This is a genomic window from Hymenobacter sp. UYP22, assembly GCF_040547285.1.
Classification (GTDB): domain Bacteria; phylum Bacteroidota; class Bacteroidia; order Cytophagales; family Hymenobacteraceae; genus Hymenobacter.
The window spans coordinates 1-178,128 of record NZ_JBEPPK010000010.1; the positions used below are offsets into that span (position 1 = coordinate 1).

Here is a 178,128-nt window from a genome sequence, read left to right on the forward strand (position 1 = left end):
CTGTAATCATCGACTTCTTTTCCGAGAAACTCAGAAGCGAAGTCGCTTACCGTTTTTGTCTTTTCCAATCATTCAAAGAACGTGTGCAGTGCCCCGGTGGGCTCTACCGTGTGCCGCTCGTAAGCAGCAAGGTATTTGGGTTTCAACTCCCTTCCGATCGAAGCGGGTTGCAAAGGTAACTCTCTTTTCGCATTCTGCAAGAACTTTCGAAAACTTTTTTTTCGAAGCGAACTTCGGTGCGTTTTCGTCCTTCTTGCGTTTCCTCGCTTCCGTTGAAGCGGGGTGCAAAGGTACCACTCTTTTTGCTTTTTCCAAGAACCCGAGAGAAAAAAGTTTTTATACTTTTCGTCGTTTCCGAGTCGCTGGGCCCGTTTCTTCGAGTAGAACCGGGCTGCAAAGGTAAGCAGCGTTTCTTGCTTTTTCCAAGAGCTAAACCGAAAAAAGTTTTTCGGTTTCGACTCGGCCTTGGCGCCTCTCGTTCGAAGCGGGTGCAAAGGTAGCTCTTTTGAATTGACTTTCGCAACTACCGTCGCTACTTTTTTTTCAGGGGCAGCTTTCCAGCAGAAAGCGGCGCTGCAAATAGGCCGGAGCACTGGAAAAAGCGACGCGCTGGTGGCCCGAGGGTTGGCAGCGGCCCGCTCCGCGTTTCGGATTGGGAGTGCAAAAGTGCGGCCTTTTCCCGTAGCGTCCAAACCCAGACGCGAAAATATCCGTTCAAGGCCGCGCAGATAATTACTATCTGCCTCGCATTCATGCATGTAGAGAAGCTTATTTTTTTGGTTTTTGGTTCCCTTGTCTTTCACAAACGACTATAAGGTGGATTATACATAACCATAAAAGCCCCCTTGGGTGTACCGAGGGAGCTTTTATGGTTATGCCAGAGCGCAGAATTACTCCGCTACTTTCGTCACTTTGAATTCTGTGCGGCGGTTTCGCTGGTATTCCTCCTCTGTTTTGGCGGTTTTGATTACTGGACGTGATTCACCGTAGCCTTTGGCTGTGATGCGGGAGTTATCTATACCCTTAGACACTATATAGGCTACTGCTGACTCTGCTCGTTTCTGGGACAAGGTCATATTATAGGCATCCTTACCCCGCGAATCGGTGTGTGAGCTGAGTTCGATGGTGATTTTGGGGTTATCGTTCAGAGTTTGCACCAGCTTATCAAGCTCTGTGGCGGCATCGGGGCGAATTTCAGCTTTGTCGTAATCGTAAAAGATGTTGTCTACTACAATGGCCTTATTTTTCACGATTTTGGTGAGAGTGAGCGTGACGGGCACTTTCACATCGTTCATTAGGTCGGGCAGCGCATCTTGAGCAGGCTTGCGACCAACGGTGGTGAGCGAATTACGGGCCGTGAAGTACCCGTTACGATCTGCTATGAGGGAATAATTGGCCGCTGAGCTATCTAGCTTCATGCTGAATTTGCCATCAGGGCCAGTAGTGGCTTCCTGTAGCCTCTGGCCGCTACTATTATATAGAGTAACTGCCTCGCTGGCAACGGGGGCAGTTTCCCCGGTTCTGTCGTTACGCTCTACCAGCGAACCGTCGATGTAGAAAGTGACTAGCTTGAGCGGCTTCTCCCGAAACATATAGAGGTCATCGGAGCCTTTACCACCGGAACGATTGGAGGAGAAAACGCCCGCCTTTTGATCCGTAAAGAAGGGGGCAAAGTCGTCACCGTTGCTATTGATGGGTGCTCCCAGGTTTACAACCTTTCCTTTTTCGACCTTGAAGATGTCCAGCTTGCCTAAGCCCGGATGACCGTCGGAGGAGAAATAGAGGGTGCCATTGGGCGCCACGGCCGGAAAATTCTCGTTACCGGGCGTGTTGATTTGGTCGCCAAGGTTTTCGGGAGTGGAGAAACGGCCGGGGCTCTCCATGGATGACCGGTACAGATCATTGCCGCCTAGCCCACCCTTACGGGTAGAGGTGAAATACAGGGTTTGCCCATCGGGGGAAAAGACCGGGGAAAATTCATCGGCAGTGCTGCTGTTGACTCCGCGCAGGATTTCGGGCTCAGTCCATGCGCCGCTTCTATAATAGGAGGCCCACAGGTCGACGCTTAAATACCCCTTCTTGGACCCGTTGTTGGAGCGGGCAAACACCATCATCTTGCCATCAGGCGAGTAGGTGGCGCTGGCTTCGTGCTTATCAGCGGAGTTGAAAATTGGGTCGAGTTTGCGGATGGTACCGCCCGTCATTTTTTGGTCGTCGTCGAATTTGACGGCATACAGGTCGTTGTACCCCTCACCGTTGCCAGCGAATACCTTGCCCTCGCGGCCGGATGCGAATACCAACTCCTTGGTATCGGGCATACGAGTAGTGCTAAATTCGGCGGCGGGTGTGTTAATCTGGTCGAGGGGCGTTACTTCGTTGTTGGTGCGCATAGCTACCACGCTGGTGGCCAAGCGGGCATTTTTGGCATCGGTTTCGGCCCGGGCAGCCAGGGTACGGTTGGCCCCGTTCTGGGCATAGCTTTCAAAACGAGTAGCCGCCTCTTCGAAATTACCGTTGGCTCGGAGTGCTTGCGCATAATAATAGCCCGCGTCCGCATTCTTCACGCCGCCATCCAAGGCCGCTTTATAATAAGACTCAGATTGGTCGATGCGGTTGGACAGGCGGTAGGACTCGGCTAGCCGGTAATTCGACTGGGCAATATTCTTCCCTTTGGCAACATCGGCTTTGTAGAGGGTAATAGCCGCTTCATACTCCCCGCGAGTGAAGCGCTTATCTGCTTTAGACAGGCTATTGGTACTGGCACAGCCAGCTACTATAAGAGAGCCGCTGGCCAGTGCGCAGAAGAGAAGATAGTGTTTCATAGAGAGAGAAGTTACCGTGTGCCTTGGCCGAGAACTGCTTGCGCTGCAACCTGGTGTTAATAATACCACTGATTCTGCGAATTTTCCTTTCGGCAGCTACAGATTGCCGGGGGAGAAGTAACGAGCCAGCCAAGTGGTAACGGCTGGAGCAGGCCATTTGGTTTGCAATTCTGCCTGGGTGGCCACGGTATTATCAAAATAGGGCGTATCGACTGCCACAGTTCCGTTGCTGATGGCCTGCTTGAGCTGTTGGCGACTCAAAAGCTGTACTTCGCCGTTCACCAGAAATGCCATTTGAGACTTTTCCAGCAGTTGGATTTCAAGCTGCTGCTCTAAGCCCTGCACAAACCGCACGGAGGCATCAATGGAACATCCACTGGCATCGGCCACGGCTTCATCAAGGCCAATTACTAAAAACTGATGGTGCAGAATAACGGCGGAAGCCGCCAAGGCACGGCCGTGACTAGTCCAGTCGGTGGCGAACTGCTGCAGAACTGGCTGCAACGCCTGTTGCTCGGTGGGGGTAAAGGGCCGGTTTGCTTGGTAAATCCAGAGGCGGGCCGAAGCGGGCAGCTGGTGGAAGGGAACGTACATAACAAGGAGGAAAGGCTACTTATACTACAAAGAAAGAGCCCCACCCGGAAGTTCCGGCGCGGGGCTCCTGTTTCGTTGGGCATTGCCGGCTTTAATTGCCAGCATCCCATATGAAGGCTGACAACTCGCTACGCGTTGAGACCTTCAGCAGAGGCAATCAACTCCGCCAGATCAAACACCTGCACGTCTGATTCACGCTCCTTGTTCTTTACCCCATCGGCCATCATAGTCATGCAGAAAGGGCAGGCCACGGCAATAACGCTACCGCCACGGTTGGAGCCGGCGGGCAGCACAGGGGCGGTACTCTCCACGCCCTGCAGGCTCAGTAGCACATCGGCGTCACCATCTAAAGTAGCCAGGGCTTCCTCGGCACGCTCCACGTTCACGTCTTTCTTGCCGGGCTCAGGCTCTTTCCACATTTGGGCACCGCCGGCACCGCAGCAGAGGCCGTTAGTTTTGCAGCGCTTCATTTCCAGCAGGTCGGCGTCCAATACCTCCAGCACCTCACGCGGGGCCTCGTAGATGTTGTTGGCCCGGCCCAGATAGCAGGAGTCATGGAAGGTGATGCGGCGGCCCTTGAACGACTCCCCACCCTTAGCCGTCACTTTGCCCTCGTTGATGAGCTGCTGCAGGAAGGTACTGTGATGAATCACCTCAAACTCACCGCCCAAAGCGGGGTACTCGTTCTTGATAGTGTTGAAGCAGTGCGGGCAGGCCGTTACTACTTTTTTGATGCCGTAGCCGTTGAGGGTGGCAATGTTGGTCATAGCCTGCATCTGGAACAGGAACTCATTGCCGGCGCGCTTGGCCGGGTCGCCGGTGCAGGATTCCTCCATTCCCAGCACGGCGTAGCTCACGCCTACGTGCTCCAGAATGCGCACGAAAGCACGGGTCACGCGCTTATACCGGTCGTCGAAAGCCCCGGCGCAGCCCACCCAAAACAGAATTTCCGGGGATTCGCCCCGGGCGGCCATATCAGCCATCAACGGAACAGATACGGGGCGTTTGGCAGTTTGCTCAGCCATTATAATTGGGGTGTTAAGGTCGTCATGCAGAGGCGGAGCCGAAGCATCCCGCGTGCTGATGTCTGATTATTAGTACAACGTCAGCGCGCGAGATACTTCGCTCTGCTCTGCATGACGTTTTGCTTATATTTAGGCCGTTACCGGTGCTTTTTCAGTCACGAACAAGTCGTCGGCCCAGTTGAACCGGTCGGAGGGTGAGAAGGCCCAGGGCGCACCGTTGTTTTCGATGTTGCTGAACATCACGTTCAGGGAATTTGGAGCAGCCGACTCCTCTAGCACCAGGAAGCGGCGCATCTCCACAATGCTTTCTAGCGGGTTAATGTTCACCGGGCAAGCTTCCACGCAGGCGTTGCAGGTGGTGCAGGCCCACAGCTCCTCAGGCGTTACGTAGCCGCGCAGCAGGGTATGGTTTTCTTTATCGAGCTGCTCCTGGGGATTGTGCTTGGCCTCCGCCCCGTACAGGCTGGGGTGGAAAATCAGCGGCGAGTTGTACTTCTCCTCCACCCTATCCCGGGTGTCCATAATGATTTTGCGGGGCGAGAGAAGCTTGCCGGTGAGGTTGGCCGGGCACACCGAGGTGCAGCGGCCGCACTCGGTGCAGGAATAGGCGTTGAGCAGATTGGTCCAGGCCAAATCGTCCACGTCTTTGGCGCCGAAGGGCGTGGGCGCGGCGGCCGAGCCATCGGGGTTGGTGGCTGGGGCGGGTACCTGGTAGCTAGGGTCCATCATGGCTTTCACCTCGTGGGTGATGCTCTCCACGTTCGAGAACTGCCCCTGCGGCACCAGCCGGGAGTAGAACACGTTGGGGAAGGCCATGATGATGTGAAAGTGCTTACTGCTAGGCAAGTAATTCAGGAACAGCAGAATGCCTACAATGTGCGCCCACCAGCCCACGCGCTCCAGTACGGCAAGAGCGGTGAGGTTGTCCGGGAATAAGCCCGTCAACAGGCTGCTAACGGGGAATGCGCCGGGCAAATCTTTGCCTTCCAGCTGGTGCAGCTTCAGGTCGGCGGCGTTCATGGTGAACAGTGCCACCATCAGAATCACCTCCACATACAGAATCACGTTGGCGTCGAGTTTGGGCCAGGCCCGTAGCTCGGGGCCAGTGAAACGGCGCACCACGCCCACGTTGCGGCGCCACCAAAAGGCTACCACAGCCAGCACTACTAGTGCGCCCAGTACCTCGTTGGTACCAGTGAGGGCCGAGTACAGCGGGCCGAGAAACTGCAGAAACCGGTGCGTGCCGAACAGGCCATCCACCATGATTTCAATGACCTCAATGTTGATGACAATGAAGCCGATGTAGACAATGAGGTGCAGGATGGCTGGCGTGAGGCGCTTAAACATCTTTTGTTGCCCGAAGGCTACTAGCAGCGTCTTCCAGAGGCGCTCAGTAACGTGGCCGCTCATATCCCGGTCGCGCCCGACGAGGATATTGGCCCGAATCTTCCGTGCTTGCCAGGCAAACAGGCCGAAGCCCGCTACCGCCACCAGCAGGAAGAGGATGTTTTGGATGGAGAAGTGCACGGGAATTTGGGTAGGTTTGGGGTTTAGGCCGAAATATACTCGTTATGCATAACAAATTACAGCTTTTCCAGTTGTTAGTTTACCTGCACGAAAAAAATTTGCGGTTACTCTTGCAGGTTGCAAATCCTTTACTACTTTTGTGCTCCCTAATGGCTACAACGCCTCGGGGAACAACGAGCTGGTAATGTAGCTCAGTTGGTAGAGCACAGCACTGAAAATGCTGGTGTCGTTGGTTCGATTCCAATCATTACCACAAAAAACCTCTTAGCAGCTTGCTAAGAGGTTTTTTTGTTTTCTACTAATTACGGTCGGCGCGGGGTTGGCGACTACGAAGCCACGGGATGGGAACGATGCAGAGCGGATATGATGTGGGGCCCACGGCCACCATGCTGCTGAAAGAACGTATCAACCAAGTACTCAAGCAACGACAAATCATTGGTTTCCAGCTCGGCAACAACCTGCTGCAAGGCCGAAACATGCCGCTCGGTGGTAAGTAGCAGGCCTGGTTCCTTTACCCAGGAGTAGGCATACAGTCGGGTGCCATCGGTAGCTACAGTCTGGTGCAGATACCGAACATCGGAGGCCGGAATAATGGTTTCTTCCGCAGTGCCAATGGGGTAGTCCCAGGAGCGGTACAGGGAAATTCGGGTAAATCCCAGCTTCAGCAAGGCGGCATCTTTGTTGGTGGCAGAAAGCATAGGCTAGGGTGGAGCAAGAGTGAAGAGGTCAGGGGCGCTACTCTGCAAGGTGCACGACGAAACGGGGAGTGAAAAGGAAGGGTACGGCCCACTTGTGACATGCCAGAATGAACCCTGGTATTGGTTGTAGGAATACAAATAGCTGTAAATGCCGGTTGCAGGTCAGCCTGCTTAACCCCCGCGACAGTATTATTCGCTGGAGTATTGGCCTACTGTGACATGCCGCTTCCTTTAAAAAAGGGGCTTAGTAAGTGCCAAGGCATACGCCAGCTGGTTGACCAAAAATATTTGGTTATCACTGGAGTTTCTCGCGCGGAAACGTGTACTTCCCTCGTCGTTCGTACCCGTTGCACCTACCCTGCCTCCTATGCAAACCACGCCCGAGTTGCGCGCTGAGCGCCTGCCCACCACCGTATATCCCGATTCAGAGTTGGCTTCCGTGGCGGTGGCCCAGCAAATTGCCGACCTGATCCGGCAACGCGCCGCCGAGCAGCGCCCCTGCGTGCTGGGGCTAGCCACGGGCTCTACTCCTACCCGGCTGTATGAGGAGCTGGTGCGCCTGCACCGCGAGGAAGGCCTGAGTTTTCAGAATGTAGTGACGTTTAACCTGGACGAGTACTTCCCCATGGCGCCCGGGTCTTTGCAGAGTTACGTGCGCTTTATGCAGGAATACCTGTTCGAGCACATTGATATCCGGCCCGAGAATATACATATTCCTGATGGCACCCTGGCGCAGGAGCAAGTGGCCGAGTTTTGCCGGCGCTATGAGGAGAAGATCAAAGAAGCCGGTGGGATTGATTTGCAGGTACTGGGTATTGGCCGCACGGGCCACATTGGCTTTAATGAACCGGGCTCCGGGGCCGCCTCCCGCACCCGCCTGATTACCCTCGACCATATTACCCGCACCGACGCCGCATCTGACTTTTACGGGGAGGAAAACGTGCCGCGCCGCGCCATCACCATGGGCGTAGGCTCCATTCTGGAGGCCCAACACATTGTGCTGCTAGCCTGGGGTGAGGGCAAAGCGGCTGTGGTGAAGCGCATGGTGGAGGGCGAAATGACGGACTCGGTACCGGCCACTTACCTGCAGCAGCACCCCAGCGTGCAGGTGGTGCTAGATGAAGCGGCTGGGGCAGAACTCACTCGCCTGAAAACCCCTTGGCTGGTAGGCCGCAACCTCAACTGGCAACACGCCCCCACTGTACGCAAGGCCGTAACCTGGTTAGCTCGCACCCTGCAAAAGCCTATCCTCAAGCTCACCGATGAAGACTACAACGAAAATGGCCTCTCGGAGCTGCTAGCTGAGTCCGGGCTGGCCTATGACATCAATATCCGGGTATTCCGGCAGTTGCAGCGCACTATTACCGGCTGGCCCGGGGGCAAGCCCCACGCCGATGATACTGACCGGCCCGAGCGTGCTGCTCCCTTCCCCAAGCGAGTGCTCATCTTCTCGCCCCACCCCGACGACGACGTGATTAGCATGGGCGGCACCCTGCTGCGGCTGGTTGACCAAGGCCATGAGGTGCACGTAGCCTACCAGACATCGGGCAATATTGCCGTATTCGATGATGAGGCCATCCGGTTTGCGGAGTTTGTGGCGGAGTACGACAGCATGTTCCGCTTGGACGACCAGCCGGCCGAAACCCTTTACCACCGCGTGTCTGATTTTCTGCGCCACAAGCAGCCCGGGCAGGTCGACTCCGAGGAAGTACAGCAGATCAAGGGCCTGATTCGGCGGGGTGAAGCCAAGAGTGCCTGCCGCTACGCCGGAATTCCGGATGAGCATATTCACTTTCAGGATCTGCCTTTTTACGAAACCGGCCGGGTGCGCAAAAAGCCGATTGGGGAAGAGGACATCCGGCTGACGATGGAGCTGCTCAGCCAGATACAACCGCAGCAGGTGTACGCCGCCGGCGACCTATCGGACCCGCACGGCACGCACCGCGTGTGTCTGGCCGCTATTTTTGAAGCCATGCGCCGCCTGAAAGCAGCGGAGGCCGCGTGGCTACCGGAGTGCCGGGTATGGCTGTACCGGGGGGCCTGGCAGGAGTGGGACGTGGATCAGATTGAAATGGCGGTACCACTCTCCCCCCAGGAACTCACGCGCAAGCGCCGGGCCATCTTCAAACATCAGAGCCAGAAAGACCGGCCGCTGTTCCCGGGGGCCGACCAGCGCGAGTTCTGGCAACGAGCCGAAGAACGAAACCGCACCACCGCCCGCCTCTATGACCAACTGGGCCTACCTGAGTACGAGGCCATTGAGGCCTTTGTACGCTGGCACTTCTAGCACCTAGCGCTTTGCCTCCATTACCTGCCCCACGGGCCGACCCGTGCGGGCGCAGGTAGTGTCGCGGGCGGCGCGGGCGAAGCCGTAGCCCTGCAAGATGGCTTTCTGAAAATAGTCGCAGGCCTGCTCTGGGCGGCGCTGTTGCTGAGCCACCCGGCCCAGCAGGAAATACACCTGCCCACTGCGCGGCGTAATCGTCAGCACGTCCCAGTAGTCGCTCTGGGCACCATCAAACTGCCGGAGCTTGAACTGGGCCAGACCCCGGAACGTGAGTAAACGAGCCTGCAGCCGCGACTGGGCCGGAGCGTGGCGCAGGGCCTGGCTGAACAGTTTGGCCGCAGGGGCAAATTGCTGCCGCTCAAACAACAAAAACTCCCCCCGCAGCAAACCGGCCCGGGCCACGGTGCTATCCAGCTGTAGGGCCTGCTGGTAGGCAAGCTGGGCCGAATCCGGTTGCTGCAAGCTGGCCCAGCACTGCCCCATCCGGAGCCAGAGTTTAGCGTGGTGCGGTGCTGTAGCGTCGGGCAAGGCCGCTCGGTAGTCGCGCAGGGCCGCTGCGTAGTTGCGCAGGGCCAGCTGCTCTACCTCACCCCGGCGGCGCAGGGCAGGTTCGTACCCCGGCTTGAAGTGCAGGGCATCGGTGAAGTAGCTGTGGGCACCTTCAAAGTTAGCTTGGGCGTAGGCGGCCACGCCCCGCTCATAGTTACGCACCCCCGATACGTGGTCCATCGTGACCTTCACCGAGAGAATGAACAGCAGAAAACCCAGGGCCGCCAATGCCGCTACCCAATAGTCGCGACGCGTAAACTGCACTTTCTGCCGCGGAATTGGCCGGTAGTGTCGTTCCTGCGCACCCGCCGGGGGACGGGTGCGCAACGGGGCTGGAGGCGGCATGGGCACACCGTACACCCGCTGGCTATGCTGCTGATACTGTTGCTGCCGCCGCGCATCCTCGGCCCGGCGCGCGGCCACTTGCAGCTGATAATCATACTGGGCCCGCCGTCCAGGGTCACCAAGCACATGGTAAGCAGTGGCCACTGCCTTAAATAACTCCTCGTATAGCGTGCTGCCGCCGTGCTTGTCGGGGTGGTACTGCACCGCCAGCCGCTTGTAGGCCCGCTTGATGTCGGGCGCTGATGCGGAGGGTGATACGCCTAATACCTGGTAATGATTCTGACTCAACGGCAACTGGGTAGACAGCTAAAAGTACGGCAATTTTCAGACACGATGTGGCCTTTTCCGTAAGAGGTTGCTACTGTGAAACTGGTACGCATCCGGCTTTCCAGCCGGCTACCCTGTAACATCGTTTTCTGCAAAATTTCTCCCCATGGCCTTATTCTCCACCGAAGACGACACTTCCAAAACGCCCCGCACCGATAACCTGATGGGCAACCTGATGGGCTACCTCGATACGCGCATTGATTTGGTACGCCTTGAAGCGCAGGAAAAAGTTAAAACTGCTTTTGTTGGCACCGTACACGGCGTTACGCTAGGGCTCATCGGCTTGCTGTTTTTTGTATTCCTGAACCTGTTTGTGGCCTTGCTTCTTAATGATGTGCTGGACAGTCCGTACTGGGGCTTCGGCATTGTAGCGGGCTTCTACCTGCTGCTGCTCATCATTTTTGTAGTAGGCATCGACAAAAAGCTGTTCCAAGGCTTGGCCGATAAGCTGCTGAACAACACTATTTACAAATCCGACAAACGCCAAGCCTAACTCACCAATGGCCGATCTGCACAACCCACTGTTCGAGGACGAAAAGGAGTTTCTGGAGCACCAGAAACTGGAATATGAGCGTGCCCTCCTGGGCGACGTAGAGGAAATCAAAGCCAAAACCCAAGAGGTTAGCAAGTACGTGGCCATTGGTGCGGGCATTTTGGGCGGCGCCTGGCTACTTAGCAAAGCCCTTGGGGGCCGTAAGTCGCCCAAGAAGCTGAAAGGCCCCCACCAGGACGAGTACAATCGCCACCTGAAACCAAGTGTGCCTCGTCCGCGCCGGGTACCAACTGCCACTGCTGCCGATACTGCTGTTACCGACGACCTAGGGTTTGGCTCGGGGCATCATCAGCCCGCCAAAATCCGTACGCAGCCGGCCCCGGCCTCCAAACGAGCCGACATTGCGCCTGATGTGTACCACACCGATGCCGACCCTTTCCAGCCGGTAAACACCTCCGTGCGCTATCCAATTACTGCGTACCAGGCCGCTACTCCCCCGCCCCATCAGCAAGAGGCTTCTTCCATTTTTGCGTCGGCCATCAAATCATTTCTGCAGTCAGATACTGGTAAAGTGCTGGTGGCCCAAGCCTCAGCAGTACTGATGGCCTACGTGGCAAAGAAAGCCGGGGAATATTTGCCAATGCTTAAAAATCCCGACCTTGCAGCTTCCGGCCCGGTTCATGCTGAGCCCGAAACCAAGGATATCGACTTTACTTATCACCACGACGACGCGGATGCGCCTCACCAGCCTGTATGATGCCCTGAGCAAACGCCGGATGCAGGGCCAAAAGTCATTGGCCGTTTTGCTCGACCCGGATAACTTGGACGAGGAAAGCTGCCTGCGCATCTTGGAGCTTAGTGAGCAGCACACAGTTGATTACTTTTTTATGGGCGGCAGTCTGGTGACCAGTGTACACCAGGCTGCCCTCATTCGTTTTATCAAGAGCCGCTCAGCGGTGCCGGTTTTGCTGTTCCCCAGCAACAGTTTGCATCTTGATGCCCAAGCCGACGGCATTCTGCTGCTGTCCTTGATTTCGGGCCGCAACCCCGATTTTTTAATTGGCCAACACGTTATAGCAGCTCCTCTGCTACGCGCCAGCAACCTCCAAATTCTGCCCACCGGCTACATGCTGGTTGACACTGGCCGCCAGACTACTGCCAGCTACATCAGCGGCACCACGCCCCTACCCTACGATAAGCCCAGTATTGCGGCCTGCACGGCCATGGCTGGGGAGCAGCTCGGCTTGCGGCTGATGTACCTAGATGGTGGCAGCGGCGCCATGTACCCCGTGTCGCCGGCCATGATCCGGGCAGTACGGCAGGCCGTTGATACCCCGCTTATTGTGGGAGGCGGCATCAATACCCAGGAAAAAGCTCAAGCTGCTTTAGAAGCCGGTGCCGACGTCATCGTGGTTGGGAATCATATTGAGAAGGACCCCAGCTTTCTGGCCGAAATGTCGCACACCATCCGCCACTTCAACCAGACCACTGATTCCACGGATTATTCGCGGATTACGCGGATTTTGTAGCCGATTATCTGGCGGCACACGCGCCGGCGGGTGCCGGCAATTGTCGGTACACACAACAAAAAAGGCCTGCTGTGTAGCAGGCCTTTTTTGTTGGAACTCAGAGCTAATGCAATTGGCTGGTCTACAAAATCCGTGAAATCCGTCGAAAAATCTGTGAAATCAGTGGTCTTAGATGTTCATAGCTGACTCGCGGCGGCGCATCTTGCCGGCCGGAATACCGAACATCATCTTGAAGCGGCGGCAGAAATAGGCAGTGTCCTTGTAGCCCACTTCCTTACCAATATCCCGGATGCTCTTTTTGGTAGTGCGCAGCAGGAACACGGCCCGCTCCATACGCTGGTACTCGATATAATCCTGGGGGTTGATGCCAGTGAGCATTTTGAAATACTGCCCCACATAGTCCTCCGACACGTTAGCCACACCCGACAATACCTTGTTCGACAGGTCACCACCAATATTCTCCTTGATGTAGTTGAACAGATCAATGAGACGGGGGTCTTTGAAGTACGTGCTGTTGGTAGCCAGCTGCTCCACAAACATCTTGTTTTTCAAGATGTAGCGCACAATTTCCACCACAATGTTCTCCGTGTAGATTGTGATGAGTCGCTCCCGGCCTGGCAGCTCCTGCAGGCTTTCCTCCACTACTTTAATGACCAAGTTGGCCAGCTTGGAGTTGCCGCTAATCAGGAAAGCCGGCACGTCCAGGGAAGCAAAGAAGTTCACCGAATCAAACACCTTCGCCTCGAAGCTCACGAAAGAGTGGCTTTCCTCAGCGTCCCCGATCAGGTCGAGGTCGGAGTTGGAGTGGAAGAACTTGTCTTTGTTCGTGATGAGGTCGTCGTTGGTGATGCTCTTACTTGAGGTTTCGCCGTAGGTAACCTTGGTAGCGCGGCCACCCGGAATAAACAGCATTTCCCCTTCTTCCACTACCTGCTCCTCATCTCCGAAGGAAAGACGGCCCTTGTGCAGCAGGATCAGGTTATTGCCTACATCGTAGGAGTTTTTAACAGTAAAGGGCTGTTGCAACACGAGGTTTTTCGCCTTGATGTAACGAACCCCCAGCGACTCTATCACTTTATTATAATCTTCCATCTTTATCGGGCGGTTGGGTGAGACCGGAATGAGCAGGAAATAGCACCCCGGACTTATCTAATGCAAAATAACATATAAAAATTCACAAAAACACAAAACCCAGCTAATATTTAGCTGGGTTTTGTGCAATAAGCCTGACTTTAAGGCAATTCAGGAGTTACTTGAGAATTTCCCGCGAGATTACAATTTTCTGAATCTCAGAGGTTCCTTCATAGATCTGCGTGATTTTGGCGTCGCGCATCAGGCGTTCTACGTGGAACTCTTTCACGAAACCGTAGCCGCCGTGAATTTGCACTGCTTCTACGGCCGTATCCATGGCCGTTTTGGAGGCAAACAGCTTGGCCATGGCCCCCGATTTGGCGTAATCCTGGTGAGCATCCTTATCGTGAGCAGCCTGTAGGCACAACAGACGGGCGGCATCAATGTTGGTGGCCATATCGGCCAGCTTGAATTGAATGGCTTGGTGCTGGGAAATCGGCACGCCGAAGGCCTTGCGCTCTTTGGAGTATTTCAACGACAGCTCGTAGGCACCCGAAGCAATACCCAAAGCCTGGGCGGCAATGCCAATACGGCCGCCGGCCAGTACCTGCATGGCGAACTTGAAGCCAAAGCCATCCTCACCAATACGGTTTTCCTTGGGCACTTTCACATCCGTAAACATGAGGGAGTGCGTGTCGGAGCCACGAATACCCAGCTTGTTTTCCTTGGGCCCTACTACGAAACCGGGCATATCCTTCTCCACAATGAGGGCATTGATGCCGCGGTGCTTTTTCTCGGGGTCAGTTTGGGCAATAACCAAGTACACGGAGGCCGAAGAACCGTTGGTAATCCAGTTCTTGGTGCCGTTGAGCAGGTAATGGTCACCCTTATCCTCGGCGGTGGTACTCTGGCTGGTGGCATCCGAACCGGCTTCGGGCTCCGACAGGGCAAAAGCGCCAATGATTTCGCCGGTAGTCAGCTTGGTCAGGTACTTCTGCTTCTGCTCCTCAGTGCCGTATTTTTCCAAGCCCCAGCACACCAGTGAGTTATTCACTGACATGATAACGGAGCACGAGGCATCTACCTTGCTGATTTCTTCCATGGCCAGCACGTAGCTTACCGTGTCCATACCGCCGCCGCCGTATTCGGGGCTTACCATCATGCCCAGAAAACCCAGCTCACCCATTTTCTTGATTTGCTCGGCGGGAAACTTCTGGTGTTCGTCACGCTCAATTACGCCGGCCCATAATTCACTCTGGGCAAAGTCGCGTGCGGCGGCCTGTACGGCTAGTTGTTCTTCGGTGAGCTGAAAATCCATCGGTAAAGAAAAGGGTGGGGTGGGGAAATGGGCTAATCAAGGGCAAGCGTAAATTCGCTGGCAGGTCAAAATTAACCCGTTGTTTTTGCAGATTAAGCAGAAGCCACAGTTTTTTTATCGGCGCGCCTGCCAAACAAGACCGGAAGCCGGATTTTGTTTTATAGCCGCTGCAACATCCTGCAAGCCTCAATAGTGCCACGTTGCCTCCATACTGAGTAGGAGGATTGCGTTTGTAGGATTCCGATACTGAGGGCAACTGCCCAACATAAAGCGGCTACCCCAGTTGCCCGGAGTAGCCGCTTTAGTGCGGTAAGCAGAGAGAATATTAGCGGCGGCGGCCCATGAGCAGCGTAGCGTAGTAGAACAGCGTAGCCAAGGAGCCCAGCGCCGCTACCACGTAAGTCATGGCGGCCCACCACAGGGCATCTTTGGCCATCACGTGCTCTTCGGGGGTTACGATGTTACGCTTATCCATCCAGGCCAGGGCTCGTTTGGAAGCATCAAACTCCACGGGCAGGGTGACGAAGCTAAACAGCGTAGTAAGCGCGAAAAACGCTACCCCAGCGGTAAGTGGCCATGGAGTAGTGCGCAGCATAACCACGCCCAGAAACAGCAGGATAGGCATGAATTTAGAAACTGCCCCCAGCGCCGGCACCATAGCCGAGCGGAATTGCAGAGCACTGTAAGCGGTGGCATGCTGCACAGCGTGGCCGCACTCGTGAGCAGCCACGGCGGCCGCGGCGGCACTCCGGTCATTGTACACCGACTCGCTGAGGTTTACCGTTTTGTCGGTGGGATTGTAGTGGTCGGTGAGCTTGCCTTCCGTGCTGATGATGCGTACATCGGTGATGCCGTGGTCGGCAAGCATGAGCTCGGCAATCTGGCGGCCGGAGAGGCCATTGCGCAGGCCCACCTGCGAGTATTTCTCAAACTTGCTGCGCAGGCGCATCTGGATAAGCCAGGAGGCCAGCATCGTAAGCAGCACAATGACGTAGGCCGGACTGATGTGGTACATAAAAAAGAGGTTTTACGTGAAAGAAGCGCCCGGCGACCGTTCTGAACTTTCCCTTTGGAAGCCCTCGGACTAGGCGCCGCGCAAAATTCGCTCAACAATGCGCGTAGTGCTGTAGCCGGCTACCAGCGGTACGGTAAGTACCTGGCCACCGTTCTCTAACACTACTTCGTGGCCCACAATTCCGCTGATCTGGTAATCGTTGCCCTTCACCAAAACGTTGGGGCGCAGGGCTTCAACCAGGGAAAGAGGGGTTTGCTCATCGAAAAGCACTACCGCATCCACGAACAAAAGGGAGGCCAATACCCGGGCCCGTGACACTTCGTCTTGCAGGGGCCGGCCCGGCTTGAGGCAACTCACGGATGCATCCGTGTTCAGGCCCACTACCAGCCGCTGGCCCAGGTGGCGAGCCTGCTCCAGGTAATCGACGTGGCCCAGGTGCAGCAAATCGAAGCATCCATTGGTAAACACCACTTTTTCGCCAGCAGCCTGCCACGCGGCTACTACTGGGAGCAACGCCTCACGGCTCATAATTTTCTCTTTGGTCCACTGCATGCTATGCCGGCTGAAGAAGGAAAGTTGTTGCTAAAAAAGACAGCCCGGCTGTGCGACAACCGGGCTGCTACCTTACGTAAGCTACCGAGTTTAGGCTGCTACCTCTGCGGAAACGGCCTTTCTGCCCGATTTTACCATACTGATCAGGAAGCTCACACCACCCATCAGCACCACTAATAAGGTTTGGGAGCCGTGCACCACCAGCGCGTAGGCAATACCGGCCTCTTTGCTAACGCCGTACACCAGCAGAATGCCTTGCACCATGATGTGAAATGGCCCCACTCCGCCTGCTACCGGCGCCGCCATACCAAAAGCCCCAAACGTGAGAACAGCCAGGCCGGCGCGCATACCCAGGTCGTAGGTGGCCGGGAAAGCGAAGAAGGCTAGGTAATCCATGAGGTAGTACACCAGCCAAGTGAAAAAGGTGTGGAGCAGAAAAGTGCCTTTGCGCTCCATTTTCAGCACGCTGAATACTCCGGCCAGCAGTCCTTTCACAAACACCACAGCCTTATTGAACAACGCATTCTGGCGCAGGCGCTCCAGGTTGCGGAATACGGCGTAGGCCAGCGTCAGCAATAGCAGGACAGCAATGCCCAGGGCCAGTAGCAGCGGGGTACGGTTGCGGGCCAGGGCATCGTAACGACCAGCCAGCAGGTTATCAGTTACAAACTTCCAGAAGGTGGTGAAATCCAGCAGCAAGGTAGCGCCCAGCAAGCCCAGCAGCACCAGCACGTCAATTACCCGTTCGGTTACTACGGTTCCCAGCGCCACCTGCACCGGCACGCCGCTGGTACGCCGCAGCACGGAACACCGGATAACCTCCCCCATGCGGGGTAGCACCATATTGGCCAGGTACCCTACCATCATGGCGTGGTACACGTCCCAATAGCGCGGTTTGTGGCCAGTGGGGTCAATCTGCATCTTCCAGCGGTAGGCCCGGCTAAAGTAGCCCAGCGCCGATAGGACCGTGGTAATCAGCAGCCAGGAGTAGTTGGCCTCGCGCACGTACTGCCCTACGCGGCTCAGGTCCTGGCCCTGCAAAGCGTAGCGCATCAGCAGCACCGATACGGCCAGCAGCAGAACATACTTGATGATATTGAGCAGTTGTTTCATACAAGAATATGATGGTACAAGTCTGTGTAGCTCCTGCAGCAAAAAGGCTGGCTATTCTGGAGGTAGAATAGCCAGCCTTTCTTCCGTAGGGTCCTCCACTATGGGTTAGGCTACGCGGTTGTGCTGATCCGGGAAAATTACTGTGGGCTTGTGGGCCTTGGCCTCGGCAAAGTCGATGAGGGCGTAAGAAATGATAATAACGATGTCGCCAACGGCTACACGGCGTGCGGCCGGCCCGTTCAGGCAAATCATGCCGGAGCCCCGCTCACCCTTGATGGTATAGGTTTCAAACCGCTCCCCATTGTTAATATTCACGATGGTTACCTTCTCGTTTTCCACCATGTTGGCCGCGTCCAGCAGGTCCTCATCAATGGTAATACTGCCCACGTAGTGCAGTTCCGCCTGCGTAACCTTTACGCGGTGGATTTTCGACTTAAGAACCTCAATATGCATGGCCGGGAAAAGCGGGTGGTTTTTGGCCCGCAAAGATACGAAAGGTGATGTAGCGAGTGGTCGGTTCGCTATGGGCTATTTGCACCAACCAAATGCCCAGCCCAACCACCAATCCGCTACGTTACTGTACTACTATGTTATCAATCAACCGTACCCCACCGAGGTGGGCAGCAAGGCACAGAGCCACGGGCTGACCGGGCTGCCATTCCGTCAGTGGCTGCAGGGTGTGGGCGTTTGCTACTGCAAAGTACTCTAGCGTAATAGCCGCCTCAGCCCGCAGATAGTCTTCAACCGCCTCCTGAACCTCAAGTGGGCTCCGCTGACGGGCCTGCACTAGCTGCTCAGCTAGTTGCAACGCCTGATACAGCTGCGGGGCTACAGCGCGGGCCTCGGCCGAGAGGCGACGGTTCCTGGACGACATAGCTAGCCCATCCGCTTCGCGCACGGTAGGAAAGGCTATCAGGCTCAAATCAAACGACAAATCGGCTACCAGTTGGCGCACGATGGCTACCTGCTGCAGGTCCTTCTGCCCGAAATACGCCCGGTGGGGCCGGCTCAGATGAAACAGCTTGCTTACTACCGTAGCTACTCCGTTGAAATGCCCAGGTCGGTGCTCCCCCTCCATTACCCTTTCCAGGGCCCCGAAATCAAAGCGCAGCACCGTTGGCTGGGGGTACATTTCCTCCACTGAGGGCAGAAACAGGGCCGTGCAGCCAGCCGGAGCCAGCAGGGCCGCATCGGCCTCGGGCAGGCGAGGGTACAGACGGAAGTCGTCGGGGTTGTTGAACTGGGTGGGATTTACAAAAATGCTGACAATCACCACCTCACATTCCTGGGCGGCGGCCCGCACCAGCTGCAGGTGCCCCTCGTGCAGCGCGCCCATAGTGGGCACCAGCCCAACGCGCTGACCGTTGCGCCGCGCCTTTTCCGTGTAGGCTTGCAACGCAGCGGCGGTATTCAGTATCTCCATAGAGTAAAACAGGCCTTCCGACGAGCCGCCGGCTGGCTATGATTGAAATTTCCCTCAAAAATGTTTAATTTTGTGCATCCCAAAGTGTTGCCCTTCCTCAATCACCCCAACTGACTCTCTATGTCTAAGTTGAGAATACTCTATGCTGCCACGGAAATTAACCCGTTTTTGCAGACCACCAAGGTAGCAGAGTTTTTGCGGCGTCTGCCGCAGGGAATGCAGGAAATGGGGATGGAAATCCGCATTTTTGTACCCCGATTTGGCATTATTAACGAGCGTAAAAACCGCCTGCATGAAGTAGTGCGTTTATCGGGAATTAATATTGCCGTGGGCGAAGATGAAAAGCCGCTCATTATTAAAGTGGCGTCCATCCCGAATGCGAAGTTGCAAGTTTATTTCATCGACAACGAAGATTACTTTCATCGTAAGTCGGTACTCGTAGATAAGAACGACAAGTTCCACTCCGATAATGACGAGCGGGCCATCTTCTTCTGCAAAGGTGTACTGGAAACAGTGAAAAAACTGGGCTGGTCTCCGGACATTGTACACTGCAATGATTGGATGACTGGCTTGATTCCGATGTACCTGAAAACGACCTATAAAAAGGACCCAATTTTCAAGGACGCCAAATCGGTGTTTACCATCTACAATAACGAGTTCGACTTCAAGTTTGAGGGTGATATTGTAGAGAAGGCCAAGATGCTCGACATCGAGGATGAAATGCTGGCTTCCTTGAAAACAGCTGACTTCGGCGGTTTCATTAAAGTAGGCATGGAGTATGCCGATGCCGTAGTGAAGTCGGATGAAGACTTCAGCGAGAACCTGAATACCCTGTTCACGGAGTACTCGGGCAACAAACAAATTGAGCAGGTAGCCGCCGACGACAACCTGTTGACTTCTTACTACGCACTATATAATGAATTGGCCAACTAGCGCCAGCCGACTTGCTTCGGTTTCCCTTGTTGCAGTTGCCTTACTGGGCCTGACCACTGGCTGTGAAGAAGCCAATGACCTCGGCCTGGAATTGCCCGGCACTTCTCCTATCACGGCAAATTACCTCGACCTTCCGGTGACGGCCTATACCGTACGCCAGCAGCCGGTTGAAACTATACAGGCGGATCAGCTGCTGGTGGGACGGCTCCGTGACTCCTTCGTGGGTACTACCACGGCCAAGGGCTACCTGAATTTGCAGGTAGTGACCAGCGACACTATCCCGTCGGCTTTCACGGCTCACCGACTTGATTCGGTGGTGGTTACGTTCCCATTCAGTCAAGTCTATGGCTCGGCCGCACAGCCTTTGCAGTTTGATTTGCAGGCGCTGGCTCAGCCGCTGGATGAACGGGCGGTGTATAACTCCACGTCTTCGGTGGCGACCAGCAACACGCTACTAGCCGGCTTTTCGGCGCCGCTGAACCGCACGCGAGCTGTAAAGCGACGGGTAGGTTCCGGTGTATCCTCCGACACGACCACCACGGTAATTACCACCACGGAGCCCGACCAGGTAGTACGGGTACGGCTGCTGCGCTACGCCAATACCGCTACGCTGGCTAACTCGGTATTTACCGCGCTGAAAGATGGTACCCCTACGCAGGCTAAGCTGGATGCCGTGTGGAAAGGCATTGCCCTGGAGGCATCAGCCAATCACTCGGGTAACATTGTCGGATTCTCCTCGAATACCGGTGCTAGCGTTTCTTTCTACTATACCGCTACCGCTACGGTGGGCACGGTTACCAAAGTACGGTCAAGGCTCTATCGTCTCCTGCTAGCCAATGGTCTGTCAAGCCTGCCGGGCAAATATTTCACGCAGATTGCCACTGACTTGAGTGGTACTCCGCTGGCAGGACTCACCACAGCACAAAGCCAGGTTCCGGCGGCCGCCTCCAATGGCTTCACGTATGCGCAGGGCGGTATTGGCTTGGGAACTCGCATTGAGTTTCAGGGCCTAGACAACCTACGTAACAATACAGATATTGCCATTAACCGGGCCGAGTTGATAGTGCCCATCAAGCAAAACAGCAACGCCCTGTTCCCTTATCCGAATGGCTTGTATCTGTACGAGGTGAATAGCGCTAACGCCGTCCTGACCCGGACGGTTGGCGCCACCACCTACGAGCGACTGGTACCGGCGGAAGGCACCAACTCACTTAGCGGGGCTCGTCTTACCCCAGCCTCGGCGGGGCCAGGAGTTGCACCAGCAGTAGCTACAGTTCCTGCTGGCCAAGACCCGGTGCAGCAGTATTCGGTACCTTTAACTGAGTATCTGCAGGCTTACTTGCAGAATCGTCTGGAAGGTGAATTACCCAGTGGCCTCGTTCTGTCGCCTACGTTGCGCTCTAGTTCCGTACTAAACCTAAACCGGGCTCAACTAGACGCGAACAATATTAAGCTGCGCGTATACTACTCCAAGTTACGGTAGGTTCAGCTCTGTCAGAGAAGCCTACCGATAAGGGCGGCACGGCTTTTGCCGTTGCCGCCCGATTTTTTCTCTTTCTCAGAACCATCTGCTCTGTCATAAATCAACTGCTATGTGCGGAATTGTAGCTTACATTGGGCACCGTGAGGCCTGCCCCATCATCATCAAAGGTCTGCGTCGCCTGGAATACCGGGGCTACGATTCAGCCGGCGTTGCCCTGCTGAACGGGCAGCTTACCGTTTACAAGAAGAAAGGCAAAGTAGCTGACCTCGAAGCCTACATTGGCGAGCAGGACACCCACGCCCACATCGGCATGGGCCACACCCGCTGGGCTACTCACGGCGAGCCCAACGACGTGAATGCACACCCGCATTATTCCACTTCGGAGCGCATTGCCATCATCCACAACGGCATTATTGAAAACTACGCCGCCCTGAAGCAGCATTTGCAGCAGCAGGGCCATGTATTCCATTCTGATACGGACACGGAAGTTTTCGTAAACCTGATTGAGGAGATTCAGAAGCAGAACAGCTGCACGCTGGAGGAAGCCGTACGCCTGGCCCTGCACGAGGTAGTAGGTGCTTATGCCATTGTGGTGCTTAGCAAAGACAACCCTGGCCAACTGATTGCCGCCCGCAAAGGCTCGCCGCTGGTTATTGGCGTGGGTGAAGGTGAGTTCTTTCTGGCCTCTGATGCTACGCCCATCATTGAGTACACCAACGAAGTGGTGTACGTGAATGACTATGAGTTAGCCGTTATCAAAGATGGTACGCTCGAAATCCGTTCCCGCGAAGACGTGGTGCAGACGCCCTACATTCAGACGCTGGAGCTGGAGCTGGACCGCATCGAGAAAGGCGGCTACGAGCATTTCATGCTGAAGGAGATTTTTGAGCAGCCCCGCTCGATTCTCGACTCCATGCGCGGCCGTCTGGAATTGGAAGCTGGCCACTTGAACATGGGTGGCGTGCGCGCGTACGAGCGGAAGTTCGTGAATGCCGACCGCATCCTGATTGTAGCCTGCGGCACCAGCTGGCACGCCGGCCTCGTAGCCGAGTATCTGCTGGAAGACCTGGCTCGTATTCCGGTGGAGGTAGAATACGCCTCGGAGTTCCGGTACCGCAACCCCGTTATTACGGAGCGTGACATTGTAATTGCCATTTCGCAATCGGGCGAAACGGCCGATACGCTGGCCGCCCTTGAACTGGCCAAGAGCCGCGGGGCTACCATTTTCGGTATCTGCAACGTGGTAGGCAGCAGCATTGCCCGCGCTACCGATGCCGGCGCGTACACGCACGCAGGCCCTGAAATTGGGGTAGCCTCTACCAAAGCCTTCACGGCCCAGGTAACAGTACTCACGCTGCTGGCTATGATTGTAGGTCACAAGCGCGGTACCCTCACAGATACCCGTCTGCGCGAGTTGATGGTGGAGCTGAACAACATCCCCGCGAAAGTAGAGAAGGCGCTGCTGCTCAATGACCAGATTGAAAAGATTGCCGAGACGTTCAAGGACGTTCCGAATTTCCTATATCTGGGCAGAGGTTATAACTTCCCCGTGGCTTTGGAAGGCGCGCTTAAGCTGAAAGAAATCAGCTACATCCACGCAGAGGGTTACCCTGCTGCCGAAATGAAGCACGGCCCCATTGCCCTCATTGATGAGAACATGCCCGTGGTGGTAATTGCCACTAAGGACAGCTCATATGAGAAAGTGGTTAGCAACATTCAGGAGGTGAAGGCCCGCAAAGGCCGCATCATTGCCGTGGTGACGGAAGGCGACGATGTAATTCCGCAGATGGCCGAATTCACCATTGAAGTGCCCGCTACCAGCGAAGTACTGATGCCGCTGGTATCGGTGGTGCCGCTGCAGCTGCTGAGCTACCACATTGCCGTATTGCGCGGCTGCAACGTAGATCAGCCCCGTAACCTGGCCAAATCGGTGACGGTAGAGTAAACCCGTTATTACTAGTTATAGCAAGCTGCCGCCGCCCCGGAATCATCTGGGGCGGCGGTAAGCATTTACACCTGCTGAAGCCCAATTTTTCTGGTACTTTGGCACCTGCCTATTTTTCCTTCCCCACCTTCTCACTTTCGATGCTCATGGCTCACACCATCATTTTTTCGCCCCAGGCTCCTGCTCCCATCGGGCCGTATAGCCAAGCTATTCAGGCAGGCAATACCGTGTATGTTTCCGGGCAAATTGCTCTTGATGCCACTGGCCAGTTGGTAGGTGAAGGCGACGTAGCCCAGCAAACTCATCAGGTGATGCGCAACCTGCAGGCCGTACTGGCAGCGGCTAATCTTACGCTGCGCGACGTAGTGAAATGCAGCATTTTCGTAAAGGATCTGGGCAACTTCGGCCTCATTAACGAAATCTACGGCAACTATTTTGAGGCGGATTATGCTCCTGCCCGCGAAACAGTGGAAGTAAGCCGTCTGCCAAAGGATGTGCTGGTTGAAATATCCTGCGTAGCGGTGCAGTAACGATGAACCAGTAAGGAAATGTAACGGGAGGGGCTTATTTCCTGATTTGCGCTGCTTGCGTGAATTGTGCAGATTGTAGTCCTTCTCATTCTTTCCTTGCCTCACTATTCCACTACTATGCGCGAGCTTGGTATCTTTTTATTTTTCGCCGGCCTCATTGCCATGCTGGCCCCATTCCTGCTACCCGCCAACTTTCGGTTTCCTCTCTTGGATTGGATGAATAATTGGGGTGCAACAGCAGCTTGGGCCATTAAAGGCGGCATCACCTTGTTGGGTTTGGTGCTGTGGCTCAGCGCCAGAAACCGTACGTAATGCGCCGACCGGCTTCCCGCAAACCAGCAAAGGCCCTGGCCAAGCCGGCCTATTTTCCGCCCGAAAACGTGCTCACGCGCGTCCTGCCCCCGGAACTGGTGGGGCAGCAGGAGTTCGAGCAGTATCATTTCAGTGGTTTCGACTTAAGCCAGGCGAATTTGGCGGGCCGGCGTTTCAGCGAGTGTCTGTTTGAGAACTGCAATCTGACCGGAGCTACCTTGGGCAACACCGGGCTGCAAAATGTGGCCTTCGAAGGCTGCAAGCTGCTGGGGCTGCAGTTCACTTCCTGTCGCGACATGCTGTTTGATGTGCATTTCGACCGGTGCCAGCTGGATTATGCGTCCTTCTGGGGCAAGGTGATGCCCAACACCCGATTTGCAAGCTGCTCTTTGCTGGAAACCGACTTTACCCGCGCCGACCTCACCAACGCTGTGTTCGAGGAGTGCCAGTTGCGCGGGGCCATCTTCGCCCAAACCCGCCTACTTGCAGCCGACTTCCGCACGGCCCAGAACGTGGTGCTTGACCCGGAGCAGAACGAGGTAAAACAGGCCCGTTTTTCCATTCAGGGCTTGCCGGGCCTGCTAAGCAAATACGGGTTGGTAGTGGAGTAAACCGTGAATTTGGGAAGTGATGAAATTGTGAGTTTGATGTTCTGCCAGACCTGATTGCACAGATAGAACATCAAACTCACAATTTCACCGCTTCACCACCTCACCTTTCGTACCTTTGCGGCGCGTTTTCCCACCCGAAAACGCCGTGAACTGACTGACTTATGGAAAGAGAAGTACGGGTGCGCTTTGCGCCCAGCCCCACGGGGCCGCTGCACATCGGCGGCGTGCGCACGGCGCTGTATAACTACCTGCTGGCCCGCAAACTGGGCGGCAAAATGCTGCTGCGCATTGAAGACACCGACCAGAACCGCTTTGTGCCCGGCGCGGAGCAGTACATTATGGACTCCCTGCGCTGGTGCGGCATCGAAATTGACGAGGGAATTGAGCAAGGTGGCCCCCACGCGCCGTATCGTCAGAGCGAGCGGAAGCCCATGTACCGCCAGTACGCCGACCAGCTGCTTAAGGACGGCCACGCCTACTACGCCTTCGATACGCCCGAGGAACTGGACGCCATGCGCGCCCGCCTCACGGCCGCCAAGGTGCCCAACCCCCAGTACAACAGCATCACCCGCGCTCAGATGCGCAACTCGCTCACTTTGCCAGCTGAGGAAGTGGAGCAGCTGCTGGCCAACAACACACCCTACGTAATTCGCCTGAAGGTGCCACGCAAGGAAGAAATCCGCTTCAACGACCTTATCCGGGGTTGGGTAGTGGTACACTCCAGCAGCATCGACGATAAAGTGCTGATGAAGTCAGACGGCATGCCGACCTACCATCTGGCCAATATTGTGGATGACCATCTGATGGAAATTACTCACGTTATCCGGGGCGAAGAGTGGCTGCCCTCGGCTCCGCTGCACGTGCTGCTGTACCGCTATTTAGGCTGGGAAAGCACTATGCCCCAATTTGCTCACCTACCCCTGCTACTCAAGCCCGATGGCACTGGTAAACTCTCGAAGCGCGACGGTGATAAGCTGGGCTTCCCGGTGTTCCCGCTGGAATTCCACGGCAAGGACGCCGAAACCGGCGAACCAACCGTGAGCAGTGGCTACCGGGAATCAGGCTATTTGCCCGAGGCATTCATCAACTTCCTGGCCTTCCTGGGCTGGAACCCCGGCACCCAGCAGGAGCTGTTTACTATGAACGAGCTGATTGAGAACTTCTCAATTGAGCGCGTGAGCAAGTCGCCGGCCCGCTTCGACCAGAACAAAGTGCGCTGGTATAATGAGCAATACCTGCGCGCCAAACCCGATGCTGAGCTAGCCCAGTACCTCACCGAGGAGTTAAGCAAACAAGGAGTCGAAGTACCCGCCGACCAGGCTGAGCAAATTGCCTCTCTGGTAAAAGAGCGGGCAACTTTCCCGGCTGATCTGGCCAAGGAAGCGCAGCTGTTCTTCCAGCGCCCCGCCAGCTACGACGAGCAGGTGATCAGCAAGAAGTGGAACCCACAGGTATCTGCTGCCCTGGCCAAGTTTGCGGCCCAACTGCCCGCCACCGCCGACGCCTCGGCCGAGGGCATCAAGGCGTTGCTCACGCAGGTGCTGGAAGCTCAAAGCCTGAAAATTGGGCAGGTGTTGCAGGCCTTGCGCGTAGCCGTAACTGGCAACGCCGCCGGCCCCGACCTGATGCACATTATGAGCATCCTGGGGCCGCAGGAAACTGCTGCCCGCATTCAGGCAGCCGTAGCCGCGCTGCCCGCTTAGGTTATAGTTGCTTTTTATTGACTTGCAACCGGCCTGCCCAACACTCGTTGGGTGGGCCGGTTGGTTTTTGGGCCACTTGCTGGGCCGGTGCTGGGCGGCACATCTTTCGGCGGGAGGCTTGCGTACGTACTGGTAAGGGGCCTGCTGGTCCGCTTTCCTACTGACTCTTTAGCCGTTTGTATCATGGCCAAAAAACCCGTTAACCCAAAGAAAAAAGCCGCCGACCCCGAGAAAAAAGCCCGGGTGCATAAGGAGTTGGAAGGCTTCGAAATAAAGGTAAACCCGCTGGGTGAAATCACCTCCAATTACTCCATTGAGGATATCAACCTGTTCTTGAACCGCCACGTACGCGACAAAAAGCTGGTGAACCGCGACGGACAATTTGGCGAGAAGGACGAGGAAGAAGAATTCCCGCTGGAGGACGGCGTGCAGGAACCCGAAGAGTCGGACGAAGATTTTATGCGCCGCACCAGCCGGGAGGCTAAGAAAAAAGGCCCCAAGGCCAGCGCCGAAGACGACCCTGAGCCCTCCGCAGCCGACGACGAATAACGTTATCAGTGCCAGAGCCACGGCTTACAAACGCCGCCGACGCCCTTGATTTGGCGTTGGCGACGTTTGTAAGCCGTTTTCCATGGATACCAAGTGGTTTGAATGGCCGCATAAATTACCGTTTCGCTATACTTGGGGCAGTATTCATCCATTCCTTAGCGCTTATGCAGTCCCACGACGTTGATTACAAAATTCTGGGCAATGACATCCAGGTACTTGAAGTAGAGTTGGACCCCAATGAAACCGTTGTTGCCGAGGCCGGCGCCATGGTGTACATGAGCGAGGCCATTGCCTTTGAAACGAAGATGGGCGACGGCTCGGAGCCGAACCAGAGTATTATGGGCAAGCTGTTCTCGGCCGGCACCCGCCTAATTACCGGCGAGTCGCTGTTTATGACGCACTTTACCCACCGCGGGGGCTATGGCAAAGCGCACGTGGCGTTTTCGGCTCCGTATCCTGGCACCATCATCCCGCTCGACTTACGGGAATTGCCCCAGGGCTTGATTGTGCAAAAGGACGGATTTTTGGCCGCTGCCAAAGGCACCAAAATCAGCCTGCACCTCAACCAAAAGCTGGGCGCAGGCTTTTTTGGAGGGGAGGGTTTTATTCTGCAGAAAATTACCGGCGACGGCAGAGCCTTTGTACACGCTGGCGGGACCATCATTGAGAAGCACCTGAACAACGAGTTGCTGCGGGTAGATACGGGGTGCGTAGTGGCTTTTGAACCAGGCATTGATTTCAGCATTACGCGCGCCGGCGGGCTGAAGTCGATGATTTTTGGGGGTGAAGGGCTGCTGCTAGCTACGCTGCGCGGCACCGGCCGGGTATGGCTCCAATCTATGCCCGTGAAAAAGCTGATTCAGGCCCTGGCCCCAAATGGCGGCAATGCCCAAAAGGAAAGCGGTAGTATTCTGGGCAAAATGGTAGGCGGTATTCTCGACGAATAACAACGGTACCAAGTACCCACCCAAAGGCCCGACCTTCCTGTAGAGGAAAGTCGGGCCTTTGGGTGGGTATTATAGCTGGTAAGGGCGGCGGTTAACTGTTAGCCTAAGTTGGCCGCTATTACGCCCAAACTGGCAAGTAAAGCAACCAGCAGCAAGCCCAATACCCCGACCACGAATTTGCGGTTGCGGACAGTAGAGGTTTCCTCTGATTTAAGACGGCGGTGACGGCGACGACGAGAGCCAGAAGTAGAAACAGAAGTAGAAACGGCCATAGATGGTGTATAGGCAGTTGAACAATACCAAAAATGTAGGCGGCATCCCAAATAAAACCTATTTTCCACTAGTCACCTTCGACCAACGCACGCCTCTGCTCGACGGAACTAACTACCCGCCAATCAGCGCCTAGCACCTGTTTGGCAGCTTCTATCCAGAGAAACAATCAACTCAGAGCTATACCCACTCAGTACAATACACGCCTAGCGGGTGAGCCAGGTAATAGAATCCCCTGCTGCGTTGGTAACCAGGGTGGCCGTTTTTCGGCCGTTCCGGTAAAACTCGGACGGTAGTGGCTGACCTGCAGTATCGTAGCACTTCCACTCCCCAAACCAGAAAAAGCGCACGTTGGTATCGGATATGTTGTAGCGGGCTTGTCCTTGCTTGGCGACGGTGCCGCTGGGGTGATAGTAGCGGATGGCTACCAGCCCTGGCTGGCGCTGGGAAAATCGTTCCTCTCGCTCCAGTTCGCCGGAGGGGGCAAAATACTGCCACCGCCCCGCTGGCAGACCATGCCGGTAACGCCCAGCATTGGCCCGGTGCTGCCCGGCGGCGTCAAAATACTCCTGCCAGGGGCCGTGCCGCTTGTCATCAGTGGGGTGAAACCGGTTGCGCGACCAAAACCCAATGGGGCCGTGCTGCCGGATGCTGGTGCAGGAGGCCAGCAGCCCAAGTGAAACGGCCAGCAAGGTGTTATGGTAAGAATAGCGCATCGAAAACCGGAGATATAACTGTTTTCGATAGTTACAACTAATTATTTAGTTGTTCAAGCAATTCCTCTAGTATTTCCCGGGAGTTGCTCAGGCGCGGTACTTTATGCTGCCCACCCAGCTTGCCCCGACGGGCCAACCACTGCTCGAAGGTACCGGTGGGTACAGCAGCCACCACCGGCGGGGCCAGGGCAATGTCGCGGTGGCGCTTGGCGTCGTAGTCGGAGTTGAGCTGGCGGAGCGTGGCGTCCAGCACGGTGGTAAAGTGAGGCAGGTCTACCCCGGGTTGGGTGAATTCTATCAGCCACTGGTGGCCGCCCCGGGAGGCTCCGTCGTGGGTAGCGAAGTAGATGGGGGCGGCAGTGTAGTCGCGCACTGTAGTGCCGGTGGCCTGGCAGGCGGCGGCCAGGGCAGCATCGGCGTTTTCAACTACCACCTCTTCCCCAAACGCATTGAGAAAGTGCTTGGTGCGGCCCGAAATGCGGATGCGGTAGGGCGCCAGGGAAGTAAAGCGTACCGTATCCCCGATTTTGTAGCGCCATAAGCCGGCGTTGGTGCTGATGATAAGGGCGTACTGCTTGCCCAGTTCCACTTGCTCTAACCCAATAGCCTGGGGCGCGGGCGCATCCCACTGGTCGGGGGGCAGAAACTCGTAGTAGATGCCGTGGTTGAGCAGCAGCAATAGGTCCTCAGAGTCCGGCTCGTCCTGCACAGCCAGGTAGCCCTCGGAGGCATTATACACTTCCAGGTAGTGCATTTGGGAGCTGGGAATGAGCTGACGGAACAGCTCCCGATACGGCCCGAACGCCACGGCTCCGTGCAGAAACAGCCCCAGATTGGGCCACACGTCCAGAATGCTGCCGGCTCCGGCCATTTCCACCACCCGGCGCAGCAGCACAATCATCCAGGTGGGCACGCCGGCCAGCACGCGCACGTCAGCAGTCAGCACGTGGCGGGCGATACGCTCAATCTTTTCTTCCCACTCATCCAGCAAAGCCAATTCCAGGGGCGGGGTGCGCACAAACTCGGCCCAGGCGGGCAGGTTCTGCATAATCACGGCCGATACGTCGCCGACGCGGGAAGCGGCATCCTCGGGGCGGAAAGGGTTGGGGCCGTGGGTGCCACCCAACGACAGAGTTTTCCCGCCCAGAATATCTACCTCCGGGTAGTGTAGCGTGGCCAGGGCCGTCATGTCGCGGCCGGCGCGGTAGTGGCCCTCGTGCAGGGAGGCCCGGGTGACGGGGATATACTTGCTGCGGGCGTTGGTGGTGCCGCTGCTCTTGGCAAACCAGTCCGGCCGGCCGGGCCAGAGCACGTCCGCCTCGCCCCGCAGCACCCGCTCAATTTCCGGGTACAACTCCTCGTAGCTGCTGATGGGCACGCGCTGGGCAAACTCCCGGGCCGAGGGCGCATCGGGGTAGCCGTGGCGGCGGCCCCAGTCCGTGCGCCGGGCCGTGTGCAGCAGGTTGGTGAGTACCTGGGCCTGGGCGTCCAGCGGGTGGCGGCGGATGTGCTCAATACTGGCTAAGCGGCGCTGCAGGGCCCAGGTTAAAACGGTACTAATCACGGAGAGCGGGAACGAATAGAGGAATAGCAAACGGGCGGCAAACGGTACCTGTACCGCCCGCCGCCCGGGAAAGTTACCAATAATACGGTTGGTGCTTTCGGCTATGTCCAGCCGGCAAGCGCCCCCGCTCCTACTGCAAGTTGCCCATTATTCGGTGCTTTCAGAAGTCAGGTTTGCGTCTGGAGCCGTAGAATAGTCCTTTCGTTTTAGCTCAAAATTCTTGCCCAGGTACACGCGGCGCACCATCTCATCGGCGGCCAACTCCTCGGCGGTGCCGGCTTTCAGCAGCTTGCCCTCGAACAGCAGGTAGGCCCGGTCCACAATGGCGAGGGTGGAATTCACGTCGTGGTCGGTGATGAGAATGCCGATGTTCTTATGCTTGAGCCGGGCCACAATGCTCTGAATTTCCTCGGTAGCAATGGGGTCGACGCCGGCGAAGGGCTCATCCAGGAGCACAAATTTGGGGTCGACGGCCAGGGCCCGAGCTATTTCGGTGCGCCGCCGCTCCCCCCCGCTTAGCACCCGGCCCAGGTTTTTGCGCACGTGGGTCAGGCTGAACTCGTTGAGCAGCTCCTCCACTTTGTCGCGCTGGGCCTGCTTGGGCAGGTCGGTCATTTCCAGCACCGCCAGAATGTTCTCCTCCACGCTCAGGTCGCGGAACACGCTGGCCTCCTGGGCCAGGTAGCCCACACCCAGGCGGGCGCGCTGGTAAATGGGCATCTTGGTAATTTCCCGCTCATCCAGAAACACGCGGCCAGCATCGGGTTTCACCATACCCACCGTCATGTAGAACGAAGTGGTTTTGCCGGCCCCGTTGGGGCCCAGCAAGCCCACAATTTCGCCCTGCTCCACTTGCAGGCTCATGTCGTTCACCACCGTGCGCGACTTGTATTTCTTGACCAGATGTTCGGCTCGTAGTATCATCTTGCTGCAAAGGTAGGGGTTGGCCGGAAGGTTGGCGGGCCGAGGCCAAGCGGCGGATGCAGTTGCCGGAACCCCGGCTCCACCACCTAACGCCTAGCCCCGGGCCGTAAGTACCTGGCGGCGCAGGGTTGTTTGGGCAGGCGAGGCGCCGGGGCTGGGCTTAAGCAGGTTGCTGGCTTCCACCTCGTACTCCTGCGCGGTGCCCTTCACGGTGCTGGTAGTGGAGCCCCGCCGAACGGTAAGCTCTACAGGCGCGGACGTGGCCGTTTCAGTATCTACCAGCGGGCGGAGCAGCTTCTCGGCGTTGGCCATGGTGAGGGGTTGCCCGTTCACGGCCAGAATTACGTCGTCGTTGCGCAGGCCGAACACGTTGGTCTGGGCCTGCACGTCGGCGGTGCGGAACTCCTGCTTGCTCTCATCGTAGCGGAAACCCAGCTGCCCGAACGCCCGGATTTTCACGCGGGCCTTGTCAGTGTAGTCCCAGCCGATTTTACCTAGGTACTCGGCCAGCGGCAGCGGCTCCTTGCCAATCACATACTGGTCGAAGAACTGCTGGAGCTGAGGATGCGTGAGGGCTACTACTTCCGGAATCAGGTCTTTATCCTCGAAGGAGCGGGTGGGGCCGTACTTGGCGCGCAGGGCCAGCAGCACGTCGCGCAGGGTCTGGCGGCCCTGGGTCAGCTCCTGAATGCGGATATCGAGCAGCAGGCCGATAAGGGCACCCTTCTTATACACGTTTTCATACATGTCGTCGTAGGGCTTCTCCAGAATGCGGCGGCTCATTTCGGTGAAGGATACGCCGGCCGGAAACTTCTCAGCATCCCGGATTTTCTCGCGCATGGTCTGGCGGAATTGTTCCTCGGTAATCAGCCCGCCCTGCAGCTGCACCAGCTGAGCCACGTACTCCGTCACGCCCTCGTACAGCCACAGGTGCTGCGACATTTGCGGGTTGCGGAAGTCGAACTCCCCGATTTCGCGGGAGTGAATGTTGAGCGGGGCCAGCATGTGCAGAAACTCGTGGGAACTGACCTCTACCACCATGCTTTTCAGCCGCTCCGGGTCACTGATTTCGGGTAGAAAATACACCGAGGAATAGCTATGCTCCATAGCGCCGTAGCGCCCATCCTTGCTGCTGAGGGGGGAGCCGCTGGCCGGGAAGTAGAACAGAAACTGGTAGCGCGGCACCGGCATCTGCCCGAAATACTTGGTCAGGGCCTCCGACATGGGCCGCAGCATCTGGCTGACCTCGGCGGCCTTCACCACCCCGCTCTCCGACAGTACCGCCACCGAAATGCGCGCCCCGCCGGTACTGAAACTGGTGGTATCGGGGCGGGCGTAGAGGATGGGGCCGTCGGCCAGGATTACGTAGCTGGGGGCCGTGAATATATCCTGCGTGGGCGAGGTGCGGCGTACATCCAGGGCGGTAGCGCCGTAGAGGTCGGCGGGCTTGGTTACCTGCACCTCGTAGGGCAGCATTTTGTAGCCTTCAATGTAGCCGTAGAGGCCGTAGTGGTTGAGGGTGAAGTTGCGGCCCGCGTCGAAATTGGTGCCGCCGGGCTGGAAGATGAACGAGTCGTCCTGCTTCACGTCCCAGGTATCATCCACCAGGTATTCCAGGCGAGCCAGCTTCTGCGCTCCGTCGATGAGGAACAGGTTGGGGCCGTCGTTCTTTACTTTCAGGCGTTTGCCCTGCTGGTCGAAGGCTTTGAAATCCGACACGAACCGCCCATAATTCTTCTTGGAGTAAGAGCCCGGAATAACGGAGGGCATCACGTAGGTTACCTGATTCTCGCGGGGCGTAGGTGTGTTAACTACTATCTTCAGCCGGTCGGCGGCCACTTGCTGCAGGTCGAGGTTGATACGGTAGCCGGCAGATTGTTGAGCCAGGCTGGCGGAGGCCGTGGCGAGGCTCAGGGCAAGAGCCAACGGAAAAAACTTCATGCGAAAACTACTGGAATAAAAAGCAGATAAAGGCGCTAATGCCTCGACCAAGGTACGCAGCTTCAACAGGTTTCTAGCAGTTCAGCGCCTATCTATTAGTCTGGGTTTTCGGCCCCGGCTTGCCTCCCCCAACGTATAGTAAGCCGATTATCTTACTAAGTTGTATGTCAATCAAACGTATTAGCCGGCTTACCCTGGCACTGTTGTTTCTGGTAGCCGGCGCGGCGCATTTCCTGCGGCCGCAGCCGTTCGTGCGTATTGTGCCGTCCTACCTGCCGGAGCCGCTGCTGCTGGTATACCTGAGCGGAGCCGCTGAGCTGGCGGGCGGGTTGGGCCTGTTGCTGCCGGCCACCCGGCGCTGGGCCGCCTGGGGACTGATTCTGTTGCTGATAGCCGTATTTCCGGCCAACATCTACATGCTGCAAGCCCACGGTGCTGGGGTGCAGGTACCACTGTGGGCGCTCTGGCTGCGGCTGCCTTTGCAGGTGGTGCTTATTGCCTGGGCCTAGCAGCATACCCGCCCTACCGCGAAGATATAATACCCACAGAAGCTGAAACGGCGTTGTTTTTGCTACTCGCCCTACACCCATCAGGCCGATGGTTACTCTTATATCCTTTCCAGTTTTATGCAGCGTACTCTACTTCTTCTACCCTTCTTGGCTCTGGCTACCCTCGGCGCTCAAGCCCAGACTGTTACTGATGCCACCCGTGCTGGTGCTGCCCTCGACTCTTTGATGCAAGCCGCCAATGGAGTCCGCCAGCAAGCACTAACAACTTCTCACCGAGTTGAAACTCAGGCTCCCTGGACTGGTAAGCGCAAACAACTAGCGTACGGTTACGCCGCAGGTGCATCTGGGAATAGTATATGGCAGAAAAAGGCCGTCCTGCGCCGTAATGGGGTGTTGATGGAAAAATTTACGGCGCTGCAGAATGGCAAGGCTGTTCTGCGGGAGCGGCGCGTTAATGGTACTATTCAGTATTTGTGGGTGCGTACAGCCCCGGGCAAATCTTCCGGCTCGGCGGCCAGCACCTCCGAAGCCTTATACCTGCGTAACGGCTACCTGCACTGGAATGGCCGCCAGTATCTGCTACCAACCCTCTCCCTTGCTGCCTTCACCCGGTAGCTAACTTTCTATAATAGTCAAGGGCCCTGCTACACGCCGTAGCAGGGCCCTTTTACCTATGCCGGCGTTCTACTCCCAGCGGATGTCCTTGAGGCGAAGCTGCAGGTTTTTCACGCCCCGGTACTCGTTGATTTCTACGGTATAGCACACGCTGAAGGGCTGGCCCTGACGGATTTGCTCGTAGTACTCGCCCAGGCCGAAGCCAATAGCATCGACACTGTGGTGGCCGTCCTGGGTGAGGGCAATTTTGAGGTGGGAGTTGCCCACAATGCGCGCCGAATCGGGGGCGGCGTACACCCGCTCGGAGGCAAATACCGGGTTAGGGTTGCCGGGGCCGAAGGGCTCCATCTGACTCAGCAAGCGGTAGAAAGAAGGTGTAATGTCGCTGAGCTGCAATGTGCAGTCAATTTCCACGGGCGGAATCAACTGCTCGGGCAGAATGCGGCCGGCTACAATCCGCTCGAATTTTTCCTGGAACGCGGGCACGTTTTCGACGGGCAGCGTGAGGCCGGCGGCGTACATGTGGCCGCCGTACTGGTCCAGCAGCTCAGCGCACTCCTCTATGGCTTGGTGTACATCAAAGCCCACTACCGAGCGGGCCGAGCCGGTAGCCTTGCCGTTGCTCTCAGTAAGGATGATGGTGGGCCGGTAATATTTATCGAGGCAGCGCGAGGCCACAATGCCTACTACGCCCTTGTGCCAGTCCTCCTTGAACAGCACAGTAGTGCGGGCAGCGCGCAGCAGGTCACTCTGCTCAATCATTTCCAGCGCCTCCTTGGTAATGCTGGTGTCGAAGCCGCGGCGCTCTTGGTTAGTTTTATCCACCACCCCGGCGGTGGCCACGGCTTCGGCAGTGCTGCCAGCCAGTAGCATGGCCACCGAGCGTTTGGCGTCGCCCATGCGGCCGGCGGCGTTGATACGGGGTGCAAACCCAAACACCAGGCTGCTGATGTTCAGCTCGGCGGTTTGCAGGCCGGCCAACTCACGCAGGGCCTCCAAGCCGGGGCGCTGGGCCCTCCCCCGGTCGTTGATGAGGCGCAGGCCGTGGTAAGCCAGGGTGCGGTTTTCGCCATAAATCGGCACGATATCGGCGGCAATGCTCACGGCCACTAAGTCCAGCAGCTCGTACAAATCCTCCTCCGGCAAGCCTTGTTGCTGGGTGAAAGCCTGCATCAGCTTGAAGCCCACACCGCAGCCCGACAGCTCCTTGAATGGGTACGGGCAGTCCTTGCGCTTGGGGTCGAGCACGGCCACGGCGGCGGGCAGCTCCACACCGGGCAAGTGGTGGTCACAGATGATGAAGTCCACGCCCCGCTCATTGGCGTAGGCAATTTTCTCCACGGCCTTTACCCCGCAGTCGAGGGCAATGATGAGCTGGTAGCCGAAGTCGTGGGCGAAGTCAATACCCGCCTCCGAGATGCCGTAGCCTTCCTTATAGCGGTCCGGAATGTAGTACTCAATGCGCTCCGCCCCGAAAAACTGCCGCAGGTAGCTGTACACCAGCGCCACAGAAGTAGTGCCGTCCACGTCATAGTCGCCGAATACCAGCACCCGCTCACCGAGGTGCAGGGCCCGGAGCAGGCGGTCAACGGCCAAGTCCATGTCGCGCATGAGCAGGGGGTCGGGCAACTGGCTGAGGTCGGGGCGGAAATAGCCACGGGCCTCCTCAAAAGTGCACACGTTGCGTTGGCAGAGCAGGCTGACAATGGCCTCGTTGACGCGCAGCGCGTCGGCCAGGTGCCGGACTTGTTCAGCGTCGGGCGCGGGCTTGCGAATCCATCGTTTTTCCATCATTCTGCCAGATAGTACCGGGGCGGTATCTTCAAAAGTACGAAAAGAAAATCACGGATTCAGCCGGATTAAACGGATTTCACGGATACAGTAGGCCCAAAGAAACTTATACTCAGGCGCTATACTTCGGCCGGCATCCGAGAGCCATTTTCCGCTTACTCAGGGCTGAAGAGGGACTTTCGCGTACTAATTTCAACGGACCGGCGCACAGGGCCGGAGTACTCGTTCGGGCAACTAGTTCACCACGTCGCCGCGCAGCTTGCGGAACCGTTTGCGGGCTTCGGCCACGTAAATACTACCGGGGTATTTGGTAATGACCTGGTTGTAGAGTTGTTGGGCTTTCTCCCGGTCCTGCACGTTTTCCTCCAGAATGCTGGCCGCCAGAAACAGGGCATCATCGCTGAGCACGTCGTACTTGGGGTTGGCCGTAATACGCTCCAGGGTGGTGAGGGCCCCGGGGTAGTCGCCGGTGCGGCGCAGCAGCTGGGCCTTCAGAAACCAAGCTTCATCCTGCAGGGCGTGGCCGGGGTACTTGGTCAGCAAGGCATCCAGCCCACGCATGGCTTCCGGCAGCTTATTCTGAAACACCTGCTGCTCCACGGCGGCGTAGTCACGCAGGGCCACGCCGGCGGTGTCCATGGCTGTGTTATCAGTAATGAGCAGGCTGAGCTGCATGGCGTCGTTGGCAATTTCGCGGCTGGTGGCTTGCTTAAGAATATCCAAGTGGGACTGAGCCAGCTTGAAGTCGCCGGCGAAGTAGCTGAGGCGGGCGTTGCGCAGCTTGGCATCATAGCCCAGGGGCGTATCCTTGTGCGACTTCTCCACCTGCGAGTACAGCAGCGTAGCTTCCCAAGGCTCGGCCCGGAGTACGTAAATATCGGCTAGGTCAATCTTGGCCTGATCCACCACTTCCAAGCCAGCCCGGGGCATGCTGATTACCTCATTCAGGAGCTTGATGGCGGGCTCTTTCTCATCGAGCTGGAAAGCCAGCAGGGCCGCCATACTGCGCAGTACCGGGGCAGTTTCGGGGGTGCGCCCCAGGTCTTTCAGCACCTGCTCGTACTCCTGCAAGAGGCTGCGGAGCTGGGCCACATTTACGGGGTAGGTGTTGCGTACCTGCTCCTCCCGGGTTTGCACCAGCCGCTGCCGCACCAGGGCATAGTAGGGGCTGGTGCGATACTCCCGCATCAGGTAGTCGTAGCCTTGAATGGCGCTTTCGTAGTCTTTGTTGCGACGGGCAATTTCGGCCACTTCCAGCACCCGCTGGCCCTCGGTACGGCCGCGCCGGTCGAGGGCTTTGGCCTGCACCAAAGCCCCGGTAAAGTCGCGGCGCTGCACCTGCAGCCACAGCAGCAACTCACTGTACACGGGCCGCTCGGGGTTCTTCTGCACCAGGCTCAGCAACTCCTTTTCCAGGGCGGCAAAGTCCTTGTCTTCCTGCAGGCTGTTCTGGAGCATGTTGCGCACGAAGGGCAGCTGCCGCTCATCATCCTGCACCAAACGTAAGGTTTCCACCATCAGCTTATCGGTCTGGCCTTGCTGGGTGTAGAGCTGGATGAGCTGGGGGCCGAACTCAGTTTCGGAGCGGGCCAGTTCCCGGCCGCGCAAGTAGGTACGAGTGGCCCAATCAGGCAGGTTCAGGCGCTGAAACTCCGCGGCCACGGCTGGTACCTGCTCCAGAGTGAGTTGGCTGAGCACTTTATCCCACTGCTTCCGCGCGGCCAGCTCATCAACAGATTGAACGTACACCTGGCCCAGCGTGACCCCCAGCGCCTCCTCCCGGGGGCGCTGCTTGATGGCCCGCTTCAGTAGTTTCTCGGCTTCCTTGTATTGCTTCAGGCCCTGCAAAGCCGCCAGGTAATCGGGCAGGATGTTGGGGGCCGTCTGCTCATCGTTGCGCAGGCGGCTGAACAGGAAGGCGGCCTTGTCATGCTCTCCCTTGCGCTCATACTCGCGGGCCAGCTGCACTTGGCTGTCCTCACTGCCCTGAGCCAGGGTCGGCTGGGCGCTCCACAGCATCCCGGCCAACCCGCTCGCCAACCAAACCACTCGTAACGACTTTCTCATACGCGCATAACGAAAAGGACGGGTCCGGAGTGCCGGGAGGTGAAGTGGTAATTTAGTGAGTGACTCGTTCAATCTGGTAGGCGGATCTGCACAGGAAGCACAGTTCAAGGAATTCACTGAATCACCATTTCACTAAATCACAAAAGGGCCGCACCCTAAGGTACGGCCCTTTTGCAGTTCGGTGCTTGAAGTAGCTTAGAAGAACTTCGTGCGGTTGTCCTTTACATTGGCCTGCTGCTTGATGGCGTTGTAAATGAGCTCATCGGCGCGGGCGGTGCGCTGGGCAGTGAGCTGCTGCTTGGCGGCTTTCACGTCGGCAGTAGCGGGAGCCGGCGTGGCGCTTACGGCTTCCACTACCAATACGCCCTGCTCCCCGGCAAAGGCTTTCGACTTTTGGCCGGGCTTCAGGCCGAAGGCTTTACCCACGGCTACCGGCTCGGCACCCAGGCCCGGAATCTGACCCTGGCCCAGCACTACGTTATCGGCGGTTTTTACCTGGGCGCTGCTGCCGTAGGCTTGGGCAAGCTGCTCCAGCGTGCTGCCTTTAGCAGCGTTCAGCTTGCTGATGATTTGCTCGGCTTTCAGCTCATTGCGCACCAAAGCGGTTACTTCGGGCTTCACGCTGGCTACGTCGGCGGTGCCTTTTTCCCGCTCCCCGGTCAGCACGGCAATTACGTACTGGTCACCCACTTCAATCACCGGCGACACATCCCCGATTTTGGCGTTGGGAGCTTCGTTATCGGCGCCGTAGGCCCAGCGTACCAGGCGGCGGGCACCCTGCAGGTTGTTCACGGCCTGGTCGCCGCGGCCAAGGCCTTTGGCTTCTACTTTCTGCAGGCTCTTGTCCTTGGCTACTGCGGCCCGGAATGAGGCCAGGTCGGTAGCTTCACCCTTCAGCTGCTGGGCTTTGTTGTAGGCGGCGTCGCGGGTAGCATCGGTGGGCTGAATGCTCTTCTGCACGGTAGCTACCTGGTAGGTCTGGCTGGTTTTGGGGGCGGTAATTTTAACGATGTGGTAGCCGAAGGACGTTTTTACCAGATTCGGCAGCAAACCAGCGGCGGTAGCTCCAAATACGGCCTTCTCAAACTCGGGCACCATACGGCCCTGCTGGAACCAGCCCAGGTCGCCGCCGGTGGCGGTGGTACCGTCGGTGCCGTACTGGCGGGCCAGGTCGGCGAAGTTGGCGCCGGCTTTGGCTTTGTTCAGTACTTCGGTGGCCTTGGCTTTAGCGGCGGCATCGGCCTCCGGCGTGGTGCCGTCGGCCTTGATGAGGATGTGGCTGGCGCGGGCGGCGGGCTGAGCGCCGGCTTTTTCGCTGGTTACTTTGTAGAGCGAGTAAGTGCCGTTTTCGGCGTAGGGGCCGTACACTTTGCCTACCTGCAGGGGCAACTGGGCGCGCAGCTTCTCGGGCATATCGGCCGGCGAGAGGAAGGCGGGACGAGTTGGGGCATCAGAGTTCAGCTGCACGAAGGACGAATCGACGGGGGCCGAGGCAAAACGGGTGGCCAGCTCGTCCACGTTTTTGCGGATGGTGGTGCTGTCTTCTACGGAGGCGGTTACTGGAATGCTCACGTACTCCACGCTACGGCCGTCCTCTACCTTATAGCGGGCTTTGTTTTTGTCGATGTAAGCCTGCAGCTGCTCGTTGCTCACTTTCACGCTCGAGTCCGACACCGTGAAGTAGGGCACGAACAGGTAACGCATGTTTACCTGGGCGGCCTGGGCCTCGTTGTAGCGCTTGGCTTCGGCCGAGGTCACGTAGGTACTCATTTTGAGCAGGTTGCTGTACTTGCTGCCCAAACGCTCGGGGCGCAGGTTGGCCTCAAAGTTGGCAAACGCGGCCTGGGCCTGGGGGTCCATCTTATCGAGGTTGCGCAGGTACTCTTTTACCTTCAGCACATCAAACTGGCCCGTCTTGGGGTCAGTGAAGGCCTGACGGATGCTGGGGTGCACGTTCACGCCCTGCACCATATCGGTCAGCTCCTCATCGGACACTTTCAGGCCCAGCTTGTCGAACTCCTTCTGGAAAGCAATGCGGTAGAGCGTCTGGTTCCAGGCTTGCTCCCGGATGTAAGCCAGGGCTTGGTCGTCGGGCTGGCGCTGCTGCTGCTGAATGAACGCCTGCTTGGCTTGCTCCAGCGTGTTTTCAAAATCTGCGTACTCCACCTTTTCGCCGGCTACTTCGCCTACCGACGTATCGTTCTTGCCGAAGATGCTGCTCCGACCGTACAGGAAGTCACCGCCGAGCATGAAGAGGAGCAGACCGATGATGATGGCCCCGACCGCCCAGCCCGATTTTTCTCGAATCGTGTTGATTAATGCCATTTACTTGAAAAAAAGCGCAGTAAGAAAAGGTGAATGAGGCGCAAAATAACCAAAAAAGATGGTCATTAGGTAATACCTAGCCCAGTAGCTGCCCGGGAACGACGAAGCCGCAGTAATTGGCTCTGCCCAAGGCAGAACCCCCTGAATACGATGAGCCCCTGCCGCCCATAGTGGCGGCAGGGGCTCAGGACCAGAAAAGCGCATACTCGGGCCAAATATGAAACCGGTAACCGGTTCCCGAACAGGCCCTGCCTCCTACTTTTTCTTCTTCGGTTTTTTGGCGGCAGCCGGCAGCGCCGCCTTACGGGCAGCTTCAGCTTCGGCAGCTTTTATCTTATCCTGCTGGCGCAGGTAGCGCAGCCCTATCACCAATCCGAAGGACAGCATGAACAACCAGTAGTTGTTGTAGAGGCCATCCATTTTGCCGATGGCCAGCGTGCGGTAACAGGCTACTACAAAGGTGAAAACCCCCAGCACAAACAGGATGGTACGGCTAATGCCCGGGTCCCAGAAACGCTTCATTGACAGAAATACTTAACGGTTGGGTGGGGCCGGAGCCGCGGTGGGCGCGTTCTGGAGCGTAAACACGCCGGTGGGGTTCAGAAACCGATACCAGGAAAAATCTTGGTTGGCGATGAGGCCCCGGCCGGTGAGTACCTCCGTGGGCGTGGTCACCCGGGTCTCGGTCTGCTCCTGGGTGTAGATTTTAGCTTTGGTTTTATCGTAAAAGGCCTCCTCCGTGTTCATGCGCTGTTGCTTGGGCACGTTGGTCACGCGTACGTCGCCGCGCATGGTATACAGGTTTTTGGCCTTGTCGAATTTGCCGTAGCGGCCGGTAATGGTGTTTACCACCGTAACGCCCTCGTCATCCAGAAACGTCAGCTTTACGCCTTTGGGGTAAATCATGTCACCTGATTCGAACTGCTGCTCCAGCGGGGCCGTCAGGCGGACGCGCAATCGGGCCGAGTCACTGACGAGCATCAGCACATTTTCGGTTTCCACGGTGGGGCCCTTGTAGAGCACCTGCTTCACCTGCACCTCGTCGGCCGCTTTCTGGCAGCCTACCAGCAAGGTAGCCATCAGCAACGCCCCCAGGGGCACCGTATCTACCAGCCAGGCTTTCATGCTACTCAATACGGCGCTTAATAAACCACCGGTTGTTCAGGGTCACGCCCAGCTGCATGCGCACGTAATCTTCCTTCACGTTGCGCTCAATCCGCTCGGTGGTGCCTTCTGTCAGGCGCAGCACATCAGTGTTGCCGCGCTGCCCGTAGGTGAAGCCCAAGCTGATTGTGGTAGCATCCAGGGCCGTAGCCGTGGGCAGCGGAAAGCCAAAGCCCCAGCTCACCGACCGGTCGTAGAGGGCGTTGCCGCCGGGGCGGTAGGGCAGCTGCGCCACGTTGAGGCCCGCCCGGTAGGTTACCCGCTTAAAGTAATTCTCTACCGAGGTAGCATCGGGGGTGATTTCCCCGCCAGCCCCAAACCGGTAGGTGTCACTGAGTAGAATACCGGAGGAACCGCCCTGCTCGCCAAAGGCCCGGAACTGCGACCATTCCTGGCGGGCTCCTTCCAGACTCAAGCTCCAGCTGCGGTTATTATCCAGGCTAAAGCCAATTTGGGTAAGTGAGGGTACCTGGGCTCGGCCGGGGGCCTCCACTTCCTGCGTCGTCGAGCCGATCTGAATTTCATTGGGATCCTGACGAACCAAGGCCACGTTCCGCTCCCCGTTGAGGTTGGAGCGGAAGCTGTGCGTGCCGCCGATGTTGTAGTTCAGCTTATCGGTAATTTCTCCCCGGTAGTGCAGCCCCATGCGGAAGGCAAAATCGGAGTAGTGCACCTGCTCCTGGTAGATGTCCCGGTTCGAGAGGGCCAGCGGCAGAGTGCTGGTGCTGATGCGGGTGCTAGCCTCCTGCTGGATGTTGCCGAACACGTACCCAACGGATGCCCCGACGGTCAGGCCCTTGGCCAGGCGTACGGCGTGGCTCATGTACGCCTCAGCCAGCCCGCCCGAGCCCACGTAGCGCTTTTCTATCTGGGAGGTTGGGTCACCCTGAATGGTGTTGTCCAGCGTCCTCGTCTCGTAGTCTACCGTGCTGTAGGGCTTCAGGCCGATGGCCCCGGCCCAGCGGCGGTTGATGGGTACCGCCAAGGCCAGGTAGCCCAGGTTACCGGAGCCCGTACGCTGGCTGCTTACCGAGTTACGCAGGGTTTTGAACTGCCCCGTAAAGCCGGCCTCGAAAGTGGTGCGGTTGGTGTAGTACAGCAGCGCCGGGTTCAGCTCGTTTACGTTCACGCTGTTGGGAGCCGCCACCCCAATGCCTCCCATGCCCATCTGCCGGACGCCCCCCGAGTTCAGGCTGGCATCACCCAGGCCCAGGCGCGAATACGGCGAGTTGCCCAGGCCTTGACCCAGTACGGCTGGCGAAACTGCCAGCAACCCCAGCAGCGAAAGACCACCGGCTACACCGGCGAAGTTAGGTTGAGACATGGTGTACTAAAATTCGGTGGAGCCCAAGTAGCACGAGCTCCGGAACAACAAAGATAGGTCGTTTCAGCCGGGTGCGGAAGAATGGCGCGTCGCCACCCGCCAGCACCACGGCCAGGCCCGGAAACCGGGCCTCATATTCAGCCAGCATACCGCGCACTTCGGCCACGGCTCCGTTCAGCACTCCACTCCGGATGGCGGCCTGCGTATCGGTACCGGTGAGAGGTATTTTGGCTGATTCGTCGGCCGGTTTCTTCACCAGCGGCAGCCGGCCGGTAAACGCGTGCAGCGCCCGAAACCGCATAGCCAAACCCGGCGAAATACTACCGCCCTGAAATGCCCCCTCCGCCACCAAGTCGCACTTGATGGCCGTGCCTACATCCACAATCACCACCGGGCGTTGGGGCAACAACCAGGCGGCACCCACGGCGGCCGCTAGCCGGTCGGCCCCCAGGGTGTGGGGCGTGGCGTAGGCATTACCGAGGGGCAACGGCGTGGTAGCTGGCACGAACTCCAGCACCTCTCCCTCAATCATCTCCTTCAGCTCTCTAGCCCAAGCAGTGGTTGGCTCCGCCACGGAAGCCAGCACGGCGTGGTCTGGTCGGAGCCGCTGCACCGCCGCCCGCACCTGCTCCGCCGTCTGACCCGCCGCCGACTCTACCAGCGCATCAGCTTCAAAGTAGCCGTATTTGACGGCTGTATTGCCAATATCGAGAGCCAGCGTACGCAAGTGGAGAATTTAGGAAAGAAAAGGTGAGTAAATCAGGTGTTGGAGTACTGGCTTACAAGGGCGCAAAAATGGTGAAGCCGTGGAACCGGAGCGGTTGGGCAGGCAGGATCTGATCCAGACCAGCCAATCCCAACATCCGCGTTTCACAACTTCACCATCAGGAGCCGCCCAGCGGGTGAGCGGTTGCGTGCTTACATGAAATACTTCAGGCGGATAACCTCTTTCTCGGAGAGGAAACGCCATTTGCCCCGGGGAAGGTCTTTTTTGGTGAGGCCGGCGTACTGCACCCGGTCCAGGGTCACCACGTCGTAACCCAGGTGTTCAAAGATGCGGCGTACGATGCGGTTACGGCCAATGTGAATTTCCACGCCCACAAAGTGCGGGTTGCCCGCTACCACGGCCACGTCATCCACCTCGGCCTTACCATCTTCCAGGGTCAGACCGTCGGCAATCTGGGCCAGGTGTTGAGGCTCCAGTGGCTTATCCAGCTCCACCTGGTAGATTTTCTTGTTGCGGTGCGAGGGGTGCGAAAGTTTCTGGGCTACTTCCCCATCATTGGTAAACAGCAGCAAGCCGGTAGTATTCCGGTCGAGGCGGCCTACCGGGAACACCCGCTCCTTGGAGGCACCCTTAATCAGCTCCATTACGGTACGGCGGCCTTCGGGGTCTTCGGTGGTGGTGAGGTAGTCCTTGGGCTTGTTGAGCAGCACGTACACCAGCTTCTCGCGGTTGAGGTTGGTTTTGCCGTACTGCACCGTATCGGAGGGCTGCACTTTATAGCCCATTTCGGTTACCACCTCCCCGTTCACTTTGATTTCGCCGGAGGCAATCAGCGTGTCGGCCTCGCGGCGGGAGCAGATACCGGCGTTGGCAATGTAGCGGTTCAAGCGTACCTCCTCGGCACCTAGTTCCTCATCCTCGCGGCGACGCTTGTTGCCCCGGGACTTATCCTCGTCGTAGAACTTCAGGTTTTTGTAATCAGGAGCTTCCCCAACTACTTCCCCGTACTTACGCTTACCTGCCTGGTTAGAGCTAGGCGTTTGGGCACCTTTGCCGGTAAACTCATCGTGGGCCCGACGGGGGCGCTCCTCGGCGGGGCGGCCCGCGCGGCGGTCCGTTCCGAAGCTGCGCTTTTCCCCAAAGGGCTTGCGGTCTTCCCGGTCAAAAGAACGGCCCTCGCGCTTGTCACCAAACGAGCCGGGGCGGCTGGTACGCTTCTCCCCCGAGGCACCTGCGCCAAAACCCTGGGGCTTGCGGCTGCTGAAGTCGCGGCGCTCAGTACCGGCATCTTCTGAGCGGCGCACGGGCCGCTCCGAGCGTTCCGGGCGCTCAAAACGTTCGGGGCGCTCCGGGCGCGGCGTACGCTCCGTATCCAGGTCAGTGGGGCGGCCGCGGAAGTCAAAGGGGCGGGCCGACCGTATTTCCCGGTCAGCACCAAATTCGCCGCGGCTGGGGCGCTCCTCTGTGGGGCGCGGCCGGTAGCCCTCCGGGCGTTCCGCCCGGGTCTCATCGGCTGGGTTAGGATTCTGCTTGACGAACTTCCGGTTCCGCTCGCCAGGGGTGCCCCGCGGTACGGTAGGCCGGCCCTCCTGGCGGTACGGCTGACCATCCCAGGTTTGGCGGGGCGTAAAGTTGCGGGTGGGGCGCTCCTCCCGGTCAAAATCAGGACGGCGGGTATTCTCCCCATCACCACCAGTACTACGGGTACCGCGGTTAAAGGAGGTGCCCGTCGAGTTACCGAACTTTCTGGGGCCACCGAAGCCACCCGAGTTGCCGAATTTCTTGGGGCCGCCAAAACTGTTGCCGCCCGACCGGCCAAAGGCGGACCGGTCAGAACGGTCGTTGTCGCGGCGGGAGTCCCGCTCGGCGCGCTCCTGGCCCGGCTGCACAAACTTGCGGAATCCGTCGGGGCTGCCCGAAGGGCGGCCGGAGTTGTTGGAGGGACGTCCGCCGTTGCCGGAAGGACGGCCTGCGCCGCTGGGGCGGCCTTTGCGGCCGGAAGCGTCACCGGAAAAATGTTTCTTACCCATGGTGGTAGAAGCGTGAGTACCGTATCGCTACGGGAAGTGAATAATCAGATGTGAGGAAACCGGCTAACGCCCAGCCTCCGAAAACAGTGCCCGGACTAACCAGCGGGCTCCACAATGGGCAGAGCCTGCCGGTCAGCCCGGGCAGTACATGGTGGTCAGCCGTAGGTTAGTCGCGGCGGGCCATTTTGGCTTCAATGGAATGCTGCGTGTGCGGTACAGCGCGCAGGCGTTCCTTCTGAATCAGCTTACCGGTGCCAATGCAAACACCATACGTCCCATTTTTGATGCGGACCAGGGCGTTTTCCAGCTGCTGAATGAACTTCATTTGGCGGGAGGCCAACTGGTTCATGCTTTCTTTCTCAGCCGTATCGGCACCGTCTTCCAGCACCTTAGAGGAGGAGGCTGTATTGTCGGTACCCGAGTCGTTTTTGCGGCTCAGGGTCTCTTTGATGAACGCTACTTCCTTGCGGGCAGCCGTGAGCTTTTCCTGAATAATTTGCTCAAACTCGGCCAGTTCTTCCCTTGAATAGCGTAGGGGTGCTTCACTCATGTCGTTGCAGGAAGATGTTAAGTAAAACTGATTACTGGCTAAACTGCCAACTATATAGCCGCCCGACAGCCAGTAGTTACGCCCAACACCCATCCACGCCAATAAGTTTATCTTGTTGGGCGTAGCGCGGAGTAGCCGGGGCGCACCAGCTAGTCGTTGGTTGCCAGTGGTCAGACGTTTTCCGGCCGCAAAGCTACGGTTTTGTCCGCTAATCAACACGATACCCATTAGTAGCTCCTTTTTAAGGAGGCTACTCTAGTCAGGAGCCCTTCCTTCCTCTGCCTTAGAAGCCCAGCATGTGGATAGCGGCTACCGCGCCCTCTACCCCCTTGTTGCCGTGCTTGCCACCGGCCCGGTCCCAGGCCTGCTCCAGCGTGTTGGTAGTCACCAGCCCGAAGATGACCGGTTTGTTAAACTTAAGTCCCACGTTGGTGATGCCGCTGGCCACCGCGTGGCAGATGTAGTCGTCGTGCTTAGTTTCGCCTTTGATAACTACCCCCAGACAGATTACCGCGTCTATTTCCTCGTGCTGGGCAAGGAGTTGGGCACCGAGTGTCAGCTCGAAGCTACCGGGCACGGTATTACGGAAGATGTTCTCGGGCTTGGCCCCGTGCTTGAGCAGAGTATCGTAGGCTCCCTGGGCCAGGGTATCGGTTATTTCGCGGTTCCACTCCGCCACTACCAGTCCAAACCGCTTGTCGCTGATGTCAATGAAGTGGTCAGAGGTATAGTCGCTCAGGTTTTTGAGGGAAGTTGCCATGTACTCGGGAGGGTTGCCGTGAAAAGTAACGTAGCGTAAGGCTAGCCGAACAAAGATAGGTGCCCGCCCGCAGTTCGGGTTAAGCCCAAAAAAAGCGGCAACCCAAGGGCTGCCGCTTTCTGCTGTTGTAATGCTGACCTTATTTACCAGCTAGGGCCTCTGCCCGAGCTTTATACTCTTTGGCCTCCGTCACCTCGGCGGCCGATGCGTACTCGGTTAGAATCTTGTCGTAGGCGGTAATGGCCCCGTCGTAATCCTTGGCCGCTTCGCGGGCCGTTGCTTCCTTCATAAGGTAGCCGGGCGAGAAGAACTCATTGGCGTTGTGGTTGGCCGCCTTGTTATAGAAGTCGGCCGCTTCTTTAGCTTGGTTGAGTTCCAGGTGGGCATCACCCAATAGCGCATAGGCACGGGCCTGCACCAGGTAGTCATTGGAGCTGAAGTCCTCCAGATAGTCAATGGCCTTCTTGTACTCCCCTTTCTTCAGCGAGGCGGCACCAGCGTAGAAGTTTGCCAGGTTGGCCGCATCCGTGCCGCTGTATTCCGAAGCCACCTTTTCCAGACCCAAATTCCGGCCGTCGCCTTTCAGGGCTTTGTTCAGCGAGTCGGCTTCCCAGTAGTTCACCGCCTGAAACAGGCTGGCCTGGGCTTTGGTGTCCTGAGAGCCGCGCCACATGTAGTAGCCAAAGCCCCCAGCCACGGCCAGCACTACCACGGCCAGCAGACCCAGCAGTATGTTCTTGTTGCGGCGCACAAAGTCCTCCGACTCGGCTAGGCGCACGGCCAGCGCGTCCGGGTCTTCCAGCAACGGATGCTCGGGGTTGTACGCTTCCGCTGGCTGCAATGGGTCGGAGGACACCACGCGCTGCTGTTGCTGCTGGCGAGCCTGCTGGCTTTTGCCCGTGAAAGGAATTTTCGACATGAGAATTACGCAGAAAGGAGGCCGCCGAATACGGCCGGTTTAGCTTCCGCTAGTCGCGGATGTAAGGGTAGTCCTGTTGAACGTACACGTCCTTGAACAGCTCGTCGGCCGTGGGATACGGGGAGTTTTCAGCAAACTCCACCGACTCCTGCACCTGCGCCTTGATCTTCTCATCAATGGCGGTGAGGTCTTCCTCCGTAGCCAGGTTGTGGGTGAGGATGGTATGGCGCACCTCTTCAATCGAGTCGCGGGAGCGGTAGTCCTCCAGCTCTTCCTTGGTGCGGTACTTGGCGGGGTCGCTCATGGAGTGACCTTTGTAGCGGTAGGTTTTGAACTCCAGGAAGGTGGGGCCTTCGCCGGCGCGGGCACGCTCGGCGGCGCGGGCCACGGCGTTGTGCACGTCTTCCACGTTCATGGCATTCACCGGCTCGGAGGGCATATCATAGCCGCGGCCGATGTGGTAGAGTTCCGTTACGTTGGAGGTGCGCTGCACCGAAGTACCCATGGCGTAGCCGTTGTTCTCCACTACGAAGATGACGGGCAGCTTCCAGAGCATGGCCATGTTGAAGGCCTCGTGCAGGGCCCCCTGGCGCACGGCACCGTCGCCCATGTAGGCGATGCACAGGTTGCCGGTTTTGTTGTACTTCTCGGCAAAGCCAATACCTGCTCCCATCGGAACCTGGGCTCCCACGATACCGTGGCCGCCCACGAAGTTTACTTCCTTATCGAAGATGTGCATGGAGCCGCCTTTGCCTTTGGAGCAGCCGGTAGCCTTAGCAAACAGCTCCGCCATGATGGCGTTGGGCGAGGTGCCCAGGGCCAGCGGGTGCGCGTGGTCACGGTAGGCCGTAATCCACTTGTCGTCCTTGGTGAGGGCCGACACAGCGCCGGCTACGCAGGCTTCCTGCCCGATGTAGAGGTGGCAGAAACCTTTAATCTTCTGCTGCCCGTACAACTGGCCGGCCTTCTCCTCAAACTTGCGCATGAGCTGCATCTGCTCGTACCAGGTGAGGTAGGTTTCCTTCGAGAATTCCAGCGTGTCCGGCGTAGTTGCCTTCGGGGCACCCGTAGCGGCCTTCGCCTCTTCGTTTGCGGGAGGCAATACCGGATCAGGCTGCTTTACTGTTGCAGCCACTTTGCCCTTGGGGGCCGCTTTTGGGGTCGACGTTTTTTTCGTCGAATTGGAAGCCTTGGGGGCAGCCTTTACTTTCGTCTCCGCCATCTTGCTTTCGGTTGTTCGCGTTTGGGATGCGAAAGTACGTAAAAGGATTGCAATTCCGAACCTTCCGCATGAACCTCGAAAGCCTGCATCTGCTGTTCTTCAAAAACTACGAAGACGCCCATTTACGCTTCTCCCCGCACATCAACTGCTTTATTGGTGACAACGGCAGCGGCAAGACCAACCTGCTCGACGCCATTCATTACCTCTCCCTCACCAAGAGTGCCTTCACTGCCTCCGACACAACCAGCATTAAGCAAGGTGAGGAGTTTTTTGTGGTGAAGGGCCGGTTCAACTCGGGGACTGAGACGAAGCCGGAAACTATTCAGTGCAGCCTGCGCCTGGGGCAGAAGAAAACTGTGACCCACGACAAGCAAGCCTACGAGCGGGTATCGGACCACATCGGCCGCTACCCGGTGGTGCTCATCTCGCCCTACGACACCGACCTGATTCGGCAGGGCAGCGAGGAGCGGCGTAAGTATTTCGATAGCCTCATCTCCCAGCTCGACCACCAGTACCTCACCCAGCTAATCAAGTATACTCATCTGCTCAAGCAGCGCAACTCTCTGCTCAAGCTGGCCGCCGACCGCCAAGCCGGCTACGACCGGGACTACCTGCTTACCCTGGATGAGCAACTGGCTCCGGTAGGTGAGCAGCTGGCCCAGCGTCGGCAGTCCTTCCTTCTGGAGTTCGAGCCCTTGTTTCAGCGCCACTACGAGCAACTGGCCGACGGGCGGGAGCAGGTAACGCTTACCTACAAGAGTGAGTTGCCGGGAGCCGACTTTCTAAAGCTGCTGCGCCTGCAGGAACGTAAGGACCTCACCTTGCAACGCACCACGGTAGGCCCCCACAAAGATGACTTCACGTTTCTGATGGATGAACTAGCGGTGAAGGGCTACGGCTCCCAGGGCCAACAGAAGTCATATGCCATTGCCCTCAAGCTGGCGCAGTTTGAAATCCTGGCCCAGCACAAGCAGCAAAAGCCGCTGCTGCTGCTGGATGATATTTTCGACCGTTTGGATGAGAAGCGCATTACCCGCCTCATGCAGTTGGTGGCCAATCACACCTTTGGCCAGATTTTCCTAACCGATACCCACCTGGAGCGCACCGACCGGGTGCTGACCAACCTTTCGGAAGACATTCGGCGGTATCGGGTGCAGGCGGGTACCATTGACCCGCTGTAGCGCCGCTAATTCCTAATTTGAGCAGCCGGGGCTTTTGCTGCCGCGCAAGCGCGGGTATTGGCAGTACTGGCTGGTACCTTTGCAGAAGTAGTACGCGCAATTCCTTCGCGCGTTAAATAATGCAATGGCCTTCAAAAAACCTTACTCCTCCGAAACATCCCGTCAATCGGATATTGTCCCGCTGAAGGACGGTATCACGGCGCTGCTGCGAGCCTATCGCCTACAGGGTAAGCTCAACGAGGTAACGGTGGTGGCTAGCTGGGAAAAGGTAATGGGCAAGGCCGTGGCCCTGAAAACCCAGCAGATCTACGTCAGTAATCAGAAGCTGTTCGTACGCCTCTCCTCGGCCCCACTCAAGCACGAGTTGGTAATGGCGAAGACCAAGGTGCTGGAGAATCTCAACGCAGAGGTAGGCGAAGACGTGATTAAGGAAGTAGTCTTTCTGTAAGGCTACAACCTGCCCCTACCCTACCGGCGCTGCGCTAACATAAGATATAGTCTGGGCTACCTTCTGCTGGTCACTGCCAGAGCCTACCGCTATTTAACTTCCGGGTAGGCTATCCGGCAGCGCTCCTGCGTCAGGTCGTAGTAGCCATGCTCCACCACCAAAGCAGTCCGGGCATTGTTGAACTCCTGGTTGTACTGCTCCTTGAATTCGCGCCGTTTGATGGCCTCCACAAACCGGCGCGTGTCCTCGACGCTTTCCAGCTCCAGGCCCGGCACCGGCGTAGGCTTGCCATCATCGTCCTTAGCCACCATAGTGAAGTAGCACGTGTTGGTGTGCTTCACGGTGCCGCTGCGGACATCCTCGGCAATAACCTTGATGCCTACCAGCAGTGAAGTCCGGCCCACATAGTTTACGGAAGCCAGCAACGACACCAGCTCCCCCACCTCCACCGGCTGCAGAAAATTCACTCCATCCACACTCACGGTCACGCAGTAGGTACCGGCGTGTTTGGAGGCCGCGGCGTACGCAACCTTGTCCATCAAGGAAAGCAAAATCCCTCCGTGAATCTTCCCGCCGAAGTTGGCATAGGACGGTATCATCAGCTCAGTTAGGGTAACTCGGGAGTATGATACCGGGCGGTAAGCAGGGAGGTTAGGTAGTAACATAAGTACTGACTTCGGGTGCTGCATTTAACAGTGTGTAGTTGCGGATGAGGGCAGGCGAAAGGCAATGCGGGACCAGTTGTGCTTTACGTTAACAAACGCCCTGCTTCAGGCCAAATGGGCATTTCCGATTCTGGATCTGCCCGCAGATCGGCTACTGTATCCGAACAAAAATGTTTCACGTGGAACACTATTGTTACCGGGGCCCATACACTTTCAGCAACAGCTCATTATACGACTCCAACAGTGCAATATACTTCTGCTGGAGCGTCATGAGCTGTTTAGTCAGGTCAGTGTCCGTTACGGGGGGTGAGGACACCCGCTGTAATGGCTGCTTTACACCTGTGTTTGTTACAACATCCGATACACGTGTAACGGAAAATGGTAAAGCTGTTTGCTGTAACGATGTAAAATCATTCGAGAAATCATGCGCAATAATGTCTCCCACTTTCTTTACAAAGGTGTAATCAAGGGTTTCCTCCTTGAATTTACGGTATATCGTAGGACGTGTAATACCCAGCTCATCAACTATACGCGTAATCGAAATTCCGCTGTTTTTGATGGTTTCTTGCAGGATTTCACCTTGGTGTAACATGTGTAAGCAGAGTAACGAATGAGGGAGTATGTAAATATACGCTGTATCAAACAACAAAGGTGTATTACAGAAACCGTACAACAAGAATACACTACTTTACACTTACATATTTTACAACGTATTAAATTTTACACTATTACATACTGTAACAGAACGTAGCTATGGATTTTACACATCGACCCTGGGCTTCGCCGTAAAAGAAACGCCTCGTTACACTGGAGCAACGAGGCGTATGGGATGTGTGGTAGGTAGTAAGGAGGCTGGGTTAGCCTGCCAACAAGGCTAGTAGCCGGTTGGGGTAATCAGTAGTAATGCCCAATGGCTGGTACGCAAGTAGGCGTTTCATATCGGCGGTTTCATTCACTGTCCAGGGTACATAAGCTATGCTTTGCTGGCGCAGGTAGGCGGCAACGGCCTCAGTCAGGAGGTGAAAATTCGGCCCCAATACGTGTGGATGGAAGCCCAGCTCGCGCAGGTGTTCCGGCACTGGCCGCTCATCTTCTATCAGCAAACACAGGCGCAGGTGAGGAGTCCGCTCCCGGGCAAGTTGCAGAATACGCTTATCAAAGGAGAGCAAAGTGGTGCGGGAGTAGAGATCCAACGCCTGCAATTCGGCCAGTAGCAACTCCACGAATTGCGCCGGCGCTGGATGCCAAATACCGTCGCCGGACGGCATACTTTTCACCTCTATACTGAACTGCACCGGTGGCAATTTCAGTTGGGCCCGGAGCGCATCAATGGCAAATACCACTTCCCGGAGCAAGGGCTTGTACGTGGGTATGGGCTGCTGCTCCGGGAAAAGCGGATGCTGCGTACTGCCGCAATCATACTCCCGGATACGGGCGTAGGGCATGGAGTACAGATTATGCTGGAGCTGCTCCGCGGCCGGTATTACGGCTCCCAGAGGAGTGCGGCAAATGGCGGCCGACATCCACGGTTCATGCGACACAACCAGCTGGTGGTCGGCTGAAACCACGATATCCAGCTCCAGCGCATCAACCCCCAGCTCCGCGGCCCGGTAGAAAGCCGGTAGGGTATTCTCGGGAAGCAGACCCCGGCAGCCCCGGTGTCCGTGAATTTGGGGTCGATGCAGCCCGGTGTGGGGCAGTATGGTAGCCATGCGCAGACGGATTAAGAAAGTTTTTGGAGCCGATTTTATGGGTAGCGTATACGCACTACGGCAACTTTTCAGCAGCTTATCCCCATGAAAAAAACTGTTCTCATTCTGCTTATGCTGGCTTTGGCGGCAGGCGGTTATTGGTACTACCGCAAGCTGAGTACTGGCCCGGAATACTCGCTCATGCAGGCGTACAAAGCCGTAACCGACCATGATGCCGCCGCCTTTGAGCGCTACGTGGACGTAACCAGCGTGACGGGTAGCTTAGTAGACCAGGTAGCCAGCCAGGGTAGCGCCCTGGGCATATTGAACCCTGGGGGCATGGCCATGAAAGGTGCCCTGCGTCTGTTGAAACCCCAACTGGCGCAGGCCGCTCGGCAGGAAGTAAAACGCTACGTAGAAACCGGCTCGGCCACGGCAGCTACCGAGGCCACTCCTAAGCGCCTGGTGAACGTATCCATTCTAGGCCTAGCCGACAAAGTAGTGGGCCAGGGTAGCAGCTTCAAGGGGGTGAAATACTCGCGGGAAGAGGGCGAGCAGGCCTTCATCGGACTGGAGTTTACCCAGCCCCGCTACGATACCACGCTGGTGCTAGAAGTAAAAATGCAGGACCGCGGCGACCATTGGCAGGCCACGGAAATCACCAACACCGGCGAAATTCTGCAGCACGTAGCACGCATGGAAAAGCAGCATCTGCTAGGACAGTAACACCTCACTGCACCCTAGAAACAAAAAGCCCCGGCGCAGAAATTGCGTCGGGGCTTTTTGGTATTAGCTAAGGCAGCTGTGGCCTTATACAACGCCGGTGTTCGACTTACCGCGGCCGGAGAACATGTAATAGATGATCAAGCCCAAGAAGGGCATGAAGTAGATAATGGCCAGCCACAGGATTTTCTTACCAATTGTCCAGGGCTGACGGAATACGTCGAACATGGCCAGCACATCCAGCACTAGAATGATAATCCAGATAAAGCGCGTATTGCCGTACTGGTCATATTTGCTGCAACTGGAGAGGGCCAGCATAAGGGGCAGGGCGAGCAGTGAAGCCGGCGGGAAGCTGATGTTTTTGAGCAGCTTGTTCATGGTGTAGGGTGTGTTAAGTGGAGAGATTTTCACACCGATGTACGGCCAACATTCGAAATGGATATATCATATCACATATATTATATATTAAACACCTGATAATCAACGCATTAAAACAAAAAGTCCTGAATCTGGGACCAGAAGATGCTGCCTACCCGGGGCACCAGAATAAACGTGAGCACCAGCCCGTATAAAGCCCCGTAAAAGTGGGCGTCGTGGTTGATGTTGTCGCCCCGGCGGCGGCCCATGTAGTAGGAATAGCCCAGGTAGAGGAAGCCGAAAATAAAGCTGGGAATTTCGAAAGGCAGGGGGAAAACCAGCATCTTGCCCAGGGGATTAAACAGAATGGCCGAGAAGATAATCGACGATACGCCGCCCGAAGCGCCGAGGCTGCGGTAGCCCGGGTCGTCGCGGTGGCGCAGGTAGGTGGGGATGTCCGACACCACGATGCCGCCCAGATACAGCAGCAGAAAGTACAGGATGCCAGTGGTGGGCCCGAATAGCTGCAGGAAGATATACTCCACCGTCTGGCTGAAGGAGTACAGGGCAATCATGTTGAAGAGCAGGTGGCCGAAATCGGCGTGCAGAAAGCCCGAGGTAACGAACCGATACCAGTCGTTGTCGCGCTTCACGCGGTAGGGGTCCAGCACCCAGCTTTCGTAGAAGTTCTGGTTGGACCAAGCGTATAAGGAAATGCCGACGGTTAAGACGACCATCACCAGAGTTGGGGAGAGTTCCATGGGAAGAGAAAAGTAGATGAAAGGCCCGGCGTAACCGGGAATTATTGCTCGCGCTCCAGTAGCTGCAACGCCAGCTGATGCAAGGGCGTTTTGCGCGTTTCGGGGGCCGTTACGCGCTCCAGGTGCTGCAAGGCATCCAGGAAGTGGGTATTGATGAGGGCTTCCGTCTGGGGGCGAATTTCGAGCTCATCGTACACCGCGCGCACGGCCTGCACCTTGGCGTCAGCATCGGGCACGGGCTGGCCGATGTGCCGGGCCAGGGTGGCGCGTTGCGCTTCGTTGGCCTGGGCGTGGGCCGTGAGCAGGAGGTAAGTCTTCTTGTCGCTCAGGATGTCGCCGCCCACGCGCTTGCCGAAGGTGGCCGCGTCGCCGTACACGTCCAGCAGGTCGTCGCGGAGCTGGAAGGCCACGCCAATGCCCACCCCGAACTGGCGCAGGTGGTCGGCATCCTCACGGGAGGCACCGGCCAGCAGGGCGCCCAATTCCAGGGCAAAGCCCAGCAGCACGGCCGTTTTCAGCCGGATCATACCCAGGTACTGGTCGATGCTGACCTCGGTTTCGGTTTCGAAGTTCATATCCCACTGCTGGCCTTCGCACACCTCGGCGGCGGTCTGGGAGAAGCGGCGGAGCACGTGGGCCAGCAGGTGCGGGGGCACGTCCAGCAGCAGCTCGTAAGCCCGCACCAGCATCACGTCGCCGGAGAGGATGGCCACGTTGGGGTTCCACTTTTCGTGCACGGTAGCCTGTCCCCGGCGCAGGGGGGCCTGGTCCATCAGGTCGTCGTGGAGCAAGGTGAAGTTGTGGAAGACTTCAGTGGCCAGGGCCGGCTTTACTATGGCGTCCAGGTCGTCGGTGAAGAGGTGGGCGCCGAGCAGGGTAAGCACGGGCCGGATGCGCTTGCCGCCCAGCGCCATGATGTAGCGAATGGGCTCGTAGAGGGTGGTGGGCTGCTCGCCGTAGGAGAGGCCGGAAAGGCCCGTGGCAAGTTTATCGGTGAAGAAAGAAAGGTCCACGAATGGCGGGGTCAAGGTTGAGGCCGGCAAGGTACGGCGGGTTGCGGGAAGCCGGGGAAACCGGCCGGGGTGGTGTACGAATGACGCCCGTCTCAGGCCAGGCTGTTCTCTGGAGCTGTACTTTCAGCCCATGAAAAAGATACTTGGGTTGCTGGCCGGCATGATGCTGGTTCTGTTCACCGTTGCCTGGGCTACCAGCCGCCCCGAACGCACGATGCACAACATTACCGCGGCCCTGGACGCGGGGGACCACCAAGCCCTGCAGCAGTGGGTAGATCTGCCCGCCGTGCAGGCGAGTCTGGCCGGGCAGTATGCCCAGTTCCTGGCTTTCAAGATGCGCAACTCCCCCGACTGGCGCGCCATTGAGGCCACGGGTACCGATGAGCGACTGGCGCGGGAGCTAATGGCGGAAGTGGTAACGCCGGAAGGTCTGCTGCGCCTCCTGCGCGGCGACCATCAGCTGGTGGTTGGCCGCCTCAATGCCGATAACGTGATGGAGGCAACGTTGGCAACACCCCTAGCCAACCGCACGGAGCAGCAGCCGGAAAAAGCGTCGCCGTTCCGGTACGCGGTGCTGTTTACGGACACAGCTTCCCGGCAGCCCATGATGCGGCTGACGCTTACATTTAACGGCGTAGCTTGGCGCCTCACCGGCGTGCAGATACCCATGTGGGGCAAGCTCTACACCGAGTAGTTTCCGGCGGCGCGGCCCCAGTCCGGACCCGCACCCAAACAGTCAAAGTCCAGACGTTTTCAGCCCCGCCATTCCCGCCCATGAAGACGCTGTTACCCCCGGCCGCTGCCCTACTTACGGCCCTGTTCAGTGCCAACCCTGCCACCGCCCAGAACTCCTACAACTGGTGGGATGCCCGGCCGCCCGCGCCCGTTACGCCCCCTCCGCGCCCGGCCCGCAAACCGGCCGCCGTTGCAGCCCCCGCTACTTCGATAGTTATCGACTCGCTGCCGCTTACTACCGGCAAATACACCTACGTGGAAGTCATGCCGGTTTTCCCCGGTGGGCAGGAGAATATGCTGAACTTCCTCCGGAAGAACCTGCAACGTCCCCGCGGCCCCCGGCAGCGCGGCCGGGTACTGGTGAGCCTGGTAGTGGCCGCCACGGGCGAGGTTACCGATGTGCGGGTAGCGCCGGGCCACGGCCTCTCCCCAGCCTATGATGCCGCGGCAGTGGAGTGCGTGCGCCGGCTGCCCCGGTTTACGCCCGGCCGGCGTGAGGGCAAAGTGGTGTCCACGGCCCTCACTGTTCCGGTGCTGTTCTGAGGCTGGTACCTACCACCAAAAACGCCCCCGGCGCACGTAGCACCGGGGGCGTTTTTGGTAGTGTACAACCTGGGTTTGAGGTCGGATTAATTAGTTCACCTGCCTCGTTCTCGCAGCTTAGCGACGGCGCTTACTGCCCCCGCCCGACTTACCGCTGCCACCGGGGCGGCCGCCTTTGCTGCTCTTTTCGGGGCGGTAGCCGCGGCGGCTTTCCCGGCCGGCGGCGCGTTCCTCCTGCTCCCGCCGTTTCACGGCATCGGGGCGGTTGTCTACCAGCTCGAAGTCAATGGTACGGTCCAGCAGGTTGGCGGCTGTTACCACCACCTGCAGCTCGTCGCCGAACTGAATGATGCGCTTGGAGTTCTTACCCACGAGCCGGTAGTTATCCTTATCCAGCTCGTAGTAGTCGCCGGGGATGTCGGCAATGCGCACCATGCCTTCGCACTTGTTCTCCTCAATTTCCACGTACAGGCCCCGCTCCGTCAGGCCCGACACCACGCCCGTAAACTGGTCGCCGATGCGGTCCTGCAGGAACTCCACCTGCTTGTATTTGATGCTGGCCCGCTCGGCATTGGCGGCCAGCTTTTCGCGCTCCGAGGAGTGCTTGCACTCTTCCTCTATTGGCTCCACTTCCATGTTCTTACCGCCCTCCAGGTAGTGCTCCAAGAGGCGGTGGGCCATCATGTCGGGGTAGCGGCGGATGGGCGAGGTGAAGTGCGAGTAGTGCTCGAAGGCCAGGCCGAAGTGGCCGCGCGGGTCGGTGGTATAAGTGGCCTTGGCCATGGTCCGGATGGCCAGCGTTTGAATGACGTTCTGCTCCGGCCGGCCCACTACCTCGCTGCTCAAATCGTTCAGCTCTGCGCTTAGCTTCTTGGGGTTGGAGAGGTCCAATTGGTGGCCAAACTTCTGGGCGAAGAGGGCGAAGTTCTGCAGGCGGTCCTCGTCGGGAGCATCGTGCACGCGGTACACCATAGTCAGGCGGGGCTTGCGGGCCTTGAGCTTGAACACAAACTCGGCCACCTTGCGGTTAGCCAGCAGCATGAACTCCTCAATCATCTTGTGAGCATCCTTGCGCTCCTTCACGTACACGCCCAGGGGCTTGCCCTCGGCGTCTAGCTTGAACTTTACCTCCTGGGTTTCGAAGCTGATGGCCCCTTGCTTGAAGCGGGCCGCGCAAAGCTTTTTGGCAATGCTGTTCATCAGCTGAATCTCGGCGGTGTAGTCAGCTTCCAAACCCTCGATGCGCTCCTGGGCTTCTTCGTAGGCGAAGCGCCGGTCGGAGTGAATGATGGTTTTGCCAAACCAAGAGCTGTAGAGCTTACCGTTCTCATCCAGCTCAAACACGGCCGAGAAAGTGAGCTTGTCCTCGTGGGGGCGCAGGGAGCAGAGGCCGTTGCTGAGGCGCTCGGGCAGCATGGGAATCACCCGGTCCACGAGGTACACGGAGGTGGCCCGGTAGCGGGCCTCCTTTTCCAGGGCCATGCCGGGGCGCACGTAGTGCGTTACGTCGGCAATGTGCACCCCAATTTCCCAGTGCCCGTTTTCGAGCTGCTGAATGCTGAGGGCATCGTCGAAGTCCTTGGCATCAACCGGGTCAATGGTGAAGGTAGTGATGTTGCGGAAGTCGCGGCGGCGCTCAATCTCGCTCTGGGGGATTTCCAGCGGGATGCTTTCCGACTCCTCCTCCACCTCGGCGGGGAACTCAAACGGCAGCCCAAACTCCGCCATGATGGCGTTGATTTCGGCCTCGTTCTGGCCGGCCTGCCCGAAGCTGCGCTTCACCGCTCCCACCGGCAGGTGGCCGGTGTCGCCGTCCGGAAACTCAGTAATCTGCACCAGCACTTTGTCGCCGTGCCGGGCGTCGTGCAGCTGCTCCTCGGGCACCATCACCTCAAAGTACACCTTGCGGTTGTCAGGCTTCACGAAGCCCGTAGTGCCCTGCATATACAGGCGACCCACCAGCTCGGGGCGTACCCGGTTGGTTACTTCCAGCACGTCGCCCACGGGCTTGCCGTCGCGGGAGCCGCGCAGGCGCAGGCGCACCGTGTCGCCGTGCATGGCAAACTTCAGCCGGTCGGTAAACACGCGCACGTCCTGCTCACTCTCCTCCGAAATCACGAAGGCATAGGAGGAAGTAGCCAGGGCCACGGTGCCGGTAATTACCTCGCCCCCACCCTCGGGGCGGTTGCGGCGGTGGGGCGTGGAGGGTTCGTCGGCGTTGGGAAAGTCAAAGCCAGCCGAGCGGCGACGGTGCACCACGGGGTCTTGGCCGAACTCCGTTTCCACGGGGCGGCCCGCGCGACGGTTGGTGGCGGCAAACGGCTCCCGCTCATTGCGGCGCGTTTTGCGGCCACTGGCGGGCTCGGTAGCAGTGTAGGCAGCACTGGCATCCGTGAGGCGGTACTCGTCGTTCTGGAGCAGCGTGAGCAGGCCTTTTTTCTTCAGGCTTTTCAGGTGCTCAAAAATATCCTCGCGCTGCTCCTTGGTAGTTACCCCAAGGCGGCGGGAAAGCTGGCGGTAGGAAAGAACCTTGCCGGGGTTGTCGCGGAAAATGCGAAACACCAGATCAAGGGAAATAGTGGGGGCAACGGCTTCGTTGCGGGAGGCTGCCTTCGCGCGGGAGGCGCGGGGGGCGGCGGGTTCGTCTTTTTCTTTCATGTAGAAAAGGGGCCGCCAGAAGATGTCGTTTTCGCAGGCGGCGGGGTTGAGTAAGTGGGAAACTGGTAGTACTACGTAGTTCCCTGGCGTAAAGTAATCCAGCCCGGTACTAGGCTTCGGAGAGATGATACGGAATATAGCGCGGAATAACTATTCCGGGGTAGAAAGCGAGGGTTAAGATTGTATTGCGCGGGCCAAAGCGCCTAGCACCGTATGCCCGAAATCAGCAGTGCTCCACTCCTTCAAATCGGATACTTGCCCGTCGCCCACTTCCACTACCACCGGATGGCCGGCAGCAGTGAAGGCAACATCCAGGCTATAGTATAGGCGAGGCTGTAGCAGCGCAAGTACCGGCCAAAGCTCGTCGGGCAGTGAGGTAGCGGCTGCACCGTAGGCCACGCCATCCACCACAAAGAAGCGCCGCTCGGAACCGGCTTGCAGCGGGGTGAACTGCCGTATGAACAGCGGCTCCGTTGCCAATAGTTCATGCACCCGACATAGTCGCATCCATTGCTCCTGCGAAGCTACCACGGAGTCGGTGCCAAACGACTTCACCAGCCCTTTCACGAAGTAGCGCTGCCCGGCTGAAAAGTCGGGCAGCGTGGCGGCCGTACCGAAAGCACTCGGAAAGGTAAATGGGTGGATGGCGTCGTACCAACCCGAAGCCTGGTGTGAAGCCAGGTAGCTAGCCGTTGATACTCGCAAAGCTACCCGTGTCGTCAGCAACTCATATTCCTCAGCGGAGAGCATCCAACCTCGATAAATGGCGGGCTCGGCTGTTGCAGTCGTCGACCACAGGCGCGGAGCTTCGCTGTCGTACAGACTTACCGCCCACCCCTGCTCCCGCGCCCACGCGCACTCCGGTTCCCACAGCGGGTCCACGGTACGCACTTCGTAAGGCAGTGAGGGGTAGATGAGGTGCATAGTTCGGTTGGCGAAGTGGAGCCACAACTTATGAGTTCTTCCTACGCCCGGCTGGCTACGGCGGCCTGGATGTCGGCGGGAGTGTCCTTGGGAATGGCGGCCAGCAGCTGACGGGTGTACTCGTGCTGGGGGTTGGCGTAGATGGCGGCGGCGGGGCCACTCTCCACAATCTTGCCTTGGCGCATCACCAGCAGCCGGTCACTCATAAAGCGGGCCACCGAGAGGTCATGGGTGATGAAGAGGTAGGTGATGCCGAACTCCCGCTTGAGGTCGTTGAGCAGGTTGAGCACCTGGGCCTGCACCGATACATCAAGGGCCGATACAGACTCGTCGCAGATGATGCACTTGGGCTGTAGGGCCAGAGCCCGGGCAATGCAGATACGCTGGCGCTGGCCGCCGCTGAACTCGTGGGGGTAGCGCATGTAGTGCTCCTCCTGCAGGCCCACCGTGCGCAGCAGCTCCAGCACTCTGGCTTTCTGCTCCGCCCGGCTACCACCCACCTTGTGCACGCGCATGGGTTCCAGAATGGCCTCGCCCACGGTCATCATGGGGTTGAGGGCGGCGTAGGGGTCCTGGAATACCATCTGAAACTCCCGCCGCTTCCGGCGCAATTCCTCGGCGGGCAGCGTGGCCAGGTCAACCCCATCAAACAGAATGCTACCCGACGTCGGCTCCACCAGCCGCAGCAAGGTCCGGCCCAGGGTAGTTTTACCGCAACCCGACTCCCCTACTAATCCCACGGTTTCGCCAGAGTAAATATCAAAACTCACCCCATCTACAGCCCGCACAAATTCCTTGGTGCGGTTGAAGAAGCCCTTACGAATAGGAAAGTGCACGTTCAGGTTTTCCACCTGCAGCAATGGCTCAGAGGATGTGGTCCGACCAATTCCCGTAGGGTTGGTTCGACCACTGTCGTTGCTAAGGCTGAGGCTGATGGGGTTGTCCTCGTTCAACGGGAGTGGTTCTACAAACCCCTGCGGGGAATTTGTAGGACCACTGGTGATAGGCAACGGCTGACCTGATTCTAACCCAGGAGCCGATTCGAGACCAAATTGCGGTTCCACAGGCCGTGAAACACGATGTTCCACGGGGAACGTTTTGGTGGTTTCAGCACCGCTTTGAGAGGCCGAATCTATACTTTCACCTGCAACAGCCTCAGTTACTTGCGTAGCGGCAGTTTCAGTGGTAATAAAGCCTCCATCGGCCGTTTCACGCATGAAATCGGCCACCACGGGAAGTTTTTTTCGCCCTACCGATAATTTTGGGCGGCAGGCCAGCAAACCCTTGGTATAGGGGTGCTGGGGGTTGGTGAAGATGTCGAGTACGTAACCCTGCTCCACCACCCGGCCGCGGTACATTACCAGAATTCGGTCGGCTATTTCGGCTACCACGCCCAGGTCGTGGGTGATGAAGATGAGGGCCGTGTTGTGCTGGCGGCGCAGGTCGTTCATGAGGCGCAGCACCTGGGCCTGCACGGTCACGTCGAGGGCGGTGGTGGGCTCGTCGGCAATGAGGATGGCGGGGTTGCAGGCCATGGCCATGGCAATCATCACGCGCTGCTTCTGGCCCCCGCTGATTTCGTGGGGGTAGCTACTGAAGATTTTCTCGGGGCGCGGCAGCTGGGCCATTGTAAACAGCTCCACGGTGCGGGCTTCGGCCTCCTTGGCGGTGAGCGTGGTGTGCAGACGCAACGCCTCTACCACCTGACTGCCGCAGGTGTACACCGGGTTCAGGGAGGTCATCGGCTCCTGAAAAATCATGCTGATGTCGTTGCCACGCACCTGCTGCAACTGCTTATCCGTAAGCGTCAGCAAATTCACCTCCCCCAGTGCCTCACTCTGGAATCGGGCTTCGCCGCTCACAATCTGACCGGGGGGCAGCGGAATAAGGCCCATCAAGGCCAGGGAGGTAACCGACTTACCCGAGCCCGACTCGCCCACAATGGCCAGCGTTTGGCCCCGATGCAGGTCAAAGGAAATATCCTGCACGGCCCGCGTGGTGCCCCGGTGGCTGTGAAAGTCGATGGTGAGGTTGCGAACGGACAGAATGGGCTGGGACACGGCGACGAGAATCGAAGCGGAAAAAGGTAAAGATAGGCCGGCACACGGTAGCTTGCCCGGCCTGTTTCGCGTAAGCATTGGTTGGTTGTTCGGGCCAGCATACTGAAGCTGTGCAACAAGCCACACCCATTGTCATCGTGAGCGGAGCGCAAGACCTTATTACGGCTGAACACTATTATGGCTACGTGATAAGGTCCTCCGCTGCGTTCAGGATGATAAATACCCGGAAAAAGCCAGCTTCCCCGACAGCCGCAACTCCTACCTTTCCGAACTATTATCCTCCTCTTCTTAATTACTCATGCAGTACCGTAAACTTGGCAAAACCAGCTTCAATGTTTCCGAAATCAGCCTCGGCACCTGGCAGGTGGGCGGCAAATGGGGCGACCCATTCAGCCACGACACCGCCGACGCCATCCTCAACAGCGCCGTTGATGCGGGCATCAACTTCATTGATACCGCCGACGTGTACGGCGACGGGGAAAGCGAAAAGGCCGTGGGCCGGCTCGTGCGCAGCCGCTCCGAGCGGTTGTACGTGGCCACCAAGTGTGGCCGCCAGCTCCAACCCCACACCAACGAGGCCTATCAGCCCGCCGCTCTGCGCCGGTTCGTAGAGAACAGCTTGCGCAACATGCAGCTCGAAACCCTGGACCTGATTCAGCTGCATTGCCCGCCCACCGAGGTATTTTACCGCCCCGAAATATTTGAGCTGTTTGACCGGCTCAAAGACGAGGGTAAAATCCTGAACCTAGGCGTAAGCGTGGAAAAGGTGGAAGAAGGTCTTAAAGCCTTGAACTTCAGTAATGTCACCACCATCCAACTCATTTTCAATATGTTCCGGCAGCGCCCCGCCGAGCTGTTATTCCAGGAGGCAAAGCGCCAGGATGTGGGCCTGATTGTGCGCGTGCCCTTGGCCAGCGGCCTGCTCACCGGTAAGTTCTCGTCCCAAACCACCTTCTCCCCCGACGACCACCGCCAATTCAACCGCGACGGAGCCGCCTTCGACAAGGGCGAAACCTTTTCGGGCGTGGACTACGAAACCGGCCTGGCGGCTGTGGAGGAGTTGAAGAAGGTGTTTCCCGACCAACCCAACCTAGCCCCAATAGCGTTGCGCTGGGTGCTGATGTTTGAGGAAGTAAGCTGCGTAATCCCCGGCGCCTCCCGCCCCGACCAGCTACACTCCAATCTGCAGGCCGCCGAGCTACCCGACCTTTCACCAGAGCAAATGCAAGCCGTAAAGGCTATCTACGAGCAGCGCATCAAGCCACTGGTGTATAACCTATGGTAAAAAGTGGCCAAGAATTGCCGTTCCAAACGGAGTGAGAAAGTTGGATTGATCAGTATAAAGTCACCCAACTTCTTCACTCCATTCGCAATGACCTTCAACAAAAAAGCCCGCTGGAACCGTTCCAGCGGGCTTTTTCACCTTAATAAGGTTATTCTACACTACTTCCGAGGCTTCAGCGTCGCGGCGGGCCTGGGCAGCTTGGGCATCGTCGGCAGCCAGTGGGTGAGCAGCTTCGTAGTGAGCGAAAAAACGGCTTTGGAACAGCAGAATCAGCGCTACACCCACGAAAATAGCCGAATCGGCAATGTTGAAGATGGGCCAGAGCGAGACGTGCGAGCCGCCTACCAAGGGCCAGGAAGCCGGCAGGATTCCTTCGTAGATATCCACGTACAGCATGTCAATCACCTGCCCGTGAAACCAGGGAGTGGGTGAACCATAGGGAGCGTTATTGTAGATGATACCGTAAAAAATGGAGTCGATGACGTTGCCCAGGGCCCCGCCCAGAATCATGGCAATGCACACGAGCAGGCCGCTGGGGGCGCGCTGCTTCCATAATTTGTAGATGTAGTAGGCAATGCCCGTCACGGCCACCAACCGGAAGCTGGTAAGCAGAATTTTACCGTAGGGTGGCGGCAACTCTACCCCGAAAGCCATACCCGGATTCAGCGTGTAATGCAACTTAAACCAGTCGCCGAGCAGCGGAATTTCGCCGGGCATGCCCATGGGCATATAGCGGTGCACAGCCCATTTCGAAAGTTGATCAATGACGATGACCAGCAGGGCCACCAAGTAATACTTCCAGTATTTCATGCAGTTGTGAGGTGAGAGGCAAGAAGTGAGAAGTGAGACTTCGGGCCTGACACGGTGTCAGGAGCGGTACCTCTCCCCTCTCGTAGCACAAAGTGACGAAGATTTTTGGACTTCGCTGCGTAAGGGCGAAATCCGGCTTCGACACCGTTGGTATATGTTTCGGAGGGTGTTTTATGCCCTTTTAAGCTGAATTTGTGGCCCGCCGAAACGCTTTGTGCGCCGGTGTGCCAACCGCCGTTTCTGGGGCGGCGGTTGGCTCCTGAGGCTTAGGCAGTTGCCACGTTCAGCAATACGGGCACGGAAAACTCGTCGAATTCGAGCACCGAACCGCCGCTGATTTCCGGGGCAAAATCCAGGGTCAGGGCCTGAACTTCTTCCCGGATATAGCTACCAAACGACTGCACGGCGGCTTCCAGTTCGGGCTGCTGGCCCAAAATCACGCGGATTTTGTCCTGCACTTCCAGGCCGCTGTCTTTGCGCAGGTTCTGGAGGCGGTTCACCAGCTCGCGGGCCACGCCTTCCTGGCGCAGCTCGTCGGTCAGGGTCACGTCGAGGGCCACGGTGAGGGGGCCGTCGGTGGCCACCAGCCAGCCGGGTAGGTCCTGGGTGCGGATTTCCACGTCGTCGGGGGCCAGGGTGTAGGCCTCGCCGTCGATTTCCACGGCCAGCTGACCGGTTTTTTCGAGGGTGCTGATTTCCTCGGCGCTCATTTGCTGGATGCGAGCCCCCACGGCTTTCAGCTTGGCTCCGTACTGCTGGCCCAGGCGCTTAAAGTTGGGCTTCACCGACTTCACCAGCACGCCGCTGGTATCGTCGAGGAACTCCACGTGCTTCACGTTCACCTCGGCGCAGATCAGGTCCTCTACCTTGCCCACCTGCTCGCGGGTAGTGTCGTTGAACACCGGCACCAAAATGCGCTGCAACGGCTGGCGCACCTTCAGCACTGACTTCTTGCGGAGTGAGTGGGTGAGCGAAGAAATGCGCTGGGCCAATTCCATCCGCTCCTCCAGCGCCTTGTCAATGCGGGTTTCGTCGGCTTCTACGAGCAGCGTCAAGTGCACTGATTCGGGGGCCAGCGGCGTGTTTTTCTCCACCGCTTCGGCACGCATGCCGTCAGTCATGTTCTTGTAGAGCCACTCCGCGAAGAAGGGCGCGATGGGAGCCATGAGCTGGGCCACGACAACCAGGCACTCCTGCAGGGTCTCATAGGCGGCGCGCTTGTCGGCGGTCAGCTCGCCCTTCCAGAAACGGCGGCGCGAGAGGCGCACGTGCCAGTTGGAGAGCTGATCGGTTACGAAATCCTGGATGGCGCGGGCGGCTTTCGTGGGGTCGTAGCCATCATAATAGCCGCGCACTTCCTGAATCAACGATTGTAGCTTGCTCAGAATCCAGCGGTCCAGCTCGCTCAGCTCGGCATAGGGCACCCGGTCAAACTCCCGGGCCTGGAAGCCGTCGAGGTTGGCATAGAGGGCGTAGAACGAGTAGGTGTTGAAGAGCGTGCCGAAGAAGCGGCGCTGCACCTCCGTGATGCCGTTCAGGTCGAATTTCAGGTTGTCCCAGGGCTGGGCGTTGGCAATCATGTACCAGCGCGTAGCATCGGGGCCGAACTGGTTGATGGTCGCAAACGGGTCGATGGCGTTGCCGAGGCGCTTGCTCATCTTGTTGCCGTTCTTGTCCAGCACCAGGCCGTTGGCCATCACGTTCTTGTAGGCCACTGAGTCCTCTAGCATCACCGCCAGGGCGTGCAGGGTGAAGAACCAACCACGGGTCTGGTCCACGCCTTCGGCAATAAAATCAGCGGGGAAGTTCTTCTCGAACTGCGCCTTGTTTTCCAGCGGATAGTGCCACTGGGCGTAGGGCATAGCGCCGCTGTCAAACCACACGTCAATGAGGTCGGTTTCGCGGTACATGGGCTGGCCGCTGGGCGACACGAGGAACACGTCGTCCACGTAGGGGCGGTGCAGGTTGATTTTGGTTGTTGGTTGTTGGTTGTTGGTTGTTGGCTCTGAAGAATTACCGGCCATTACCCATTTGCCATCTACCTGCTGGTAAGGATTATGGGTCATAATTTCAGCAGCAACGGCTTTATCAATCTCCGCACTGAGTTGCTCAATCGAGCCGATGCATATTTCCTCCGAGCCGTCCTGGGTGCGCCAGATGGGCAGAGGCGTACCCCAGTAGCGCGAGCGGCTCAGGTTCCAGTCTACCAGGTTTTCCAGCCAGTTGCCGAAGCGGCCGGTGCCGGTGCTTTCGGGCTGCCAGTTGATGGTTTTATTGAGCTCGATGAGCCGGTCCTTTACCGCCGTGGTTTTGATAAACCAGGAGTCGAGGGGGTAGTACAGTACGGGCTTATCGGTGCGCCAGCAGTGCGGATAGGTGTGCTCGTACTTCTCCACTTTGAAGGCCATGCCGTCGCCTTTCATGCGGATGGCAATGCTTTCGTCGAGGGTTTTGTAGTCGGCGCCGCTCTGGTCGTGGCCGTCGTAGTTTTTCACCCAGCGGCCGCCAAATTCGCCCATCTGCGCCACGTAGCGGCCGGTGCGGTCTACCACCGGGCCCAGCTTGTCTTCGTCGTCGGCAACCAGCAGGGCGGGCACGCCGGCCAGTTGGGCGGCCCGGAAGTCGTCGGCGCCAAACGTGGGCGAAATGTGCACGATGCCGGTACCGTCTTCGGTGGTTACGAAGTCGCCGTTGATAACGCGGAAGGCGTTTTCCTCGCCCTCAAACGCCGGATAGCCTTTGTCCTGCCCAAACAGCCGCTCGTAGCGGATACCTACAAGGTCGGCGCCTTTGAACGTGTTTTCGATACGCCAGGGCAGCACTTTGTCGCCGGCTTTGAAGTCGTCCAGCGAAGCGTCTTTGCCTTTCTCGGAGAAGTATTTGCCCAGCAACGCCTCGGCCAGCACCACCCGAATGGGGGCGCCGGTGTAGGGGTTGAAGGTGCGCACCAGCACGTAGGCAATGCCCTTGCCCACGGCCAGCGCCGTGTTGGCGGGCAGCGTCCAGGGCGTGGTCGTCCAGGCTAGAATGTACGTCGGCACGTCCTCAGACGCGCTGAACAGCTTCTCCGACGCCTCATTGCGCTGCACCTTGAACTGGGCCACGATAGTCGTGTCCTTCACGTCCCGGTAGGTACCGGGCTGGTTCAGCTCGTGCGACGACAAACCGGTGCCGGCCGCCGGCGAGTAAGGCTGGATGGTGTAGCCTTTATAGAGCAGGCCCTTGTCGTAGAGCTTCTTGAGCAGGGCCCAGCAGCTCTCGATGTACTCGGGCTCGAAGGTGATGTATGGGTCGTCGAGGTCCACCCAATAGCCCATTTTCTCGGTGAGGTCGTCCCACTGGGCTTTGAAGCGCATCACGGTTTCGCGGCAGCGCTGGTTGTACTCCTCAATGCTGATTTTTTTGCCGATATCCTCCTTCGTGATGCCCAGCTCCTTTTCTACCTGCAGCTCAATGGGCAGGCCGTGGGTGTCCCAGCCGCCTTTGCGGTTCACCTGCTTGCCCAATAAGGTCTGGTAGCGGCAGAAGATATCCTTCACCGTCCGGGCCATTACGTGGTGAATGCCGGGGGCACCGTTGGCCGAGGGCGGGCCCTCGTAGAACACAAAGGTGGGCTGCCCCTCGCGGGTGCTCACGCTTTTCTCAAAAATGCCCTTCTGTTTCCACCACGCCAGGATATCAGTACCAACCTGGCCGTAGTTGAGCGGCTGCTTGTATTCGGGGTAGTTCATTTGTTGGGAGGGTCGTTGTAGCAGAACGTCATGCTGAGCTTGCCGAAGTATCTCTACCGCTTCATTGCAGTAGTAATCCAACGAAGCAGTAGAGATGCTTCGACAAGCTCAGCATGACGGTAGTGTAAGTGATTTTAACCGTTCTGGCGGGGCTGCACCTGCATACGGTTGAGGTTCAGTTCCAGGTCGTCGTCTTCCTCGTGGTAGTTGTCGTCGTAGTGCCGGATACCGGTCTGGTCGATAACGTCCTCGTCCTTGCCATGCTCGAAGGTAACCAGCAGGCAGGGCAGCAGAATCAGGTTGGAGAAATTGGTAATCAGCAAGCTGGCCGACATGAGCAGGCCTAGGGCCTTGGTACCGCCAAACTCCGAGAAGGCAAACACCGAAAAGCCCAAAAACAGCACAATACTGGTGTAAATCATGCTGGTACCGGCCTCGCTGAGGGTAGTGCTGATGGCGGCCTTCACGCGGCGGCCGTTGGCGGCCATTTCCTGCCGGAACTTGGCCAGCAGGTGAATAGAGTTGTCGCCATCAATACCCAAGGCAATGCTGAAAATAAGGGCCGTGCTGGGCTTGAGCGGGATGCCGAAGTAACCCATAATGCCGCCCGTGAGCAGCAGCGTAAAGAAGTTAGGCAGCAGGGTAAAGAACACCGCCCGAATGCTGCGGAATAGAATCAGCACGACCACGCCGACCAACAAAAAAGCGTGCAGCAGACTGGATTTGAGCGTGCCAATCAGGTACTCGTTGCCCTTGGTGAAGATGATGGTGGTGCCGGTTTTCTTCACTTCCATGCCCGTACCCTTGAAAATCCGGTCAATTTCGGGCTGAATGCGGTTGTTGAGCAGGGTATCGAGGTTGTGGGAGCCGATGTCAGCAATTTTCAGCGAAATCCGGGCCTCCCGCATGGTGCTGTCGGTGAAGGAGCGCAGCAGCTTGCTGGTAAGCTGGCCTTCCGAGCCCTTGGTGTTCTGGGAACGGGCCAGGTAGTTGAATACGTAGTTGGATTCCGACTTATCGGGCAGGCGGTAAAACTCGGGGCTACCGTTGTAGAAGGCTTGGGTGGAGGCTTTCAGAAAGGTGACTACGCTGACGGGCGTCGTGAGCACCGGCTGGGTGCGCAGGAAGTTTTCGAGGCGGTCGATGCGCTCCAGATTTTTCAGTTTCAGCAGGCCTTTTTCCTTGCCGGTGTCTACCACCAGCTCCAGGGGCATTACGCCATTGAAGTGCTGCTCGAAGAACTTCAGATCGGAATTTACCGACGAGTCCTTGGGCAAATCATCCACCATGTAGCTCACGGAGCGCACCTTACTCACCCCGAACGAGGCCAGCACCACCAGCGCCAAGGCCGTGAGGTACACCGTACGCCGCCGCTCCAGCACCACGTAATCGAAGAACTCCAGCAGCTTCATCAGCGGCTTGGCCTCCAGGTGTTCCAGCTGCTTGGGCGTGGGCGGGGGCAGAATGGTGAACACAATGGGCATCAGAATAAACGACACCGCAAAGGCCACAAAGATGTTGATGGTGGCCACCGCCCCAAACTGGAACAGAATGGCAATATTGGTGAAGCAGAACACCACAAAACCGATGGCCGTGGTAGTGTTGTTCATGAGCGTCACCAGCCCGATTTTGCGCACCACCCGGGCCATGGCCAGCACTTGGTTGCCGGATTTGCGGTAGTCGTAGTGGTAGCGGCTGAGCAGGTAGGTGCAGTTCGGAATACCAATGACGATGATGATACTCGGAATTAACCCGGTAAGCAGGTTGATTTTGTAGCCCATCAGCACCATCGAGCCGATACACCAGATAACCACAATGAGCACAATGAGCAGCGGAAACACCACCGCCGACCACGTGCGGAAGAACATGAGCAGCGTGAGGGCCATCATCACGATGGTGAGGGCCACGAACAGCTTCATTTCGGCGGCTACCTTGGTGGTCATGGTAGCCCGCACGTAGGGCAGGCCGGCGTAGTGCATCTTGATGCCCGTCTTCTGCTGAAACCGCTCGGCGTGACCCAGAATTTCCTGCATCACGGCCTCGCGCCGGCTGGAGTTCAGGTACTTGGGGTCCATGGTGAGGGCCAGCAGCGTGGCCCCGGTGGTGGGCGAAATCAGCTGACCTTTGTAGAACTCCTGGGAGTTTACCACCCGCATCAGGGAGTCCAGCTCCACCTGGCTGCTGGGGAAACGGCGGAAAATGGGCTCGGCCCGGAAGGTTTGAGTGGCCGTATCCTTTACCAGCCGCGGCAGGCGCGTGACGCCCAACACCCCGTTTACGCCCTCTACCTTGCTGAGCGTATCGGTGAGCATGCGCAGCTCATTGAAGTTGCCCAGCTGGTACACCGAGCTGTCCTGCATGCCCAGCACCAGCACGTTGCCATCCTCGCCAAACTTGCGTTTGAAGCGCTGGAAGTACACCATGTCCGGGTCGTCGGGCGAAACCACCTGGGCAAAATCGTAGGTCATTTCGATTTTGCGGGCTTCCCAGGCCATAAACACCGTTATAACGGCCAGCAGCCCAACGAGTAGGCGGCGGTTCTTAATGACGAATAAGGCGAGGTTCCTCCACATACGCTGCTAAAATGCAGCAAAGGTACGCAACCCCCGGCAGCTACGCGGTGAGCGTCAGCAAGTAAACCTTTATCGGGCTAAAAGCGGTGTACAACGAGGCAGTTAGGAAAACTCATATATTGTTCAGAATATAGGGAACAATTTATGCCTTATTCTACGTAATCATCCTCATTACAAGGCGTTGCGCACGATGATAATTGAATTATTCCGCGCTCCGCTTGTTGTTTTCCCTTTGCCATGACCTTGTACAATTCCCCGGACGCGTCCCTCACGTATAATCCGGTTTCCGAAACCCTGCACCTGAGCTACAATGCCACCCGCCTGTCGGTATCGTTTGGCCAGGCCTACCACCGCGCCCTGGAGGAAATGCTGGCCCAGAACGTGGGCAAGCTGCTGCTGGACCTGAAGCGCAATGCTCCCCCTACGGATGAAGCCGACGAGTTACTCGGCCCCCTGACCGATGTGTTGGCCGACCAGCCTCACCGCCCGCTATTTATTGCCGCCGTCGTGTCGGAGGGGCAGTACCAGTACCAGATTGGCAATTCCATTGCCACCACTACCCTGCCCCCGGCCCGCGTGGAGTTCAACTACTTCACCTCCCGCCGCGACGCCACCCAGTGGTTGAGCGAAAACTAGCCCGCCCTTTCACACACCTGCCCGATACAAAAAACGGCCGCCGGATTGCTCCGGCGGCCGTTCTGTTTTTCACTACTACCGCAGCCTTACAGATTCTCGAAAATGCGCGAGAGGCTCACGGCCTCCCCAATGTAGCCGCGCAGCTCCGAGATGGGCATGCGGGTTTGCTCGCGGGAGTCGCGGTGGCGGATGGTAACGGTGTTATCCTCCAGGGTCTGGTGGTCGACGGCAATGCAGAAGGGCGTGCCGATGAGGTCCTGGCGGGTGTAGCGCGTACCAATGCTATCCTTCTCCTCCACTACCAGGCGGAAGTCGTGGCGTAGGCTGTTGTAGATTTCGTTGGCCTTTTCGGGCAGGCCGTCCTTTTTCACCAGCGGGAAGATGGCGGCTTTCACTGGGGCCACGGCTGGGTGCAGGCGCAGCAGCTTGCGAGTTTTAGTTTTCTGCTCCTCGCCTTCGCCTTCCACAATGGTTTCCTCCTGATACGCTTGGCAGAGCGTGGCCAAGAACAGGCGGTCAGCGCCTACTGAGGTTTCTACCACGTAGGGCACGTAGTTGCCGTAGGGCTTGCCGGTTTCGGGGTTGAGGTCGTTGTCGAAGTAGTTCTGCTTTTTGCGGCTGTACTGCTGGTGCTGGGTCAGGTCGAAGTCGGAGCGGGAGTGGATGCCCTCAATTTCCTTGAAGCCGAAGGGGAACTCGTACTCGATATCCACGGCGGCCTTGGCGTAGTGGGCCAGCTTCTCATGGTCATGGAAGCGGAGCTTGTCGGCGGGCAGGCCCAGCACCTCGTGCCACCGGCGGCGGGCGGCTTTCCAGTGCTGGTACCACTCGCCCTCGGTGCCAGGGCGCACGAAGAATTGCATTTCCATCTGCTCAAACTCCCGCATGCGGAAGATGAACTGGCGGGCTACAATCTCGTTGCGGAAGGCCTTACCGATCTGGGCAATGCCAAACGGCACCTTCTGCCGCGCCGACTTTTGCACATTCAGGAAGTTCACGAAGATACCCTGGGCCGTTTCGGGGCGCAGGTAGATTTCGTTGGAGCCCTCGGCCACGGCGCCCATCTGGGTCGAGAACATCAGGTTGAACTGGCGCACATCGGTCCAGTTGCCGGTCTTGCTAATCGGGCACAGAATTTTCTCGTCGATGATGAGCTGCTTGACGCCGGCCAGATCCTCGGCCGTGAGCAGGCGGCCCATTTCGGTCAGCAGGGTTTCGGCCCGGGCCAGCTCGCCGTTCTTCTCGTACTCGGCAGCTTTATCCTCCAGCAGCACGTCGGCGCGGTAGCGCTTCTTGCTGTCGAGGTTGTCAATCATGGGGTCCGAGAAGCCATCGACGTGGCCGGAGGCTTTCCAGGTGGTGGGGTGCATGAAGATGGCCGCATCGATGCCCACCACATTCTGGTTGAGCTGGGTCATGGCTTTCCACCACAGCTGCTTCAGGTTGTTCTTGAGCTCCACGCCGTTGGGGCCGTAGTCGTACACGGCAGCCAGGCCGTCGTAGATTTCGGAGGAGGGGAACACGAAGCCGTATTCCTTGGCGTGCGACACGATTTCGGCCAGGGTGCCTTCAGTAGTATTGGCGGCGGGTTGCGCGGGTTTGCTCATGCTATGTAGGGAAGTGAGAGGCAAGAAGTGAGCGGGGAGAACTGAATCAGTTTGCAAGTACTTCGGCCCTAGATGCCGTTTCCCTTCTCCCCGCTCACTTCTGAATCGGAACAAAAGTAGCTAAAGCCCACGCTTGTAGCCTAGCCGGGGTTGCAGAAATAGCCATGACCAGCTGCTTATCAGCTATTTACTAGCCCCGAACACGGGCACCTCAACCAATGTCGGTGGCCTGCGTTTAGCGGCTCAACCGGCACGGCAGCCGGCCAGTGCGGTAACAATTTCATAATCTTGTGCCCCCTTAGGGCGGCAGTACCTTTGGTTGCCGAAATCTGAATTCTCACCAACCTCCCCTTTATGTTTGGCTTAGAGCCTCATGTGCTGTTGCTGCTGATTGCCTGTTTGGTAGCAGCCTGCGCGTTTGAATTTGTAAACGGCTTCCACGACACGGCCAACGCCGTGGCTACGGTTATCTACACCAACTCGCTGCGGCCCTGGGTGGCCGTTATCTGGTCGGCGTTCTGGAACTTCGTGGGTGTAATTGCCGGTGGTATTGGCGTGGCCATGAGCATTGTGTACCTGCTGCCCGTGGAAAGCCTCGTGGATCAGAACGTGTACCACGGCATTGCCATGGTGGGCGCCCTCATTGTGGCGGCCATCATCTGGAACGTGGGCACCTGGTACTACGGGCTGCCTTCCTCTTCCTCGCACGCCCTTATTGGGTCCATTCTGGGCGTAGGCATTGCCTTCTCGTTGCTGCCAGGCTCGGGCGGCTCGGCCGTAAACTGGGGCAAGGCTGGCGAAACCGGGTTGGCGCTTTTGGTAAGCCCGCTGTTCGGCTTCTCGCTTACCATTGTACTGATGTTTCTGCTGCGCCGCTTCGTGAAGAATAAGGCCATCTTTAAGGAGCCCCACAAGCGCAAGCCCCCACCCATCTGGATTCGCCTGATTCTGATTGCCACCTGTACTTTGGTGAGCTACTTTCACGGCTCCAACGACGGGCAGAAGGGCGTGGGCTTGATTATGCTGATTCTAATTGGCATCGTTCCGGTGCACTTCGCCCTAAACTCCAAGCTCAACCCCCTGGACATGCGCGACTCCCTGACCCGCGTGGAGCAGGTGATGGGCAAAATCAACGCCGCTGAGCTGGGTGAGGCCGACCGGAAACTGCTGGCCGAAGTACGCACCCAGACCAATTCCCTGGACCAGATTTTTGCCGGCAAAACCGACGTGAAGCAGCTGCCAGAGCAGGCCCGCTTCGAAATCCGGAAAAGCATTCTGCTGCTGTACAACCGCGCCAAAAAACTCACGGCCAGCGAAAAGCTGCCCCTCAGCTCCGCCGACCGCAAAGTGTACGAAGACAGCATTGCCGAAATGCGCACCTTCACCGACTATGCGCCCTGGCAGGTTTCCCTGATGGTGGCCCTTTCCCTGGGCATCGGGACCATGATTGGCTGGCAGCGCATTGTGAAAACCATTGGGGAGCGAATTGGCAAGGAACACCTGACCTACGCCCAGGGCGCATCCTCGGAGCTGGTTGCTGCCGTTATGATTGGGGCTACCACCCAGTTCGGGCTGCCTTCTTCTACCACGCACGTGCTGTCGTCGGCTATTGCGGGTAGTATGGTGGCCAACCGGGGCATCAAGAACCTGAACCCCCAGATGGTACGCAACATTGCCCTGGCCTGGGTACTCACGCTGCCGGTTACGATGGTGCTGGCGGGGGGGCTGTTTTTGCTGCTCCGCACTATCATGCCTTCGTAAGCTGCTCTTGAAAACACACAAAAAAGCCGCCCCGGTATCGGAGCGGCTTTTTTGTTGATAAGCTGATTCTCAGCGGGGTGCTAGCGGGGCTAGCAATGCCTCCCAGGTTGGGAAAGACTGTTGAAAACCCCCGACACTTAGCACGTTATCCACTTATCAACAGGCAAAACTCCTGATTTTGTGGATAACTATACATTATGCGGGCCACTGCACTTCCAAGTCGTCGTTGATAAACACGCCGAAGTTGACGAACTGTAGCTCATCCTCATCGAAGTAGAGGTCAATCATTTCCTTCTCGTAGGAGATGCGCATCTCGCCGGTGTCCATTTTCTCCACTTCGCTTTGCTCGTGGCCATGGCGCTTCATCAGGTCCTGAATTTCCCGGGGGCTCTTGCCGTGAATGGCTTCCCCGTAGAGGCGAATACCGGGGTGGTCGGTTTCGATGCAGCTCAGGCGGTAGTCATCTTCCCGGTCGAAGTACAGGGAGTAGCCTTCTTCCAAGTAGTTCCAGGCCTGGTGCTCAAATTCGTCGTCGTCCTCTGATTCCTCAATTTCCTCGGGCTCTCCCATCAGGGCGCGTACCTCGTCCATGGAGGCGCCAAACTTCAAGGGCCCCATGCCTACGCCGAGGCTGATTTCATTTTCTTCGGTGCTGGATGGTTGGGCTGGGTTCTGCATAGCCGATGTGGGGTGAAGGGGGTAGTAGTTCTGGAAAAGTAAAGGTAGATGTCTGGAAAGTTACTTTCCGTACTGGGCCTCAAATTCGGCCCGTTGCCGCAGGTACTCGGGATGTTGCTTGGCCTCATCCCAGCAGCGTTTAAAAATGGCGGCGGCCTCCGCCTTTTCGGGGTCTTCGGGCGTGCGGGGCAACTCTGCCCGGCCGTGGCTGCCACTCTGCCCTTTTTTGTCGTCGGGCACGGGGCCGTCGTACTTTTTGCCTCCCTTGTGGTTGGCGTAGCGCCGGGCCCTGGTAAAGCCCATCTGCAAAAATTTGCGGGCCATATCGGCACCCACGAAGTCGTGCTGCTGCAAATAGGCCTCAAACAGCGCATAAATCTTCCCCGACGACTCCTGGGCTACCTCCGGTGTCCGGAAGCGCCAGAAGGGCAGAATCTCGCTTTTATAGGGCTCTACCAGTAGCACGCCCTGCTCACCCTTACCTACCCGGTACAGTTCCGGATGCTGGCGGAAGTCCGTAGTATGGAAATCGAGGGTGTAATCGAAGGGCATGAGAGGGGCAGGGCGAGTGGCGGAGTACTATACGCCTCCTGGAGCAAGATGGCTGTTTGTTCGCGCTATTGCACCTCGGCAAAAGCTACGGCAATTCACAGTAAACCGTGGATAACCAAGTAGTTATTCACATATACACACAACGTTATCCACTTTCTCAATCAGTGCCCTGATACCGGCCGTTGTGGGGCCAGAATATGATACCCGCATTAACAGGTCAGGCTCCGGCACCTGGATGCACCCAAGCACGGCTACGTTTTGCCACGCGGTGCCCGATGATGAGCACTTCTCTTACCGGCCTGCGACGGGCGCACTGCGCCGTTGAATTTCAGTGCAGCTCTGAATTGGAAGCGCCAACTGCTGCAGGCTTACCTCTGCTTCAAGTGGCTCAGGTCACTTTAGGATGGGTAAGGGCTCGGCCCGCTTTTCCACAGGTTAATAACTTTTAAAAATCTTTTTATTTAAAAATCTCTTTTTATCCCTGTCGTTAGGGCTGTTTATAAGTGGATAAAAAATGAGGGTTATCCACGGCGTGGGTAACATGTGTACAAGAGTTGGGTTATCCACCGTCTACCAACAGGGTATGTGGATATTATTTTTCTGAAATTCAAATAGTTAGATAAGTTTTTAACTATTCACACAGCCCTACTAGTAATCCACAATTCACATCCACAAGGGTGTGTGGATTGTTAGATTTTCGGGGGATAGTTATCCACTCCTATCCACAGCTTTTGTACATACCCAAGAGGGTGTCAGCAAGGGCTATCCATCCAAAAATACTTTTCCGCAACTTCTCCACGAGTTATCCCCAGGTTTCCCCACTATTATCCACAGGTTACGCCAGTTAGCGGTTTTGAGGTGGATAAGTGCTGTGGATTGCCGTTTTCGAAACAGTGGAAACGCTGCTAGCAAAGAGCCACGCGGGTTTTGCTATGTGGATATCTAAAACGCCCCGCCCCTATATAGCCCAGAGTTGCACTTTACGGACTTGCCCGCCAACCAAGTTGACTATTCTGCAAGAGGAGGGGCCAACAGGGTTCAATGCCTAACCCCAAGCCGGCTAAAAATAAACCCGCCCAACTCCGGCAAGACGAAATTGGGCGGGGCAACGGTTGGGGCAGGCGGCGGGCTAAAAGCTCAGGGTTTCTACGTTATCGAAGTTGGAGCGCACCTGTATGGTTTTGGGGAAGAGGAATACGGGCTCAGCAGGCCGGCGCAGCTGCGGGTCGCCGCCCTGCCAGCGTCCGTCCTGGTTGGCGTCGATGAGGATGCGGATACGGTAGGTGCCGGGCTGCAGGTTATCGAAGCGGTAGCTGCCTTTGGGGCTGTCAAGCTCGAACTGAATGTTGCCGGCAGCGTCCAGCAACTGCACCCAGAAACGCTTGGCCGTGGTTTGGATGGGGCCGCTGAGTGTGCCGGTACTCGTTTGCTCGGTTACCCGCAGGCGCAACGGTTTCAGGCCCAACGACTGCCCCGTGATGCTGCGGACCACGGCACTATCCAGCAGCAGGGTAACGGTTTTGCGGGCCGTGGTGCTCAGGTTAATGCTCAACGTAGAGCGGTCGGGGCTGAGCTGCCCATCGGCGGGAACCTGCAGGGGCCGGCGTTTCAAGGAGTCTTCCAGCAGCGTGCCAATGGGTTTGCCAGGGGTGAGCACCACCGGCTCAGTGAACACAAACTTCACCTGGCCCTGGCGGTACACTTCCTTGGGGCTGCCTTCTACGGTGTAAGCAATGGCCCGCTTAGTGGGCGGGTTGCCCTGGAAGCGCACGGCAATAGTGTCGCGGCCGGTATTGCCGGCGCTGTCGGTGGCCGTGAGCAGGAAGCGGCCTTCCTGCAGCTGGGGGGTACGGTAGAGAATGGCGGTGCGGCCTTTTTCGGTGAGCTGCAGGGCGTCGTTGAGGCCGGCCGGGGCTGTTGCTGCTCCCAGCGGGGCCAGCGAGAGCTGCTGCACGCCCTCATTGTAGCTCACCCGGAAATCGGTAGGGCTGGTTTTCTGGGTGGTAACCAGGGGCCGGCGGGTGTCGGGGCGGGTGAGCAGGAAGCGCACTGAATCGGTGCGGCCATTCACCGTGAGCAGGTCGGGCAAGTAGGCAATCTGCTCGGGCTCCTCATAGCGGTTGTTCTGGTTTTTATCGAGCAACGCGTAGGCACGGTAGCGGGCAGCCTTCAGGTAATTCAGCTCAAACCGGCCGGCCTTATCGGTCCGGGCCAGGTAAGTAGGGCGGCCCCGCTGCACGGTGGAGGTATCGGCCTCGGGGTAGAGCAGCACCACGGCATTTTCCACGGGCTGCTGGCTGAGCACGGCCTGCACCGTGCCGCGCACCGAGGCGGAGTCCAAATCGGGGCCGGTACTGAAGCTGACGATGGCCTGGGCCGCCGGGTTGCTCTCGGTAATGTCGCTGATGGAGTTGCCGAAGTTGAAGGAATAGGTGGTGTTGGCCTTGAGGGGCTTCTCGTAGGTGAGGGTAATGGCCGTGCGCTCCTCCCGGATTTTGTAAGGATTATCGTCGCCGATGATGGGGGCCACAATCAGGTTTTTGGCCAGATCCTTCAGCTGTACCTGCTCCGAAAACTCCAGCCGCACCGTCTGGCCCTGGTAGTTGCGGGTGCCGTTGGCGGGCACGCTGCGGGTGAGTTTGGGCGGAATAGTATCCCGAACGCCACCTTCCGGCGAGCTGATGGCCGCGCACCCGCTCAGCCCCGCCGCAGCGGCAAACAACAAAAACACGGAGGCGCGGGCAAAAGCAAATGGGGGCATTGCGAAGCAGGCAGGTGTAAGAAGGACGAAAAGCCGGTTTCGGCAGCAGCCCAACCGGCGCTTCCGAAATCCGAAGGTACGCGGTGTAACGCGGCAAGGGCCTAAACCTGTCATTCCGGGTGAAGCAGCAAAGCCGGAAGTACCCTGCGGTAGCCTTCGGCTTTGCTGCTTCACCCGGAATGATAACTTTTTCAGTAGCAGAAACTTTTTCAGTAGCAGAGCGGTAGCCTCCCTCCTACCCTGCCGCCGGCCGCTTATGAGCCACGTAAATCAGGCTGCTGTACTGGCCCTCGTGCTGGGCGGCGTACTGGTTGGATTTGTAGCCGGCTTTCAGCACCGTGAGCATTCCGCCGCCCCGCTCGGCCCGGTGTTTTTCGCTGAGCATACTCACGTAGTAAGCATCCAGGGGCATGGGCAACACCTCCTCCACCTGCATTTTGTGCTTTTTGAGCAGTTGCGTCAGGGTTTTGGGGGTGAAGTGGTAGAGGTGGCGCGGTACATCATAGGCGGCCCAATCCTGGCGGTAATGCTGGGCGTCGAGGCTATCTACGTTAGGCACGGCAATCATCAGGATGCCGTCGGGCTTCAACAGGCGGATGAGCTGCTGCAGGGTTTCGTTCAGGGTATGAACGTGTTCCAGCACATGCCAGAGGGTAATGGCGTCAAAGCTGGCCGGCTGAAACTGCACCAGGCTTTCCACCCCAATGGGCTGACCTACCCGCTGGCTGGCCTCTTCCCGGGCGCGGGCGTTGGGCTCCCAGCCGGCCACCTGCCAGCCGTTACTTTTGGCGGCGGCCAGAAAGTGCCCCGTGCCACAGCCGTAATCCAGTAGGCGGCCCTTTTTGGTGCGCTTATTCAGCAGAGCCACCTTGCGGCGCATGGTAAAAAACCGGGCCACCTTATAAGCTTGGTTGATCATCCCCCCTGCCCCACTGTTGTGCGACACGTACTCCTCCGACTCGTAGTAGCGGCCGATATGGGCTTCGTCGGGGCGGGGGTTGGTGAACTGGAACGAGCAGGCCACGCACTGCTGAATAGCGAAGCTTTCCTTGCTCACCGATTTATCCTCCACCACCAGCTTGTTGCGGAATTCGGTTTTGCCGCACACCGGGCACTTCTCAAGTCGCTCGTAAATCACAGATACTCGCTGATTAATTGGATGACGCGGATTGTAGCAGCAGCCAGACTACACCCACAACGCGCACCACGAAAGTACGAAACCAAACCGGCCGCAAAACCGTCGGGGTTCTGCGGCCGGTTTGGCCACTAAACTGTCAGGTGATGACAGACTGAAAACTTGTGTAGCGGTTGGCTTACTGAGGTTCATTGGCAGTACAATGAGCCCAATCAACCCGACCTGAAGAGTCAAAGTTTACGTCGCAATACTCAGATGAACCTGGGGGCATTTGGTAAGCGTAATGAGTCGATTGCGGCACTGATTCTATGCGGTTGATCCGGTCAGGTTTGCCCATTATTGCGACAACCTCAACTTCGGACATTCCCTTCGCCACGCGCTTTATGTTTTGCTGATTCTGGTATCCCTGTCGCGCTTGCGGACTCCAATGAGCATCATAATTGCCATAAACCACGAAAACCAGTATCAGACACCAAATACCGAGTGCAATCTTTTTCATTACTCTTGCTTACCGCCCCAGATACACCATCAGCACCGACACGTCGGCGGGGCTTACGCCGCTGATGCGGGAGGCCTGGCCCAGAGTTTCGGGCTGAATCTTGAGCAGTTTCTCGCGGGCTTCGTGCGAGAGGGCTGGCATGGCGGTGTAGTCGAGGCGGCCCTGAATCACGAAGTTTTCCAGCTCCTGCACGCGGGCGGCCTGCTGGTGCTCCTTCTCCAGGTAGGCCTCGTACTTCACCAGAATTTCGGCCTGCTCTAGCGCATCGGGGCGGTACGGAGCCAGGGCTAGGGTGAGGCCGGGCAGTACCCGCGCCAGCGCCGGCAAATCAATGCCGGGACGGCGCAGCAGGTTTACGGCGCGGGTTTTTTCGCTGATAACGGCCGAGCCAATTTCCGTGAGCCAACCGTTGATTTCCTGGGGCTCGATGCCGAAGTTCTTCAGCAGCTTGGCTACTTCCTGGGTCTGCTGCTCCTTCTCGCGCACCAGTTCCATGCGCTCCTCCGAGGCCAGGCCCAGAGCATAGCCTAGCGGGGTCAGGCGCAGGTCGGCGTTGTCCTGGCGCAGCAATAGGCGGTGCTCGGCCCGGCTCGTGAACATGCGGTAGGGCTCATCGGTGCCTTTGTTTACCAGGTCGTCGATGAGCACGCCGATGTAGGCTTCGCTCCGCTTCAGGATGAAGGGCTCTTTGCCGTGGACCTTATTGTGAGCGTTGATGCCGGCCATCAGGCCCTGGCAGGCGGCCTCCTCGTAGCCCGTGGTGCCGTTGATCTGGCCCGCGAAGTACAGGTTCTGGATGCGCTTGGTTTCCAGCGTGAGCTGCAGCTGGGTGGGCGGGAAGAAGTCGTACTCGATGGCGTAGCCGGGGCGGAACATCTTGGCGTTTTCGAAGCCGGCAATTTTGCGCAGGGCGCGGTATTGTACATCCTCGGGCAGGCTGCTCGAAAATCCGTTTACGTACACTTCCACCGTGCTCCAACCCTCAGGTTCCACAAAAATCTGGTGGCGGTCCTTGTCGGCGAAGCGGTTGATTTTGTCCTCCACCGAAGGGCAATAGCGCGGCCCCAGGCCTTTGATGCGGCCCTGGAACATGGGCGACTTTTCGAAGCCCTCTTTCAGGATTTCGTGCACCTCCGAGTTGGTGTAGGTGATGTAGCAGGGGCGCTGCTTCACCAGCGCGGGCGTGTCTAGATACGAGAATTTGCTGGGCACCTCGTCGCCGGGCTGCTCCTCCATTTTGCTGTAGTCGAGGCTGCGGCCGTCCACGCGGGGCGGAGTGCCGGTTTTCATGCGGCCAGCCTCAAAGCCCAGCTCCTTCAGCTGCTCGGTGATGCCGGTGCTGCGGCTTTCGGCGGCGCGGCCCCCGCCAAATTGCTTCTCGCCGATGTGAATGAGGCCGTTGAGGAAGGTGCCGTTGGTGAGTACCACCGACTTGCCCCGAAACTCAATGCCGAGCTGGGTTTTTACGCCCACCACCGTGTCGTTTTCCACCAAGATGCCGGTTACGGCTTCCTGCCAGAAATCCACGTTCAGGGTTTGCTCCAGCGTCAGGCGCCACTCCTCGGCAAACCGCATGCGGTCCGACTGCGCCCGGGGGCTCCACATAGCGGGGCCTTTGGAGCGGTTCAGCATCCGGAACTGAATCATGGTTTTGTCGGTAATGATGCCCGACTGGCCGCCCAGCGCGTCCACCTCCCGCACAATCTGCCCTTTGGCCACGCCGCCCATGGCCGGGTTGCACGACATCTGGGCAATGGTGTTCATGTTCATCGTGATGAGCAGGACCTTAGAACCCATATTGGCGGCCGCGGCGGCGGCTTCGCAGCCAGCGTGCCCGGCTCCTACTACAATGACATCGTACTCTTCTTGCTGCATCACGGATTTAGACGAATTTTTCGGATTACACGGATTCTGGCGGGTTGTAGCGCGAACCAAAGGTCGACGTAGTCAAGCTTTTGCTTCGCTTCTGGCCGCACTGGGCTGTGTGGGGATTCTAAAGTGAACAACATTCAGCCCGGTAGTCGTTCAACCACACGCGAAGCAAAGGCTTGACTACGTCGGCCTTCGGTTCGCGCTACTTCGTTGTTCAACCGGTGCTAAGGCTGCAGCTAAACAGAAAACGCCCGCATGTGGGCGGGCACTTCTCAGGAAATCAACTGCAGAAAGCCGGACGCAACACGCTCAAAACGTGCGCAAAGATACGCACTTCACGGTGTTTTTGTGGGCAGCTACCCTATTACGCATCAGCAGCCTCAGCATCATCCTCGGGGTAGGAAGCCAGCAGCTGCGCCGACTGTCGGGTTACGGCGTCCCAGGAAAACGGCGTCCACAGCCCCGTTGTGCAGTCGAACACCTCCGTGGCTTGCCGGTCGGCAAACAGCTTGTAGTCGAATTTGGGGTAGCCGTGAACTAGGTAGCCGGGGTAGTAATAGAACATCTGCTGGTGCTGGGCATATTGCAGCTTCAGCAGCATCAGGTATTTGCCCAGGCTGTGGCGGCGGTACGAGGGGTCGTAGAAATTCATGATGCCGGCCAGGGTGCGTAAGCCACTATCAAAAATGCCGGCCGCAATGAGCTGCTCTCCATCTCGCACCTCAATTACGCCGGTAGTAAATACGTTGTGCTCCGCCCCGGCCAGCAAAAACGACTCAATAGTGGGCGGGGCATCGAAGGTAATGGAAGCCCGGTAGCGGGCATAGAGCTCCTCGTACTCCGGCAGCAGCTGAAACGGGCGGATGCGCACCGCAAACCGCTCATTGAGGCGCAGCAACCGGCGCTGCTCGGCCCCAAGCTGCACCTGCGGCAACACCAAGCGCAGCCAATGCACCGTGTACAGCTCCCCATCAACGGGCAGGAAGCGACAGGTGAACAGGTCCTGCTGCATGCGGTAATAGCCCTGGGCTAAGTAATAATCCAGCGCATCGCCCCGCAAAATTGGGTGTTGGGTAGGAGTAACTGACATAGCGGAATAGTCGGGGTACAAAGAACGTCATACTGAGCTTGTAGCAGCATCTCTACTGCTTCGTCTGTACGATTGAATTGGCCAGAGGAAGAGATGCTTCGACTGCGCTCAGCATGACGTTCTTTGTTTGTCAACCTACCAAATAACAAAAAAGCCCACCAGATGGCGGGCGTTTTTATGTGTTAGAGTAGCGCAGCCTAGAACGTGCGCAGCAACAGGCAGTCGTCCTCTTTCTTGCGCATGGCGGTCTGGCTGAGTAGGTCTTTGTCGGCGTAGCCGAGTAGGTGCAGCACACCGTGAATCATCACGCGGTGCAGCTCGTCGCGGAAGGTGACGCCGTGGATAACGGCGTTTTCGCGCACTCGCTCCACCGAAATGAAGATGTCACCCTCAATGATGTCGGCGTCGTCGGCATTGTCAAAGGTGATGACGTCGGTGTACGTGTCGTGGTCGAGGTACTCCACGTTTACCTTGTGCAGGTACTCGTCGGAGCAGAAGATGTAGGTAAGCTGCACGATTTCGTGCTCGTGCACCTCGGCTACGCGCTCAATCCAGGAAGTTAAATCCTGCGCATCGGCCAGCTCAAACTCCACTTCTTCCACAATGAATTCGATGCCGTGGCTTTCACGGCCGAAGTCATCTTCGTCTTCAAATTCGTTGTGCTCGGTAGGCAGGTCGCTCATGCTGGCAAACTAGAAATAGAATTAGTGAGTCGAGTCGCTGACGGCGGAAGCCTGCTCGGTTTCGGACTCAGTAGCCGAGGAAGTGGGCAGCATGAAGGTGAGCTGCACGTGGCGGCCGTCCTTCTGAAACTCCACTTCATCGGCCAGATGGCGAATGAGGAAAATGCCGCGGCCACCGGGGTTTTCCAGGTTTTCGGGGGCCGTGGGGTCCGAGAGGTTGGTGTAGTCGAAGCCCGTGCCTTCGTCTTCGATTTCAAACTTCACGCGGTCGGGCTCCACAAACAGCGACAGGAACACGTTCTTGTCCTTGTCGAATTTGTTGCCGTGACGGATGGCATTGTTGACGGCTTCGGTTACGGCCACCATGATGTTGCCGTAAATGTCGTCGTCAATGTGAAAAGTATCCTTGGAGTTGTCGATAAAGCTTTCTACAACGCGGATATTTTCAACCAGGGAGGGAATCTGAATTTTGACCTGCTTCATAAAGGGGAAAGGAGAGGGGGCAGCGGGTAAGGGCGTAAAATTAGCGGAACGCTATTTCATTTTCTGAAAATATTCACTCACCTCCCGTTGGTAGTACGGAGTGAGGGTGGGCGGTACGCTCCGAAGCAACTCCGTTTGCCGGGTTTGCTGGCGTTTATACTGCTGAAACGCCGGCGGAAACACGGGGGGGCGGGTTTGGGCCGTCTGTGCTTCGCGCTTCTCTTCCTGGTCCCGCTCCCGGGCCGATTTCTCGGCTTCGAGCAAACGAGTGAGGATTTGGCGCTGGCGCATAACAGTTTGCTCCGTCAGCCGCTTGTTTACGAGGTCGGTTTCGGTTTGTTCCATCATTTTTTTCACGTCGCCGAGGCCGCCGGCGCCGTCCTGGCCTTTACCGTCTTTGTTGGAGCCGGGTTTGCCGCCGCCTTTCTGCTGCATACGCTCCAAATCCTGCATGGCCTGGCGCAGCATTTGCTGCTGACCAGCTAGTTTGGCCAGCTCCTCACTCAGGGCCCGGCCGGTTTTACCACTTTGCTGCAGCTGCTGAATCTGCTGGTTGAGCTGCTGCTGCATGCGGCCCATCTGGCCCTCGCCGGCGCTGCTGCCCTTCTTCTTTTTCTTGCCCGATTTGCCGCCGCCCTGCTGTTGTTGCTGCTGACTTTCGCGCTGCTGCTGCTGCATTTGCTGGAGGGCGTCGTTGAGCATGAGGGCCAGGTTGTTCATGCTGGTCATGGCCAGTTGCTGGGAGTTGGTGGCCCGGCCCACGTTGCGCTGCCGAATCTGGTCGAGGCTCTCGTCCATGCGGCCGTTCATCTCGCCCACTTCCCGGGTCACGAAGCTCTTGATCTGGAACACGCGCTTGGCCAAAGCATACAACGAATCCTGCACCACGCGGGCGTCATCCTTGAGCTTGCGCTGGGTCTGGCCCAGCTGCACGAAGCGCGGGTCGCTCTGGTCCACCTGCCGGAACTGCTTCATCAGGTTTTCCTGGTCGAAGGAGAGCTTGAGCAGGTTTTCCAAGATGTCGCGCAGGTCGTCGATGTTCTGCTGCTGCTGGTCCGACTCTTCCTGTTCCTGCTGTTGCTGCATTTTCTGGGCCATCTGCTGCATCTTCTGAGCGGCTTGCTGCTGGCTTTGGCTGGCTTTCTGGTTCTGGTTTTTGCCCAGCTGCTCCTGGCTCTGCTGCTGCTGCTCGTCCACCTGCTGCTGGTCCTGCTTCATCTCGTCGGCCCCGTTCTGGTCGTCGAGCTGCTTATCCAGCTCCTTCATATCCTTGAGGTCCTGCTTCAGCTCGTCAAACTTCTGTTGCTGCTCGGCCTGCTGCTGCTTGAGCTGCTCGTTTTTGGCTTTTTGCTGGTCGCTTGAGGCTTTATTATCGGGGTTCTGCTTGTCGTTTTTCTGCGTTTCCTCAGCCAGCTTTTGCTGTTCCTGGGCCAGCTGCTGCAGCTTTTCCAGGGCTTGGTCCTGCTTCTGCTCAAACTGCAGCTGCTTGAACATTTCGAGGGCGCGCTCCAGCTCTTTCTGCAGGGTATTTTCCTTGTTTTCCAGCTGTTGCAGCAGCTTCTGCATATCGGGCTGGTTCTGGTCCTTCTGCTGGTCCAGGAGCTTCTGCAGTTCCTCGTAGAGCTTCTTGGTTTCGGGGTCCAGCAGGGTTTCCATCAGCTTCTGCAGCTCTTTGGCTTTCTCGGCCAGCTGTTCGTTCTTCTGCGGATCCAGCTGGTTTTGCTGGTCCTGGAGCTGCTCAAACTGGCGCTTCAGCTCATCCAGGGCCTGGTCCATCTGCTGCTTCTGGTCGAGCATGTCCTTGAGCTGCTTGCGGTCCTGGAAGTTCAGGTCGCGCTTCACCTTCAGCTTGTCCTCGGCCTTGGCTAGCTCCCGCTCCATCTTCTTGCTTTGCTGGGCAGCCTGGCTGAGCTGGCTTTGTACGGCCTGGCTCTGAGAAGCCAGCTGCTGGCGCTGCTCGGCGCGGCTAGGCAGGCGGAACTCGGCGGTGCGGCTGCGGCCAGCTTTGGGACCGTGCACGCCGTCGTTGTCCCAGGCCTGCACGAAGTACTCCAGCCGGTCGCCGGGGCGCAGGTTTAGGGCGCGGGTGTCCCACTGGTAGGCGTAGCTCTGGCTGGGGCCATTGCCCAAGGACAAGGCTTTAGCCTGGTAAGCAGCGTTGGGCCGCGCCTTGTTCAGCACCCGGTAATGCAGTTGCAGGCGGGAAAAGCCGTAGTCGTCCCGAATGGTGCCGCCCAGGGCCAAGTAGCGCTGGGAAGTAGTATCCTGGAAGCTCTCCAAGGCCACCTCCGGCGCTTGGTCCGGAATAACGGTTATCTGGTACTCAATCGGGTCCCGGTTGGGGCTCACGGCGTTGCGGAGCTGCACCGAGTAGGGCTGGCTGCGCATGGCCCGGCGGCTGAGCAGGAACTGCTCATCATCGGGCGTGGCGGTGAGGGTTTCGTCGGGGTTGCGGAATTTGAGCTGGAGCTGGTCGGTGGCTTCGGTCTGGAACTCCCAGCACAGGTCGGAGCCCTCGGGCACGGTGAGGTTGCCGGTGTTGCGGATGGTTTCGGCGGGCTTGCCCAGGTAAGCGGGATAGGAAACCCGCACGGCAAAGTCGCGCAGGTTGGGCCGCTCTTTTACGCTCAGGTTGTACTCGGAGGATGAAAAATCCGCTGCCGACAACTGAAACGGCACGCTCTGGCGCAGCTGGCGGAAATCAAACCGGAACCGGCCCGCGGCCTCGCGCACCAAACGGCGCTGCTTGCCCTCGTACTCAATGCTGATTTCGTTGGGCAGGGCCTCTCCTTCCACCGTCACGTTCAGGGTGAAATCTTCGCCCTTGAAAGCCGTAAGCTGCTTGTTCTCTACTACGAATTTGAACGGAGCAGGCCGGCTGTACTTCCGGTCGTAGTGCAGAATCCGCTCGGTGCCCTGCACGAACAGACTGGGGTACACCAGCAGCAGCAGGACCACTACGGCGGCGGGTATGGCCACGTATTTCCACAGCGGCTTGGTCTGGGCCTGAATGTTGATACCCTGGCTGAACTCCACGCCGCGCAGTTGCCCGGCGCGCTGCTCTAAGCTGGCGGCCAGCAACGCGTTTTCCTGGGCCTGCCCGCGCAGTTGCAGAGCGTTCAGCAGCTTATCCTGTACATCCGGAAACAGCTCCCCTACCCGCTTGGCCGCTTGCTCATCGGAAAGCATGCGGCGCAGGTTAGTGAGGGCCGCCAAGGGCTGCCAAATCCAGCGCCCGAAGGCGTAAAGCAAGCCGCCCACAAACCCGAACAGCAACCCGGCCCGCACCCAGGTGGGCAGGTAGAGGAAATACTCCAGCAGGTTGAATACCAGAAACAGGCTGAGCACGAGGCCGCCGGCCACCACGAGGCCGCGCACCAACAGGCTCAGGTAAAACTTGCGCTTAAACGCGTCGAGGCGGGCCAGTACGTCGTCCAGGGCCCGAGTTGTTGCGGGGTCTTTCTCCACTACCATAAGAGTGCCGCCTAATCCGGGCATGGGAAAGATACGGATTTCGGCCCGGCGGCTGCACGTAGGCTACATCGGCGGCGGGGCAAGTGGTTCCCGGCCAGGCAAAGGTGAGCCGTGGAGGCCGTAGCGCGAAACCTTCGTTGCGCGTCTCAGGTGGTTTTCGATGGCACCGGATCAAACGCGAAGCAAAGGCTTCGCGCTGCGGATTTAGTCAGTCGTACACCAACGCAAACCGGCCCGACCTGCTTGCGCAGACCGGGCCGGTTTCGGGTGCCAATAGGCTGCTCAGCCTATTTCGCGTCGTCCTTGTCTTTCTTGGACTTGCGCTTCTCTTTTTTGCCGTCGGCGTCCTTGGTTTTTACCTTCATCTTCTCGGCATCCAGGGGAGGCGTGAGTGTGGAGGTTGCGGCGGGAGCCGCGGGGGCCATAGCCGTCAGGCGGTTGCCGTCGGCGTCCAGCTCCACTACCTCATAACCCAACTCCGAGAGGCCGGGGAAGGACTTGGCCCGGTCACCGACTACCACGATGTACATGTTGTCGGCGGGTAGGTATTTCTGGGCAATGCCCTGCACATCCTCCTTCTTCAGGTTTTTCAGAATGTCGCTCTGCTGCTGCACGTAGCTGGTGGGCAGGTCGTACTCCAGCAGGCGGCTCAGGAACAGGGCTTTCTGCTGACCGGTTTCGTAGCGCAGCGCGTCGCTCTGGCCCACGGAAGCCTGCAGGAACTGCAGCTCGTCGTCCGAAATACCATTGCGGTAGCCCTGAATTTCCTTCATGAACTCCTTCACCGAGGCAGCGGTGGCATCGGCACGCACGCCGGCCTGAGCGGTGTAGGGGCCTACGTAGCGGGTGCCCTGGAAGCCCGAGCGGGCGCCATAGGTGTAACCTTTATCCTCGCGCAGGTTCAGGTTGATGCGGGAGTTAAAGGCGCCGCCCAGCAGGTAGTTGCTCAGGTAGGCGCGGTAATAGTCGCCGGTGGCATCGTAGGTGAGCGGGGTGAGGTAGCCCACCCGGATTTCCGACTGCGCCGCCCCATCCTTGTTCACGAAATAGATGCGGGTTTTGTCGGGCTGGGTGCTGGCCATGCCCGCTGGCAGGCTTACGTCCTTCTTCTGCCAGCTTTTCAGGAAGCCCGCCTGGTTGGTGAGGGCCGCCTGGTCCACGTCGCCCACGGCTACCAGGTAGCTCACGTTGGGGGCGTAGTTCTGCTGATAAAACTGCTTCACATCGTCCAGGGTAAGGTTGGTTACCGTGGAGGTGGTGCCGCTGCCGGCTACCTGCATAATGTCGCCGGCGCCGTACACGAGGCGGGCAAACGTCTTATCAGCAATAACTACCGGCTGAGTGCTCTGGTTGGCAATGCCTTCCAGGGTCTGCTTTTTAATACGCGCGAAATCGGCCTCATCGAAGCGGGGACGCATTAGGCGTTCCTCCAGCAGCTTCATGGTGGCGGGCAGGTTCTTGGTCAGGCTCTGCACGTACACCGTGGTGTTATCGTCGCCGGTGTTCACGCGGATGCTGGAACCCAGCTTCTCCAACTCGGCACTGAACTGCTCGCCGGTGTACTTCTGGGTGCCCTCGTTCATCATGGACGCCGTGAGCGAGGCAATACCGGCCTTGTTGGGCATGCTCTGCTCCAGACGGTGGCCGCCCCGGATGGTGAGCAGCATGGTAACCGTGGGAATTTCGGCGTTGCGGGTGCCCATCAGGCGCAGGCCGTTATCAAAGGAAGCCTGCCACACGGCGGGCACCTGCACCACGGGGTTGGTACCGGCGGCCGGCTGCTTGCTCCGGTCGAAGGTATCGGTGGCCTTCACGTATTTCAGGCCGTTGTAGCCATAGTCGGGCGCTTTGTAGCCCTCTTTGGATACCGTGTAGTTATCGGCCTTTACGGGCGGTACGCTGCCATTCTTGGGCACTACGCTCAGCACCACGGCGCTTTTGCCCTTGATGTACTGGTTGTACACGCGGTTCACATCGGCGGGCGTTACGGCGCGCAGCTGCTTCAGCTCTTCGGGCAGGCGGTTGGGGTTACCGAAGTAGGTTTGGTTGGCGGCCAACTGGCTTACTTTGCCCTGCACGCTGGCCAGGCCGTTAATCATCTGGGCTTCGGTGCTGGCTTTGTAGCGGCCCACCTGCTCGGCGGTAGCGCCCGTGCGCTCAAACTCCTTGAACGTGTTGCGCACCTTGATTTCCAGCGAATCGAGGCCTTTGCCGGGGAAGGGCAGCGCAACAACGGTGAACTCGCCGGCCAGCTCGGAGGTGCTGTTGTAGGCCTGGGCCTGCACTGCCTGCTGGGTTTTGGTGAGGTTCTTATACAGCAACGAGTTTTTGCCGCTGCCGATGATGTCGGCCAACGCATCCAGGGCAAACTCATCAGGGTGGCCGCTGGGTACCGTCGGGAACACCATTTGCAGCATGGGGAAGCGCACGTTGTCCTTGTAGCTCACGTAGCGGTCCTGCGTGAGCTTGGGGGCGGGCAGCTTCTGGGCCGTTACGGCCGGGCCCTTGGCAATGGGGCCGAAGTATTTCTCAGCCAGCCGGATAACGTCGGCCGGCTTCACATCACCGCCCACGGTGAGGGTGGCGTTGTTGGGGCCGTACCAGCGCAGGAAGAAGTTCTTGAGGTCGTCGACGTTGGAGCGGTCCAGGTCTTCCAGGTAGCCGATGGTCATCCAGGAGTACGGGTGGCCGTAGGGGTAGAGCGTGCGGCTCACGTTTTCGGAAGCCAGGCCGTAGGGGCGGTTGTCGTAGTTCTGGCCCCGCTCGTTTTTCACGGTGCTGCGCTGGTTCTCGAACTTAGGCTGGGTTACGGCGTCCAGCAGGAAGCCCATGCGGTCGGCTTCCAGCCACAGCGCGGTTTCCAGCTGGTTGCTGGGTACAGTTTCGAAGTAGTTGGTCCGGTCACGGTTGGTGCTGCCGTTGAGCGTGCCGCCGGCGGCCGAAACCGTTTTAAAATGCTGCTCGTCGGCCACATGGTCGGAGCCCTGGAACATCATGTGCTCAAAGAAGTGCGCGAAGCCCGATTTGCCAATCTGCTCCCGGGCTGAGCCCACGTGGTAGGTCACGTCTACGTGCACCAGCGGGTCGGAATGATCTTCGGCCACAATAACGGTGAGGCCGTTGGGCAGCACGTATTTTTCGTAGGGAATTACCAGCTCCGAGCCTTTGCGGGTTACTTTCTCCACGAGGCGGGCGCCGCCGGCCGTGGCCGTGGGCGCTTTGGTAACGGTGGCGGGCTTGGTGGTGGCCTTTTGCTGGGCCATAGCCGGCTGCAGGGCCAGCGAGGCACCCAGGCCCAGCAGCAGTAGTTGATTGCGGGTCATTGAACGCGGGAATAGACGTGAGTAAACGTGACCGGAAGTTACATGCCAGAAACTAAATAGCAGAGGTTGACCAAATCATGTTCCAACCAACCCGGCACTTTCGGCCCCGAAAGCCCGAAAAACCACCGTCAACAGTTTCTACTCCAGTTCTGCCCCTGCCGCCCCTAGCAATTACTCAGTACTGCCCGGTTCACTACAAATTCATGTGCGCTTCAGAGTTTGGTTGCACCTAACCGGCCGAAACTAGCCTACCTTTGCTTGCCTAGCCTATGTTCGCTCCTGCCACCTCTGACTACCTGCGCCTCTCCTACCGCCCCGATCTGCAGCTGCTGATTATGCGCTGGACGCGGCCGGCCACCTCCCAGGAACACCGGGAGGGCTACGGTGCCGCCCTAACGCTGGCCCGGCAGGAGCAGGCTGGCCGCTGGCTGATTGACCTGCGCAGCCGAGGCCTGGCTGATCTGGCCGACTTGCAGTGGGTGTTGAACGATTTTCGCCACGATTTCCAGGCGGCCCTGCCCGCCGCTACCCGGCGCATTGCCTACCTCACCACGCCCTACCACGCCGACATCCTGCGTCCCCGCCTGGCCGAGTTCGATCAGAGCAACAACACTCAGCTGCAGGTATTCACCGAGGAGCTCCCAGCCCAGCAGTGGCTACAACACGGGTAAATACCAACCTGCTTCAATCAAAATGCCCCGCCGTACTACGTGTACGGCGGGGCATTTTGATTGAAGAAGAGCTGACAACTATATCCGTGGATTCGACTCGACAGTGGTATCGTACGCTGGAGAGTTGGTCTGAAGGGTAGCGTCGGCGGGCAGGCGAACATCGTCGGCATCGTGGACGCGCAAGGTCAACAGACCCGAGATAATCATGGAAATGCCGCCCAAAATCAGGGTATACACCGACTCACCACCGAATACCGATTTAGTGAAGAAGCCCAAAATCAGGCCCGCTACCACCTGCGGAATTACAATGAAGAAGTTGAATACGCCCATGTAGTAGCCCATTTTGTTGGCGGGCAGCGCACCAGCCAGCATGGCGTAGGGTACACTCAGGATGGAAGCCCAGGCAATGCCCACCCCAATCATGGACACGAGCAGCATTTTGGGGTCCTGGATAAAGTAGATGGAAATCAGGCCCAGGCCACCGGCCACCAGGCACAGCAGGTGCGTGAAGCGGCGGCTGGTGGCGCGGGCAATGAAGGGTAGCAGCAAGGCCGCCACAGCCGAAACCCCGTTGTACGTAGCAAAGCATACGCCTACCCAGTCGGCACCCTCATTATAGAGTTTAGAGGTGGTGTCGGTGGTATGGTAGATGTGGCTGGTTACGGCCGGCGTAGTGTAAATCCACATCGAAAACAGCGCCAGCCAACTAAAAAACTGCACAATGGCCAGCTGGGCCATTGTCTTGGGCATGTGAAAGATACCACTGAACGACTCCCGGATACCGTTCCAGAAACCGGCCGTACGGCGCTTTTCAGCTTCAAACTCGGCCATGTCAGCCGGTGGGTATTCCTTGGTGGTCAGCACCGTCCAGAGTACTGCCGTAAAGAAGGCAACAGCCCCGATGTAGAAAGCATACTTCACGGAGGGCGGAATCTGGCCGGCCGGGGCCGTATTGGCAATGCCGAACCAGTTGGTAAACATCCAGGGCAGCATGGAAGCCACTACCGCTCCTACCCCAATGAAAAAGGTCTGAGCCGCAAAGCCGGTGGTGCGCTGGTCGCCGGGCAGCAAATCACCCACCAGCGCCCGGAACGGCTCCATGCTGATATTGATGCTGGAGTCCATAATCCAGAGCATACCCACTGCCATCCACAGGGCCGATACGTTGGGCATAATCAGCAACGCCAACGAAGCCAGCACCGCTCCTACCAGAAAAAACGGCCGGCGGCGGCCCCACTTCGGGCTCCACGTCCGGTCCGACATGTAGCCGATGATGGGCTGCACCAGCATACCGGTAAGCGGGGCGGCCAGCCAGTACAGGGCAATTTCGGTACCACCCAGCGTTTCAAAAATGCGGCTGACGTTGGCGTTCTGCAACGCAAAGCCAAACTGGATACCCAGAAAGCCGAAGCTCATGTTCCAGATCTGCCAGAAGCTGAGGCGGGGTTTGTTATCGGTGCCGGTGGGAGCGGCTGCTACGCTGGTTGCCATGCTGATACTGTGTGGGAATTGGGGAAGGATGTTAGAGCCTAGAGGCGAGAACTTAGAGCTTAGAAATCAGAAAGATGCTAGGCTCTAAGTTCTCCTATCTAGATTCTACTTCTTGGGGTTGATTTCGAAGATGTAGGCGCTTTGGGGGGCCAGGGTGAGGTTGAGGGTTTGCACGGCTGGGGCCTGGCTGAGTAACTCCGAGTAGGTGTAGAACTGCTTCGGATTTAGGCCCATCAACTGCAGCACATTCTCCGGAATCCGAATGGTGGGCTTGTAGGTTTTGTCCTGGCTGAAGTTCACCACAATGAGCAGCTTCTGCTTCTCGGTGTAGCGCACGTAGGTGTAGAGCTGGCGCTGGTTGTACTGGGCATCCAGGTTGTTGGCGTCCTGCAGCTCGTAGAATTTGCCCCGGCGAATGGCGTCGCTCTGGCTGGTGAGCGTGAGCAGGCGGGCGTAGAAGTCGTGGAGCTGGCGCTGTTCGGGGCTGAGCTTGCCCCCGTCGAACTTGCCGCCATTCATCCATTTCTGGTGCTCGGGCACGCCCCAATAGTCGAAAATGGTGGTGCGGCCGTCCTCACCCGAGAAGCCCTCCGAGCCGTGGGCCGGCTCGCCCACATCCTGCCCGAAGTACAGCATTACCGGGCCGGTGCCCAACGTGGCCGAAACCGTCATGGCCGGAATGGCGGCGCGGGGGTTACCGGCAAAATCCTTGCTGGCAATGCGCTGCTCATCGTGGTTTTCCAGGAAGCGCAGCATGTGGTTGCTGAAGCCCCGGCTTTCCTCCTTCCAGACCTTAGTAATGTCCTCGGTAGTGCCCTCGCCGCGCATGAGGCGGCGCAGGCCGTCGTAGAGGCCCACCTTGTCGTAGAGGTAATCGAAGTGGCCCTGCTCGATGTACATTTTGTACGTCTTGGCATCGTAGGCCTCCCCGATGAATACCAGCTTCGGGTTCACCTTTTTCAGCTCCGGAATCACCCAGGCCCAGAACTCCACCGGCACCATCTCGGCCATGTCGCAGCGGAAACCATCCACGTCCTTCTTGGCCCAGAAGATAAGGATGTCGCGCATTTTCAGCCACGTATCGGGCGTCTGCTCGAAGTGCTTTTTGCGGCCGTTCTGGTAATCGACGCCGTAGTTGAGCTTGATGGTTTCAAACCAGTCGTCCACCTTGGGCGCTTCCGAAAACACGTCGTTGCCGGTAGCTTTGGCCGGGTTTTCCTGAAACTTGCCATCCTCGCGGGGGCCTTTCAACGCGCCCAGCGGGTTATAGCCGGCCGGCACCACGAAGGGCTTACCGGGCAGGTAGTAAAAGTTGTTGTTGGGCGCAAAGGCCGTGGTTTTGTCGTCCTTCTCCCCCAAATCGGCCACGCCCGCCGGGTGGGCATCCGACTTATAGGTGCGGGCCACGTGGTTGGGCACGAAGTCGATGATGACTTTCAGGCCGTTGTCGTGGGTGCGCTTCACCAGGGCCTCGAACTCCCGCATGCGGTTCTTCACGTCCACGGCCAGGTCGGGGTTCACGTCGTAGTAATCCTTGATGGCGTAGGGCGAGCCGGCGCGGCCTTTCACCACGTCGGCATCATCCAGGGCAATGCCCTGCTTGGTGTAATCCGTCATGGTGGCGTGCTCAATCACGCCGGTGTACCACACGTGGCTGGCACCCAGCTTCTTGATGGCCTGCAAAGCCGGGCCAGTAATGTCGTTGAACTTGCCCACGCCGTTTTCCTGGAGCGTGCCGTAGGGCTTGTTCACGGCAGTTTTGTTGCCGAACAGCCGGGTCATCATCTGGTAAATCACCAGCTTATGATCCTGGGGCTGCTCGTCGGTGGTGTTGGGGTCCGAAGAAAGAACGGTTTCGGCCACGGAAACGGAGGGTTGCGAAGTGAAGGAAGAAAGCCCCAAGGCCGCCAGCCCGAAGGCGCAAGCAGCAGCAGGCAGAAACAGGTATTTCATAGGTAGCAAGATAGGCGTTTGGTTGAGTTGGCAGGACAAAAGCCCATCATGCTCCGGACGCTGGCGTACTGCGCCAACGGCTCAGCATAACGTGTAGCAGCAATTTCCACTGAACAATTACCACTCCTGGGTCATGGGGTGCAGCATCAGCTCATCAATCACCACGTGGGCGGGTGCTTCCAGCACATAGCGCACGGCCTGCGCTATATCGGAGGGCTTAAGATGAGTTTTCTCCGCGTCCAAGCTGCCGGGACGGGAGTCGTTGAAATAGGTGTCGACCAAGCCAGGGTAAATGGTACTCACCTTCACGCCATGAGAGCGTACCTCTTTGCGCAGGGAGCCTAACAGAGCATCCTGGGCAAACTTGCTGGCCCCGTAAGCCGTGCCGTGCTCGAAAGTGCGCTTGCTCACATCGGAGGTAATGCCCACAATGTGGCCGCGGCCCTGGGCCTTGAAGTGAGGTACCACGGCCTTACAAAGCAGGAACGTGCCCTTCACATTCACGTCGAATATTCGGTCCCACTCGGCCGCGTCAAAATGCTCCAGCAGGTTAAACGAGCCCACACCCGCGTTGCACACCAGAATATCGAGGCGGCCATAGTAGCTGAGCGTTTCTGCCACAATATGCGCGGCGTCGTCCTCGTCCGCTACGTCGGCCGGAATAGCCAGGCCCTGGGTTTTGGTATTGAGTTCTTCCAACTCCTCGGCAGTACGAGCCACGGATACCACTTTAGCTCCCTGCATGGCCAGCAACAAGGCAATGGCACGGCCGATGCCCCGGCTGGCACCCGTTACAATAGCTACTTTGTCGGTTAGGTCAGTCATGGTTTCGTCAGGTTTAGGCTGAAAATAATACCGTATGATACTGAATAAGTACGCAAGGCCGACAGTGGTTCCCATCGGCCTTGCCCAACGCTATTTTTTCAGCTCCACCACCCAGGCTGTGCGCCCCGGAACCTTGAAGCTCTTGAGGTGGGAGAGGGCCGCGCCGGTGGTAATTTCGGTACCACCGGTGAAGCCGCCGGTGCGCTCCGCAAACCGGGCACCGTCTACCGTTTTCTCGTCCTTATTACCATTGAGCAGGATCATCACCGCCTCGCCCTGGTCGTTGTAGCGGAAATAGGTGTACACGCCGTCCTGGGGAATAAACTGCATCAGCTTGCCCGTAGCCAGCACGGGGTGGGCCTTGCGGTACTGGGCCAGCTTGCTCACGTAGTTAAACGCCTCGCCGGCTTGGCCCGTGCGGCCGGCGGCCGTGAAGTAGTTGGTTTTGTCGCCGGAGAAGCCGCCGGGGAAATCCTCGCGCACCTTCCCGTCGGGGTTCGAGAAGTTCTTCATTAGTACCTCAGTACCGTAGTACAGCTGCGGAATGCCGCGGCAGGTGAGCAGCCAGGCCACGCCCAGCTTGTACTTGGCGAAGTCCTCCCCTATCACCGAGTAAAACCGGCTCATGTCATGGTTGTCGAGGAAGGTCACGTTGCGGGTAGCATCCTCGTACATCCAGTCGCCCTGCAGGGCCTCGTACATCCGGTTCATGTTGGGTTGGTCGCCGCGCAGGGCATCGTGCACCGCACCCTGCGACTGGAAGTCGAACACCGACTCGAGGTTGGACTTGAAGCCATCCACCGGCTGGAAGATGTTGCGGGCGAAGAAGGCCTGCTGGGCCGTGCTGCCTACCCAAGCCTCCCCGAAGCTGAACAGGGTCGGAAACTCCTCCTGCATGGCCTGGCCCCACTGCATCAGGAACTTGGGGTCGGAGTACGGGTACGTATCAATGCGGTAGGCGTCGAGGCCGGTGTACTCCACCCACCACAAAAAGTTCTGAATCAAATAGGTAGCCACCAGCGGGTTGCTCTGATTTACGTCGGGCATGGTGGTATCGAACCAGCCTTTGTTATAGAGCTTGCCATCCAGCTGGGAGCCGTAGGGGTCGTTGAGGGCCGAGGAGTTGTAGTTGCTGCGCGTGAAGTTGGGCCACTGGTTGAACCAGTCTTTGGCGGGCTGGTCCAGAAACAGGTAGTTCTTGGAGCCCATGTGGTTGAGTACCACGTCGTGCACCACTTTTAGCCCGTTTTTGTGGGCCTTATCCACAAACTGCCGGTACTCCTCCAGGGTGCCGTAGCGCCGGTCGGTGTTGTAGTAGTCGGTGAGGGCGTAGCCGTGGTAGCTGGCCTTGGGCATGTCGTTTTCTACCACCGGCGTCATCCACACGGCTGTGGCGCCCAGCTCCTTTAGGTAATCGAAATGGTTTTCCAGGCCCTTCAGGTCGCCGCCGTGGCGGGAGTACATTGAGTCGCGGGCCACTTTGGGGGCGCGCATGCCGGCAATGTAGTCGTTCTTGGGGTCCCCGTTCGAGAACCGGTCGGGCATCAGGAAGTAGATGAAATCCTGCTGGGTCAGGCCCTGCACCTTCTGCTTGTCGCCGGGGGTAGTGCGCTGGCGCAGCTCGTAGGCAAAGGTCGTTTTCTTATCCCCCTTGAACTCCAGCTGCAGCTTGCCCGGCTTGGCCGAGGGGCTGATGGTAATGTTGAGCAGCAGGTAATTCGGGCTTTCCAGCTTCTGCACGCCGTCCAGGGTTACGCCCTCGTAGGCTTTGAGCGTGGCCGTGCTGCTGGCAATGCCGGGGCCGTGTACCAGCAGCTGCAACTTAGGGTTCTTCATGCCCACCCACCAGAACGTGGGATCGATGCGCTGGATGGCGGCGGTTTTGGCGGCCGGGGCAGTGGTTTCGGTAACGGTCAGGGCCGGGGCGGCCAGCGTTGCAGAAGCGGTGGTAGCGACCAGCAGGGAGCCAGCCAGCAAAGGCAGAAATCGGAAGGAGTTCATACGCGGATGGGAAGTCAGAAACGGTTCTGCCAAGGTACGCACCCCGGCCCCGCTCATGCTACTGTTTCCACCCCGCGAAATGGTGACGTATTGATAGGTTTTTGGTGCTGGATTGATACAAGATAGTTGTTAGGGCTTTCAGGGTGGGTAATGCCGTTGTGAAGACGACGTAGCTACCCTGCTTTCGCCCAACCAAAAGCCCCGCCGCCGGTATGAACCGGACAGCGGGGCTGCAGAGGTAGTTGCTGGTTGTTTGAGGCCGGTTATTGCAGCTTCGCCAGCCACAAGGAGGCGTTCAGGTGCAGGCGGGCATGGCTCACGTTTTCGTTCCAGCCGTCGTACACGGTATTGCCGGGCGAGCCGGTGCCGTCATCGGCCGGCGAGGAGTCGCCGATAATCACCACGCGGCCCGTGCCAAAAGTGCTGCTGGCGGCCATGGCCAGGCTGTTGCCTTGGGTAGCTGAGCTGCGCCAGATCAGCCCCTGCACCGTGCTGTTGGCTGTGGGCGAAAGCGTCATGGTAGCGCCGTTGTGGAAGGATAGCTGCGACACCCGGCCCTGGGAGCCATTCATGATGGTGTTGGTGCTGGTGGTGAGGGCGTTGGTGCTGTTCTCCACGATGTTGTCCATGTTCACCGAGAAGCCGAAAGGATTGGTTTGCACGGAGTTGTTCTGCATCAGGTCGTTCCAGATTTCCGGGGAATCCCAACCGTCGTTGTTGCGGTCCGAAATAGTGTGGTCGGAAATCATGAACAGGCCGCCACCATTCTGGACAAACTGCAGGATGGCCGTTTTTTCGGCTGCGGTGAATACGGTATTGGGCTCATCCACCACAAACACGCTGTAGTTGCTCAGGTCCTGGGGGTTGCTGCTGTTGCCGTAGCTGATGGCGGTACCGGCGGGCAGCTGCTCCACGGTGTGGCCCAGCTTTACCAGAGCCACGCCCCAAGCCGAAACCGCGCCCGTCCAGTAGGTTTCCGAGGTGGTTGCCGTAATACCGCTCTGGTCGGGGGAAGGGTAGCGCGAAGCTACCCCGCTGTTCACGTCCAGTACCCAGTCGGCGTTGCCGGCTAACTCGCCGTGCGAGCCATCGAACAGGAATTTCTTGGCTGAGCCAGTGGGCGGCGGCGTGGTGCCGCCGCCATACTGCTCCATCGTCACGTTATCGAGGTTGATGCGGTTGGTGCCGCCCGAGATTTTACGAATCTGCAAACGCACGCTGCCGCTCAGGTTCACCGTGAACGAAGCCGTGCTCAGGCTAGTGCTGCTAGTGGTAATAGTGCTGCCGGCTTTAGTGTAGCTGCTGCCGCTGTTCTGGCTAACCCACAGCTCCCACTGCGAGCTGCCATCGGTGCCGTACACGGCGTGCTGCACCGTCACCACGCCCGCGCCGGTGGTGGCGTTGAAGTTCATAGTGAGGGAGCCAGTGTTGCGCACCCGCACCGATTGCGCACCGGTTTTGGGGTCGGCCGAGGTGTTGCCCAGCAGGGCGTCGTTGAGCGTCCAGGAGCCGGAGCCGAGCGTGACGGAGCCGGTGGTATACGCCGTTTTGGTACCTGATTCGAACCCCTCCGGAAAGCCGGCGCTGCTCACATCGGCCGCCCCAGTGGTGGCGGTGGTGGCAATGGGCGAAGGAAGATTATCCTGTTTGGCGCAGGACAGAACTGTAAGGCTCAGCAGGGAAGCTGTGAGCCAGCGCAGGGGGTAACGCATGCGGTGTAGGGTGGTTGTGGAGTGAGAGAAAAGAACCGAAAAGCCCTTTTGGCAAAGGTATCGGGCGCCTGAGTAGCAGAAAGGGCAAGGAATATTATGGAATTATTATCAAACACTTAGCTTGCTGAGGCTCGTCCCGGCGGCCAGCTTACTCGGCTAAATAGTGCCGGCCGATGAAAATGCCCCGGACAGCCCGCCCAGCCCATTTAGTGGTGCTTGTTTGCCTTTTACTAGTGGCTCGTTAACATTTTGGCATTCTTATCTGAATGCAATCCGCTTGGTCCATTCTTTTCCGCTTTTTTTGGGCTTTCAATGGGTGAGCTGATTTCCTCAGCACTACCAGTAAGCTCACACTCACCGCACACATTCTGCTACTATGGCATTCGAATTCAATACCTACACGCCCGCTCCCGAATTCAGCACCCCGGCCGCGTATTTCTCCATGGAATTCGCCCTGGATCAGGCGCTGAAAACCTATTCCGGCGGTCTGGGCTTCCTGGCCGGTTCCCACATGCGCTCCGTGTATGAGCTCAAGCAAAACCTGGTGGGTATCAGCATTCTGTGGTCGTTTGGCTATTATGATCAGGGCCGCAACGAGGACCAGAGCATGCGCGCCGACTTCCGCCTGAAGTATTACAGCTTCCTGCAAGATACCGGCCTGGTATTTCCCATTACCATCCACAATGCGCAGGTGATGGTGAAGGCCCTGTACCTGGCCCCCGACACGTTTGGGACGGCCCCCATGTTCTTCCTCACGACGGACATTCCCGAAAACGACTACCTCTCCCGCACCATCTCCCACCACCTCTACGACGCCGACACGGCCGCCCGCGTAGCCCAGAGCATTTTGCTGGGCGTAGGCGGTGGTAAGCTGCTCGACCTGCTGGGCCGCCACACGGAGGTGTATCACCTCAACGAAGGCCACGGCCTGCCCCTGGCGTTCTACCTCTACGACAAGCACGGCCGCAACCTGGAAGAGGTGAAGAAGCGCCTCGTGTTCACTACCCACACGCCCGAGCTGGCCGGCAACGAGGAACACCCCGTGAAACTGCTGCACGATATGTCGTTCTTCGGCAACGTGCCGCTGGAGGAAGTGCGCAGCCTGGGCTTGGTAGAGAATGAGCGGGTGAACTACACCCTTACCGCCCTGCGCTTCTCGCGCATCAGCAACGGCGTAAGCAAAGTGCACGGCGAGGTGGCCAACGACATGTGGGGCACCAACGCGGGCATCTGCCCCATCATTGCCATTACCAACTCCCAGAACGGCACCTACTGGCGCGACAAAGCCCTGCACGAAGCCCTGGAAGCCGGCGACGATAAGGCGCTGAAAGCCCGCAAGCGGGAGCTGAAAAAGGAGCTGTTCGACATCGTGGCCGACCAGACCGGCACCCTGCTCGACCCCGAGGTGCTGACCATCGTGTGGGCCCGCCGCTTCGCCGGCTACAAGCGCGCCGACCTGATTCTGCGCCACTTCGAGCGGTTCCTGGATATCGTGAACAACGCCGACCGGCCCGTGCAGGTTATCTGGGCCGGCAAGCCCTACCCCAAGGATTTCGGCGCTATCGGCCTGTTCAACAGCATCATTGAGAAGACCAAGAACCTGAAAAACTGCGCCGTGCTCACGGGCTACGAGCTGGCCTTGTCGGCGGCTCTGAAAAAGGGCTCCGATATCTGGCTGAATACCCCCCGCTACCCCCGCGAAGCCTCGGGCACCTCGGGCATGACGGCCGCCATGAACGCCTCAGCCTCCCTGAGCATTGCCGATGGCTGGATTCCGGAGTTCGTGCGTCACGGCGAAAACGGCTTCATCATTGAGCATACCGACATCAACCAGCCCGATGAGGTGAAGGACAACATCGAAGCTACCAACGTGCTCGACGTACTCGAAAACGAAATCGTGCCCCTGTACTACGGTCAGCCCGAGAAATTCCTGGAGCTGGTGAAAACCGGCATGCGCGAAGTGGAGCCCGAGTTCGAGTCGCACCGCATGGCCACCGAGTACTACCAGCGAATGTACGACGCCAAGTAGTAGCCGTCCTGTACTGATTGAAAACCACGCCGGTCCGGCGGGCGTAGCCCGTCGGGCCGCTTGTCGTTAGCTGACACCCGAACGACGACGCAACAACTTCAGCACGCAACAACCGGCCCGACGGGCTTCGCCCGCCGGACCGGCGCATGAATTACGCCAATCGGGCCCCGCCTTGCTACAAGGGTAGCGAAGCGCAGCCCGATTGGCTTTCAGGTAGTGAGAATGTGCGGGACGAACTCCGAAAGGTTGGTGATAATGCCCACGTCCCGGCGGAAGCTAATGGCGCAGGCCTCCCCGGCCCAGAATACGCCGGCCTGGTAGCGGCGGCCCTGAGCATCGGTCGGGAAATCGAGCCAGCGCTGGCGCACCTGGGGCTGGTCGGCGAAGTCGCCGGGCTGCTCCTGGCGGGTGAAGGTGCCATCCAATTCGGTCAGATTCTGGCCTTCGCGCCCGAACAAGGGCTTGCGTACGTGGTGGCCCGGCAGGTCGCGGAGGCTGGCTTCTACCAGCAGCGGGTGGTGCGGAAATACGTCCCAGAGACGGGCCAGCAGGGCCTTGCTTTGGAATAGCAGCGCGTAGGCCGGGTTGGCAATAACCAGGTCGCGGGTGAGCAGCAGGTGGGTGAGGTCGGCGGTAAGCTCGGGCTCCTCGTCGGCCAGCAGCTCCCAGGGCACCAGCTTGAACAGGAACTCGAAACGTTGCCACTGGTTGGGTGCTACCTCCGCCCAAGTGCCCCGGTCCTCCCCTTCCACGGCTACGCGCATGGCATCCACGGAGCAGCTATGGGCGGTTTCGAACCCGGCCGCGCGGGCCGCTTCGGCCACCACGGCGCAGTTGGTTTCATCCTCGGCGCTATCAGGCAGGTGCACCAGCAGCAGGTGGGGCGCCAGGTCGGGGTTCAGCTCCCGCCAGTGGCGCAGCTGGCCCTCCATGCCCTCAAACAGACCGTTGGCCTGCCGTTCCTCGGCGGGGCGGCCGGCAGCCATCAGGCTGGCCCACTGCACCACGGCCGTTTCGGGGATGCTGGTGGCGGTGTCGGCGTTGAACTCCACTAGTTTAGGGCCCTCGGGCGTCTGGGCCAGGTCGAAGCGGCCGTAGAGGTGCCAGTGCCGCTCATCGTTCCAGCTGTGGCGCACGGCTTCCCAGAGGTTCACGGGAATGCCGAGCTGCTGCAGAAAGTCGTCGGGAATAGGGTCGGGCACAGCTTGCACCAGCATGTCGTAGAGTGTGTCGACGGTCTGGAGCAGGGTTTCGGCCTCAGGTTCGGGCAAGGCTACGGCCTCGGGTGCCAGGTAAGATGCACAGGCATCTTCCACGGCCCAGTCCCAGCCCAGCTGGCGAATAGCCGGCTCCACATTACCGGATAGCGGCAACAAACGAATCATACAGTATTTGTTTGAGCGTCGATTATAGAGCAAACCACACGCTTGTAGCTTATTGAAGCTAGTTATGAATAGAGAACGGCAGGCCGGGACGCCGCCGAACTGCTCGAATATTCAGGGATTTACCCCCCAAAGCCCCGGGAGCTGCCCCGGCTGCCGAAGCCACTGCTGCGGCTGCTACGGGGCGCCGAGCTGCGGAAGGTGCTGCGCGACACGGAGCGGCGCACCGTAGGGCTGGCGCTAATGCCCGCGTTGCCGCTGGTGCGGCTGCCCGTGAAACCCCGCCCAAAAAAGCCGCGCCGCTCATTGTCCCGCTCCCGGGCAATGTTCTGCCGCCAGCCGTTGTTTCCCTGGAAGATGCCGGGCGAAGCATAGTAGCCGGTGTTAGGCGTAAGCCAACGGCCGGCCATGTACCCAATGCCACTCCACATGAGCACATCCATCATGCTGGTGCTGCCTACCCGGTTTTCGGGGTAGCGGCGGGTGTAGTCCTGCATCTGCTGCTGCAACGCCTGGCCTTGCAGCGTATCTACTTTTCCATCGAGGTGCCGCAAGATGGCGGCCACTTCTTCCTTGCCGGCCGGGCGCTCAGCCGTAATTTTCCACTGGCCTGGCTGCGTTTCCGTCATTTCAGTAATAACCCCCTGGGTGTAGGAGTCGGTGGCATTGTCCCAGGAAGCTTCCGAAGCATCCGAGCGGCTGTCGTTGGAGGAGCAGGCGGGCAGGGCACCTAGGCCCAAGCTGGCAGCCGCCGTGAGCAGAAACAGGTTGCGGCGCCAGTCGCCGAGGCGGTAAAAAGGGCGTTTCATAGCAAGGAAAGAGAAGTGGCAGATTGAGAGGCTAAAAATAGCAGGAATACGCTTTTGGGCTGTTAAGCTAGGGCTGCCGCTCTAATACTGGCTGCAGCACCTGCCACACGTTGGCGGCCAGCAACTTCTGACCTTCGGCGTTAGGATGCACCCCGTCGGGGAGATTAAGATGGCGTTGGCCCAGTACACCGTGCAGCAGAAAGGGTACAAAGTCTACTAAGTTTTTCTCCGCCAACTGCCGGAACAAGGCATTAAACTCCTGAGCATAGTTGCCCAACCGACCCCCGCCCAGCGTAGCCAGCGGCCCCAAATCAAAGGGAAACTCCAGCCCTACCAGTACCAGGCGGGCCTCAGGGTGGGCCCGGCGCACCGCATCCAGAATAAACTGCAGGTTCTGGGTGGTTTCCCGTACCGGAATGCCGCGCAAACCGTCGTTGGCGCCTAGCTCCAGCACAAACACGTCAATCGTAGTAAAGCGCTGAAGAACGGAGCTGATGCGCTGGCGACCCCCGGCCGTGGTTTCGCCGCTTACGCCGTAGTTGTAAGCTTTGTAAGCGAGGCCAGCCGCGTCAATCTTTTCCTGAATACGGGCCGGAAACGACTCACTGGCGCGGAGCTGGTAGCCGGCCGTTAGGGAGTCGCCGAAGAAGAGAAGAGTGTGCATAAAAAGAAGCCGAAAAGAGAAAGGGCAACCAGCTAAACGATTCGATGGAGCCAGAGTTCGGCCCAGCCTGATACGCACGTGCTCCAGCAGAAAAGTTGAAGCCGACAAACTTTTTTGGCCTTTTTGGGCTTTACCTTTGCTGCCAGATGAGAATGATTCTCCTCTGATAAGTCTGATTTCTTCTACCAATCAACCGCATAATGTCCGTAACGAAAGCCACTGACGCCGATTTTCAGCAACTACTGCAAGATAACGAGAAGGTAGTAGTGAAATACTACGCCGATTGGTGCGGCAACTGCCGCCTGTTCTCGCCCAAGTTTAAGCGCCTGGCCGAGCAGAACGAAGGCATGGCCTTCTTGGACGTAAACGCCGAAACCAGCCCTGAGGCCCGCAAACTGGCCAGTGTAACCAACCTGCCCTTCTTTGCCGTGTTCCGCAACGGGGAGCTGGTAGATACCGTGGCCGCCAGCAAAGAGGAGGCCGTAGCCAGCCTGATTTCGCGCCTGAACTAAGCCTGCTTCGCTATGAAAATGCCCGTAATCAAGCGCCTGGTAGAAACCCAGACGCTGGAGAGCCTAATAGCTGCCGAGGAGGCTCTACTGGAAGAACAGACTCCCGCTTTCGAGGTGGAAGGCGAAGATGAAGGCGAACAGCTCACGCACGTATTCGCGGCCATCTTCATCCTCAACCACATGAAGGATACCGGCGCCGACTTCAAAACCGCCCTGCGCGAATACACCGCCAAAGTCCGCGTAAGCATCAGCTAATTGGTGAAGTGGTGAAATGGTGAGTTTGACGTTCTACTGGTGCAGAATAGCGCAGATTGAACATCAAACTCACCATTTCACCACTTCACTATTTAAGCCGATACACGCCGGGCGTGTTGGTGGGCTCGTAGCGGCTAAAAATGGTGGGTATCTTGTACTGTAGCTCCGGTACAAGGCCACGCTGGTCGATGAGGTAGCGGGGCGGGGCCAGCTGGAAGTTGCGCGCCACCCGAAACACGGCGTCGTACTCGTTGAGGCGTCCCAGGTCGGTTTGGGCCAGTTGCCAATCCAGGTACGGCGTAGCCAAGCGGTTTTGGGCGTAGGGCCGCATATCGGGGCCCAGCACCAGAATTTGCTGGCCCTGCAGAAAAGCGTAGCGAGGGTTGGGCTGCACGGCGTAGCGGCTCTCCAAAGGAACCGGAATAAGGGCATCCAGAAACAGGGCCGAGCGGTAGCGCATCACCAGCACTGCCCCCACCACTACCAGCAGCAACAACTCCGGCACCCAGGCCCGGCGGTTCCTCTGCCAGAGGTAAAGGCTGAAGTACGTGAGCGGGGGCAGAATGAGTACCAGCGTACCCGGGGCCCGGCCCCCGCCGGCCGCGCCCATCGCCACGGCTACTACCAGCCACACCAGCATCAGCTGCTGAAACTTCACCTGAAACACCAGGCCCGGCGGAATGGCAAAGCTGCGCCCCAGGCCCAGCAGCAGCACCAGCCCCGGCAGGACCAGTAGCCGCAGTTGCACCCACAGCGGCAGGCCATCGGCCCCGGCCACCAGCCCGCTGAACGTGGGCTGCAAATGAAACTGCGAAAAGCCCGGCAGTGAGTTAGTGTACAGGAAAAACGTAGTTACCACCGCGTACGGGAAGAAAAAGCCGCACAGCAGCAGCAAAAAGCTCCGGAAAGAGCTGGCCGCGAAGATAATAACGGCAAATAGCCCTAGCAGCAGAAACAGCGCCAGCGGCAAATAGCACAACGCCGCCACCCCAATCAGAAACCCCGCCCGAAACAGCCGCCGGTTGTCATAGCCCTCCCGGGAGGTGGGCAGCAAGGCACTGAAGGCGGCTATAAGAAAGGAGTGCCCCAGCAGCAGCGGTGAGAGGATGTCTAGGTCGGGGGTGATGGAACCTAGCAGCAAGTACACCAGCGCACCCACGTAGCCCCGCTCGGGATGCACATCGGCGCGGTTGAGTACAAAGTTGAAGCGCAAAGCCTGGAACGTGAAAAGGGCCAGAGCCAGCAGCCGGTGCAGCCACAGCAGGCGGTTGCCGGCCAGCTCAACGAGGCCTGCCAGGGCCGCCGCCAGCGGGCCCGTGCTGTCGTACACGTCTTGGTAGAGGCGGGCTCCGTCGTGGAGCCTCTCGCCTATCAGCAGGCTGCGTAGCTCCACGGGCATCAGCGGAATGCCCCACCACAGCAGCGGCAACCGCAGGGCCAGCAGCAGCAGCAGCAACACCACTAGGCGGGTGAGCAGGGAGCTTTTAAAGAATTGAAGCAAGAGAGAAAGAGCTTAGAAACCGGGGTGCTCCAGGGGGCGGAAAAGCGCAACGCGCGTTGGTTTGCCGCCGCCCTGAGTGTCAGCTGGCAAATATAGCGTCCCTCTTCGGCCCTGGCTGCAGGTACTCAAGTCCGTAAGTCCCTATCTTTGCCGATTCTTATGGATAGCAAACGACAACAAAAGGTAGCCAGCCTGCTCCAGCAGGATTTGGCCGCCGTATTTCAGCGCGACTTACCACACGTGTTTCCGGGCCTCCCCCCGGGCATTACCCTCGTGCGCGTCTCGCCCGACTTGGGCGTGGCCCGCGTGTACTTGAGCGTGCTCACGGTAGGCAACAGCGGCTCCGATACCCAGCAGTTGGATCTGGTGCTGGACAATGCCAAGGAAATTCGGCAGGCGCTGGCCAAGCGCGTGCGCAAGCAGCTGCGCATTGTGCCCGAGCTGGTATTCTTCCTCGATGACTCGGCCTCCTACGCGGCCCACATGGACCAGGTGCTGGGGCAGTTGCACATTCCGCCCGCCACCCCCAACGAGTCGGCCCCCGACAACCCCGACGCTACGCCCAAACGCCCCAAACTCTTCGCCGACGAAGACGAGCTGTGAGGTGGTGAAATGGTGAAATGGTGAGTTTTTGCGCTGCCTGTTTCGCCATTAGCACAGCCAACTCACCATTTCACCATTTCACCACCTCACCTCCTTGTACTACGACCCGATTAAAAAGTCGCTCGGCGAAGTGTTCAACCGGACGCCCTGGTTGCGCCAGCTATTTTATCATCTGCTCGATTTGCTGCTGCTGCGTACCTGGCACGTGCACCGGGAGCTGCGGCAGTGGTCCAAGGGCCGAACCGGGGAGGCCCTGAACATCCTGGATGCCGGCTCCGGCTACGGGCAGTACACCTACTGGCTGTCGGGGCTGAGCCGCAAATGGCAGATTCTGGCCGTGGATGTAAAGGACGACCAAGTAGCCGACTCCAACCGCTTCTTCCGCCAGATTGGCCGCACCAACGCCCAGTTTGCCGTGCAGGACCTAGTACTCTACCAGCAGCCCAATTCCTTTGATTTGGCGTTGTCGGTGGACGTGATGGAGCACATTCTGGAAGACGTGGAGGTATTTCGTAACATTCACGCCTCCCTCAAGGACGGTGGAATGCTGCTGATTTCTACCCCCTCCGACCAAGGCGGCTCCGATGTACACTCCGACGGCGAAACCAGCTTCATTGAGGAGCACGTCCGGGACGGCTACAATATTCACGAGATTCAGCAGAAGCTGCGCACCGCCGGCTTTGAGCGCATTGAGGCCCAGTACAGCTATGGGGAGCCGGGCCAGGTTTCCTGGCGCCTGAGCATGAAATACCCCATTCTCATGCTGGGCAAGTCGCGGCTGTTTTTCCTGTTGCTGCCTTTCTACTATCTGCTTACCTTCCCGTTCTGCTTGCTGCTCAATTGGTTCGATGCTAACTCCAAGCACGAATCGGGTACGGGCCTCATTGTAAAAGCCTGGAAATAGACCTTTTTCGTTCAGTGGCGTATCTTGCTCCTGATTATCCCGTTGCTATTTCCTAAACGCAGCCTTTAACTAGCTCCGCCCCGCGCCCCGCACGTGAACGTACCTTTGCTCATTGCCCGGCGTTATTTTCTCTCGAAGAAGAAGCGCAACATTATCAGCATTATCTCCAACATTTCCATGGTGGGCGTGGCCGTGGGAACGATGGCGCTGATTATTGTGCTGTCAGTGTTCAATGGGCTGGAGGATCTGGTACGCAGCCTCTACGGCAAATCGGACCCTGATCTGGTTATTACTGCCGTCAAGGGTAAATCCTTTGAGCTCCAAGCCCCCATGCTGGCTACCCTGCGCGCCACGCCCGGCGTGGCCTTGGTGACGGAGGTAATCGAGGACAACGCCCTGCTGCAGTACCACGACCGGCAAATGGTGGTGAAGATGAAAGGCGTTTCGGATAACTACCACCTGCAAAGCAACATCGATTCGGCTATTGTGGATGGCAGCCACCGCCTGCACCGCGACGGCATGGACTACGCCCTGGTAGGTGCCGGCGTGCAGCACGAGCTCAGCATCACCCTCGACAACCGGTTTTCGCCCATGCACTTGCTGTACCCGCGTAACACGGGCCGCAAAACGCTGTCGATGAACCCCGAAACCGCCTTCAACGAGCAGAATATTCTGGCCGGCGGCGTGTTCCTGATTGAGCAGCACATCGACGACAGCTACATTTTCGTGCCCCTGGAGTTTGCCCAAAACCTGCTGCGCTACGGTAACCGCCGCACGGCCCTGGAGGTGAAAGCCAAACCCGGCCGCGACATTGGCGACGTGAAGGATGCCCTGAAAAAGCAGCTCGGCAGCAGCTTCAAGGTATTGGACTCTGACGAGCAGCACGTGTCCCTGCTGAAGGCCATCAAGGTGGAGAAGATGTTTGTATTCATCACCTTCGCCTTTATCCTGCTCATTGCCAGTATCAATATCTTCTTCTCCTTATCAATGCTGGTGATTGATAAGCGCAAGGATATTGCCGTGCTGATGGCCGTGGGAGCTAGCTCCCGTACCATCCGGAATGTGTTTTTGCTGGAAGGAGCCATTGTAGCCCAGGTGGGCGCGGTAACCGGACTGGTGCTGGGCGTGGGTATTTGCTGGCTCCAGCAAACCTTTCACATCGTGAGCATGGGTATGGCCACCAGTGTGGTAGATTCTTACCCGGTTAAGATGCAGCTCTCCGACGTGGTGCTCACGGGTGTTGCCATTATCGTCATTACCATTGCCGTATCCATCCGGCCTGCCCTGAACGCTGCCAGCCTCGATTTGCGAGAGAATTTATAGCGCGTTCCACGTAAGAAATTCAATCCGTATTTGGGAAACCGCTCCGTTGTTCCTGCCGACGGACCACTGGGTTTTCCCAAATTGGTAGCGCAGCCGAATTGACCGTAAAAAAAGGGGCTGATTCGGCTTGTTTCTTTACAAGAAACTATAACTATAAAAAGGGAAGACCGTTACCTTCGTAGACTGTAAAGGGTAATCCGACGGGTAAATTCTATCCGTTGAACTGGATAATGTAATTATTCATGGATTAAATTTTACTTTTTGGTAGAAAATATGGTATTTGGCAACTGATATTACCCTCAACGTTGCATTCTAGTTACCAACTATGAAGGTTTCAACTTCACAGCCATTTCAAATAGTATATTCATTACTCGAGCACGAGTATCTGGGCTATTTATTTGAGTCGTATGTAGTGCAGCGCAACCAGCGCGGGCAGCTTACCCTGCAGCACCAGACGGTTTCGGCCAAGAACGCGCCGGAATTTGCCGATGGCCTGGACGAAACGGACTTTGAGCTGATTGCCCTCACCGACCAGATTCAGCAGGACGCGGTAATCAAGGAATTCTGGTCGAAGAAAACCACTCCGGCCGACTTCTTTTTAAAAATTTACGACGCCGATAAAGGCGACAAAAACCTGCAGGAGGCTATTTGCCACTACGTGCAGGACCGCATGGGCCAGATTCTGGCGCGGCTGCAGGGCAAGTATGTGTTCATTACGGGCAAAGACGGGGAGCCAACCTGGCGGGAAATCAGCGTAGCACCTGAACCTGCTTCTGTACTGTTCCATTTCCGGCGCAACGAGGAAAGCACCCATTATTTCCCCACCATTCAGTATCAGGGCCAGAAGCTCGATTTTCAGTACAAAAACGCCGTGATTGTGTGCGAGCATCCGGCCTGGCTGCTGCTGGGCGACGTGCTGCACAATTTTCACAACGATGTGGACGGCAAAAAAATCAAGCCCTTTCTCAACAAGAAATTCATTGTAATTCCCCGGCAGGTAGAGGACAGCTACTTTCAGCGCTTCGTGGCGCCACTAGTGGAGTCGTTTGATGTGCATGCCCGTGGGTTTGATATTCGCTCGGAGCGGTACGTGGCCCGGCCCCAGCTCACGTTTTCGGATGCGCCCCGGGTTACGGTGGCTACGGCCGCGCCGGCTGCCCGCACGGCTGTAGCCCGACGAAGCACCACAACCACGGCCGTAGCCACCGCCGATGCCCCTTCCGACCATATTCACTTCGACCTGAGCTTCCGCTACGGCGACCATACCGTGCATACTACCCACGACAAGCGGGTGTGCGTGAAGCTGGAAAAGAAGGAAGACAATTACATATTTCACCGCCTCATCCGGAACCTGGACCGGGAGCAGGAAATCATTGCCGAGCTAGCCGACCGCGCCCTGGAAGTACGCAATGGCCGGGCCGTGCTGGAAAAAGCCACCGCTTTCCGCTGGCTGCATCACCACGCCGATGAGCTGGCCCGCATGGGCTTTACGGTGCAGCAGGGAAGTAGCTCGGGCAAAGATTATTTCATTGGGGCCATAACGGTGCAGGTAGGCATTACCGAAACCAACGACTGGTTTGATGTGCACGGCACCGTGTCCTTTGGGGAGTTTGAAATTCCCTTTATCAAGCTGCGGCCCTACATCCTGAATAAGCGCCACGAGTTCCGGCTCCCCAACGGACAGATTGCCATCATCCCGGAGGAGTGGTTTTCACAGTATCTGGAGTTATTCGCCTTTTCAGAGGAACATGCCCACACCCTCACCCTGCGCAAGCACCACCTAGCGCTGGTATCGGACCTACAAAACGGTAACCTGGCCACGGTGGTGATGAGCCGCAAGCTGGAAAAGCTACGCGAGTTTGATACCGTGGAAGACCGACCCATGCCCGCCTCTTTCCGGGGCGAGTTGCGACCTTACCAGAAAGCCGGGTATAACTGGCTGCACTTTGTGCAAGAGTATCAGTTTGGGGGCTGCTTGGCCGACGATATGGGGCTGGGCAAAACCATCCAGACGCTGGCGCTGCTGCTGCAACGCAAGGAAACGGCGGCAACCAGCGGAGCAGCTTCCCTGCTGGTAATGCCTACCTCCCTGGTATACAACTGGATGACGGAAGCCTTCAAGTTTACGCCCACCCTGCGCCTGCTGATTTACACGGGCACGTACCGCGACAAAAACGTGGAGCAGTTTGCCGACTACGACGTGGTGCTGACCAGCTACGGTATTGTGCGCCTGGACGCGGAGCTGCTCAAAACCTACAAGTTCGACTACGTGATTCTGGACGAGTCGCAGGCCATCAAGAACCCGGGCTCCACTACCTCCCAGGCCGTGCGGGGGCTGCACTCCCGCCACCGCCTCATCCTCACGGGTACGCCGGTAGAAAACAGCACCATGGACTTATGGTCGCAGATGTCGTTCATCAACCCCGGTCTGCTGGGTACTCAGGCATTCTTCCGCAAGGAGTTTCTCAAGCCCATTGAAAAAGGCAAAGACGAGGGGAAAACGCGCCGCCTGCACGCCCTTATCAAGCCGTTCATCCTGCGTCGGCATAAGGCGCAGGTGGCCAAGGAGCTGCCCGAGAAAATTGAGAACCTGAGCTACTGCCCCATGACGGAGGAGCAGCAGCAGTGCTACGAGGAAACCAAGAGCTTCTACCGCAACAAGATTCTGCAGAGCCTGGAGGAGCACGGCACGGCCAGCACCCAGTTCATGCTGCTGCAGGGCCTCACCAAGCTACGCCAGATTGCCAACCACCCCCGCATGGCCCACGAGGACTACGAGCATGAGTCGGGCAAGCTGCGGGAGGTGGTACGCATGATAAAAAATGTAGTGTCGGAAGGGCACAAGGTGCTGGTATTTAGTCAGTTTGTTAAACACCTGGATATTGTGCGGGCGGCCCTGGATGAGCGACAGATTGAATATGCTTACCTGGATGGCAACACCCGGGACCGGCACAAGGAAGTGGCCCGCTTCCAGGAAACAGACGACCTGCGCGTGTTCCTCATCAGCCTGAAAGCGGGCGGCGTGGGCCTCAACCTCACCGCCGCCGACTACGTGTTCATCCTCGACCCTTGGTGGAACCCTGCCGTGGAGGCTCAGGCCGTAGACCGGGCCCACCGCATCGGGCAGCAGCGCACGGTATTCACCTACAAGTTCATCACCCAGAACACGGTGGAAGAGAAAATTCTGGCCCTGCAGAACAAGAAAATCCAGCTCGTCACCGACCTCATTACCACCGACGAAGCCATTATCAAGAGCCTCACCCGCGAGGATATCGAGGAGCTGCTAGGCTAGAGAAGTATACGACGTGACCCTGTATGGGAATATTTGACGCGCCAAAACCCGTTCGGGTAGAAATAAAAGATCATACGCTGCACTGCATCATCTGTCGGCACCAGGGTTTTCACCGCAACGAGGTGAAGCTGGAACGCGTCGGGCTGTTCACTTCCGACTGGGCTGACCCGCATGCCATCTGCTACGCGTGCGACAATTGCGGCTACCTGCACTGGTTTATGCCGAAGTAGGGGGCCACGGCTCCGGCAAAACCCTGGGCCGTTGGTTGAGGTTAAACCGGGTATGCACCTCTACCTCCGCACGCACGTTGCTGCCGCGCCCGCCCAGGTGTGGCAGGGCTTTACCCGAGAGCTGTTTCTGGCCCTGGCCCCGCCGTTTCCGCCGTTTCGGCTGCGGCGGTTTGATGGCTGTCACCGCGGCGACGAGGTGCACATTGAATTGGGAGCTGGCCCACTGCGCTACCCCTGGACCTCGCTCATCACCGGCCACGGCGTGACGCCCGATGGCACCTACTATTTCGTGGATGAGGGCCAGCAGCTGCCGCCGCCGCTGCGCCACTGGCGGCACCGCCATCTGCTGCAGGCCGCGCCCGGCGGCGGTACCTACATTGTGGAGGATCTGGAATACACCGCCGGCAATGCGGTGCTGGATCGGCTGCTGTGGCCGGCCATGTGGGCGCAGTTTGCGTGGCGGCGGCCCATTTACCGCCGCTGGTTCGGGCAACCGGGGCAGTAGAAGTGCCGGAAAGCCCCGCTTGGGCAGCGGTGAGCGGGCGGAAGCCGTATAGCACCCCGGCAAGTCGTGTATCTTGCCATTCCTCTGGTTTTGCTTATGTCTGCTCCCTCTACTTCTGGCCGTTTCCTAAAGTTGTTTTCCTACCTGCTGGTGTTCACGGGGGCACTGGCCGCCGGTTGCCGCAGTGCGCAAACGGCCTACCAGTTCAAGCCCGCCGGGGGTGCGGTGGCGGTGCGCCCGGTTCCTGCCGATACTGCCGCCAACCAAGCTGCTACGCCTGCCCCAACGATGGTAGTACCAGTGGCAGCCGGGCTCCCAACGGCTACCAGAAAGAGCTATACCAAGCCCCAAATGAAGCGGCAGCTGCGCCAAGCGGTGGCCCAGGTGCAAACACGCCTTGCGGCCACGGCTACCCCCGGCCGCAAGTCGGCGGCACAGCAGGTGCACCGGGTGGCCGGGCCCCGGCACACCACCGAAGTAGGCTTGGGTACCACGGTGCTGGGCGTGCTGGGACTGGTAGTGTTGCCCATCAGCCTCATTGGCCTGCTGATTTGGGGCGGGCCGGTATGGGCAGTGCTGGCCGGGCTGGCCGCTCTGGCGGTACTCATTGCTTACCTCGACCCGTTTGCGTAGCCGCGCGGTGTGGCGGGGGCAGCTGATTGAGTTACCTTTGTAGTCCACTTCACCCGTCACTTGCCATGTCCCTCGCCGTCATCACCCTCAAACCCGGAAAAGACCAGTCCCTGCGCCGTCGGCACCCGTGGGTATTTTCGGGGGCTATTGGCCGGCTGCAGGGCGAGGTGGTGGAAGGCGAAGTAGTGCAGGTGCAGGCCGCCAACGGGGAAGTACTGGGCGTGGGCCACTACGCCCCCGGCTCCATTGCCGTGCGCATGCTCGATTTTGGCCCCTCGGCCCAGCTGCCCGATGCGGCGTTCTGGGAAAGCCGCCTGCGCAACGCCTACCAGCTGCGCCAGGGCCTGGGCCTCACGGGCACCGGCAACACCAACGTGTACCGCCTCACCCACGCTGAGGGCGACGGTCTACCCGGCCTCATCATTGACGTGTACGGCGACACGGCCGTGGTGCAGGCCCACAGCGCGGGTATGTACAAAGCCCGCCCGCTCATTGCCGAGGCCCTGCAGCAGGTAATTCCTGACCTGCGCGCCATCTATGACAAGAGCGCCGAAACCGTACCGGCCAAAGCCGCCCCGGGCGCCCAAAATGGCTACCTGTTTGGGGGAAGCACCGGGCAGGAGCACGTGGTGCACGAAAATGGCCACCCCTTCGCCGTGGATTGGGAAACGGGCCAGAAAACCGGGTTTTTCATTGACCAGCGCGACAACCGCAGCCTGCTGGCCCGCTACGCGCCCGGCCGCCGGGTGCTCAACACGTTCTGCTATACTGGGGGCTTCAGCTCCTACGCCCTGCAAGCCGGGGCCGAGCTGGTACATTCCGTGGACAGCTCAAAGCGGGCCATTGAGCTTACGGAGCGCAACGCCACCCTCACCGGCCTGGAAAACAAGCACGCCGCCTACGCCGAGGACGTGTTCAGCTTCATGAAGAACAGCCAGGAACAGTACGACCTCATCGTGCTAGACCCGCCGGCGTTTGCCAAGCACCTCTCGGCCCGCCACAACGCCCTGATGGGCTATAAGCGCCTGAACGCGGCCGGCATCCGGCAGATTGCGCCCGGCGGCTTGCTATTCACCTTCAGCTGCTCCCAGGTAGTATCGGCCGAGCTGTTTGAAGGAGCGGTACTGGCCGCTGCCATTGAGGCCGGCCGCCCGGCCCGCATCCTGCACCGCCTCACCCAGCCCGCCGACCACCCCGTGAGCCTGTTCCACCCCGAAGGCGAATACCTGAAAGGGCTGGTGCTGGCCGTGGAGTAAACTTCTGCCGTTGCGGAGGCGGTTGTAACTGGAGGCCATTGCTGCATCAGTAGCGTTTCCCTCGTTAAATCAAGGAGCAATTTGCCGTATTCCACTGCTGGCCATCTTTAGCTGAAAAGCCCCTTCTACACATGCAGAAGGGGCTTTTCAGCTAAAGGCGACCCAAAGAAGACTAGGGGTTAACGTGCTTGAGCTTCTGGCGACGACGCTCCTGGGCTTGCTTTACACGACGGTGCAGGGCCTCACGGGCGGTTTCAGGCTGCTTAGCGGCCGGGTTGGTTTCGGCTTTGATGGACTTGGTCGACATACAAAAGAAGGTTATGGTCTGCTCAAAGATAGCCTTCTCCGGCATATCGGAGCGCATCTTTGGGGTCGGCCGAAGGTTTGGAACATCACTCAATCGGCCGGCTTGCCTGCCGTGGCATTCCGGTGGCTACGCATGAGGACGTCTCGGTGGCGCAGGTATTTATGCAGAATGACCATATAAATACTGGCCGAAGCGTAGCCAGAGTGGTTCTGTACGCTGCCCATAAACGCCGAAAGCCGGCCCACCCCCCTAACTGGTGAACCGGCTCCGGTAGGTACCTGCCCGGCGCTGGTAGCCCGGCAGGTGAAGCAATAATTAACCAAGGAGAAAATGTAGCGGTGCCTCGCAAACTGCGCTGCTACGTGAGCTTACTTGTATTGGTAGTAGCGCACGTAGTCCACCTGCATCTGCTGGGGGAAAGTGGTGGATGCATCAGGGTTGCCATCGAAGTGCCCACCCACGGCCACGTTTAGAATCACGAAGAAGGGGTTGTTGAAGGGGAAGGGGCTGGCGTCGCTGCCCGTAAACTGATAGTAAGGCTGCATTTCCCCATCCAGGTAGAAGCGGAGCAGATCTTTGCTACGCACTACGGAATAAGTGTGGAAATCCGTGGATACATCAAATGGTACCGGTTTGGTAATACCCTTGAAGCGGTGGTCGGCCGAACTGTTACCGAAATGCATGGTGCTCAAAAACTCCCGGGGCTGGCTGCCGCGGAGCTCCATAATGTCAATTTCGCCGCACTTAGGCCAGTTATTCTGGTCAATGTCGGCGCCGAGCATCCAGATAGCGGGCCAGATGCCCTTACCCTTGGGAAGCTTGGCCCGCACATCAATGCGGCCGTACTGAAAACTTTTCTTGCCCTTGGTAATCAGGCGGGCCGAGGTGTAGGAGTTAGGCCCGGTTTGCTTGGCCTGAATCACGAGGTTGCCCCCGCTCATGTACGTGTTATCGTTGGTGTTGGTATAGGTTTGCAGCTCGTTGTTGCCCCAGCCCCCGGCTCCCAGCTCCTGGGTCCATTTGGTCTGGTCGAGGGCGCCAGTTTCAAACTCGTCGCTCCACACCAGCTCCGTGTACTGGTTGTATTCGCGGGCACTCTCGTTCACAACCGGAGCGGCCGGTGGCGTGGGGGTAGGCTGCGGAATATTCTTGGTTTTGGTTTCGGTGCAGGCCAGTAGGCTCAGGGCCAGGGCGGCGGCCAGCAGGGGCGGGGTGGTAGAGGGCACGTATGACATAAGTGGGAAAGGCAGAAAGAAGGCTAAAGGTGCCCGATACAGGACCCCTGGCACTGGCAAAGCCGGCCAGCGCATCGCACTGGCCGGCTCGCCGGAAAGAAACCTCAGTAGTGGCGCCTACTTGGCCACCATCTTGATGGTAAATACTGTGCCGCCGTTCTGGCCGCTGCCGGCGCGCAACGTCATCTTATTGGCGTCGATGCTCAGAATGCGGTATACCCGCTCCGTGGGCGAGGCATCCGTGGCTCCGATAAAGGCATCGGCCTTCGTGAGCGTGAACTGGGCTAGGCCAGTGCCGGAAGCCGGCCCGAACACGTACCCCGACGTGGTGGACAGGCCGGGCTGGCAGGTGTAGTCCTTCTTGTTGGCGAAGAAGGTTTCGCCTTTGGAGTCGTAGGTGAACTGGTCGTTCATCGAGAAGGTGTACTCATCGTCGGACTGGCAGGCGGGCAATTCCCCGGCCTTTACGCCCGCGAAGTATTTTAGGGGCTCAGCCTCAGTGCCTACTGTAATGGGGGCATCGGCCTTGTTGTCCAGCATCCATACCTTGGACGTGGTGCCCGTCAGCAGACGCTTATAGGGGGCCGTGGCATCAAAGGGCATCAGGGTTACCACCGTGCGGGTACCATCGGGATTGGTGCCCCGCAGGCGCAGCTTGGTGTCGGTAGCCTCCAGAATGTCGTAGGTTTTATTGGATACCGAGTCGGGCAGGCCAATGAAGCCGCCCTTACCCTGGAGCACAATCTGGCCCAGGCCACCCGCTACCGGACGGAACACGAAGCCCCCGCCCCGGTTTAGGGACGTGCCGCAGGCGCCGTTCTGGAAGGTCTGGCCGCCGCTTTCGTAGGCGGTAGTGTAGCTGTTGCTGAAGGAGAACTGGTCGTCGAGCTGGCAGTTAGGCAGCACCGCCGAGGTGGAAAGCACTGCCCCCGAAGCCGACTCCCGTACAATGGCGCCCGGCTCGGTGGAGAAGGACCACACGCGGGTACCGCTACCGGCACAGTTTACCAGCTTGCTAAAGCCCGCATTGGTGCACACGTCGGGAATTACCACGTTCTGCTTGTCAGAAATGCCGGTGCCGCCCCGGCCCGCCGTAATCAGCTCCACAGCATAGGTGCCCGGCTGCGTGTAGGTGTGGGTGATAGGGGTGCCCGAGCCGCGGGAGTTGTCGCCGAAGTTCCACTGGTAGAGGAACCCGTCCTGGCCGGTGCTGGTGAAGGTTACGGCTACCGGGTACTGCGTGGTATTGAGTTGGTAGCTGAAGCTGGAGGTGGGTACGGCTCCCTCCAGTTTGGCGTCATCATCTTCCTTTTCGCAGGAAGACAGCAGCAAGGGCGCAAGCAGTAGGCCCAAAGCCGCAAGGCGAGTAATATAATGCATGAGAAGTTGGCGTGGGAATAAGGTGGGAAGTTGACGGCTGGAATGCCGCCGCCCGAAGTTCAAGCAAAGCGGCAGCGGCATTCCGGATACTATCCATCAGCAAAGGGTTAATAACCAGTGTTCTGGCGCAAGCCGGGGTTCACGTCCAGCTCCGACTGCGGAATGGGCAGCACCACGTTGAAGGACTTAATGCCCTTGGCCTTCAGCTGGGTTGAAGTGAGTAGCTCACCGGTCCGCTTCATGTCAAACCACCGGTCGTTTTCGAAGGCCAGCTCGTACTTCCGCTCCCGCCAGATGGCCTGCTTGTAGGCGTCGCCGCTCAGGCCCGACAGGTCGTTGCTGCTGGTGCTGTTGATGGGCTTTCCGAAGGCGCGGCGGCGCACTTTGTTGAGGGCTTCAAACCCCTCCGTGGAAGGGCCGGCGGCCTCGGCCAGAATCAGGTAGACCTCGGCCAGGCGCATTACCGGAATGTTGAGCTCCGAGTCCCAGATGTTGGTGTTCGTTTTGCCTACAAACCACTTCTTCACGCCGTAGCCGTTGGGTGAGCCGGGTAGGGAGGCGGGTTGCGTACGGCCGTCGGGGTACACGTCGCCGGGCTTCCAAATGGTGGCGTCGCGGCGCAGGTCGCCGGCCTCGTAGCCCGCCACAAAATCAGCCTCCGGAATGTTGAACCCGTAACCGCCCTGGGGCACTACGCCTTGGCCGCGGGGCCCGAAGAACTCGTTGCCGCTGAAACCGGGGCCATCCTGGGTCCACTGGTTGCGGCCCGAGATAAACTGCGCCTCAAACAACGACTCCTTGCCGTTCTCGTTGGCTACCTTGAAGTTATCGGCGTAGCTGTCCCATAGTACCTTGCCGCTGCCATTGATAACCTCCCGGGCGCGGGTAGCAGCCTCCCCCATTTTACCCTCGGTGAGATACACCTTAGCCAGCAGCGCCGTGGCCGACCACTTGGTAGCCCGGCCAATATCGTCGCCGCTATGGGAGGGGGGGAGGTTACCGATGGCGTCAGTCAGATCTTTCTCAATCTGAGCGTACACCTGCGCCGCGGCCGTGCGCGGAATATTCACCTCGGCCAGGGTGGTAGGCGGGGTGGTTAGCAGGGGCACGTCGCCGTACACCCGCACCAAGTCAAAGTAGTACTTGGCCCGCAGGAACTGCGCCTCGCCGATGCAACGCTTCTGAATAGCCGCGTCGATGCTCATGGCGGGTACCTTCTGCAGCACAATGTTGGCCCGGCCAATACCCACGTAGCAGCTGCCCCACAGGCGGTTTACCACGGGGTTGGTGGTGGGGATGTTGTAGAAATCCAGCTGCTGGTACTCAATACCATCACCGCCGCCGCCGCCGCCGGTAGTAGAAATATCGGAGCCAATATCACCGATGCCCCAGAGGGCAGCGTTGTACTGGCCGGCCGTAATCAGCTCGCCGTAAATAGCCGTGGTGGCCTGAATAGCGTCGGTGGCGGTGCGGTAGAAGTTGGCGTCGGTTACCTGGTCGGTGGGGGCTTCTTCCAGAAATTTTTCGCCGCACCCGCCCAGCAGGCCCAGCGTGAGCAGCCAGGCGCCGGTGGTTACTTTGTATTTATGTAGGGGTAGCATGATCAGAAAGCAGTTGGGGTGGGATTAAAAACCAATGTTGATGCCGGCCAGGAACACGCGCGGCTGCGGGTATACCCCCAGGTCAACCCCACGGGAACCCACCTCGGGGTCGTAGCCGCTGTACTTGGTCAGGGTTACCAGGTTTTGGGCCGTTACATACACGCGCAGCTGTTTGGCCGCAATGCGCTCCTGCAGGCTCTTGGGCAGGGCATAGCCCAGCGTGAGGGTTTTCACGCGTAGGTAGGAGCCATCCTCCACGAAGTAGCTCGACACGCGCAGGTTCTGGTTGGGGTCGGCGTTGTCGCCGCCCACGGCCCGGGGCACGTCGTTGCTGGTGCCGGGGCCCGTCCAGCGCTTCAGTACCCGGGTGCTGCCGCTGCTGTTGCCGTACAGCGGGCTTTCCAGGATGTAGCGGTTCTGGTTGTAGATGTCGTTGCCCTGGGAGCCCTGCACAAAGATGTTCAGGTCAAAGCCCTTCCAGGTCAGCGTGTTGTTCAGGCCGTAAATGAAATCGGGGTTGGGGTTACCGATAAACGTCCGGTCGTCGGCGTTGATAATACCGTCGCCGTTCAGGTCCTTGAAGCGGATGTCGCCGGGGGCGGCGTTGTTTTGGGTGGCGTGGTTGCGCACATCTTCCGGCGTCTGGAACAGGCCATCGGCCACAAACCCGAAGAAAGAGCCGAAGGGCTGGCCCTCATCGTAGCGCACAATAGTGCCGCTGAGCGCGCCCAGACCGTTGTAGGGCTGTCCAACCCCTAACGACTCCAGCTCAGTTTTAAAGGCCGACACGTTCAGGGTGGTGGTCCAGTTGAGGGCGCTGCCGCTGCCTTGCACGTTCCGGGACGTGAAGGAGAAGTCGATGCCCCGGTTGTAGGCGGAGGCCGCGTTACGGTTCACCGACTCGTAGGTACCCGACACTAGCGACACGGGCACGGGGGCAATCAGGTTCGGGGAGTTCCGGTTGTAGAGGTCAATGGTAGCCTCGAAGCGGTTGTCCAGGAAGCCCAGGTCAATACCAACGTTGGTCTGGTTGTTAGTTTCCCAGCGCAGGTCGGGGTTGGCCTGGCGGGTGGGGGCAGCGCCGGGCTGCAGGGTACCGTTGGGGCCCAGCGGGTAGCGGATGCCCGAGTTGATGGCGTAGAGGTAGGCGAAGCGGCCGGCGTTGTTGGGGTTACCCACTTTGCCGTAGCCCACGCGCAGCTTCAGGTTACTGATGACGCTGTTGCCCTTCAAGAAGTCCTCCTCCGAAATGCGCCAGCCGGCCGAAACACCGGGGAAGAAGCCGAACTTATCACCGGGAGGGAAGCTGCTGGAGCCGTCGTAGCGGGCAATGGCCTGGAACAGGTACTTACCAGCAAACTCGTAGTTCACGCGGCCAAAGTAGCTGGCCAGGCGGGAGGGCGGGTTAATGGTGCCGGCGTTGGCAATCTGGGTGTTGATGGGGCCGGAGTTGATTACCTGCAAATCGTTGCGGGCGTAGCCGGTGCGGTAGGCCTCCACGTTGCTGTAGTTGAACTCCTGCGCCGACTGACCCAGCAGCACCGTTACCTGGTGCTTATCGGCAAACAGGCGGTCGAAGGTCAGCGTATTTTCAATCAGGTAGCTGGGCGCGTACGAAGACGTGGCCGTGCCGCCGGCCGTGGCCTGGGTGTAGCGGGTAGAGTACGTTTCCGTGGTGCCGTCCGGGCGATTCACTACCAACTCCGGTACCCCGGGCCGGAAGGCGCGGAAGTTGTCGAAGATGAAGTCGGCCCCTACGTTAGTGCGGAAACGCAAGCCCTTAACCGGCTCCAACTCGGCAAACACGGTAGTAAGGGCGCGGTTGCGGGTAAAGCGCTGGTTGGCAATGGTGGCCGAGGCCAGCGGGTTCTCCTCCACAAAGTTATCCTGCAGACCGCGGGGCTCATAGTAGTAGCCGTCGGGGCGGTACACGGGCAGAATGGCCGGCATGCGCAGCGTCTGCTGTACGGTGCCGTACTCGCCGCTGTTGGAGGTAATCTGCCGGTCGCTTAGGTGAGTCAGGGAGATGCTGTTACCCAGCTTGAGCACTTTGTTTACCTGCACGTCGCCGTTGGCCCGCAACGTGAAACGCTCGAAATCGGAGCCCATAATGGTGCCGTCTTGCTGGAAGTAGCTCCCCGACACGGCAAACCGGGCCTTGTCGCTGCCGCCCGTGGCCGACAGCGCGTAGTTCTGGATGGCGGCCCGGCGGAATACTTCATCCTGCCAGTCAGTGCCTTCGCCCAAGGCTTGGGGGTTGCGCAGGCGGTCCACCACAATAGGGGAGTTGCCGGCCAGGCGGTTTTCGTTGTTGATAACGGCGTACTCCTCTGCGTTCAACAAATCGAGCTTGCGCCACACCTGCTGCACCCCGCGGTAAACGTCCAGATTGAGGGTGGAAGTGCCGGCCTTGCCACGCTTGGTGGTGATGATGACTACCCCGTTGGCCGCCCGCACCCCGTAGATAGCCGTGGCCGAGGCGTCCTTCAGAATGTCAATGGTTTCAATGTCGTTAGGGCTGATGGCATTCAGCTGGTTTTCCCCGCCATCCGGCAGCGGAAAGCCATCCACCACGTACAGGGGGTTGTTGTTGCCCGCCGACGTAATGCCGCGTACCCGCACCGAGGTACCAGCGGCCCCACCCGGGGCCCCGCCGTTGGAGGTTACCGTAACGCCCGCTGCCCGGCCCTGTAGGGCTTGGGTAGCATCGGCCACGGGCTGGGAGGCAATTTCCCGCGCCGATACCGATGATACGGCCCCCGTTACGCTGCCGCGCTCCTGGGTGCCGTAGCCTACTACCACTACCTCGCTCAGGGCGCGGGTATCTTCGGCCAGGGTTACATTGAAGGCCGAAGATGCCCCTGTAACGGGTACCTCCCGGCGCGTAAAGCCTACGTAGCTGATTACCAGGGTAGAGTTATCCGGGGCGTTTAGGCTGAAGCGGCCGTCAGCATCCGTGGTAGTGCCCAGGGTAGTGCCCTTCACAATAATAGTAACGCCTGGGAGCGGGTCGCCATTGGCCTGCGTTACCCGGCCCGATACGGGCACATCGGCCCGAGCGGTAGCCAGGTGGGGGGCAGCTTCTAGGTGGGTAACCGGAGTGGCTAACGCGGGAGCGGCCGACAAGCCACAGGCCGCCAGCCACATTGCCCGGCGCAACGCCTGCGTGTAAAGGTGTTGGTTCATGGATGTGTGGGAATTGAGGGAAGTAAAAGCAGGTAAAAAATGTGGGGAAGAATACCGCAGCATCTTGGGGTGATGCAGCTACCGGGAAGCAAGTGTGGTCTGTGAATTAGTGCTGGCAGCAAAGGTTGCCTTGAGGCGAAGCTGCAGTGCTGAGTGGTGTGCTACTGCCCGGCTAGCAAGAGGAATGCCGGGCTCAACCAGGGACAGAGGTGTAGGGCAACCCCCAAATATATCCGCCCTTGTTTGGGAAAAGCAACAGTAAAAACCCCCTATATAAGCCAGAATAGCGGTTTTTGAGCTTACTTCACACGTGACTTATACACTTACTGCACACGTGCTTTGCCGCACTTACGGCCCCCGCTGGTTAGTTTGGGCCTTTGACTGCTGAAGTAGCAGCACGTAAAAAACAATCGAAAAAGGGACGCATTCGGGCAAGTTTTTTTGCGCCCAAACCCCGGATAAGTGTCCACTTACCTACTCATTGCAGCCAGCCGCCGAGTCGTAGTCGAATTATGGCTGATGCTCCCCAATAGTTGGGTGCTACCCAGCTGGACCATACCTGTTATAAAGCTCGACAGTGTCGATAATCAGGGAGTTACAAAAAAACCGGGGCGGCACCCTCACGTAAGGATGCCGCCCCAGTTGAAGCGTAAAGCCCGGTTGCTAGTTGTTATGCCTGCGTGGTGGCTTCGGCGCCCACACCTTCCTCCACCTCCGCGGCAGTGGCGTCAAGCAGCACATGAGTCCAGCCTTCGTTCTCGTCGAAGTCGGGGGCGTGGCGGCGGCGGCGCATGGCTTCCAGCACTTTCTGGCTGAAGCTCCAGCAAGTGCCCTGCCGTAAATCGAGCAGGCGGGAAAGCTCCTGGGAAGAGTAGTTACCCTTGTGCGTGTAAATCAGAAATACCGCGTAGAAGGCCTTGATGATGGAGAACTTGCACTTCTGAAGCAACGTGTAAGCCGTGGCCGACTCCACGTAGCGGCACTTAGTGCAGCGGCGGGAATGGGGCTCCCGGCCGTCACAGTATTTCTCGTGGCCGCACTTGCGGCAGTGGTAGCCCTCAGCCCACTTTAGATTGGCCAGGTAGGCGAGGCAGGCATCCTTATCGGGATAAATCTGGCTGAATTCCCCAAAATCTACCTCCTTGGATAGTACGCGGGCTGTTTTCACTTCCTGCAGATCGTGTTGCAGCTCCGTGTTCAGCTTCTCAATGGCCGCCGACTGCAAGGCCAGCAAGCCGTTGGCCTGCAGCAGCTCCCGGTTCTGGGCCGCAATGGTGTCGCTCTGCTGGCGCAGCTCGTCGGTGCGCTGGGCTACCAGGTTTTCCAGTTCACTGTTCAACTGATCTTTGAGGTCCTGGTTGTGCTGGAGCTGCTCCACCAGCTGCTGCTGTACCGTGTGCTTTTTGCGCAGCTGCTTCACCAGCTTGTCCTGGGCGCGGATGGTGGCATCCTTAATCGCCTTGATTTTCTCGCCCAAAGCGTACGACAGCACTACCACTTCAATCACGAAGGCCACGTTCATACTGTACACCGTGGCCGTGCTAGTGAAGGTGCTGATGCCCAGCTTACGCAGAATCAGGAAGCATACACTAATGGCCACCAGCGCGTGGGCCAGCAAAAAGAAGCGGGCCGCCCGTTGGCCCTGCCGCCACACCCGCACGGCGGCGTAGTAAATGAGACCGTAGGGCAGCAGATAAAACCAAAATCCCCAGCCCGAGTTCAGCCACAGCGCATCAATAACCAAGCCTACCACGCTCAGGATTACCACGCCCCGCACCCACTTGTCAAAGTGGGGCAGGCGCTGGGGCATATCCAGAAACTGGCGGGCGTAGTAGCTGAAAGTGAGCAGTAAGAGGATGGGAGAGCCGGCAATAATCAGCTCATTCAGGGCCGGATAATCGGGCCAGATGTACTGAAAACCCAGGCCATCTTCGGAGAGGAACACCAGGCTGCAGCTCAACACGTACAGCACGTAGCGCAGGTAGGTTTGCTCACCAATAAAGAGGTACAAGCAGAGGTTGTACACCACCATAATCAGCAGAATCCCATAGAACCCCCCCAACAGGCCGTATTCATTCTGAAAATGAACGGCCAGGGGCTGCTCGGTGCGCAGGCGGCTGAGAAAAGTGGTTTTGGAGCTGGACTGCAGCCGCAGGTAGTAGGTGTGGGTTTGGTTGGCCTGCAGGGGCAGCCGGAACAGGAAATTCTTGTACGGAAATTTACGGGTGAGCAGGGGCAGGTCGGAGCCGGTGACGGTGGGCACGGCACCATTGGCCGGGAAAAACTCCACGCTGTTCAGGTGGGAGTCGAACATTTCCAGGTACCAGTGCTGACTTAGCTCGCCCTCGGCCCGGATAATCAGGCGCATCCAGTAAGCCGAGCCCGGGTGCTCCATGGTGGTGGTAGGCAGCCGGTTACCCGCCTGAAACTGGCTGGCCCGCTGGGGCTGGCGCACCTCATCAAGGGTGAGCCGGCCGGTGGAGTCTTCCAGAATACTGTAGAAAGCGGGGTCCACAAACAGCTCCTCCAGGGCTGGCTGCACCCGTAGCGTATCGCCGGGGCGAGCCAGGGCCAGGGGCGCGCAAAGGAAGGTCAGCAGTAACAGGCTGCTCAGCGTCAGGAAAGAGAACCAGGTAGCCCGACGCAGTGGGAATTGAGGGGTTACGGGTTTCATAGCAGCTTCTAAAGTACAAAAAGCTAGCAGTGTTTAATCACTCACTGGTGCGGGCCGTGGTGGCAGTTGGCTCAAAACGCAGCCAGCCCAACTGCTGCACCGGCGCTTCTACCAGCACGCGCAAGGTGTGTTGGCCGGCTGGTAAAGCAGGGGTGTTCAAGGTCACCGTTGTCCAGGCGGCACCAGCCGGTACGGTGGCAGTTCCTACCGGTAAGCTGTCCATTTGCAGGCTTAAGCGCCCGGCCTCAGCCCCTGGGTGCAGGCGCAACTCTACCTTGTAAGCGCCCGGCGTGGCTACTGATACGGTATAGGTAAGCCATTCACCGGTAGCTAGTTGCTGCACGGCAAAGCCATTGGGCATGTCGGGGCTCTTAATAATATCCACGCCGTCGTTGCGGTACGCGCCCCCTTGGTTGTGGGGAGTATAGTCGCGGTAATCAGTGCGGGCCGAAAAGTCGTCGTGGTAGGCCACGCCGTCGCGGCCCAGGTCGTAGTCGGTAGCCGCAATAGTACCGGGAATGGTCAGTTGAGCAAACGCCTGGCGGGCGGCGGGTTGAGTGAGGGCGGCCGCTACGTCGCGGTTAATCTGGCAGTTAGCAAACTGGGCGTTGCGCAGCAGCGCGGCCCGGCCCTGGGGGGTCAAGATGCTGCCGTAGGGCGCTATGCGCAGCAAACCCGCCCCGGAGTCAACCCGCTTGATGTTCCAGTGGCCCCAGCCAATGCCCCGGTCGTTGAGGCCCTGCACGGCGGCGGCAAACCACTCGTTGGAGTTTTCGCCGGTTTCGCCCACCCACACCGGTACCTGCCATTTGTCGCGGAAGGCGATGAGGTTGCTGAGCAGGTTGATTTGGTTGGGGTTGGGGTCGGCGGCCTCGGCGGTATTAGGGCACCAGTAGCGGTGGGCGTTATACACCAGGTTGGCCGTGCTCTTCACCTTCAGCTTGTCGGGGGTGAGGTTGGTGTACTCGTTGCCGTAGCCGTTGCCCTCTACCATCAGCAGGTGCTGGTCGTTGCGGGCGCGCACGGCGTCAATCAGCCGGGAATACAGGGTATTAAGCTCTTGGTTGTCGGCCGTCAGGCCATTGGCCACGTTCAGGTTGTGGGGCTCATTGATGAGGTCGTACATGGCAATGGCCGGCTCGTTGCGGTACCGGTCGGCCAGCATTTCCCAGAGGCGCACGGTTATGTCCTGGTAAATCAGGCGGCCTTTGGCATCGTGGCGCTTCCAAAGGTCGAGGGGCAGGAAATTGTCGTTGATGTTGCGGTCGGTACCCTGGCCGCCGGGGGCCGCGTGCAGGTCCAGCACTACGTACATCTTGTTGGCCGCGCACCATTTTACCACCTCGTCAATAAACCGGATGCCGTCCAGCTTACGGGGTTTCGCAAACAATTGGCCTTCGTCGTACCACTGGCTGAGCTGCTGCACGTAGGCAGTTAGCTTCTGCGGGTTTTGGGGGTCCCGGATTACCTCGGTGCGGGCATGGCGCTGCTCGGGCGTCAAAAATAGGTCGTAGTGCAGGGGCAGCCGTACGCAGTTAAAGCCCTGCCGGGCCAAAAAGTCAATGTCGGCCTTGGTGATAAACTGCTGGCGGTACTGGCGGTAGAACTTCTCTACCTCCGCCTCCGGCATAGTGCGCAGCAGGGCCTGCTTGATGCGCCACTGGCTGTTGAGCGTATCGGTACCCAAAATGTAGCTTTCCTGGAGTAGCCAACCGCCCACGTTGTAACCCCGCAGCACTACTTCGCGGCCAGTGGCATCCACGGTTTTGGGGCCGGCGGCGTGCAGGGGGCTGAGGCGCTGGCCGCTGGCGGGGCTGGTAGTTGCCAGCAGGGCCCCTAGCAGTAACCCCAGGTAACCGGAGAGAAAAGACGCTTTGCGTGGGCCCGGTAGCAGCCGGTTTTGGCAAATCATAGCACAACAATTGGGTGGGAGAAGGCAGAGGCGAGGAGAAAAAAACAGGGCGGAGAAGCTCCGCCCCGTTTCCGCTTTTTCTCACTCGTGTAGTATTGTGGCAGATGGGGCCGGCCCGTGGCGGCCGTTGCAGCGGCCAGCTTGCTCAAAGAGCAGGGTCGGGGCGGCCAGCTCCGTCACCTCACTTGCCGGCTGCCCGGGCGGTAGGGTGGCAAATCGGGCCGGGCCGGGAGGCGGCCGCAACGGCAGAAGCCAGGGTAACCACCAGATTGCCCGCGGCCGGCCAGAATACCGAAGCGGCGCACGGGAGTAGTGCGGGGGCAGGGCCACTAGAAAGGTCGGGGGCGCTGCGGCAAGCGAAGTCCAGGGGGCTGCAGTGGGCAGAGGTGGCTACGCGTTGGTGAACGGGCCCTGCACGGGCGCTGAGCAAGCAGAGGCTAAACTCAGATGCGGAGTAAAATGGTCATGGAGAGTGTGGGAAGTTGGTTGGGGGAGCAGGCAGAGGAAATCATCTGCGGCGGCAACGGCCCACGGCGCCGGCCAGCCAACGTTGCGGGCTACGCGCCCTGATTGATGGCACTGGGCCAGTCGGTTGAGTTCCTGACCAAATGTAGCGGTGTGTGCTGTAGAAAATCAAGGTGTAAATTGGTGTTTCCAAGCTGGAAACAGAGGTTTTGCGTTACGTCACACGCCGGCTTATACACTTAGCGCACACGTAAAACGCCCGATTGGCCAACGAAGATCAACAGGTACTGCTACCGAGAAGGGCGGCTAGTAAACACGTAAAAAACTGCGGCGAAAAGGCCATTATTTTTCGCCCGGCCGCATCAGCCCGCCAGATTATCAAGGCCCGGTAAACATTTCTGGAAAGCCGCTTGTGTTAGAACCCCCAACCATCCGTTCTTCGCAGGTGCAGTACCGCATTGCTCCGCACCGCATCTACCTTTCTTCCTCTCGTGCCGCGCCCTACTCCCACAGGTCTTTCCCAACCCGTTGCTATTATTGGCGCTGGCATTGCCGGCATAGCCACGGCCGTGCGCCTGGCCGTGCAGGGGCACCGCGTCACGGTGTTTGAGGCGCAGGAGTCATTTGGGGGCAAGATGCACCAGCTAGAGCTGTCCGGTGGCTATCGTTTCGATGGGGGGCCGTCCTTGTTCACGCTGCCCTACTTGGTAGACGAGCTGTTTCAGCTGGCGGGCCGCAACCCCCACGACTACTTCCGCTACCAGCGCCTCGACCCCATTACCCAGTACTTCTTCGCCGATGGTACCCGCCTCACGGCCTGGGCCGATGAGGAGCGGTTTGCCCAGGAGGTAGAGGAAAAGTTACAGGTGCCCGCGGCCGAGGTACTGCAGTTTCTGCGCCGTAGCGGCCGGGCCTACGAGGCCACAACGGGCACGTTTCTGCAAAAGTCGCTGCACAAAATCGGCACCTACCTCAGCCCCGAGGTGCTGAAGGCGCTGGCGGCCTTGCCGCAGCTGGGCCTCACCAGCACCATGCACCAGCGCCACGCCGCCGCGTTCCAGGACCCGCGCCTCGTGCAGCTCTTCGACCGGTTTGCCACCTATAACGGCTCCGACCCTTACCAGGCTCCGGCCACGCTCAGTATGATTCCGCACCTGGAGCATGGGCTGGGCGCCTTCTACCCCGAGGGCGGCATTTATGCCATTGCCCAAAGCCTGGTGCGCTTGGCCGAGGAGTTGGGCGTAGAGTTTCGTTACCAGGAGCCGGTGCTGGAAATTCTGACGGACCAAGGGGCGGTAACCGGCGTGCGCACCCCCAAGGGTGTCTACAATGTTGGGGTGGTGGTAAGCAATATGGATGTGGTGCCCACCTACCGCCGCCTGCTGCCCCGGCAGCCCGCCCCGGAGCGCACCCTTAGCCAGCCCCGTTCGTCCTCCGCCCTGATATTCTACTGGGGCATTGCCCGGCGCTTCCCCGAGCTGAGCGTGCACAACATCTTCTTCTCCCAGGATTACAAGCGGGAGTTCGAAGCTATTTTCCGGGATAAAACCATTGCTCTGGACCCCACAGTGTACGTTAACATCACCGCCGGCCACACGCCCACCGATGCCCCAGCAGGTCACGAGAACTGGTTTGTGATGATAAATGTGCCCCACCACCAGGGGCAAAACTGGCCCGAGCTCATCGCCCAAACTCGCCAGGCCGTACTGCGCCGCGTAAGCCAGGCCCTGGGCGCCGACGTGGCCAGCCTGATCCGGGCCGAGCAAGTATGGGACCCACCGGGTATTGAGGCCCGAACGTCTTCGTTCGGGGGCGCGTTGTACGGGAGTTCCAGCAACAATACGCTAGCGGCATTTCTACGCCACCCTAATTTCTCGGGGCAGCTGGCGGGGCTGTACTTTTGCGGGGGCTCCGTACACCCCGGCGGCGGTATTCCGCTCTGCCTGCTCTCGGCCCGCATTGTTTCCGATTTAATTCAAAATTAGAGATGAGGAAGTAAAGAGAATTGCATGTTTAGTGGCCAGCCCCACGGCTAGGTTTTCCGGTCATGCGTAGCCTCTGATACTTCGTTTCTAATTCTCCTCTCCCTCATGCCCGAACCAACGCAACAACTTCCCCCGCTGGCCATAACCACTCCCGATGTGCAGACGCGGCGCTTACGCTGGGCGCAGGGTATTTTACTGCTGTTTCATGTAACAGGCTTTTTGGGCCTGGCTTTTTCCCAAGACCCTAGCTTCTACCTGCAGTTTGTACCCCTGAACTTGCTGCTTACCGTGGGGTTGCTGTTCGCGTTTCAGCCCCGCCGCACCCCGGCTTTCTGGAGCTTCTGCCTGATGGTAATGGTCGTGGGGTTTCTGGTGGAGGTGGTGGGCATCCGGACTGGGCTGCTCTTTGGGCATTACGAGTACGGCAAAACCTTGGGAATAAAATGGCTGGAAGTGCCGCTGATGATAGGCGTCAACTGGCTGATGCTCACGTACTGCACTGGTATCCTGGTACGCTACCTGCCCCTTCCGAATATTTTGCGGGCCGTGGTAGCCGCGTTGCTTATGGTTGGGCTTGATATTTGTATTGAGCCCGTAGCCGTCCGGTACGACTTCTGGCGCTGGCAGTACGATGTGATACCCCTGCTCAATTTTAAAGGCTGGCTGGCCGTCAGCTTCATCCTGCAGGTGTACTTCAACCGGGTGGAGTTTGATAAGCGTAATCCCTTGGTTGCCTTCGTATATCTGGTGCAGCTGTTATTTTTCTTTGCCCTAGGTATGTTGCTCTAAGCCCTTCCGGCGTTATGGCGGCGCTGGGTTGTGCGGATAGGAATTCACTGGTATTTTTTTATCCTTTCCCACTCCCATGGAGGAACTTGTACTCCACGAACTGCTTGACCGCGCCAATACGCTCTTCCGCCAGGTAGGGGTGGGGTTGATTCATGAAGAACAGCTGGCCGCTGCCCTCGACCTGAGCCCCGGCGGTTTTCGGGAGTTGTTTGGCTCCAAAGCCGAGTTGCTATACGCCGTAACCCAGCGGAACCTCAGCCGCCAGCGGCAGGAGCACGAGGAGCTGTTTGCCAACCTGGCCACGCCGGCCGAGTGCCTACTGGCTCTGCTGCGCCATAGCCTGCAGGAGCTGCGCCGCTCCCCCCACCACGATTACCACGTGATGCGGGAGCGGTACCCTGCTACTTGGAACCTGATTCAGGACTACCTAACCACCTACTCCCGCCCCATGTTGGCGCGGCTGTTGCAGGAGGGCATTCGGGAGGGCCAGTTCCGTGCCGAACTGGATGCGCAATCCGTTGCCCACGTGGTGCTGGCCCAGTTTAGCTTGGTCCTGAACGAGCAGTACTTTCCCCCCGACCAGGTCAGCCTCGCCGATGTGTACCGCACTATTTTCGGGCCGTATGCCCGGGGCCTGTGCACTACCGCTGGGCTGCGCTTGGTCGGCCCCCTGTTCGACCGGCTATAGACAAGGGTGAAATTGTGAAAGGTGAAGTTGTGCCGTTCCGGTTGATGGAACAGCACAACTTCACCTTTCACAATTTCACCCTTAGCTACCTAGCAGCTGATTTTGTCCACGCGGGTTTGGTGGCGGCCGCCTTCAAAAGCGGTATTCAGGAACTGGCTGGTAATGGCGCGGGCGGCCTCTTCATCCACGAACCGGGCCGGAATGCATATCACATTCGCATCGTTGTGCTGGCGGATCAGGGAGGCTACCTCCGGCTCCCAGGCCAGGCCCGCCCGGATTCCCTGGTGCTTGTTGGCCGTGATGCACACGCCGTTGGCCGAGCCGCACAGCAAAATGCCCCGCTCACACTCCCCGCGCTCCACAGCCAAGGCCAGCGGATGCACATAATCGGGGTAATCTACCGAATCGGCGGAGTGAGTGCCGAAGTCCTGCACTTCGTAGCCGTTGTCGCGCAGCCATTCCAGCAGCATTTGTTTATACGCAAAGCCCGCGTGGTCGGAGCCGATGGCAAGTTTCATGAGGAAGGATGAAGGATGAAGGATATAAGGATGAGGGATAAAGGATGAGGGATGAGGGACAAGGTGAAGTTGTCCCTTGTCCCTCATCCCTCATCCTTCATCCCTCTTACCCCGCTACGCCCTGGTTCTGGGCCAGCTGGGCGTTGAGGTTGGCTGTGCGGGAGCGGCCCACAATGCGGGCAATGTTGATGCTGAGCTCGTAGAGCAGCATGATGGGAATAGTCACGATGAGCTGGGCCGAAATATCGGGCGGGGTAATAACGGCCGCCACAATGAGGATAACCACAATGGCGTGCTTGCGGTACACGCGCATAATTTCGGGCGTAATCAGGCCGGCTTTAGCTAGGAAGAACACAATCATGGGCAGCTCAAACACGAAGGCGCAGGAAAGCGTCATGGTGGTGAGGGTGCTGATGTAGCTCTGCATATCAATCTGGTTTTCGATGGTGGGGTCCACCACGTAGCCAGCCAGAAAGTTGATGCTCATGGGAGCCGCCACGTAGTAGCCAAACAACAATCCCGTGATAAACAGCACCGACACGAAGAACACTGCCCCGCGCGAGTTAGCCCGCTCATGCGGGTACAGGCCCGGCTTGATAAAGCGCCACACCTCCCAAAACAGATAGGGGAAGCCCAGCACCAGCCCCACAATAAAGGCCGAACTCAGGTGCATCGACAGCTGCCCGCTCATTTCGCGGTTCTGAATCACGAAGCCGAGCTTGTTCACGCACAGGCCCTCGGCGTGCAGGGCCGTACCTATGCGGCACAGCGTCTGGTAGGTCCAGAAATCGGGGCGAGAAGGGCCCAGGATCAGGTCGTGAAAGAGGAAATCTTTGGCGAAGAAAGCACCCGTGGCAAATACCACCACGGCAATAACTGCCCGGATAACGTGCCAGCGCAACGCTTCCAGGTGGTCAATAAATGACATTTCCTGCTGGTCGCCCAGCGCGGGTTGAATTGGCTCCACTAAGGGTAAATTGAAAAAGGTAGGAAGTCAGGAACGAGAACAAGCCAAGCGGCAGAAAGTGTACGTACGGTACTTTCCCTCCTATTGGCTTGCTCCCGGGCTAACTTAGGCAAACAGCGGATACTGCTGCATCCACTCGTTAATCTCGCCCCGCACCCGCAGAATACGGCTGTCGTCGGCGTTGTGGGTCAGCACCTCATCAATGAAACCTACGATACGAGCCATATCGGCTTCCCGGAGGCCGCGGGTGGTAACGGCTGCCGAGCCGATGCGCATGCCGCTGGTCACGAAGGGCGACTTGTCATCGAAGGGCACCATGTTCTTGTTGATGGTGATGTCGGCCTTGATGAGGGTGTTTTCGGCGAGCTTGCCCGTCAGGCCTTTGCTGCGCAGATCAATCAGCATCAGGTGGTTGTCGGTGCCACCGGAAATGATCTGGTAGCCCCGCTCCAGGAAACCGTTGGCCAGCGCCTGGGCATTCTTGATAACTTGGTGGGTATACTCCGTATAAGCGTCGCTTAGGCACTCGCCAAACGCCACGGCCTTGGCCCCAATTACGTGCTCCAACGGGCCGCCCTGGGTGCCGGGGAATACTGCCCCGTCGAGTAGGCTGCTCATCATCCGGATTTCGCCTTTCGGAGTTTTCAGCCCGAAGGGGTTTTCGAAGTCCTTACCCAGCATGATGAGGCCGCCCCGGGGGCCGCGCAGGGTTTTGTGGGTAGTGGTGGTTACAATGTGGCAGTGCTGGAAGGGGTTGTTCAGCAAGCCCTTGGCAATGAGGCCCGAGGGGTGGGAAATATCGGCCAGCAGCAGAGCGCCTACTTCGTCGGCGGCTTCGCGCAGGGCCTGGTAGTCCCAGTCGCGGGAGTAAGCCGAGGCCCCGCAGATGATGAGTTTGGGCTGCTCGCGGCGGGCGGTTTCCTTTACTTTCTGCCAGTCGATGAGGCCGGTTTCGGGCTCCACGCCATAAAAGCTGGGCTTGTAGAGCTTGCCCGAGAAGTTAACCGGGGAGCCGTGGGTGAGGTGGCCACCGTGGGAGAGGTCGAAACCAAGAATTTTGTCGCCGGGCTGGAGCACGGCCAGCATCACGGCCGCGTTGGCCTGGGCGCCGGAGTGCGGCTGCACGTTCACCCACTCCACCCCAAACAGCTGCTTGGCCCGGTCAATGGCCAGCTGCTCAATCTGATCCACAATCTCGCAGCCGCCATAGTAGCGCTTACCGGGCAGGCCCTCGGCGTACTTGTTGGTCAGGATGGAGCCCTGGGCGCGCATTACCTGCTCCGAAACGTAATTTTCGGAAGCAATAAGCTCCAGGCCGTGGGTTTGGCGCTCTTTCTCCTTCTGAATCAGATCGAAGACGGCGGTATCGAGGGTGTGGGTGGGGGCGTGCGTTTCCATGTGACCAAAGGTAAGCCGGAATTGCGGATGAGGAAACCAAGTGCACCGGGATAAAACCTCCCATGAATACTACCCACCCGGACCAGTACAAAATTTGGGCATCGGGCCGGTAACTAGCCGCGGGCTGCGTGTGCGCTAAGTGTCATCTCCGCAGAGGGAAGCCAGGGCCGTTGGCGTAGCCGCGCGGGCCGACGTGTGCAGTAGCCTGCGGGACAGATGTGTGGTAGCTGAAATGGGGCGAGCCGGCTGGTAAAAGCACAGTTTTTCGGATGATTAAGGGACGCTACTTTGGTGGGCTGCCCGGCCTATCGGACGGAGGCAAACCGTTCATTTCCACTTTTCCACACAACCAATTCCTACCCATGAGAAACCGTACTCTTTTTGCCTGGTGCCTGCTGGTACTGAGCAACCTGCTCCCGCTGCTGGCCTGGGCCCAGAACACCAGCCTCCCGTTCACCATCAACAACAACTCCACCACCCCGGATGCCGACCTGTGGGTGGGTATTGTGGGTATTGACACCAACGGCAACCACGTGTGGGTGAACCCCACCAACAGCCAGGTGCTGCCCATGAGCAGCAGCTACAACACCGTAACCGGGCCCACCATCAACGGCAACACCGGCCCGGGCCAGAACTCGAAGTATGCCGCCTGCTTTTTCCGGCTTAGCACCATCCCGAGCCGCACGTTCCGGCTGCCCTACATTGCCGGCTGCCGGGTGTATATCTCGCGGGGGCAGCAGCTGTACCTGTATTTCTTTGGGGCCAACGGGGCGCCCAGCGGCTACGCCGGCCCCAACCTGCAGAACGCCAGTGACCCCAACCAGGGCATTGTGCACGAGAACATTGAGCTGACCAACAACCAATACGGCTTCTTCGGGAACACCACCCGCGTAGATGCCTTTAATTACCCCATGGGCCTGGAGCTGCGCGGCAACAACAACGTGTACCAGAAAACCGGGGAGCTGCTGACGGCCTCCGAAATCGTGAGCCGCTACAAGGCCAACGTGCCCACCGAGTTTCAGGGCACCGTGAATAACACCACCGGCGTCATCACCTTCCCCAGCAAAACGGCGGCCTTTGGCGACGGCACCAACGGTACGCCCACCGGCGCCTACGGCCAGTACTTCAAGAGCTACATCGACGCCATCTGGAACAAATACAAGAGCACGGACCTGATTTTCTACGCCGGCAACGCGGGCGTATTCAAGGGCCGCATTGATGCCAACGACCGGCTGACGGTGGTGGGCCAGAGCGGGGCGTTTGCGGGCCGCACGGGCATCATCAATGGCCGCCCCACCACCCAGATGGCTTTCGAGGGCAAGGGCCTGCTCGATAACCGCGTAGGCGACGGAGACTGTGACCTAGTGGTGCAGGCCCAGATTACGGCCGCCATCAACCGCCACGTAATTGATGTGACTACCGCCAGCCCCGGCCAGCAGAACTTCTACGACGCCAGCAAATACTATCAAGCGGCGCCCATGAACTATTACGCCCGCTTCTGGCACCTGCCCGGCGTGAGCTACGACAACAAAAGCTACGGCTTCGCCTACGATGACGTGAACGACCAATCGGCCACCCTGCAAACCCCGCAGCCTACGCAGGTAACAGCTACCTGGGGCGGTTTTGCGGGGCAAAGCACGGGCGGCGGCACCGGCGTGGCCACCGTATATAAGGACTGCAACTACACCGGCACAGCCGTGGCCCTGCCCGCGGGCGACTACACCCTGAGCGCCCTGCAAAGCCGGGGCATCCTCAACGATGATATTTCCTCCCTGCGGGTAAACAGCGGCTACGAGGTGGTGCTCTACGAAAACGACAACTACTCCGGGGCCTCCCTCACGGTGGGTAGCGCCGGCAACAGCTGCCTAGTAAACAACGCGTTGAGCACCGGCAACTGGAACGACAAAGCCACTTCGGTGCGGGTACGCACAGCCACCAGCAGCACCTTCAGCGTAACCCTGCAGGCCGAGGCCGCCAACGTGAACAACGGCATGACGGTGGAAACCACTACCGACGCGGGCGGTGGCCAGAACATGGGCTACGTGGATGCCGGCGACTACCTGGTGTGGAACAATATCAGCTTCCCCACCACCGGCCAGTACACTATCGAGTACCGGGTGGCTAGCGGGGGCAGCGGCGGCACCATCTCTTCGGATTTGAACGCCGGCGCCATTCAGTTCGGTAACTCCACCATTCCCGGTACCGGCGGCTGGCAAACCTGGACGACCGTCTCCAAAACCGTAACCATCAACGCCGGCACCTATAACTTCGGCATCTATGCCCAGAGTGGGGGCTGGAACATCAACTGGGTGCGCATTAGCCGCAGTGGCACGGCCGCGCGCACGGCCGGTACGGCGGCCATCATCCGCCGGCCCGCCGATGAGCAGCTTAGCCTGTCCTTGTACCCCAACCCGGTAGTTGACCAGCTGCAACTGACTTCGGAAGCCTCTCTTAAGGGTAGTAGTTACCGCATTGTTAATGAGTACGGCCACACACTAGCTTCCGGCAAGCTGGGCCACGGCACCGTGGATGTGAGCAAGCTTCCGGGCGGCATTTACTCCTTAGTGGTAGTGCGCCCCAACGGCCAAACCACGGTGCGCCGCTTCCTGAAGTAGCCCTTCCGCTCTTATAAGTTCACATGAAAAGGCTGCCCCCACCAAGGGGCAGCCTTTTTGCGGCATGGGTGCCTCGGCAGCCAGGTTACTTGTGCTTGTACCCTAATGCGGCATCTCCCGTATCTTGCCCCTATGAACACGCCCCAGCAGCTCGCCGAAGTCCTGACCAGTCTCCGCATCGGCAATCAGTCGTTTCTGATTACATTTTATGAGGAGAACCGGGACTTGTTCGCGCGCTGGGCCCGGCGGCAGCACCAATTGGAAGCCGTGCCTGCCCACGAGCTGTTGCGCACCGTGCTGGTGGAGTTTTATGACCAGGCCGCCGATGGCCGCCTGACCAAGCTGCCCCCCGATTTGCGGGCGTACGTGTACGGCATGGCCGATGAGCAAGTGCGGGCCGCCCGCACCACGGCCGTGCTACCCGTGGCCGAGGCCGGCCGCCGCCAGCAGCTGCTGGGCCTGTTCCGCCAGTTAGCCCTCGACTCCCAGAAAATGCTGATGTATTTCTACTTCCGGGGCTACAACTTCGAGAAGGTATCGGGCAAGATGGGCTTTGCCAATGCCAACGTAGCCCGCATGCAGAAATCCATTTCCTTGCGCAAACTCTATGAGTTGCGCCTGCGCACCGAAGCCGCCAATTAGCCTTCCGTGCCAGCTTCTACGTAGCTTAGCCCACTGCAACCCTAGTCCTTCTCTATACTACCGCGCTGGCCGGTTGGCCATCCGGCCCGCCTGCTCTCTGCTCACCCTGCCTCAATGACCCCTCCTGCTGCCGACCTGCGCCCCTACCTCGACGAGTTGGAACGCTTTGCCGACGGGCAGATGAGCACCGCTGAGCAGGAGGCCTTTGAAGTGCGTCTGGAGAAAGACCCAGCCCTTTACCAAGCCTATCAGGCCTACGAGCAGCTAGCCGCCGATCTGCGCTGGGTGGCCGGCCACGAAACCCTCTACCAGCGTCTGCTGGCCCTCGACCGGCGCTTAGACCAGCGGCAGGATGCTCTCACGCGTATTAAGCGGCGGCAGCGCCGCCTGCAACGCCAGTGGGGGATAGTAGTGGCCGTGGGGGTAGTGGCTATGTTGGCTGCATGGTGGTTTTTGATGCGCCCGGCTACCCCCGACCTCGAAACGGCCTGGTCGCGCTACTACGTGCCCGAGGCTGGCCTCACGGATGAGGTAGTCCAGGAGAGCCGTCGGCCGTTGCTGGCAGAGGCTATGCGCCAGTACCGCGACGGGCACTATACGCCGGCCCTCTACACCTTGCGGCGGGTGCCCACCAGCTCCCTGGGACAGGATACGCTCACGTATTACAGCGGGATTTTTCTGCTCAGCCAAAATGAGCCAGAACAAGTGCGGGCCGCCCAGCCCTTCCTGCGGCGGGTAGCCATGCAGTCGGGCTCTAAACTAGAGAAGCGGGCCCGCTACCACCTAGGCATGGCCTATTGGCGTAACCAGCAGATTACAGCCGCCCGCAACACACTCCGCGCCGTAGCCAACGACGCCCGCAACCCCTACCAGGACGCCGCCCGCCAGCTTCTGCGCTCCAACGCTCTGCCGCAAGAGTAATAACGATAAAGGATGAAGGTAGTGGGATAAGAGACTGTCGTTCAACGATGTCCTTTATTCCTCATCCTACTACCATCATCCTTCATCCCACTACCTCACCCCAATCGGGTAGTCAGGCTCAATGTTGGGTTGCAGAATCAGTTCCTCGGTATCCAAGTTGAGGGCGGCCAAGTGGCGTAGCTCCTGGTTGTGACGGTACACGCAGCCGGTGTCTAGGCCAATTGTGCCGGCTTGGGCTTTCACCCGCTTCTCCACTTCAGCGGTAGGCGTGGGCACATGGCCGTGCACCAGCCGGCGACCTTCCAAGCGGGAAGCATCAAATACAAACTCCTTGATATTGAGCATGCTGTGCCAATCTTGGCGCATTCCGGCGGGTGGTAGCTGGAAGTTAAAGCCGGCGTGTACCAGTACCCAGCCCGGCACTTCCAGCTGATACGGCAGCTCCTGTAGCCAGCGCAGGTAGGGAGTCGGAATGTCTTCGGGTCGCTCTACCCCAAAGCTGCGGAGGGTAAGTTGGCGGTCGGTGGTGGAAGCCCAGGTGAGGGTAGTATTGCCCTGGGCGGCGTCGAGCAGCTCTTGGTCGTGGTTGCCGCGCAGGCAGATAACGCGGTAGCCTTGTTGCGGCAGCTGCATTAGGTAGTCAAGTACGCCGCGACTGTCAGGACCTTTATTTACGTAGTCGCCCAGTACGTACAACTCATCCTCGGGGCGGAGCTTCAGCTTCTGTTCCACAAGGTGCTGGAACGACTGCAGGCAGCCGTGCAAATCGGTGGTTACGTAGCGGGCCATAGTGCGGAGGGGTAAACGGGTTACACAAAAAAGCACCTGCCGAAGCAGGTGCTTTCCACGAAATATGGTCGGCTTAGTTGTAGGCCGGTTTGTCCAGGTCGGGCTTTTCGGTGTTGCGGTTGGGGTGACGCTGGCCCGCGTCTTGGGCCTCGTCGGCTAAGCGGTTTTCCTCGGTTTCGTCCCGGTTGATGACGGGCAGATTGCCGGTGCCTTTCGGCTGTTCGCTTTGGGTAGGGCTACCGTGGTTTTCCTTGGACTGCTGGTTGGTGTTATTGCTTTTGTAGGGCATGACACAAAAAGTTAAAGTGCGTTTTCACAGAGAGGTAGGGGAGAGTGGGGGCGAGTTAGCCAGCCGAAGCTGGGCTTCCGTTATTGGATAATAGCCGTATCGGAAGCATCGGGGTCCGTGAGGTCGGCGTTGGTGCCTTGGCGGGCCAGGTCGGCATTGGTGCCGGTTTTGGGTTCCATCTGGCCCATGCCCACCCGGGAGTCAGGGTTTTCCATTTCGTCGCGGCCGGAGCGGGAGTCGTCCCGGTCCAGCTCGTCCACGGGGCGGCGGGCTTCCAGGTCCTGGTCATCGTCGGCGGGCAAATCCTGGTTCGGGCGGTCGGGGCGGCCTTCGTCGGAGGTGCGCATGTTGTCGGCGGGGTGCTCAATCTTGTCGGTGTCTTCGTTCACCGAAACGGCCGAAATGCCGGTGCCGCTGTCGGTGCCGTAGCCTTCCTTGCCTTCCCGGTTGCCGAAGCCCCCGCGGGCCGCTTCGTTCTTGGGTGGGTCGCCGCCGGGCGTGATGTGGCCGGCCGCCATTTCCTGTTCAGTTGTATCGTCGTTGATAACGCGCACAGGACGGTCGTTAGGGTCAATAGCCATAGTAAAAGAGGTGTTGAGGTGGGCAGAGAGTATAGGGTAAGTGTACTGTGGTTCCCGGATTTGGGTTTAGCTTTGCCCGTATCCTGCTCAATTATTCTGCGCTATTTTCATGTCTGTCAACGCATTACCTGCTATCCGCTCCGTCGCCGACCTGCTGCAGCACGTAGCAGCCGGGGAAACCGTGAAGTACCTGTTCTTCTGGGGCCACACCAGCAAAGGCAGCCTCGGCAAAGAAGTGTTCAGCCAGTGGTATCCGGCCCCGTTCACCCTCGACGGCGACACCTACGCCACCACCGAGCACTACATGATGGCCGAGAAAGCCCGGCTGTTTCAGGATGAAGCTACCCGTCAGGCTATCCTGCAGGCCCCGCACCCCGAGGCTGCCAAACGCCTGGGCCGTAAAGTGCGGGGTTTCGACGAGGCTACGTGGAATGCGCAGCGGTTCGGTATTGTGGTGCGGGGCAACCTGGCCAAATTCAGTCAGCACCCGGCGTTGCGGGAGTTTCTGTTGGGTACCGGCAGCCGGGTATTGGTAGAGGCCAGCCCCGTTGACAGCATATGGGGCATTGGCCTGGCCCAAGACCATCCGCAGGCCGCTAACCCCGTTGAGTGGTCCGGCCTCAACCTGCTGGGCTTCGCCCTGATGGAAGTGCGCAGCAACCTGTAATTTCCCGTCACTATGTGGACCGAAACCGATAACGCCCTCACCCGCACCTTCCGCTTCCAGGATTTCAAGATGGCCTTCAGCTTCATGAGCGACGTGGCCGAGGAGTCTGAGTACCAGGAGCATCACCCCTGGTGGAGCAACGAGTACAACGTGGTCAGCTTCCGCTTGCGCACCCACGACGCCGGCAACCGCGTAACCGATAAGGACCACCAACTGGCCGCCGCCATCGATAAGCTGGCCGCTGACTACGGTGGAACCGTTGAGTTGTGATTTGTAAATAGAACGTCATTCCGAGCGTAGCCGAGGAATCTCGCGTGCTGACGTAGGAGTGAGTATCTCAACATCAGCACGCGAGATTCCTCGGCTACGCTCGGAATGACGACCCGTTATGTGCTGACAACGAACAATCAGCAACTCACAACTCAACTACCTTTGCCTTTATGGCTGAACCCCAAGAAAAGACGTTGCTGTACCTGGTGCCCACGCCCATCGGCAACCTGGAGGATATAACCCTGCGGGCCATTCGGGTGCTGGGCGAGGTGGATACCGTGCTGGCCGAGGATACCCGTACCAGCGGCCGGCTGCTGCAGCACCTGAACCTGAAAAAGCCCATGCTCAGCTACCACCTCCACAACGAGCATCAGCAGGTGCAGCGCCTATTGGAGCGGCTGGAGAAGGGCGAAACCATGGCCCTGGTATCCGATGCCGGCACCCCCGGAATTTCCGACCCCGGCTTTCTGTTAGTGCGGGAGTGCTTGGCCCGGGGCCTGAAGGTAGAGTGCTTGCCGGGAGCTACGGCCTTTGTGCCAGCGTTGCTGAAATCGGGGTTTGGGGCGGAGCGGTTCACGTTTGAGGGGTTTCTGCCGGTGAAGAAGGGCCGCCAGACCCGCCTGCAGGAGTTGACCCAGGAGCACCGCACCATGATTTTCTACGAGTCGCCGCACCGCATTGTGAAAACGCTGGAGCAGCTGGCCGAGGTACTGGGCCCCGAGCGCCCCGCCTCCGTGAGTCGGGAACTGACCAAGCTGTTCGAGGAAACCGTAACTGCCCCCCTGGCTGAGCTGGCCGCCAACTTTGCCGCCCGCCCCGCCATCAAAGGCGAGATAGTGCTGGTGGTGCAAGGCCGCAAGGAGGAGCGCCCCGCCAAAGAAGACCGATATAAGAACGATGACCGTGACGAATAACGCTACCCGCGCCACTACGCCCACTGCCGCGCCGGCGGCTACCACCCCGGCGTTTTGGTTGCCCACCATGCTGGCGCTGCTGGGCGGTTTCTTGCTGTGGCTGGGTTGGCCGGTGCACCCCGCCCCGCTGGCGGCGGTGCTGTTGGTGGCTTGGGTGCCTTACCTCACGCTGGAGCATCTGCTCACCCAGCGCGGGGCCAGTGGCTGGAAGGTATGGCGCTACAGCTACCTGCTGCTGTTGCTCTGGAACGTGTTTACTACTTACTGGGTGAGCTACAGCACGTTGGGCGGCGGCATTACGGCCGTGGTGGCCAATGCCGCCCTAATGAGTTTGCCGCTCACTGCCTTCCGCCTCACCAAGAAGCACTTCGGCCCGAAGCTGAGCTACGCTTCCCTGCCCGTGTTCTGGATTGCCTTTGAGCAGCTGCACCTGCACTGGTTTCTGACCTGGCCCTGGCTCACGCTGGGCAACGGCTTCGCGCAAGCCAACCAGTGGGTGCAATGGTACGAGTACACCGGTTTTCTGGGCGGCTCCCTCTGGATGTGGGTGGTGAACCTACTGACGTTCTTCGCTATCCGGGACTACCGGGCGGCTTCCCGGCGCGGGGGTATGATATTGTCTCGGGTGCAACGGCAGCGTTTGGTACTTCTGCCGCTGTTGGCCGCTATCCTGCCCATCGGCTTGTCTTATTTCATCGGGAGCCGGGTGCAGGAACAGGGGCCAGCTGTGGAGGTGCTGGCTGTGCAACCTAACATCGACCCCTACAACGAAAAGTTTGAGGGCGGAGCCAAGTTCGTATCTTATGACGAGCAGCTGAACCGTTTGCTCACGCTTACCGAGCAAAACCTCACGCCTAACACCAAACTGGTACTCTGGCCCGAAACCTCGCTCGACGAAACCTACTTCGAGGCCACCTTCAACGGCTACCCCAAGGTGCAGCGCCTGCGCGACTGGCTAACCCGCCACCCTTGCCTGGAGCTCATCACCGGCCTCACCTCCGTGCAGCAGTACGGCCCCGATAAAGCCAAGGCCAGCCCCACCGCCCGCTTCCGGGAGGATTTAGGCTATTACGACATCTTCAACGCGGCCGTGCGCCTGCCGGGGCCGGCCCAGTTCTACCACAAAAGCCGGTTGGTACCGGGGGTGGAGGGGGTGCCGCCATGGCTGAGCATGTTCGTCATTGACCTTGGTGGTACGGCCGGCGGCCTGGGCTCCCAGGAGGAGCGCACCGTATATCAGACGGCTACACCTGCCCTCAAAGTAGCCCCCGTTATCTGCTACGAGTCGATATACGGCGACTTTGTGAACCAGTACGCGCAGAATGGGGCCACGCTTATCGGTATCATTACCAACGACGGGTGGTGGAGTGATTCGCCGGGCCACTTGCAGCATTTGCAGTACGCCACCCTGCGCGCCATCGAAACACGCCGCGACGTGGCCCGCTCCGCCAACACCGGCATTTCGGGCTTCATCAACCAGAAGGGCGAAATCACGCAGCAAACCGGCTGGTGGGTGCCCGCCGTGAGCCGCGCTACCGTCCACCTGAATACCGAGCTGACGTTTTACGTGCGGCACGGCGAATTACTAGGGCCTGCCTGCCAGGTGCTAGCGGTGCTTCTGCTGGTGCTGGTTACGGTAAGGGCCGTAATGATGCGGAAGGTCAGCGCAACCCCAAATGCGTAAGACTGATCTGCTGGCAGTGCCGCAGCCAGATCTGAAACGTCTCATGCTATACGAGGATGAACAGGGTACTTACTTGTTTGGCTACGACACGTTGGAAGATGCTGGCTGCCTGTGGGACGAGTGGTTTGAAACCGTTGCTGACGCCGAAAATGAAGTGCAGGAAAGGTATCAGGTTGCTCCCGCTACCTAGCAAACCATTGCGGACCCGTTGCCGGATTGTCAACACGACTGGATTTCGCCGGTTCGCGTAGTAGGGCGTTCCACTGGACGTCCGGAATGGGGGAAACTGGAAATTCTGACGGATGGGCAGTGGGAGCCTGTTCGTCTTTCATCATAAATAAAGCCTGCCTAGAAAGGCATGTTCTTCTTAACTCATGGATTACAATCAAATCAGCTTTCAGCTGGCGGCCGTAACGCGCCACGCGGGCCAGTTTATTCGCCAGGAGGCGGCCACCTTCAACCGCAGCCATATTGAGCTAAAAGGCGTGCACAACCTGGTGTCGTACGTGGATAAGGAAACCGAAAAACTGCTGGTAGCGGGCCTGCGCGAGGTACTGCCCGAAGCCGGTTTCATCACCGAAGAAGGTACCGAAGGCGCTGACCGGGCCGAGGAATACAACTGGATTATCGACCCCCTGGACGGCACCACCAACTTTGTGCACGGCCTGCCGGTGTACTGCGTGAGCGTGGGCCTGGTGAAGGGCAATGAATTGGTAGCCGGCGTGGTGTACGAGGTAGTGCGCGACGAATGTTTCCGGGCCGCCAAAGGAGCTGGGGCATTTTGCAACGAGCTGCCCATCCACGTTTCCGATGTACCCGACCTCAACAACAGCCTTATTGCCACCGGCTTCCCATACACCAAGTTTGAGCTGATGAACGACTACCTGCAGGTGCTGGGCTCGTTCATGCGCCGCTCCCACGGGGTGCGCCGCGTCGGTTCCGCCGCCGCCGACCTGGCCTACGTGGCCGCCGGCCGCTTCGAGGGCTTCTTCGAGTTCAACCTCAACTCCTACGATGTCGCCGCCGGTATTCTGCTGGTGCGCGAAGCCGGGGGCCGCGTAACGGAGTTCCTGCAGGATGGCGACCCTCTCTCGGGCCGGCAGGTGGTGGCCAGCAACGGCATAGTGCACCAGGAAATGCAGGATACCATCCGGGAATTCTGGCACGAAACGGAGTAGAATAAATCCAGGCACCATTACCCGTCATTCCGAGCAGCGCGAGGAATCTCGCGTGCTGATGTTGTTAAACCGTCGAACGACAACCGCTCCGTAGCCCAGGGTTTAAACCCTGGGCTAGTGAAATACCGTCAGCACGCGAGATACTTCGGTTGTGCCTCTGGATGACGTCTTGTCTGGTCAGTAAACTTTCCGGCGTGCATCGTAGTTTTGTGAGCATCATGTGGATACAGTATCTCATCATCGCCTTGTTGTTTGCCGGCGCGGCCTGGTACGTGGGCCGGATTTTCTGGCGGGCCTTGTTCTCGAAAGATCAAGTGGGCTGTGCCAAGGGGTGCGGTGGGGCCTGCTCTACCATTGACGTAGATCGTCTGCAGCGCACCATTGAGCTGGCAGCGGCCCGCGAAGGCGCCAGAAGCTAGCAGTATAATATTCTTGCCCTCGGATATAACCTGCCCCCGTACCGGCTACGTATAGCCCGGCACGGGGGCTTTTTCGTGGCCACCCGCATTTCTACTGACCGCATCCCCTCCTATTCCCTAAAACACCCCTCGCCATGCAGGATAAAGAAGAAGAACGCACCTTAGTAAATGTAGAGCGCCGACTCAATAAGGACGGCTTCACGGCTGATTTTCGCGTTACAGATGGCCGTTTGCACACCATGGATACTGGCCGGGACAAGAGCTACGGCCCTAACGAGGTAACCATCGTAGACTTTTACCGCTTCGAGGGTGAAAGCAACCCCGATGATATGTCCATCCTGTATGCGTTGCAAACCACGGATGGCGTGAAAGGTACTATCTCCTCCGCCTTTGGTACCTACGGTGACTCCGACGCGCTGGAGTTTCTGAAGCAGGTAGAAGACCTGGGCAAGAACCTTGATAAGAAGCACAAATAGGCGGAAAAGTCTGCTCAATTCTCCAAGAAGGCACTCCGAAAGAATTCGGAGCGCCTTCTTGATTTTTAGTCCGTTCGTGCATCTGCTTCAGGGCTCCATACTTGCTGGAGGGCACTCTTGCAACACCAGCTTATTAGTGCTGCACTAGCCCAAAGCGGCCACCCTGGGCATCGAGCAGCACAGTGTGCTGGGTAAAGGCCTCGTTGCCCAGCATGCCGCCCATGCCCGAAACCTGCATAAGGGCCCGCTGCCAGAAACTCACGTTATCGATGTAGGTAACGGAGTGTAGGGGCAGCGCCTGGGTGCCGATTTGTAGAGCGGCCGCCGAGGCTACGGTGTGGGCGTTGAGGATTTTGCCCCAGGAGTTCACGCCCGATACGGTGGGCGTGGCGGCTGGAGTGGCGAGCTTTTTCCACTTGGCCTGGCTGGTGAGCAGGGAAAACGCACTACTGCCTGAGTCGAACATATAGTTCTGCTGGTCGCTTTGCACGGTGGCCTGCACCAGCACCCGGCGGTTATCAAAGCTGAGCTTGGTGAATTGAGCCCGCTGGGCGAGGCTGTCGGGCAGGTGAGAATAGAGGCTGAAACGTTGGCGGGGGAAGTCGATAACCAACGCCTGGTTCACCAGCACATCGGCCCCCAGTGAGCCAATAACAAACGGAGCAGTGCTGTCGGCCGGCAGGGTGGTGGCCCCGTAGCGCAGCACTGGCGCTTTGGCTACCGATACTTGGGCGTTGCCCAACCCGAATCGTACGGCCCGGAGCGTATCGTGCTGGGGCAACAAGGCGTTTTGGGTGGCAGGGTAAGCGGCCCGCAGGGCGGCCAACGGGTTGGCGTAGAATACCGTGTACGGAGCGCCGGTATCAAACTGCAGGTAGCAGGTACGGCGGCACCCGGCTAGCTGTACCGGCACCAGCAATACCGCGTGGGGCCGGGCCGGCGTAACAGCAGAATCTCCCTGCCAGGCAAAGGGGATGGTAGCGGGCAGGCCGGCTACGGTAAGCTGATTGGCCGGCGGAGCAAAGGCCTGACGGGCGTAGAAGTAGCCGCCAATGCCGCTGGCTACCAGCAGCACAACCAGAACGAGAAGAACTTTAAACAGGGTTTTCATAGCAGAACAGAAACAGGTGATTGATGTCACCAAAAGTGCGGGTTGCCTGCTCTCAGTCCTGCGTCATTCTTCCGTCATTTGCCCGCCACTGCGTATATGTTGCTGATTAAAAATGTGTTGTGAAAATGGGGTTTACAGCCGGGTCGGGTAAATATCCAGGTTGCCCTTGCGCAACTGCATGCCATAGTAGCCTATCATCAGCACGTTGAAGCCGTAGGTTAGTACCACCATCCCGATGTACAACGCGGGAAAAATGGCCCGGTGCGAACCGGCCAGCAGCATCTGCGCCACCAGCACCAGCATGAAGGCAAAGAAGCTGCCCACCTGCCACAAAATCTGAAAGCCCAATACCCGCCGGCCCACCTCCGCTACGTGGGCCGTGCTATGGCGGCGGGCCCGCCACAGTAACCACGGCACCAGAATATTCAGCAGCGGCAGCACCAGAAAGCTCAGCGCACTCAGGTTAAGGAGCTGCAGAAAATCGGGGTCGGAGCGGAGGGCGAGCGGAGCGGCGGCCGGGGGCAGGGGTGGGGCCGGAGCGGCCGGCTCGGTTTCCAGCCGGAAGGCTTCGAGGGGGACATCGAGGGCGGCGGCCAGGGCCTGCAGGGTATAGCCGCGCGGCTCGGTTTCGCCCTGCTCCACCCGCTGAATAGTGCGCAAACTTACCCCCGACTGCTCTGCCAGCACCTCCTGCGACAAGCCCTTACTCTTGCGGATAGCTGTGATGCGCGCAGTCGAAAACATGAAATAGGAATAACGAATGGGTAGATGCCTACCAAGATAGGCGCTCCGCCGCACATCCGGTGCCAGAGTCTGCGGAAAGTAGCAACGGTTTCCGGAACGGCGTAGAGGCGCATATTCGCGTCTCGTCGTCCGCGCCGCATGCCCGATTAGCGGCGGTGTAGAGACGCAAGTATGCGTCTCTACACCGCCGCTACATCGTTCGTGAAGCTGCCCAGGCCGTCATGCAGAGCCAAGCGAAGCATCTCGCTTGGCTGACGTCTGAATACTACCGCAATATCAGCACGTGAGATGCTTCGCTCCGCTCTGCATGACGGCTTTTGGCTTACTGCTTAGCCCACTCATTCGCAATTTCACCACTTCACAAATTCACCGCTACCCCCACACTTTAGTGCCCTCGGTGCAGTTGCGGCACATGTCTATCTGGTCGCGGCCTTTGAGCAGGGCGCTGCGGAAGTTGCGGTATTTGGTGCCGTGCCAGAGCTGGCGGAAGGTTTGGGTTTGCAGGTCGCCGAGGCGGTACTCCGCGTCTTTGTCGAAGCAGCAGGGCACTACCAGTCCGTCCCAGGTAATCACGCAGCTGTGCCACATCTTCCAGCAGTGGTTGAGCAGGCGGTTTTTAATGCTCCAGGTGCCGTCCGGGTTGTTCTCGTAGCGCGAGTAGTAGTCGATGGTGGGGATGAGCGGGCTGCCATTGTGGTAGTCGTAAATCTGGGCGGTTTTAAACCACACGTCGTCCACGCCCAGCTCCTGGGCCAGCTGCTTGGCTTCCTCAATCTGGTGCTCGTTGGGGCGCACCACCAAAAACTGAAATACTACCCGGGGCGTCTGGCTTTTCAGCTCCCGCCGCCACTTAATCAGGTTTTTAGTCCCTTCCAGCACCTTGTCCAGCTTGCCCCCCACGCGGTACTGCTGGTACACATCCTGAGTGGTGCCGTCCAGGGAAATAATCAGCCGGTCAAGGCCCGACTCCACGGTGCGACGGGCATTGTTATCGTTGAGGTAGTGGGCATTGGTGCTGGTGGCGGTGTAAATGCCCTTGCGAGAGGCGTACTGCACCAAATCCAGGAAGTTGGGGTGCAGGTACGGCTCGCCCTGAAAGTAGAAAATCAGGTACCAGAGCCGGGAGGCTACCTCATCAATGGTCTTTTTGAACAGCGCATCGGGCAACATGCCGGTGGGCCGCGTAAAGGAGCGGAGGCCGCTGGGGCACTCCGGGCAGCGCAGGTTGCAGCTGGTAGTAGGCTCGAAGCTCAAGGCCACGGGCAGGCCCCAGTGGCGCGCTTTGCCCGTGAGCTTACTCAGGGCGTAGCCACCCACCACCTGCGCCCCGTTCCAGAGGCGGCCGGGAGTAGCTTTTGACAAGAAGTTGAGCGCGTCGGTGAGGAGGGAGGCCATGCAGGAGGTAAAGGTAAGCGGCTGTGCCTGTCATTCCGAGCGGATTGAGGAACCGGGGCTACTGGTTGATACCGTGAGGCATAACCTGCGTTGCCGGCTTTGCTTGAACACGAGCCGGCCCTACAACAAACAACAAGGCCTTTCGCCGCTTGACGAAAGGCCTTGTTTGAAAATAAAGTGCGAAACAGCCTACCGCCCCGCTGGCAGCGTGCTGCTGTAAGTATTGGCCTTGCCAAATGACTCCTTGATTTCATCCACGGCGGCGCGGCTGCTCAGGCGCTTCGGCTTGGTGTTGAGGAAGGTACCATCCTCGGCCAGCAGAAAGTAGCTGGGCACGTCCTGCACGGCGTAGGCGCGGGCCACGGCGGAGCGCATGCCACCGGGCGTGCGCACATGCATGCCCGGTAGTTTCTTGCTGATTACCAACTGCTTCCAGGCCCCTTCGTTTTCATCCAGGGCAATGTTCAGAAACACAATGTTCTTGCCTTCAAACTTTTTGGCCAGTTCCGCCTCGTAAGGCAAGTCGCGCAGGGCCAGGCCGCTGGTGGTGCGCCAGAAGTTCAGGTACACCAGCTTGCCGGCAAACTGCTGCAGCGTCACCGTGTCGCCGGTGGTAGAAACCAGCCGGAAATTAGGAGCCGGTGAGCCGATGGCAAATGCTTTGTGCGTTTCGAAATCCTGCTTAAGTACTGGGTAGTACTGGTTTTTGCCATCTACGGAGCGGAAATCCTCTAGCATGGCCGCCGACTGCTTCACGTGCCCAAACCGGAACGACTCCTTTAGCACTCGGCCCATTACAATAGGCTTGGCAGGGCCGCTCAACTGGTTTTTGGCCATGTCGTAGCACACCTGGTAGAAATCGGGGTCGGAACGCTGCTTGCCGCTGGTGACGGCCAAGTGGTGGATGTAGTTGAGCAAAAACTCCTGGTACATCTCGCTCTGTACTGCCGTGGAGCTGTTAATCAGCGCTTTGTCGTCGAGGAAACTGTAGTAGGTGGGCGACATTTTCAACCGGCCTTCGGTGGCCACCACCTGCTCCCGCAAATCCTGGAAAGTTAACCGGTCGTTGGCGTAGCTGTAGTCAATTTCGGCCTTCACGTACTCCCTGAAAGCGGGCGTCAATCCTTCGGCCCCATCCTCCAGAAACTTGTTTTCCTCTTTGCGGCGGTAATCCAGGAAGGAGAGGAAGGGCTGCTCGTAGAGCATAATGTTGTCAGGCAGCACCTGAAATCCATCATTCTCCACAAACTTTTCATCCATTTCGGCCAGAAAGGTGTTGGCTTCGGCACCTTTACCCTTGTAGCGCACCGAGGTAGCCAGGTCGGAGCCTTTGAAGCGCACTTCCATCTGATTGCCGGGCTCCAGAAACATATCGGCCACATCGTCGCCGTACACCAGGTCGGCGCGGGTGGGGCCGTTTACCGTGAGGGCCAGGCGGAACTCGCCCTTGCTGTCGAGGCGGGCGTAGGTTATCTGCTCCTTTATATCCAGCGGATTCTCGCGTATCGATACTGCCACCGTATCGGCGGTACGCCCGCTCACCTTGCCGGTGAGGATGACGGTGCCCTGCGCACGCCCCAGCAGCGGAGCGGCCAGCAATCCGGCCCAAACCAGGGCAGCAGTGAGAGTAAATCTTAGGGCCATTGGGTGGTTGTGGTTGCGGGGTGAGCAATCGGGCCTGGCGTACCTGAATGGGCGCTTTTCAGCTGACCGATATCAGGTAATTCGCGGTAAAAGCCAATTCCCTTTCCGAAGATACGAGAGAATGGCTGAGAAAGTCCAATCCAGAAGGCTACTTTTTTCGTAACCTGTTGGCCAATACCAAAGTTTTGAACGCGCTGAAAAACGCGCGCGGCATATCCAGAGTAAAAAACAGGATTAGAACAAGTAGAGCGGTACGCTACTGGTTTCCACCAGCGTACCGCTCTACTTGTTTTCTTAGCCAAACAACCCGGTCAGGACTTCATCAAGCCGGCCCGAAGGATGCACCCGAATACCATAGCGGGCTAAGTCGAGGCCTTTGCCGTTAAACTGCGAAATGTACATTTCCGCAAATCCCAGCTTTTCGGCCTCACTCAGGCGCTGGTCCAGGCGGCTTACGGCGCGGATTTCCCCGCTCAGGCCTACCTCGGCGGCCAGGCAAATTTCGTTGCGAATCGGTACATCGTTCAGGGAGCTTACCACGGCGGCGCACACGGCCAAATCCAATGCCGGGTCTTCCAGGCGCAGGCCGCCGGCAATATTCAGAAACACGTCGTGCTGGCCCAGACGCAGGCCGCTACGCTTCTCCAGCACCGCCAGTAGCATTTGCAGGCGCTTGGCATCGAAGCCGGTTGCACTGCGCTGGGGCGTGCCGTAGGTGGAGGGCGTAACCAGAGCCTGCACCTCCACCAGCAGCGGCCGGTTGCCCTCCATGGTAGCTCCAATGGCTATGCCACTCAGGCTCTCGGTACGCTGGCTGAGCAAAATCTCGCTGGGGTTGCTCACCTGCCGGAGCCCCGCGCCCTGCATCTCATAAATACCCAGCTCAGAAGTAGAGCCAAACCGGTTTTTGATGGTGCGCAGGATGCGGTAGGTCAGGTGCCGGTCGCCCTCAAACTGCAACACGGTATCCACCATGTGCTCCAGAATTTTGGGGCCGGCAATGGAGCCATCTTTGGTGATGTGGCCGATGAGCAGCACCGGTACGCCGGTATCCTTGGCGTACTTCAGCAGCTCCGTGGTACACTCGCGCACCTGGCTCACGGAGCCCGGCCCGGCCTCCACAATGGTGCTGTGCAGGGTCTGGATGGAGTCGACCACCACCACATTGGGCTGGAGCTGGTCAATCTGCCGGAAGATGTTCTGGGTGTTGGTTTCGGTGAGGATGTAGAGGCCCGGGTGCTGACGGCCCAGGCGCTCGGCCCGCATCTTAATCTGCTGCTCACTTTCCTCCCCCGATACGTACAGGATTCGCAACCCATTGAGCTGCATGGCAATCTGCAGCATCAGGGTGCTTTTGCCGATGCCCGGCTCGCCCCCAATCAGCACCAAAGAACCCGGTACCAGCCCGCCACCCAGCACCCGGTTCAATTCCTGGTCGTGGGTGTTGAGGCGCGACTCCTCCTCGTAGAGAATGTCGCCGAGGGGTTTGGGCTTGGCGGCTTTGGTAGCGGTACTGCCCACTGAGGTAGAGGCCTTCCAGGCGTTGGCGGCCGTGGCGGTATCGGGCTTTTCTATTACTTCCTCCACGTAGGTGTTCCACTCCCCGCAACTGGGGCAGCGGCCAATCCACTTCACGGACTGCGCGCCGCAATTCTGGCAGAAATAGAGGGTTTTGACTTTTGCCATAGAAACAGACAATCGAGCTAGGAGGAAAACTAAAGAATGCAGCGCGAGGCTAAAAAGTTTGGCAAGAAACGGGTTTTTCTAGTTGCAAACAGCCACTTCACCGGTTGCTATTCATTGGGTACATTCCGCTTATACTGTGGAGCTAAGCGGAACGCAAACTGATACCCGAGGGCAGTGAGGAGCCGGACCGCAGGTTATACTTTATCAATATAATCATCAATATAATCCGATGGCTGGCTGGCCGGTCGCAAATTCAGAATGGGTCTGGAACCACGCCGAAAAACCTGATTTCGGGCTCAAGAAGCAGCAGATAAGCCGGCAATGCCAGTCAATTGCGGTAATTCAGATACAAAGGAGGGCTTTATTCCACGAATAGTGAATACTAGATATTTTAGGCAACAGCATACGAAGTTGTACTTATCGGCTATTGGTGTTTATACATATATATCGTTGATACTTTTGTGCTCCTATTGTTTGCTTTCTAGCCTTTGGGCTGTTAGCTGATATTCAACCTGTTGCCATGCACTCTCCTGAACACACCTTACTCTGCCTAGCCAGTGGGCAGCCCGCCGTAGCTTTTTCTTCTTGGTCCCGCCGTTTGTTGTTGCTGGCGGGCCTAGTTGCCGGCTCTTCAGCGGTAGCGCCGTATGCGGCGGCGGCCCAGGGCCTGTACAAAACCAACGGGGTGGCGGCGGCCAGCACTACTTGCACCAACGGGTTTACCCTGACGCCGGAAACGGGCCAGACCTCGGGCTCGGTGTGGCGGCTGCAGCAGGTTTCACTGGCTAAATCGTTCGTGTTCAACTTTTCGGTGTATCTCGGCACCCTGGACGGTGGTGGGGGCGACGGAATGGTGTTTGCGCTGCAGCGCAGTAACGTGGGCACCTCCGCCCTGGGTGGCGGCGGCCAGAACATGGGCATGGCGGCCATTTCGCCCTCGGTTGTTGTGGAGTTTGATACGTATGACAATGGCACTGGTATTGGCGACATAGGTGCCGACCATATTTCTATTGTCAGGAACGGCGACTTTGGCAACCCCGTCACGTTTACCACGCCGACGGGTGGTTCAGCCCGGGCTATTCCGGCGGCGGTAGATGGCAATGGGGCCGCCCTCAACATTGAAAATGGGAGCTACTACCCGGTACGAGTAACCTGGAATGTGAAGACCAAAACCTTGCAGGTGTATTTTAACAATGCGCTGCGGGCTACCTACTCCGAGGACTTCGTTAGTACAATATTTAGCAATAACCCCTTGGCGTACTGGGGTTTCACTGCCTCAACCGGCGGGGCGTTCAACAAGATGGAGGCCTGCAGCCTGGCATTTGACTACGACCAAGATACCGACGGGCTGACCGACACCCAGGATGCCGACGACGACAACGACGGTATTGCCGATACCGCAGAATCGGGTAACGTAGATGCTACCGGCGACGCGGACGCCGACGGGGTGCTGAACTACCTGGATGCGGACTTTGGTACGCTCAACGCCAAGGGCGTGGTTAGTAGTCTGGATGCTGATGGGGATGGTATCATCAATCAGTTTGACCTGGACTCGGATGCTGATGGTATCCCGGATGTGGTGGAAGGCACGGACGGCAAGATGAGCAGCGGCTTCCGGGCCATGTATAGCGCGGCCAACGGGCAGTATACCCCCGCCGTTGATGCCCAGGGTCGCCCCCAAAATACCAGTTCCTCTACCACGCTGCCAGATACCGATGGCGACGGCAAACCGGATTACCTGGATACCAATGCCGACAACGACGCCGTGCCCGACTGGATGGAGGCGTTTGATGACAACAACAGCGGCTACTCCTCCGACGACCTGGTGACTCGCGCCGCCGCCTTTGTAGCGGCCGGTGGCAATAGCACGTTTTACCCTGCCACCGATGCCAACAATAACGGCTCCCGCGACTGGCTGGACGACAGCAACGCCAACGGTATTCCGAACTTCCTGGACAACAGCAGCACGTACTACCGCGACACGGATGGGGATGGACTCGTAGATTTGCTGGATGCCTCCAACTTGGGTAAAGGCTACGCCGATGTAACCAGCTACCCCGACCGGAACAACAATACCATTCCGGATTACCGGGACGCGGCTATAGTAACGCCGCTGCCGGTGGAGCTGGTGTCGTTCAGGGCGCGCAATGTAGGTGGTAAGGGCCTACTGACGTGGGTAACGGCCTCGGAGTTAAACAATGCGTATTTCGTGGTGGAAGCCAGCACCGATGGGCAAACGTTTTTCGACCTGACCAAGACACCCGGAGCCGGTACCAGTTCCCAGCCCCACGAGTATCAGTTCACGGATGCCAGCTTGGCCCGCTACGCTTCGGCCGTGGTGTACTACCGCTTGCGTCAGGTAGATGCGAACGGACAAGCTCAACTCTCGGCGGTGCAGGTTGTAGCTGTGCGTGCCCACAACGGTACCATGCTAGCCTTGCCCACGCCGTTCAGCACGGAGCTTACCTTGCACTTGCCGGCCACTGTGGCGGGCCCGGCCTTCCTGGAGGTTTTAACGGCAACCGGTCAGCGTCAGCTAACCCAGCAGATTCAGTTACCCGCGGGTAGCACTACGCTGCGGGTGCCGCAGGCGGCCAGTTGGCCAGCCGGCTTGTATGTAGTACGCATTGTTCAGGGGCAGCAGGTCTATACTGTGAAAGCAATTCGGCAGTAGGCTTGAGGGCTTAATCCAACAACAGCCAGCCTTTTGTCGGGGCTGGCTGTTATTGGATTAGGGCGGCACCGGTCCCGAAGAAAAGAGAAAAAGTAACTTGACTTCGCAACCAGCGGCCTTGAGTCGGTGGTGCCCTCTACTTGTCAGTTAAGCATCTGCCCCATGCCCGCCCCTGATTTAACCCGTATTGCCACCTTCGCCGGACTGCCCCCGGAAACCCTGGAGTGGCTACTGGCCCAGGGCGAGCAGCGGTGCTTTGAACCCGGGGAAGTAGTGTCCCGAGCCGGTGATGAGGCCGAGTACATGATGGCCGTGCTGGCAGGTGGCATGCAGTTTTACGTGCTGCACAACGGCAACCGAGAGCCAGCCTTTCGGGTAGAGGCGGGGCATGTAAGCGGGGTGCTGCCGTATTCGCGCCTGCGCATCATTCGGGGGGAAAGCGTGGCCGTGGGCGAAACCTGGCTGTATTTGCTGCACCGCAGCAAGTTTCCGGAGCTGGAACAAGTAAGCCCGGAGCTGGTGCAGCGCCTGGTAAGCCTGATGAGCGACCGGGCCCGCTCAGAAGCCCGGGCCCAGGAGCGCGACGATAAGCTGCGGGCCCTGGGTAAGCTTTCGGCCGGGCTGGCGCACGAGCTTAACAACCCCGCCGCCGCCATCATGCGGGCCGCCGAGGGGTTGAGCCGCAACCTGCAGGCCCGGCCCACTCAGCTACAGCAGCTGGTGCAGCACTGCCCCAGCCCCGAGGCCCTGGCCCACTTGGTGCAACTAGCAGCCGCCATTACCCCGGTGGCGTTTACCTCGGCCCTGGACCGTGCCGATGCGGAGGATGAACTGGCCGAATGGCTGGAGGAGCAGGGTGTGTCGGATGGCTACCAGTTGGCGGCCGGGCTGCTGGATGGCGGCCTTTCCCTGGCTCAGCTGGAGCCGGCCTTGGCTGCCTGGGCCCCCGCCGCCCGGCCCGCCGCCCTGGCCTGGCTGGAAGGGCAGCTGACGGCCCTACACCTGGTGCAGGATGTGCAGGAAGCCGGCTCACGCATTACTACCTTGGTTACCAACGTGAAAACCTACAGCCACATGGACCGGGGCCAGGACTTCGCCCTGCTGGATGTGGAAGCTGGTTTGGAAAGTACCCTGAACATGCTCAGCTACCCCCTGCGTCAGCACAACATTCGGGTGGTGCGCGACTTGGCGCCGGCGCTGCCGAAGGTGCAAGGACAGGTAAGCAGCCTCAACCAGGTGTGGACCAACCTGTTGGATAATGCCATTGATGCCCTGCCCAACGGTGGCGAAATTACCCTGCGCACCCGCCACGAAGACGAGTTTGTGCGGGTGTTCATCATCGACAACGGCCCCGGTATTCCGCCGGAAGTACTGCCGCGCATCCTCGAACCCTTCTTCACCACCAAGCCGGCCGGCGAGGGTACTGGCCTGGGCCTCGATATTGCCCTGCGTATTGTGGAGCAGCACGGCGGCCGGCTAGAGGTAAACTCGGAGCCCGGGCGCACCGAGTTTGGCGTGTGGCTGCCGGTGCGGTGAAATGGTGAAGTGGTGAATTTGTGAAATGGTGAGTTTACCGCTTGTCAGAACAGAATTGCCCAAACCGCGCCAGCAGTAGCACCAAAACATAAAATCACCACTTCACCATTTCACCACCCTATGAAAAAGCCGGTTCTGCTCTGCGTAGATGACGACCCCCAAGTGCTCAATGCCATTGACCGGGACCTGCGCCAGGAGTTCCGGCGCCAGTACCGGGTGGTGCGCGCCGGCTCGGGGCAGGAGGCCCTAAGCATTGTGCGGGAGCTGCACGAGCGGGAGGAGCCGCTGGCCCTGGTGCTGGCCGACCAGCGCATGCCCGACCTGGAGGGCGTAGAAGTGCTGGCCCGCACCCAGGAGTTGTTTCCGGATGCCAAGCGGGTGCTGCTCACGGCCTACGCCGATACGGAGGCGGCCATTCGGGCCATCAATTCCGCCCGCCTCGACCACTACCTCATGAAGCCCTGGGACCCGCCCCAGCAGCTGCTCTACCCCACCCTCCACGATTTGCTAACGGCCTGGGAAGCGGCCTACAAGCCGCCCTACCGGGGTGTGCGCCTTATCGGGTTTCAATGGTCGCCCCGCTCCCACGAGTTGAAGGATTTTCTGGCGGGCTACATGATAGGGTATCAGTGGCTGGACTTTGAAACCGATGCCGAGGCCCAAGGCATTGTGGCCCGTAAAAACCTCACGGCCCACCAACTACCGGTAGTGGTGCTGGAAGATGGAACCGTGCTGACCAACCCTTCGCCAACGGAGGTGGCTACGCGTATTGGCCTGCTGGTGCAGGCTTCGCAGGAGCTGTATGATGTGGTGGTGATTGGAGGCGGTCCGGCCGGGCTGGCGGCTGGAGTGTACGGAGCTTCGGAAGGTCTGAAAACCTTGGTGATTGAGCGCCAAACACCCGGCGGACAGGCCGGCACCAGCTCCCGCATCGAAAACTACCTGGGTTTTCCTACCGGCCTGAGTGGCAGCGAGCTGGCCCACCGCGCCTGGACGCAGGCCGTGCGTCTGGGTGCCGAAATTTTGGCCCCTCAGGAAGTAACCAAACTCTGTGTGCAGGACGGCTATAAAGTGCTGACCCTGACCGATGGTAGTGAGGTAAAAACTCGGGCCGTTATTCTAACTACGGGCGTGAGCTACCGTACCCTGGAGGTGCCTGGCATTGACCGCCTGAGCGGGGCCGGCGTGTACTACGGCGCGGCCCGCACCGAGGCCCGCTCCTGCCAGCAGCAGGACGTATACATTGCGGGTGGGGGCAACTCGGCGGGGCAGGCGGCTATGTATTTGGCGGCCTACGCCCGGCGCGTGTTCATTCTTATTCGGGGCGAAAGTCTGGCCGCCAGCATGTCGGCCTACCTGATTGAGCAAATTGGGCAGACGGAGAACATTGAGCTGATGCCGTTTACGGAAGTAGCCGAAGTATGCGGCCAGGACCACCTGGAGGAAGTGGTGGTGCGCCGGCAGGGCCAGTTGGAGCGGCGGCCGGCCCGGGCCTTGTTCGTGTTCATCGGGGCCCGACCCAGCACCGAGTGGGTGTGCGATACGGTAGTATGTGACGCCAAGGGCTTTGTGCTGACCGGCCGCGACCTGGTAACGGACCCGCGCTACGCCACGTCCTGGCAGCATCCGCGCCGGGAGCCCTACTTGCTGGAAACCTGCGTGCCCGGCATCTTCGCTGCCGGCGACAGCAGGGCCGGTGCTATGGCGCGCGTGGCCTCAGCGGTGGGGGAGGGCAGCATGGCCATCAAATTCGTGCATCAGTATCTGGATGAGTAGGCAGCTGGCCCCTGGCTTTTGCTGCCCGCCGCTGCGGGGCCAGTGCCTGCGCCGTAGCGTTGAGCTTACAACTCAAACTTTTTTCCTCGGAAACGCTCCACTTTCTGGGGGCAGTTGCGGAAATCAATTTTAGGGGCTGCTACCTTTTAAAGCGTGTTTACCACGGAAACTCCCCGGCACAAACGTCCTCAACCAAGTCGGTAGTGTTGCGGCACACGCAAACTATCCGCCTACCTGGCTAGTATATAGCGCCGGGCCTATCCCGCCGGATGGGCCAGTTGTTGACTATAGTGCCGAGGCATATGCGCTCTTTTTTACCTACTACCCTGCGGGCCTTGCTACCCGTAGCAGCCTCCTGGTTGCTGGCTGGCTGCGAAATGCTGGAATTCAGCCCCAACGAGTCCCGCTCCCCGAAAAGCCAGCAAGACCTGACGGCCAAAAACCTGGCCCGCTTGGCCCAAACCACCGTGCCCGCCGGTGATACGTTGCGGTTTGTATTCACCGGCGACTCCCAGCGCTTCTACGATGAAGCCGAGGAGCTGGTAAAAAGTGTGAATCAGCAGCCGGGTATTCAGTTTGTGCTGGTGGCCGGTGATATTTCTGACTTCGGGCTGGGCCGCGAAATGCGCTGGGTTGATGATCAGTTGCGCGGGCTGCGGATGCCCTACCTCACGGTAATCGGCAACCACGACCAAGTGGGCAACGGCCGCGCCGCCTACCAGGAAATATTCGGCCCCCTGAACTACTCGTTCGTGTACGGCGACACCAAGTTTGTGCTCACCGATACCAACGGCCGCGAGTATAACTTCAACGGCCGCATTCCGGACGTGCCTTGGGTAAATAAGGAATTGAGTGACAACTCCGTGCGCCGTCACGTTATCGTGTCGCATGTGCCCCCACAGGATGCGGACTTTGATCCGGCGGTGCGGCAGCCCTACCTGCAGGCCCTACGCTCCGACCCACGCCTGGTAATGGAAATGAACGGCCACCGCCACGGGGGCGGCATATCGGTACCCGAGGAGGATGGCATTACCTACGTGAACTCCCACGGGTTTGAGCGGCGTCGCTACATGGTGGTTACCGTCTGGGGCGATAAGGAGTTTCGGGTGAAGGAGGTAACGTTTTAGGGCTATGCAACAGTATTTTACGCTCGCTGCGCTGCTGGCCTCCTTGGCCGCGGCGCCTGCCGCCGGCCAAACCACCGATACTACCTCAACGGCACCTGCATCCAGCACCCCACCGCCTGCCCGCCTGCCCTGGTACCGCCCGCGCCACGTGGTGCTGCAAACCGGTGGCGGGTTGGGCATGGTGGCCGCCGGAGTCGGCTACTCTATTAAGCACCGCCTGGATGTAGATGTGCTGGCCGGATTTGTACCGCAAAAGTACGGCGGCTCCACGCTGTCGATATTCTCAGCCAAGCTCCTGTACTCACCCTGGACGCTACCACTAAGCCAGCGGGTTTCTATCAAGCCATTGTCGGTGGGGGGATATTTCAGCTACACCCACGGCAACATCAACGACGAGAAGCCCGGCCAATACTACAAAGGCTACTACTGGTTTTCCACCAACAAGCGGGTGGGGCCCCTGCTGGGCAGCCGCCTAAGCTACGCCCTGCCAGCCACCGCCACCGGGCGTACCCGTAACCTCTCGGCCTATTACGAGCTGGGCTCCAATGATTTATACCTTATCAGCTACGTGCAGAACATGAAGGGCCTTTCCCCCGCCGATATTCTGACGCTGAGCCTGGGGCTGAAGCTGGACATTTAGTGTTGTCAGTTACTGGTTGTCAGTTGCTGGTTTTTTGTCGACAACTAAAACTAACAACCAGCAACTAACAACTACTTGGCCAGATAAGCCGTGCGGGCTTCCCGCAGTAACCGGATCAGCTCGGTGCGTTGGCGTAACAGGGCTTCCATGCGGGGCTGCTGCTGGCGGAACAGGCGCAGCACCCGCAGGCGGCGCAGGCGGCTGCGTAGGTTGCCGGCGTAGCTTAAGGCGTAAAACCCACTAAGGGGCAAACTGATAAAGTAGAGCAATGCCCACAGCCAGTTGCCGGTAAAGTAATGCACCAGCGCCGTCTGGCCCAGGTAAAATGCGGTGAAGGTTATCATGCCCACCACCAGCATAATGGGTGCTACAAATACTACATCCTGGGTTGCACTCCGGGCTACCAGGGAGGGTAGCTTGTAAGGTAAGTAGTTGTTGATGAGGCCATACAGGTAAACAGGAGCGCCTGCTGCTAACCGAATGCCAGCTGTTACGGCCCGACGTAGGCGCCCGCCAGCGGGGCCGCGGGCTTCCAGGGCATCATCGGTGAGGCGCAGGTTATGGAGCTCCTCGTGGTAGGCCTGCAGCTTCTCGCGCGCGTCGCCCAGGCGGCCGGCGTCGAGCTGCTCGAAATAGCGCACGGCTTTCAGCAGCACCCGGCTCAGCTGGAAATTGTCGTAGAGGGTTTCCTCGTCGTCCTGGATGAGGTGCTGGCCGAAGGTGCGCTCCACCTGCGTTACCAATTCATCTTCCTCATCGGTGCGCGTGATGACCAAGCGCTGCTCCATGCGGCGGCGGATTTCGTCCGTTAAGGCATCGGCGGCAGCTTCGGGGTCCTGGCGGTACTGCTCGGCGTAGGTGGCCACGGCAATGGGTTCGGCCACATCCACAAACACATCGGAGCGAAACCGGCTGGGGTCGAAGTAGTTGATGCCCATGGGCAGAATGCGCAAGCCCAGGCGGAAATCGTGGCGGGCCTCGGCCCCCAGGGCAATGCGGGCTGCCCCGGTTTTGAGGGGCCGTAGCCGCCGCTCCTGCACGCTGGTGCCCTCCGGGAAAATCATGATGGTGCCGCCCTTGTCAAAGTAGTCGTAGCAGCGCCCAAAGGCTTTCTCGTTCTGCGCTTCCAGCTGAGCTGTGGTCAGGGCCTCGGCCCCCGAGTCCACATCCTGGCGCCGGTAAATGGGAATGGAATTGCCCGACTCCATAATAGCCCGCAGAATCGGATTTTTGAAGAAGGTGCTTTTGGCCAGAAACGCAATGGGCTGGCGGCGGTTCACGGCCGCTACCAGCGGGTCCATGAGGGTATTGGGGTGGTTGCTGCAAATTAGTAGCGGGCCCGGCTCCTGCAGCCGCTCAGGGTGCCGGACTTCCAGCTTCCGGAAAAAAACGCGCAACGCCACCTGCACCAGGGGCTTCATAACCGTGTAAAAAAGCATACCCGTGGGAAAGGGTGAGAGGAGGATGGATTATACTCAACCGTGGCTCCCGAGTTGCGGGAACGGGTTGGGGCAGCAACCTGCATATTTTCCGGCGGAAGCGGCCAACCAGAACTTACCGGATTCAGACTTTTCAGCAGCGTAGTCCCAGCCAGTAAAAACCCGCATCTTTGGTTTCTGATGGCGCGCCTATTTTCCCTGTTTCTTTTGCTGTATACCGGCTCGTGGCTGTTGCCTAACCCGGCCCGTGCCCAAACTACGGCCTGGCGCAGGGCAGCGGCCGAGGCCACTGCCCTGCGCCAGGCCCGGCAGCTGGTGCTGGAGCGCCGCTACGAAGCCGCCTGGCAGCTGCTCAGCGTTACGGACCCTACCAATGCCGTGCCGGCCGTGGTGCTGGAAAAAACGGATGTGGCCCTGAACTACTACGCCAACACCGAAAACCTGCGGCGCTTCGCCTTCCGCAACCTCAAGCTACTGGACCTGAGCCTGGATAGTATCCGCCAGTTGGGTACCGACTCCGTACGCTATGCCTTCCCGGTGCGCAAAGTGCTGGAGCGCCTGCAAACCCGCTTCCCCGATAACTACAAAATCAGCCGGGCCCTTGGCGACTATTACTTTACCGTGCAGCAGTGCGACTGCGCCGAGCAGGCGCTGGGCGAGGATGAGGTGTTCCGGCGCACCATTGCCCAGTACCAGGAGGCCCACGCCCACGGCCAGGGCGACTATCTTTCCTACTTCGCCTTGGGCTACGCCTACCAGCGGCTGGGCCAGTTTCAGGAGAGCCTGGCCCCATTTGAACGCACCTTGCAACTGCGGCCCACCTACGCCACGGCCCACCTCAACCTGGCTTTTGTGCTCTTGGAGCTCAAGCAGTTCCAAAAAGCCCAGGAGCACGCCCGCCGCGCCATCGAGCTATTCCCCGACGACCCGCACAAGGAAGACGCCGCTTTCCTGCTCAGCCAGATTGAGGAGCGAATGAGGAAATAGGTGGTTGGGGTGATTCCCAGAAGAACGTCATGCTGAGCGAAGCCGAAGCATGACGTTCTTCTGGGAACCGCCTACTTCTGGTTCATCACGCGGTTTTGGCGGTTGATGGATTCCAGGTGTACCGCGTCGAAGTATTTCATGATGAAGTCTTCGGTGAGGCCCAGCTTGTGGCCTTTCTGGATGCCGCGCTCCAGGATTTCGTTCCAGCGGCTGGCTTGCAGAATGGTGATGTTGTTTTCCTTTTTGTAGGTGCCAATGTTTTCGGCTACCTGCATGCGGCGGCCCAGCAGGTGCAGAATCTCGTCGTCGAGCTGGTTGATTTGCTCGCGCATCTGGGCCAGCTTGTTCAGGAACTCCTGCTGGTCGGTGGTTTCGTGGCGCCAGATGAGGCCGTCGAGTAGTTCGGCCAGGCGCTGGGGCGTCACCTGCTGCTTGGCGTCGCTCCAGGCATTATCCGGGTCAATGTGCGACTCCAGCATCAGCCCGTCAAAATCCAGGTCGATGCTTTTTTGGGCCACGGCAGCCAGGCCGGTGCGGTTGCCGCAGATGTGGCTTGGGTCGCAGATGATGGGCAGCTCCGGCAAACGGCGCTTCATTTCAATGGGCAGGTGCCACATGGGCGCGTTGCGGAACTCAGTGTTGCCGTAGCTGGCGAAGCCCCGGTGAATCAGGCCCAAATCCTTCACGCCCACTTTCGCCAGGCGCTCCACCGCCCCCAGCCACAGCTCCAGGTCGGGGTGCACGGGGTTTTTGATGAGCACCGGAATATCCACGCCCCGCAGCGCATCGGCTAGGGCCTGCACCGAGAAGGGGTTTACCGTGGTGCGGGCCCCAATCCAGAGCACGTCCACATCGAAGGCCAGCGCGTCCTCCACATGCTTGGGCGTGGCCACTTCCACGGTGGTAGGCAGGCCGGTGAGCTGCTTGGCTTTCTGCAGCCAGGGCAGACCCTTGGTACCGATGCCCTCGAACATGCCCGGCTTGGTGCGGGGCTTCCAGATGCCGGCCCGCAGCATATCCACCTTGCCGGTAGCGGCCAGCTGGGTGCAGGTAGCAATGAGCTGCTCCTCGGTTTCGGCGGAGCAGGGCCCGGAAATGATGAGCGGTTTTTTCTTCAGCAACGAGGTGGCAACGGGTTGCTCAGAGGTAAGCGACTGACTCATGGTATGGTAGGTTGTATGTTTTACGGGGAGGGACTGTTGATGAAGTAGGGGCGTCATTCCGAGCATGTGGAGCATCAAGCCAGTGTCCGAGGAACCTCGCGTGCTGATGTTTTCAAATTACCGTCATGCTGAGCTTGTCGAAGCATCTCTACCGCAGTGGTAAATCCTGACATGAGGGCGAAGCGGTAGAGATGCTTCGACAAGCTCAGCATGACGTTCTACTCGTGTCTACAACAGCTTACTTCAGAATTTTCTTGATGAGGTTGGCCTGCTGGATCTGCTGATAAACAGCGGGGTAGTCTTCCTGATTCAACAGCTGGCGCAGGTGCTGAAGCTGGTGAATGTGCTCATCCAATACATCCAGCACGTTTTCCCGGTTTTGGCGGAAGATGGGCACCCACATATCGGGCGAGCTTTTGGCCAGGCGCACCGTCGATTCAAAACCACCACTGGCCAGGGCAAAAATCTGCTCGTCTTCCTTTTCCTTTTCCAGCACCGTGAGGGCCAGGGCAAAGGAGGTGATGTGCGAAATGTGCGAAATGTAGGCCGTGTGCAGGTCGTGGGCAGTGCCATCCATGTACACCAGCCGCATAGCCAGCCGCCCAAACACGGCCTCCACCCGGGCCACAGCATCCGGGGCGCTACTTGCGGCATCACAGATAACCAGCGTTTTATCCCGGAACAGGCTTGGTAGCGCCGCCGAAGGCCCGGAGTACTCGGTACCCGCCATCGGGTGCACGGCCACGAAGCGGCTGCGTTGCGGGTGATGCTCCACCGTACTCAGCAGCTGGGCTTTGGTGGAGCCTACGTCGATAACCGTTTGCCGCTCGGTGGCCGCGTCCAGCACCTGGGGCAGCACCGTAAGCATGGCGTCCATGGGCACCGCCACTACTACCAGGTCGGCGCGGCGCACGGCCTCGGCCAAGTCGTGGGTGGGCTCATCAATGAGGCCGATGGCTACGGCTTCGCGCAGGTGCTCGGGGCTTCGGTCTACCCCAATGATATGGTGAGCCAGGGCGGTTTCCTTGAGACTGAGGGCCAGGGAGCCGCCAATCAAGCCTATTCCGATGATGGTAACAACCATGATAATGAATTAGTTAGATAGCGCCTCCCGTACCCGCACCAGTGCCTGTTGCAATACCTCGGTGGACTGGCACAGACTGATGCGGATGAAGCCGTTGCCATTGCTGCCGAAAATGCCGCCCGGCGTCAGAAACACCCGGGCTTGCTGCAGAATAGCGTCGCTGAGGGCGTAGCCGTCCGCATACGTGGCCGGCACCTGCGCCCACACAAACAGGCCTACCTGGTTGGCATTGAAGGAGCAGCCCAGCAGGTGCAGCAGCTCGAACACCAGCTCCCGCCGGGCGCGGTAGTGGGCGTTCAGCTCCTCGTACCAGTTGTTGTCCAGGTTCAGGGCTTCCACGGCGGCCAGCTGCACCGGCAGGAACATCCCCGAGTCGAGGTTGCTCTTGAAGCGAAGCACATCCTGTAGTACATCGGCCCGGCCGGCCAGCAAACCCACGCGCCAGCCCGCCATGTTGTGCGACTTACTCAGAGAGTTCAACTCCAGGGCCACTTCCCGCGCCCCCGGCACCGCCAACAGACTCTGGGGCTGGGTCTGGTTCAGGATGAAGCTGTAGGGGTTGTCGTGCACCAGCAGAATGTCGTGGGCCCGGGCAAACGCCACCAGCCGCTCGAAAAAGCCAGCCGGCGGAGGCGTGCCGGTGGGCATATGCGGGTAGTTCACCCACATCAGCTTCACCCGGCTCAGGTCGCGCCGGGCCAGGGCTTCCAGGTTGGGCAGCCAGTTGGTTTCGGGGGTCAGGTCGTAGTCGATGGGCGTGGCGCCGCTGAGGTGGGCGGCGGCGCGGTAGGCCGGGTAGCCGGGGTTCGGAATCAGCACCTCGTCACCGGCCTCCAGCAGCGTCATACTGATGTGGATGATGCCTTCCTTGGAGCCCAGCAGTGGTAAGATTTCCGTGTCGGGGTCCAAGCCCACGCCGTACTGCCGCTGGTACCAGTCGGCCATGGCCTGGCGTAGCGCCGGCACGCCCTTGTAGCCCTGATAGGCGTGGGTGTTGGGCTGCTCGGCGGCGCGGGTGAGGGCGGCAATAACCCGGGGGTGCGGAGGCATATCGGGGCTGCCGATGCCGAGGTTAATCACCTGCGCGCCGGCTTTATTCATGCCGTCAATTTCCCGCAGCTTCTGGGAGAAGTAGTATTCCTGAATATGCTGAAGGCGGCTGGCAACTTGCATGAGGGTAAGCTGATGGTTGGTAGTAGTTGGTTGAGGACCTTGTTGTGACAAACAGCTGATTGTTTAATTAGGCAAGCGTGAGCAGCTTCTTCGCCGGCTCCGAATGCAGGTTTTTGCTGTCATCCAGCCCTTTAGCATAAGCTCCCAGCAGTTGCAGATTTTCAGTGAGGGGAGCTAGGGCGGCCAGGGTTTCGTCCAGCTGAGTTGGAGCGTCAAACTCCAAATCGGCGTGGAAGAAGTAGTGCCAGGTGCGGCCCGGCTGGGGGCACGACTGCAGCTTGCTCAGGTTCACGCCCCGCTCGGCCACGGCCGTCAGGATGCGGGCCAGACTGCCGGTGGTGTGCGGGGCTTCGAAGTAGAGAGAGGCTTTGGTAGGCTGCTCCACCGGCTGGGCATCATCGGGGCGGGCCACCACCAGAAACCGGGTGTAGTTGTTCTTCTCCGACTGGATATCGGCGGCCAGCACGTTCAGCTCGAACAGCTCAGCGGCCAAGTGCCCGGCCACGGCGGCCACGCCCGTGCGCAGCCCTTCCCGAATGCGCTGGGCGCTCAGGGCCGTATCCTCGGTTTCTACCAGCTTCCAGTGCGGGAATTGGTTCAGGTAATCAGCGCATTGCAGCAGGGCCATGGGGTGCGAGTGTACCTCCCGGATATCTTCCAGCTGCTGCCCGGGCAAAGCCAGCAGCTGTTGGCCGATGTGCAGGTACACCTCGCCTACCACCCGCAGGCCGGCTTTGCGCAGCAGCGTGTAGTTGGGCAGAATGCTACCGGCAATGGAGTTTTCGATGGCCATGACGGCGGCGCGGGCCCGGCCCTGGGCCACGGCCTGCACCAGCTCGGTAAAGGTGGCGCAGGGTAGTACCGCCACGTCCGCGCCGAAGTGCTGGCGGGCGGCTATCTGGTGGAAACTTCCGGCGAAACCTTGAATGGCAACCATGCGGCAAAGTGGTGAAATTGTGAAATGGTGAGTTTGATCGTCGGGTACTAAAAAAGGGCCTCCGGTGTGGGGCCCTGGGTTGCGGTGGCGTGAAGTATGGTGCTTCACAACTGGCAAGCGGGCCCCGGCGGCTTCCGGTAAAAGAAGCCGTAGCTAAAGCCGTAATAAAAGAATGCTTGCGGTGCCATGGGGCAGAAGAATGAGCGTAAAAAAGCGCCTCCCGAGCTGGTCGAGAGGCGCTGAAGAGTTCGGGTTAGGAAGGCTACAGGGAGGCCGCTCGACTACACGTTGGCGTAGTAGAAGGTATAGCTAAAAAAGAAGCGGGCCGTTGGCTGAGCCATGAATGTCAGAGGGTTTACTGGCGGCAAGGTGGGGCTCGTCAGTGGCAATTGCAAATAAATACTGCAAAAAAAGCCTGAACAACTGTTCGTTTGTATCCGGAATAAGCGGGAAAAACGGCAACTTTCTGCTACCGTGGCCGTCGGCGTCCGTGCCGGTCCGGCGGGCGTAGCCCGTCGGGCCGGTTGCCGCGTGCTGACACCTGACCGAGGACATACCAACGTCAGCTTACTTAAAACGGCCCGACGGGCTGCGCCCGCCGGACCGGCACGGACGTCAACTGGCTCAGAAAACAATTATAACTCGTTGAATAATGCGTTTTTATAGTGTAGTTGCGGCATTAGGGCTGACCTTCCAGGCAGCCTCGGCCCAAACTCCCACAGCAACAGTTCTGGCCCGTGCTGCCCAGCTCACGAAGGAGAAAAAATATGAATCGGCATTTGAAGTGCTGGACAAGGCCGATCCTAAAAACCTGCAGCCGGAACTGCTGCTGGCCAAGGAAAAGCTGGTGCTGGAAAACTACCTCATGAGCATGGGCCATCAGGCCTTTGGCTTGCGCGACCTGGCTCCCGGCGAAACTGTGGAAAAGCTGCGCGGCCGGGAAGGCGACTACTCCATGCATATGCTGAACCTGCCGCTGGAGCTCAACCGCCTGCAGCGCAAGCACCCCACCAATTACGCCCTCAGCAAAGGCCTCGGCGACTATTGGTACGCGGTACTTTCGTGCGGGTGTGGCGAGCAGGACAAGCCCGAGGAGCAGAAGCAGGACCTAGTGCTGCGCTACTACAACGCGGCCCACGCCCACGGCCTCGGCGACTATACTTCCTACTTCGGAGTGGGCTATGTGCAACTCCTGCGCGACCAGTTTGCGCCCGCCACGGTGGCCTTTACGAAGTCCGTAGCCTTGAAGGCCGATTATCCCAACTCGCACTACAACCTTGCCTACGCCCTCTGGCTACAGAAAAAGTCGGCGGAGGGCGTTGCCCACGCCAAAGCTGCCTACGACCTGTACGTGGACGAGCCGCGCCGCCGCGCCGATGCCGCCCGCATGCTGGGCATGTTGCAAGAGCAGCAGCAGAAACCGGCCGAAGCCAAAGCCGCCTATCAGCAAAGCTTGGCTCTGAACCCCCAGGATACTCCTGCTATGCTGGGGATGCTGCGGCTGGCGGTAGCGGCCCACTCACCGGACGCCCCTAGCTGGGCTGCTAAGCTCTACCAGCTCAATCCGGCCGACGACCAGATGTTCAGCGACATCATGGATATCTACCAGAACAATAACCAGTGGGTGGAGGCCGAGGGTTTTTTCAGCAGCCAGCTGCCCACCGCGCCCAAAGAAGCCGCTCCCCAGGGCCTGTTGCACTTCTACGTGGCCATTCTGAACATGCAGCTCAAGCGGCCCCAGCAGGCCCGGCCACACTTTCTGGAAGCCAGAAAGCAACTGGCCACGGTGATGAAGCCCGATAACCCGGCCATGCAACTCATCGAGAAAGGGTTGGCCGAGTCGAAGTAGGGGGTAGTAGCTGAGTTGTGGCCGGGCTTGGCAGGCGGCCCTACCTACCCCCGCAAAAAGTTGGCACGGTTTTGAAACACTACCCATCAACTGGCTGCCCACTCAGCGCAAACGCGGCGGCCGGCTTCTCCTTCCAACACCTTTCCTGCCATGAATACGAAGCGACTTTTCGGCCGCCTGGCCGCTGCTAGCCTATTGTTTTCTATTTTCTCCACCGCTGCCGAGGCCCAGGTAGTAACCCACCGCGTACCCAAATATACGGGCCCGGCCCAGGCCCGCGCGGTGCGCCCAGCACCTTCTTATTCGTCCTCCACGGCCACCGACGGCGTGAAGTTTGGGGTGCGGGCCGGCGTAAACGTGGCTGATGTGTCGGGCGACGCCGTGAATACTTTTAATGACCTGGCGGAGTACACCAACGGGGCCGTTACCCAGGAAATGGAGCCCGGTTTCTATGCTGGCCTGTATACCACTTTGCCCTTGGGACCACGCTTCGCTATTGAGCCCGGTATTGGCTACTCCGAAAAGGGTACCGTACTCACCGGCCGTATTCCGCTGAAGCAGTTTGATTTCCTGAACGCCAAGGTTACCGCCACCGGCCGCCTGGCCTACCTGGATATTCCGGTGCTGGCCAAGGCCTACCTCACCGATGGCCTGTACGTGTATGCCGGTCCGCAGGCCTCGGTGCTGCTCTCGGGTAAGGCCCGCGTGCAGGCCGGTGCGCTGGGTTTCAACGCCATCAACACTGATTTCGACGTGAAAAACCAGCTGCGCACCGTTGATTTTGGCGTAGTGGGTGGCCTGGGCTACCAGTTCCAGAACGGCTTGGGCCTGAGTGCCGGCTACGACTACGGCCTCTCATCCCTGGATAAAAACAACAACTTCGACGCTCAGAACCGCGTCATCAAAGCTTCCGTCAACTACTCCTTCTAAGTGCTAGTTCATAAGTAACCGTATGACCGTCATGCTGAGCTTGTCGAAGCATCTCTACCGCTTCGTTCGAGCGTTTTTCAACAAAGCGGTAGAGATGCTTCGACAAGCTCAGCATGACGTTCTCTCTGTAGCCGTTTACTTTTGGCTGACTACTTAGTATAAACGTAAAAGCCCATAATGCAAAGGGCCCCGCTGATAGCCAACGGGGCCCTTTGCATTTCAGATAGAAAATAGTAGGGGAGCGGGATATGACACCCGTATCGGGATAATAAACCGAAGGCGGCCCGGCGGCGTGGTGGCGGCAGAGTCTGCAACCTCCCCCGCCCGCCGCTTGTGAGTGTGGATGGACCGCCTCCGGAGAGAAAACCAGGACCGAAACGCCCAGCCTACCTGGGTAGTGTGCTGAACCGACACAAGTAGGAGCAACAAAGTCCACTGAATAGTTGCATGATATTGAAAATCTGATGGTTAATTTTTTTCAGTTCCAGTATCTATCGGGCTCCGTAAGCTTCGGGCCGCAAGCCTTCAGCCAGCTTCACCAGCCGTACCAGTTCGGCCCGGTAGCCGTCGGGGTCGAAGCGGCGGGCTCCCTCGGCCAGGCGGGTGGTGGCTTCGTAGGTGGCCGTGCCACGGTAGTCGCTCTGGCGCAGCAACATGCCAAACTGGGCCACGGCCGCCGCAAAGCGCAGGTTCTCACTAGCCTCCGCAATGGGTTGGGCCGCTCCGGCCAGTGGCACCGTTAGCACGCGGCTGGTCTGGCCCTGGGGCTCCTTGTAGCGGAACTTCACGGTGAGCAGCTCTGCCGACTCAGGCGCGGCCGTTGTGGGCTTGGTGGGTTGGTATTTCAGGGCATCCACCGCGCCGGGGGCGCCCACGGGTACTACCTCGTACAGGGCCGTCACAGTATGACCCGCGCCCAGTTCGCCGGCGTCTTTGCGGTCATTGTTAAAGTCCCCGGTGGCCAGCAGGCGGTTTTCGTAGCCTACCAGGCGGTACTCGCGCACCCGCTGGGGGTTAAATTCTACCTGCAGCTTCACGTCCTTGGCCAGCGTGAACAAGGTGCCGCCGAATTGCTGCACCAACACGCGCCGGGCCTCATCCAGGTTATCGAGGTAGGCGTAGTTGCCGTTGCCTTTGTCGGCCAGCAGCTCCATCTTCTTGTCCTGGTAGTTGCCCTGCCCCACGCCCAGCACCGTCAGAAATACCCCGCTTTCCCGCTCCTGCACAATGAGGCGCTCCATGGCGTCGTCACTCTGCTCACCCACGTTGAAGTCGCCGTCGGTGCAGAGAATTACCCGGTTGTTACCCTCCTTGTTGAAGTGCTGGCGGGCCACCTGGTAGGCCAGGCGCAGGCCCGCGCCCCCGGCCGTGGAGCCCCCCGCCGAAAGGTTGTCGATGGCCTGCAGAATGGTGGCCCGCTCGGAGCCGGCCGTGGGCGGCAGCACCGTGCCGGCAGCACCGGCGTATACCACCAGCGCCACTTTATCCTGGGGGCGTAGCTCTTTGGTGAGTAGGCGCAAACTCTGCTGCACCAGGCCCAGCCGGTCATCACCCTGCATGGAGCCCGATACATCGACCAGGAATACCAGGTTGGCGGGCGGCAGCTTCTCGGTGGCTACCTGGCGGGCTTGTAGCGCCACCTGCACTATCTGGTGCGCGGGGTTCCAGGGGCACTGGGCCTGCTCGGTGATGACGCGGAAGGGTTCGGGGGCCGAGGTGGCGGGCTGGGGGTAGTCGTACTGGAAGTAGTTGAGCATTTCCTCCACCCGCACGGCATCGGCCGGGGGCAGCTGGCCCTGCTGCAGAAAGCGGCGCACGTTGCTGTAGCTAGCCGCATCCACATCAATGCTAAAAGTGCTCAGCGGTTCTTTGGCTACCTGCTGAAAGCCATTTTCCTGCACCCGGGCGTAAGTTTCACCGGCTCCGGGCTCGGGTTTGGGCGAGTAGTAAGGAGCGGTGCTCAGGCCGGAAGCACTATAGCCAACAATGGTCGGAGCGGCTTGCTCGTGGCGGTGCTTGCCCCGAACACTCACGCCGCGTGCCCGCCCCGTCAGGCCACCAGTAACTACCACTTCACTAAGAACTTTTGCGTCAGATACCAGAGCAATATTGACCGTGCTCTGCCCCGTCAGCTTCACCTCCTGAGTAGTGAAGCCGATGGCGGAAAAGACTAGAGTGCCAGCACCTTTCGGGATAGAAATGGAATACGTACCATCATGGCTGGTGCTCACTCCTACGGTGGTGCCCTTTACTAGCACCGTAACTCCGGGCAGACCCCGGCCATTGCTCTTTTCAATTACACGGCCTTGCACGGGGTAGCTGGTTGGTGCTTGGTGTTGGGCAGCAGTATTCTGGGCCAAGGCGGTGCCGGGCGCGGCCAGCAGTCTGGCCGCCAGCAAGCCATACAGGAAGGATTTCATCAGCAGAAAGAATAGCGGTGAGAGAAGCAGATCCGGCCAGGTTCTGCTTGTCAGATGCGGCCTCATTCAGGATTCCACACGCCCCCGCAAAAAATATTCTCACAACAGCTCTGCGCCTTAACTGCGAAAACACTGCGCCCTCTGCGGGCTAAAAACGTCGGCCCATTAGCAACAACCGAACGAACCCGCAAATCCCGTAGCTTGCGGCCCGCATGTTTTTCCGCCGTTCTACCCGCCCCACGCCCGCCGCCGAGCTGTCCGATGAGGACCTGCTCCGGCGCTACTATGCCGGGGGCGACGTGGCTGACTTGGGCGTACTATATGAGCGCCAGATGCCGGCGGTGCTGGCCATTTGCCGGCGCTACCTCCGCGACGAGGAAGACGCCCAGGACGCGGTAATGCAGCTCTTCGAGCAGCTGGTGAGTAAGTTGCGCCAGCATGAGGTGGAGAATTTTCCGCCCTGGCTGCACGCCACCGCCCGCAACCACTGCCTTATGGTGCTGCGTAGCCGGCAGCGGGCGGGGCCGGCGGTGGTGCATTTTTCTGATGAGGCCGGTATGGAATCGGTGGCGGCCCGGCATCTAACCGCCGACGACCCCGCCGAAGCCGAGCTGCACGAGCAGCACCTGCAACAGCTGGAAGTTACGCTTGCCGAGCTGCCTCCCGGTCAGCGCCAGTGTTTGGAGCTGTTTTATCTTGAAAAGAAAAGCTACCGCGAAGTAGCCGCCCTCACCGGCTTCGACCTGAACGCGGTAAAAAGTCACCTCCAGAACGGCAAGCGCAACCTGCGCCGCCTCCTGCAAGCCTCCGCCTCCGATGCCTCGCCCTGATTCTACGTCCGCGTTTTCTGCCCCGGCCGGTGCCCACCTGCCCGTGGAGCTGCTGCGCCGGTACGTGGCCGGAGAGCTGCCGCCCGCCGAGGAATACCGGGTAGAAGCCCACACCCTGGATTGCGCCGTGTGCGCCGACGTGCTGGAAGGCCTGGAGCTGCAACCCGCCGCCGCGCACGATGCTAGCGTGCAGGAACTGCGCCAACGCCTGCACACCCGCGTGGCGGAGCTTACCTCCGAAACCGCACCCGAGCCTATCGTAGTACCGATGTGGGCATGGCGGCCCCTGGCCGCGGCGGCCGTATTGTTGCTGTCGTTAAGTATCGTAGGATGGCTGGCCGTCAGCCGCTTCAATAGCCCGGCTGAGCTGGCTACCCGACCTGCCCCAGTAGAAACCGCTCCTGAAAGCCCTGGGACTGTTACGGTGCGCCCGGCCGAACCAGCCGCTGCCACAGTAGCTCCGGAAGTGGCGGCCGTAACGCCCGTGACTCCCGCGTCGCCGGTGCGGCGGCCGGTGCCGGCCACCCGTTTCCGTCGTCCGGTTGTGGTGGCCGATGCGGTAGCGGAACCAAATCAGCCCGCCGACCTTACCGGGCTGGCAGCTGCCGGTACTGGTACCCGCCCGACGGCTGACGTTGCGGATGTTGCCGCAGCCCCGGAGCCGGCCGCAGTGATGACGTCGAAAGTAGCCGAGCCGGCAGGCGACAACGCAGAAGTAGCGTCGGAGCCGCAACCAGCGGCAGCAAAAGCCAAACTGGCGCGGGTGGCTAGCGTTGCAGCTGCCGCGCCGGCTGCGGCTCCTGAGCCAACCCGCACTATTCAGGGCCGCGTGACGGATAATGCGGGCCAGCCGCTGCCGGGTGCTACCGTAACAATTCCTGGAGCATCACATGGAATTACAACAAATAAGGATGGCGTTTTTAGTCTGAAAACGTCCGCTACTACCCAGCAGTTGGCCGTCATTTCCATCGGCTATGTGACTCAAATACACACTCTGCGCCCCTCCGATTCTACGTTGGCCCTGGCCCTGGCTCCCGATAATCGGCAGCTCAGCGAAGTAGTGGTGGTGCGCCGCGAGGCCCCGCCCATGCTGCCTAGCATTTCGGCCACGCCGGCCGGCGGCTACGGCAAGCTGCGCCAGTACCTGGCTGATAGCCTCGACTACCCCGAAAAAGCCCTCACGGACCGCCGCGAAGGCACCGTGCGGGTGCAGTTCGTGGTAGGCACCGACGGTAAACTCAGCGACTTTAAAGTGGTAAAATCCGTGTCGCCGGAGTGCGACGAGGAGGCCCTGCGGCTCCTTAAGGAGGGTCCCACTTGGTTTCCGGCCGTGCAGAATAACCGCCGCACCGCCCGCAAAGTCGTCGTCAATGTCCCCTTCAAAATCGAACAGTAAGCGGTGAAATTGTGAAGTGGTGAATTTGCGAATGATCATTGCGAGACGTAGCTCAAGCATTGACCGTTCATGCAGTTACCAACCTTGTCCCACACAAAAGCCCCTGACGCCAGAACCAGGCATCAGGGGCTTTCTGCATTCCAGGGCTTTTGACAAGTGAAAAGGACGGGTTGCTACGGCGCCTCTCGACGACAACTCACCATTTCACTATCTCACCATTTCACTCCTATCCGCTGTAACCGCCGCCGCTTTCGGGCTCGGTGGCGCTACCGCCGGCTTTGTCGGGGGTGGGGAGGTCGGGTTGGGTGTTGAGTTCTACCTGGCTGTAATCGGGGGCGCCGTTGCCGGCCACGGGCACGGGAGTTTCATCGGAGCTGCCGCTAGTTGCCTGAGCTGAGGGCGGGGTGGTGGCGGCACTCTGGTTGGTGGTGGGCGTAGCAGGCGAGGTAGACAGGGCGTCGGATTCGTCTTCGAAGGTCTTTTTCATGATGAGAATAGCTAAAGTGCGGGACCGGCAAGGCCGGCTGCCTGGGTGTACGCAGCCATCCGTCGGATAGTCGAGCCTGCGGGGCGCAGAATTTTGGCGTTTCGGTAGGGGGCGGGGCGGCGTTGCGTACTTTTACCGCGCGGCCCCGGCCGCGGCCCGTTACCTCATTCCCTTCTCACCCCACATCAGAAGCATGACTCAGTTCCGCACCGAGAAAGATACCATGGGCACCGTGCAGGTGCCGGCCGACGCCTACTACGGCGCCCAGACCCAGCGCAGCATCGACAACTTCCAGATTGCCCAGGACATCAACCGGATGCCCAAGGAAATCATCCGCGCCTTTGCCTACCTCAAGAAAGCCGCCGCCCTCACCAACCGCGACGCCGGCATCCTGCCCGCCGAAAAAGCCGAGCTAATTGGCCGCGTGTGCGATGAAATTCTGGAAGGTAAGCTGGACAAGGAGTTTCCGCTGGTGGTGTGGCAGACCGGCTCGGGCACCCAGAGCAATATGAACGTGAACGAGGTAGTTGCCTACCGCGGCCATGTACTGCAGGGCGGCAGCCTCGCCGACGAGAAGAAGGTGCTGGCCCCCAACGACGACGTGAATAAGAGCCAGAGCTCCAACGACACGTTCCCGACGGCCATGCACATTGCGGCCTACAAAATCCTGGTCGAAACCACCATTCCCGGCATCGAAAAGCTGCGTGACACGCTCAAAAGCAAGTCGGAGCAGTTTATGCACATCGTCAAAATCGGCCGCACCCACCTCATGGACGCCACCCCGCTGACGGTAGGGCAGGAGTTCTCGGGCTACGTGTCGCAACTCGACCACGGCCTGCGCGCCATCAAGAACACGCTGGCGCACCTCTCGGAGCTGGCCCTGGGTGGCACCGCCGTGGGCACGGGCATCAACACGCCCGCCGGCTACTCCGAAAACGTGGCCAAGCACATTGCCAACCTCACCGGCCTGCCTTTCATCACCGCCGAAAACAAGTTTGAGGCCCTGGCCGCCCACGATGCCATTGTGGAAGCCCACGGCGCCCTGAAAACGGTAGCCGCCTCGCTGATGAAAATCGGTAACGACATCCGCCTACTGGCTTCGGGCCCGCGCGCTGGCATCGGTGAGCTGCACATTCCCGACAACGAGCCCGGCTCCAGCATCATGCCCGGCAAGGTGAACCCCACCCAGTGCGAGGCCATGACGATGGTAGCTGCTCAGGTGATGGGCAACGATGTGGCCATCAACATCGGCGGCATGAATGGGCACTTTGAGCTGAACGTGTTTAAACCCGTCATGATCTACAACTTCCTGCACTCGGCCCGCCTCATCGGCGACGTATGCGTGTCGTTCAACGACAAGTGCGCCGTGGGCATCGAGCCCCTGGAAGCCAACATCAAGAAGCACGTCGATTCATCGTTGATGCTGGTAACGGCCCTCAACCCCCATATCGGGTATTACAAAGCCGCCGAAATTGCTCAAACGGCTCACAAAAACGGCTCGACCCTGAAGGAAACGGCCCTACAGCTCGGCTACCTCACCGAGGAGCAGTTCAACGAGTGGCTGAAGCCCGAGGACATGGTGGGCGAAATCAAGAAGTAGCCGGTAGTGCTTGGCTAGTAGTGCCTGGTGCGTAGGCTGTTCAGTATATTGAACGGCCTACGTACCAGGCACTACGCATTATCTACTATGTTCAATGCTATACAGCCGTACCGCCTGGTGCAGCGCAACCGGAACCGGTCGGGGCTGGGGAGCTGGCGGGTTGAGTGGATTTACAAGTTCTTTCTGCACACGGATACGTCCCGCCGGAAGTACCTGGTGGAGGTGCGGCAGTACAACGAGCATCTGTATACCGTAGATTTTTACGCCAAAGTGCATAACGTGAACCGCTACCGGCTGCGCACCCACCAGCATGCGGCCGGCAAGCTGGGGGCCACCGTGCTCGATACCATTGCCCAGGTTATCCGCCACGACCCGCAGGCCTGCTTCGGGTTTGTGGCGGCGGCCATGCTGGAGGAAACCACGGAAGTAAACACCCGGCGGTTTCAGCTCTACACCAGAATGCTGGAACTAAAGACTAGAGCGTGTGAACAGTTAATTTAGGGAGATGGAAACGCAGTATGTGTTGAGCGAGGCGCAGTGGTCGGTGCTGGCCCCGCTGTTGCCGGGA

149 protein-coding genes and 1 tRNA gene are annotated in these 178,128 nt (G+C 58.9%); 61 read left to right on the forward strand and 89 right to left on the reverse strand.

The genetic code is table 11. From position 1 onward, the window contains the following. Nucleotides 1-68: 68 nt before the first annotated feature. From ABIB60_RS15185 to ABIB60_RS15205, 5 genes are all read right to left on the reverse strand, one after another. Nucleotides 69-803 carry a hypothetical protein gene (locus ABIB60_RS15185; protein WP_354581065.1) on the reverse strand — a complete coding sequence of 245 codons (735 nt, stop codon included), beginning with the start codon at nt 801-803 and terminating at the stop codon, nt 69-71. Nucleotides 804-890: 87 nt separating this feature from the next. Continuing rightward, nucleotides 891-2,822 carry a CHU_0125 family OmpA-like outer membrane integrity protein gene (locus ABIB60_RS15190; protein WP_354581067.1) on the reverse strand — a complete coding sequence of 644 codons (1,932 nt, stop codon included), beginning with the start codon at nt 2,820-2,822 and terminating at the stop codon, nt 891-893. Nucleotides 2,823-2,918: 96 nt separating this feature from the next. Beyond that, complete coding sequence (locus tag ABIB60_RS15195) at nt 2,919-3,416, reverse strand: hypothetical protein (protein ID WP_354581068.1); 498 nt, start codon at nt 3,414-3,416, stop codon at nt 2,919-2,921. A 128-nt stretch (nt 3,417-3,544) separates the two neighbouring features. Further along, nucleotides 3,545-4,441, reverse strand: a complete 897-nt coding sequence (locus tag ABIB60_RS15200) for a (Fe-S)-binding protein (RefSeq protein WP_354581069.1) — start codon at nt 4,439-4,441, stop codon at nt 3,545-3,547. A gap of 129 nt (nt 4,442-4,570) precedes the next feature. Next, nucleotides 4,571-5,968, reverse strand: a complete 1,398-nt coding sequence (locus tag ABIB60_RS15205) for a 4Fe-4S dicluster domain-containing protein (RefSeq protein ID WP_354581071.1) — start codon at nt 5,966-5,968, stop codon at nt 4,571-4,573. A 180-nt stretch (nt 5,969-6,148) separates the two neighbouring features. On the opposite strand from ABIB60_RS15205, the gene ABIB60_RS15210 reads away from it, so the two are divergent. Further along, nucleotides 6,149-6,221, forward strand: a tRNA-Phe gene (locus ABIB60_RS15210). 73 nt (nt 6,222-6,294) lie between these two features. Here ABIB60_RS15210 and ABIB60_RS15215 read toward each other — a convergent pair. Beyond that, nucleotides 6,295-6,666, reverse strand: coding sequence for a hypothetical protein (locus ABIB60_RS15215; protein WP_354581072.1), 372 nt, complete (start codon nt 6,664-6,666; stop codon nt 6,295-6,297). A gap of 367 nt (nt 6,667-7,033) precedes the next feature. Between ABIB60_RS15215 and nagB the strand changes: the two genes are divergently transcribed. Beyond that, on the forward strand, nt 7,034-8,953 hold the full coding sequence (nagB, locus tag ABIB60_RS15220; protein ID WP_354581074.1) for a glucosamine-6-phosphate deaminase: 1,920 nt from the start codon (nt 7,034-7,036) through the stop codon (nt 8,951-8,953). Nucleotides 8,954-8,956: 3 nt separating this feature from the next. Here nagB and ABIB60_RS15225 read toward each other — a convergent pair whose 3' ends face one another. Beyond that, on the reverse strand, nt 8,957-10,135 hold the full coding sequence (locus tag ABIB60_RS15225; protein ID WP_354581076.1) for a J domain-containing protein: 1,179 nt from the start codon (nt 10,133-10,135) through the stop codon (nt 8,957-8,959). Nucleotides 10,136-10,280: 145 nt separating this feature from the next. On the opposite strand from ABIB60_RS15225, the gene ABIB60_RS15230 reads away from it, so the two are divergent. Genes ABIB60_RS15230 through ABIB60_RS15240 form a run of 3 tightly spaced genes read left to right on the forward strand, consistent with a single transcriptional unit; the run spans nt 10,281 to nt 12,196 of the window. Further along, nucleotides 10,281-10,667, forward strand: a complete 387-nt coding sequence (locus tag ABIB60_RS15230) for a phage holin family protein (protein ID WP_315999675.1) — start codon at nt 10,281-10,283, stop codon at nt 10,665-10,667. Nucleotides 10,668-10,674: 7 nt separating this feature from the next. Then, a complete protein-coding gene (locus ABIB60_RS15235; protein ID WP_354581078.1) occupies nt 10,675-11,424 on the forward strand; it encodes a hypothetical protein in 750 nt (249 codons plus the stop codon). Beyond that, nucleotides 11,402-12,196: a phosphoglycerol geranylgeranyltransferase gene (locus ABIB60_RS15240; RefSeq protein ID WP_354581079.1), complete on the forward strand. Its 795-nt coding sequence runs from the start codon at nt 11,402-11,404 to the stop codon at nt 12,194-12,196. The genes ABIB60_RS15235 and ABIB60_RS15240 overlap by 23 nt, the downstream gene beginning before the upstream one ends. A gap of 168 nt (nt 12,197-12,364) precedes the next feature. Here ABIB60_RS15240 and ABIB60_RS15245 read toward each other — a convergent pair whose 3' ends face one another. The 7 genes from ABIB60_RS15245 to panC form a co-directional block, all read right to left on the reverse strand. After that, nucleotides 12,365-13,288 carry a helix-turn-helix domain-containing protein gene (locus ABIB60_RS15245; RefSeq protein WP_315999672.1) on the reverse strand — a complete coding sequence of 308 codons (924 nt, stop codon included), beginning with the start codon at nt 13,286-13,288 and terminating at the stop codon, nt 12,365-12,367. A 157-nt stretch (nt 13,289-13,445) separates the two neighbouring features. Next, nucleotides 13,446-14,585, reverse strand: coding sequence for an acyl-CoA dehydrogenase (locus ABIB60_RS15250; RefSeq protein ID WP_354581080.1), 1,140 nt, complete (start codon nt 14,583-14,585; stop codon nt 13,446-13,448). A 325-nt stretch (nt 14,586-14,910) separates the two neighbouring features. Continuing rightward, nucleotides 14,911-15,600 carry a zinc metallopeptidase gene (locus ABIB60_RS15255; RefSeq protein WP_354581081.1) on the reverse strand — a complete coding sequence of 230 codons (690 nt, stop codon included), beginning with the start codon at nt 15,598-15,600 and terminating at the stop codon, nt 14,911-14,913. Between the two features lie 69 nt (nt 15,601-15,669). After that, complete coding sequence (rfaE2, locus tag ABIB60_RS15260; RefSeq protein ID WP_354581083.1) at nt 15,670-16,152, reverse strand: D-glycero-beta-D-manno-heptose 1-phosphate adenylyltransferase; 483 nt, start codon at nt 16,150-16,152, stop codon at nt 15,670-15,672. Between the two features lie 90 nt (nt 16,153-16,242). After that, entirely contained in the window at nt 16,243-17,265 is a 1,023-nt protein-coding gene (locus tag ABIB60_RS15265) for a lysylphosphatidylglycerol synthase transmembrane domain-containing protein (RefSeq protein ID WP_354581085.1), read from the reverse strand. A 105-nt stretch (nt 17,266-17,370) separates the two neighbouring features. Beyond that, nucleotides 17,371-17,718 carry an aspartate 1-decarboxylase gene (gene panD, locus ABIB60_RS15270; protein ID WP_315999667.1) on the reverse strand — a complete coding sequence of 116 codons (348 nt, stop codon included), beginning with the start codon at nt 17,716-17,718 and terminating at the stop codon, nt 17,371-17,373. Nucleotides 17,719-17,839: 121 nt separating this feature from the next. Further along, a complete protein-coding gene (panC, locus tag ABIB60_RS15275; protein WP_354581086.1) occupies nt 17,840-18,688 on the reverse strand; it encodes a pantoate--beta-alanine ligase in 849 nt (282 codons plus the stop codon). 120 nt (nt 18,689-18,808) lie between these two features. Here panC and ABIB60_RS15280 point away from each other — a divergent pair, with 120 nt between their 5' ends. From ABIB60_RS15280 to ABIB60_RS15320, 9 genes are all read left to right on the forward strand, one after another. Further along, nucleotides 18,809-19,621 carry a glycogen/starch synthase gene (locus tag ABIB60_RS15280; RefSeq protein ID WP_315999665.1) on the forward strand — a complete coding sequence of 271 codons (813 nt, stop codon included), beginning with the start codon at nt 18,809-18,811 and terminating at the stop codon, nt 19,619-19,621. Next, nucleotides 19,605-21,104: a DUF4270 family protein gene (locus ABIB60_RS15285; protein ID WP_354581088.1), complete on the forward strand. Its 1,500-nt coding sequence runs from the start codon at nt 19,605-19,607 to the stop codon at nt 21,102-21,104. Before ABIB60_RS15280 ends, ABIB60_RS15285 begins: the two co-directional genes overlap by 17 nt. A gap of 109 nt (nt 21,105-21,213) precedes the next feature. Beyond that, complete coding sequence (gene glmS, locus ABIB60_RS15290) at nt 21,214-23,049, forward strand: glutamine--fructose-6-phosphate transaminase (isomerizing) (RefSeq protein ID WP_354581090.1); 1,836 nt, start codon at nt 21,214-21,216, stop codon at nt 23,047-23,049. 146 nt (nt 23,050-23,195) lie between these two features. After that, nucleotides 23,196-23,579, forward strand: coding sequence for a RidA family protein (locus ABIB60_RS15295; RefSeq protein WP_354581091.1), 384 nt, complete (start codon nt 23,196-23,198; stop codon nt 23,577-23,579). Nucleotides 23,580-23,696: 117 nt separating this feature from the next. Beyond that, the gene (locus ABIB60_RS15300) at nt 23,697-23,891 is read left to right on the forward strand and encodes a hypothetical protein (RefSeq protein ID WP_354581093.1); all 195 of its coding nucleotides are present in this window, start codon (nt 23,697-23,699) and stop codon (nt 23,889-23,891) included. Then, the gene (locus tag ABIB60_RS15305) at nt 23,891-24,502 is read left to right on the forward strand and encodes a pentapeptide repeat-containing protein (RefSeq protein ID WP_354581094.1); all 612 of its coding nucleotides are present in this window, start codon (nt 23,891-23,893) and stop codon (nt 24,500-24,502) included. The genes ABIB60_RS15300 and ABIB60_RS15305 overlap by 1 nt, the downstream gene beginning before the upstream one ends. 161 nt (nt 24,503-24,663) lie before the next feature. Further along, complete coding sequence (gene gltX / locus ABIB60_RS15310) at nt 24,664-26,205, forward strand: glutamate--tRNA ligase (protein ID WP_354581095.1); 1,542 nt, start codon at nt 24,664-24,666, stop codon at nt 26,203-26,205. Between the two features lie 183 nt (nt 26,206-26,388). Beyond that, a complete protein-coding gene (locus tag ABIB60_RS15315) occupies nt 26,389-26,754 on the forward strand; it encodes a hypothetical protein (RefSeq protein WP_354581097.1) in 366 nt (121 codons plus the stop codon). 164 nt (nt 26,755-26,918) lie between these two features. Continuing rightward, the gene (locus tag ABIB60_RS15320) at nt 26,919-27,701 is read left to right on the forward strand and encodes a TIGR00266 family protein (RefSeq protein ID WP_354581099.1); all 783 of its coding nucleotides are present in this window, start codon (nt 26,919-26,921) and stop codon (nt 27,699-27,701) included. A gap of 98 nt (nt 27,702-27,799) precedes the next feature. Here ABIB60_RS15320 and ABIB60_RS15325 read toward each other — a convergent pair whose 3' ends face one another. From ABIB60_RS15325 to ABIB60_RS15345, 5 genes are all read right to left on the reverse strand, one after another. Beyond that, on the reverse strand, nt 27,800-27,973 hold the full coding sequence (locus ABIB60_RS15325) for a hypothetical protein (protein ID WP_354581100.1): 174 nt from the start codon (nt 27,971-27,973) through the stop codon (nt 27,800-27,802). A 204-nt stretch (nt 27,974-28,177) separates the two neighbouring features. Next, nucleotides 28,178-28,687, reverse strand: a complete 510-nt coding sequence (locus ABIB60_RS15330) for a toxin-antitoxin system YwqK family antitoxin (RefSeq protein WP_354581101.1) — start codon at nt 28,685-28,687, stop codon at nt 28,178-28,180. Nucleotides 28,688-28,724: 37 nt separating this feature from the next. Further along, nucleotides 28,725-30,251: a GH3 auxin-responsive promoter family protein gene (locus ABIB60_RS15335; RefSeq protein ID WP_354581103.1), complete on the reverse strand. Its 1,527-nt coding sequence runs from the start codon at nt 30,249-30,251 to the stop codon at nt 28,725-28,727. Nucleotides 30,252-30,398: 147 nt separating this feature from the next. After that, nucleotides 30,399-31,175: an LPS export ABC transporter ATP-binding protein gene (gene lptB, locus ABIB60_RS15340; RefSeq protein ID WP_354581104.1), complete on the reverse strand. Its 777-nt coding sequence runs from the start codon at nt 31,173-31,175 to the stop codon at nt 30,399-30,401. A gap of 93 nt (nt 31,176-31,268) precedes the next feature. Next, on the reverse strand, nt 31,269-33,116 hold the full coding sequence (locus ABIB60_RS15345) for a M61 family metallopeptidase (RefSeq protein ID WP_354581105.1): 1,848 nt from the start codon (nt 33,114-33,116) through the stop codon (nt 31,269-31,271). Nucleotides 33,117-33,280: 164 nt separating this feature from the next. Between ABIB60_RS15345 and ABIB60_RS15350 the strand changes: the two genes are divergently transcribed. Then, nucleotides 33,281-33,625 carry a DoxX family protein gene (locus ABIB60_RS15350; protein WP_354581106.1) on the forward strand — a complete coding sequence of 115 codons (345 nt, stop codon included), beginning with the start codon at nt 33,281-33,283 and terminating at the stop codon, nt 33,623-33,625. 117 nt (nt 33,626-33,742) lie between these two features. Next, nucleotides 33,743-34,240 (forward strand): hypothetical protein, encoded by a 498-nt coding sequence (locus ABIB60_RS15355; protein WP_354581108.1) that lies wholly within the window; start codon nt 33,743-33,745, stop codon nt 34,238-34,240. 69 nt (nt 34,241-34,309) lie between these two features. On the opposite strand, the gene recJ is transcribed toward ABIB60_RS15355, so the two are convergent. From recJ to pdhA, 12 genes are all read right to left on the reverse strand, one after another. Further along, complete coding sequence (gene recJ, locus ABIB60_RS15360; RefSeq protein WP_354581257.1) at nt 34,310-36,031, reverse strand: single-stranded-DNA-specific exonuclease RecJ; 1,722 nt, start codon at nt 36,029-36,031, stop codon at nt 34,310-34,312. A gap of 234 nt (nt 36,032-36,265) precedes the next feature. Continuing rightward, on the reverse strand, nt 36,266-38,098 hold the full coding sequence (locus ABIB60_RS15365; protein ID WP_354581110.1) for a tetratricopeptide repeat protein: 1,833 nt from the start codon (nt 38,096-38,098) through the stop codon (nt 36,266-36,268). A 195-nt stretch (nt 38,099-38,293) separates the two neighbouring features. Then, complete coding sequence (locus ABIB60_RS15370; protein ID WP_354581112.1) at nt 38,294-40,423, reverse strand: peptidylprolyl isomerase; 2,130 nt, start codon at nt 40,421-40,423, stop codon at nt 38,294-38,296. Nucleotides 40,424-40,678: 255 nt separating this feature from the next. Continuing rightward, on the reverse strand, nt 40,679-40,945 hold the full coding sequence (locus ABIB60_RS15375) for a hypothetical protein (protein WP_354581113.1): 267 nt from the start codon (nt 40,943-40,945) through the stop codon (nt 40,679-40,681). Nucleotides 40,946-40,957: 12 nt separating this feature from the next. After that, complete coding sequence (lptC, locus tag ABIB60_RS15380; protein WP_354581114.1) at nt 40,958-41,548, reverse strand: LPS export ABC transporter periplasmic protein LptC; 591 nt, start codon at nt 41,546-41,548, stop codon at nt 40,958-40,960. 1 nt (nt 41,549) lies between these two features. After that, complete coding sequence (gene bamG / locus ABIB60_RS15385; protein ID WP_354581115.1) at nt 41,550-42,911, reverse strand: BamG family beta-barrel-assembly machinery protein; 1,362 nt, start codon at nt 42,909-42,911, stop codon at nt 41,550-41,552. After that, nucleotides 42,898-43,638: a type III pantothenate kinase gene (locus ABIB60_RS15390; RefSeq protein ID WP_354581117.1), complete on the reverse strand. Its 741-nt coding sequence runs from the start codon at nt 43,636-43,638 to the stop codon at nt 42,898-42,900. Before ABIB60_RS15390 ends, bamG begins: the two co-directional genes overlap by 14 nt. Nucleotides 43,639-43,829: 191 nt before the next feature. After that, a complete protein-coding gene (locus ABIB60_RS15395; RefSeq protein ID WP_354581118.1) occupies nt 43,830-45,668 on the reverse strand; it encodes a pseudouridine synthase in 1,839 nt (612 codons plus the stop codon). A gap of 166 nt (nt 45,669-45,834) precedes the next feature. Further along, nucleotides 45,835-46,218, reverse strand: a complete 384-nt coding sequence (locus ABIB60_RS15400; RefSeq protein ID WP_315999641.1) for a TraR/DksA family transcriptional regulator — start codon at nt 46,216-46,218, stop codon at nt 45,835-45,837. 283 nt (nt 46,219-46,501) lie between these two features. Then, nucleotides 46,502-46,978 (reverse strand): 6,7-dimethyl-8-ribityllumazine synthase, encoded by a 477-nt coding sequence (gene ribH / locus ABIB60_RS15405; RefSeq protein WP_354581119.1) that lies wholly within the window; start codon nt 46,976-46,978, stop codon nt 46,502-46,504. A gap of 139 nt (nt 46,979-47,117) precedes the next feature. Further along, complete coding sequence (locus ABIB60_RS15410; RefSeq protein WP_354581120.1) at nt 47,118-47,897, reverse strand: tetratricopeptide repeat protein; 780 nt, start codon at nt 47,895-47,897, stop codon at nt 47,118-47,120. A gap of 49 nt (nt 47,898-47,946) precedes the next feature. Next, complete coding sequence (pdhA, locus tag ABIB60_RS15415) at nt 47,947-49,119, reverse strand: pyruvate dehydrogenase (acetyl-transferring) E1 component subunit alpha (protein ID WP_354581122.1); 1,173 nt, start codon at nt 49,117-49,119, stop codon at nt 47,947-47,949. A gap of 68 nt (nt 49,120-49,187) precedes the next feature. On the opposite strand from pdhA, the gene recF reads away from it, so the two are divergent. Together recF and ABIB60_RS15425 are read left to right on the forward strand one after the other, a co-directional pair. After that, a complete protein-coding gene (gene recF / locus ABIB60_RS15420) occupies nt 49,188-50,300 on the forward strand; it encodes a DNA replication/repair protein RecF (protein ID WP_354581123.1) in 1,113 nt (370 codons plus the stop codon). Between the two features lie 124 nt (nt 50,301-50,424). Continuing rightward, nucleotides 50,425-50,748, forward strand: a complete 324-nt coding sequence (locus tag ABIB60_RS15425) for a DciA family protein (protein ID WP_354581124.1) — start codon at nt 50,425-50,427, stop codon at nt 50,746-50,748. Between the two features lie 89 nt (nt 50,749-50,837). Here the strand turns inward: ABIB60_RS15425 and ABIB60_RS15430 are convergent, their stop codons facing one another. The 3 genes from ABIB60_RS15430 to ABIB60_RS15440 all read right to left on the reverse strand — a co-directional run bounded on the left by ABIB60_RS15430 (nt 50,838) and on the right by ABIB60_RS15440 (nt 53,125). Continuing rightward, the gene (locus ABIB60_RS15430) at nt 50,838-51,347 is read right to left on the reverse strand and encodes an acyl-CoA thioesterase (protein WP_354581126.1); all 510 of its coding nucleotides are present in this window, start codon (nt 51,345-51,347) and stop codon (nt 50,838-50,840) included. Between the two features lie 259 nt (nt 51,348-51,606). After that, nucleotides 51,607-52,005, reverse strand: a complete 399-nt coding sequence (locus ABIB60_RS15435) for a helix-turn-helix domain-containing protein (RefSeq protein WP_354581128.1) — start codon at nt 52,003-52,005, stop codon at nt 51,607-51,609. A 265-nt stretch (nt 52,006-52,270) separates the two neighbouring features. After that, on the reverse strand, nt 52,271-53,125 hold the full coding sequence (locus tag ABIB60_RS15440; protein WP_354581129.1) for a glycerophosphodiester phosphodiesterase family protein: 855 nt from the start codon (nt 53,123-53,125) through the stop codon (nt 52,271-52,273). Nucleotides 53,126-53,209: 84 nt separating this feature from the next. Here ABIB60_RS15440 and ABIB60_RS15445 point away from each other — a divergent pair, with 84 nt between their 5' ends. Beyond that, nucleotides 53,210-53,830 carry a DUF2939 domain-containing protein gene (locus ABIB60_RS15445; RefSeq protein WP_354581130.1) on the forward strand — a complete coding sequence of 207 codons (621 nt, stop codon included), beginning with the start codon at nt 53,210-53,212 and terminating at the stop codon, nt 53,828-53,830. An 84-nt stretch (nt 53,831-53,914) separates the two neighbouring features. On the opposite strand, the gene ABIB60_RS15450 is transcribed toward ABIB60_RS15445, so the two are convergent. The 3 genes from ABIB60_RS15450 to ABIB60_RS15460 all read right to left on the reverse strand — a co-directional run bounded on the left by ABIB60_RS15450 (nt 53,915) and on the right by ABIB60_RS15460 (nt 55,958). Next, a complete protein-coding gene (locus tag ABIB60_RS15450; protein ID WP_354581131.1) occupies nt 53,915-54,238 on the reverse strand; it encodes a PLD nuclease N-terminal domain-containing protein in 324 nt (107 codons plus the stop codon). Between the two features lie 77 nt (nt 54,239-54,315). After that, nucleotides 54,316-54,945, reverse strand: coding sequence for a rhomboid family intramembrane serine protease (locus tag ABIB60_RS15455; RefSeq protein ID WP_354581132.1), 630 nt, complete (start codon nt 54,943-54,945; stop codon nt 54,316-54,318). 41 nt (nt 54,946-54,986) lie between these two features. Beyond that, nucleotides 54,987-55,958, reverse strand: a complete 972-nt coding sequence (locus ABIB60_RS15460; RefSeq protein ID WP_354581133.1) for a polyprenyl synthetase family protein — start codon at nt 55,956-55,958, stop codon at nt 54,987-54,989. 130 nt (nt 55,959-56,088) lie between these two features. On the opposite strand from ABIB60_RS15460, the gene ABIB60_RS15465 reads away from it, so the two are divergent. Beyond that, nucleotides 56,089-56,652: a DUF2939 domain-containing protein gene (locus tag ABIB60_RS15465; protein WP_354581134.1), complete on the forward strand. Its 564-nt coding sequence runs from the start codon at nt 56,089-56,091 to the stop codon at nt 56,650-56,652. Between the two features lie 80 nt (nt 56,653-56,732). Beyond that, nucleotides 56,733-57,236 (forward strand): TonB family protein, encoded by a 504-nt coding sequence (locus ABIB60_RS15470; protein ID WP_354581135.1) that lies wholly within the window; start codon nt 56,733-56,735, stop codon nt 57,234-57,236. 117 nt (nt 57,237-57,353) lie between these two features. Here the strand turns inward: ABIB60_RS15470 and rnr are convergent, their stop codons facing one another. From rnr to ABIB60_RS15485, 3 genes are all read right to left on the reverse strand, one after another. After that, nucleotides 57,354-59,894, reverse strand: coding sequence for a ribonuclease R (gene rnr / locus ABIB60_RS15475; protein WP_354581137.1), 2,541 nt, complete (start codon nt 59,892-59,894; stop codon nt 57,354-57,356). Between the two features lie 174 nt (nt 59,895-60,068). Beyond that, complete coding sequence (locus ABIB60_RS15480) at nt 60,069-60,818, reverse strand: ATP-grasp domain-containing protein (RefSeq protein ID WP_354581138.1); 750 nt, start codon at nt 60,816-60,818, stop codon at nt 60,069-60,071. 41 nt (nt 60,819-60,859) lie between these two features. Then, nucleotides 60,860-62,878, reverse strand: a complete 2,019-nt coding sequence (locus tag ABIB60_RS15485) for an ABC transporter ATP-binding protein (protein WP_354581139.1) — start codon at nt 62,876-62,878, stop codon at nt 60,860-60,862. 298 nt (nt 62,879-63,176) lie between these two features. On the opposite strand from ABIB60_RS15485, the gene ABIB60_RS15490 reads away from it, so the two are divergent. Then, nucleotides 63,177-64,163: an aldo/keto reductase gene (locus ABIB60_RS15490; protein ID WP_354581141.1), complete on the forward strand. Its 987-nt coding sequence runs from the start codon at nt 63,177-63,179 to the stop codon at nt 64,161-64,163. 153 nt (nt 64,164-64,316) lie between these two features. Here ABIB60_RS15490 and ABIB60_RS15495 read toward each other — a convergent pair whose 3' ends face one another. From ABIB60_RS15495 to ABIB60_RS15505, 3 genes are all read right to left on the reverse strand, one after another. Continuing rightward, nucleotides 64,317-64,973 (reverse strand): lipoprotein signal peptidase, encoded by a 657-nt coding sequence (locus ABIB60_RS15495; RefSeq protein ID WP_354581142.1) that lies wholly within the window; start codon nt 64,971-64,973, stop codon nt 64,317-64,319. 266 nt (nt 64,974-65,239) lie between these two features. Then, a complete protein-coding gene (gene ileS / locus ABIB60_RS15500; protein WP_354581143.1) occupies nt 65,240-68,704 on the reverse strand; it encodes an isoleucine--tRNA ligase in 3,465 nt (1,154 codons plus the stop codon). Nucleotides 68,705-68,838: 134 nt separating this feature from the next. Continuing rightward, a complete protein-coding gene (locus ABIB60_RS15505) occupies nt 68,839-71,277 on the reverse strand; it encodes an efflux RND transporter permease subunit (protein WP_354581144.1) in 2,439 nt (812 codons plus the stop codon). A 237-nt stretch (nt 71,278-71,514) separates the two neighbouring features. On the opposite strand from ABIB60_RS15505, the gene ABIB60_RS15510 reads away from it, so the two are divergent. Continuing rightward, nucleotides 71,515-71,913: a hypothetical protein gene (locus ABIB60_RS15510; protein ID WP_354581146.1), complete on the forward strand. Its 399-nt coding sequence runs from the start codon at nt 71,515-71,517 to the stop codon at nt 71,911-71,913. Nucleotides 71,914-71,999: 86 nt separating this feature from the next. Here the strand turns inward: ABIB60_RS15510 and ABIB60_RS15515 are convergent, their stop codons facing one another. Then, on the reverse strand, nt 72,000-73,520 hold the full coding sequence (locus tag ABIB60_RS15515; RefSeq protein ID WP_354581147.1) for a glycine--tRNA ligase: 1,521 nt from the start codon (nt 73,518-73,520) through the stop codon (nt 72,000-72,002). 354 nt (nt 73,521-73,874) lie between these two features. Here ABIB60_RS15515 and ABIB60_RS15520 point away from each other — a divergent pair, with 354 nt between their 5' ends. Next, a complete protein-coding gene (locus tag ABIB60_RS15520; RefSeq protein ID WP_354581149.1) occupies nt 73,875-75,281 on the forward strand; it encodes an inorganic phosphate transporter in 1,407 nt (468 codons plus the stop codon). Between the two features lie 195 nt (nt 75,282-75,476). On the opposite strand, the gene ABIB60_RS15525 is transcribed toward ABIB60_RS15520, so the two are convergent. The 11 genes from ABIB60_RS15525 to ABIB60_RS15575 all read right to left on the reverse strand — a co-directional run bounded on the left by ABIB60_RS15525 (nt 75,477) and on the right by ABIB60_RS15575 (nt 91,831). Next, entirely contained in the window at nt 75,477-75,959 is a 483-nt protein-coding gene (locus ABIB60_RS15525; protein WP_354581150.1) for a hypothetical protein, read from the reverse strand. Nucleotides 75,960-76,019: 60 nt separating this feature from the next. Continuing rightward, nucleotides 76,020-76,511: a DUF4385 domain-containing protein gene (locus tag ABIB60_RS15530; protein ID WP_354581151.1), complete on the reverse strand. Its 492-nt coding sequence runs from the start codon at nt 76,509-76,511 to the stop codon at nt 76,020-76,022. A gap of 1,129 nt (nt 76,512-77,640) precedes the next feature. Then, a complete protein-coding gene (locus ABIB60_RS15535; protein ID WP_354581152.1) occupies nt 77,641-79,272 on the reverse strand; it encodes an Ig-like domain-containing domain in 1,632 nt (543 codons plus the stop codon). Between the two features lie 235 nt (nt 79,273-79,507). Next, a complete protein-coding gene (locus ABIB60_RS15540) occupies nt 79,508-80,410 on the reverse strand; it encodes a class I SAM-dependent methyltransferase (RefSeq protein WP_354581153.1) in 903 nt (300 codons plus the stop codon). A gap of 175 nt (nt 80,411-80,585) precedes the next feature. Then, complete coding sequence (bamE, locus tag ABIB60_RS15545; protein WP_354581155.1) at nt 80,586-80,906, reverse strand: outer membrane protein assembly factor BamE domain-containing protein; 321 nt, start codon at nt 80,904-80,906, stop codon at nt 80,586-80,588. Nucleotides 80,907-80,915: 9 nt separating this feature from the next. Further along, the gene (gene mnmG / locus ABIB60_RS15550; RefSeq protein ID WP_354581259.1) at nt 80,916-82,781 is read right to left on the reverse strand and encodes a tRNA uridine-5-carboxymethylaminomethyl(34) synthesis enzyme MnmG; all 1,866 of its coding nucleotides are present in this window, start codon (nt 82,779-82,781) and stop codon (nt 80,916-80,918) included. Between the two features lie 361 nt (nt 82,782-83,142). Beyond that, the gene (locus ABIB60_RS15555; protein WP_354581157.1) at nt 83,143-83,868 is read right to left on the reverse strand and encodes a GNAT family N-acetyltransferase; all 726 of its coding nucleotides are present in this window, start codon (nt 83,866-83,868) and stop codon (nt 83,143-83,145) included. Between the two features lie 197 nt (nt 83,869-84,065). Beyond that, on the reverse strand, nt 84,066-84,551 hold the full coding sequence (gene ybeY / locus ABIB60_RS15560; protein ID WP_354581159.1) for an rRNA maturation RNase YbeY: 486 nt from the start codon (nt 84,549-84,551) through the stop codon (nt 84,066-84,068). 21 nt (nt 84,552-84,572) lie between these two features. Continuing rightward, complete coding sequence (locus tag ABIB60_RS15565) at nt 84,573-85,034, reverse strand: ATP-binding protein (protein ID WP_354581160.1); 462 nt, start codon at nt 85,032-85,034, stop codon at nt 84,573-84,575. 51 nt (nt 85,035-85,085) lie between these two features. Further along, nucleotides 85,086-88,532, reverse strand: a complete 3,447-nt coding sequence (locus ABIB60_RS15570) for a DUF4175 family protein (protein ID WP_354581162.1) — start codon at nt 88,530-88,532, stop codon at nt 85,086-85,088. A gap of 263 nt (nt 88,533-88,795) precedes the next feature. Beyond that, nucleotides 88,796-91,831 (reverse strand): M16 family metallopeptidase, encoded by a 3,036-nt coding sequence (locus ABIB60_RS15575; RefSeq protein ID WP_354581164.1) that lies wholly within the window; start codon nt 91,829-91,831, stop codon nt 88,796-88,798. Nucleotides 91,832-92,100: 269 nt separating this feature from the next. On the opposite strand from ABIB60_RS15575, the gene ABIB60_RS15580 reads away from it, so the two are divergent. Further along, complete coding sequence (locus ABIB60_RS15580; RefSeq protein ID WP_354581166.1) at nt 92,101-92,502, forward strand: hypothetical protein; 402 nt, start codon at nt 92,101-92,103, stop codon at nt 92,500-92,502. Nucleotides 92,503-92,580: 78 nt separating this feature from the next. Here the strand turns inward: ABIB60_RS15580 and ABIB60_RS15585 are convergent, their stop codons facing one another. The 5 genes from ABIB60_RS15585 to ABIB60_RS15605 all read right to left on the reverse strand — a co-directional run bounded on the left by ABIB60_RS15585 (nt 92,581) and on the right by ABIB60_RS15605 (nt 100,484). Continuing rightward, complete coding sequence (locus ABIB60_RS15585; RefSeq protein WP_354581167.1) at nt 92,581-93,993, reverse strand: MFS transporter; 1,413 nt, start codon at nt 93,991-93,993, stop codon at nt 92,581-92,583. Nucleotides 93,994-94,098: 105 nt separating this feature from the next. Next, complete coding sequence (locus tag ABIB60_RS15590) at nt 94,099-95,946, reverse strand: alpha-amylase family glycosyl hydrolase (RefSeq protein WP_354581169.1); 1,848 nt, start codon at nt 95,944-95,946, stop codon at nt 94,099-94,101. Between the two features lie 117 nt (nt 95,947-96,063). Further along, on the reverse strand, nt 96,064-96,771 hold the full coding sequence (locus tag ABIB60_RS15595; protein WP_354581170.1) for an SDR family oxidoreductase: 708 nt from the start codon (nt 96,769-96,771) through the stop codon (nt 96,064-96,066). A 90-nt stretch (nt 96,772-96,861) separates the two neighbouring features. Then, entirely contained in the window at nt 96,862-98,772 is a 1,911-nt protein-coding gene (locus ABIB60_RS15600; protein ID WP_354581172.1) for a glycoside hydrolase family 13 protein, read from the reverse strand. 263 nt (nt 98,773-99,035) lie between these two features. After that, a complete protein-coding gene (locus ABIB60_RS15605; RefSeq protein WP_354581174.1) occupies nt 99,036-100,484 on the reverse strand; it encodes a hydrolase in 1,449 nt (482 codons plus the stop codon). A 376-nt stretch (nt 100,485-100,860) separates the two neighbouring features. Between ABIB60_RS15605 and glgP the strand changes: the two genes are divergently transcribed. Next, nucleotides 100,861-102,513, forward strand: a complete 1,653-nt coding sequence (gene glgP / locus ABIB60_RS15610; protein ID WP_354581176.1) for an alpha-glucan family phosphorylase — start codon at nt 100,861-100,863, stop codon at nt 102,511-102,513. Nucleotides 102,514-102,722: 209 nt separating this feature from the next. Here the strand turns inward: glgP and ABIB60_RS15615 are convergent, their stop codons facing one another. From ABIB60_RS15615 to ABIB60_RS15625, 3 genes are all read right to left on the reverse strand, one after another. Further along, the gene (locus tag ABIB60_RS15615; RefSeq protein WP_354581178.1) at nt 102,723-103,898 is read right to left on the reverse strand and encodes a glutathionylspermidine synthase family protein; all 1,176 of its coding nucleotides are present in this window, start codon (nt 103,896-103,898) and stop codon (nt 102,723-102,725) included. Between the two features lie 119 nt (nt 103,899-104,017). Next, nucleotides 104,018-104,704: a Cj0371 family chemotaxis-regulating polar lipoprotein gene (locus tag ABIB60_RS15620; protein WP_354581179.1), complete on the reverse strand. Its 687-nt coding sequence runs from the start codon at nt 104,702-104,704 to the stop codon at nt 104,018-104,020. Between the two features lie 67 nt (nt 104,705-104,771). Next, entirely contained in the window at nt 104,772-105,368 is a 597-nt protein-coding gene (locus ABIB60_RS15625; RefSeq protein WP_354581181.1) for an arylesterase, read from the reverse strand. Between the two features lie 200 nt (nt 105,369-105,568). On the opposite strand from ABIB60_RS15625, the gene ABIB60_RS15630 reads away from it, so the two are divergent. Beyond that, complete coding sequence (locus ABIB60_RS15630) at nt 105,569-105,880, forward strand: thioredoxin family protein (protein WP_044003852.1); 312 nt, start codon at nt 105,569-105,571, stop codon at nt 105,878-105,880. A gap of 12 nt (nt 105,881-105,892) precedes the next feature. Then, entirely contained in the window at nt 105,893-106,135 is a 243-nt protein-coding gene (locus ABIB60_RS15635; protein WP_354581183.1) for a DUF6952 family protein, read from the forward strand. Nucleotides 106,136-106,223: 88 nt separating this feature from the next. Here the strand turns inward: ABIB60_RS15635 and ABIB60_RS15640 are convergent, their stop codons facing one another. Then, nucleotides 106,224-107,636, reverse strand: a complete 1,413-nt coding sequence (locus tag ABIB60_RS15640; protein WP_354581184.1) for a hypothetical protein — start codon at nt 107,634-107,636, stop codon at nt 106,224-106,226. 159 nt (nt 107,637-107,795) lie between these two features. Between ABIB60_RS15640 and ABIB60_RS15645 the strand changes: the two genes are divergently transcribed. The 7 genes from ABIB60_RS15645 to ABIB60_RS15675 all read left to right on the forward strand — a co-directional run bounded on the left by ABIB60_RS15645 (nt 107,796) and on the right by ABIB60_RS15675 (nt 116,382). Then, nucleotides 107,796-108,239 (forward strand): ribosome-binding factor A, encoded by a 444-nt coding sequence (locus tag ABIB60_RS15645; protein WP_354581186.1) that lies wholly within the window; start codon nt 107,796-107,798, stop codon nt 108,237-108,239. Nucleotides 108,240-108,333: 94 nt separating this feature from the next. Then, nucleotides 108,334-109,143, forward strand: coding sequence for a class I SAM-dependent methyltransferase (locus tag ABIB60_RS15650; protein WP_315999593.1), 810 nt, complete (start codon nt 108,334-108,336; stop codon nt 109,141-109,143). Nucleotides 109,144-109,236: 93 nt separating this feature from the next. After that, nucleotides 109,237-110,466: an FtsX-like permease family protein gene (locus ABIB60_RS15655; protein ID WP_315999592.1), complete on the forward strand. Its 1,230-nt coding sequence runs from the start codon at nt 109,237-109,239 to the stop codon at nt 110,464-110,466. 325 nt (nt 110,467-110,791) lie between these two features. Beyond that, the gene (locus tag ABIB60_RS15660; protein WP_354581187.1) at nt 110,792-113,758 is read left to right on the forward strand and encodes a DEAD/DEAH box helicase; all 2,967 of its coding nucleotides are present in this window, start codon (nt 110,792-110,794) and stop codon (nt 113,756-113,758) included. Nucleotides 113,759-114,040: 282 nt separating this feature from the next. Next, complete coding sequence (locus tag ABIB60_RS15665; RefSeq protein WP_354581188.1) at nt 114,041-114,493, forward strand: SRPBCC family protein; 453 nt, start codon at nt 114,041-114,043, stop codon at nt 114,491-114,493. Between the two features lie 96 nt (nt 114,494-114,589). After that, complete coding sequence (locus ABIB60_RS15670) at nt 114,590-115,126, forward strand: hypothetical protein (RefSeq protein WP_354581190.1); 537 nt, start codon at nt 114,590-114,592, stop codon at nt 115,124-115,126. A gap of 65 nt (nt 115,127-115,191) precedes the next feature. Then, nucleotides 115,192-116,382 carry a class I SAM-dependent rRNA methyltransferase gene (locus tag ABIB60_RS15675; RefSeq protein ID WP_354581191.1) on the forward strand — a complete coding sequence of 397 codons (1,191 nt, stop codon included), beginning with the start codon at nt 115,192-115,194 and terminating at the stop codon, nt 116,380-116,382. Nucleotides 116,383-116,554: 172 nt separating this feature from the next. Here ABIB60_RS15675 and ABIB60_RS15680 read toward each other — a convergent pair whose 3' ends face one another. The 7 genes from ABIB60_RS15680 to ABIB60_RS15710 all read right to left on the reverse strand — a co-directional run bounded on the left by ABIB60_RS15680 (nt 116,555) and on the right by ABIB60_RS15710 (nt 128,677). After that, nucleotides 116,555-116,689 (reverse strand): hypothetical protein, encoded by a 135-nt coding sequence (locus ABIB60_RS15680; RefSeq protein WP_354581193.1) that lies wholly within the window; start codon nt 116,687-116,689, stop codon nt 116,555-116,557. 368 nt (nt 116,690-117,057) lie between these two features. Beyond that, nucleotides 117,058-117,924 carry a glycoside hydrolase family 16 protein gene (locus tag ABIB60_RS15685; RefSeq protein ID WP_354581195.1) on the reverse strand — a complete coding sequence of 289 codons (867 nt, stop codon included), beginning with the start codon at nt 117,922-117,924 and terminating at the stop codon, nt 117,058-117,060. A 117-nt stretch (nt 117,925-118,041) separates the two neighbouring features. Further along, nucleotides 118,042-119,304 carry a PKD domain-containing protein gene (locus ABIB60_RS15690; RefSeq protein ID WP_354581196.1) on the reverse strand — a complete coding sequence of 421 codons (1,263 nt, stop codon included), beginning with the start codon at nt 119,302-119,304 and terminating at the stop codon, nt 118,042-118,044. Between the two features lie 107 nt (nt 119,305-119,411). Then, complete coding sequence (locus tag ABIB60_RS15695; RefSeq protein ID WP_315997489.1) at nt 119,412-120,905, reverse strand: RagB/SusD family nutrient uptake outer membrane protein; 1,494 nt, start codon at nt 120,903-120,905, stop codon at nt 119,412-119,414. A gap of 24 nt (nt 120,906-120,929) precedes the next feature. Next, entirely contained in the window at nt 120,930-124,091 is a 3,162-nt protein-coding gene (locus tag ABIB60_RS15700; protein ID WP_354581197.1) for a SusC/RagA family TonB-linked outer membrane protein, read from the reverse strand. 670 nt (nt 124,092-124,761) lie between these two features. Continuing rightward, nucleotides 124,762-126,765, reverse strand: coding sequence for a 7TM diverse intracellular signaling domain-containing protein (locus ABIB60_RS15705; RefSeq protein WP_354581198.1), 2,004 nt, complete (start codon nt 126,763-126,765; stop codon nt 124,762-124,764). 37 nt (nt 126,766-126,802) lie between these two features. Continuing rightward, nucleotides 126,803-128,677, reverse strand: coding sequence for a cellulase family glycosylhydrolase (locus ABIB60_RS15710; RefSeq protein ID WP_354581200.1), 1,875 nt, complete (start codon nt 128,675-128,677; stop codon nt 126,803-126,805). Between the two features lie 956 nt (nt 128,678-129,633). Between ABIB60_RS15710 and crtD the strand changes: the two genes are divergently transcribed. From crtD to ABIB60_RS15725, 3 genes are all read left to right on the forward strand, one after another. Next, nucleotides 129,634-131,127: a 1-hydroxycarotenoid 3,4-desaturase CrtD gene (gene crtD / locus ABIB60_RS15715; RefSeq protein ID WP_354581201.1), complete on the forward strand. Its 1,494-nt coding sequence runs from the start codon at nt 129,634-129,636 to the stop codon at nt 131,125-131,127. Nucleotides 131,128-131,232: 105 nt separating this feature from the next. Next, the gene (locus ABIB60_RS15720) at nt 131,233-131,916 is read left to right on the forward strand and encodes a carotenoid biosynthesis protein (RefSeq protein ID WP_354581202.1); all 684 of its coding nucleotides are present in this window, start codon (nt 131,233-131,235) and stop codon (nt 131,914-131,916) included. 76 nt (nt 131,917-131,992) lie between these two features. Further along, on the forward strand, nt 131,993-132,604 hold the full coding sequence (locus ABIB60_RS15725) for a TetR/AcrR family transcriptional regulator (RefSeq protein WP_354581203.1): 612 nt from the start codon (nt 131,993-131,995) through the stop codon (nt 132,602-132,604). Nucleotides 132,605-132,693: 89 nt separating this feature from the next. Here the strand turns inward: ABIB60_RS15725 and rpiB are convergent, their stop codons facing one another. The 3 genes from rpiB to glyA form a co-directional block, all read right to left on the reverse strand. Next, nucleotides 132,694-133,122, reverse strand: a complete 429-nt coding sequence (gene rpiB, locus ABIB60_RS15730) for a ribose 5-phosphate isomerase B (protein WP_354581204.1) — start codon at nt 133,120-133,122, stop codon at nt 132,694-132,696. 106 nt (nt 133,123-133,228) lie between these two features. After that, nucleotides 133,229-134,089 (reverse strand): twin-arginine translocase subunit TatC, encoded by an 861-nt coding sequence (gene tatC, locus ABIB60_RS15735; RefSeq protein WP_354581205.1) that lies wholly within the window; start codon nt 134,087-134,089, stop codon nt 133,229-133,231. 105 nt (nt 134,090-134,194) lie between these two features. After that, complete coding sequence (glyA, locus tag ABIB60_RS15740; RefSeq protein WP_354581206.1) at nt 134,195-135,487, reverse strand: serine hydroxymethyltransferase; 1,293 nt, start codon at nt 135,485-135,487, stop codon at nt 134,195-134,197. 362 nt (nt 135,488-135,849) lie between these two features. Between glyA and ABIB60_RS15745 the strand changes: the two genes are divergently transcribed. The 3 genes from ABIB60_RS15745 (at nt 135,850) to ABIB60_RS15755 (ending at nt 139,665) form a co-directional block, all read left to right on the forward strand. Beyond that, nucleotides 135,850-138,102: a beta-1,3-glucanase family protein gene (locus ABIB60_RS15745; protein ID WP_354581207.1), complete on the forward strand. Its 2,253-nt coding sequence runs from the start codon at nt 135,850-135,852 to the stop codon at nt 138,100-138,102. Between the two features lie 132 nt (nt 138,103-138,234). Continuing rightward, nucleotides 138,235-138,744, forward strand: coding sequence for a hypothetical protein (locus ABIB60_RS15750; RefSeq protein ID WP_354581208.1), 510 nt, complete (start codon nt 138,235-138,237; stop codon nt 138,742-138,744). A 114-nt stretch (nt 138,745-138,858) separates the two neighbouring features. After that, nucleotides 138,859-139,665 (forward strand): hypothetical protein, encoded by an 807-nt coding sequence (locus tag ABIB60_RS15755; protein ID WP_354581210.1) that lies wholly within the window; start codon nt 138,859-138,861, stop codon nt 139,663-139,665. A 90-nt stretch (nt 139,666-139,755) separates the two neighbouring features. Here ABIB60_RS15755 and ABIB60_RS15760 read toward each other — a convergent pair whose 3' ends face one another. From ABIB60_RS15760 to ABIB60_RS15770, 3 genes are all read right to left on the reverse strand, one after another. After that, the gene (locus ABIB60_RS15760) at nt 139,756-140,454 is read right to left on the reverse strand and encodes a metallophosphoesterase family protein (protein WP_354581212.1); all 699 of its coding nucleotides are present in this window, start codon (nt 140,452-140,454) and stop codon (nt 139,756-139,758) included. A 73-nt stretch (nt 140,455-140,527) separates the two neighbouring features. After that, nucleotides 140,528-140,743: a hypothetical protein gene (locus tag ABIB60_RS15765; RefSeq protein WP_354581213.1), complete on the reverse strand. Its 216-nt coding sequence runs from the start codon at nt 140,741-140,743 to the stop codon at nt 140,528-140,530. Between the two features lie 80 nt (nt 140,744-140,823). Further along, nucleotides 140,824-141,324, reverse strand: coding sequence for a hypothetical protein (locus tag ABIB60_RS15770; RefSeq protein ID WP_354581214.1), 501 nt, complete (start codon nt 141,322-141,324; stop codon nt 140,824-140,826). Between the two features lie 109 nt (nt 141,325-141,433). Between ABIB60_RS15770 and ybiA the strand changes: the two genes are divergently transcribed. The 8 genes from ybiA (at nt 141,434) to ABIB60_RS15810 (ending at nt 146,932) form a co-directional block, all read left to right on the forward strand. Further along, nucleotides 141,434-141,991, forward strand: a complete 558-nt coding sequence (gene ybiA, locus ABIB60_RS15775) for a riboflavin biosynthesis intermediates N-glycosidase (protein WP_354581216.1) — start codon at nt 141,434-141,436, stop codon at nt 141,989-141,991. 12 nt (nt 141,992-142,003) lie between these two features. Further along, the gene (locus tag ABIB60_RS15780; RefSeq protein ID WP_354581217.1) at nt 142,004-142,261 is read left to right on the forward strand and encodes a 4a-hydroxytetrahydrobiopterin dehydratase; all 258 of its coding nucleotides are present in this window, start codon (nt 142,004-142,006) and stop codon (nt 142,259-142,261) included. Between the two features lie 170 nt (nt 142,262-142,431). After that, nucleotides 142,432-143,175, forward strand: coding sequence for a 16S rRNA (cytidine(1402)-2'-O)-methyltransferase (gene rsmI / locus ABIB60_RS15785; RefSeq protein WP_354581218.1), 744 nt, complete (start codon nt 142,432-142,434; stop codon nt 143,173-143,175). Then, a complete protein-coding gene (gene lnt, locus ABIB60_RS15790; protein ID WP_354581219.1) occupies nt 143,159-144,859 on the forward strand; it encodes an apolipoprotein N-acyltransferase in 1,701 nt (566 codons plus the stop codon). Before rsmI ends, lnt begins: the two co-directional genes overlap by 17 nt. Further along, complete coding sequence (locus tag ABIB60_RS15795) at nt 144,852-145,049, forward strand: hypothetical protein (RefSeq protein WP_354581220.1); 198 nt, start codon at nt 144,852-144,854, stop codon at nt 145,047-145,049. Before lnt ends, ABIB60_RS15795 begins: the two co-directional genes overlap by 8 nt. A gap of 184 nt (nt 145,050-145,233) precedes the next feature. After that, nucleotides 145,234-146,037 carry an inositol monophosphatase family protein gene (locus ABIB60_RS15800; protein ID WP_354581222.1) on the forward strand — a complete coding sequence of 268 codons (804 nt, stop codon included), beginning with the start codon at nt 145,234-145,236 and terminating at the stop codon, nt 146,035-146,037. Nucleotides 146,038-146,231: 194 nt separating this feature from the next. Continuing rightward, nucleotides 146,232-146,456 carry a hypothetical protein gene (locus ABIB60_RS15805; protein ID WP_354581223.1) on the forward strand — a complete coding sequence of 75 codons (225 nt, stop codon included), beginning with the start codon at nt 146,232-146,234 and terminating at the stop codon, nt 146,454-146,456. A gap of 134 nt (nt 146,457-146,590) precedes the next feature. Continuing rightward, nucleotides 146,591-146,932 (forward strand): hypothetical protein, encoded by a 342-nt coding sequence (locus tag ABIB60_RS15810; RefSeq protein WP_315997466.1) that lies wholly within the window; start codon nt 146,591-146,593, stop codon nt 146,930-146,932. A 133-nt stretch (nt 146,933-147,065) separates the two neighbouring features. Here ABIB60_RS15810 and ABIB60_RS15815 read toward each other — a convergent pair whose 3' ends face one another. The 5 genes from ABIB60_RS15815 to radA all read right to left on the reverse strand — a co-directional run bounded on the left by ABIB60_RS15815 (nt 147,066) and on the right by radA (nt 153,512). Continuing rightward, on the reverse strand, nt 147,066-148,043 hold the full coding sequence (locus tag ABIB60_RS15815; protein ID WP_354581224.1) for a hypothetical protein: 978 nt from the start codon (nt 148,041-148,043) through the stop codon (nt 147,066-147,068). Nucleotides 148,044-148,175: 132 nt separating this feature from the next. Further along, nucleotides 148,176-148,787: a helix-turn-helix domain-containing protein gene (locus ABIB60_RS15820; protein ID WP_354581225.1), complete on the reverse strand. Its 612-nt coding sequence runs from the start codon at nt 148,785-148,787 to the stop codon at nt 148,176-148,178. A gap of 372 nt (nt 148,788-149,159) precedes the next feature. Continuing rightward, complete coding sequence (locus ABIB60_RS15825) at nt 149,160-150,182, reverse strand: SPASM domain-containing protein (RefSeq protein WP_354581226.1); 1,023 nt, start codon at nt 150,180-150,182, stop codon at nt 149,160-149,162. A 189-nt stretch (nt 150,183-150,371) separates the two neighbouring features. Beyond that, on the reverse strand, nt 150,372-151,826 hold the full coding sequence (locus ABIB60_RS15830; protein WP_354581227.1) for a TlpA family protein disulfide reductase: 1,455 nt from the start codon (nt 151,824-151,826) through the stop codon (nt 150,372-150,374). Between the two features lie 294 nt (nt 151,827-152,120). After that, nucleotides 152,121-153,512 carry a DNA repair protein RadA gene (radA, locus tag ABIB60_RS15835; RefSeq protein ID WP_354581228.1) on the reverse strand — a complete coding sequence of 464 codons (1,392 nt, stop codon included), beginning with the start codon at nt 153,510-153,512 and terminating at the stop codon, nt 152,121-152,123. Between the two features lie 520 nt (nt 153,513-154,032). Between radA and ABIB60_RS15840 the strand changes: the two genes are divergently transcribed. The 5 genes from ABIB60_RS15840 (at nt 154,033) to ABIB60_RS15860 (ending at nt 161,265) form a co-directional block, all read left to right on the forward strand. Next, the gene (locus ABIB60_RS15840; protein ID WP_354581229.1) at nt 154,033-156,186 is read left to right on the forward strand and encodes a lectin-like domain-containing protein; all 2,154 of its coding nucleotides are present in this window, start codon (nt 154,033-154,035) and stop codon (nt 156,184-156,186) included. A 162-nt stretch (nt 156,187-156,348) separates the two neighbouring features. Continuing rightward, the gene (locus ABIB60_RS15845) at nt 156,349-157,722 is read left to right on the forward strand and encodes a sensor histidine kinase (protein ID WP_354581230.1); all 1,374 of its coding nucleotides are present in this window, start codon (nt 156,349-156,351) and stop codon (nt 157,720-157,722) included. Nucleotides 157,723-157,842: 120 nt separating this feature from the next. Beyond that, nucleotides 157,843-159,498, forward strand: a complete 1,656-nt coding sequence (locus ABIB60_RS15850) for an FAD-dependent oxidoreductase (protein ID WP_354581232.1) — start codon at nt 157,843-157,845, stop codon at nt 159,496-159,498. A gap of 302 nt (nt 159,499-159,800) precedes the next feature. Next, nucleotides 159,801-160,625, forward strand: coding sequence for a metallophosphoesterase family protein (locus ABIB60_RS15855; protein ID WP_354581233.1), 825 nt, complete (start codon nt 159,801-159,803; stop codon nt 160,623-160,625). Between the two features lie 4 nt (nt 160,626-160,629). Continuing rightward, on the forward strand, nt 160,630-161,265 hold the full coding sequence (locus tag ABIB60_RS15860) for a hypothetical protein (protein ID WP_354581234.1): 636 nt from the start codon (nt 160,630-160,632) through the stop codon (nt 161,263-161,265). A gap of 71 nt (nt 161,266-161,336) precedes the next feature. On the opposite strand, the gene ABIB60_RS15865 is transcribed toward ABIB60_RS15860, so the two are convergent. Further along, nucleotides 161,337-162,704, reverse strand: a complete 1,368-nt coding sequence (locus ABIB60_RS15865; RefSeq protein WP_354581235.1) for a lysophospholipid acyltransferase family protein — start codon at nt 162,702-162,704, stop codon at nt 161,337-161,339. A 180-nt stretch (nt 162,705-162,884) separates the two neighbouring features. Between ABIB60_RS15865 and ABIB60_RS15870 the strand changes: the two genes are divergently transcribed. Beyond that, nucleotides 162,885-163,691 (forward strand): tetratricopeptide repeat protein, encoded by an 807-nt coding sequence (locus ABIB60_RS15870; RefSeq protein WP_354581237.1) that lies wholly within the window; start codon nt 162,885-162,887, stop codon nt 163,689-163,691. 71 nt (nt 163,692-163,762) lie between these two features. Here the strand turns inward: ABIB60_RS15870 and ABIB60_RS15875 are convergent, their stop codons facing one another. The 4 genes from ABIB60_RS15875 to ABIB60_RS15890 all read right to left on the reverse strand — a co-directional run bounded on the left by ABIB60_RS15875 (nt 163,763) and on the right by ABIB60_RS15890 (nt 168,048). Beyond that, nucleotides 163,763-164,854 (reverse strand): chorismate mutase, encoded by a 1,092-nt coding sequence (locus ABIB60_RS15875; protein ID WP_354581238.1) that lies wholly within the window; start codon nt 164,852-164,854, stop codon nt 163,763-163,765. Nucleotides 164,855-165,092: 238 nt separating this feature from the next. Beyond that, nucleotides 165,093-165,938 carry a prephenate dehydrogenase gene (locus ABIB60_RS15880; protein ID WP_354581240.1) on the reverse strand — a complete coding sequence of 282 codons (846 nt, stop codon included), beginning with the start codon at nt 165,936-165,938 and terminating at the stop codon, nt 165,093-165,095. 9 nt (nt 165,939-165,947) lie between these two features. Then, nucleotides 165,948-167,111 carry a pyridoxal phosphate-dependent aminotransferase gene (locus ABIB60_RS15885; RefSeq protein WP_354581241.1) on the reverse strand — a complete coding sequence of 388 codons (1,164 nt, stop codon included), beginning with the start codon at nt 167,109-167,111 and terminating at the stop codon, nt 165,948-165,950. A gap of 67 nt (nt 167,112-167,178) precedes the next feature. Beyond that, nucleotides 167,179-168,048 (reverse strand): prephenate dehydratase, encoded by an 870-nt coding sequence (locus tag ABIB60_RS15890; RefSeq protein WP_354581243.1) that lies wholly within the window; start codon nt 168,046-168,048, stop codon nt 167,179-167,181. Between the two features lie 652 nt (nt 168,049-168,700). On the opposite strand from ABIB60_RS15890, the gene ABIB60_RS15895 reads away from it, so the two are divergent. After that, on the forward strand, nt 168,701-169,897 hold the full coding sequence (locus tag ABIB60_RS15895; protein WP_354581244.1) for a tetratricopeptide repeat protein: 1,197 nt from the start codon (nt 168,701-168,703) through the stop codon (nt 169,895-169,897). A 150-nt stretch (nt 169,898-170,047) separates the two neighbouring features. Then, nucleotides 170,048-170,827 carry a porin family protein gene (locus ABIB60_RS15900; protein ID WP_354581245.1) on the forward strand — a complete coding sequence of 260 codons (780 nt, stop codon included), beginning with the start codon at nt 170,048-170,050 and terminating at the stop codon, nt 170,825-170,827. A 491-nt stretch (nt 170,828-171,318) separates the two neighbouring features. Here the strand turns inward: ABIB60_RS15900 and ABIB60_RS15905 are convergent, their stop codons facing one another. After that, complete coding sequence (locus ABIB60_RS15905) at nt 171,319-173,247, reverse strand: vWA domain-containing protein (RefSeq protein WP_354581247.1); 1,929 nt, start codon at nt 173,245-173,247, stop codon at nt 171,319-171,321. Between the two features lie 212 nt (nt 173,248-173,459). On the opposite strand from ABIB60_RS15905, the gene ABIB60_RS15910 reads away from it, so the two are divergent. Beyond that, complete coding sequence (locus ABIB60_RS15910; RefSeq protein WP_354581249.1) at nt 173,460-174,077, forward strand: RNA polymerase sigma factor; 618 nt, start codon at nt 173,460-173,462, stop codon at nt 174,075-174,077. Further along, nucleotides 174,064-175,473 (forward strand): TonB family protein, encoded by a 1,410-nt coding sequence (locus ABIB60_RS15915; protein ID WP_354581251.1) that lies wholly within the window; start codon nt 174,064-174,066, stop codon nt 175,471-175,473. The genes ABIB60_RS15910 and ABIB60_RS15915 overlap by 14 nt, the downstream gene beginning before the upstream one ends. A gap of 226 nt (nt 175,474-175,699) precedes the next feature. On the opposite strand, the gene ABIB60_RS15920 is transcribed toward ABIB60_RS15915, so the two are convergent. Further along, nucleotides 175,700-175,960 (reverse strand): hypothetical protein, encoded by a 261-nt coding sequence (locus ABIB60_RS15920; protein WP_354581252.1) that lies wholly within the window; start codon nt 175,958-175,960, stop codon nt 175,700-175,702. A 193-nt stretch (nt 175,961-176,153) separates the two neighbouring features. Between ABIB60_RS15920 and fumC the strand changes: the two genes are divergently transcribed. After that, nucleotides 176,154-177,560: a class II fumarate hydratase gene (gene fumC / locus ABIB60_RS15925; protein WP_354581253.1), complete on the forward strand. Its 1,407-nt coding sequence runs from the start codon at nt 176,154-176,156 to the stop codon at nt 177,558-177,560. A gap of 87 nt (nt 177,561-177,647) precedes the next feature. After that, nucleotides 177,648-178,061 (forward strand): hypothetical protein, encoded by a 414-nt coding sequence (locus ABIB60_RS15930; protein ID WP_354581255.1) that lies wholly within the window; start codon nt 177,648-177,650, stop codon nt 178,059-178,061. The last annotated feature ends 67 nt before the right edge of the window (nt 178,062-178,128 follow it).

Bases quoted from the DNA above. Each gene is read 5' to 3' on its own strand.
- ABIB60_RS15190 (WP_354581067.1), bottom strand. From the start codon at position 2,822: ATGAAACACTATCTTCTCTTCTGCGCACTGGCCAGCGGCTCTCTTATA.
- ABIB60_RS15195 (WP_354581068.1), bottom strand. From the start codon at position 3,416: ATGTACGTTCCCTTCCACCAGCTGCCCGCTTCGGCCCGCCTCTGGATT.
- ABIB60_RS15200 (WP_354581069.1), bottom strand. From the start codon at position 4,441: ATGGCTGAGCAAACTGCCAAACGCCCCGTATCTGTTCCGTTGATGGCT.
- ABIB60_RS15215 (WP_354581072.1), bottom strand. From the start codon at position 6,666: ATGCTTTCTGCCACCAACAAAGATGCCGCCTTGCTGAAGCTGGGATTT.
- nagB (WP_354581074.1), top strand. From the start codon at position 7,034: ATGCAAACCACGCCCGAGTTGCGCGCTGAGCGCCTGCCCACCACCGTA.
- ABIB60_RS15230 (WP_315999675.1), top strand. From the start codon at position 10,281: ATGGCCTTATTCTCCACCGAAGACGACACTTCCAAAACGCCCCGCACC.
- ABIB60_RS15235 (WP_354581078.1), top strand. From the start codon at position 10,675: ATGGCCGATCTGCACAACCCACTGTTCGAGGACGAAAAGGAGTTTCTG.
- ABIB60_RS15240 (WP_354581079.1), top strand. From the start codon at position 11,402: ATGCGCCTCACCAGCCTGTATGATGCCCTGAGCAAACGCCGGATGCAG.
- ABIB60_RS15245 (WP_315999672.1), bottom strand. From the start codon at position 13,288: ATGGAAGATTATAATAAAGTGATAGAGTCGCTGGGGGTTCGTTACATC.
- ABIB60_RS15250 (WP_354581080.1), bottom strand. From the start codon at position 14,585: ATGGATTTTCAGCTCACCGAAGAACAACTAGCCGTACAGGCCGCCGCA.
- ABIB60_RS15255 (WP_354581081.1), bottom strand. From the start codon at position 15,600: ATGTACCACATCAGTCCGGCCTACGTCATTGTGCTGCTTACGATGCTG.
- rfaE2 (WP_354581083.1), bottom strand. From the start codon at position 16,152: ATGCAGTGGACCAAAGAGAAAATTATGAGCCGTGAGGCGTTGCTCCCA.
- ABIB60_RS15265 (WP_354581085.1), bottom strand. From the start codon at position 17,265: ATGAAACAACTGCTCAATATCATCAAGTATGTTCTGCTGCTGGCCGTA.
- panD (WP_315999667.1), bottom strand. From the start codon at position 17,718: ATGCATATTGAGGTTCTTAAGTCGAAAATCCACCGCGTAAAGGTTACG.
- panC (WP_354581086.1), bottom strand. From the start codon at position 18,688: ATGGAGATACTGAATACCGCCGCTGCGTTGCAAGCCTACACGGAAAAG.
- ABIB60_RS15280 (WP_315999665.1), top strand. From the start codon at position 18,809: ATGTCTAAGTTGAGAATACTCTATGCTGCCACGGAAATTAACCCGTTT.
- ABIB60_RS15285 (WP_354581088.1), top strand. From the start codon at position 19,605: ATGAATTGGCCAACTAGCGCCAGCCGACTTGCTTCGGTTTCCCTTGTT.
- glmS (WP_354581090.1), top strand. From the start codon at position 21,214: ATGTGCGGAATTGTAGCTTACATTGGGCACCGTGAGGCCTGCCCCATC.
- ABIB60_RS15295 (WP_354581091.1), top strand. From the start codon at position 23,196: ATGGCTCACACCATCATTTTTTCGCCCCAGGCTCCTGCTCCCATCGGG.
- ABIB60_RS15300 (WP_354581093.1), top strand. From the start codon at position 23,697: ATGCGCGAGCTTGGTATCTTTTTATTTTTCGCCGGCCTCATTGCCATG.
- ABIB60_RS15305 (WP_354581094.1), top strand. From the start codon at position 23,891: ATGCGCCGACCGGCTTCCCGCAAACCAGCAAAGGCCCTGGCCAAGCCG.
- gltX (WP_354581095.1), top strand. From the start codon at position 24,664: ATGGAAAGAGAAGTACGGGTGCGCTTTGCGCCCAGCCCCACGGGGCCG.
- ABIB60_RS15315 (WP_354581097.1), top strand. From the start codon at position 26,389: ATGGCCAAAAAACCCGTTAACCCAAAGAAAAAAGCCGCCGACCCCGAG.
- ABIB60_RS15320 (WP_354581099.1), top strand. From the start codon at position 26,919: ATGCAGTCCCACGACGTTGATTACAAAATTCTGGGCAATGACATCCAG.
- ABIB60_RS15325 (WP_354581100.1), bottom strand. From the start codon at position 27,973: ATGGCCGTTTCTACTTCTGTTTCTACTTCTGGCTCTCGTCGTCGCCGT.
- ABIB60_RS15330 (WP_354581101.1), bottom strand. From the start codon at position 28,687: ATGCGCTATTCTTACCATAACACCTTGCTGGCCGTTTCACTTGGGCTG.
- lptB (WP_354581104.1), bottom strand. From the start codon at position 31,175: ATGATACTACGAGCCGAACATCTGGTCAAGAAATACAAGTCGCGCACG.
- ABIB60_RS15345 (WP_354581105.1), bottom strand. From the start codon at position 33,116: ATGAAGTTTTTTCCGTTGGCTCTTGCCCTGAGCCTCGCCACGGCCTCC.
- ABIB60_RS15350 (WP_354581106.1), top strand. From the start codon at position 33,281: ATGTCAATCAAACGTATTAGCCGGCTTACCCTGGCACTGTTGTTTCTG.
- ABIB60_RS15355 (WP_354581108.1), top strand. From the start codon at position 33,743: ATGCAGCGTACTCTACTTCTTCTACCCTTCTTGGCTCTGGCTACCCTC.
- recJ (WP_354581257.1), bottom strand. From the start codon at position 36,031: ATGGAAAAACGATGGATTCGCAAGCCCGCGCCCGACGCTGAACAAGTC.
- ABIB60_RS15365 (WP_354581110.1), bottom strand. From the start codon at position 38,098: ATGAGAAAGTCGTTACGAGTGGTTTGGTTGGCGAGCGGGTTGGCCGGG.
- ABIB60_RS15370 (WP_354581112.1), bottom strand. From the start codon at position 40,423: ATGGCATTAATCAACACGATTCGAGAAAAATCGGGCTGGGCGGTCGGG.
- ABIB60_RS15375 (WP_354581113.1), bottom strand. From the start codon at position 40,945: ATGAAGCGTTTCTGGGACCCGGGCATTAGCCGTACCATCCTGTTTGTG.
- lptC (WP_354581114.1), bottom strand. From the start codon at position 41,548: ATGAAAGCCTGGCTGGTAGATACGGTGCCCCTGGGGGCGTTGCTGATG.
- bamG (WP_354581115.1), bottom strand. From the start codon at position 42,911: ATGTCTCAACCTAACTTCGCCGGTGTAGCCGGTGGTCTTTCGCTGCTG.
- ABIB60_RS15395 (WP_354581118.1), bottom strand. From the start codon at position 45,668: ATGGGTAAGAAACATTTTTCCGGTGACGCTTCCGGCCGCAAAGGCCGC.
- ABIB60_RS15400 (WP_315999641.1), bottom strand. From the start codon at position 46,218: ATGAGTGAAGCACCCCTACGCTATTCAAGGGAAGAACTGGCCGAGTTT.
- ribH (WP_354581119.1), bottom strand. From the start codon at position 46,978: ATGGCAACTTCCCTCAAAAACCTGAGCGACTATACCTCTGACCACTTC.
- ABIB60_RS15410 (WP_354581120.1), bottom strand. From the start codon at position 47,897: ATGTCGAAAATTCCTTTCACGGGCAAAAGCCAGCAGGCTCGCCAGCAG.
- pdhA (WP_354581122.1), bottom strand. From the start codon at position 49,119: ATGGCGGAGACGAAAGTAAAGGCTGCCCCCAAGGCTTCCAATTCGACG.
- recF (WP_354581123.1), top strand. From the start codon at position 49,188: ATGAACCTCGAAAGCCTGCATCTGCTGTTCTTCAAAAACTACGAAGAC.
- ABIB60_RS15425 (WP_354581124.1), top strand. From the start codon at position 50,425: ATGGCCTTCAAAAAACCTTACTCCTCCGAAACATCCCGTCAATCGGAT.
- ABIB60_RS15430 (WP_354581126.1), bottom strand. From the start codon at position 51,347: ATGATACCGTCCTATGCCAACTTCGGCGGGAAGATTCACGGAGGGATT.
- ABIB60_RS15435 (WP_354581128.1), bottom strand. From the start codon at position 52,005: ATGTTACACCAAGGTGAAATCCTGCAAGAAACCATCAAAAACAGCGGA.
- ABIB60_RS15440 (WP_354581129.1), bottom strand. From the start codon at position 53,125: ATGGCTACCATACTGCCCCACACCGGGCTGCATCGACCCCAAATTCAC.
- ABIB60_RS15445 (WP_354581130.1), top strand. From the start codon at position 53,210: ATGAAAAAAACTGTTCTCATTCTGCTTATGCTGGCTTTGGCGGCAGGC.
- ABIB60_RS15455 (WP_354581132.1), bottom strand. From the start codon at position 54,945: ATGGAACTCTCCCCAACTCTGGTGATGGTCGTCTTAACCGTCGGCATT.
- ABIB60_RS15465 (WP_354581134.1), top strand. From the start codon at position 56,089: ATGAAAAAGATACTTGGGTTGCTGGCCGGCATGATGCTGGTTCTGTTC.
- ABIB60_RS15470 (WP_354581135.1), top strand. From the start codon at position 56,733: ATGAAGACGCTGTTACCCCCGGCCGCTGCCCTACTTACGGCCCTGTTC.
- rnr (WP_354581137.1), bottom strand. From the start codon at position 59,894: ATGAAAGAAAAAGACGAACCCGCCGCCCCCCGCGCCTCCCGCGCGAAG.
- ABIB60_RS15480 (WP_354581138.1), bottom strand. From the start codon at position 60,818: ATGCACCTCATCTACCCCTCACTGCCTTACGAAGTGCGTACCGTGGAC.
- ABIB60_RS15490 (WP_354581141.1), top strand. From the start codon at position 63,177: ATGCAGTACCGTAAACTTGGCAAAACCAGCTTCAATGTTTCCGAAATC.
- ABIB60_RS15495 (WP_354581142.1), bottom strand. From the start codon at position 64,973: ATGAAATACTGGAAGTATTACTTGGTGGCCCTGCTGGTCATCGTCATT.
- ileS (WP_354581143.1), bottom strand. From the start codon at position 68,704: ATGAACTACCCCGAATACAAGCAGCCGCTCAACTACGGCCAGGTTGGT.
- ABIB60_RS15505 (WP_354581144.1), bottom strand. From the start codon at position 71,277: ATGTGGAGGAACCTCGCCTTATTCGTCATTAAGAACCGCCGCCTACTC.
- ABIB60_RS15510 (WP_354581146.1), top strand. From the start codon at position 71,515: ATGACCTTGTACAATTCCCCGGACGCGTCCCTCACGTATAATCCGGTT.
- ABIB60_RS15515 (WP_354581147.1), bottom strand. From the start codon at position 73,520: ATGAGCAAACCCGCGCAACCCGCCGCCAATACTACTGAAGGCACCCTG.
- ABIB60_RS15520 (WP_354581149.1), top strand. From the start codon at position 73,875: ATGTTTGGCTTAGAGCCTCATGTGCTGTTGCTGCTGATTGCCTGTTTG.
- ABIB60_RS15525 (WP_354581150.1), bottom strand. From the start codon at position 75,959: ATGCAGAACCCAGCCCAACCATCCAGCACCGAAGAAAATGAAATCAGC.
- ABIB60_RS15530 (WP_354581151.1), bottom strand. From the start codon at position 76,511: ATGCCCTTCGATTACACCCTCGATTTCCATACTACGGACTTCCGCCAG.
- ABIB60_RS15535 (WP_354581152.1), bottom strand. From the start codon at position 79,272: ATGCCCCCATTTGCTTTTGCCCGCGCCTCCGTGTTTTTGTTGTTTGCC.
- bamE (WP_354581155.1), bottom strand. From the start codon at position 80,906: ATGAAAAAGATTGCACTCGGTATTTGGTGTCTGATACTGGTTTTCGTG.
- mnmG (WP_354581259.1), bottom strand. From the start codon at position 82,781: ATGCAGCAAGAAGAGTACGATGTCATTGTAGTAGGAGCCGGGCACGCT.
- ABIB60_RS15555 (WP_354581157.1), bottom strand. From the start codon at position 83,868: ATGTCAGTTACTCCTACCCAACACCCAATTTTGCGGGGCGATGCGCTG.
- ybeY (WP_354581159.1), bottom strand. From the start codon at position 84,551: ATGAGCGACCTGCCTACCGAGCACAACGAATTTGAAGACGAAGATGAC.
- ABIB60_RS15565 (WP_354581160.1), bottom strand. From the start codon at position 85,034: ATGAAGCAGGTCAAAATTCAGATTCCCTCCCTGGTTGAAAATATCCGC.
- ABIB60_RS15570 (WP_354581162.1), bottom strand. From the start codon at position 88,532: ATGCCCGGATTAGGCGGCACTCTTATGGTAGTGGAGAAAGACCCCGCA.
- ABIB60_RS15575 (WP_354581164.1), bottom strand. From the start codon at position 91,831: ATGACCCGCAATCAACTACTGCTGCTGGGCCTGGGTGCCTCGCTGGCC.
- ABIB60_RS15580 (WP_354581166.1), top strand. From the start codon at position 92,101: ATGTTCGCTCCTGCCACCTCTGACTACCTGCGCCTCTCCTACCGCCCC.
- ABIB60_RS15585 (WP_354581167.1), bottom strand. From the start codon at position 93,993: ATGGCAACCAGCGTAGCAGCCGCTCCCACCGGCACCGATAACAAACCC.
- ABIB60_RS15590 (WP_354581169.1), bottom strand. From the start codon at position 95,946: ATGAAATACCTGTTTCTGCCTGCTGCTGCTTGCGCCTTCGGGCTGGCG.
- ABIB60_RS15595 (WP_354581170.1), bottom strand. From the start codon at position 96,771: ATGACTGACCTAACCGACAAAGTAGCTATTGTAACGGGTGCCAGCCGG.
- ABIB60_RS15600 (WP_354581172.1), bottom strand. From the start codon at position 98,772: ATGAACTCCTTCCGATTTCTGCCTTTGCTGGCTGGCTCCCTGCTGGTC.
- ABIB60_RS15605 (WP_354581174.1), bottom strand. From the start codon at position 100,484: ATGCGTTACCCCCTGCGCTGGCTCACAGCTTCCCTGCTGAGCCTTACA.
- glgP (WP_354581176.1), top strand. From the start codon at position 100,861: ATGGCATTCGAATTCAATACCTACACGCCCGCTCCCGAATTCAGCACC.
- ABIB60_RS15615 (WP_354581178.1), bottom strand. From the start codon at position 103,898: ATGATTCGTTTGTTGCCGCTATCCGGTAATGTGGAGCCGGCTATTCGC.
- ABIB60_RS15620 (WP_354581179.1), bottom strand. From the start codon at position 104,704: ATGAAACGCCCTTTTTACCGCCTCGGCGACTGGCGCCGCAACCTGTTT.
- ABIB60_RS15625 (WP_354581181.1), bottom strand. From the start codon at position 105,368: ATGCACACTCTTCTCTTCTTCGGCGACTCCCTAACGGCCGGCTACCAG.
- ABIB60_RS15630 (WP_044003852.1), top strand. From the start codon at position 105,569: ATGTCCGTAACGAAAGCCACTGACGCCGATTTTCAGCAACTACTGCAA.
- ABIB60_RS15635 (WP_354581183.1), top strand. From the start codon at position 105,893: ATGAAAATGCCCGTAATCAAGCGCCTGGTAGAAACCCAGACGCTGGAG.
- ABIB60_RS15645 (WP_354581186.1), top strand. From the start codon at position 107,796: ATGGATAGCAAACGACAACAAAAGGTAGCCAGCCTGCTCCAGCAGGAT.
- ABIB60_RS15660 (WP_354581187.1), top strand. From the start codon at position 110,792: ATGAAGGTTTCAACTTCACAGCCATTTCAAATAGTATATTCATTACTC.
- ABIB60_RS15665 (WP_354581188.1), top strand. From the start codon at position 114,041: ATGCACCTCTACCTCCGCACGCACGTTGCTGCCGCGCCCGCCCAGGTG.
- ABIB60_RS15670 (WP_354581190.1), top strand. From the start codon at position 114,590: ATGTCTGCTCCCTCTACTTCTGGCCGTTTCCTAAAGTTGTTTTCCTAC.
- ABIB60_RS15675 (WP_354581191.1), top strand. From the start codon at position 115,192: ATGTCCCTCGCCGTCATCACCCTCAAACCCGGAAAAGACCAGTCCCTG.
- ABIB60_RS15680 (WP_354581193.1), bottom strand. From the start codon at position 116,689: ATGTCGACCAAGTCCATCAAAGCCGAAACCAACCCGGCCGCTAAGCAG.
- ABIB60_RS15685 (WP_354581195.1), bottom strand. From the start codon at position 117,924: ATGTCATACGTGCCCTCTACCACCCCGCCCCTGCTGGCCGCCGCCCTG.
- ABIB60_RS15690 (WP_354581196.1), bottom strand. From the start codon at position 119,304: ATGCATTATATTACTCGCCTTGCGGCTTTGGGCCTACTGCTTGCGCCC.
- ABIB60_RS15695 (WP_315997489.1), bottom strand. From the start codon at position 120,905: ATGCTACCCCTACATAAATACAAAGTAACCACCGGCGCCTGGCTGCTC.
- ABIB60_RS15700 (WP_354581197.1), bottom strand. From the start codon at position 124,091: ATGAACCAACACCTTTACACGCAGGCGTTGCGCCGGGCAATGTGGCTG.
- ABIB60_RS15705 (WP_354581198.1), bottom strand. From the start codon at position 126,765: ATGAAACCCGTAACCCCTCAATTCCCACTGCGTCGGGCTACCTGGTTC.
- ABIB60_RS15710 (WP_354581200.1), bottom strand. From the start codon at position 128,677: ATGATTTGCCAAAACCGGCTGCTACCGGGCCCACGCAAAGCGTCTTTT.
- ABIB60_RS15720 (WP_354581202.1), top strand. From the start codon at position 131,233: ATGCCCGAACCAACGCAACAACTTCCCCCGCTGGCCATAACCACTCCC.
- ABIB60_RS15725 (WP_354581203.1), top strand. From the start codon at position 131,993: ATGGAGGAACTTGTACTCCACGAACTGCTTGACCGCGCCAATACGCTC.
- rpiB (WP_354581204.1), bottom strand. From the start codon at position 133,122: ATGAAACTTGCCATCGGCTCCGACCACGCGGGCTTTGCGTATAAACAA.
- glyA (WP_354581206.1), bottom strand. From the start codon at position 135,487: ATGGAAACGCACGCCCCCACCCACACCCTCGATACCGCCGTCTTCGAT.
- ABIB60_RS15745 (WP_354581207.1), top strand. From the start codon at position 135,850: ATGAGAAACCGTACTCTTTTTGCCTGGTGCCTGCTGGTACTGAGCAAC.
- ABIB60_RS15750 (WP_354581208.1), top strand. From the start codon at position 138,235: ATGAACACGCCCCAGCAGCTCGCCGAAGTCCTGACCAGTCTCCGCATC.
- ABIB60_RS15755 (WP_354581210.1), top strand. From the start codon at position 138,859: ATGACCCCTCCTGCTGCCGACCTGCGCCCCTACCTCGACGAGTTGGAA.
- ABIB60_RS15760 (WP_354581212.1), bottom strand. From the start codon at position 140,454: ATGGCCCGCTACGTAACCACCGATTTGCACGGCTGCCTGCAGTCGTTC.
- ABIB60_RS15765 (WP_354581213.1), bottom strand. From the start codon at position 140,743: ATGCCCTACAAAAGCAATAACACCAACCAGCAGTCCAAGGAAAACCAC.
- ABIB60_RS15770 (WP_354581214.1), bottom strand. From the start codon at position 141,324: ATGGCTATTGACCCTAACGACCGTCCTGTGCGCGTTATCAACGACGAT.
- ybiA (WP_354581216.1), top strand. From the start codon at position 141,434: ATGTCTGTCAACGCATTACCTGCTATCCGCTCCGTCGCCGACCTGCTG.
- ABIB60_RS15780 (WP_354581217.1), top strand. From the start codon at position 142,004: ATGTGGACCGAAACCGATAACGCCCTCACCCGCACCTTCCGCTTCCAG.
- rsmI (WP_354581218.1), top strand. From the start codon at position 142,432: ATGGCTGAACCCCAAGAAAAGACGTTGCTGTACCTGGTGCCCACGCCC.
- lnt (WP_354581219.1), top strand. From the start codon at position 143,159: ATGACCGTGACGAATAACGCTACCCGCGCCACTACGCCCACTGCCGCG.
- ABIB60_RS15795 (WP_354581220.1), top strand. From the start codon at position 144,852: ATGCGTAAGACTGATCTGCTGGCAGTGCCGCAGCCAGATCTGAAACGT.
- ABIB60_RS15800 (WP_354581222.1), top strand. From the start codon at position 145,234: ATGGATTACAATCAAATCAGCTTTCAGCTGGCGGCCGTAACGCGCCAC.
- ABIB60_RS15810 (WP_315997466.1), top strand. From the start codon at position 146,591: ATGCAGGATAAAGAAGAAGAACGCACCTTAGTAAATGTAGAGCGCCGA.
- ABIB60_RS15815 (WP_354581224.1), bottom strand. From the start codon at position 148,043: ATGAAAACCCTGTTTAAAGTTCTTCTCGTTCTGGTTGTGCTGCTGGTA.
- ABIB60_RS15820 (WP_354581225.1), bottom strand. From the start codon at position 148,787: ATGTTTTCGACTGCGCGCATCACAGCTATCCGCAAGAGTAAGGGCTTG.
- ABIB60_RS15825 (WP_354581226.1), bottom strand. From the start codon at position 150,182: ATGGCCTCCCTCCTCACCGACGCGCTCAACTTCTTGTCAAAAGCTACT.
- ABIB60_RS15830 (WP_354581227.1), bottom strand. From the start codon at position 151,826: ATGGCCCTAAGATTTACTCTCACTGCTGCCCTGGTTTGGGCCGGATTG.
- radA (WP_354581228.1), bottom strand. From the start codon at position 153,512: ATGGCAAAAGTCAAAACCCTCTATTTCTGCCAGAATTGCGGCGCGCAG.
- ABIB60_RS15840 (WP_354581229.1), top strand. From the start codon at position 154,033: ATGCACTCTCCTGAACACACCTTACTCTGCCTAGCCAGTGGGCAGCCC.
- ABIB60_RS15845 (WP_354581230.1), top strand. From the start codon at position 156,349: ATGCCCGCCCCTGATTTAACCCGTATTGCCACCTTCGCCGGACTGCCC.
- ABIB60_RS15850 (WP_354581232.1), top strand. From the start codon at position 157,843: ATGAAAAAGCCGGTTCTGCTCTGCGTAGATGACGACCCCCAAGTGCTC.
- ABIB60_RS15855 (WP_354581233.1), top strand. From the start codon at position 159,801: ATGCGCTCTTTTTTACCTACTACCCTGCGGGCCTTGCTACCCGTAGCA.
- ABIB60_RS15860 (WP_354581234.1), top strand. From the start codon at position 160,630: ATGCAACAGTATTTTACGCTCGCTGCGCTGCTGGCCTCCTTGGCCGCG.
- ABIB60_RS15865 (WP_354581235.1), bottom strand. From the start codon at position 162,704: ATGCTTTTTTACACGGTTATGAAGCCCCTGGTGCAGGTGGCGTTGCGC.
- ABIB60_RS15870 (WP_354581237.1), top strand. From the start codon at position 162,885: ATGGCGCGCCTATTTTCCCTGTTTCTTTTGCTGTATACCGGCTCGTGG.
- ABIB60_RS15875 (WP_354581238.1), bottom strand. From the start codon at position 164,854: ATGAGTCAGTCGCTTACCTCTGAGCAACCCGTTGCCACCTCGTTGCTG.
- ABIB60_RS15880 (WP_354581240.1), bottom strand. From the start codon at position 165,938: ATGGTTGTTACCATCATCGGAATAGGCTTGATTGGCGGCTCCCTGGCC.
- ABIB60_RS15885 (WP_354581241.1), bottom strand. From the start codon at position 167,111: ATGCAAGTTGCCAGCCGCCTTCAGCATATTCAGGAATACTACTTCTCC.
- ABIB60_RS15890 (WP_354581243.1), bottom strand. From the start codon at position 168,048: ATGGTTGCCATTCAAGGTTTCGCCGGAAGTTTCCACCAGATAGCCGCC.
- ABIB60_RS15895 (WP_354581244.1), top strand. From the start codon at position 168,701: ATGCGTTTTTATAGTGTAGTTGCGGCATTAGGGCTGACCTTCCAGGCA.
- ABIB60_RS15900 (WP_354581245.1), top strand. From the start codon at position 170,048: ATGAATACGAAGCGACTTTTCGGCCGCCTGGCCGCTGCTAGCCTATTG.
- ABIB60_RS15905 (WP_354581247.1), bottom strand. From the start codon at position 173,247: ATGAAATCCTTCCTGTATGGCTTGCTGGCGGCCAGACTGCTGGCCGCG.
- ABIB60_RS15910 (WP_354581249.1), top strand. From the start codon at position 173,460: ATGTTTTTCCGCCGTTCTACCCGCCCCACGCCCGCCGCCGAGCTGTCC.
- ABIB60_RS15915 (WP_354581251.1), top strand. From the start codon at position 174,064: ATGCCTCGCCCTGATTCTACGTCCGCGTTTTCTGCCCCGGCCGGTGCC.
- ABIB60_RS15920 (WP_354581252.1), bottom strand. From the start codon at position 175,960: ATGAAAAAGACCTTCGAAGACGAATCCGACGCCCTGTCTACCTCGCCT.
- fumC (WP_354581253.1), top strand. From the start codon at position 176,154: ATGACTCAGTTCCGCACCGAGAAAGATACCATGGGCACCGTGCAGGTG.
- ABIB60_RS15930 (WP_354581255.1), top strand. From the start codon at position 177,648: ATGTTCAATGCTATACAGCCGTACCGCCTGGTGCAGCGCAACCGGAAC.